This window comes from Pseudomonas sp. CFBP 8772 (assembly GCF_014841665.1).
Lineage (GTDB): Bacteria > Pseudomonadota > Gammaproteobacteria > Pseudomonadales > Pseudomonadaceae > Aquipseudomonas > Aquipseudomonas graminis_B.
Genome location: NZ_JACYUI010000008.1, coordinates 56,539 through 284,500, shown reverse-complemented (window position 1 = coordinate 284,500; position 227,962 = coordinate 56,539). Strand labels below are relative to the sequence as shown.

Annotated in this window: 211 protein-coding genes, 4 pseudogenes and 1 riboswitch (2 of these 216 running past the window's edge); of the genes and pseudogenes, 116 read left to right on the top strand and 99 right to left on the bottom strand. The window is 61.0% G+C overall.

All coding sequences use genetic code 11. The features are described from left to right. Positions 1-657, top strand: partial view of a beta-ketoacyl-ACP synthase III gene (locus IFT99_RS18015; RefSeq protein WP_192134027.1) — the 3' portion only. The gene continues 483 nt to the left of window position 1, outside the view; only the last 657 of its 1,140 coding nucleotides appear in the window; its start codon lies beyond the left edge, outside the window; it ends in the stop codon at positions 655-657. Positions 658-994: 337 nt separating this feature from the next. On the opposite strand, the gene IFT99_RS18010 is transcribed toward IFT99_RS18015, so the two are convergent. Continuing rightward, positions 995-2,314, bottom strand: coding sequence for a putative porin (locus IFT99_RS18010; RefSeq protein WP_065992663.1), 1,320 nt, complete (start codon positions 2,312-2,314; stop codon positions 995-997). Positions 2,315-2,593: 279 nt separating this feature from the next. On the opposite strand from IFT99_RS18010, the gene IFT99_RS18005 reads away from it, so the two are divergent. Further along, the gene (locus IFT99_RS18005) at positions 2,594-3,718 is read left to right on the top strand and encodes a GNAT family N-acetyltransferase (RefSeq protein ID WP_192134025.1); all 1,125 of its coding nucleotides are present in this window, start codon (positions 2,594-2,596) and stop codon (positions 3,716-3,718) included. A gap of 73 nt (positions 3,719-3,791) precedes the next feature. Here IFT99_RS18005 and IFT99_RS18000 read toward each other — a convergent pair whose 3' ends face one another. The 3 genes from IFT99_RS18000 to IFT99_RS17990 form a co-directional block, all read right to left on the bottom strand. Further along, the gene (locus tag IFT99_RS18000) at positions 3,792-5,624 is read right to left on the bottom strand and encodes an ABC transporter ATP-binding protein (protein WP_192134023.1); all 1,833 of its coding nucleotides are present in this window, start codon (positions 5,622-5,624) and stop codon (positions 3,792-3,794) included. Between the two features lie 189 nt (positions 5,625-5,813). Further along, on the bottom strand, positions 5,814-6,371 hold the full coding sequence (locus tag IFT99_RS17995; protein WP_192134021.1) for a peptidylprolyl isomerase: 558 nt from the start codon (positions 6,369-6,371) through the stop codon (positions 5,814-5,816). Positions 6,372-6,744: 373 nt separating this feature from the next. After that, complete coding sequence (locus IFT99_RS17990; protein WP_192134020.1) at positions 6,745-7,671, bottom strand: LysR family transcriptional regulator; 927 nt, start codon at positions 7,669-7,671, stop codon at positions 6,745-6,747. A 50-nt stretch (positions 7,672-7,721) separates the two neighbouring features. Between IFT99_RS17990 and IFT99_RS17985 the strand changes: the two genes are divergently transcribed. From IFT99_RS17985 to IFT99_RS17975, 3 genes are all read left to right on the top strand, one after another. Further along, positions 7,722-8,036, top strand: a complete 315-nt coding sequence (locus tag IFT99_RS17985) for a 3-phosphoglycerate kinase (protein ID WP_192134018.1) — start codon at positions 7,722-7,724, stop codon at positions 8,034-8,036. 388 nt (positions 8,037-8,424) lie between these two features. After that, entirely contained in the window at positions 8,425-9,291 is an 867-nt protein-coding gene (locus IFT99_RS17980; RefSeq protein ID WP_192134016.1) for a carboxylate/amino acid/amine transporter, read from the top strand. 152 nt (positions 9,292-9,443) lie between these two features. Next, positions 9,444-9,680 (top strand): hypothetical protein, encoded by a 237-nt coding sequence (locus IFT99_RS17975; protein ID WP_192134014.1) that lies wholly within the window; start codon positions 9,444-9,446, stop codon positions 9,678-9,680. Positions 9,681-9,775: 95 nt separating this feature from the next. Here IFT99_RS17975 and IFT99_RS17970 read toward each other — a convergent pair whose 3' ends face one another. Next, complete coding sequence (locus IFT99_RS17970) at positions 9,776-11,053, bottom strand: PrpF domain-containing protein (RefSeq protein WP_342214631.1); 1,278 nt, start codon at positions 11,051-11,053, stop codon at positions 9,776-9,778. 541 nt (positions 11,054-11,594) lie between these two features. Between IFT99_RS17970 and IFT99_RS17965 the strand changes: the two genes are divergently transcribed. After that, on the top strand, positions 11,595-11,807 hold the full coding sequence (locus tag IFT99_RS17965) for a hypothetical protein (protein WP_192134012.1): 213 nt from the start codon (positions 11,595-11,597) through the stop codon (positions 11,805-11,807). Positions 11,808-11,899: 92 nt separating this feature from the next. On the opposite strand, the gene IFT99_RS17960 is transcribed toward IFT99_RS17965, so the two are convergent. After that, positions 11,900-13,243: a mechanosensitive ion channel family protein gene (locus IFT99_RS17960; protein ID WP_192134010.1), complete on the bottom strand. Its 1,344-nt coding sequence runs from the start codon at positions 13,241-13,243 to the stop codon at positions 11,900-11,902. A 180-nt stretch (positions 13,244-13,423) separates the two neighbouring features. Between IFT99_RS17960 and IFT99_RS17955 the strand changes: the two genes are divergently transcribed. Next, a complete protein-coding gene (locus IFT99_RS17955) occupies positions 13,424-14,776 on the top strand; it encodes a DEAD/DEAH box helicase (RefSeq protein ID WP_192134008.1) in 1,353 nt (450 codons plus the stop codon). A 125-nt stretch (positions 14,777-14,901) separates the two neighbouring features. Beyond that, positions 14,902-15,225: a hypothetical protein gene (locus IFT99_RS17950; protein ID WP_065992690.1), complete on the top strand. Its 324-nt coding sequence runs from the start codon at positions 14,902-14,904 to the stop codon at positions 15,223-15,225. Between the two features lie 17 nt (positions 15,226-15,242). Here the strand turns inward: IFT99_RS17950 and IFT99_RS17945 are convergent, their stop codons facing one another. The 4 genes from IFT99_RS17945 to IFT99_RS17930 form a co-directional block, all read right to left on the bottom strand. Beyond that, entirely contained in the window at positions 15,243-16,115 is an 873-nt protein-coding gene (locus IFT99_RS17945) for a DUF6279 family lipoprotein (RefSeq protein ID WP_192134006.1), read from the bottom strand. A gap of 63 nt (positions 16,116-16,178) precedes the next feature. Beyond that, on the bottom strand, positions 16,179-16,922 hold the full coding sequence (locus tag IFT99_RS17940) for a TorF family putative porin (protein WP_083233260.1): 744 nt from the start codon (positions 16,920-16,922) through the stop codon (positions 16,179-16,181). A 161-nt stretch (positions 16,923-17,083) separates the two neighbouring features. Then, positions 17,084-17,569, bottom strand: a complete 486-nt coding sequence (locus tag IFT99_RS17935; protein WP_192134004.1) for a hypothetical protein — start codon at positions 17,567-17,569, stop codon at positions 17,084-17,086. Between the two features lie 195 nt (positions 17,570-17,764). Beyond that, positions 17,765-17,944 carry a hypothetical protein gene (locus IFT99_RS17930; protein WP_037012170.1) on the bottom strand — a complete coding sequence of 60 codons (180 nt, stop codon included), beginning with the start codon at positions 17,942-17,944 and terminating at the stop codon, positions 17,765-17,767. Positions 17,945-18,314: 370 nt separating this feature from the next. On the opposite strand from IFT99_RS17930, the gene IFT99_RS17925 reads away from it, so the two are divergent. Further along, on the top strand, positions 18,315-19,151 hold the full coding sequence (locus tag IFT99_RS17925; RefSeq protein ID WP_192134002.1) for a CvfB family protein: 837 nt from the start codon (positions 18,315-18,317) through the stop codon (positions 19,149-19,151). A gap of 62 nt (positions 19,152-19,213) precedes the next feature. On the opposite strand, the gene IFT99_RS17920 is transcribed toward IFT99_RS17925, so the two are convergent. Next, positions 19,214-19,594, bottom strand: a complete 381-nt coding sequence (locus IFT99_RS17920) for a hypothetical protein (protein WP_065992698.1) — start codon at positions 19,592-19,594, stop codon at positions 19,214-19,216. Between the two features lie 754 nt (positions 19,595-20,348). On the opposite strand from IFT99_RS17920, the gene IFT99_RS17915 reads away from it, so the two are divergent. The 3 genes from IFT99_RS17915 to def all read left to right on the top strand — a co-directional run bounded on the left by IFT99_RS17915 (position 20,349) and on the right by def (position 22,407). Beyond that, positions 20,349-20,540: a CsbD family protein gene (locus tag IFT99_RS17915; protein WP_065992700.1), complete on the top strand. Its 192-nt coding sequence runs from the start codon at positions 20,349-20,351 to the stop codon at positions 20,538-20,540. 268 nt (positions 20,541-20,808) lie between these two features. Beyond that, the gene (locus tag IFT99_RS17910; protein ID WP_065992702.1) at positions 20,809-21,807 is read left to right on the top strand and encodes a YihY/virulence factor BrkB family protein; all 999 of its coding nucleotides are present in this window, start codon (positions 20,809-20,811) and stop codon (positions 21,805-21,807) included. A gap of 60 nt (positions 21,808-21,867) precedes the next feature. After that, positions 21,868-22,407, top strand: a complete 540-nt coding sequence (gene def, locus IFT99_RS17905) for a peptide deformylase (RefSeq protein ID WP_192134000.1) — start codon at positions 21,868-21,870, stop codon at positions 22,405-22,407. Positions 22,408-22,633: 226 nt separating this feature from the next. Here the strand turns inward: def and IFT99_RS17900 are convergent, their stop codons facing one another. Together IFT99_RS17900 and IFT99_RS17895 are read right to left on the bottom strand one after the other, a co-directional pair. Further along, complete coding sequence (locus IFT99_RS17900) at positions 22,634-23,464, bottom strand: class I SAM-dependent methyltransferase (protein WP_192133998.1); 831 nt, start codon at positions 23,462-23,464, stop codon at positions 22,634-22,636. Between the two features lie 121 nt (positions 23,465-23,585). Continuing rightward, complete coding sequence (locus IFT99_RS17895; RefSeq protein WP_192133996.1) at positions 23,586-23,999, bottom strand: GNAT family N-acetyltransferase; 414 nt, start codon at positions 23,997-23,999, stop codon at positions 23,586-23,588. 123 nt (positions 24,000-24,122) lie between these two features. Between IFT99_RS17895 and IFT99_RS17890 the strand changes: the two genes are divergently transcribed. The 7 genes from IFT99_RS17890 to IFT99_RS17860 all read left to right on the top strand — a co-directional run bounded on the left by IFT99_RS17890 (position 24,123) and on the right by IFT99_RS17860 (position 29,475). Beyond that, a complete protein-coding gene (locus tag IFT99_RS17890) occupies positions 24,123-25,064 on the top strand; it encodes a fatty acid desaturase (protein WP_192133994.1) in 942 nt (313 codons plus the stop codon). 43 nt (positions 25,065-25,107) lie between these two features. Next, positions 25,108-25,887 (top strand): phosphate/phosphite/phosphonate ABC transporter substrate-binding protein, encoded by a 780-nt coding sequence (locus IFT99_RS17885; protein WP_192133992.1) that lies wholly within the window; start codon positions 25,108-25,110, stop codon positions 25,885-25,887. A gap of 117 nt (positions 25,888-26,004) precedes the next feature. Further along, positions 26,005-26,514, top strand: coding sequence for a sigma-70 family RNA polymerase sigma factor (locus IFT99_RS17880; protein ID WP_192133990.1), 510 nt, complete (start codon positions 26,005-26,007; stop codon positions 26,512-26,514). 73 nt (positions 26,515-26,587) lie between these two features. Beyond that, the gene (locus IFT99_RS17875) at positions 26,588-27,601 is read left to right on the top strand and encodes an ABC transporter substrate-binding protein (protein ID WP_192133988.1); all 1,014 of its coding nucleotides are present in this window, start codon (positions 26,588-26,590) and stop codon (positions 27,599-27,601) included. 79 nt (positions 27,602-27,680) lie between these two features. Further along, positions 27,681-28,247, top strand: coding sequence for a GNAT family N-acetyltransferase (locus IFT99_RS17870; protein WP_192133986.1), 567 nt, complete (start codon positions 27,681-27,683; stop codon positions 28,245-28,247). Positions 28,248-28,477: 230 nt separating this feature from the next. Then, entirely contained in the window at positions 28,478-28,978 is a 501-nt protein-coding gene (locus IFT99_RS17865) for a hypothetical protein (RefSeq protein ID WP_192134069.1), read from the top strand. A 59-nt stretch (positions 28,979-29,037) separates the two neighbouring features. Then, the gene (locus tag IFT99_RS17860) at positions 29,038-29,475 is read left to right on the top strand and encodes a nucleoside deaminase (protein ID WP_192133984.1); all 438 of its coding nucleotides are present in this window, start codon (positions 29,038-29,040) and stop codon (positions 29,473-29,475) included. Between the two features lie 7 nt (positions 29,476-29,482). Here IFT99_RS17860 and IFT99_RS17855 read toward each other — a convergent pair whose 3' ends face one another. The 3 genes from IFT99_RS17855 to IFT99_RS17845 form a co-directional block, all read right to left on the bottom strand. Further along, positions 29,483-30,484 (bottom strand): diaminopimelate epimerase, encoded by a 1,002-nt coding sequence (locus IFT99_RS17855; protein WP_192133982.1) that lies wholly within the window; start codon positions 30,482-30,484, stop codon positions 29,483-29,485. Between the two features lie 66 nt (positions 30,485-30,550). Continuing rightward, entirely contained in the window at positions 30,551-31,153 is a 603-nt protein-coding gene (locus IFT99_RS17850; RefSeq protein WP_192133981.1) for a LysE family translocator, read from the bottom strand. 54 nt (positions 31,154-31,207) lie between these two features. Beyond that, positions 31,208-32,044: an AraC family transcriptional regulator gene (locus tag IFT99_RS17845; RefSeq protein WP_192133979.1), complete on the bottom strand. Its 837-nt coding sequence runs from the start codon at positions 32,042-32,044 to the stop codon at positions 31,208-31,210. 259 nt (positions 32,045-32,303) lie between these two features. Here IFT99_RS17845 and IFT99_RS17840 point away from each other — a divergent pair, with 259 nt between their 5' ends. From IFT99_RS17840 to IFT99_RS17810, 7 genes are all read left to right on the top strand, one after another. Beyond that, the gene (locus IFT99_RS17840) at positions 32,304-32,645 is read left to right on the top strand and encodes a hypothetical protein (protein ID WP_192133977.1); all 342 of its coding nucleotides are present in this window, start codon (positions 32,304-32,306) and stop codon (positions 32,643-32,645) included. Between the two features lie 41 nt (positions 32,646-32,686). Further along, positions 32,687-33,868: a PQQ-dependent sugar dehydrogenase gene (locus IFT99_RS17835; protein ID WP_192133975.1), complete on the top strand. Its 1,182-nt coding sequence runs from the start codon at positions 32,687-32,689 to the stop codon at positions 33,866-33,868. Positions 33,869-34,406: 538 nt separating this feature from the next. Continuing rightward, positions 34,407-36,578: a TonB-dependent siderophore receptor gene (locus IFT99_RS17830; RefSeq protein WP_192133972.1), complete on the top strand. Its 2,172-nt coding sequence runs from the start codon at positions 34,407-34,409 to the stop codon at positions 36,576-36,578. 115 nt (positions 36,579-36,693) lie between these two features. Then, on the top strand, positions 36,694-38,013 hold the full coding sequence (locus IFT99_RS17825; RefSeq protein ID WP_192133970.1) for an MFS transporter: 1,320 nt from the start codon (positions 36,694-36,696) through the stop codon (positions 38,011-38,013). Between the two features lie 394 nt (positions 38,014-38,407). Beyond that, on the top strand, positions 38,408-38,680 hold the full coding sequence (locus IFT99_RS17820) for a LuxR C-terminal-related transcriptional regulator (protein WP_065992746.1): 273 nt from the start codon (positions 38,408-38,410) through the stop codon (positions 38,678-38,680). 190 nt (positions 38,681-38,870) lie between these two features. Continuing rightward, entirely contained in the window at positions 38,871-39,581 is a 711-nt protein-coding gene (locus IFT99_RS17815; protein ID WP_192133968.1) for a hypothetical protein, read from the top strand. A 101-nt stretch (positions 39,582-39,682) separates the two neighbouring features. After that, a complete protein-coding gene (locus IFT99_RS17810; protein WP_192133966.1) occupies positions 39,683-40,564 on the top strand; it encodes a hypothetical protein in 882 nt (293 codons plus the stop codon). Between the two features lie 87 nt (positions 40,565-40,651). On the opposite strand, the gene IFT99_RS17805 is transcribed toward IFT99_RS17810, so the two are convergent. Further along, a complete protein-coding gene (locus tag IFT99_RS17805) occupies positions 40,652-41,638 on the bottom strand; it encodes a diguanylate cyclase (RefSeq protein WP_342214630.1) in 987 nt (328 codons plus the stop codon). Positions 41,639-41,940: 302 nt separating this feature from the next. On the opposite strand from IFT99_RS17805, the gene IFT99_RS17800 reads away from it, so the two are divergent. Both IFT99_RS17800 and IFT99_RS17795 read left to right on the top strand, forming a co-directional pair. Beyond that, positions 41,941-42,576 (top strand): LysE family translocator, encoded by a 636-nt coding sequence (locus IFT99_RS17800; RefSeq protein ID WP_192133964.1) that lies wholly within the window; start codon positions 41,941-41,943, stop codon positions 42,574-42,576. A gap of 104 nt (positions 42,577-42,680) precedes the next feature. Next, entirely contained in the window at positions 42,681-43,850 is a 1,170-nt protein-coding gene (locus IFT99_RS17795) for a DUF3298 domain-containing protein (RefSeq protein WP_192133962.1), read from the top strand. A 93-nt stretch (positions 43,851-43,943) separates the two neighbouring features. On the opposite strand, the gene IFT99_RS17790 is transcribed toward IFT99_RS17795, so the two are convergent. Continuing rightward, complete coding sequence (locus IFT99_RS17790) at positions 43,944-44,528, bottom strand: polyribonucleotide nucleotidyltransferase (protein ID WP_192133960.1); 585 nt, start codon at positions 44,526-44,528, stop codon at positions 43,944-43,946. Between the two features lie 490 nt (positions 44,529-45,018). Between IFT99_RS17790 and IFT99_RS17785 the strand changes: the two genes are divergently transcribed. Next, positions 45,019-46,695, top strand: a complete 1,677-nt coding sequence (locus IFT99_RS17785) for an NAD-dependent malic enzyme (protein ID WP_192133958.1) — start codon at positions 45,019-45,021, stop codon at positions 46,693-46,695. 64 nt (positions 46,696-46,759) lie between these two features. Here IFT99_RS17785 and IFT99_RS17780 read toward each other — a convergent pair whose 3' ends face one another. The 3 genes from IFT99_RS17780 to IFT99_RS17770 all read right to left on the bottom strand — a co-directional run bounded on the left by IFT99_RS17780 (position 46,760) and on the right by IFT99_RS17770 (position 50,226). Further along, positions 46,760-47,524 (bottom strand): 2-keto-4-pentenoate hydratase, encoded by a 765-nt coding sequence (locus IFT99_RS17780; protein WP_192133956.1) that lies wholly within the window; start codon positions 47,522-47,524, stop codon positions 46,760-46,762. Positions 47,525-47,614: 90 nt separating this feature from the next. Continuing rightward, positions 47,615-48,913: an MFS transporter gene (locus IFT99_RS17775; protein ID WP_192133954.1), complete on the bottom strand. Its 1,299-nt coding sequence runs from the start codon at positions 48,911-48,913 to the stop codon at positions 47,615-47,617. A 101-nt stretch (positions 48,914-49,014) separates the two neighbouring features. Then, positions 49,015-50,226, bottom strand: coding sequence for a pyridoxal-phosphate-dependent aminotransferase family protein (locus IFT99_RS17770; protein WP_192133952.1), 1,212 nt, complete (start codon positions 50,224-50,226; stop codon positions 49,015-49,017). 161 nt (positions 50,227-50,387) lie between these two features. Between IFT99_RS17770 and IFT99_RS17765 the strand changes: the two genes are divergently transcribed. Beyond that, positions 50,388-51,113, top strand: coding sequence for a GntR family transcriptional regulator (locus IFT99_RS17765; RefSeq protein WP_192133950.1), 726 nt, complete (start codon positions 50,388-50,390; stop codon positions 51,111-51,113). Positions 51,114-51,138: 25 nt separating this feature from the next. After that, positions 51,139-52,464, top strand: coding sequence for a glycine hydroxymethyltransferase (locus IFT99_RS17760; RefSeq protein WP_192133948.1), 1,326 nt, complete (start codon positions 51,139-51,141; stop codon positions 52,462-52,464). Positions 52,465-52,779: 315 nt separating this feature from the next. On the opposite strand, the gene IFT99_RS17755 is transcribed toward IFT99_RS17760, so the two are convergent. Together IFT99_RS17755 and IFT99_RS17750 are read right to left on the bottom strand one after the other, a co-directional pair. Continuing rightward, positions 52,780-53,766, bottom strand: a complete 987-nt coding sequence (locus IFT99_RS17755; protein ID WP_192133946.1) for a restriction endonuclease — start codon at positions 53,764-53,766, stop codon at positions 52,780-52,782. Between the two features lie 223 nt (positions 53,767-53,989). Then, positions 53,990-54,709, bottom strand: a complete 720-nt coding sequence (locus IFT99_RS17750) for an HNH endonuclease (RefSeq protein WP_192133944.1) — start codon at positions 54,707-54,709, stop codon at positions 53,990-53,992. Positions 54,710-55,345: 636 nt separating this feature from the next. Between IFT99_RS17750 and IFT99_RS17745 the strand changes: the two genes are divergently transcribed. After that, a complete protein-coding gene (locus tag IFT99_RS17745; protein WP_192133942.1) occupies positions 55,346-59,278 on the top strand; it encodes a reverse transcriptase domain-containing protein in 3,933 nt (1,310 codons plus the stop codon). Positions 59,279-59,705: 427 nt separating this feature from the next. On the opposite strand, the gene IFT99_RS17740 is transcribed toward IFT99_RS17745, so the two are convergent. From IFT99_RS17740 to IFT99_RS17720, 5 genes are all read right to left on the bottom strand, one after another. Then, the gene (locus IFT99_RS17740) at positions 59,706-60,500 is read right to left on the bottom strand and encodes a hypothetical protein (RefSeq protein WP_192133940.1); all 795 of its coding nucleotides are present in this window, start codon (positions 60,498-60,500) and stop codon (positions 59,706-59,708) included. Between the two features lie 399 nt (positions 60,501-60,899). Then, on the bottom strand, positions 60,900-62,147 hold the full coding sequence (locus IFT99_RS17735; RefSeq protein WP_192133938.1) for a ribonucleotide-diphosphate reductase subunit beta: 1,248 nt from the start codon (positions 62,145-62,147) through the stop codon (positions 60,900-60,902). A gap of 638 nt (positions 62,148-62,785) precedes the next feature. Then, positions 62,786-63,394, bottom strand: a complete 609-nt coding sequence (locus IFT99_RS17730; RefSeq protein ID WP_192133936.1) for a putative adenosine monophosphate-protein transferase Fic — start codon at positions 63,392-63,394, stop codon at positions 62,786-62,788. Next, the gene (locus tag IFT99_RS17725; RefSeq protein ID WP_108120523.1) at positions 63,394-63,564 is read right to left on the bottom strand and encodes a YhfG family protein; all 171 of its coding nucleotides are present in this window, start codon (positions 63,562-63,564) and stop codon (positions 63,394-63,396) included. Before IFT99_RS17725 ends, IFT99_RS17730 begins: the two co-directional genes overlap by 1 nt. 112 nt (positions 63,565-63,676) lie before the next feature. Beyond that, positions 63,677-66,592 (bottom strand): ribonucleoside-diphosphate reductase subunit alpha, encoded by a 2,916-nt coding sequence (locus tag IFT99_RS17720; RefSeq protein ID WP_192133934.1) that lies wholly within the window; start codon positions 66,590-66,592, stop codon positions 63,677-63,679. 630 nt (positions 66,593-67,222) lie between these two features. Between IFT99_RS17720 and IFT99_RS17715 the strand changes: the two genes are divergently transcribed. Genes IFT99_RS17715 through fhuF form a run of 3 tightly spaced genes read left to right on the top strand, consistent with a single transcriptional unit; the run spans position 67,223 to position 70,347 of the window. Further along, positions 67,223-67,960, top strand: a complete 738-nt coding sequence (locus IFT99_RS17715; protein WP_192133932.1) for a response regulator — start codon at positions 67,223-67,225, stop codon at positions 67,958-67,960. Positions 67,961-67,963: 3 nt separating this feature from the next. Further along, on the top strand, positions 67,964-69,616 hold the full coding sequence (locus tag IFT99_RS17710; RefSeq protein ID WP_192133930.1) for an ATP-binding protein: 1,653 nt from the start codon (positions 67,964-67,966) through the stop codon (positions 69,614-69,616). Then, positions 69,613-70,347, top strand: coding sequence for a siderophore-iron reductase FhuF (fhuF, locus tag IFT99_RS17705; RefSeq protein WP_192133929.1), 735 nt, complete (start codon positions 69,613-69,615; stop codon positions 70,345-70,347). Before IFT99_RS17710 ends, fhuF begins: the two co-directional genes overlap by 4 nt. On the opposite strand, the gene IFT99_RS17700 is transcribed toward fhuF, so the two are convergent. Continuing rightward, positions 70,298-71,023 carry a 4'-phosphopantetheinyl transferase family protein gene (locus IFT99_RS17700; protein WP_197986016.1) on the bottom strand — a complete coding sequence of 242 codons (726 nt, stop codon included), beginning with the start codon at positions 71,021-71,023 and terminating at the stop codon, positions 70,298-70,300. The genes fhuF and IFT99_RS17700 overlap by 50 nt on opposite strands. Before the next feature lie 885 nt (positions 71,024-71,908). On the opposite strand from IFT99_RS17700, the gene IFT99_RS17695 reads away from it, so the two are divergent. From IFT99_RS17695 to IFT99_RS17680, 4 genes are all read left to right on the top strand, one after another. Then, a complete protein-coding gene (locus IFT99_RS17695; RefSeq protein WP_192133925.1) occupies positions 71,909-72,337 on the top strand; it encodes a hypothetical protein in 429 nt (142 codons plus the stop codon). Between the two features lie 138 nt (positions 72,338-72,475). Then, positions 72,476-73,153 carry a response regulator transcription factor gene (locus tag IFT99_RS17690; RefSeq protein ID WP_192133924.1) on the top strand — a complete coding sequence of 226 codons (678 nt, stop codon included), beginning with the start codon at positions 72,476-72,478 and terminating at the stop codon, positions 73,151-73,153. After that, positions 73,150-74,493, top strand: a complete 1,344-nt coding sequence (locus IFT99_RS17685) for an ATP-binding protein (RefSeq protein ID WP_065992797.1) — start codon at positions 73,150-73,152, stop codon at positions 74,491-74,493. Before IFT99_RS17690 ends, IFT99_RS17685 begins: the two co-directional genes overlap by 4 nt. A 299-nt stretch (positions 74,494-74,792) precedes the next feature. Further along, complete coding sequence (locus IFT99_RS17680; RefSeq protein WP_192133922.1) at positions 74,793-76,130, top strand: dicarboxylate/amino acid:cation symporter; 1,338 nt, start codon at positions 74,793-74,795, stop codon at positions 76,128-76,130. 208 nt (positions 76,131-76,338) lie between these two features. Here the strand turns inward: IFT99_RS17680 and IFT99_RS17675 are convergent, their stop codons facing one another. Then, positions 76,339-76,833 carry a SprT family zinc-dependent metalloprotease gene (locus IFT99_RS17675; protein WP_192133920.1) on the bottom strand — a complete coding sequence of 165 codons (495 nt, stop codon included), beginning with the start codon at positions 76,831-76,833 and terminating at the stop codon, positions 76,339-76,341. 80 nt (positions 76,834-76,913) lie between these two features. Further along, complete coding sequence (locus IFT99_RS17670) at positions 76,914-77,516, bottom strand: Yip1 family protein (protein WP_192133918.1); 603 nt, start codon at positions 77,514-77,516, stop codon at positions 76,914-76,916. Between the two features lie 320 nt (positions 77,517-77,836). Here IFT99_RS17670 and ttcA point away from each other — a divergent pair, with 320 nt between their 5' ends. Beyond that, positions 77,837-78,661, top strand: a complete 825-nt coding sequence (ttcA, locus tag IFT99_RS17665; RefSeq protein ID WP_192133916.1) for a tRNA 2-thiocytidine(32) synthetase TtcA — start codon at positions 77,837-77,839, stop codon at positions 78,659-78,661. Between the two features lie 214 nt (positions 78,662-78,875). On the opposite strand, the gene IFT99_RS17660 is transcribed toward ttcA, so the two are convergent. From IFT99_RS17660 to arsC, 16 genes are all read right to left on the bottom strand, one after another. Then, complete coding sequence (locus tag IFT99_RS17660; RefSeq protein ID WP_122622254.1) at positions 78,876-79,793, bottom strand: dihydrodipicolinate synthase family protein; 918 nt, start codon at positions 79,791-79,793, stop codon at positions 78,876-78,878. A gap of 276 nt (positions 79,794-80,069) precedes the next feature. Then, entirely contained in the window at positions 80,070-81,107 is a 1,038-nt protein-coding gene (locus IFT99_RS17655; protein WP_192133914.1) for a trans-3-hydroxy-L-proline dehydratase, read from the bottom strand. 25 nt (positions 81,108-81,132) lie between these two features. Continuing rightward, entirely contained in the window at positions 81,133-81,855 is a 723-nt protein-coding gene (locus tag IFT99_RS17650; RefSeq protein WP_065992809.1) for an amino acid ABC transporter ATP-binding protein, read from the bottom strand. Beyond that, entirely contained in the window at positions 81,848-82,498 is a 651-nt protein-coding gene (locus IFT99_RS17645; RefSeq protein ID WP_192133912.1) for an amino acid ABC transporter permease, read from the bottom strand. Before IFT99_RS17645 ends, IFT99_RS17650 begins: the two co-directional genes overlap by 8 nt. Positions 82,499-82,508: 10 nt before the next feature. Continuing rightward, positions 82,509-83,174, bottom strand: coding sequence for an amino acid ABC transporter permease (locus tag IFT99_RS17640; RefSeq protein WP_192133910.1), 666 nt, complete (start codon positions 83,172-83,174; stop codon positions 82,509-82,511). Beyond that, positions 83,167-84,939, bottom strand: a complete 1,773-nt coding sequence (gene lhpI, locus IFT99_RS17635) for a cis-3-hydroxy-L-proline dehydratase (RefSeq protein WP_192133908.1) — start codon at positions 84,937-84,939, stop codon at positions 83,167-83,169. Before lhpI ends, IFT99_RS17640 begins: the two co-directional genes overlap by 8 nt. Positions 84,940-85,195: 256 nt before the next feature. After that, entirely contained in the window at positions 85,196-86,008 is an 813-nt protein-coding gene (locus IFT99_RS17630) for an ABC transporter substrate-binding protein (protein WP_065992820.1), read from the bottom strand. A 508-nt stretch (positions 86,009-86,516) separates the two neighbouring features. Then, positions 86,517-87,269 carry an AraC family transcriptional regulator gene (locus IFT99_RS17625; RefSeq protein WP_192133906.1) on the bottom strand — a complete coding sequence of 251 codons (753 nt, stop codon included), beginning with the start codon at positions 87,267-87,269 and terminating at the stop codon, positions 86,517-86,519. A gap of 193 nt (positions 87,270-87,462) precedes the next feature. Further along, positions 87,463-88,710: an NAD(P)/FAD-dependent oxidoreductase gene (locus tag IFT99_RS17620; protein ID WP_192134067.1), complete on the bottom strand. Its 1,248-nt coding sequence runs from the start codon at positions 88,708-88,710 to the stop codon at positions 87,463-87,465. An 8-nt stretch (positions 88,711-88,718) separates the two neighbouring features. Beyond that, positions 88,719-88,955, bottom strand: a complete 237-nt coding sequence (locus IFT99_RS17615) for a (2Fe-2S)-binding protein (protein WP_192133904.1) — start codon at positions 88,953-88,955, stop codon at positions 88,719-88,721. After that, the gene (locus tag IFT99_RS17610) at positions 88,948-90,084 is read right to left on the bottom strand and encodes an NAD(P)/FAD-dependent oxidoreductase (protein ID WP_342214629.1); all 1,137 of its coding nucleotides are present in this window, start codon (positions 90,082-90,084) and stop codon (positions 88,948-88,950) included. The genes IFT99_RS17615 and IFT99_RS17610 overlap by 8 nt, the downstream gene beginning before the upstream one ends. Further along, entirely contained in the window at positions 90,081-91,031 is a 951-nt protein-coding gene (locus tag IFT99_RS17605; RefSeq protein WP_192133902.1) for a 4-hydroxyproline epimerase, read from the bottom strand. The genes IFT99_RS17610 and IFT99_RS17605 overlap by 4 nt, the downstream gene beginning before the upstream one ends. 860 nt (positions 91,032-91,891) lie before the next feature. After that, a complete protein-coding gene (locus IFT99_RS17600) occupies positions 91,892-92,575 on the bottom strand; it encodes a GntR family transcriptional regulator (protein WP_065992829.1) in 684 nt (227 codons plus the stop codon). 90 nt (positions 92,576-92,665) lie between these two features. Beyond that, positions 92,666-93,337, bottom strand: a complete 672-nt coding sequence (locus IFT99_RS17595; protein WP_122622243.1) for a DNA-3-methyladenine glycosylase I — start codon at positions 93,335-93,337, stop codon at positions 92,666-92,668. Positions 93,338-93,482: 145 nt separating this feature from the next. Next, complete coding sequence (gene wrbA / locus IFT99_RS17590) at positions 93,483-94,088, bottom strand: NAD(P)H:quinone oxidoreductase (RefSeq protein ID WP_192133900.1); 606 nt, start codon at positions 94,086-94,088, stop codon at positions 93,483-93,485. Beyond that, positions 94,085-94,438: an arsenate reductase (glutaredoxin) gene (gene arsC / locus IFT99_RS17585; RefSeq protein WP_192133898.1), complete on the bottom strand. Its 354-nt coding sequence runs from the start codon at positions 94,436-94,438 to the stop codon at positions 94,085-94,087. Before arsC ends, wrbA begins: the two co-directional genes overlap by 4 nt. A gap of 135 nt (positions 94,439-94,573) precedes the next feature. Between arsC and IFT99_RS17580 the strand changes: the two genes are divergently transcribed. Next, the gene (locus IFT99_RS17580) at positions 94,574-95,041 is read left to right on the top strand and encodes a TlpA family protein disulfide reductase (RefSeq protein WP_192133896.1); all 468 of its coding nucleotides are present in this window, start codon (positions 94,574-94,576) and stop codon (positions 95,039-95,041) included. 44 nt (positions 95,042-95,085) lie between these two features. On the opposite strand, the gene IFT99_RS17575 is transcribed toward IFT99_RS17580, so the two are convergent. Next, positions 95,086-95,598, bottom strand: a complete 513-nt coding sequence (locus IFT99_RS17575; protein WP_197986015.1) for a GNAT family N-acetyltransferase — start codon at positions 95,596-95,598, stop codon at positions 95,086-95,088. Positions 95,599-96,104: 506 nt separating this feature from the next. Between IFT99_RS17575 and IFT99_RS26895 the strand changes: the two genes are divergently transcribed. The 6 genes and pseudogenes from IFT99_RS26895 to IFT99_RS26890 all read left to right on the top strand — a co-directional run. After that, the gene (locus IFT99_RS26895; protein ID WP_192133894.1) at positions 96,105-96,887 is read left to right on the top strand and encodes a CHAP domain-containing protein; all 783 of its coding nucleotides are present in this window, start codon (positions 96,105-96,107) and stop codon (positions 96,885-96,887) included. Next, positions 96,880-98,262: a S1 family peptidase gene (locus IFT99_RS17565; protein WP_192133892.1), complete on the top strand. Its 1,383-nt coding sequence runs from the start codon at positions 96,880-96,882 to the stop codon at positions 98,260-98,262. The genes IFT99_RS26895 and IFT99_RS17565 overlap by 8 nt, the downstream gene beginning before the upstream one ends. 551 nt (positions 98,263-98,813) lie before the next feature. Continuing rightward, a complete protein-coding gene (locus IFT99_RS17560) occupies positions 98,814-99,326 on the top strand; it encodes a hypothetical protein (protein ID WP_192133890.1) in 513 nt (170 codons plus the stop codon). 7 nt (positions 99,327-99,333) lie between these two features. Then, a complete protein-coding gene (locus tag IFT99_RS17555; protein WP_192133888.1) occupies positions 99,334-99,774 on the top strand; it encodes a DUF421 domain-containing protein in 441 nt (146 codons plus the stop codon). A 226-nt stretch (positions 99,775-100,000) separates the two neighbouring features. Continuing rightward, positions 100,001-101,062: pseudogene (locus IFT99_RS26500) on the top strand (PAS domain-containing protein); the annotation flags it as partial. Next, positions 101,057-101,347 (top strand): annotated as a pseudogene (locus IFT99_RS26890) (methyl-accepting chemotaxis protein); the annotation flags it as partial. The pseudogenes IFT99_RS26500 and IFT99_RS26890, both read left to right, overlap by 6 nt. Positions 101,348-101,461: 114 nt before the next feature. Here the strand turns inward: IFT99_RS26890 and IFT99_RS17545 are convergent. Next, positions 101,462-101,884, bottom strand: coding sequence for a response regulator (locus IFT99_RS17545; RefSeq protein WP_083233264.1), 423 nt, complete (start codon positions 101,882-101,884; stop codon positions 101,462-101,464). A 201-nt stretch (positions 101,885-102,085) separates the two neighbouring features. Here IFT99_RS17545 and IFT99_RS17540 point away from each other — a divergent pair, with 201 nt between their 5' ends. From IFT99_RS17540 to IFT99_RS17520, 5 genes are all read left to right on the top strand, one after another. Then, positions 102,086-103,897 carry an ABC transporter ATP-binding protein gene (locus tag IFT99_RS17540; protein WP_192133885.1) on the top strand — a complete coding sequence of 604 codons (1,812 nt, stop codon included), beginning with the start codon at positions 102,086-102,088 and terminating at the stop codon, positions 103,895-103,897. 668 nt (positions 103,898-104,565) lie between these two features. Continuing rightward, positions 104,566-105,084, top strand: coding sequence for a cysteine hydrolase family protein (locus IFT99_RS17535; RefSeq protein ID WP_192133883.1), 519 nt, complete (start codon positions 104,566-104,568; stop codon positions 105,082-105,084). Positions 105,085-105,459: 375 nt separating this feature from the next. Further along, positions 105,460-106,578 carry an acyltransferase family protein gene (locus tag IFT99_RS17530; RefSeq protein ID WP_192133881.1) on the top strand — a complete coding sequence of 373 codons (1,119 nt, stop codon included), beginning with the start codon at positions 105,460-105,462 and terminating at the stop codon, positions 106,576-106,578. A 232-nt stretch (positions 106,579-106,810) separates the two neighbouring features. After that, a complete protein-coding gene (gene katB, locus IFT99_RS17525) occupies positions 106,811-108,286 on the top strand; it encodes a catalase KatB (RefSeq protein WP_065993239.1) in 1,476 nt (491 codons plus the stop codon). 69 nt (positions 108,287-108,355) lie between these two features. Continuing rightward, positions 108,356-108,910, top strand: a complete 555-nt coding sequence (locus IFT99_RS17520) for an ankyrin repeat domain-containing protein (RefSeq protein ID WP_192133878.1) — start codon at positions 108,356-108,358, stop codon at positions 108,908-108,910. A 29-nt stretch (positions 108,911-108,939) separates the two neighbouring features. Here the strand turns inward: IFT99_RS17520 and IFT99_RS17515 are convergent, their stop codons facing one another. From IFT99_RS17515 to IFT99_RS17495, 5 genes are all read right to left on the bottom strand, one after another. Continuing rightward, a complete protein-coding gene (locus IFT99_RS17515) occupies positions 108,940-110,964 on the bottom strand; it encodes an ATP-binding protein (protein WP_192133876.1) in 2,025 nt (674 codons plus the stop codon). A gap of 59 nt (positions 110,965-111,023) precedes the next feature. Further along, positions 111,024-111,428, bottom strand: a complete 405-nt coding sequence (locus IFT99_RS17510; RefSeq protein ID WP_192133874.1) for an META domain-containing protein — start codon at positions 111,426-111,428, stop codon at positions 111,024-111,026. After that, positions 111,425-111,862, bottom strand: coding sequence for a hypothetical protein (locus IFT99_RS17505; RefSeq protein ID WP_192133872.1), 438 nt, complete (start codon positions 111,860-111,862; stop codon positions 111,425-111,427). The genes IFT99_RS17510 and IFT99_RS17505 overlap by 4 nt, the downstream gene beginning before the upstream one ends. Before the next feature lie 85 nt (positions 111,863-111,947). After that, on the bottom strand, positions 111,948-112,934 hold the full coding sequence (locus IFT99_RS17500) for a 2-hydroxyacid dehydrogenase (protein WP_192133870.1): 987 nt from the start codon (positions 112,932-112,934) through the stop codon (positions 111,948-111,950). Between the two features lie 156 nt (positions 112,935-113,090). After that, the gene (locus IFT99_RS17495; RefSeq protein WP_065992855.1) at positions 113,091-115,844 is read right to left on the bottom strand and encodes a response regulator; all 2,754 of its coding nucleotides are present in this window, start codon (positions 115,842-115,844) and stop codon (positions 113,091-113,093) included. Positions 115,845-116,193: 349 nt separating this feature from the next. Between IFT99_RS17495 and IFT99_RS17490 the strand changes: the two genes are divergently transcribed. From IFT99_RS17490 to IFT99_RS17460, 7 genes are all read left to right on the top strand, one after another. Continuing rightward, the gene (locus IFT99_RS17490) at positions 116,194-116,940 is read left to right on the top strand and encodes a response regulator transcription factor (RefSeq protein ID WP_192134061.1); all 747 of its coding nucleotides are present in this window, start codon (positions 116,194-116,196) and stop codon (positions 116,938-116,940) included. A gap of 8 nt (positions 116,941-116,948) precedes the next feature. Beyond that, on the top strand, positions 116,949-118,337 hold the full coding sequence (locus IFT99_RS17485; RefSeq protein ID WP_192133868.1) for a sensor histidine kinase: 1,389 nt from the start codon (positions 116,949-116,951) through the stop codon (positions 118,335-118,337). 82 nt (positions 118,338-118,419) lie between these two features. Beyond that, complete coding sequence (gene cysM / locus IFT99_RS17480) at positions 118,420-119,322, top strand: cysteine synthase CysM (protein WP_192133866.1); 903 nt, start codon at positions 118,420-118,422, stop codon at positions 119,320-119,322. Continuing rightward, entirely contained in the window at positions 119,322-120,677 is a 1,356-nt protein-coding gene (gene rlmD / locus IFT99_RS17475; protein ID WP_192133864.1) for a 23S rRNA (uracil(1939)-C(5))-methyltransferase RlmD, read from the top strand. Before cysM ends, rlmD begins: the two co-directional genes overlap by 1 nt. A 156-nt stretch (positions 120,678-120,833) precedes the next feature. Continuing rightward, positions 120,834-123,077, top strand: coding sequence for a GTP diphosphokinase (gene relA, locus IFT99_RS17470; RefSeq protein ID WP_065992867.1), 2,244 nt, complete (start codon positions 120,834-120,836; stop codon positions 123,075-123,077). 98 nt (positions 123,078-123,175) lie between these two features. Further along, entirely contained in the window at positions 123,176-124,009 is an 834-nt protein-coding gene (mazG, locus tag IFT99_RS17465; RefSeq protein WP_192133861.1) for a nucleoside triphosphate pyrophosphohydrolase, read from the top strand. 26 nt (positions 124,010-124,035) lie between these two features. Next, complete coding sequence (locus tag IFT99_RS17460; RefSeq protein WP_065992872.1) at positions 124,036-124,578, top strand: DUF2058 domain-containing protein; 543 nt, start codon at positions 124,036-124,038, stop codon at positions 124,576-124,578. A 73-nt stretch (positions 124,579-124,651) separates the two neighbouring features. On the opposite strand, the gene IFT99_RS17455 is transcribed toward IFT99_RS17460, so the two are convergent. The 4 genes from IFT99_RS17455 to purM all read right to left on the bottom strand — a co-directional run bounded on the left by IFT99_RS17455 (position 124,652) and on the right by purM (position 127,577). Continuing rightward, positions 124,652-124,840: a hypothetical protein gene (locus IFT99_RS17455; RefSeq protein ID WP_065992874.1), complete on the bottom strand. Its 189-nt coding sequence runs from the start codon at positions 124,838-124,840 to the stop codon at positions 124,652-124,654. 294 nt (positions 124,841-125,134) lie between these two features. Further along, positions 125,135-125,851, bottom strand: coding sequence for a DUF3108 domain-containing protein (locus IFT99_RS17450; protein ID WP_192133860.1), 717 nt, complete (start codon positions 125,849-125,851; stop codon positions 125,135-125,137). An 8-nt stretch (positions 125,852-125,859) separates the two neighbouring features. After that, complete coding sequence (gene purN / locus IFT99_RS17445; protein WP_192134059.1) at positions 125,860-126,510, bottom strand: phosphoribosylglycinamide formyltransferase; 651 nt, start codon at positions 126,508-126,510, stop codon at positions 125,860-125,862. A gap of 8 nt (positions 126,511-126,518) precedes the next feature. Then, a complete protein-coding gene (gene purM, locus IFT99_RS17440; RefSeq protein ID WP_192133858.1) occupies positions 126,519-127,577 on the bottom strand; it encodes a phosphoribosylformylglycinamidine cyclo-ligase in 1,059 nt (352 codons plus the stop codon). 333 nt (positions 127,578-127,910) lie between these two features. On the opposite strand from purM, the gene IFT99_RS17435 reads away from it, so the two are divergent. The 18 genes from IFT99_RS17435 to IFT99_RS17350 all read left to right on the top strand — a co-directional run bounded on the left by IFT99_RS17435 (position 127,911) and on the right by IFT99_RS17350 (position 144,331). Next, the gene (locus IFT99_RS17435) at positions 127,911-128,984 is read left to right on the top strand and encodes a DUF2066 domain-containing protein (RefSeq protein ID WP_065993241.1); all 1,074 of its coding nucleotides are present in this window, start codon (positions 127,911-127,913) and stop codon (positions 128,982-128,984) included. A 54-nt stretch (positions 128,985-129,038) separates the two neighbouring features. Then, positions 129,039-130,112 (top strand): AI-2E family transporter, encoded by a 1,074-nt coding sequence (locus IFT99_RS17430; protein ID WP_065992883.1) that lies wholly within the window; start codon positions 129,039-129,041, stop codon positions 130,110-130,112. Positions 130,113-130,328: 216 nt separating this feature from the next. Continuing rightward, positions 130,329-131,033, top strand: a complete 705-nt coding sequence (gene hda / locus IFT99_RS17425) for a DnaA regulatory inactivator Hda (RefSeq protein ID WP_037011979.1) — start codon at positions 130,329-130,331, stop codon at positions 131,031-131,033. Positions 131,034-131,041: 8 nt separating this feature from the next. After that, a complete protein-coding gene (locus tag IFT99_RS17420) occupies positions 131,042-131,815 on the top strand; it encodes an NAD-dependent protein deacylase (RefSeq protein WP_192134057.1) in 774 nt (257 codons plus the stop codon). Positions 131,816-131,881: 66 nt separating this feature from the next. Continuing rightward, complete coding sequence (locus tag IFT99_RS17415; protein WP_065992890.1) at positions 131,882-132,583, top strand: C40 family peptidase; 702 nt, start codon at positions 131,882-131,884, stop codon at positions 132,581-132,583. An 87-nt stretch (positions 132,584-132,670) separates the two neighbouring features. Next, positions 132,671-133,207, top strand: coding sequence for a C40 family peptidase (locus tag IFT99_RS17410; RefSeq protein WP_065992892.1), 537 nt, complete (start codon positions 132,671-132,673; stop codon positions 133,205-133,207). Positions 133,208-133,334: 127 nt separating this feature from the next. Next, positions 133,335-133,560, top strand: a riboswitch (cobalamin riboswitch). Positions 133,561-133,667: 107 nt separating this feature from the next. Then, positions 133,668-134,279: a cob(I)yrinic acid a,c-diamide adenosyltransferase gene (gene cobO, locus IFT99_RS17405; protein WP_192133855.1), complete on the top strand. Its 612-nt coding sequence runs from the start codon at positions 133,668-133,670 to the stop codon at positions 134,277-134,279. Beyond that, positions 134,276-135,577, top strand: a complete 1,302-nt coding sequence (locus IFT99_RS17400) for a cobyrinate a,c-diamide synthase (protein ID WP_192133853.1) — start codon at positions 134,276-134,278, stop codon at positions 135,575-135,577. Before cobO ends, IFT99_RS17400 begins: the two co-directional genes overlap by 4 nt. Positions 135,578-135,587: 10 nt before the next feature. Continuing rightward, complete coding sequence (gene bluB, locus IFT99_RS17395; RefSeq protein WP_192133851.1) at positions 135,588-136,238, top strand: 5,6-dimethylbenzimidazole synthase; 651 nt, start codon at positions 135,588-135,590, stop codon at positions 136,236-136,238. Beyond that, on the top strand, positions 136,235-137,143 hold the full coding sequence (cbiB, locus tag IFT99_RS17390) for an adenosylcobinamide-phosphate synthase CbiB (protein WP_192133850.1): 909 nt from the start codon (positions 136,235-136,237) through the stop codon (positions 137,141-137,143). The genes bluB and cbiB overlap by 4 nt, the downstream gene beginning before the upstream one ends. Beyond that, complete coding sequence (gene cobD / locus IFT99_RS17385; RefSeq protein WP_192133848.1) at positions 137,136-138,128, top strand: threonine-phosphate decarboxylase CobD; 993 nt, start codon at positions 137,136-137,138, stop codon at positions 138,126-138,128. The genes cbiB and cobD overlap by 8 nt, the downstream gene beginning before the upstream one ends. Further along, positions 138,125-139,594 (top strand): cobyric acid synthase, encoded by a 1,470-nt coding sequence (locus tag IFT99_RS17380; RefSeq protein ID WP_192133846.1) that lies wholly within the window; start codon positions 138,125-138,127, stop codon positions 139,592-139,594. The genes cobD and IFT99_RS17380 overlap by 4 nt, the downstream gene beginning before the upstream one ends. Further along, positions 139,594-140,115 carry a bifunctional adenosylcobinamide kinase/adenosylcobinamide-phosphate guanylyltransferase gene (gene cobU / locus IFT99_RS17375; RefSeq protein ID WP_065992905.1) on the top strand — a complete coding sequence of 174 codons (522 nt, stop codon included), beginning with the start codon at positions 139,594-139,596 and terminating at the stop codon, positions 140,113-140,115. Before IFT99_RS17380 ends, cobU begins: the two co-directional genes overlap by 1 nt. Next, positions 140,112-141,164 (top strand): nicotinate-nucleotide--dimethylbenzimidazole phosphoribosyltransferase, encoded by a 1,053-nt coding sequence (cobT, locus tag IFT99_RS17370; RefSeq protein ID WP_192133844.1) that lies wholly within the window; start codon positions 140,112-140,114, stop codon positions 141,162-141,164. Before cobU ends, cobT begins: the two co-directional genes overlap by 4 nt. Further along, a complete protein-coding gene (cobC, locus tag IFT99_RS17365; protein WP_192133842.1) occupies positions 141,161-141,733 on the top strand; it encodes an alpha-ribazole phosphatase family protein in 573 nt (190 codons plus the stop codon). The genes cobT and cobC overlap by 4 nt, the downstream gene beginning before the upstream one ends. Continuing rightward, positions 141,734-142,471, top strand: coding sequence for an adenosylcobinamide-GDP ribazoletransferase (locus IFT99_RS17360; RefSeq protein WP_192133840.1), 738 nt, complete (start codon positions 141,734-141,736; stop codon positions 142,469-142,471). 265 nt (positions 142,472-142,736) lie between these two features. Beyond that, the gene (locus IFT99_RS17355; protein WP_192133837.1) at positions 142,737-143,708 is read left to right on the top strand and encodes a GlxA family transcriptional regulator; all 972 of its coding nucleotides are present in this window, start codon (positions 142,737-142,739) and stop codon (positions 143,706-143,708) included. A gap of 71 nt (positions 143,709-143,779) precedes the next feature. Continuing rightward, positions 143,780-144,331, top strand: coding sequence for a glutathione peroxidase (locus IFT99_RS17350; protein WP_065992916.1), 552 nt, complete (start codon positions 143,780-143,782; stop codon positions 144,329-144,331). A 110-nt stretch (positions 144,332-144,441) separates the two neighbouring features. Here IFT99_RS17350 and IFT99_RS17345 read toward each other — a convergent pair whose 3' ends face one another. From IFT99_RS17345 to IFT99_RS17335, 3 genes are all read right to left on the bottom strand, one after another. After that, entirely contained in the window at positions 144,442-145,737 is a 1,296-nt protein-coding gene (locus IFT99_RS17345; RefSeq protein ID WP_065992919.1) for an OmpP1/FadL family transporter, read from the bottom strand. 139 nt (positions 145,738-145,876) lie between these two features. Next, positions 145,877-146,368 carry a hypothetical protein gene (locus tag IFT99_RS17340; RefSeq protein ID WP_192133835.1) on the bottom strand — a complete coding sequence of 164 codons (492 nt, stop codon included), beginning with the start codon at positions 146,366-146,368 and terminating at the stop codon, positions 145,877-145,879. Between the two features lie 304 nt (positions 146,369-146,672). Then, complete coding sequence (locus tag IFT99_RS17335; RefSeq protein ID WP_065992924.1) at positions 146,673-146,897, bottom strand: hypothetical protein; 225 nt, start codon at positions 146,895-146,897, stop codon at positions 146,673-146,675. A 211-nt stretch (positions 146,898-147,108) separates the two neighbouring features. On the opposite strand from IFT99_RS17335, the gene IFT99_RS17330 reads away from it, so the two are divergent. The 4 genes from IFT99_RS17330 to IFT99_RS26495 all read left to right on the top strand — a co-directional run bounded on the left by IFT99_RS17330 (position 147,109) and on the right by IFT99_RS26495 (position 151,465). Continuing rightward, entirely contained in the window at positions 147,109-147,300 is a 192-nt protein-coding gene (locus IFT99_RS17330; protein ID WP_192133833.1) for a hypothetical protein, read from the top strand. A 676-nt stretch (positions 147,301-147,976) separates the two neighbouring features. After that, on the top strand, positions 147,977-149,341 hold the full coding sequence (gene rmuC, locus IFT99_RS17325; RefSeq protein WP_167355836.1) for a DNA recombination protein RmuC: 1,365 nt from the start codon (positions 147,977-147,979) through the stop codon (positions 149,339-149,341). A gap of 364 nt (positions 149,342-149,705) precedes the next feature. Next, complete coding sequence (locus tag IFT99_RS17320) at positions 149,706-151,157, top strand: NCS1 family nucleobase:cation symporter-1 (RefSeq protein ID WP_065992933.1); 1,452 nt, start codon at positions 149,706-149,708, stop codon at positions 151,155-151,157. A gap of 182 nt (positions 151,158-151,339) precedes the next feature. Then, positions 151,340-151,465 carry a PA1414 family protein gene (locus IFT99_RS26495; protein ID WP_122535674.1) on the top strand — a complete coding sequence of 42 codons (126 nt, stop codon included), beginning with the start codon at positions 151,340-151,342 and terminating at the stop codon, positions 151,463-151,465. A gap of 124 nt (positions 151,466-151,589) precedes the next feature. Here the strand turns inward: IFT99_RS26495 and IFT99_RS17315 are convergent, their stop codons facing one another. Together IFT99_RS17315 and speB are read right to left on the bottom strand one after the other, a co-directional pair. Beyond that, on the bottom strand, positions 151,590-151,880 hold the full coding sequence (locus IFT99_RS17315; protein WP_065992934.1) for a hypothetical protein: 291 nt from the start codon (positions 151,878-151,880) through the stop codon (positions 151,590-151,592). Positions 151,881-152,367: 487 nt separating this feature from the next. Next, the gene (speB, locus tag IFT99_RS17310) at positions 152,368-153,318 is read right to left on the bottom strand and encodes an agmatinase (protein WP_065992936.1); all 951 of its coding nucleotides are present in this window, start codon (positions 153,316-153,318) and stop codon (positions 152,368-152,370) included. A 165-nt stretch (positions 153,319-153,483) separates the two neighbouring features. Here speB and IFT99_RS17305 point away from each other — a divergent pair, with 165 nt between their 5' ends. Together IFT99_RS17305 and IFT99_RS17300 are read left to right on the top strand one after the other, a co-directional pair. Continuing rightward, positions 153,484-154,377 (top strand): LysR family transcriptional regulator, encoded by an 894-nt coding sequence (locus IFT99_RS17305; RefSeq protein ID WP_192133831.1) that lies wholly within the window; start codon positions 153,484-153,486, stop codon positions 154,375-154,377. A 10-nt stretch (positions 154,378-154,387) separates the two neighbouring features. Next, positions 154,388-154,978, top strand: a complete 591-nt coding sequence (locus tag IFT99_RS17300) for a tRNA-uridine aminocarboxypropyltransferase (protein ID WP_192133829.1) — start codon at positions 154,388-154,390, stop codon at positions 154,976-154,978. 12 nt (positions 154,979-154,990) lie between these two features. Here IFT99_RS17300 and IFT99_RS17295 read toward each other — a convergent pair whose 3' ends face one another. The 3 genes from IFT99_RS17295 to IFT99_RS17285 all read right to left on the bottom strand — a co-directional run bounded on the left by IFT99_RS17295 (position 154,991) and on the right by IFT99_RS17285 (position 157,368). Continuing rightward, the gene (locus IFT99_RS17295) at positions 154,991-155,212 is read right to left on the bottom strand and encodes a DUF6316 family protein (RefSeq protein WP_192133827.1); all 222 of its coding nucleotides are present in this window, start codon (positions 155,210-155,212) and stop codon (positions 154,991-154,993) included. Positions 155,213-155,366: 154 nt separating this feature from the next. Then, positions 155,367-155,981 (bottom strand): NAD(P)H-dependent oxidoreductase, encoded by a 615-nt coding sequence (locus tag IFT99_RS17290; RefSeq protein WP_192133826.1) that lies wholly within the window; start codon positions 155,979-155,981, stop codon positions 155,367-155,369. Continuing rightward, the gene (locus IFT99_RS17285; RefSeq protein WP_192133823.1) at positions 155,974-157,368 is read right to left on the bottom strand and encodes a class II fumarate hydratase; all 1,395 of its coding nucleotides are present in this window, start codon (positions 157,366-157,368) and stop codon (positions 155,974-155,976) included. The genes IFT99_RS17290 and IFT99_RS17285 overlap by 8 nt, the downstream gene beginning before the upstream one ends. A gap of 260 nt (positions 157,369-157,628) precedes the next feature. Between IFT99_RS17285 and IFT99_RS17280 the strand changes: the two genes are divergently transcribed. Both IFT99_RS17280 and IFT99_RS17275 read left to right on the top strand, forming a co-directional pair. Next, entirely contained in the window at positions 157,629-158,165 is a 537-nt protein-coding gene (locus IFT99_RS17280) for a DUF2059 domain-containing protein (RefSeq protein WP_065992947.1), read from the top strand. Between the two features lie 12 nt (positions 158,166-158,177). After that, on the top strand, positions 158,178-158,474 hold the full coding sequence (locus IFT99_RS17275) for a BolA family protein (protein WP_192133821.1): 297 nt from the start codon (positions 158,178-158,180) through the stop codon (positions 158,472-158,474). A 51-nt stretch (positions 158,475-158,525) separates the two neighbouring features. Here the strand turns inward: IFT99_RS17275 and IFT99_RS17270 are convergent, their stop codons facing one another. The 3 genes and pseudogenes from IFT99_RS17270 to IFT99_RS26590 all read right to left on the bottom strand — a co-directional run. Beyond that, a complete protein-coding gene (locus IFT99_RS17270; protein ID WP_065992951.1) occupies positions 158,526-159,089 on the bottom strand; it encodes a TetR/AcrR family transcriptional regulator in 564 nt (187 codons plus the stop codon). A 104-nt stretch (positions 159,090-159,193) separates the two neighbouring features. Further along, positions 159,194-159,895 (bottom strand): glutathione S-transferase family protein, encoded by a 702-nt coding sequence (locus IFT99_RS17265; protein WP_192133819.1) that lies wholly within the window; start codon positions 159,893-159,895, stop codon positions 159,194-159,196. A gap of 132 nt (positions 159,896-160,027) precedes the next feature. Continuing rightward, positions 160,028-160,171 (bottom strand): annotated as a pseudogene (locus IFT99_RS26590) (FMN-dependent NADH-azoreductase); the annotation flags it as partial. A 187-nt stretch (positions 160,172-160,358) separates the two neighbouring features. On the opposite strand from IFT99_RS26590, the gene trhO reads away from it, so the two are divergent. From trhO to IFT99_RS17240, 5 genes are all read left to right on the top strand, one after another. Next, positions 160,359-161,330 (top strand): oxygen-dependent tRNA uridine(34) hydroxylase TrhO, encoded by a 972-nt coding sequence (gene trhO / locus IFT99_RS17260; RefSeq protein ID WP_192133817.1) that lies wholly within the window; start codon positions 160,359-160,361, stop codon positions 161,328-161,330. A 3-nt stretch (positions 161,331-161,333) separates the two neighbouring features. Beyond that, entirely contained in the window at positions 161,334-161,969 is a 636-nt protein-coding gene (locus IFT99_RS17255; protein WP_192133815.1) for a DsbA family protein, read from the top strand. Between the two features lie 10 nt (positions 161,970-161,979). Beyond that, a complete protein-coding gene (locus IFT99_RS17250; RefSeq protein WP_192134055.1) occupies positions 161,980-163,803 on the top strand; it encodes an ABC transporter ATP-binding protein in 1,824 nt (607 codons plus the stop codon). Between the two features lie 271 nt (positions 163,804-164,074). Beyond that, positions 164,075-166,540: an EAL domain-containing protein gene (locus IFT99_RS17245; RefSeq protein ID WP_192133813.1), complete on the top strand. Its 2,466-nt coding sequence runs from the start codon at positions 164,075-164,077 to the stop codon at positions 166,538-166,540. Positions 166,541-166,576: 36 nt separating this feature from the next. Beyond that, on the top strand, positions 166,577-167,374 hold the full coding sequence (locus tag IFT99_RS17240) for a TenA family transcriptional regulator (protein WP_065992963.1): 798 nt from the start codon (positions 166,577-166,579) through the stop codon (positions 167,372-167,374). A 4-nt stretch (positions 167,375-167,378) separates the two neighbouring features. Here the strand turns inward: IFT99_RS17240 and IFT99_RS26885 are convergent, their stop codons facing one another. From IFT99_RS26885 to IFT99_RS17215, 5 genes are all read right to left on the bottom strand, one after another. Then, on the bottom strand, positions 167,379-167,618 hold the full coding sequence (locus IFT99_RS26885; protein ID WP_192133811.1) for a diguanylate cyclase domain-containing protein: 240 nt from the start codon (positions 167,616-167,618) through the stop codon (positions 167,379-167,381). Next, positions 167,602-168,348 carry a YciK family oxidoreductase gene (locus IFT99_RS17230; protein ID WP_192133804.1) on the bottom strand — a complete coding sequence of 249 codons (747 nt, stop codon included), beginning with the start codon at positions 168,346-168,348 and terminating at the stop codon, positions 167,602-167,604. The genes IFT99_RS26885 and IFT99_RS17230 overlap by 17 nt, the downstream gene beginning before the upstream one ends. Before the next feature lie 60 nt (positions 168,349-168,408). Further along, a complete protein-coding gene (mupP, locus tag IFT99_RS17225) occupies positions 168,409-169,080 on the bottom strand; it encodes an N-acetylmuramic acid 6-phosphate phosphatase MupP (protein ID WP_192133801.1) in 672 nt (223 codons plus the stop codon). Positions 169,081-169,083: 3 nt separating this feature from the next. Beyond that, positions 169,084-169,782 (bottom strand): bifunctional 2-polyprenyl-6-hydroxyphenol methylase/3-demethylubiquinol 3-O-methyltransferase UbiG, encoded by a 699-nt coding sequence (gene ubiG / locus IFT99_RS17220; protein ID WP_192133799.1) that lies wholly within the window; start codon positions 169,780-169,782, stop codon positions 169,084-169,086. 67 nt (positions 169,783-169,849) lie between these two features. Continuing rightward, on the bottom strand, positions 169,850-171,181 hold the full coding sequence (locus IFT99_RS17215) for a TRZ/ATZ family hydrolase (protein ID WP_192133797.1): 1,332 nt from the start codon (positions 171,179-171,181) through the stop codon (positions 169,850-169,852). Positions 171,182-171,344: 163 nt separating this feature from the next. On the opposite strand from IFT99_RS17215, the gene mtnA reads away from it, so the two are divergent. The 17 genes from mtnA (at position 171,345) to fabF (ending at position 193,133) form a co-directional block, all read left to right on the top strand. Further along, complete coding sequence (gene mtnA, locus IFT99_RS17210; RefSeq protein ID WP_192133795.1) at positions 171,345-172,421, top strand: S-methyl-5-thioribose-1-phosphate isomerase; 1,077 nt, start codon at positions 171,345-171,347, stop codon at positions 172,419-172,421. Between the two features lie 305 nt (positions 172,422-172,726). Further along, positions 172,727-175,522 carry a DNA gyrase subunit A gene (gyrA, locus tag IFT99_RS17205; RefSeq protein WP_192133793.1) on the top strand — a complete coding sequence of 932 codons (2,796 nt, stop codon included), beginning with the start codon at positions 172,727-172,729 and terminating at the stop codon, positions 175,520-175,522. A gap of 161 nt (positions 175,523-175,683) precedes the next feature. Further along, positions 175,684-176,769 carry a 3-phosphoserine/phosphohydroxythreonine transaminase gene (gene serC / locus IFT99_RS17200; RefSeq protein ID WP_065992975.1) on the top strand — a complete coding sequence of 362 codons (1,086 nt, stop codon included), beginning with the start codon at positions 175,684-175,686 and terminating at the stop codon, positions 176,767-176,769. Continuing rightward, complete coding sequence (gene pheA, locus IFT99_RS17195) at positions 176,769-177,863, top strand: prephenate dehydratase (RefSeq protein WP_065992977.1); 1,095 nt, start codon at positions 176,769-176,771, stop codon at positions 177,861-177,863. The genes serC and pheA overlap by 1 nt, the downstream gene beginning before the upstream one ends. A gap of 54 nt (positions 177,864-177,917) precedes the next feature. Then, positions 177,918-179,030: a histidinol-phosphate transaminase gene (gene hisC, locus IFT99_RS17190; RefSeq protein WP_192133791.1), complete on the top strand. Its 1,113-nt coding sequence runs from the start codon at positions 177,918-177,920 to the stop codon at positions 179,028-179,030. A gap of 28 nt (positions 179,031-179,058) precedes the next feature. Then, on the top strand, positions 179,059-181,266 hold the full coding sequence (locus IFT99_RS17185) for a bifunctional prephenate dehydrogenase/3-phosphoshikimate 1-carboxyvinyltransferase (protein ID WP_244657012.1): 2,208 nt from the start codon (positions 179,059-179,061) through the stop codon (positions 181,264-181,266). Next, positions 181,263-181,952 carry a (d)CMP kinase gene (gene cmk / locus IFT99_RS17180; RefSeq protein WP_065992981.1) on the top strand — a complete coding sequence of 230 codons (690 nt, stop codon included), beginning with the start codon at positions 181,263-181,265 and terminating at the stop codon, positions 181,950-181,952. The genes IFT99_RS17185 and cmk overlap by 4 nt, the downstream gene beginning before the upstream one ends. A 121-nt stretch (positions 181,953-182,073) precedes the next feature. Beyond that, complete coding sequence (gene rpsA / locus IFT99_RS17175; protein WP_065992985.1) at positions 182,074-183,765, top strand: 30S ribosomal protein S1; 1,692 nt, start codon at positions 182,074-182,076, stop codon at positions 183,763-183,765. A gap of 201 nt (positions 183,766-183,966) precedes the next feature. Next, a complete protein-coding gene (ihfB, locus tag IFT99_RS17170; protein ID WP_037011901.1) occupies positions 183,967-184,266 on the top strand; it encodes an integration host factor subunit beta in 300 nt (99 codons plus the stop codon). A 17-nt stretch (positions 184,267-184,283) separates the two neighbouring features. Further along, positions 184,284-184,523 (top strand): LapA family protein, encoded by a 240-nt coding sequence (locus tag IFT99_RS17165; RefSeq protein WP_192133788.1) that lies wholly within the window; start codon positions 184,284-184,286, stop codon positions 184,521-184,523. Between the two features lie 196 nt (positions 184,524-184,719). Further along, the gene (locus IFT99_RS17160) at positions 184,720-186,093 is read left to right on the top strand and encodes a phosphomannomutase/phosphoglucomutase (protein WP_065992989.1); all 1,374 of its coding nucleotides are present in this window, start codon (positions 184,720-184,722) and stop codon (positions 186,091-186,093) included. 123 nt (positions 186,094-186,216) lie between these two features. After that, a complete protein-coding gene (locus tag IFT99_RS17155) occupies positions 186,217-187,185 on the top strand; it encodes an NAD-dependent epimerase/dehydratase family protein (RefSeq protein WP_192134053.1) in 969 nt (322 codons plus the stop codon). Continuing rightward, complete coding sequence (locus IFT99_RS17150; protein ID WP_192133786.1) at positions 187,182-188,198, top strand: MraY family glycosyltransferase; 1,017 nt, start codon at positions 187,182-187,184, stop codon at positions 188,196-188,198. The genes IFT99_RS17155 and IFT99_RS17150 overlap by 4 nt, the downstream gene beginning before the upstream one ends. A gap of 109 nt (positions 188,199-188,307) precedes the next feature. Next, positions 188,308-190,302, top strand: a complete 1,995-nt coding sequence (locus IFT99_RS17145; protein WP_065992994.1) for a polysaccharide biosynthesis protein — start codon at positions 188,308-188,310, stop codon at positions 190,300-190,302. A 197-nt stretch (positions 190,303-190,499) separates the two neighbouring features. Then, complete coding sequence (locus IFT99_RS17140; protein ID WP_192133784.1) at positions 190,500-190,832, top strand: ComEA family DNA-binding protein; 333 nt, start codon at positions 190,500-190,502, stop codon at positions 190,830-190,832. A gap of 167 nt (positions 190,833-190,999) precedes the next feature. After that, positions 191,000-191,803, top strand: a complete 804-nt coding sequence (locus IFT99_RS17135) for an SDR family NAD(P)-dependent oxidoreductase (protein ID WP_192133782.1) — start codon at positions 191,000-191,002, stop codon at positions 191,801-191,803. A 40-nt stretch (positions 191,804-191,843) separates the two neighbouring features. Beyond that, entirely contained in the window at positions 191,844-193,133 is a 1,290-nt protein-coding gene (fabF, locus tag IFT99_RS17130; RefSeq protein ID WP_192133780.1) for a beta-ketoacyl-ACP synthase II, read from the top strand. Between the two features lie 46 nt (positions 193,134-193,179). Here fabF and IFT99_RS17125 read toward each other — a convergent pair whose 3' ends face one another. From IFT99_RS17125 to dsbD, 4 genes are all read right to left on the bottom strand, one after another. Then, on the bottom strand, positions 193,180-193,743 hold the full coding sequence (locus IFT99_RS17125; protein WP_192133778.1) for a TetR/AcrR family transcriptional regulator: 564 nt from the start codon (positions 193,741-193,743) through the stop codon (positions 193,180-193,182). 149 nt (positions 193,744-193,892) lie between these two features. After that, entirely contained in the window at positions 193,893-194,660 is a 768-nt protein-coding gene (dsbG, locus tag IFT99_RS17120; RefSeq protein ID WP_446731141.1) for a thiol:disulfide interchange protein DsbG, read from the bottom strand. Next, entirely contained in the window at positions 194,657-195,532 is an 876-nt protein-coding gene (locus IFT99_RS17115; RefSeq protein WP_192133776.1) for a TlpA family protein disulfide reductase, read from the bottom strand. The genes dsbG and IFT99_RS17115 overlap by 4 nt, the downstream gene beginning before the upstream one ends. Then, positions 195,532-197,319, bottom strand: coding sequence for a protein-disulfide reductase DsbD (gene dsbD / locus IFT99_RS17110; RefSeq protein WP_192133774.1), 1,788 nt, complete (start codon positions 197,317-197,319; stop codon positions 195,532-195,534). The genes IFT99_RS17115 and dsbD overlap by 1 nt, the downstream gene beginning before the upstream one ends. A 153-nt stretch (positions 197,320-197,472) precedes the next feature. On the opposite strand from dsbD, the gene IFT99_RS17105 reads away from it, so the two are divergent. Continuing rightward, positions 197,473-198,156, top strand: coding sequence for a response regulator (locus IFT99_RS17105; protein ID WP_192133772.1), 684 nt, complete (start codon positions 197,473-197,475; stop codon positions 198,154-198,156). Beyond that, positions 198,153-199,487: an ATP-binding protein gene (locus tag IFT99_RS17100; RefSeq protein WP_192133770.1), complete on the top strand. Its 1,335-nt coding sequence runs from the start codon at positions 198,153-198,155 to the stop codon at positions 199,485-199,487. The genes IFT99_RS17105 and IFT99_RS17100 overlap by 4 nt, the downstream gene beginning before the upstream one ends. Positions 199,488-199,558: 71 nt before the next feature. On the opposite strand, the gene IFT99_RS17095 is transcribed toward IFT99_RS17100, so the two are convergent. Further along, the gene (locus IFT99_RS17095) at positions 199,559-200,008 is read right to left on the bottom strand and encodes an SgcJ/EcaC family oxidoreductase (protein ID WP_192133768.1); all 450 of its coding nucleotides are present in this window, start codon (positions 200,006-200,008) and stop codon (positions 199,559-199,561) included. Positions 200,009-200,365: 357 nt separating this feature from the next. Between IFT99_RS17095 and IFT99_RS17090 the strand changes: the two genes are divergently transcribed. Next, positions 200,366-201,643, top strand: coding sequence for a serine/threonine transporter (locus tag IFT99_RS17090; protein ID WP_192133766.1), 1,278 nt, complete (start codon positions 200,366-200,368; stop codon positions 201,641-201,643). A gap of 433 nt (positions 201,644-202,076) precedes the next feature. Next, positions 202,077-202,859 (top strand): DeoR/GlpR family DNA-binding transcription regulator, encoded by a 783-nt coding sequence (locus tag IFT99_RS17085; RefSeq protein ID WP_192133764.1) that lies wholly within the window; start codon positions 202,077-202,079, stop codon positions 202,857-202,859. Here IFT99_RS17085 and IFT99_RS17080 read toward each other — a convergent pair. The 4 genes from IFT99_RS17080 to IFT99_RS17065 form a co-directional block, all read right to left on the bottom strand. Beyond that, on the bottom strand, positions 202,837-204,348 hold the full coding sequence (locus IFT99_RS17080; RefSeq protein ID WP_192133762.1) for a sensor domain-containing diguanylate cyclase: 1,512 nt from the start codon (positions 204,346-204,348) through the stop codon (positions 202,837-202,839). The genes IFT99_RS17085 and IFT99_RS17080 overlap by 23 nt on opposite strands. 359 nt (positions 204,349-204,707) lie before the next feature. After that, the gene (locus IFT99_RS17075) at positions 204,708-206,033 is read right to left on the bottom strand and encodes an MFS transporter (protein ID WP_192133760.1); all 1,326 of its coding nucleotides are present in this window, start codon (positions 206,031-206,033) and stop codon (positions 204,708-204,710) included. 246 nt (positions 206,034-206,279) lie between these two features. Beyond that, positions 206,280-207,833, bottom strand: coding sequence for a UxaA family hydrolase (locus tag IFT99_RS17070; RefSeq protein WP_192133758.1), 1,554 nt, complete (start codon positions 207,831-207,833; stop codon positions 206,280-206,282). 238 nt (positions 207,834-208,071) lie between these two features. Then, positions 208,072-208,974 carry a LysR family transcriptional regulator gene (locus IFT99_RS17065; protein WP_192133756.1) on the bottom strand — a complete coding sequence of 301 codons (903 nt, stop codon included), beginning with the start codon at positions 208,972-208,974 and terminating at the stop codon, positions 208,072-208,074. A 256-nt stretch (positions 208,975-209,230) separates the two neighbouring features. Here IFT99_RS17065 and IFT99_RS17060 point away from each other — a divergent pair, with 256 nt between their 5' ends. The 3 genes from IFT99_RS17060 to IFT99_RS17050 all read left to right on the top strand — a co-directional run bounded on the left by IFT99_RS17060 (position 209,231) and on the right by IFT99_RS17050 (position 211,574). Next, on the top strand, positions 209,231-210,541 hold the full coding sequence (locus tag IFT99_RS17060; RefSeq protein WP_065993022.1) for an L-fuconate dehydratase: 1,311 nt from the start codon (positions 209,231-209,233) through the stop codon (positions 210,539-210,541). A 245-nt stretch (positions 210,542-210,786) separates the two neighbouring features. Next, entirely contained in the window at positions 210,787-211,227 is a 441-nt protein-coding gene (locus IFT99_RS17055) for a DUF202 domain-containing protein (protein WP_192133754.1), read from the top strand. Further along, positions 211,224-211,574 (top strand): DUF202 domain-containing protein, encoded by a 351-nt coding sequence (locus IFT99_RS17050; protein ID WP_197986014.1) that lies wholly within the window; start codon positions 211,224-211,226, stop codon positions 211,572-211,574. The genes IFT99_RS17055 and IFT99_RS17050 overlap by 4 nt, the downstream gene beginning before the upstream one ends. Positions 211,575-211,849: 275 nt before the next feature. On the opposite strand, the gene IFT99_RS17045 is transcribed toward IFT99_RS17050, so the two are convergent. From IFT99_RS17045 to IFT99_RS16990, 12 genes are all read right to left on the bottom strand, one after another. Further along, positions 211,850-213,445 carry a gamma-glutamyltransferase family protein gene (locus tag IFT99_RS17045; RefSeq protein ID WP_192133752.1) on the bottom strand — a complete coding sequence of 532 codons (1,596 nt, stop codon included), beginning with the start codon at positions 213,443-213,445 and terminating at the stop codon, positions 211,850-211,852. A gap of 69 nt (positions 213,446-213,514) precedes the next feature. Beyond that, positions 213,515-214,423, bottom strand: coding sequence for an ABC transporter permease (locus tag IFT99_RS17040; RefSeq protein WP_244657007.1), 909 nt, complete (start codon positions 214,421-214,423; stop codon positions 213,515-213,517). Continuing rightward, positions 214,423-215,367 carry an ABC transporter permease gene (locus tag IFT99_RS17035; RefSeq protein ID WP_037011865.1) on the bottom strand — a complete coding sequence of 315 codons (945 nt, stop codon included), beginning with the start codon at positions 215,365-215,367 and terminating at the stop codon, positions 214,423-214,425. The genes IFT99_RS17040 and IFT99_RS17035 overlap by 1 nt, the downstream gene beginning before the upstream one ends. 43 nt (positions 215,368-215,410) lie before the next feature. Continuing rightward, positions 215,411-216,910 carry an ABC transporter substrate-binding protein gene (locus IFT99_RS17030; protein WP_192133750.1) on the bottom strand — a complete coding sequence of 500 codons (1,500 nt, stop codon included), beginning with the start codon at positions 216,908-216,910 and terminating at the stop codon, positions 215,411-215,413. After that, positions 216,907-218,040: an ABC transporter ATP-binding protein gene (locus tag IFT99_RS17025; protein WP_192133748.1), complete on the bottom strand. Its 1,134-nt coding sequence runs from the start codon at positions 218,038-218,040 to the stop codon at positions 216,907-216,909. The genes IFT99_RS17030 and IFT99_RS17025 overlap by 4 nt, the downstream gene beginning before the upstream one ends. After that, complete coding sequence (locus IFT99_RS17020) at positions 218,037-219,041, bottom strand: ABC transporter ATP-binding protein (RefSeq protein ID WP_192133746.1); 1,005 nt, start codon at positions 219,039-219,041, stop codon at positions 218,037-218,039. The genes IFT99_RS17025 and IFT99_RS17020 overlap by 4 nt, the downstream gene beginning before the upstream one ends. After that, positions 219,038-219,775, bottom strand: a complete 738-nt coding sequence (locus tag IFT99_RS17015) for a FadR/GntR family transcriptional regulator (RefSeq protein ID WP_065993032.1) — start codon at positions 219,773-219,775, stop codon at positions 219,038-219,040. The genes IFT99_RS17020 and IFT99_RS17015 overlap by 4 nt, the downstream gene beginning before the upstream one ends. 330 nt (positions 219,776-220,105) lie before the next feature. Further along, positions 220,106-220,909, bottom strand: a complete 804-nt coding sequence (gene dkgB, locus IFT99_RS17010) for a 2,5-didehydrogluconate reductase DkgB (protein WP_192133743.1) — start codon at positions 220,907-220,909, stop codon at positions 220,106-220,108. A gap of 394 nt (positions 220,910-221,303) precedes the next feature. Then, on the bottom strand, positions 221,304-221,858 hold the full coding sequence (locus IFT99_RS17005; protein WP_192133741.1) for a DUF1003 domain-containing protein: 555 nt from the start codon (positions 221,856-221,858) through the stop codon (positions 221,304-221,306). A 102-nt stretch (positions 221,859-221,960) separates the two neighbouring features. Next, positions 221,961-222,167, bottom strand: a complete 207-nt coding sequence (locus IFT99_RS17000; RefSeq protein ID WP_065993044.1) for a hypothetical protein — start codon at positions 222,165-222,167, stop codon at positions 221,961-221,963. A 123-nt stretch (positions 222,168-222,290) separates the two neighbouring features. Further along, entirely contained in the window at positions 222,291-222,773 is a 483-nt protein-coding gene (locus IFT99_RS16995) for a GreA/GreB family elongation factor (RefSeq protein ID WP_192134045.1), read from the bottom strand. Positions 222,774-222,819: 46 nt separating this feature from the next. Further along, a complete protein-coding gene (locus tag IFT99_RS16990) occupies positions 222,820-223,215 on the bottom strand; it encodes a hypothetical protein (protein ID WP_192133739.1) in 396 nt (131 codons plus the stop codon). 123 nt (positions 223,216-223,338) lie between these two features. Between IFT99_RS16990 and earP the strand changes: the two genes are divergently transcribed. Further along, entirely contained in the window at positions 223,339-224,484 is a 1,146-nt protein-coding gene (gene earP, locus IFT99_RS16985; RefSeq protein ID WP_192133737.1) for an elongation factor P maturation arginine rhamnosyltransferase EarP, read from the top strand. An 87-nt stretch (positions 224,485-224,571) separates the two neighbouring features. Next, on the top strand, positions 224,572-225,141 hold the full coding sequence (locus IFT99_RS16980) for an elongation factor P (RefSeq protein WP_065993048.1): 570 nt from the start codon (positions 224,572-224,574) through the stop codon (positions 225,139-225,141). Between the two features lie 306 nt (positions 225,142-225,447). Here the strand turns inward: IFT99_RS16980 and IFT99_RS16975 are convergent, their stop codons facing one another. From IFT99_RS16975 to IFT99_RS16960, 4 genes and pseudogenes are all read right to left on the bottom strand, one after another. Further along, on the bottom strand, positions 225,448-226,467 hold the full coding sequence (locus IFT99_RS16975) for an alpha/beta hydrolase (protein ID WP_192133735.1): 1,020 nt from the start codon (positions 226,465-226,467) through the stop codon (positions 225,448-225,450). A gap of 51 nt (positions 226,468-226,518) precedes the next feature. After that, entirely contained in the window at positions 226,519-226,938 is a 420-nt protein-coding gene (locus IFT99_RS16970) for an organic hydroperoxide resistance protein (RefSeq protein ID WP_065993050.1), read from the bottom strand. A gap of 167 nt (positions 226,939-227,105) precedes the next feature. Then, positions 227,106-227,348, bottom strand: a pseudogene (locus IFT99_RS16965) (MarR family winged helix-turn-helix transcriptional regulator); the annotation flags it as partial. Positions 227,349-227,460: 112 nt separating this feature from the next. Continuing rightward, positions 227,461-227,962, bottom strand: partial view of a DUF2931 family protein gene (locus tag IFT99_RS16960; RefSeq protein WP_192133733.1) — the 3' portion only. 185 nt of this gene lie beyond the right edge of the window; only the last 502 of its 687 coding nucleotides appear in the window; its start codon lies off the right edge, out of view; its stop codon occupies positions 227,461-227,463.

The following is a 227,962-nucleotide window of genomic DNA, read 5'->3' as shown; positions in this document are numbered from 1 at the left end:
GGCATCCAGACCGCATGCAACAGCGTCAAGCTGGGCCAGGCCCGCGCGCTGTTGGTCATCAGCCCTGAGATCTGCACCGCTCACCTTAATTTCCGCGACCGTGACAGCCACTTCATCTTCGGTGACGCGGCCACGGCGGTAGTGGTCGAGCGTGCTGACCTGGCAACCTCCCAGCACCAGTTCGACATCGTTGGCACCAAGCTGCTGACGACGTTCTCCAATAACATCCGCAACAACTTCGGTTTCCTCAATCGCACGGCGGAAGAGGGCCAAGGCAAGCAGGACAAGCAGGACAAGCAGGACAAGCTGTTCGTGCAGGAAGGCCGCAAGGTGTTCCGCGACGTCTGCCCGATGGTCGCCGAACTGGTGGCCGCGCACCTGGACGAGAACCAGTTGAACGTCAGCGACGTGCAACGCTTCTGGCTGCATCAGGCCAACCTGAGCATGAACCACCTGATTGTGAAAAAACTGCTGGGCCGCGACGCCACTGTCGAAGAAGCGCCGGTGATCCTCGATCGCTACGCCAACACCAGCTCCGCAGGTTCGGTGATCGCGTTTCACGAACACCAGGACGACCTGCCAAGCGGCGCGCTGGGCGTACTCAGTTCGTTCGGCGCGGGGTATTCGATTGGTAGCGTGATCTTGCGCAAGAAGTGATGCGCGCGGCATGACCGCGGTTGATGACGTAGGAGCGTGGCTTGTCCCGCGATCTGGCGCGCAGCGGCAGCAACACAATGAATGCGGTGTGTCAGCAAGAATGGCGTGGCGAGGTTTAACGACTGCTGCGCAGCCGATCGCGGGACAAGCCACGCTCCTACAGGTTCGGCGTATGGCATCGCAACAAAAAAGCCCGGCGTTGCCCTGTCGGAACGGATGATGGGGATCCGACAGGGCAACGGCGGGCTTGAGTTTTTTAGCAGCTTCAAACGGCAGCAGCACGCCGCTTGAGGCTATTAGCTTTTAACGTGTCGCTTGCAGCTTGCAGCTCGCTTTCTTAAAACTTCGCCAGTACGTCCAGCTGCAGCGTGTTGGCATCCTGATCACGCGGCAGCGCAGAGGTCGCGAAGTCCGCTTTGGTCAGGAAGTACGTCGCGCCGACGGCGAAGTTCTTGTCGATGTCGTAGGAAATGGCCAGCTTGTGACCGCGCGAACCGGTAGTGCCGTTGGCGAAATCGGAGTCGGTGAAAGCACCCACCACAGCGTTACGCTGCGTGTCGCGGTAGTTGTAGTCCAGACCGAAACCGAACACCTTGGTTTTTACACCCGCCAGCCAGGCGGTGTCTTCGTCGCTGTTGGTGGCGCTGTTGACCACGTACTGACCGTACAGGCCGACCGGTACGACAAAGCCGGTCAGGTCCAGTTGACCGAAGCCTTCGTACAGGCGGAAGTCAGTGGTGTTGTTGCCGTTGATGCTCAAGCCACAGAACGTTGTGCTGGTGCTGGCAGCCGCCGGATTACAGTCGTTGGAGTTTTCGTAGTTGTAGACCGAACCGCCGACAGTCATCTTCACGTTGTCGGTGATGGCGACCCGCGTACCCAACTGAGCCGCGTTCAGGCGCAGGTCGTTCTTGAACTGCGTACCTTCGCCGCTGATGTTGTCCTTGAGGGTGTAGGTACCGGCGCTGCCGAACAGCTCGAAGCCCTTGTTGATCGGCAGGCTGTAAGTGGCGGCCAGACCTTCAGGGTTGATGTCGTTGTCCCAGATCACGTCGCCTTCGCTGACCCATGGCTGAGCCATCTTGCCGCCGATGACGTGCAGGTTCTGGATTGCGGTCGGGTGGTAGTCGATGAAGCCCTGATCCAGCCACAGGTCTTTCTTGGTGAAGTAGTCGTTCTGGTCAACGTTGGTGGAGTTGGCCTTGTTGTCACCACCGGTGGCGATACGGATGCCGGTGCTGACTTGCGGGTTGATCTCGCTGTAGGCGCCGAGACGCACACGGATACGCTGCCGGTTTTTGTCCTGGCTGTTGTTCTGGTCGTCGATCTTGACCGTCTCTTGCCGAACGCGAACGTCACCTTTGAATTGAGTCTTCGCTGCCCATGCCACTTTCTGCTCGAAGGCAGACAGTTCGGAAGACTTGGCCGTGGTGGCGGCGGCGATCTGGTCGGACGTGGCTTTCTGAGCCTGTTGCTGAGCCAACTGGTCTTTGGTCAGCTCGGTTTGCAGTTCGGCATACTGGGCAGGTGAAATCGAGCCATTGGCCTTGAGCATGTCCAGCAGTTTCGCGTCGACTGCGGCGCTGGCCGGAACGCTCATGGCCAGCAGCACACCACCACACAGGGCTGCCGCAGTTTTCGTGGAAGCAAGACGCATATCAATCTCCGTAACTGAGAGGGGATGACCGGATCATCCAGGGATCAGCCGACCAAAGGCGGGCGGAAGAAAATTGGCGTTCTTAGAACCTCTGGCTCTAAAAACTGGCGCCAGTATTGCCAGCGTTTATGACGATACGGCGGCGAAGTGATGTCGTGTGGGTGACATGTGAAAATTTCGTTGGAGCTGCGGGCTAGAGCGGTGCCGCGAGTAATTTCATGTGCAGAACAGATGAATAGGTGATACTGCGCCCACGTTGGCGCGACCTGGAGTGGTGGGATGTCGTTACACCGATTGGATAAGCTTTCTGACCTTGCGCCTGAACAGTGGGACGCCCTGATACCTGGCGATTCACCGTTTTTGCGCCATGCCTTTCTCAGTTCGCTGGAAGACAGCGGCAGCCTCGGGCCGCGTTCCGGCTGGCGCGCCGAGCACTTGCTGCACTACGAGGGTGAGCGACTCATCGCTGCGCTGCCGGCGTACCGCAAGTGGCACTCTTACGGCGAGTACGTGTTCGATCACGCCTGGGCGGACGCTTGCCGTCGCGCCGGTCTGGCCTATTACCCCAAGCTGCTGGTGGCGGTGCCGTTCAGTCCGGTAAGCGGGCCCCGGCTGTTGGCGAAGACCCCCGAAGATGGCCGTGAACTGCTCGCTTGCCTGCCGGGCTATGCCCAGGGCGAGGAGCTGTCCAGCGTTCACGTCAACTTCACCGACCCGGTCGCCGATGCGTTGCTCGCCGAACAACCCGGCTGGCTGCAGCGCATTGGCTGTCAGTACCACTGGCAGAACCGCGGCTATCGGGATTTTCAGGATTTCCTCGATGCCTTGAGCTCACGCAAGCGTAAGCAAATGCGCAAGGAGCGCGAGCAAGTGGCGGGGCAGGGTTTTGACTTCGACTGGCTCGAAGGGCATGAACTGAGCGAGGCGCATTGGGATTTCGTCTACGCCTGCTATTCCAATACCTACGAAGTGCGTGGGCAAACGCCTTACCTAACGCGGGAGTTCTTCAGTCTGGTTGCCGAGCGCATGCCCGACGCGATTCGTGTGGTCCTGGCGCGGCAGGGTTCGCGCCCGGTGGCGATGGCGTTCAGCCTGGTCGGCGGCGACAGTTTTTACGGTCGCTACTGGGGCTGTTTGGCCGAGTTCGATCGATTGCACTTCGAGACGTGTTTCTATCACGGCATGGATTACGCGATCGCCCACGGCTTCAAGCGCTTCGACGCGGGCGCCCAAGGGGAGCACAAATTGATCCGCGGCTTCGAGCCGGTCATCACCCACTCATGGCATTACCTGGCGCACCCGGGATTGCGCGAGGCGGTGGCGGATTTTCTGACCCAGGAACGGGCGGGGATTCTGGCGTACGCCGAAGAAGCGCGCGGGGCGTTGCCGTATCGGCAGGGGTAGTTGAATCGCGGGTGTCAGCGTAGCGGAGACAGTGGGAGCGACTGGGTCGCTCCCACTGAGTGACGGCGACAGGTCAATCCACCCCGACGAACCCGCCCGTCTGATGCGTCCACAGCCGCGCATACAAGCCTTTGTGGGCCAGCAGTTCGCCATGGGTCCCGCTTTCCGCAATCACGCCGTTTTCCAGGACGATCAGGCGATCCATCCGCGCGATGGTCGACAGCCGGTGGGCAATCGCAATCACCGTCTTGCCCTGCATCAGCGTCTCCAGACTCTCCTGAATCGCCGCTTCCACTTCCGAATCGAGCGCTGACGTCGCTTCGTCCATGATCAGGATCGGCGCGTCCTTGAGCAGCACGCGGGTGATGGCGATGCGCTGACGCTGACCACCGGACAGTTTCACGCCGCGCTCGCCCACATGGGCATCCAGCCCGGTGCGGCCTTCGGAGTCCGTGAGCAACGGGATGAACTCGTCGGCGCGGGCCTTGCGCATCGCTTCCCACAATTCAGCGTCGGTCGCATCCGGTTTTCCGTACAGCAAGTTATCGCGGATGGAGCGGTGCAGCAGCGACGTGTCCTGGGTGATCATGCCGATGTGCGAACGCAGGCTTTCCTGAGCGACGTGGGAAATGTCCTGATCGTCGATCAGGATCCGCCCGCCTTGTACGTCATACAGACGAAGCAGCAGATTCACCAAGGTCGATTTACCAGCGCCGGATGGCCCGATCAACCCGATTTTCTCGCCCGGCTTGATATCCAGGTTCAGGCCGTGAATCACGCCCTTGCCCTTGCCGTACTGGAAGTTGAGGTCTTCGAATTTCACCTCGCCACGGCTGACCGCCAGCTTCGGTGCAGCGTCCCGGTCGGTGATGCCCACCGGCTGCGCGATGCTCTGCAGACCGTCCTGCACCATGCCGATGTTTTCGAAAATGCCGTTGACCACCCACATGATCCAGCCGGACATATTGACGATCCGAATCGCCAGACCGGTCGCCAGCGCAATCGCGCCCACGGATATCAACGACTGGGTCCACAGCCACAATGCCAGGCCTGTGGTCGTCACAATCAGAATGCCGTTGAGGCTGGTGATCACGGTGTCCATTTCAGTGATCACGCGACCTGCCAGCTGGGTCTTTTCTGTTTGTTCGCTGATGGCCTCGCGGGCGTACTGCTGCTCCGAGTTGGTGTGCGCGAACAGCTTGAGCGTTGCGATGTTGGTGTAGCCATCGACGATGCGGCCCATCAGCTTGGAGCGCGCATCGGAGGAAATGACCGAGCGAGCCTTCACCCGAGGCACGAAGTACCACAGCGCCAGAATGAACGCGAAGATCCAGCTCAGCAGTGGAATCATCAGGCGCCAGTCGGCTTCGGCGAACAGCACCAGCGCGCTGATCGAATAGATCAGCACGTGCCACAACGCGTCCACCGACTGCACCGCCGAATCACGCAGCGCGTTGCCGGTCTGGACGATGCGTTGGGCGATGCGCCCGGCGAAGTCGTTCTGGAAGAAATTCAGGCTCTGCTTGAGCACGTAACTGTGGTTCTGCCAGTTGATCATGCTGGTCATGCCGGGGCTGATGGTCTGGTGCACCAGCAGGTCATGCAGGGCAACGAAGATCGGGCGCAGCACCAGCGCGACGATGACCATCCACGTCAGCTCGAACGCATGTTCGCGGAAGAAATTCGGGTTGGGCGTGCCTTGGGCCAGATCAATGATGCGACTGAGGTAGCTGAACAGCGACACTTCGATCAGCGCGCCGATCAGTCCGACCACCAGCAGCGCGGCAAAGCTGGGCCATACCTGACGCAGGTAATACAGGTAGAACGAGGCGACGGTGTTGGGCGGGGCGGCGGAAGGGGCTTCGCGGAAGATATCGATCAGCTGTTCAAAACGGCGATAGAGCATTGGCAATGACGCCCACGCTTGAGCGGGCTCTCCTTTGGATGGGGATTGGATACAGCGGCTTGAGAGCAGCCCGGAGACAGTCTTCCGATCAGACCACATGGAAACGCGATTGCTCACGCTGAATCAAGGGGCCTTGTCCTTAAAATGCAAAAGCCGGGCAGGCGCCCGGCTTTTACGCTTGCGACAGGCTTAGTTCACGCGCTTGGCCGTCTTGATCAGGATCGGGTCAAGGGGAACGTTCTGCATGCCGCCCTTGTTGCCGGCTTGCGCATTGACGATCTGGTCAACGACGTCCATGCCCTTGACGACTTTGCCGAATACCGCGTAGCCATAGTCACGGGCGCCGTGGTCGAGCATCGCGTTGTCCTTCACGTTGATGAAGAACTGGCTGGTGGCCGAATTCACGTCCGAGGTCCGCGCCATGGCGACGGTGCCGCGCACGTTGTGCAGGCCGTTATCGGCTTCGTTCTTGATCGGGTCGTTGGTCGGCTTCTGTTGCATCTGCGCCGTAAAACCGCCGCCCTGAGCCATGAAGCCCGGGATCACACGGTGGAAAATGGTGTTGTTGTAGAAGCTGCTGTCGACGTACTTGAGGAAGTTCTGGGTGCTGACGGGCGCCTTGTCCTGGTTCAGCTCGATTTCCACATCGCCGAAGCTGGTGGTCAGCACAACGTGAGGCACCGGAGCGGCCATCAAATTGCCGGCGAACAACACGGCAGCGGCGGAGAGGGCGATTTTCTTCAGCATGGGCAGAGTCCTGAAATTGATGTCGACTGCGAAAAAACAGGACGTAAGGGAAGCACGTTTGCCGGGATTTGGACAGTGGGCGTGTGGCGCGCCCTGTTTTAGTGGGACCGGCTTTAGCCGGGAAGGGGCCGGTTTAATCACCCCCAATCCTGCGGTGTAATCTCTGACGCTTTCCCGGCTAAAGCCGGTCCCACAGGGTAATGCGGTGCATTCGTAGGACCGGCTTCAGCCGGGAAGAGGCCGGATGGAGCACCCTCAAATTTGCGGTGTGACCCCCGATGCATTCCCTAGGGACTGAGGGGACTGGGACTGAGGGGACTGATTTATTTACAGCGCTTCACCGTAAATTAATCTGTCCCCGGATAGAGCCTATTCAAAGCATCTGCTGCGGCGCCGGGAAGGGCACATCCAGCGGTGCGGTATCAAAACTCTGAATCAGCTCAATCAGAATCTGCGTCGCAGGCCCGAGCGGTTTGTCTTTGCTGGAATACAGATAAAACGTCGGATGCCGACTGCCGCCTTTATCCAGCGGCAGAATCTTCAGCACCCCCTCCTGAATCTCCCGCTCAATGATATGCCGTGGCAGCCAGGCAAAGCCCAAACCGCTGCTGACGAACGCAGCCGCAGTGGCCAGGCTTCCGACCGTCCAGCGCTGTTCGGCGCCGAGCCAGCCGACGTCCCGCGGTTGATTGCGCCCGGAGTCACGAATCACCACCTGCAGCTGGCTTTCGAGGTCCTGGAAATTCAGCTCACGTTGCAACTGATGCAACGGGTGCCCGGGATGGGCGACGGCGACGAACTCCACCTTGCTCATCTCATTGCCCAGATACCCCGGAATACTGAACCCGCTGATGGCGAGATCGGCGACACCTTCCAGCAACACCTCCTCCACTCCCGACAGCACTTCCTCACGCAGCCGCACCCGACATCCGCGGCTCTGCGGCATGAAGGCTGTCAGCGCCCGCACCAGTCGCGCGTTCGGGTAGGCGGCGTCTACCACCACACGCACCTCGGCCTCCCAGCCCTGTTCCATGTGGTGGGCGAGGTCTTCCAGTTGGCTGGCGTTCTTCACCAACTGCCGCGAGCGCCGCAGCAATACCTCACCGGCCTCGGTCAGCACGGCTTTGCGGCCGTCGATGCGCAACAGCGGAACGCCAAGCTGGTCCTGCATTCTGGCGACGGTGTAGCTCACCGACGACTGCGAGCGGTGCAGCGCTTCGGCGGCCTGAGCAAAGCCGCCATGGTCGACAACGGCTTGCAGCGTGCGCCATTGATCAAGGGTCACGCGGGGCGCTTTCATCTCTCGCTCCTGTTGTCCTAAGCTGGCGGTCCCTGAATGGAGACTGCCCCATGAAAAGAATCTGTTGTGTGCTGCTGGCGATGCTGCCGCTGAGCGCGTTCGCCTACCCGATCGACGTCGAGAAAGACATCAGGGGCGTGCAGGTCGACTACAACAGTCATGACGTCGCCTACGACATCGGCAATATCACCCTGAATAACTTTGGCGACGTCCCCGCCAAGTGCAGCGTGGTCTTCCGTAACGGGCCGGAAGCCCCACGCACGCGCCGGGTCCAGGTCGCGCCGAAGAGCAGCACCGAAGTGACCGCCAAGTTCACCCGCGACATCGTCAAGCTGCGCATCTCCCTGAGCTGCGAGCCTCTGTAACCCACGTCTCAGCGACGACCGAGCGTACTTCGGCTTCGGCGATAAAACAAATTCTTAGATGGGTTCGGGTCGATAGTCGGCTTCTTTGATCGAGACGCCGGCCGCTGACAGGGCAGGGTGATGAGCGCTCACGTGCTGGAGTGACATCCAACACGTCTCTTAATCGTCCGTTAATCCCGCCGCCCGATGATGCTCGCGTTCATCGACACTCCATTGGCACTCGTTCGCTCCTGAGTGCATTGCCCGATCGACCCGCAGGACTGCGCCGGGTTGATCGGGATTTTCTTTTAGGGTTAGGCATCGCCGCAAACGGTGGCCCAGCCGACCTGTTCAATAGACACGCCGTGGCCAACCCGCTAAGGTCGCCGCCTTCAAAAAAGGGGCAACCATGGGCTATCTACTTTTCGTGACGCTGATTCAGGCGTTTTCCTTCAGCCTGATCGGCGTTTATCTGGCCGGGCACGTCGACAGCTACTTCGCTGTTCTGCTGCGGGTTGTCCTGGCCGGATTAGTGTTCATCCCGCTGACGCGCTGGCGTCGAGTCGAGCCGTCATTCATGCGCGGCATGCTGTTGATCGGCGCGCTTCAGTTCGGCGTCACCTACGTCTGCCTGTACCTGAGCTTTCGCGTGCTGACGGTCCCCGAAGTGCTGCTGTTTACCATCCTGACGCCGCTCCACGTCACGCTGATCGAGGACGCCCTCAATCGGCGCTTCAATCCGTGGGGCCTGCTGGCGGCGTTGGTCGCGGTGCTCGGCGCGGTGATCATCCGTTACGACCGGGTCGATCCGAATTTCCTCGGCGGCTTCCTGTTGCTGCAGGTAGCAAACTTCACTTACGCGGCGGGCCAGGTGCTCTACAAACACCTGGTCGCCCGCCACCCCAGCGATATGCCGCACTACCGCCGCTTCGGTTATTTCTACCTCGGCGCCCTGGCTGTGGCGTTGCCGGCGTTTCTGCTGTTCGGCAATCCGCAGCATCTGCCGGATGCGCCTCAACGGTGGGTGGTACTGCTGTTCCTCGGCCTGTGTTCCACCGCGCTCGGCATGTACTGGTGGAACAAAGGTGCGTGCCTGGTCAACGGCGCCACACTGGCGGTGATGAATAACCTGCATGTGCCGGTGGGGCTGCTGATCAATCTATTGATCTGGGGGCAGAATGAGGACTTGGGCAAGCTGTTTTTAGGCGGGCTGGTGATTGTTTCATCGGTGTGGATCAGTCGCCGCGGTGTTGTTCAACGCCGGGCTGTTCTCTGAAACAGCCGGGTTAGACGCCCGCGTTACCGACATCAGCGAGGGTGATGTTAGATATCTTCATGGGTGGTTTTTCATGTTGGGATCAACCGAATAGATTGGCCCCAACGAAACGACTTAAACCACTTACCAGCAATTACGCGGAGATCTACATCATGAAAAAGTCCATCGCCTTTAGTTTCGCCTTGTCCATCCTGGCTACGGGTTCTGCATTCGCCAGCTCAGAGCACATTAACCAACGCGCCATCGTCGACGCGTCCAGCGCTACCGTTCTGGACAGCAAAGTCGCCAGCAAAGAGGCGGTCAAGCCTTTCGCCACTCAGACTTCCGGCACCGTGACCGTTGCTGACAACCGCAAAGAGTTCGGTTCCAGCTACCAGCGTGATCGTTAATGCCTTGGGTGTTATAAAACTCAAAATAAAAGCCCGGCAATTGCCGGGCTTTTTGTTGGTTAGTTAATTGAGTGGGAATTAAATGTATCTCGGATTCAAGTTCCGTTAAACAAACTGGCAGTCGGCACATCATTGGATGGCATACGCTCGGTCAGCGCGCTGGCGAGCTCGGCAGAGGCCCGGTAAAGCGGTACATATCCTCGCATGAGGATCTGTGCACTCCGACGGTAGGCCGCGCTGCTTATGTTGATTTCGCCGCCTTGCAGCGCAGCCACCACCGTAGCGTCCAAACGCCCAGCGGGGTTTTCGATACTGACCTCCACATCTGCGAGCTCAGTGCTTAAGGGAGCAATTCCCGTCGCCAACCGGTGCGCGGTAGTGCCTGGTATCAAGCAGGCTGCCGCCAGACAGCAACCGCCCGATACGGCCATCGATGCATGCCCGGTCTGGGGGGTGAAGTAACGAACCGCGATATTTCCCCCATTGCGAGGAGCGCCAACGATGCACACTTTCGGAATGGTTTCGCTGCGCTCGATTTCGGCACGACTCATCAATTCGCCGTCCCTGCGGCGCAGACGCATTTTCAAGCCCGCTTCAATCCACACCTCCCGCAGCGCTTCCATGAAGGGCAGGTCGGCTTCAAGCTCGACGATGGATTCTTGGCCCGTTTTGCCGAAGCTGCTTGCCTGAGCGATGACCATTGGCACCGCCACATCGACGCACGACACCTCATGCCCTGCAATGAAATCCATCACCGCGCCAGTGGGTAGCAGCGCCCCGGTCTTGTTGCCGACAGGCGACTGCAGGAACAGATCGACGCTAGGAAAGGCGCCCGTCACTCCAGGAATTTCAGCGGTGGCGAAACGGCCATGTTCATCGCATTTCATTCGCGCGATGGTCAGCACGCCCGTGTTGGTGTTCTTTATCTCGATTTCGCAGGTCTGACCCCGTGGCAGTTGGCACAAACCGGCATCGATCGCCCACAAGGGCAGGGCGCTGGACATGTTCCCGCAGTTGACGCTCCAATCGATACCCGCATGGTCGCCGGCCAGTTGCGCGAGCGTACTGATCAGGCGTACCCCGCTCGCTGTCTGCTCGGCCCCCATCAGGAACACCTTGTTGCTGGTCGCGGGTCCACGCCCGAGCCCCGTTATCTGGCGGTTGCCTCTTTCGGTACCGGCCTGCGGGACGCCCATCAAATGTCGCAGGAGTTCAGCGCGCAGGGACTCGTCCTGCGGCAGAAGCGCCTCCCAGACCACGATGCCGGTCGACGTCCCGCCACGCATGTAATGTACGGGTATTTCCAGGACGCCTGAATGACGCCGAAGGGTTAATCCAGATGCAGCCATAGAAAATGCTTCGTCGGTAAACACAAGGATCTCCATACGGTAGTGACGTGGTGCTGGCCCACTTCCGAGTGGCTCTCAAATGAGCGCCTCCGGGGTGGTCACGGATCTGGGGCGCAGCGCCAACCCCCGGGCGGATTAAACGTGCCCACTGAAGACAACACAGCTTCATCTGCGAAGATACCTGCGGCATAGGATCCACTGAAGCTGGCAACAGAACCTCGCCTATGTTCGCGGGTAGTGTCGAGCACTCGATTTTCCATGGCGCTTCACCCGCTCGATGCTGGCCGAACGAGAGCTCGCAAGCCAACAGGGAGACGCTTTGTTCGCGGCTTGCGGATCGGCTGAGCAACTCTCTTAAATCGGTACCCAATGGCAGTGGCTCCGGACGGCTCGCGGCGAACAGAAAGTAGTCCCCCGCCAGCAGCAAACAGCCCTGACGCGCCGGGTCATCTATCCCCTGCAACCATTGCCCACGGCATGCGCCAATTGAACGAGGCAGCCGATCCCATATTTCGTAGTAGCTGTTATCCAGCGCTGTTTCGGTGAGGCAATCGCTGGTTTCAAAGTGCATGCGCCCAATGTCTTCATCACCGTTGACCGGCTGATAATCCATCTTGCGATGCCATTGGCAAATGTCGGCGTCGACCTGCGTCACGCCGGCGAAGCCTTGCTGTTCGCTCAACGTCAGGTGCTCAGCATCTCTGAGGTCTTCAAGCGCCAAAGCGGGCAGCGGATTATTGGGGATTCGCAGGTCTGCGAACAGTCGCGGTGTCTGTAGCCAATACACCGCCGTTTCGCTGTCCGTGTGCCCTGAGCGGCGCTGGATCAACCGCCGCTTCCATACCCCGAGGTAAGCGTTGGGGACTCGATTCATAAATGTTCCGACCCACGCAGAGGAATTTTGACGGCAGTTGCCGCTTCAGGCTTGGACGCCATTAATAATTGCACACTCTCATTCGACGACATCTTCGCCAACCCCATCCGCAAATCCGCGCCACTCGGCTGCTGATAAACCCCCAGCCCAAACTCCGGCAGCACCGCCAGCAGATAATCGAAAATATCCCCCTGAATCCGCTCGTAGTCGCCCCAACTGGTGGTGCGGGTGAAGCAGTAGATTTCCAGCGGCACACCCTGCGCCGTGGTTTCCATCTGGCGGACCATGCAGGTCATGTCCGGGTGGATGTCGGCGTGGCTTTTCAAATACGCCAGCGCGTAGGCGCGAAACGTGCCGATGTTGGTGATGCGGCGGCGATTGGCTGACATTTCGGCGACGTTGCCCTGCGCCTCGTTCCACGCCCTGAGCTCGGCTTTTTTGCGGCCCATGTAATCCGTCAGCAAGCGAACCTGTGTCAGCTTCTGTTCTTCTTCATCGGAGACGAACCGCACGCCGCTGGCGTCGATGAACAGGCTGCGCTTGATCCTGCGTCCGCCGGACTGCTGCATCCCGCGCCAGTTCTTGAACGACTCGGACATCAGGCGCCAGGTGGGGATCGAGACGATGGTCTTGTCGAAATTCTGCACCTTGACGGTGTGCAGAGTGATGTCCACCACGTCGCCATCAGCGCCGACCTGTGGCATTTCGATCCAGTCGCCGACGCGCAGCATGTCGTTGCTGGTCAGCTGCACGCTGGCAACGAAGGACAGCAGGGTGTCTTTATAGACCAGCAGAATCACCGCCGACATCGCGCCGAGGCCGGAAAGCAGCAACAACGGCGATCGGTCGATCAACGTGGCGACGATGATGATCCCGGCGAACACGTACAGGATCATTTTCGTCAGCTGCACGTAGCCCTTGATCGAGCGGGTGCGGGCGTGTTCGGTGCGCGCGTAGATGTCCAGCAACGCGTTGAGCAGCGCGCCGACGGTGAGCATGAGGAAGAGGATGGTGAACGCCAGCGCGATATTGCCGAGCACATGATTGGCGGGATTGCTGAGGTTCGGGACCAGATTGAGCCCGAATTGAATGACCACCGAGGGCGTGACCTGGGCCAGTCGGTGGAAGACTTTGTTGTGCAGAAAGTCATTGAGCCAGAACAGCGATGGCTGGCGACTCAGGGCTTTCATGGCGTAGAGGATCACCCACCGCGCCAGCCGCCCGAGGGCGAAAGCAGCGACGAGCAGTAACAGCAATCCGGTGATCGTGCGCAGCATTGGCTGGTTTTCCAGTAGCGTCCAGATTTCCTGGGCGCGTAGCCAAAGCGAGTGGGTGTCCATGGGCGCTGGATCTCCTGATCAGAAATGGGGGGCGCGATTAGAGCATTGATAGGGAAGCGAGGGCAGGGTAGGCCAAATCCGGTAACAAAATAGGCCCTTTGAGCTAAAGAGACTCGGCGAATCCGGCTTAAACCGGTACCCTATGCGACTGTTTTTTTGTATTACGCCGAGGTAACACCCGTGTTCTCCCAATTCGCCCTGCACGAACGCCTGCTAAAAGCCGTGGCCGAACTCAATTTCGTCGAGCCTACGCCTGTGCAAACAGCGGCCATTCCGCTGGCGCTGGAAGGACACGATCTACGGGTGACGGCGCAGACCGGCAGCGGCAAGACTGCCGCGTTCGTATTACCGATGCTCAATCGCCTGATGGGCCCGGCCAAGGTTCGCGTCGACATCCGCGCCGTGATCCTGCTGCCGACCCGCGAGCTGGCCCAGCAGACGCTCAAGGAAGTGGAGCGTTTCTCCCAGTTCACCTTCATCAAGGCCGGCCTTATCACCGGGGGCGAAGACTTCAAGGTCCAGGCCGCGATGCTGCGCAAGGTCCCGGACATCCTGATCGGCACGCCGGGCCGCCTGCTGGAGCAACTCAACGCCGGCAACCTCGACCTCAAGCAGGTTGAGTTGCTGGTTCTCGACGAAGCCGACCGCATGCTCGACATGGGCTTTGCCGAAGACGTCGAGCGTCTGGCCGGCGAATGTGCCAATCGTGAGCAGACCATGCTGTTCTCGGCCACCACCGGTGGTTCGGGCCTGCGCGAAATGATCGGCAAAGTCCTGAAAGACCCGCAGCACCTGCAGGTCAACAGTGTCAGCGAACTGGCTCCGGGCACCCGTCAGCAGATCATCACCGCCGACCACAACGTACACAAAGAGCAGGTCCTCAACTGGCTGCTGGCCAACGAGACCTACCAGAAAGCCATCATCTTCACCAACACGCGCGCCATGGCCGACCGCATCTACGGTCGTCTCGTGGCGCTCGAGTACAAGGCGTTCGTGCTGCACGGCGACAAAGACCAGAAGGATCGCAAGCTGGCGATCGATCGTCTGAAGCAGGGCGGCGTGAAGATCCTGGTGGCGACCGACGTCGCGGCCCGTGGGCTGGACGTCGACGGCCTGGACATGGTCATCAACTTCGACATGCCGCGCACCGGCGACGACTACGTTCACCGCATTGGCCGCACTGGGCGTGCCGGCGGCGAAGGGCTGGCGATCTCGCTGATCACCCACGGTGACTGGAACCTGATGTCCAGCATCGAGCGCTACCTGAAGCAGAAGTTCGAGCGCCGCACGATCAAGGAAGTCAAAGGCACCTACACCGGGCCGAAGAAGGTCAAGGCATCGGGCAAGGCTGTCGGCGTGAAGAAGAAAAAAACCGATGGCAAAGGTGACAAGAAGGGCGACAAAAAGAAAGCCGTCGCCAAGGGCCCGACCAAACGCAAGTCGGTAAATCGTCCGAAGGCCGAGCCTTTGGTCAGCCAGGACGGGATGGCGCCGCTGAAAAAGCGCGTCACGCGTCCGCCAGTCGCTGAATAACCCCCTTCTGCCTCCCGGCCAGCCCGCTGAACGGCTGGCCCTCCGCTGGGTCACAACCACTGAGCATCAAGCCCGATGACCGGACGTCACGGGTATTGCCCTGTTGGCCCACTGGAGGTTGAAACATGTCTAAACGATACGACTGGGACCTGATCGAGCGTCTGCTGCACCACGTACAAAACAGCGTCGCAATCGAGGATGCGTCAGAAACCCATGCCGCAGAATTGAGAGCGCTGTTGCTCGAACGTGGTTTCATTGCCGCCCACACCAGCGGTGCAGGCGGGAATGGCGAAGGCGCCAGCCTTACCCCACGAGGCGCAAGCCTGCTGGCGATGATCGACAGCAGCATTCCGGGCAATGACCATCCGCGTCAGGTCTTGAACGATCAGGCCGATGCGCTGGATGAGGCGACCTTTGATGAGGTGGCCTCCAAGGCGCAAATCGCCTGATGCTGAAAGCGTCCTGATCAGGACGCTTTTTTCATGCTCTTGTAGCAACTCAAATCCGTGAAGTCCTTGCGCACGTCGGCGATCTTCGCCAGCAACTTCTGCCGTTGATCAACCGTACTTTGCGCCATCAGGTCCGCAATCAGAGAAATCGCTGCCTGCTCGGTATGGTCATAGGCTGCTCGGTATTCGGGCGTCCAGAAGGTCTGGCGGTCCTGCAGGAGGCTGGCAATCTTCTGATCGAAATCGGCGGTCTTGCGCTGTTTCACGGCCGCCAGCAGCAGTGACTGCCAGTGCGCGCGGTTGTCGATCCACAGCCGGTTCTGCTCGCCCAGCGAGGTCGACCATTGCATCACCCGCGCCTGCTGCGCGGCATTCAGTTTGCCCATCCACGGCGTCAGACGTTTCTCCATGCGTTGAGCGCGTTCACTGATCTGCTTGTCCAGCGGCTGGTCGACGAACTCATCCTCATGCTTGCGCAGGTCCTTGGCGAAGGCCGCCTGCATTTCGCCCACTTGCTGATCGTCCAGCTGACGCAGCAGCTCGACCGCCGAGGGCGTGATTTCTTTGGAGAGGGTAGCGATGGCCTGCCGCGCTTCGGCGGTGCGTGCTTTGAGCTGCTCTTGATTGACCTGGTTGTTTTCGACCATCCCTTGCAGACGGTCCAGCCAGTCGAGGTAACCGGGAATCTGGGTGGTGCAGTGCCAGCTCAAGTGCTCTTTCAAGCGCTCATCGAGCCAGTCTTTCTGCGACGCATTCATGTCCAGGTAGTCGTTGAGCGACCAGGGGATGATGAAGTCCAGATGTCGATACGTCAGACCAATCTGACTGCACCCCGCCAGCAGCGTCAGGCTCAGCCACAGCGAAATAAAGGTCTTCAACACAATGCCCATGACAGCTCCTCGCCGGTTCGTCTCCCCGTTATAGAGCAAGTCAGGTCACAGCGGTTCAACCCATCAGAAAAACGAGCGGACGACCTTCAGCGTGACGGTGCTTTCGCACTGCGTGTTGTGCCCGCTGTAGGCGCTGCAATCGGCGCCGGTCAGGCTCGAACCGCTGTACATCAGGTTCATGTCCATGCCCAGCACCGGGCGCGATACGTTGAAGGACCAGTCGCTGTAGGCATTGACCACACCGCCGCCGTCGATGATCGTGGGTGAGTCGAGCTGGTGGTTGCCGTACTGCATGCGCAGGTCCAAGCCCAGCGGAATCATGTCGCCGAGGTCTAGGAACAGGGTGCTGTCCTGGCGACCGGCGTCAGTGCTGAAGGCGGTGCCGATACGGCTGTCGAAAATGCGGAAGCCGGCGTACAGCTCGTGGCTGTCGAGCTGATCGGTGTTCGGGTAGCTGTAGCGAATGACGCCAAGCTCATAACCGAGGGTTTTGTCGAAGGGCTTCTTGAACCCCATGTAGGAGTCGACTTCCAGCGAGGTATCGGGCGCCAGCCCGGTGCTGGGGGACCATTGCCCGAAGTAGAAGCCGCTTTCGTGGGTCAGGTCGAGTCCGCCATGGAATTTGGAATCGGCACCGCTCGGCGTCACCAGGCCCTGGGCCATGGTGCGGCTGGGGGTGGTGCCGAGCTTGAGGCTGAAGTCGCCCAGCTCCCGCTCGATGACCTGAGCGCTGGCGGCGTGATGCATGAAGGCGGCGCAGGCAAACACCGCACCGGTCCAACGGTTGAAACAGCGAGCATAAGGCATGCTTCACTCCTTTCAGGTTTCGGAGGAGTGGGTCGAAGGTATCTATGCTGACGGCGAATGGCCCGACAAGAACCGCGATCTAGAGCGTCGCAAGGATACCGCCGATTGGCGATATCTCGCGACCATTGGTCGATTCGATGCAGATGGGCTGAACGTTGCGATCAGTTCGCGGTGGAAATCAGCTGGTTGACGACGATCAACGCCTGGGGGAAAGAAGGATAACCGCTGGTGGCGACATCCAGTTTTTCGTACCTGGCGCGATAGGCGCGGGCCTTGTCCTGATCCTCCGTTCCGGCCCGTTGCGCCTGCAGGGCGATGGCCAGCGGGTAGTTGCGGTCGGCGGAGTCATCGAGCTTGGCATCAACCTGTTTCGGGCTGGCGTTCTGACGCAAGAGCAGGATCGCTTGATAAAACTCCGCCTCGCCGGACGTGTCTTCGCGCGCCGCCCGTGCCAGCAGGGCGCTGGCGAGCTCGTCGTTTTCAGCGCGGCGCTCGTTGATCAGCAGCTTGGCCTGGAGCATGTCGTTCTGGTACAGCAGATAGTCGGCGCGGCATGGGCTGCCCGCCACCGAGGTGTCACATCCGTGGGTCGCACAACCGGTCAGCCCGAGGCTTAGCAGGGCGCCGATGATCATCCGTTTGTTCATATCGGTTTCCGCAGAGACTTCAGCAGTTCAGGGCATCGTCCGTTCTGTTGCCATATCATGCGCGGCGCCATTGACAGGCAGCTCGGTGCGTCATGTGACAAGAGAGTAAAGCAGAGCGTTGTGCAGCGAGGAGCGATGGACCTGGCGCCTTGTGATCAAAGCGCCTGGATGTCGACCGCGAAGGCGGGAGAAAATTTACTTTTTGCCGAGGGAGATCTGCTTGGATGGGCCGAAGGTCTGGCCGCTGACACCTTTGGCGATCTGCTGGATCTCGCCACCGGATTTCAGGAAAGCTGCAATTTGCGCGTTGATCGAATCGCTGGTCTCAACGGCAGGAGCTGGCTTGGCTTTCGAGTTGGATGCTTTTACACGCATGGCTGCAATTGACCTATATAAATTTAATACGGCCGGCCATCCTATCGGAATTGGCCGGAAATTGCTTGGGTATTATCCGATGAGGGGAGGGCTGTTGCTCGCGCGGTGGTGCAGACATATTCTTCGACATTAGCCGCTAACTGACTGTTTTAATTGCGATGTTCAATCGGGCGTTCCGTGGTGTTCGACCAGCCTTCATGGCTGCTGCCAGATTCAACGACCTGACGAATGGCTTGAGCCCGGCACCGTCTGCGCGGTGACGTTCATCAACCCCTTGATTTTCAAAGCAGGCAGCCGACGCCAGAGGCCGATCCGGAACGCCCGCCGGAATTCGGGTAGAATGCCGCCCACGTAACGAGGGTATCTGCACATGGCTTTAGTCGGGCGCTACAACAGTTTGCAAGTGGTGAAACACACCAACTTCGGTTTATATCTGGACGGGGCACAAGATGGCGAAATTCTGCTGCCCAATCGATATATCCCCAAAGATATTCCCAGCGAAGATGAAGACTGGCTCAACGTCTTTATTTATCTGGACAGCGATGACAAGTTAATCGCGACCACGGAAAAACCCAAGGTTCAGGTGGGTGAATTTGCCAGCCTCAAAGTGGTTGAAGTCAACAGCATCGGCATCTTTCTGGATTGGGGGCTGCCCAAAGATCTGCTGCTGCCGTACTCGGAAGAAAAGCAGCCGCTGAAGGCCGGCGATTACTGCGTGGTGCATGTCTACCTCGACAAGCACACGCGCCGCATCACCGCGACCACGCGTCTGGATCGGTATCTGGACAAGGTGCCCGTTAACTATGCTGTCGGGCAGGAAGTGGACTTGCTGGTGGCGGAAGAAACCGCGATGGGTTTCAAGGCGATCATCAACAATAAGCACTGGGGCTTGATTCACAAGAACGAGGTGTTCAAGTTCCTGCGTTCGGGCAAACAGGAAAAAGGCTTCATCAAGGAAGTGCGCAGCGACGGCAACATCAGCCTGAGCCTGCAGCCAGTGGGCGAACAGCTTGCCAGCAGCCTCAACGCGCAGATCCTCGGCAAGTTGCGTGACAACAACGGCGTATTGCCTGTCAGCGACAAGAGCGATCCGCAGGTCATCAGCAACCTGTTCGGCGTCAGCAAGGGCAACTTCAAGAAAGCGATCGGCGCACTGTACAAGCAGGGCCAGATCGTCATTCACGCCGACCGTATCGAATTGGTCTGACGTGATACTCGAGTGCAGCGCCGGGTGATTGGCGCTGCACTCGTCAGATTAACGCGGGTTGATCATTTCTGCACGAAGCTGGCGAAGCTCAGGTTCGCGCCGTTCGGGCGCATGTCCTTCAAGTACGAATCCTTGTCAGCCGAGAGCTCCAGGCTCACGGTGGACTTGCGCTTGCCTTCATTGCGAACCACCACCGCGTCTTTTTGATCGCGCAGGAACTTGGTCGTCACCTTCAGGTGAATCAACTCATCCGTGCTAGGCGTGTGCAGAAGCAGATGCAGCCACTCGTACTGACCCACTGCCAGACGGCTCATGGGCAAATCAAACCACCAGATATTGCGCTTGGGGTCGAGCACGGCGAAGTGCGTGTTATTGGTGCCGAGGACGGCGCCGCCGAGCTGTTCATTACGGCGCGCAATGGCCTGCTGCTTATCGAGTTTCATAACATTCCTGGATCACGGTCTCGTCAACCTGGCCCGACGCCCTGAGCGCCGCCGGTTCGGTCGCGCATTCTCCGGGGTTCTCGGGGAAACATAAAGGCAAAATTGGCCGGCGCGATTCGCGGTCTTCGACAGGGACGCGGAGCGCCCCGGGCTGCATTCCCGCGCGGAGCGTGGGAACGATCAAATGTCAGCGCCTGAACGGGCCTCTTCCCGGCTAAAGCCGGTCCTACTAAAAGCAACGCTCGCAGCCAGTGGCACCGGCGCCGCCCGCTGTAGGACCGGCTTCAGCCGGGAAGCCCTTGATCTGCTTAACGCGCTTTTGAGCTGCTCTTGATCTTCGTACGCATAAAGTCCAGACACCACCAAGCGCGACTTGGGCGCAGGCCGAACGCAGACGATGCGCAGTGGGCCGAGCCGCATGGATGCGGCGAGAGCGCCGTCAGGACATGGATGTCCGTTCGGCGCGGGCCCACGGAGCGTCGTCGGAGTGAGGGTATTCCGACGGAGGAGGAACCTAGCCAGGAGCAAGCACCCTTGGTTACTTGGGGTGCTTTTCCAAGTAACTCGCCGAAGGCGAAACGTTCTGCCGTTAGGCAGGACCTAAGCAAACCACATATCCCCCAGACGCATTAAAAACCCAAGCCTACGACGCCCAATCAATCCAGTCGCGAATTAATTGAACCTCTGATTCACCGTTCCGGTCAGTTCTAGTGTCGAGTTAATGACATCCTATTTCCACCCTGGAGTGAACCCTATGAGCAGCACCGGCGATAAAGTCAAAGGCATGGCTAACGAAGCAGTAGGCAACGTCAAGCAGGGCGTCGGCAAAGTGACCGACAACGACAAACTGCGTGCCGAAGGCAAAGCGCAAGAAATCAAGGGCGAAGCCCAACAGACTGTTGGCGAAGCCAAAGACGCTGTGAAAAAAGGCGTCGACAAGGTCTAAATCCCTTGCGCCCTGAGCCCAATGGCTCCAGGCGACCTGATTTGCGACACCGTAACGGCCATCCTCTGATGGCCGTTATCATTTGCGTCACCGACCGCCTGAAACACATCAAATGTAGCCAACACCCCGGGCACCCTGTAAAAAGCCAGCCCGTTCGGGTAACTGACGGAATTTCAACGCCATTGCCCGCTCGTATGCATACCGCTTGTAGATACGCTTGAATCAATAATCGTGCTTCGGCTACATCTGTGTCGCGAAAGGAGACGCCATGATATTCCCGGACTTGCGCCAGCTCAGCATCAAGACAGTGTTGGTCAGAACGGTCAAAGAGTTTCTCGATGACGAGATGTCGACCTACGCCTCGGCACTGGCCTACCAGATGCTGTTTTCGCTGTTCCCGTTCCTGCTCTTCCTCATTGCCCTGATCGGCTTCCTGCACCTGCCGGACTTTTTCAGCTGGCTGCGACTGCAATCGGAACTGGTCCTGCCGCCCCAGGCCCTTGACCAGGTCAACCCGGTCATTGACCAGCTGCAACAGTCCAAGGGCGGTTTGCTGTCGATCGGTATCGTCATCGCGCTATGGACCGCCTCGGCTGGCGTGCGGCTGATGATGAGCGCCATGAACGCCGCGTATGACGTGGTCGAAGCGCGCCCGGCCTGGAAGCGCATCCCGCTGTCGGTGTTCTACACCATCGGCATCGCCGGCATGTTGCTCACGGTTGCCGCGCTGATGGTCACCGGCCCGGTGGTCATGAACTGGCTCGCCGCGCAGATTGGCATGGAAGATTTCATCGTCACGCTGTGGACGGTTCTGCGCTGGCCGCTGATCATCATCCTGCTGATGGTCGCGGTGGCGATCATGTATTACGTCATGCCCGATGTTAAGCAGAGCTTCCGCTTCATTACCCCGGGCTCAGTGCTCGCGGTCGTGGTGTGGATCGTCGCGTCGCTGGGCTTTGCCTACTACGTCAAGACCTTCGCCGACTACAACGCGATGTACGGCAGCATCGGTGCGATCATCGTGTTGCTGCTGTATTTCTACATTTCGGCGGCGGTGTTATTGCTGGGCGCTGAGATGAACGCGGTGATCGAGCACATGTCCGCCGAAGGCAAGGAGAAGGGTGAGAAGGAAGAAGGCGAGCGCGATGGCACGGCCGATTTTAATACGGTGCACCTCAAGCAGCACGTCTCGGGTCTCGGCCGCGATCACACCCATGACCATGACTACACGCCAACGCCGCCGGTGCTCAAGACCGACAAGTTCTGATAACGCTCAAGGCAGACGGCGCCCTCTGATGGCGCCTCTGCCCGTTGCAGAGGGCCCGCAATGATTCGCGAAATTCTGAAAATGGGCGACGAGCGCTTGCTGCGCATCGCGCCACCTGTCCCCGAGTCGATGTTCGGCTCCCGTGAGCTGAAGACACTCATCGAGGACATGTTCGAAACCATGGAAAGCGTCGGCGGTGTCGGCCTGGCCGCGCCGCAGATCGGCATTGACCTGCAGTTGGTGATCTTCGGTTTCGAGAGCAGCGATCGTTATCCGGATGCCGAGGCGGTCCCCCAGACCATCCTCCTCAATCCGCTGATTACCCCGCTGGAGCAAACCCTGGAAGAGGGCTGGGAAGGCTGCCTGTCGGTGCCGGGCCTTCGTGGCGTGGTCGATCGCTACGAGCATATCCGCTACGAGGGTTTCGACCCGGACGGCAAGCTCATCCAGCGTGAAGCCCGTGGTTTTCATGCGCGGGTCGTCCAGCACGAGTGTGATCACCTGATAGGCCGGTTGTACCCGTCACGCATTACCGACTTCAGCCGCTTTGGATTCATCGAAGTGCTGTTCCCGGGGATGGACCCGAACGCGGACGATTAACGCTTCGGAATTTCACAAAATCTTGGGGCAGATGAGTACCTATCCGGGAGTGAGCGCTCACGAAGAGCCCGGTACATCCGCTAAACATCCGGCGGCTGAGCGAGCGCTTTCGTGAGCAAGCTCACTCCCACAGGTTTTGCAGCGGCATCGTAAATAACCTCGCTCCCACAGGTTCTTCAGCGTTATCAAGGCGAGCACATTCCGCCGAGACTCTCGGCAGCTCATATTATTTCGCTGGCTTGATGAACCGCAGCGTCATGCGGTCGGACTCGCCGATCGCCAGAAACTTCGTCTTGTCCTGCTCACCTTTGACCAACGCCGGCGGCAGTGTCCAGACGCCGTCGGGGTAGTCTTTGGTGTCCTTGGGGTTGGCATTGATTTCGCTCTGGCCAGCCAGCGTGAAGCCCGCGTTCTGCGCCAGTTCGATCACGTAATCCGTCGGCAGGTATCCGTTTTGTGCGTTGTCCCTGGCCGTGGTGCCGGGTTTGGCCCGGTGGTCGACCACGCCCAGCGTCCCGCCCGGTTTCAATACCTCGTAAAACGCTTTGAACGTCGTCGCTTCGTTGCCGGCATCGACCCAGTTGTGCACGTTGCGGAAGGTCAGCACCGTGTCGGCTGAGCCTGGCTTACCGAAGACCGGCACCCGGGGCGCGTAGGCCACGACCTCGACCTTGCCGTAATGCGCTGGGTCGGCCGCGTATTTCTGCTTCAGGCTGTCGGCGGATTTTTTCGCGTCATCGCTGGTGGCAGGGTCGACGATGGCTGCCACGTAATGGCCTTTATCTCTGAGCAGCGGCGCCAGCAGTTCGCTGTACCAGCCGTTGCCCGGCGTGATTTCGATAATCGTCTGATCAGGGCGCAGGTCAAAAAATGTCAGGGTTTGCTCGGGGTGACGGTATTGATCGCGGGCCGTATTTTGCGGCACGCGCCAGTCGCCGCTGAGGACGGTCGCGAACTGCTCGTGGCTGACGGTGGATTCAGGTGCAGCAGTTGCCGCCGCTGCCAGGCCCGTCGCCGAAAGTGCCCAGAGAGAGAAAACCATAAGCGCCGGGTTCATGTGCATCCTGCTTGATCGAGAAATGACCGGCGAGGCTAGCACGCGAGGCCGGGCCTCGGATGGCACGTTTGGTTTGGTCCACCGCAGGAAAGGTTCTAAGCCTGCCAGCATCATCCGCCGATCAATCGGCACATCGAACAAGCGAGATCAACGATTTGGTCTGTCGATAACGCGCCAGCCGTGCGGCCAGTTCCTGAGGCAGATCCTCAACCCCCGTGAAGCCGAGTCGCTGATAGAACCCGCCGAGTTCAGGCTCACAGAACAACCAGACATTGCCTTCAACCGACGTCAGCGCGGCCGCGATCAAGCCCGCCGCGACACCTCGCCCGCGCTCGGCTGGCGCGATAAACAGCCCGGTCAACCAGTGCCCGCCAGCGACCGGCGTCAGGCACAGGGCGCCGATAATGCATGGCTGGCGCGCCACCCACACCTGCGCCTCGCCCCTGGCGCGCATGGACGACCGATGGGCGCGGTAGAACTTCTCCAGCAACGGGCGCTGCACGTCGGGAAGGGTTGAAAACTGGATGTCGGGCATGTGCGGCAGGCGTCGGCTTGAGGGTGGATTCAGCGCATCGTTCTACCGTCATAACCAATCGATCTACAAGTTTTTCCTGCGTCGTTGCACAACCGGTTATCAGCCCGAATGCAGGAACCGGCAATGCCCCACTATCTGGACGACGCGCAGCGCGAAGAGATCAAGCGCCTGCGTGCAAGCTTTACAGGCCGCACGGAATGGCCGACCTGGTTACTGCTGATCGGCGTATTCGCAGGCTGGCCGACGTTGCTGGTTGCCAGCCCGCAGCTGGGCGTTTGGCCGACCACGCTGTTGATGGTCCCGATGCTGGTGCTGTGGATGTCGGTGCAACATGAGGTGCTGCACGGCCACCCGACACGTTCGTTGCGACTGAACAAGGTGCTCGGTTACGCGCCATTCGCGGTCTGGTACCCGTACACGCTGTATCGCGACACCCATATGCAGCACCACTGCGATGAAGACCTCACCGTTCCCGGTCGCGACCCGGAAAGCCGCTACCTAAGCCAGTTGGAATGGAAGCAGACCGGCATGCTGATGCGTGCGCTGCGCTGGCTCGACAAGACACCGCCCGGGCGTCTGGTGTTTGGCGTGCCGTTGGCGCTGAGCAGTCTGATCGTCGGCGAAACCCGTCGATTGCTGCGTGGCGAGCGTCAGGCTTGGGCGATGTGGTCGACCCATGGTGGATTGCTGGTGCTGATGTTCCTATTCATCGAGCATTACGCCGCGATCTCGGCCCTGCATTACGTGATTTTTTGCAGCGTGCCGGCGCTGGCGGTGTCGATGGTTCGCTCCTATTACGAGCACCGTCCTGGCGAGCGACCCCAAGAGCGCACTGTCATCAATGAGGCGTCGTGGCCATGGGCCTGGCTGTTCCTGAATCTGAATCTGCACCTCGTCCACCACGACTTGCCTGGCTTGTCGTGGTATCACATGCCCGTCGTGTATCGGGCGCGGCGCGAGCAATGGCTGGCACGCAGCGGCGGTTTTCTGGTGGCCGGTTACGCGGAACTCTTTCGTCGCCACAGCTTCAATCCTATCGACAGCCCGCAACATCCCCATGTTTGAAACCCTATGTCTGAAACCCCAGGTCTGATGAGGAACACCGAACATGCCCCAAGGCTTCGCTGAACTGTTGATGTATGTCGCGCCGCCGCGCATTCGGCAGGCGCAGGAACAGTGGCTGAGCCGTGTGCTGGACATCCTCGGCGTGCAGCGTCTCGATGCTCAAGACCTGGAGCTGAAGGCGCTCTGGCTGTCGCCGCAGTTGCTGCTGACGCAAACCTGCGGTTATCCGCTGATGACTGAATTGCAGGGCAAGGTACAGGTGGTCGGGCGGCCTGTTTATCAGCTGCCCCACAGCGCCAATGGCAACCACTGCAGCCTGTTGATCGCCCGCGAGGACGATCCGCGTCAGGCACTCGTCGAATTCAGGGGCAGTCATGGCCTGCTCAATTCACGGGATTCCAATTCCGGCATGAACCTGTTCCGCCACGCCCTGGCGCCGCTTCAACAAAACGGGGCGTTCTTTGCTGATGTGACGCTCACCGGCGGCCACCGCAGCAGCCTCGCTGCGATCAAAGCGGGTGACGGCAATCTGGCCGCCATCGACAGCGTGACCTTCGATTATCTGGCGCGCGACGGTAGCGAGGAGGTCGCCGGCGTGAAAGTGATTGCTCGAACGGCGGAGGGGCCGTGCCTGCCGTACATCACGCGCCTCGGCGCCGAGGCTGATGTCATCCGCGAGGCAATGAATCAGGCGCTGACTGAACTCCCCGATGTCGCCCACGTGTTGGCGATCAGCGAGGTGATGTCTGCGAGCGTGGAGGATTATCAGGTGTTGCTGGATTACCGGCTGCAGGCGGTATCACAAGGCCTGGCTTCGCTCTAGTTATGCCCCAATGGTCTATAAAGAACACTTTTAAGTATTTTTACTGCATAACCGCGCTTGCTAGCATGCCCACTCGGAAGGTCCCGATGATAAAAATTTCAGGGCAGGGGATGTCTTATGGCTGGCGCCGATATGATGCATCGCCACTACCTCGGCGAATTATTTGTGCAGCACCACTCGTGGCTATGCCTGCGCCTGCGTCGGCTGCTCGACTCCGAGCAGAGCGCTGAAGACGTTGCGTCCGAAACCTTCCTGCAACTGCTGGCCTCGCCCAACGTTGTGCCGATTCGCGACCCACGCGCGCTGCTGACTACCATTGCCCAGCGACGGGTGTATGAGCGCTGGCGGCGGCGTGATCAGGAGCGCGATTATCTGGAGGGATTGGCCCTGGAAGATGCTGTTCCGTGCGCATCCGCAGAAAGCCACGCCGCTACGCTGCAAATCCTTGACCGTCTGGATCGCCGCCTTGACCGCCTGCCTGCCAAGATCAAATCAACCTTTGTGCTCTCCCGTCGCGGCGGGCTGACCTATCCTGAAATTGCCGCGCAGCTGGGCATTTCGCAGCGTTCGGTGAGCGACTACATGGATCAGGCTGAAACCTGTTGCCGCCGCGCTTGTCTGGAATAAAGCGTGTGCTGTGCCCGGCCAACTGTGCCAAACCGATTGAGCTCCTCCCATCCCCGAGCGACGAGAGACATCCATGACACCAATCAAAAAACTGCTGGGCGGCTCGCTGCTGGCACTGGCTGCCCTGACGGGCTCGGCGTACGGCGCAGAAAAAACCGCGCCGATTCATTTCGGCGACATCACTTGGGAGAGCGGCAGCCTGATCACCGAAATCCTGCGCACCATCGTGGAAAAAGGCTACGGCTATCCCACTGACACCCTGCCGGGCAGTACGGTCAGTCTCGAAGCGGCACTGGCGAAGAACGACATTCAGGTGATCGGCGAAGAGTGGGCGGGCCGCAGTCCTGCGTGGGTCAAGGCGGAAGCCGAAGGCAAGGTCCACGGCCTGGGCAACATCGTCAAAGGCGCAACCGAAGGCTGGTGGGTGCCGGAATTCGTCATCAAGGGCGACCCGGAGCGCGGCATCAAACCGCTGGCCCCTGACCTGAAATCGGTGTCGGACCTGCCCAAATACAAAGACGTGTTCAAGGACCCGGAATCCCCGGACAAGGGCCGCTTCCTCAACAGCCCGACCGGCTGGACCTCGGAGATCGTCAACACCCAGAAGCTCAAGGCCTACAAGCTCAACGACAGCTACGTGAACTTCCGTACCGGATCGGGTGCGGCGCTGGATGCTGAAGTCGCATCGTCGATCCGCCGCGGCAAGCCGGTGTTGTTCTATTACTGGTCGCCGACGCCGCTGCTGGGTCGCTTCAAGCTTATCAAGCTGGAAGAGCCGCCATTCAACGAAGCCGCCTGGAAAACCCTCGCCGACGCCAGCAATCCCAACCCGATCGGCTCCAGCTCCCTCGCTGCGCACCTGGCCATTGGCGTGTCGGAACCGTTCCGTCAGCAGTACCCGGATCTGGTGAGCTTCTTCGAGAAGGTGGACCTGCCCATCGACCAGTTGAACAAGACTTTGGGCGAGATGAGCGAGAAGCGCCAGGAGCCCAGCGTTGTGGCGAAAAGCTTCTTGAAGGATCACCCGGAAGTCTGGTCTTCCTGGGTGCCAGCTGAGGTGGCCAGCAAGGTGAAAGCCGGCCTGTAAGCGCTTTCCCTTCAAGCTGTGGGCAAGCGGGCTGCCGCTTGTCCCACAGGCAACCCTGTTCATGTACGAGTCACGCTTCATGAACCCTTTATGCCTTCCCCTTCATACCGAACGCCTGATCCTGCGCGAACTCACCCCTGACGACACCCCGGCGCTGGCGCAGATTCTGGGCGATGCCGAGGTGATGCGTCATTCGGTGGCGGGCGTGTTGTCGGAAAAGGCGACAGGGGAGTTCATCGACTGGTGCCGGATTTCCTACCGTGAGCGCGGCTTCGGTCCGTGGGCGGTGGTGGAAAAATCCACCTCAACCCTGGCCGGCTTCTGCGGTCTCAATGCCGAGCGGGTCGATGGGAAGGACGAGATCGAGATCGGCTATCGGCTCGCCACCGGGTTCTGGGGGAAAGGCCTGGGCACTGAAGCGGCGCGCAGCGCTCTGGCTTATGGTTTTGAAGAGCTGCAGGTGCCGTCGCTGATCGCCATCGTTCAACCGGCCAATTTCGCGTCGGTTAAAGTGATTCAGAAGCTCGGGTTCGGCGGGTTCGTTCACAGCCAGTATCACCGGCAGGGCGTGAGAATTTACCGCATGACCGCGCAGCAATGGGCGCTGGGTCGTTCAGCAGAATCACAAGATACGCAATTCCCGTAGGACCGGCTTCAGCCGGGAAGGCGTCAGGCATTTCAATGCAGAACTCACGGCGTACGCGCTGGCCTCTTCCCGGCTAAAACCGGTCCCACAAGGTATGCATCGTTCGGCCAGAGATCGCTCACCGATGGATATCTCGCCCCTCAACTGTTAGCGTCCAGCAGACAATCAAAGCGTTGATCACCGATAAAAAGTCGCCGGGAGAGGACATGGAATATTGCAGATCGACAGCAATGACGATGATGAAGGCGTCACTCGGGCTGACTTTAGTGGCGGTGATGGCCCTGCAGAGCGTGGCATTGGCCGGCGAAACCGCCCCCGCTCCCGCACCCGTGGCCGGGGATTCCGCGCTGACCTTCGTGCAGGAGCGGCATCTGGGCGAAAGCCTGGGCTGGCTGGGTTATCAGGTCGCGTCCCACACGGTGACCTTCGCCACGATCGTCGAGACCGTCGGCCGCACCAAGGCCCAGGAAATCGTGCAGGACGAACTGCAAAGCCTGCAGCCGCAGTATCAGCAGGAATGGGACCGAAACCTCGCGGCCGCCTACGCCGCATCCTTTAGCCCTGAAGAGCTGAAGGCACTGGACGCCGCAGACCCGGCGCCGGACGTCGCCAACAAATTCCGCAACAAGCAGCGCGATGTCGGCGCTGACATGAAGGACCGCTCCAGCGAGCTGCTCAAGGTTTACGTGTCCACCGCGCTGGACAACGCATTGAAAAAAGCCAAGCCTTGAGCGCGCTTTTTTATGAAGCGTTTTTTCGATCATCCCCGTCACGAAGGAAAGGAGAGACCATGGACCCGTTCATGCAAGCGGCCATTGATGAAGCGCAGAAGGGCCTGGACGAAGGCGGTGTTCCCATCGGCTCGGTCATCGTCCACGACGGCAAGATCATCGGCCGTGGCCACAATCGTCGCGTCCAGGAAGGCAGCGCCATCAAGCACGGCGAGATGGACGCCTTCGAAAACGCCGGTCGCCAGCCCGCCCGCGTTTATCGCGAAGCCACGCTTTACACGACCCTGTCGCCCTGCGCGATGTGCAGTGGCGCGATCCTGCTGTACGGCATCCGCAAAATCATCGTCGGCGAACACGAGACGTTCATGGGTGAGGAGGAATTGCTCAAGTCCCGTGGCGTGGACGTGAATGTGCTGCACGACAAGACGTGCGTCGGACTGATGAAGCAGTTCATCGCGGACAAGCCCGAGCTGTGGAATGAGGACATTGGGGAGTAGGTCAGCGTCAGGCCTTGACTCGCGCCGTCCCGAATAACTGCACCTGCTGCAACTGCCCGTCGCGCTCGATCAGGCGCAACGGTGCGGTGCCGCCGGGCATCACCACGTCCACCAGACCCGCTTGGACCCAGCCGCAGAACCACGCTGCCGACGCGACCGCGCTGGCGCTGGTGCCCGATGACGCCGTCGGGCCTTCGCCCCGTTCAAACACCCGCGCTGTGATGCGGTTTGGCCCCGAACGCGCGGCCCATTGCAGATTGACTCCGCCAGGGCAGGGGTCGCCGCTCCCTGATTCGCCGGCGACGAAGGCGATGCGGGTCAGGGCGGCGTTCAACTCGGTTTGGTGAAGGTTTGCGAAGCCGGGCAGATCATCCACATCCGCCACCAGCGTGACGCAATGGGGGTTGCCCACCCTGACGAACACGCTGGTCTGCCATGCGGGGTGCAACGCCGCTATACGCTCGACCCGGTTAATCTCCCGCTCATTGAGCATCGCCTTACCGACACCGGCTCCTGTCGCGCCCACCGCCTGTGGGCCGAAAGTGGGGGCGCCGATGTCCAGCCAGAACCCGTTCACGCCGTCGACGGTTGCAGAAACCGCCTGGGTTGCTACGGGGCTGGGCATGTCAGCATTGTCGTGATGAACGCGCAGGCTGAATGGCGCGCTGTCGGTGCCAAGGGCTGAGTCTTTGAGTGATTGAGCGAAGATGGTCAGGCCGTTGCCGCTGCGTTCAGCGAGGGTGCCGTCGGTGTTGACGATCAATAGGTCGAACGGCGCGGTGTCCTGAAACGGGCCGACCAGAAGACCGTCCGAGCGGTGAGATTTGCTCCCCGGTGGACGCTGGCCAGCGGGCCAGTCACAGATCGCCGCGACGGCTTGAGCGGTCCAGGTGTGGCGGCCAGTGGCGGCTTCTATCGGTGACTGGGGCAGAGGGACGCCGAGGGTGCGCAGGGCATCGGGAGCAACCACCGCGTAGATATTGCCGCGAGCGTCGTAGAAGCGAGCCATGGTCAGTCCGGATCAGGAATTCAGCGCGCATTAAATCACGCCGACCCGCGCGTTGCTGCCCACCCTTCACACCACCAACGTCAACCACGCCGATACCAGCAACAGCACCGCCATCGCCTGATTGAAGCGCTTCATGCTCTGCGCCGAGCGGCAGAATGTCGCGGCGCTGACGCCAAGCCAGGCCCAGGCGCTCATACACGGGATCGACACCAGGAAGAACGCCAGCGACAGCCATATCACCCGCAGCATGCGATCGGCGTCGGTGCCGGCGAACACGCTGACCACGGCCAGCGCCATCATCCAGGTTTTCGGGTTCACCCACTGCAGGCTCGCCGCGCCCCACAGGCCCAGGGTCGGGCCGCTGCGGCGTTGCGTCGGGTCGATCGCTTCGGCGGGCGCGCTGAATATCTGCCACGCCAGCCAGGTCATCCAGGCGATGCCGACCCATGACATCAGCGTCTGCACCTGTCGATGCCGCGCCAGCACGTCGCCCAGCCCGGTGCCGACCATCAGCACCAGCAACGCCGCACCGGCGCAGGCCCCGAGGACAATCGGCAGTGTGCGGAGCAGGCCGTGGCGCGAGCTGTTGGTCAGTACGAGGATGTTCGTCGGGCCGGGCGTGATGGACGCGACGAAAGCGAACAGCAGAAAGGGCAGGAGGGTTTGCATAAGGCCACTCGGCGGTCATTGATCGTGGAGCAATGATCCGCGCGCCGTGGGCGGTCAGTCTGGAACAATTGAGCAGCGTCGGCGGTAGTCAGCCGGGGTCATGCGATAGGCGCGCTGGAACCAGCGGCCCAGATGGCTTTGATCCGCGAAACCCAGGGCAGCCGCGACGCTGACAGGCGCCTCGCCCCGGGCCAGCAGATGGCGGGCGCGGGTCAGGCGCAGCTGGATCAGGTAGGCATGGGGCGCCAGGCCGAACGCGGCCTTGAACGCGCGGCTCAGGCGGAAACGATCGACGCCGGTCACTTGCGCCAGATCGTCCAGGCCAATGTCCTGCTGCAAATGGCTGTGCAGATAGTCACGCGCTCGCTGGGCCACCAGTGGCAGGCGGGGATCGGGGTCGATCAAGGTGCGCCAGCGCAAGTGGCTGGTCAGGTTGGCCAGCAGGTGGTCCAGTGCGGTCTGGCGCACGATGCGCAGTTCGTCGTGGTGTATCGCTTCGAAGGCGTCGGCCGTCGCGATGGCGAGGCGCGGGTCGTCCGCCAGCGTTGCCGCGAAGCTGAGCTGGGCGTTGTCCGGCGCTTCTTCAAACTGCGCGCGTAACTCCCGGTCCAGCCAGCGCGGGTCCAGGTACAACGTGCGGTAGGTAAAGCCGCCCGCTTCCGGGGCCGTGCCGTCGTGGATGTCGCCCGGCTCGAGCAGGAACACTTTTCCCGGCGTGCTGTTGTGCTGCTGTCGACGGCAATTGAATTGCTGCAGACCCTGTTCGGTGATGCCCACCAGAAAGCTGTCGTGCCAGTGGGGATCGTAGGCATGGCCCTCGAAATGCGCGCGCACTGTCTCGATGCCGGACGTGGCGTCCTGCTTGAGCTCGATCCAGTTGCGGTCGGACATCGCGGGGCCTCGGAAGGGGTAGCGGGTTTGGGTAGGCGGTCAAGCTTGAGTACGTTACCGCGCCGCTTACGGCAGGTCTGGAAGAATCGTGCAGCGGACGACGAAGTGTCGGCGCATGGGACGATCCGGCGGGTCGGCGACTATTCTTGTTACAAAGCGAAAGGTCCTACACGTTGCTCATCCACCGTGACAGCGCGAACCTACGCGCTCGATCGCCATCAAAGACCGGAATCGTTACCCATCCCACAGAAGGTAAATGATGAACAGTTTTCCGCGACGCCTCGCCGTCGTCTTGCTCGGCGGACTGTTGTCCGCCGGGCTGGCGCAGGCCGATGATCACACCGCGCACTCGCCGCCGCTTCTGGCGGCCGCCGCTTACCCGAGCCGCTCGATCAACGTTCCCGATAACGGCGCCGTGCGCCGTGCCAATCCCAACAGTCGTCAGGGCACCGAGTCCATCGCGCCACGTGTCGGTGGCCCGAATCTCGGACCGACGCAGCCACGTCCGCCCACCCTTGAAAACGGTGGCATCGGCAACGGTTATCCGACCCGGCAGCAACCCGCCCGGCCTTCCGGCGATACCGAACGCCGCACTAACTGAAATCACTGCCAGCCTCTCTTCCATTTCAGAAGGAACCGCCTATGTTGCGCGCCACCCCTTTTTACAAGCTCGCCCTCCGCAAGACATTGCTGGCGACCTTATGCGCCTCCGCATTATTGGGCCTCTCCGTGCAGGCCACTGCTGCGACCTATCAAAGCGAGGCTGGCACGCTGACCGTCGATGAGGTCGTCGGCGGGTTGCAGCATCCTTGGGCGGTGGCGTTTCTGCCGAACTCCCAAGGAATGTTGGTCACCGAGCGTACGGGCAATCTGCGTCGGGTGATGCCTGACGGCAAGCTGTCGGCGCCGATCTCCGGCGTGCCGAAGGTCTGGGTGCAAGGGCAGGGCGGTTTGCTGGATGTCGAGCTGTCTCCGGATTTCGCCAAGGACCGCATGGTGTACCTGACCTACTCCGAGGCCGCGAGCGACGGAAAAACCGGCGGCACGGCGGCGGGGCGCGCAAGGCTCTCTGAGGACATGACCAAGCTGGAAGGCTTCACGCGCATTTTCCAGCAGCAGCCGAAACTGTCGGTGGGCAACCACTTCGGCTCGCGCATCGTCTTTGATCGCGAGGGCTACATGTTCATCGCCCTGGGCGAAAACAACGAACGGGCCACGGCTCAGGACCTCGACAAACTGCAGGGCAAGGTCGTGCGCCTGTACCCCGACGGCACCGTGCCCAAGGACAACCCCTTTGTCGGCCAGAAAAACGTTCGGCCGGAAATCTGGAGCTACGGTCACCGCAATCAACAGGGCGCCGCGCTCAACCCCTGGACCGGCACGCTGTGGACCAACGAGCACGGTCCGCGTGGCGGGGACGAAATCAACATCATCGAACGCGCCGGCAATTATGGCTGGCCCATCTCGACCTTCGGCATCGACTACAGCGGCGAGCCTATTTCCGAGTCCAAGGGCAAGGTAGTGGAGGGCGTGAAAAACCCCTTCCACGTGTGGGAGAAGTCCCCAGGCATCAGCGGCATGGCGTTCTACGACTCAAGCACATTCAAGGCGTGGGACCACAACGTCTTCATTGGCGCGCTGGCATCGGAGGAGCTGATCCGCCTGGAGCTCAAGGAAGACAAGGTGGTGCACGAAGAGCGTTTGCTCGGCGAGCTCAAGTCCCGCATTCGCGACGTGCGACAAGGGCCGGATGGGTATGTGTATGTGCTGACGGATGAAGACAATGGGAAGTTGCTGAAGGTCGGGTTGAAGGTGGAGCAATAGCCCTACCTTGAAATTATCGCCCAAGCGCCTGATTAACTGCATCTAGTAGGACCCCCTTAAGCCTGGAAGGGGCTGGTACATCCGACGCAGTTGCTTCGCCACTGCCGCAGTCTTCCCGGCTGAAGCCGGTCCTACAAAAGCTCGTTCTTCAACATCGCGATGTCGGCCAGAAAGGGACTGTAGGACCGGCTTCAGCCGGGAAGCGGCCGGTAAATTCGACGCATCTCTCTCATCAGTGCCGCAGTCTTCCCGGCTGAAGCCGGTCCTACAAAAGCTCGTCTCATTCGAAATTGCTATGTCGGCCAGAAAGGGACTGTAGGACCGGCTTCAGCCGGGAAGCGGCCGGTAAATTCGACGCATCTCTCTCATCAGTGCCGCAGTCTTCCCGGCTGAAGCCGGTCATACAAAAGTCACCTGCACACCGAATTCCACACCAATCCCGGTTGTAAAAATTCCGCGCAGAACGTAAAAGAGGCGCCGCCGAACTGGCCTGTGTTTCTCGTTGCCCGACTGCCCATCACCAGGAATTCACTCGCCGATGATCACCTCGTCCCGTCCCGCTGCCGGCTTCACCCGTCGGCTGTTGCCGTTGAGTATCGCTTTCGCTTCGCCATGGCTGGCGGCCCAGGAAGCCGAGCCCGTGACCCTGGATGCACTGCGCGTGACGGGGGAGCAGGAGTCGATTTATCAGGCGAGTGGCGCGTCGGTTGGCGGTTTCAGTGAAGCGCCGCTGCGCGACACGCCGGCGTCGATTTCGGTGTTCACCGCCGAGCGGCTGAAGGACCAGCAGGCCAAGCTGCTCAGCGATGTCCTGCGCAACGACGCGTCGGTGGGCGACAGCTATGCACCGGTGGGCTATTACGAGAATTTCGTCGTGCGCGGCTTCTCGCTCAACGCGGCCAACAGCTACCGCATCAACGGGCGGAGCATCACCGGCGAGCAGAACGTGGCGCTGGAAAACAAGGAACAGGTCGAGCTGCTCAAGGGGCTCTCGGGCCTGCAGAGCGGCGTGTCGGAGCCGGCGGGCGTGATCAATTACCAGACTAAACGCCCGGAAGACGTGCGCTCGGTGACGGTCTCGACCAACGAGCACGGCGAGCGCTACATCGCCACGGACGTCGGCGGCTGGTTCGGCAGCGAGAAGCAATTCGGCCTGCGCGCCAACGTTGCCCACGAGGACATCCGCTCCTACGTCGAGCACGCCAATGGTCAGCGGGATTTCGCCTCCCTCGCATTTGACTGGAACATCAACGACCAATCCACCCTGCAGCTCGACGTCGAATACCAGACCAAAGAACAGCGCTCGGTGCCGGGCTATCAACTGCTGGGCGGCACCGCGCTGCCCCACGACGCTTCGCCGCGCAAACTGCTGGGCTATCAAAACGGCTCGAACCCGGTGGGCATCGACTCGCTGAACATGAACGGCCGCTACGAATACCGCCTCAGCGACGACTGGAAAGCCAGCCTCAGCGCTTCACGCAGCCGCGTGGTCATCGACGATTACAGCGCTTTCGCCTACGGCTGCTATTACCAGAGCGACTGCCCTGCCGAGCCGTTGACCGGGCACTTCACGCCCAGCGGCGGTTACGACATCTACGATTTCCGCAGTCCGGACGACACGCGACGCAACGATGAAGTCGAAGCGTCCATGACCGGCCTGTTCGACACCGGCTGGCTCAAGCATGAGCTGACCTTCGGCAGCACCGCGTTCCGGCGCACGGTCGACACCCGGCCGTATTTCAGCGAATACGTCGGCTCCGGCAACATCCACAAGACGCCGGACACCTTCGCACCGTCGGACCTGTCCGTGGGCCACACCGAACGGCGCCTGGACAGCCGCCAGTACGGGCTCTTCGCCACCGACCGCATCCGTTTCAACGAGCATTGGCAGACGGTCATCGGCGGGCGTGAGGTGAAGCTCGATGAAAAGGCCTACAACGAGGACGGCAGCGACAACCGCCATACCGAGCGCTCGATCTTTCTGCCCCAGGCCGCGCTGATTTACAAGCCGATCGACAACGTTTCGCTGTACACGAGCTACAGCAAAGGGCTGTCTCTGGGCGGCACGGCATCGGTGTTCGACAGCAATGTCGGGGAAATCCTCGCGCCGACGATCTCACGTCAACTGGAAGCCGGGGTCAAATACGACTGGCGCCGCATGAGCTTCACCGCTGCCGTATTCCAGACCCGCCAGGCGTATCAGTATTCGAAACCCAGCGACGACGGCAGCCTGACCTTCGTCCAGCAGGGCCAGCAGAAAAACACCGGCGTCGAGCTGAGCGCCAATGGTTACGTGACCTCGCAGTTGCAGATGTCGGCCAGCGTCGCGGCCATTCGCGCGCGGGTTGAAGACAGCGGCACCGCGGCTTACGAAGATCATCAGGCAATCAACGTGCCCAAATTCCGCGGGAGCCTGTCAGCCGATTACGCACTGCCGATTCAGGGGCTGGCGTTGCTTGGCGGCGTGCAATACAGCGCCAGCAAATACGCCAACCGCGAAGGCTCGGTGAAAGTCGATGACTACGCAGTGTTCAACGCGGGCAGTCGCTACAGCACGAAAATCGAGGGCTACGACACGGTCTTGCGCCTGACCGTGGATAACCTCTTCGACAAGCGCTACTGGCGCGACGCGGGCGAATACCTGGGGGACGATTACCTGTTCCTCGGCGCACCGCGTACGGCGCGGGTGTCGGCGACGGTGAATTTTTAAATCAGCTGCTGAAACGCGTCAGCCGTCAGCGATCCGCCCGCAGGCCGTCAGCTTTGTTATCCTGCGCGCCTTTGTCGCACCCGCGTGCGTTTCAACCTGTGATTTGGGGTCTTTCATGACAGCCATTCTTCGACCACGCCCACAACCCATCAGCCGGGGAGACTACAAAACCCTGGGTCTGGCGGCACTGGGCGGGGCGCTGGAAATCTACGATTTCATCATCTTCGTGTTTTTCGCCCTGACGCTCAGTCAGTTGTTCTTCCCGCCGGAAATGCCCGAGTGGCTGCGCCTGCTGCAAAGCTTCGGCATCTTTGTCACCGGCTACCTGGCGCGCCCGCTGGGCGGGATTCTGATGGCGCACTTCGCCGACAAACTGGGTCGCAAGCGGGTGTTCAGCCTCAGTATCCTGATGATGGCGCTGCCGTGTCTGCTGATCGGTGTGATGCCGACCTATGCCGACATCGGCTACTGGGCCCCGTTGATCCTGCTGGCGCTGCGCATCCTTCAGGGCGCAGCCGTGGGCGGCGAAGTGCCAAGCGCCTGGGTGTTCGTCGCCGAGCACGCACCGAAGGGCCATCGCGGTTATGCGTTGGGCGTTTTGCAGGCCGGGCTGACCTTCGGCTACCTCATCGGTGCACTGACGGCGACCTGGCTGGCGAAGGTCTTCAGCCACGCGGAAATTCTCGATTACGCCTGGCGCATCCCGTTTCTGCTGGGCGGGGTCTTCGGCGTTATCGGCGTGTGGCTGCGCCGCTGGCTCAGCGAAACCCCGGTGTTCATGGCGATGCACGCCCAGCGCGAGGGCATGACTGAGCTGCCGCTGCGCGCCGTCCTGCGTCAACATCGGCAATCTCTGCTGCCGGCTGCGTTACTGACCTGCGTGCTGACGTCCGCCGTCGTGACGCTGGTGGTCATCACGCCTACGGTGATGCAGCAGCGTTTCGGCATGGCCCCCAGCGACACGTTCGCCCTCAGCAGCGTGGGTATCGTCTTTCTCAATATCGGCTGCGTGTTGGCCGGCATGCTGGTCGACCGAATCGGCGCCTGGCGCGGGGTGGTGCTTTACAGCCTGTTGCTGCCCGTCGGCGTCGGCGTGCTCTACGCAAGTCTGGTCAGTCACTGGCTGCCATTGAGCCTCGCTTACGCGGTGGCCGGGCTGGCCTGCGGCATTGTCGGCGTCGTGCCTTCGGTCATGGTCGGACTGTTTCCGGCGAACATTCGCGTCTCCGGCATCTCATTGACCTACAACATCAGCTACGCCCTGTGGGCAAGCACCACGCCGCTGGCGCTGATCGCCTTGATGCCATGGAGCCCGTGGGTGTGCGTCGGCTACTGCGTGATCATGGGTGCGGTCGGTCTGGTGACGGCCATGTTCTTTGGCCTGCGCAAGGGCATGCAGGTCGATGATCCGCGGGTGGTACAGGCTGGAAACTGACAGGGCAGGGGGCGTCGCAATGGCGCCCCTTGTCGACATGAGGGTGCGGATTTCAAATCCGTGCCATTTCAAACGAGATTGATCCGCTGATTTGTAACAGATGATTGTAATTATCATTTGCAGCGTTTATTGTCCCCCGTCTATACAACTCACCCGCTGTTATATAACCACATGGCTCTGCATTGGGTCGTGCGTGGATCAATTGTCTGCTGGTTCAGTGGGGATGTTTCGCCAATATTTGTAGGAAACTTTACTTATCATTGTTCGGTTATTAACCGGGCTTGACTGTGCACATTCTCTAACCGTTAGAGATTTAAAAATCAATAAGAACACTATTACGGCCATGGCTGAGTTACCGCCAGGGTCGGCACGTCGCGGAGACTGTTGAGGGCCAATGATAGAAGAACAACGCAAACGTAGACCATTGAAAAAAACCACCCCCAGAGAGCAGGAAGTCCTTCAGCTGGTGCTTCAGGGGCACACCAACAAAGCGATCGCCCAGCGGCTGGGGATCAGTGATTACACGGCCCGCGACCATGTGTCGGCCTTGCTCAGGAAGAACGAAGTCAGCAATCGGGCGCAGCTCATCGCTCTGCACGTTTCGGCAGCGCGCAAGAAAAAACTGGCACCACCCCTACATCTGACGGATTGTTCCGTCGAGCGGTAAGTGCATAATTAACCCGATTTAATCACTGAACTTTTAAAGCTGTCTTCGGCCTTTACGTTGCCGCGATGACGCTGGCGCCGTAATAAGTGATCCTTTGAGTGATGACCCTGTTTTCGGCACTTCGATGTCTTCCCACGAAGTGTTCGCGATGATGCACCTACAATAACGATCAATAATAAGGATGAAATCGATGACCCTTCAAATCGCAACGTCTGAGCCCTTGAAGCAACCGTGCATCGATGCAGACTTTAATGTGGACGCGTCAAGCGCGTTTCAGCAATTGGTCGATGAGCAAAGCCAACTGTCCCGAGACCAGTTGAGCGAGCTGCACAAGCAATGGCTCGGGCCCCACGGGGTGTTTGCCACCTTCAGCGCGGAGGTCGAGCGACTGGGGCGTCAGGCGCCCGCGCTGGATGATCTTTCCAGCCTGGGCAGCGCGGAGCGGATGAACGAAGCCGAACGGGCGGTAGCGTTCGCGCTGGCGCAGAGCAATCGCCGGCGCGCGGCCAACAACCCCTTTGGCTCACGTTCGCGTCAGGACCTGTGTTGCGTGGTGTTCGACGAGACCGGCGCGTACACCCTGGCGGAGCGTTACGCCGCGTACGAAGCCATGCGCCAGAGCGACTCGGATTTCTTCATCAAACTGATCGCCACCACTCGCGGCGTCACCGAACGGCGCATCGTCTTCCACGGTTTGCTGGAACATTACGACCGCCTGCTGCCGATCGAAAAAAGCATCTACCCCGAGGCCTACCGCGACGTGCAGCAAACGCATCTGGATCGGGAAGAAGGGTTGTACGGGCCGCTTATGTTGGGCGACAGCCTTGTTGCGATATTTGAAACAGTCACACCTAAAGAACTGCTCAACCAGATTCACAACTCGGCAGAAATGCTTCCATGATTTCCGGGCACCTGGTCCCGGATTAACGCAAAAATAGGTAACTGAGTAAAACTCAGGCCGTCCTCACCTAGGCGAAGACGGCCTCAAGCAGAGTATGTGTGATGAGCATTTCAATTCCAGAAAATACCAATGTTCAGTCCACCTCTTTGATGACGATCACCCAACCCGAGATCAAGAGGGTTGTGGGCGCCTCGCTTCATGAAGTGCAGCAAACCCCCGAGTCGCCTGTCACTCTCAGCGGAAGGGGGCTGATGATGTCGCGGCTCTTCGAAGGGCATGCGGTTGAGCCCACCACAGTGGCATACGATCCTAACTTATCGACGTTATTCCCCACACTGTTCCTGTTACCCGAAGATCGGAATCTACTCTCTGCGGTTTATGAATTCGCAAATGTAAAAGGCGCCGACCTTGCCTACGTGGACGATCTGGCTTGGTCCATTGCTTATTACCGGAAATCGGACAATGGATGCGAAATCATCCCGCAGCGGCCTCTCAAACGGTTTGATACTGAAGGGCACGAGGTGTCTTATTCCTTCAATGAGGAAAGCGCCAAGACGGCCCATCGGATATTGAATGGAAGTGCTCTCAGTACGACAGTCGTAGACCGTGACTTTCTGCGTTTTGCACTGGATGTCGATTACAGCCCGATGAGTAGTCTGAACTTTGGTTTCCTGGAGCAGATCGTCAACAAGTTCTCGGAAAAAGGGGACGTTGTACCCGACTTCGGCCGGCAGTTTGATCACTTTTCTCTTGATCACAAGAACTGGATCAAGAACGTTTCAGCGCAAACATACGATCTTTCTACCGGCCTACCCTTCCTGAAAGGTACGACGCCTGATAGTCGCGCCGCGCTTGAATCAGCGGATGAAACGGCCCCTTTTAATAGGGAGCCTTTACGTTCCCTTCGAGAGATCATCGGCGCCTACCTGAAGGAAACGGATGTCCCTACGTTGTTCGAAACGTTGATGCGCACGAAGCGCTGAATTCACCCCAACGCCGCACCCTCGCGCGCGCGCACGTCGCTGGATGGCTGCGCCGGAGTGACACGATTGCGCCCGGCGCTTTTTGCGTCATATGTCGGCTTCGTGCAGCCACATGGCGGCGTCGGTCTGGTGCGCGCCGTAGGCCGCGACGCCGATGCTCAGGCTCAGCTTGAGATCGGGGAGGGCCGAGTGGGCGTGGTCATGAACCGTACGCCGCAGGCGTTCGAGTATTTCGGTGGCCTGGGCCAGGGTGGTGTCGGGGAAGATGACGCAGAACTCGTCGCCGCCGTAACGGCCTGCCATATCGGTCTGTCGCAGGCTGGCGGACAGCGCGTTGCTCAGTTGCTTGAGCACGTTGTCGCCGGTGATGTGGCCGTAGGTGTCGTTGATGGTCTTGAAGTGGTCGATGTCAATCAGCGCCACGCTGTGCTGGCGGTTGAGCTTCTGGCATTTCTCGAACTCCAGCGTCAGTCGATCCTTCCACGCGCCGTGGTTCATGAGCCCTGTAAGGCTGTCGGTGGCGCTGAGTTTTTCCAGCGCCTTCTTGCTCTTCGAGAGTTGCACCGCGACCTGATAACAGACCAGCCCGATGGCCATCGGGTAGATCACCAGCATGGGCAGGCAGGCGAATAGCTGCAGCTGAGAGACGTGGGGGAACAGCGCCGGCAGGAAAATCTTGTACGACACCAGGGCGCCCGCGATTTGCGCCAGCGAACCCAACATAAACAGCCGTAAACCACCGGCCGCGATGTTATTCATCGCCATCATCGACAGCACCGTCACGGTGGGCAGCGGGCTGATCCCCATGGCGCCCGCCCAGAAACCGCCGCCCAGCGAGTCGTAGATCAGGTTGCGGCGCTCGGCGACATAAGGCTGAGGTGAACGCTTGGCGAGCAGAAAAGCCATGTGCGGCCAGCCATAACCGTGGGCGATCATGGCGATCCACACCCAGGTCGGTGGGTGAGAAGGGTACAGCGCTGCAGCCACCGCGAAGAACCCAATGCCCAGGCCGATGCTGCGCGGCAAGTACATGCGTCTGGCGTAGGAGAGACCTTTTTGGACCGGAGTGTTCATAGCGCTCTACTGGGTAATAACGCAGCATCCCGACAGCCACATCGGTCACGACCAACGCTGCGAGTGTCCCCCGCCGACGGGGTACTGGGAAGAGCATTTAGCCACTATTGGACAAATAATTTACACCGTGCGCCGTCGGAGGGTGCGCGGGTGCAGGTGCCGTTGGGATAAGTGACGGACGCCGTCTGTCATGGCGTGTTTTCCGGCCATCTGTGTATAGACGGTTCTACGTAGGTTGGCTGAAATATGCCTGCCATTCGGCACGGCCCGGATGCATTCGATCACGCCGGCAGGAGCCTCTGATGCCCGAACTCTCAAACCTCATCGCTTTTTCCCTGATCGCCCTCGGCATGGTGCTGACACCAGGGCCGAACATGATTTACGTCATTTCGCGATCCATCTCACAAGGACGCAAGGCGGGACTGATCTCCCTCAGCGGCGTGGCGGTGGGCTTTATCTTCTACATGCTGTGCGCGGCGTTCGGCATCACCGGGTTGGTGATGGCAGTTCCTTATGCCTACGACACGCTGCGCATGGCCGGTGCCGTGTATTTGCTGTACCTCGCCTGGCAGGCCGTGAAACCGGGCGGTCGCTCGCCGTTTCAAGTGAAGGATTTGCCCCAGGACAGCAACCGGCAGTTGTTCCTGATGGGCCTGATGACCAACTTGTTCAATCCCAAGGTGGCGGTGCTTTACCTGTCGCTGCTGCCGCAATTCATCACCGTCGGCGACGGCACTGGCGTGCTCAGCCAGTCGCTGATCCTGGGCAGCGCGCAGATTGTGGTCAGCCTGAGCGTCAACGCCATGGTTGCCATGGCGGCGGGCTCCATCGCCATGTTTCTGACCCAGAAGCCCGGTTGGGCGGCGGTGCAGCGCTGGCTGATGGGCACGGTGTTGTTCGGGTTCGCGGTGCGGATGGCGGTTGAGGGCAAGCGGTGAGGGCGCCGTCAGGCTTTGAGAAATCACGGCTGGCCCTTGCCAGACGCTCCGCGATTCGGGAGATTACTGGCCCCACTCGTTAGCATCATCACAAGGGACGTCTGATGCCTGTTTCTCTCTCCGTTTTGCGTATCACCTGCCTCGCCGCGCTGGTCGCGCCATTCACGCTGCACGCCGAGAATGCGGTCCATGTGATGACAGGCACCCTGGGAAAATCGCCCATCGTCGTCGAGCTGGATCTCACCAGCCCGGAAGATGTGACGGGTCGCTATTTCTACGAGAAGTACCACAAGGACCTGCCGCTGTCCGGCACCTCAAAAGGGAATGATCTGACGCTGACCGAAGGCCTGAGCTACGACGATGAGGCCGGGTTGCCGAAGCTGGTCCTTCATAAAAATCCGGACGCGAGCTGGACCGGGGACTGGAGCAGCAAGGGCAAGTCCTACAAGGTGCAACTGGCCGAACGCGCTATCACCGCGCCAGATGCTTCCGCCGAATCGGGTTGGCAGGACATCTACAAGCAGTCGGCTTACGACTACCTGCGGCTCACGCACCTGCCGCTCAAGTCGGATAAAACAGCTACGTTTATGGGCCATTCGCTGCAGTGGTGGGTCGAGCCGGAATCGGGCGTCTCGATGTTTGCAATCACATCGGGTTATTCGCCCGAGCAGGCTGCACCTATCAATCAGCAGCTGCGCTCCCGCCTGTGGCAAGAGGTTGTCAGCTATCACCAGTGCATGCTCAATGCGAGTCGCAACGGCGGCGACTTTGCCCAGACGGTCACGCCGCGCTTGCTTGCGCCCGGCATTGTGAGCCTGAGCGTCTTCACCGATTACGATTGCGGCGGCGCGCACCCTGATTTTGGCGACTCGCCGCTCAACCTCGATGCCCGCACGGGTAACGCCTTAACGCTGGAAGATGTGGTTTGGGTCGGCAAGGGCGCGCCGTTTCACTACGAACGTGATGAAGAAGGTGGCACGAGTTTCGACACGTATTCCGACTACCGCAGCAAAGTCTTCGCCCCTTGGCTCGTTGACCAGTTGAAAGCGGCGCATCCTGCAGACATGGTGAAGCCTGCTACCGAAGACGACTGCGACTACACCGACCCGTCGGTCTGGGAATTTCCGTCGTGGTATTTCACTGCAAAAGGCATCGTTTTCGGTCCGTCTTTCGCACGTGTTGCGCGCGCGTGTGAAGGTCCGGAATGGTCGGTCCTGCCTTACAGCGTCATCAAGGCGCATCCGGGCGGGAGCGAACTGACGCTGCCCAAGTAACTCAGCCTCTGTTGTCGTTTACCCGCGTCTGATGACGGGGGGCTGGAATCGCTACTTTTTCGGCTGCAATCGCTGCCCAAAAAGCAGCACTCCTCATTTCCCGCCGGTCACGCCCTTCACCACCTCGGCGTGGGCCTTGGCATCCTTCGCCAGGGAGATGACGTTGACCATTGCCGTGCGTTTACCGTAGGCCGCCGTAATCGTCGTGCTCAACACGCGGCCGCCGTCTACGCTGCCTGAGATATCAAGCTGACGCATGCCGAGGCCTTTTCGTACGATCTTCTTCTCGCCCAGCTTCTTGAAATCCTTGTAGCTGGACTGCTGCTGTTGCAGCGTGTCGGCGATGATGCCGTCGAGGGTTGGCTTGTCGTTGGCGCCGACCTTCTGGTCATTGGGCAACGGCGCTTCGGTGATGATCACCACGCGCTTGGCCGGCTTGTTCATGTACAGCGAGCCGGTCACGCCCGCGGCCCTGGCCTTGGCATCGATCTCTTCCATCGGGCCTTTGACATAGTCCTTCGGCAGGGTGAAGGCGAATTTGCCGCCGAGCATCGCGACTTTTTGCCCAGAAGGTTTCGGCGCAGGTTTGGTTTTGGACGCCGCCTGCGCGCCGACCATGCTTAGGCATGAGGCTAAAGCGGTGCAGACCAGCAGGGTTCTTAAACTGAACAAACGCATTCCGACCACTCCTGGGGATGATTCCTACAAAGATCCGGCATTTTGCCTGAGGGTGATGGCAGGTTGATAGTCATGTGGGCGATGGTGTCAGCGGGACTCGCTAATGCCAGTCCTACGGGATGATCGCAGTGTATCTGTAGGACCGGCTTCAGCCGGGAAGAGGCCGGTATGTACAACACAAGATTTGCAGCGAGACACCCGACGCTTTCCCGGCTAAAGCCGGTCCCCCAGGGTAAGCGGCGTGAGCCAATTTCCTGGCTGTACGCGGTGTCTAGTAGGACCGGCTTCAGCCGGGAAGAGGCCGGTATGTACAACACAAGATTTGCAGCGAGACACCTGACGCTTTCCCGGCTAAAGCCGGTCCTACTGGATGATCGCGGTCCTACCAGGCCATATGCAGGTCCGATGAATTGTGAGCGCCCCCCACGGTTGGCTTTCCGTGCCAAAGGTGTACATTGAATTCAAAATACAATAAGCACAGGAGACAGACATGACCCATGCCACTGATCGCACCTTGCAAGTCCCTTTCGCCGGTCCCACGTTGTTGGGCACTCCACTGCTGAACAAAGGCACAGCCTTCAGCCTCGACGAACGCGAAGCCCTGGCCCTGCAAGGCCTGCTCCCCGAACGCGTCGAAACCATCGAACAACAGGCGAGCCGCGCCTATCACCAGTACCAGGCCTGCGTGACCGACCTGGACAAACACATCTTCCTGCGCTCGATCCAGGACTCCAACGAAACACTGTTCTACCGCGTCGTCGACGACCACCTCGACGAGATGCTGCCGATCATCTACACCCCCACCGTCGGCAAGGTCTGCCAGGAATTTTCCCGCATCTACCGCAGTCATCGCGGCTTGTTCATCAGCATCGCCGACAAGGACCGCATCGACGAAATCCTCAACAACGTCACCAAAGACAACGTCAAAGTCATCGTCGTCAGTGATTGCGAGCGCATTCTCGGCCTTGGCGATCAGGGCGTCGGCGGCATGGGCATCCCCATCGGCAAGTTATCGCTGTACACGGCGTGCGGCGGCATCAGCCCGGCGTACACACTCCCGGTGGTGCTCGACGTCGGCACCAACAACCCGGCGCTGCTGGCGGATCCGCTGTACTTCGGCCGTGGCCAGGAGCGTGTTCGCGGCGCTGAATATGATGCGTTCGTCCAGGCATTCGTGGAGGGCGTGCAGCGCCGTTGGCCGGAAGCCATTCTGCAGTTCGAAGACTTCGCGCTGACCAACGCCATGCCGCTGCTGGCGCGCTTTCGCGATCAGCTCTGCTGCTTCAACGATGACATCCAAGGCACTGCCGCCGTCACCGTCGGCATCTTGCTGGCCGCCTGCAAGATGAAGGGCCAGCGCTTGTCCGATCAGACCGTCGCCTTTGTCGGCGCCGGATCCGCGGGTTGTGGGATCGCCGAGCAGATCATCGCCGCCATGCAGCTTGAAGGCTTGTCCGAAGCCCAGGCGCGCAGTCAGGTGTATCTGCTCAACAGCAAAGGGCTGCTGACCGATCGCCAGCCGGGCCTCTACGATTTCCAACAGCGCCTGGCCCACTCCAGCGATTCTCTCAACGACTGGGCGTTCAGCGCCCACTGGCCATCGCTGCTTGAGGTGGTCAGCAACGCCAAACCCACCGTGCTGATCGGCGTGTCGGGCAAGGCCGGACTGTTCACCCAGCAGATCGTCGAGACCATGCACAGCCATTGCCCGCAGCCGATCATCATGCCGCTGTCCAACCCGACCTCGCAGATCGAAGCGCACCCCAAGGACATCCTGCAATGGACCGACGGGCAGGCGCTGGTGGCCACAGGCAGTCCGTTTCTACCCATCGAGGTGCTGGGTAAAACCTTCCCCATCGCGCAGTGCAACAACTCCTACATCTTCCCCGGTATCGGCCTCGGCGCCATCGCCAGCAAGGCCACCCGCGTCACCGACGGCATGCTGATGGCGTCGGCCCAGGCGCTGGCTGAGTGCGCAGCGGCAGGGCAGATGTTGCCGCCGCTGCGGGATGTTCAGGCCGTCAGCAAACGCATCGCCTTTGCCGTTGGCATGGCGGCCCAGCGGGACAGCGTGGCGCCACCGCAATCGGAAGATGAACTGTCAGCGGCCATCGAGAAAGACTTCTGGCAGCCCGTTTACCGCTCGTACGTTCGCCGCCCTGACTAAGACCGTCGCATACAAAAAGAACCCGCCAGCTCGGCGGGTTTTTTTATGGCAGCGAGGTAAAGCGTCAGGCCAGCGTCAATGAAACCGGCGGCAACCCGTCGATCTGTCCCGACACCTCAGCCATGCCCTGGGCGAAGTGCATGCCAGTGTAAGAACCTGTGGTGATCACCAAGTCCTTGGACAACGGCAGTCCATTGAGGGTGTGATGGTTGACCAGCCACGGCAACAGCCGGCGCGGGTCGCCTGCCGGATTGCCGACTTTTGACGGCACGATGCTCTCGCCATTCACCGTGAAGGTCAGCGTCGGTGCAACAAAGGGAAACGACCCGTCGTAGGGTACGAAATCACTCACCACGAGGGCGCCGTGGTTAAGCAGATCGGCCAGTTGCGTCAGCGGCTCGATCTTGGGCCACGCCGCAAACCGGCTGGAAACCACCTCGACGGACGCTGCCATTTCGCCGATGCCGGCCATGACCTCCTCGTCGCTGTACGCCTCATCCCGTGGGCTGAAGTCGCGGTTGAAGCGGAAGGCGATTTCCAGCTCCAGACCCACCGGTGGATAGACGCTGCGGTCCAGTGTGCCGGTCGACGGGAACAGGCAGTCGCGGGGCAGGGGCGAGCCCTGAATCGGCCCGTCCGTGGACTTCGAACCGATCTTCCAGCCGCCCGCTTCAACCCCACGCAAGCGCAGGATTTTCTGCTGCGTGAGGTACGCCGCGTCGCGGTCGGACGGGTTCAGCTCGAAATCCAGCTCGCCCAACAGGTCATGCTTGTTCTGCGCATCGACGATCAGCTGCGCCAGGCGCGAAGGTTGGGTGTCAGTGTCCAAAAGCGTTCTCCATTGAAGTGTCTCGATTGCAGGGGCCGGGCTGAAGCTTTATGGGTCAAGCACCGCCCGAAGGCGGCTCCCGGTGTCGCTTTATTTACTGACCACCGGAGAAGGTTCCGCGCCCGGCGTCAGCGGCGCAGCCGGCTGTCCGTATTCAAACTTGTTCTGCGGCTTCATGCGGAACGACAGCACGACACCAATCGCCAGCAGAACAATGCTGACCAGAAACGGCAGCTGCCAGTTGCCAAACTTGTCGATCAACAGACCGGCGGCCACCGGGCTGACGATGGCGGCCATGGCCGATCCGGTGTTCATCATGCCGCTGGCGGTGCCGCAATGGTCCGGCGCGATGTCCATCGGAATCGCCCACATCGGGCCGATGGTCATCTCGGAGAAGAAAAACCCGATCGCCAGGCAGGCCAGGGAAATGTGCATGTCCTTGGTGAACATCAACGGCACCAGCGACAGCAGCGTCAGCCCCAGGCACACGGCAACCATGAGGCTGCGCGCCTTGTTCAGGTCCTTGGTCCGCGCATAAATGCGGTCACTGACGATGCCGCCCAGGGTGTCGCCGACCACGCCGCCGAAGAACACCGTCGACGCGAAAATCGCCGTGCCCTTCAAATCCAGACCCATGTTCATGAAGTACATCGGCACCCAACTGAGCAGCAGCCACAGCGTCCAGCCGTAGCAGAAGTAAACGATCGTGACCGGGGCCATGCGCTTGAACAGGCGACCCCATGGCAGCACGACGGTGGATTTCACTTTCGGCGGTGGCAGGGTGTCCAGTTCCTGTTTCGAGATGCGCGGGTGGTCTTTCGGGTGCTCGGTGAACACCGCCATCCACAGGATGACCCAGACAAAGCTGGTGGCCGCGCAGACATAAAATGATTCACGCCAGCCGTAGGTGGCCATCACCGCGATCATCGCTGCCGGCGCCAATGCGTTGCCGAGACGTGCGAAGGCGTGGGTGATGCCTTGGGCGAAGCCGCGCTTTTCCTTGGGGATCCAGCGGGACATTGCCGCCGTGGCTGCGGGGAACGTCGCGCCTTCACCGAGGCCGAGGAGAATCCGCGCGACGATCAGCGAGACGAAGCCGCCGGCCAGCCCGGTCAGCACCGTGGCGCTGGCCCAGATCAGCCCGCACACCACCAGCGTGCGCTTGGCGCCGAATCGGTCGCTGACCCAGCCGCCGATGATTTGAAAGATCAGGTAGGGGTACGCGAAGGCCGAAAAGACGATGCCGATCTCGGTTTTGCTCAGGTTGAATTCTTTACCGAAACCGACCGCGGCGGTGCTGACATTGACGCGGTCCAGGTACGTAATGAAATACATGGCGCACAGCATGAACAGCACCACCGTGGTGGGGCGCAGACGTAAAAACTTCATGTGCTATCTCCAGTTTCTTATTGTGTTCGCTGACAACGCGATGATTCGGGATAGTGAGATGTGTCAAAAAAGCTGCGGGCGTGCCGCAGCCAGGTGTAGCGTCAGTCGCGTCGCAGCGGCACCGATTGCCCTCCCAGGTAATCCATGGCGGCCAGCACGCCGCTGGACTGCAGTTTTACGCCGGCCATCTGCAGGCCCATTTCGCAGCCGGTCAGGGTGGCCATCAGCATCAGATCGTTACAGTCGCCCAAGTGACCGATGCGGAACATGCGGCCTTTCATCTTGCCCAGGCCGGTGCCGAGGGACATGTCGAAGCGCTCGTAAATGGTCTTGCGCAGCTGGTCGGCGTCGATGCCTTCAGGCGTCATCACGCCGGTGAGCACGGGGCTGTAAACGCTCGGGTCGGCGCACTGGATTTCCAGGCCCCAGGCGGTTACCGCGGTGCGGCACGCCTTCGCCAGACGGTTGTGACGGATGAACACGTTGTCCAAGCCTTCGCCGAGGATCATGTCCAGCGCTTCGGACAAGCCGTAGAGCAAGTTGGTGTTCGGCGTGTAGGGCCAGTAACCGGTCTTGTTCATCTCGATGATCTCGTCCCACGCCCAGAAACTGCGTGGCAAACCGGCGCGTTTGCTGGCCTCGATGGCTTTCGGCGACAGGGCGTTGAAGCTGATGCCCGGCGGAAGCATCAGGCCCTTCTGCGAGCCGGAGACAGTCACGTCCACGCCCCATTCGTCATGACGATAATCGGCGGAGGCCAGGCCAGAGATGGTGTCTACCAGCAGCAGGGCAGGGTGGCCCGCCGCATCAATGGCCTTGCGCACGGACGCGATGTCCGAGGTCACGCCGGTGCTGGTCTCGTTGTGCACGACGCACACGGCCTTGATGCGATGCCCGCCGTCAGCGCGCAGGTGGTCTTCGATCATTTGCGCATCGACGCCACCGCGCCAGCCTTCAATGCCCGGCCGACCGATGAACTGCGGTTTGAGGCCTAGACTCAGGGCCATCTTCTGCCACAGCGTCGCGAAATGGCCGGTCTCAAACATCAGCACTTCGTCACCCGAACTCAGCGTGTTGCACAACGCCGCTTCCCAGGCCCCGGTGCCCGACGCTGGATAAATCACTACCGGATGCACGGTTTTGAAGATCTGCTTAATGCCTTCCAGCACCTTGAGCCCCAGCTCGCCGAACTCCGGGCCGCGGTGATCGATGGTGGGGTAACTCATCGCCCGAAGGATGCGATCCGGCACTGGGCTGGGCCCTGGAATCTGAAGGAAGTGGCGACCGGCAGGGTGGAAATCGAGCTTCAGCATCGGTGACTCCTGGTTTTTTATAGTTTTGTATTTTGAATTCAAAATTAACCTAGCACAGGGCGATGCTGTGTCAAACGGCCTAATTACGCTAATCTTCCCAGCGAACTGGAGCATTTTCGAATAAGGACTCGATGCCAGAGCGGGTCCGATAAGGATTTTGTATGCAAAATTTTAACGAACTATCCGACCAACCGGCGCCCCGTCTCATTCCCAAGGTCGAACGCCAGCGCCTCCATGACATCGTCATTGATCACCTGCGCGGCTTTATCACCGAAGGCGTGCTCGCCCCGGGCACCAAACTCAACGAGCGCGAGCTGTGCGAAACCCTTGGCATCTCCCGCACGCCGTTGCGCGAAGCGTTAAAAGTGCTTGCCGTGGAAGGGCTGATCGAAATCAACCCCAACCGTGGCGCCAGCGTTGCCCGCATGTCGGAGCTGGAGATTCGCGAAACCTTCGAACTGATGAGCGGCATCGAAGCCTTCGCCGGAGAGCTGGCCTGCGAGCGCATCACCGCTCAGGAAATCGAAGACATTAAAGCGCTGCACTACGCCATGGTGGTCAGCAAAAACCAGAACGACCTGCCGGGTTACTACCAGCGCAACCGCGCCATCCACGACCTGATCAACCTGGCCGCGCGCAACTCGGCGCTGCGGCAGGTCTACCTGTCGCTGAACCGGCGCATCCACGCATTACGCTTTCTCTCCAATCATCAAGCCCCGAAATGGGACCGCGCGCTGCACGACCACGAAGAAATGATCGAGGCCCTACAAGCCCGGGACGGCAAGCGCCTGAGCAGCATCCTGCGGCACCACCTGCTTGAAAAACGCGACGCCCTGATGCTGCTGGTCAGGGACGAGTCCGAGCACCCGGATTCCATCCGTCGTTGATGCGTCATTAAGGGAGCTGCCGACCATGCCCCGTGATCTCGATGCATTGCTCGCCGCTTGTGCCGACCGGTTGCCGCAACTGGAAACCCAGCGCCTGATGCTCTATGCCGGCGCCAACCTCCCCAGCGCCCGCGCCATGGCCGCGTACAACCCTGCGCTCAGCGCCTACCCGGCGATGGGCCCCACCGGCCACAAAGAACAGCCCGACACCGAACTGGTCAGTGAGCTTGAAAGCTTCACCCGCCAGGCGGCCATGACCCTGTTCGGCGCGGCATGGGCCGAAGTGCGGTTAGCCAGTTGCACCCTGGCCAACTTGGCCATCTTCCACGCCTACTGCCGACCGGGGGACAAAGTGCTGGCACCCGCTGCCGGGCACGGCGGGCACCTGAGCCAGCGCCGGGGCGGCACCGCAGAATTGGCAGGTCTCATCGTTGAAGACCTGCCGTTCGACCGCCGCAACTGCCAGCTCGACGCAGCGCGTGCGGCGGAAATGATCACCTACACCCGCCCCAGGCTCGTCGTGCTCGGACGCAGCGTCATGATCAAGGCCGACGACATCGCCCCGGTGGTCAACGCCGCCCGTGCGGTCGGCGCCAAAACGCTATTCGACGCCTCCCACGTGCTGGGCCTGATCGCCGGCGGCACGTACCCCAACCCGTTTGACGCCGGCGTCGACCTGATCAGCAGCTCCACCTACAAAACCCTGCCCGGCCGGCCCCAAGGGCTGGTGCTCGGACGTGACCCGGACGATGCACCGGCGCTGCACAACCTGCTCGACACCCGCCTGCTCGCTAACTACGACGCCGGCCGGCTGCCGTCCCTGGCGGTCACCCTCACCGAAGCTCAGGCCGGTGGCCGCGAATATGCCGGCCGCATTGTCAGCAACAGCGCGGCGCTGCATCGCGCGCTGGTCGAGGCCGGCTTGCCTGTCATCGGGGCTAATGACGGCGAAGTGCACACCCATCAACTGCTGCTGCCGCTGTCACTGGATGCTGATCCGCGCGCTGTGATGCTTGCGTTGCAGGCGCAGGGGATTCTCATCGGGACGTGCGTTGATCCTTCCCGTGTGGGACATCAGGCGCTGCGGTTGGGGACGCAATTTATTACCCGGCAGGGGATGGAGGCGGGTGGCATGGTGGAGTTGGCGCGATTGCTGGGTGATGTTTTGCATGTCGGCGGTTGCGGTCGGCTGCATGCTCGGCCGGTCGCTGATGCCGCGCAGATGGAAGGGCGGATTCAGCAAATCCTGAGCAAAAAAAGCCGCTGGGGAGCGGCTGAAGTTTGGAGCTTGGAGGCACCACGTCGGGAGCAACGACGCAGCGAACGACAGAAACAAAATGCTAAAAGCTGATCAGGCGTTTGACGTTCTCCGGCTTGGGTGTGGGTTTCCATCGTTCCTGCGCTCGGCGGGTTCGATGGGGTGAAGCCACTTTAGGAACGATGGGCGACGGGGGCAAATGAAACCCGGGTAACTATTTGTTAGCGAAAATGTTATGTGCGGGGAGGGGATGAGGCGGGAACTTTCTGGGTTTGCCAGGCGGGGTTATTCGTTGTTCTTTTGCTGGTGCGGCGGTACTGCGGTGCGCTGGTTGTTGATCAGTTGGCTGTGGGCGTAGGCTTTGTGGGCAAGACGTCAGGCTTGGGCTGACGTCCTATTCAGCGGTTTTTACTTCACCGTCATCGGCGCGAAAATCGGCCGGATGCCACGGCATCTTGGATAAGCCACACAACCCCAGAAATTCCCGCCCGCGTTGGCGCCGGTTCTCGCGACACGTATCACCATGGTCTTGCGGCAGTGCGGGCACAGAGGCGCTGGGGGCAGGGCAGCAGGTTCAGGCTCGGCTTCGCGTGTGACGGGTTGCGTCACGGTTGGAGTTGGCGCTTGAGCTGGAGCTGGAGCTGGAGCGGGACTCGTCGGAACGACCGCCTCTGGCTCAACGATTGCTGGCTCCACACGCTCTGGCACCACCTCGACGGTTGGCTGTGGACCGGGCTTCTTCGCCTCGGCGATCCACTGCTTCAGCACTGTGCCGTCGACCAGTTGCACGTTGCGACCTGCCGCAAAATCCCTCGCTGGTCTGGTGAACGTCCCACTGGTAACAACGAAACCGCCGACAGCGCCCTCAGCCGCCATCGCGCCATACAACTCCCGCACTACCGGCACACCGACCTGCACCGAGCGCCATTGCTTGCACTGCACCACGTACGTCTCGCCGTCCTTCCGCGCGATCAGATCAATGCCGCCGTCCGGGCCGTTTTTACCTGTTTCTCGTACTGAGTAGCCGCGCCGACGTAAGGCTTCACCCACCAGTAATTCGAACTCGTGCCAGCTGATGCTCAGCAGTGGATTTCCTTTGGTGGTGGCGGCGGATTCGAGGAGATGGCGGCGTTTGCGGCGGCCGATGATCGAGGCGATGGCGCCGGCGCTGAGTATCAGGGGAACAAAGAATTGCCCGAACGTGGCCATGCCCCGGAAGGCCGACGCGGAAACCATCTTGTCAAAATGGCGCGGATCTAGGTTTGTAGGGAGCGGAGCAATGGCCACCGAATGCAGCCAGACCGCAGACGCCACGGCGAGAACAGCACTGATCCACCAAGGGAGCTTGCTGGCGAGAAAAATGAGGGCTTCTAGATTGGAGGTTTTCTTGGCCATATCCGTGGTCTTTTATTGAGTCCGTTGTGGTGGAAGTTTGGTGAGCGCTGCTGGACCTGTAGGAGTGAGCTTGCTCGCGATGCGGCGTGGCAGATGTCAGCGTATCGGCGGGGTGGCGCATATCGAGAGCGCCCTTTTTCTCGTGGTTTCTGCGAATAAGGATTCAGCTCTAGGTATTGTCCGATTCCGGTCCCGATAATTAAACCGGGCACGGCCAACCAGCCTAAATCTCTCGTACCAACCGCGACACCCTCTCGTACAACGACTCGGTGAATGCTTGGCTGTCGCTTGAATGATGGCAGCGGCGATGACAGTTTGGGCAAAGCGCGACGGCATTGCTAACGCGATCCGAACCTTGATCAGCCAGATGCTTCACATGATGAACTTCGAGGAATGGGACCCCGTTCATAAGAAACGGAGCTGACTCGCCACATCCTTCACAGACGCCTTGGGCTTGCTGACGTACCCAAGCTCTTACCGCCGGATCGCGAACAAACATCGCCCTAGACGAGGCTGATTGTTGCGGCCTCGCAATACCTTCCGGAGGATTCTTAATCGTGCGCTTTTCAAGCTGAGTAGCTCGTCGCTCAAGCGTCGCGTCATCAGCGGTAGGCTCTAAATCTTCAGGGTCGGGTTTGTTGTCCCACTCGTTAAGCCTTTCGCGAATGATCTTTTCGACATTAGCGCCCGCGTGACCTGCGGCCTTGTAGCCAACGATGCTAGGACGGCCCATCTGAATCAAAACCGCTGAGATGTTTTGCATTCTGTATTCGACGGCGCTGGCATTGCGTCCCGCCAGCGGTCCTGCTCGCAAGGCTCGGTTCTCATGAGCTTTGTTAATCTTCTGGCCATTCTGCTCGCGTTCCAGCATGTCGAGATACGCGTCTACTGATGCTCTTATCTCGACATCAGTCCATCTGAGACTGCCTTTCTTAATTTCCATGCGACCGCCAAAGGCTCTAGACCCTCGAACGATACTGAATAGCCATTATCTTCGTCTAGGAAATATCCTACAAAGGATAGTTACGTTTCTTGCACCTTCCGGAATTCGCTTACTCAGGCTAAAAAAAACTGCTCGCTCCAGCATGCCGTCGTGGCTGCTTTCGGCCATTGGCCTCTGTTTCATGCGAAAGCCTAATGTCAGGCTATGTGGTAATCATAATCGCCGCACAGGAACATAAGAAAAGCCTTTACCGAGGTTTGACAGATCCGGAAGCCCTGGCTCTTCACTCTTGACGGATAGTCGTAATGCCCCTTCTAATTCGGTCAATAACGAGCGCATTTTGGCTGCATCGAGTCGGCCAGGATAAACCGCATGGGCGATGGTATGAGGTTGTCTGCTTTTGTGTATAGGGTGGGCATGGGTAAGGCGAAATATAGTGCCGAAGCTCTTTATCTTTACTGCCATGCTTTACCGAATGATGATGGCAATCACATCGGTGGCATGCAGCGTTACCCCAGGGATGGTTTTCCTTCGATTATTCAAAGGTGCAAATGTCCCTAGGCGTCTTTCGCTCACTCGCTAACCTACGTTTGTCCAGCATTTATGCGCCTGGGCCAGTTCACGAAGAGAGAGCAGATGTCCATTATCAAGAAGGTTTATCAAAACCTGCTGCCCAAGGGAGCGTCCCTTCAGGACATCGTCGTACTGGCTCAGGCCTGGAAAAAATCGCACGGCTTTATTCGGCGACACAACTCGTACGCTGACGTTCTGGAACTTGACAGCTCCACTATCAACCTTGAGTGCCAACTCAAAGCATGGGGCAAGGCCGCAGGTGAGCCTGGTTTTCAGACTGAAGACCTCAAGTTGGTACCTGCTCCCAAAAATGGGAAGTGGGATTTTCATGAGCGTGTAGGTTTTCCACAGGCTGCGTTTCTGGATATCCCGATTAACGAAATAGACTCACTCTTTCACCAATGGTGTCCCAGCTCTGAGCAGGTTGGAGGGGCGCAGCCAGGGCTGCAAAAGCTGAGGCCTTTAGCGCACCTTTCCATTCGAGATCAATCATTGGCAACAGCCGTGATGATGTGTCTTGCGGAGGCCATTGAGACCGCACAGGGCGATCCGGAGGAGACGGATGTGCTGAAGGCAAGGGAACGTGGGCTGGTCAGCTATGGTAACCGGCTTCACTGCCGCTGGTCCGAGACTGGTGGTACGCAAGCTAGGGCTCATTTCTCATGGGGCAATAGCCAAACGTACCGCAAGTACTTTCAAGACTATCGCGCCTTTCTATCCCGTCCTCGCCAAATCTGCGCAGAGTTCTCCCCTCGACTATCCAAAGGGCGTGAATTGTTTGTCGTTTCACTAGATTTGAAGTCTTTTTATGATCGTGTGGATATCAAAGCACTCTTAGCCGAGCTAAAGCATCTGGAGGCCGAGTATCAGCAGCGCTTCCATCTTCAGGCTGAGGTTGGAGCAGACGACGATTTTTGGAATAAATCTGCCCGGATCATGGCCTGGCGTTGGCGGGCAGCGGACAAAATCCATGCGGGGTTATTCAACGAAGCTGAAGGTCAGGAGCTTGAACTAGGATTACCCCAGGGGCTCGTTGCATCGGGATTTCTAGCCAATGCCTACCTTGTCCGTTTCGACAGGTCAGTTGACCAGGCTGCGAAAGAAGCCCACGACCTTGGTAGTGAGATCAAGGTGCTCGATTATTGTCGGTACGTTGACGATATGCGGATCGTCGTTGAAGCCCCCAGTCGCTGTGCGGCACTCTTGGAGCAGGTCCAGAAGTTCGTTCTGGATCTGCTCGATGCCCACTGCAAGCTACTCGGGACTACTAAGCTAATTGGCCTATCCGAAGTAAAGTGCTCAGTCACCCCTTATCGATCCATGTCCGCACAGAATAACGTTTCAACGCTGATGGGGGTGCTGGGGGCGGAGCTTAGCGGAACGTTTGATCTTGACTCCTTAGCACAGGCTGCCGGGGGGCTTGAAGGCTTGCTTTGGATTACGGAGCAGCTTGAGGGGGCAGATAAGCCTCCAGCCTCGCAATTAAAGTTGGCAACAATTGCGGCACCTGCCACTGATGTTCGAGACGATACAGTCAAGCGTTTCGTGGCAACACGGCTTGCCGACCTGATGAGGCAGCGTCTCGCGATGACCGACATCAGCGCGCCGGATAATACTGGCGAGTCTCTTGGTGAGCGCGTAACAAGTGGAATGGCGCTAGCGCATGAGTTCGAGTCGACCGCTCGCAAACTCATCAAATGCTGGGCTGAGAACCCGGCGCTAGTTTTGTTGCTTCGGTGTGGATTGGACTTGTTTCCGCACCCTCGGTTGCTTGATCCGGTTTTGGAAGCCCTAGACGCCAAACTCTTTAACGTGACGATCAAATGGCTGAGACCGAAGCAAGATCGTGAAATTCGGGCGGCTGAGTATGTGGCCGCCGATCTCCTGCGAGCTGGTGTAAGTGAAACGGGCTTTCGGGATATGGAGGAGTACCCTAGCGCAGTCGATATCGAAGGGTATCGGCAAGAGTTAGGGGTTTTTGCTAGAAAAATAGTCATCGAGAGAACCGATTCACCATGGTATTTGTTGCAGCAGGCCTTTCTTTACCTGGCATCAATTGGTGACTGTGGCGTACCAATCAAGTCTATTTTAGAGCCATCGCTAGAGCCGACTTATCTCAAGCTTCGGAGTGCCATGGTGTTCGAGCCCGTGTCAGCTAGGGGGCTGCTGGAAATACTTCCATCAGCTTTAGTCACCCAGCAGATGCATCCCAACTCAAGTCGTTTCGGGGTATGGCTGTCAGAGGGTCTCCGGACTACTAGTGATGAGACCTTACTCCAAGCAATCGTAAGTACTGTTGCTCTTGAAAGGCCTGATCTCTTAATTGAGGCAATCGGTAAGCGCGGTGGCCGCCCGCCAAAATGGAGGGAATTTGTGCCACCTTCTCTTGTAGAGATCAGTCGAGTCAATTTCAGCAAATATAAAGCTGGGAGTTCTTTGGAAACTCGTCAGTTGCTACGAGTAATGCAAGATCCATTCAATATTTTTGGGCAGGAGAATGGACTTCTTATGCTGGCAAAGGCTCTTCTAAGTGTGCCTGGTATTGAGACGCAGCTCTCTGCCGGATTGAGTCCTTTAGACATTAGTTTGACGTGCTCCAATTGGTCACAAATTCAGTCGCTGCCTGATGAAATTGGATTTTTAAAAGTCAATCTCACAGGAGAGCAAGAGCAGGCCAATCCTCTGTATGCGCGGCCTGAGTGGGTCAGTGATGAGGGGGCCTGGCTATACGGACTAGGACGAGTCCTAAGGTCTGCTTTGACTGGTGAGTTTGATTTCACAAGTCGTCGATTTCTGGTGACAGAGGATGTCGGGCGTTATAGGGGAATTCGGAGTAGTTGGTACAAGCGGCGTTTTGGCATGCTTAATTCGAGTAGCGGTTTGACTGATGAGCCAGCCCCAATTTCTCCTTGGTTGTCGGGTTTCCTATCCACTTTGCTCCAGTGGCCAGGCATTGAGTTCAAGGCAAACGACGCGGCCCCGGTCAGCACAGTACGCACCCCAGGTGAATTGCTGGCACTCTTGGAAAAGCGTATTGCTATACAGCGTGCGTTGTATGGTGGGCGGAGTAACACACCCATCTATGTCGTTCCTACTAGTGACAATGCACTGCTTGTAGATCGCCCCCTCAGAGTGGCCATTGTTCAAACCCTTCGCCCGAAGATGGATGACTTCGATACTAAAGACCCTACGCATTGGACACCGGGGATGTTGGCGGAACATCGCCGCCATCTGGCTCAGGTCTGCCGGCTGGCACACGCGAAACTACGAGCTTGGGCTTCGGCCAAAGCCCTGCCTGAGGGGGAGGGCGATATTCCCGCCGTGGATGTCATCCTCTTTCCTGAGTTGGCAGTGCATCCTGAACATGTGTTCTTCCTGCGCCGGCTTTCTGACAAGCTCCAGGCCAATATTTTTGCAGGGTTGACCTTCATGCATTCTGATAAATGTGGAGGGCCGATCAATCAAGGGCTTTGGTTAATACGTACCGATGCGCCATGCCATGGCCGAAGTATTCAGTATGTGTGGCAGGGAAAGCTCCACCCGATGAAGCTCGAACGGGAGATGGGAATCACTGGGTATAGACCTCATGTGACTCTGGTGGAGCTGCCGATTGGTACGACTTCACCAACGCGCCTTGCCGCCGCCATTTGCTACGACGCTACTGATCTTGATTTAGTCGCGGACCTTAGGGATCGCTCAGATGTATTTCTGGTTGCTGCCCTGAATCAGGATGTGCAGACCTTTGACAACATGGTTGCAGCGTTGCATTTCCATATGTACCAACCTGTGGTGCTTGCCAATTCCGGAGAGTTTGGGGGCTCCACTGCCCAGGTACCACTACCTAAGCATGATCGTCTGGTTGCTCATATTCACGGTAACAACCAGGTTGCTGTGAGCGTATTTGAGCTTGACCCTGCGCCCTTCAAGTCGACGAAACCTGCTAGAACTCCAAAGCAGGTTAAGACGGCTCCGGCAGGATTTAAGGGGCGTCCTTAATTGGGTTGGATTACCAATCCAAAAAGGGGCCGTTGCGGCCCCCTCCCTTTGTTTTTCAGAAGTCAAACGACAACTGTCCGGGCGGGCTACGGAAGTGATCGGTTACGTCTTCCCAGCGACCGAAGCGGAAGCGGGGGTAGCGACGGACATAGACCGATTTTACGCGGTTTGCCGGCGAGCGGCGGTACTGTCGGGATGCCATGGTGGCAGGTCTCCTATAGCTATGTAATGGCTGGAGAACTGCTCTTGGCTGGCCGGCACCCACAAGCTTCCTTGCCAGAGGCCGACGTAGCTGTTAGATTTCTAGCGCTAACATGAAATCCGCAGAGCAGAGCAATGGTGCCAATCATTGCTTTTGTTTTTGTGTAGGGCCACTTGAAGCGTCAACTTCAGTGGCCTTTTTCATTTCTGTTTTCCCCTCTCGGGCTTAGTCATCGCCCCATTCGTCTTCAACGGCCAATCGTTTCTCGACTTTTTTGAGCATCGCCTTAACGATGAGAAGGTCTTCCTCTTCATTGATGACGATGAGTGAGTCCATCCCAGGTCCTTTTATCCGTACTGTGAATTTACTATCGAGTTCCGTCTCGCTATGCCGATGGTGATCAAGCATTGCCTGGTTGTGGGTTGCTTGAGCGGCGGGGCTGGTCAATGGGGTGCTTGTTAGAGCTGCTGGGTTTTCGGACGGCGTTGAGTGTTCGCTTTCGTCGCCATTTTTTCCATTTTCGATTACTTCATCGGCGGTGCTTGGATTGGCACCGGACAGTACATTCCCCTCTGCCAGCAGGCCACACTGTTTGGCTCCTTCGAAAAAGTAGCCTTCAACGCGAGAGGCGACTTGGTCTGGTACCCCAAACTCTCTGATCAGGAGCTTCTCGAAATGGGCTACTGGAAGCGTTTTGCTCTGGAATCGGTCGTAGATAGCTTTGAAGAGTGGTGGTGCCAGAAAGGCCTTTTTCCGGGCCTGATTACCTTCTTCCTCATCATACGCAAGCGCTATATCCCGGAAGAGTTGAGTAACCTTCAGCTGACCTGCTTTGTTGGTTACTAGTGAGTACTTAACTGCGGCACCGACTAAGCCTTTGAAGGCTCCGCTTGTATGCTGCTTATTCAGTTTGTCGCCAGCTAAGGCTGCGCTGCATTCTCCGCCGAGATCGTTCACGGCTTCGGCAAGCACCAAACAGTTTTTTAGAGACGCCCTTGGGTAATCAACTTGCTTTGGCATGGCCTGAGCCTCCTCTAGTGATGATTGGATGGTAATTGAGTGGGTTTTTTTGTGCAAGCACTAAGAGTAATAATCTTGTGCTTTTATTTCTTTTACGGCTTATTGGGGTGTTCGCTGCTTTTCTGGCGTCGAATATGTGTCATGGCGCGGCTTATGGAGCTGCTGATGGTTGAAGTGACTGAGGGCTAAAGGGCACTAGCTCTGGCCTTGGTTGTAGGTTGCGCAAAAGAAAAGGGCTGCCATTGGCAGCCCTTTGGGGTTTTCTATTTCACGCTTAAGTGATTTTGAGCGCTTCTGTTCAAAATAAAAAGGCTGCCATTTGGCAGCCTTTTTTGGTGCGCTCGTTTCACGCTTAGTGACAAGGTATCACGGATTAGCGATTTTGAGCGTCCGCCTAAATCAATCCCAGCTCAAAGCCCCACCCGTCTGATACTCAATAACCCGCGTCTCAAAGAAGTTCTTCTCTTTCTTCAAGTCCATGATCTCGCTCATCCATGGGAACGGGTTCGTGGTCCCTGGATACTCTTCCTTCAGACCAATTTGCGACAGACGACGGTTCGCGATGAACTTGAGGTAGTCCTCCATCATCGCTGCGTTCATGCCCAGTACGCCGCGGGGCATGGTGTCGCGGGCGTATTCGATTTCCAGTTGGGTCCCTTGCAGGATCATCTGGGTTGCTTCTTCCTTCATTTCGGCGTCCCACAGGTGTGGGTTTTCGATTTTGATCTGGTTGATCACGTCGATGCCGAAGTTCAGGTGCATGGACTCGTCACGCAGGATGTACTGGAACTGTTCTGCGACGCCGGTCATTTTGTTGCGGCGGCCCATGGAGAGGATCTGGGTGAAGCCGCAGTAGAAGAAAATGCCTTCCAGGACGCAGTAGTAGGCGATCAGGTTGCGCAGCAGTTCTTTGTCGGTCTCGACGGTGCCGGTTTCGAACTTCGGATCGGAGATCGAACGGGTGTACTTCAGGCCCCAGGCTGCCTTTTTGGCGACCGATGGGATCTCGTGGTACATGTTGAAGATCTCGCCTTCGTCCATGCCCAGCGATTCGATGCAGTACTGGTAGGCGTGGGTGTGGATCGCTTCCTCGAAGGCCTGGCGCAGGATGTACTGGCGGCATTCAGGGTTGGTGATGAGGCGATACACGGCCAGCACGAGGTTGTTGGCAACCAGGGAGTCGGCGGTGGAGAAGAAGCCCAGGTTGCGCAGGACGATGCGGCGCTCGTCGTCGGTCAGGCCTTCCGGGTCTTTCCAGAGGGCGATGTCCGTGGTCATGTTGACCTCTTGCGGCATCCAGTGGTTGGCGCAACCGTCCAGATACTTCTGCCAGGCCCAGTCGTACTTGAAAGGCACGAGTTGGTTGAGGTCGGCGCGGCAGTTGATCATGCGTTTTTCGTCGACCGCGACGCGGGCGGCGGAGCCTTCGAGTTCGGCAAGACCTTCAGCGACGTCCAGTTTGTCCAGCTCGGCTTTGGCGCGGGCAATGGCGTCGGAGTCGTTTGCGCTGACGGCGCGGGCTTCAAGCGCAGCAGCACCACCGGCGCTGTCGAGTTTGTCCATCGCAGCTTCCGAAGCGTGGCCGGCGTTGGCGCCTTTGGCGGGTTCAGCGGCGTCTTCTTTGTCGAATTCGTCCCAGCTCAGCATGGTGAGGAGGCTCCTGCTAGAGGACCGGTTTTACGCGGCCTGTGGATTTGAGTAATCGGTTTGCTGCTGTTGTGACACGGGTCACGCCATACAGCGGTCGAGAGAAGTCTCTCTGAAATCTATGTGTTCGAGGTTCCGGTGAAGGCTGTCAGGCGCGAGGGCCGTCATCCGGGAGAGGAGCAGAACGCTGACACGGCAGACGAGTGATGACCATAAAACTCTGGTCGACTTGGGCTGCGCAGGTGGTCATGGCGTTGTCCTTGATTGGGGGGCGCGAGTATACGGAAATTTGCTCCGCGCGTCTGTGCTGCGACCCGTATATCCGTCATTTTCAGCGGTCGTTCGACAGGGCGAACGCACGCTGGATTTTTCTTGACCTGACGGTGATTCACTGATTCTGAATCGCCTATCTAGTGGTCGTGGGCGTAAGAATACACACGATATGGTGTTTGTGAAACTGCGTATTTCGTCATCTGCCGGTGTTTGTGACGCAGGTCAACGGCTCATAAAAGCCCTTGACCCTGAAGACGCCCGAGATACGTGCCGTCCATGGATGCGCGAGCCCATACGCTACTCATTTCGATGACGGCCGACCTGACAAAAGGCGCTCGCGCTGGTGGTGTTTGAATCGAGGAGCGTCAATCAGCCGCAACCCCAATCGCCCCCCCAACACACCGCTCAAACACCCGCACCAACCCCTCATAGTCACACCCCACCGCATCCACATTCGCCCGTATCCATTCCTCCGCCTCCACCGGCCACCAGCTGATCTCAAACCCCGCATTCACGATGAGGTGTTCAAACAGAATCCGCTGCGCCCGCCCATTCCCCTCTCGAAACGGATGAACCACGTTCAAATCCCCAAACAGCTCCGCACTCGCCGCAATCAATTGCGCCCGATCCAGTTCCTGAAACCAGTTCGCGCCGGCCAATGCCTTGAACAGCTTGTTGGCCTCGGGCTCGATGCGGTGGGTCACGCAGAAGTGGGTCTGGTCTTTGGAGATGTCGACGGTGCGCAATTCGCCTGCCCAGTCATAGAGATCGGCGAACAGCTGGCGGTGGATGGCTTGCAGGTAGGGCAGGTCGTAGGGAGGAGGGGAGAAGTCGATGGCTTCGGCGGCGACTTCGGAAAGGTCACGCTCGGCTTGGGCCAGGGTTTCTGCGTCGGTGAGGTCGAGGCGGTTGCGCAGCACGGTGCTGCCGGGCGGACAGTAAGGGTCCTGTCCGACGCCGTATTTGTCGACCATCAGGCCTGTTTTTTGCGGTAGCTGTTGAGCAGCTCTTCCCGGGAGGGCAGGCGGCGTTCGGAGTCGGCGGGCGAGCTCTCGAAACCTTCCAGACGCAGGCTGGCGGCGTAGTTGGAGCGGCGCGTTTTGGCACAGTAGGCTTTTTTGGACTCTAGCGAGGCAGCTGGCATGGGCATTCTCCTGGCTGGGAATGAGGGGAGTGTAACGCAAGAAGGCCCCGCGCCCTAGGGGACGCGGAGCCTTCAATCAGGGCGTCACCCGAAGGTGACGCTTGACGCGCTGTTACTGGCAGGCTTCGCAGTCCGGCTCGTCGATCGCGCAGGCTTTCGGCACTGGCGCTGGACCGGCCGGAGCCGCTTCGGCTGGACGCGGGGCGGTGATCGCCGAGTCGTCCGGGCCGTGGCCACCGCTGGAAACGGCGTTCAGCTTGCCGGTGTTGATGGTCGACTTCTCGGTGCTGGTCGCGGCCAGGGCACGGAGGTAGTAAGTGGTTTTCAGACCACGGTACCAGGCCATGCGGTAGGTCACGTCCAGCTTCTTGCCCGAGGCGCCGGCGATGTACAGGTTAAGCGACTGGGCCTGGTCGATCCACTTCTGACGACGGCTGGCCGCGTCAACGATCCACTTGGTGTCCACTTCGAAGGCGGTCGCGTAGAGGTCTTTCAACTCCTGCGGGATGCGCTCGATCTGCTGCACCGAACCGTCGTAGTACTTCAGGTCGTTGATCATGACCGAGTCCCACAGGTCGCGGGCTTTCAGGTCGCGAACCAGGTACGGGTTGATCACGGTGAATTCGCCCGACAGGTTCGATTTCACGTACAGGTTCTGGTAAGTCGGTTCGATCGACTGCGACACGCCGGTGATGTTGGCGATGGTCGCGGTCGGTGCGATGGCCATGATGTTCGAGTTACGAATGCCTTTCTGAACGCGAGCACGCACAGGCGCCCAGTCCAGGAATTCGTTGAGGTCGACGTCGATGTACTTCTGGCCACGCTGCTCGATCAGGATCTGTTGCGAATCCAGCGGCAGGATGCCTTTGGACCACAGCGAACCCTGGAACGTCTCGTAGGCACCGCGCTCGTCCGCCAGATCGCAGGAAGCCTGGATAGCGTAGTAGCTGACGGCTTCCATAGAGCGGTCGGCGAATTCGACAGCGGCAGCGGAACCGTAAGGAATGTGCTGCAGGTACAGCGCGTCCTGGAAGCCCATGATGCCCAGACCGACCGGACGGTGACGGAAGTTGGAGTTCTTCGCTTGCGGCACCGAGTAGTAGTTGATGTCGATCACGTTATCGAGCATGCGCACGGCAACGTCGATGGTGCGCTTGAGCTTGTCGGTGTCCAGCTTGCCGTCGACGATGTGGTTCGGCAGGTTGATCGAGCCCAGGTTGCAGACCGCGATCTCGTCCTTGTTGGTGTTCAGGGTGATCTCTGTGCACAGGTTCGAGCTGTGAACCACGCCGACGTGCTGCTGCGGCGAACGCAGGTTGCACGGGTCCTTGAAGGTCAGCCATGGGTGGCCGGTTTCGAACAGCATGGACAGCATCTTGCGCCACAGGTCTTTGGCCTGGATGGTCTTGAACAGCTTGACCTTGCCCGGGTACTCGGTCAGCGCTTCGTAGTACTCGTAGCGCTCTTCGAAAGCTTTACCGGTCAGGTCGTGCAGATCAGGCACTTCGGACGGCGAGAACAGGGTCCACTTGCCGTCGTCGAAGACACGCTTCATGAACAGGTCAGGGATCCAGTTGGCGGTGTTCATGTCGTGGGTACGGCGGCGATCATCACCGGTGTTCTTGCGCAGCTCGATGAACTCTTCGATGTCCATGTGCCAGGTTTCCAGGTACGCACAGACAGCGCCTTTGCGCTTGCCGCCCTGGTTGACTGCTACAGCGGTGTCGTTCACGACTTTCAGGAACGGCACGACGCCCTGGGATTTGCCGTTGGTGCCCTTGATGTAAGAGCCCAGCGCGCGAACTGGCGTCCAGTCGTTGCCCAGACCGCCTGCGAATTTGGACAGCATGGCGTTGTCGTGGATCGCGTGGTAAATGCCCGACAGGTCATCCGGAACGGTGGTCAGGTAGCAGCTCGACAGCTGTGGACGCAGGGTGCCGGCGTTGAACAGTGTCGGGGTCGAGGCCATGTAGTCGAAGGACGACAACAGGTTGTAGAACTCGATGGCGCGGTCTTCGCGGGCTTTCTCTTCGATCGCCAGGCCCATGGCCACACGCATGAAGAAGATCTGCGGCAGTTCGAAACGGATGCCGTCCTTGTGAATGAAGTAACGGTCGTACAGGGTTTGCAGGCCCAGGTAGGTGAACTGCTGGTCGCGCTCGTGGTTGATCGCCTTGCCCAGTTTTTCCAGGTCAAATTCGGCCAGCACAGGGTTCAACAGTTCGAACTGGATGCCTTTCTCGATGTAAGCCGGCAGTGCCTTGGCATACATGTCGACCATTTCGTGGTGGGTGGCGCTTTCGGCGACACCCAGGAAACCCAGGCCTTCGGCACGCAGGGTGTCCATCAGCAGGCGGGCGGTGACGAACGAGTAGTTCGGCTCACGCTCAACCAGGGTACGCGCGGTCATGACCAGTGCGGTGTTGACGTCGGTCAGGGCAACACCGTCGTACAGGTTCTTCAGGGTTTCGCTCTGGATCAGGTCGGCATCGACCTCGGCCAGGCCTTCACACGCTTCGGTGACGATGGTGTTCAGGCGGCCCATGTCCAGCGGCGCGAGGCTGCCGTCTTTGGCGGTAATGCGAATCGACGGGTGCGCTTGCACGGGGGTTTCGCCAGCGCTGCGACCGGCACGCTCCTTGGAGCGCTCGTTGCGGTAGATCACGTAGTCGCGGGCAACTTTCTGCTCGCCGGCGCGCATCAGCGCCAGTTCGACCTGATCCTGGATTTCTTCGATGTGGATGGTGCCGCCCGACGGCATGCGGCGCTTGAAGGTCGCGGAGACCTGTTCAGTCAGGCGCGCAACGGTGTCGTGGATACGCGACGAAGCGGCAGCGGTGCCGCCTTCAACTGCGAGAAAGGCCTTGGTGATGGCGACGGTGATCTTGTCATCGGTGTACGCAACGACGGTGCCGTTACGCTTGATCACACGCAGCTGACCCGGCGCAGTGGCGGACAGGTCCTGCTGGGTCGCACCTGTCTGCGGCGCGGTGGCCTGCGGATTCTCGCGAGTTGTGTCGGTTTGCATGGGTGTCTCCACGTTCTTTAAGTTTGTTTGGACGCGGAGTACGCGCCCACCGTTTCGTCTTGCGGCAGTGAACTGACAAATGTCAGGCCATGACTTCAAGACGAATGGGAAGGCGGATTTACCCTCCCTGGCGTTGAAGTCGAAAAGGGTGCCGGACTTAAGCCCGTCACCCCAAAAACTGTTGCAGAATGCGCGTGTGATGTTGCAACACGTGTGCCGCTGCGCGCAGATCCCAAGGCTGGGTGGTCTGCCATTCGCGCTGGCGGGGTAGAGCGGTAGATTCGGGGGTAATTCAGCCCTTCGTACACAGGTAACGCGCGAGAAAAAAACCTTGAAATCGCGCCCTGACTTGTGTTTGAGATTTAGGCGAAAACCCCACATGTAGGGTCTGCGCCGTCGAAGGGCTACAAGATATGCGTTTCGGACACTTACTGCAACGCATGACCTGTGGATAAGGCTGTGTGTAATTTGTGTGTGAAACGGCGAAATCCCGTGTAGGCCGCATGGCGTCTGGGATGAGCGCTTTGTCGGCGGCCGAAATCATTTTTTCGGGAATTTTGCGGGCGTGAACGCGATCGCAAAAGCCCGTTGCGCAAGCACTATTAATAAGAAAAAACAAGGAGCCTCACCGTGCAGCCACAACCCTGGCAGGTGCTGATCGTCGAGGATGACCAGCGGCTGGCCGAACTCACCCGCGACTACCTCGAAAACAATGGCCTGCGCGTGAGCCTCGAAGGAGACGGCGCGCGGGCGGCCCGGCGAATCATCGACGAGCAGCCGGACCTGGTGATCCTCGACCTCATGCTGCCCGGCGAGGACGGCCTGACCATCTGTCGCAAGGTGCGCAGCCGCTACGACGGCCCGATCCTGATGCTCACTGCGCGCACCGACGACAGCGACCAGATCCAGGGCCTGGACATGGGCGCAGACGATTACGTCGGCAAACCGGTGCACCCCCGCGTACTGCTCGCGCGCATCCATGCCTTATTAAGGCGCAGCGAAACCGTCGAAAGCCCTGTACAGGCACAGCAACGTTTAGAGTTCGGCGCGCTGGTGGTGGATAACACCCTGCGCGAAGCCTGGCTCAACCACCAGAGCGTCGAGCTGACCAGCGCCGAATTCGACCTGCTGTGGCTGTTGGTCAGCAACGCCGGGCGCATCCTCTCTCGCGAAGAAATCTTCACCGCCCTGCGCGGCGTCGGCTACGACGGCCAGGACCGCTCCATCGATGTGCGCATCTCGAAAATCCGCCCGCGCATCGGTGACGACCCCGACCACCCGCGCCTGATCAAGACCGTGCGCAACAAGGGTTACCTGTTCGTGCCCCACGCCGCCGCGCAACTGCCATCCCCCAAGCGCGACGGCTGACCGATGAATTCCATCTTCCTGCGCATCTATGGCGGCATGCTCGGCGTTCTGGTGCTGGTGGCATTGCTCGGCGCGCTGACCCTGCATCTGGTCAACGCCGTGCGCGCCGATCAGTACCGCGAGCAATTGGCCCACGGCACCTTCACGCTGATGGCCGACAATCTGCGTGGCATGAATGACATTGAACGCACCCGCGCCCTCGCCGTGTGGGAGCGCCTGCTGGGCATTCCGCTGACACTGCAAACCGCCGAGCACGCGCACCTGGACGGCGGCGCACGCAGTCGGCTGAGTCGCGGGCAGGTGGTGGTCGAACAGACCGGACCCCATGCCGCGCAGGTGTTTCGGGAGGTCGAGCCTGCGGCGTCAGGCAATCCGTCCAGCGGCTTGCTGCTGACCGGCGAGGTGCGGCAGATCAGCGAGCAACTGGCCCGCGCGACCATCTTTCTGTTGCTCGACGAACTGGTGCGTCTGCCCGTCGATGAGCAGCCGGCGCGGCTGGAAGCGTTGCGCGAGAGCAAGGGGTTCGGCTTCGACATGCAGCTGATCCGTCTGGAGAACCTGGATGTGGACGATGACCAGCGTCGGCGCATCGACGAGGGTGACACGGTGATGGCGCTGGGCAAGGGCGGCGATTCGATCCGCGTGCTGTCTGGCGTTGGCGAAACCCCGTGGGTGCTGGAGATCGGCCCGCTGTTCCAGATGAACCCCTATCCGCCGGAGCTGCTTATCCTGATCGCGTTTCTCGGTCTGTGCCTGATCGGTCTGGTGGTTTATTTGCTGGTGCGTCGGCTCGAGCATCGTCTGCGCGGACTGGAAGCGGCGGCCACGCAGATCGCCCAGGGCAGCCTGGAAACCCGCGTGCCTGTAGCAAGTGCGGGGGCGGGCGCGGATTCGGTCGGGCGGCTGGCGTCGGCATTCAACGGCATGGCCGAGCACCTGCAGCGTTCGCTGATGATCCAGCGCGAGCTGGTGCGCGCGGTGTCCCATGAGCTGCGTACGCCGGTGGCGCGGTTGCGTTTCGGGCTGGAAATGATCAACGACGCCACGACCCCGGAAGCGCGGCATAAATACATGGTCGGCATGGACAGCGATATTCAGGACCTCGACAAGCTGGTCGACGAGATGCTCACCTACGCGCGCCTGGAGCAGGGCGCGCCGACCCTGAATTTCCAGCGCATCGACCTCGACGCCCTGATCGATCAGGTGATTGCCGAACTGGCGCCGCTGCGGCCGAATATCAGTGTCAGGCGTGGGGAGTGTGTTGATGCGCTGCACCGTGTCGGATCGGGCGAAGAGCACTGGGTGGAGGCCGAGCCGCGATACTTGCACCGTGCGCTGCAGAATCTGGTGAGCAACGCCATGCGCCACGCCGAATCGGAGGTGCGCATCGGCTATCAGTTGAGTGAAGAGCGCTGTCGCATCGACGTGGACGATAACGGACCCGGCGTGCCGGAAAGTGCCTGGGAGCGGATTTTCACGCCGTTTATGCGTCTGGACGACAGCCGCACCCGGGCGTCGGGCGGGCATGGGCTGGGATTGTCGATCGTGCGCCGCATCATCCACTGGCATGGCGGCCGGGCGTTGATCGGGCGCAGCCATACCTTGGGCGGCGCGTGTTTCAGCCTGGCCTGGCCGCGTAAGCAGGGAGATGCATGATGTTCGACGGTGCGCTGGCCGGGTTTGCCCGCACGGTGGTGGTCGATGAAAGGCGGCCTGTGTTGCCGCTGACCGAGCTGTTGCAGGATGAGGTTCTGGATCGCTTGCTGCTGAAGGTGTACGGGCCGGCATTGCTGAGGGAGCAGCTGCGGGTGCTGGTCTCGCAGTGGATGAAGTACTACGCCATGCAGCTGATTCCACCGGTGGTGGTGGCGAGTCTGGCCTATGGCCTGGGGTGGCCGCTGGGGCTGGATCGCCTGAGTTTTGCCCTGCATGAACGTGGCTATCTGGATGGGGTGAGGTTTGAGGGGGCCGTTACGCCGGTGGCGGTTTCGGACGATCCGTTCGAGCGGTTTGCGCCGCTGCTGGAGAATCTGCAGCACGTGATCGGTCGCTTGAGTGCCTACGGCGATGTGCCGACGGCGGTGCTGTGGGGCAACGCCGGGGATTATCTTGAAACCTGCTTGCGGCAGTTGTCTGCGGCGAGCGAGGTTTCAGTTGCGGCAGGGTATGGGCTGTTGCGGGAACGGCTGAGGCCGGATGGGCGGCGCAATCCGCTGTTCAATGCCGTTAGCTATATAGAAAAGGACGGGCAGATGGTTCGGCAGCGGCGCACGTGCTGTTTGAGTCATCGGGTGGAATGGGTGGGGCGGTGTGAGCATTGTCCGCTGGGCGCGGCCGTCAGCCTCGAATCGCCACCAGACTCAACAGCTGCCCATCCTGCACGCTGAACTGCGCGTCCAGCGCCTTGCCGTTGTGCCATTCCGCCGACAGATCGATGTTCAGCCGCAGGCGCGCAGTGCCTTCGTCTGACCAGTCGAGCAACTCGGCGGCCTCGAAATAGAAGCGCTTGAGCACGATGGGGTAGAGCGCCTTGAACAGACTTTCCTTCAGGGAAAAGGTCAGGGTGACGAGCTTGGCTGCTTCATGCTCGGGGCCGGCGTTCAGGCGTTGCATTTCCGCCGGGGTCAGAATCTCACTGGCCAGACGCACGGCGCGCTCGTGGCTCATCAACTGTTCCACGTCCAGGCCCAGTCCGCGCCAGTCTGATTTTCGCGCCACGATCGCGGCGGCCCACCCGGTGCTGTGGGTGATCGAGCCAGTGACGTCCGCTGGCCAGACCGGCGCGCGATCCTCGCCAATCAGCGGAACGTGGGAGCGGCCGTCCAACCGGCGCATCGCCTCCCGCGCGCACAAGCGGCCAGCAAGAAACTCCGTCTGCCGCTTGGCCACCGACCGCTGAATGGAGGCGGGCGGCTCGATGAGACAGCGCTGAAAATCGCCGTCGATGAGCTTTTGCGGATCGAAGCGACTGCTCACCAGCACCACATCCGCCAGCCCATGGGGCAAGGGCCAGTGAGCGGTGAGGGCGGGGCAACAGTCAGGCAGTGTCGGAGATCGAGTCATGCCCGGCATTCTGCCGGAACCGCGGCGTCGTGCGCAAAAAACGGTTTGCTTTGAATCCCCAATCTAGAGTCATGCACAGAACCTGTGGGAGTCAGCTTGCTGACGAATGCGGTGGGTCAGGCGAAGTGGATGGCACAGGCAGAAAGCATTCGCGAGCAAGCTCGCTCCCACAGGAGATGTGTGTGGGTCCGAGACTTCAGCGTCATGCACAAAACCTGTGGGAGTCACCTTGCTGACGAATGGGTGGCTCAGACAAAGTTGAGGGCCGAGGCAGACCGCCTTCGCGAGCTAGCTCGCTCTGCTGGCCTCTTCCCGGCTGAAGCCGGTCCCACAAAGAGCAGCGCGTGCATTCAGTGAAATGCGTGGTGATCAAACCGGCCTCTTCCTGGCTAAAGCCAGCCCTACAGTGGCCGCGGTAGATCTGTAGGACCGGCTTCAGCCGGGAAGCTTTTGATCTTCATGCGCAGAAAGCTCAGACACCGCCAATCGCGACTTGGGTGCAGGCTGAACGCAGGTCTCGCGCAGTGGGCCGAGCCGCATGGATGCGGCGAGAGCGCCGTCAGGACATGGATGTCCGTTCGGCGCGGGCCCACGGAGCGAGACCGGAGTGAAGGAACCCTGAGGAACGAAGGGCCAAACCAGGAGCAGGCACCCTTGGTTACTTGGGGTGCTTTTCCAAGTAACTCGCCGAAGGCGAAACCTGAGGCCGTTAGGCCGACACAAGAGATCTTCGCTGCCCGGGAATTCAGCGCCAGGCACAGAACCTGTGGGAGTCAGCTTGCTGACGAATGCGGTGGGTCAGTACGTGTTCAGGAGGGGTTCAGCGCTGGCTGGGTATGCTCCAAACCGTACCCAACAAGGCGCCTGGCGCCGGAGGACCTGCTCATGCTGACGTTCAACAAGCTCTTTCTGGCGCTGGCGTTCCTTGGCAGCAGCGCGGCGGCGCAAGCGGCTGATGGCAACGCGGACCTGTCCCGCACCGATTTCGGCAAGAACACCGAACGCGCCGACCGCCTCAACGGCCTGCGCCGCAGTCTGGCCACCACCAGCCAGGTCGGCAATTGGAGCCAGGCTTTCAGCCAGCAGCCTGTGGACGATCCCTACGCCGCCGGCTACGGAAATCTCACCGCCCGCGTCAATGGGGTGAGCGTTCAAACGGGCAATCTTCCGGCCTTTTACAGCGTGCAGATGTCTTCACCGGGCACGTCTAGACTGTTCGAGACCGGCGCACCAGCCCGCACAGCGCAGCAACCGCCCTCGTTGAGCCTGAGCGAGAGCCCGCACACCTATTTACCTGTCCACCACGTTTTATAAGCCGGTTTATAAGCCGCCAGCCTGTTTTTAGCGGTGTCTGGATTGCACAATCACTGCCGGGCTCGTCACACTGCACGCGCTCGGCAGCGTCGTTGAGACTCTTGAAAAAAGAGGGTTGCCTTTGCCTGGGAGAGCGTCATGAAATTGCTGGTTGTCGAAGATGAAGCCCTGCTGCGTCACCACCTGCAGACCCGTCTGACCGAAAGCGGTCACGTCGTCGAAGCGGTGGGCAACGCCGAGGAAGCGTTGTATCAGGCGGGCCAGTTCAACCACGATCTGGCGGTCATCGACCTGGGCCTGCCGGGGGTGGGCGGTCTCGACCTGATCCGCCAGCTGCGCGTGCAGAACAAGGCATTCCCGATCCTCATCCTGACCGCGCGCGGCAACTGGCAGGACAAGGTCGAAGGCCTGGCTGCCGGCGCCGACGACTACGTGGTCAAGCCCTTCCAGTTCGAAGAGCTCGAAGCGCGCCTCAACGCCTTGCTGCGACGCTCCAGCGGTTTCACCCACGCGACCATCGTTGCCGGGCCGCTGACCCTGGACCTCAACCGCAAGCAGGCGTCCCTGGACGAACAGCCCCTGGCGCTGACCGCCTACGAATACCGGATTCTCGAATACCTCATGCGCCATCACCAGCAAGTGGTGCCCAAGGAGCGCCTGATGGAGCAGCTGTACCCCGATGACGACGAGCGCGATCCGAACGTGATCGAAGTGCTGGTCGGCCGGCTGCGGCGCAAACTCGAAGGGCCCGCCGGCTTCAAACCGATCGACACCGTGCGCGGCCTGGGCTACCTGTTCACCGAGCGCTGTACATGATTCGTTCGCTGCGCCTGCGTCTGATGCTAGGCGCCGCGACCTTGGCCGTCATCTTCATGCTGCTGATGCTGCCGGCGCTGCAGAGCGCCTTCAGCCTGGCGCTGGAAAGCTCCATCGAAAAACGCCTGGCGTCCGACGTCACCACGTTGATCTCCGCCGCTCGGGTCGAAGACGATCACCTGTTGATGCCGTCGTTATTGCCCGGTGAACAATTTGCCCTGCCCGACAGCCGCTTGCTCGGCTACATCTATAACCGCGCCGGCAAACTGGTGTGGCGCTCCCGGGCCACCGAAGACGAAGCCATCGACTACCAGCCACGCTACGACGGCCGCGGCAACGAATTCGCCAAGATCCGCCAACCCAACGGCGAAGAGTTTTTCGTCTACGACGTCGAAATCAAACTGCTCGGCGGGCGCAACGCCGCTTTCAGCATCGTCGCCCTGCAACCGGTGCGCGAATACCAGGAAACCATCTCCGGCCTGCGCCAGAAACTCTACCTGGGCTTCGGCGGCGCGCTGCTGGTTCTGTTGATTCTGCTGTGGGGCGGGCTGACCTGGGGCCTGCGCGCCCTGCGGGGCATGAGTCAGGAACTCGATCAGGTCGAGGCCGGCTCGCGGGAAAGCCTCAGCGAAGAACACCCCAGCGAACTGCTGCGCCTGACCGACTCGCTCAACCGCCTGTTGCGCAGCGAACGGGAGCAACGCATTCGATACCGCGACTCCCTCGACGATCTCGCCCACAGCCTGAAAACCCCGCTGGCCGTGCTGCAGGGCGTCAGCGAGCAGATTGCCAAACGGCCGGAAGACCTGGAGCAGGCGCGGATTCTGCAATCGCAGATCGAACGCATGAGCCAGCAGATCAGCTATCAATTGCAGCGCGCCAGTCTGCGCAAAAGCGGGCTGGTGCGTTATCACGTGGCCCTCAGGCCGGTGGTGCAAAGTCTGTGCAACACGCTGGAAAAGGTCTACCGCGACAAGCGCGTCAACGTGGTCCTCGACCTGCCGGACAACGGCCAGGTGCAAATGGAAGAGGGCGCCTTGCTGGAGATGCTCGGCAACCTGCTGGAAAACGCCTACCGCCTGTGCCTGGGCGAAGTGCGCGTGAGCTGGCGGTCATCGATGATGGGCGACGAGTTGTGCATCGAAGACGACGGGCCGGGCGTTCCGGAGAGCCAGCGCGCACGGATTCTCGAACGCGGTGAGCGGCTGGACACGCAAAACCCGGGGCAGGGGATTGGTCTGGCGGTCGTCAAGGACATCATCGAAAGCTATGGCGCGCAGCTGACCCTGGGCGATTCGGAACTGGGCGGCGCGGCCTTCCGCATTCAGTTCGCCATCTAACCTCAAGGCGTTCCCACGCCCGTCGAGGCGGATACCCGCCAGTGTGGCGAGGTATTTGCCGCCAAACGGCGGAAAACCGCCATCCCTTTCCGGTTTACGGGTCTACCGTTAAACAGACGGTTCACGGAAACCGGGCCTCTCCTGCGATTTATCAACACTGGCACGGTGCCTGCAAAGCACTGGGCAGAGGTCTGCCGCGCGCAGCTCGACAAAAACAAATCCCTCCGAGCAGGAGGGTTCGCACTTTAGGCGTCACTGCAACCGGAATGCTGCAGCTCGATGCTCTTGAGGAAACTGCAATGACGACTCGTCAGCCCATCTATAAATCCCTTTACGCCCAGGTGATCGTCGCGATCATCGTCGGTATCGCCCTCGGCCACTGGTACCCCGAAACTGCCGTAACGCTCAAACCGCTGGGTGACGGTTTCATTAAACTGATCAAAATGGTCATTGCACCGATCATCTTCTGCACCGTCGTCAGCGGCATCGCTGGCATGCAGAGCATGAAATCCGTGGGCAAGACCGGCGGCTACGCGCTGCTCTACTTCGAAATCGTCTCGACCATCTCGCTGATCATCGGCCTGATCGTGGTCAACGTCGTCCAGCCGGGCGCCGGCATGAACATCGACGTGTCCACCCTCGACGCTTCCAAAGTCGCGGCCTACGTGACCGCCGGTAAAGACCAGAGCATCGTCGGCTTCATCCTCAACGTGATCCCGAACACTATCGTCGGCGCGTTCGCCAACGGCGACATTCTGCAAGTGCTGATGTTCTCGGTGATCTTCGGTTTTGCCCTGCATCGCCTGGGCGCTTACGGCAAGCCGATCCTGGACTTCATCGATCGCTTCGCCCACGTCATGTTCAACATCATCAACATGATCATGAAGCTCGCCCCGATCGGCGCGCTGGGTGCCATGGCCTTCACCATCGGTGCTTACGGGGTCAGCTCGCTGGTGCAACTGGGTCAGCTGATGCTGTGCTTCTACATCACTTGCCTGCTGTTCGTGCTGCTGGTGCTGGGCTCCATCGCTAAAGCTCACGGCTTCAGCATCCTCAAGCTGATCAAGTACATCCGCGAAGAGCTGCTGATCGTGCTGGGTACGTCGTCGTCCGAGTCGGCACTGCCACGCATGCTGATCAAGATGGAGCGTCTGGGCGCGAAGAAATCCGTCGTCGGTCTGGTGATCCCGACCGGTTACTCGTTCAACCTCGACGGTACTTCGATCTACCTGACCATGGCCGCAGTGTTCATCGCTCAGGCCACCAACACCCATATGGACATCACCCATCAGGTCACCCTGTTGCTGGTGCTGCTGCTGTCGTCCAAAGGTGCGGCAGGCGTGACCGGTTCAGGCTTCATCGTGCTGGCCGCGACGCTGTCCGCCGTGGGCCATCTGCCGGTGGCCGGTCTGGCGCTGATCCTCGGCATCGACCGCTTCATGTCCGAAGCCCGCGCCCTGACCAACCTGTGCGGTAACGCCGTGGCAACCCTGGTGGTCGCCAAGTGGGTCGGCGAGCTGGACGTTCCGCAGATGCAGGCCGAGCTGGCGTCTGGCGGTCGTGCCATCGATAACACCGCGCCGACCGACGACCTGGGTGTGGCTGAAACCGCGCCTACCCCTGTTGTGCGTTCGTAAGATGCGTTAGCGGTAAAGGTTGTTCAAAAAGCCTGTCTTCGGACAGGTTTTTTTATGAGTATTTTTTTGGGCGCTGGCTGCGGGCTACTCCGCGGACACAAAACCTGTGGGAGTCAGCTTGCTGACGAATGCGGTGGGTCAGACAAAGGGGGAGCCGACTGACCCAAAGCCTTCGCGAGCAAGCTCGCACACAATAGGTCTGCGGCAATCACTCCACCCGCGTCTCGCCGCTGAACACCAGAATCTCTCGGCAGCGCTTGCACAGATACCGGCGGCCTTTGCGCACTAGCTTGTGGCGCTGGGCGGTGAAGGGGAAATCGCTTTCCGGGCACGGGCAGCGGTAGATGTAGCGGGTCACGCTGCGGCGCTGGATTTCGTAGGTGTGGCAACGGTTCGGCGGCAGCTCGTAGACGCCGCGCATGATCAGCTGCCATTCCTCGCCATGGGGCTGGATGGTGTCGCCGAACAATTGGTGAGCGATCAGATGCGCGACCTCGTGGGGGACGGTCTGGCGCAGAAAGTCTTCGCTGTTTTCGAGGTACAGCTGCGGATTGAAGCGCAGCATGTTCTCGTGCAGGTGGGCTACGCCGGCCTTCTGGCCGCGCAACTTGACGCTCACCACCGGACGTTTGAAAGGGCGTTTGAAAAAGGCTTCGGCTTGCTGGTAGCAGGATTCGACGCGGGTGTTGAGAGGTTCGAGCATGCTTCATCGGTCTCCAGAGAAAGCGAGTATGCCGCAAAGCTCATGTACCGCCAAAACCCCAGGCGCCGAATGGTCACGCTCTAATTCGTGTACTCCGGCCCCAGCCCCACGCCCCACAGCACTACGGTAAAGGCCATGATCGCCACCAACACCACCAGCCCGACCGCCAGCACCGAGCTTGAGAACATGAAGCCTTCGTCGGGGTGGACGCCCATGAACACCGGCAAACCGACGTACAGCAGGTAGACCGTGTAGCAAACCGCCGCCAGCCCGACCATCATCCCCACCCACATGTGCGGATAGAGAGCTGCCAGCCCGCCGAGGAACAGCGGCGTCGCCGTATAGGTCGCAAAGGCCACGCAGCGCGCAAGGCTGGGCGTCGCGTCATAGGTGCGCGCCATCCAGTGGATGAAGCCGCCCATGATGCCGACCCCGGCGAGCATGGCGATGTACGACATCAGCGCCATCCACACTGCGCTGTCGCTGGTCAGCATGACCGGCGCGCGGTCGCCGATTTGCCAGCCCACCTGCGTCGTGCCGATGTACGCCGACACCGCCGGGATCGCTGCCAGTATCAGCGTGTGGGTGAGGTACATATGGCCGATGCTTTCTTCACCTTCGCCACGTATCTGTTGCCATTCCTGATCGGGGTGGGTGAACAGCCCCAAGACGTGATGGATCATGTCCGTTACTCCCGTGAAGTGTGTCAGCGCTTGCGACGCAGCGCCTGACCGCCAGATGCCGTCAGGACAAGGTCTCAGTCGAGCAAGGGAAATGGCTGGGACCTCTCAGGTCAGTATAGAAAGCTGATCACTCCAAAACCGGATGCGTTAGAGCGATTGAGGTGTTCAAACACGCTGCTAATAGCGGTTAGCGATCAGAGTCTCTCCGAAATCGACCGCGATCGAACCCGAAACGGCCATTACCCGAGGCGGTCTTTTTGCGTAAAATGCCGACCCTTTCCCCACCTCACTTCACACCACAGCGAGCGGATACCAGCGCCATGGGCACCCTTTCAGTCAATCAGAACAAACTGCAGAAGCGTCTGCGTCGGCTCGCGGGCGAAGCAGTGGCCGACTACAACATGATTGAAGAGGGCGACAAGGTGATGGTCTGCCTGTCCGGCGGCAAGGACAGTTACACGCTGCTGGATGTGCTGATGCATTTGAAGAAAGTCGCGCCGATCCACTTCGACATCGTCGCGGTGAACATGGATCAGAAGCAGCCAGGCTTCCCCGAGCACGTCCTGCCGGCGTACCTGGCGCAATTGGGCGTCGAGTACCACATCGTCGAGAAAGACACCTACTCGGTGGTCAAGGAATTGATCCCCGAGGGCCGGACCACCTGCTCGCTGTGTTCGCGCCTGCGTCGCGGCACGCTGTATACGTTCGCGGATGAAATCGGCGCGACCAAAATGGCCCTCGGTCACCACCGTGACGACATCGTGGAGACGTTTTTCCTGAACATGTTTTTCCAGGGCAGCATCAAGGCCATGCCGCCCAAGCTGCGCGCCGACGATGGCCGCAACGTGGTGATTCGTCCGCTGGCCTACTGCGCCGAGAAGGACATTCAGGCCTATTCTGACATCAAGCAATTCCCGATCATCCCGTGCAACCTGTGCGGCTCCCAGGAAAACCTGCAGCGTCAGGTGGTCAAGGACATGCTGCAGGAATGGGACCGCAAAACCCCGGGCCGCTCCGACATGATTTTCCGCAGCCTGCAGAACGTCCAGCCGTCGCAACTGGCGGACCGCAACCTGTTCGATTTCACCAACCTGCGCATCGACGACACCGCCGCCTCGCGGTTTGTAAATGTGGTGAATGTGTAAGGGCGAATGCGAAGGCTCATCCGCCGCAGAACCGTAGGAGCGTGGCTTGTCCCGCGATCGGCGACGCAGTCGTCGTGAAACCTGCAAACGCGGGGCACCTGACTCCCCGCAGTTGTCAGTTTGCTGCCGCTTCGCGCCAGATCGCGGGACAAGCCACGCTCCTACCGAAGATGGTGCGGGGCTCACGTATTCGTTCACCCCATCAAAGCGCGGGTTACAACCCCACATCCGGCAACACCGGCTTGTTCGCCAACGCGGTCTTCATCAATTTCTCGACATATTCCCGATCACTGTCCGGCAGCGCCAGACGCGGTGGCCGGGTGAGGGCGCTGCCGCGTTCCATGATCGCTTCGCACAGCTTGATGCACTGCACCAAGTCCGGACGCGCGTCCAGGTGCAGCAGCGGCATGAACCACTCATACAGCGCCATCGCCTCGGCGAAACGCCCGGCCTTGGCCAGACGGAACAGCGTCTCGCCCTCTTTCGGAAAGGCGTTGGACATCCCCGACACCCAGCCCACCGCGCCCACGGCGACGCTCTCCACCAACACATCATCGAGCCCGGCAAACAGCACGAAGCGATCACCGACTTCGTTGCGCACGTCGATAAAGCGGTTGGTGTTCCCCGACGAATCCTTGAAACACACGATGGTGTCGCAGTCCGCCAGGGAGATGAGGATGTCCGGCGTGACGTCGTTCTTGTAGATCGGCGGGTTGTTGTAAACCATCATCGGCAGGTCGGTGGCGGCGGCCACGGTGCGGAAGTGCGTGGCGGTTTCGAAAGGCTTGGCCGAGTACACCAGCGCCGGCATCAGCATGATCCCGTCGGCGCCGGCTTTCTGCACTTCTTTGGCGACGGCACTGGCATTGGCGCTGGTGAACTCGGCGATGCCGGAAATCACTGGCACGCGCCCGGCCGAGGCGTCTTTGGCGGCTTCCACCAGGCTGATTTTTTCAGCGACGCTCAGGGAGGTGTTCTCGCCCACAGTCCCGCAGATCACCAGCCCCGACACGCCATCGCGGACCAGGTTGGAAATGACCTTATGGGTCGCCTCCAGATTGAGGGAGAAATCGTCATTGAATTGCGTGGTAACGGCAGGGAAGACCCCGCTCCAGGATACGGACTGGCTCATGATTGACTCCTGATTGGGTAAAGGTATTTCGTATACGTTCTGGTTTGGGCGTATGACGCCCTTCTTTTTCTGCGTTAGCGGTGCTTCAGGCTGTCCCCGACCCCTTGTAGGAGTGAGCTTGCTCGCGAATGCGGAGTGTCAGTCACCACATCCATCGCAGACATACCGCATTCGCGAGCAAGCTCACTCCTACAGGATTTGCATTCATTCAGAAAAAATCGGTTTTGCATTCATTCAGAAAAATCGGTTTCGATTTATTGAAAGCAGCCGCAGCATCTACAGCTTCAACCCCACCGGCCACGTATCACTCAGCTTGTAGCCCTCCGGCCACGGGTCGCTCGGGTCGAGCATGTGCTGGTGCGTCCCGGTGATCCACGCCCGCCCGGACAGGCTCGGGATGATCGCCTTGCGCCCGGCCACTTCAGTCTCGCTCTGGATCTTGCAGCGGAACTCCGAGCCAATGATCGAACGTCCGATAAACCGGTCCCCCACCTTCAACTGACCCTTCGCATGCAACACCGCCAGCCGCGCGGAACACCCGGTGCCGCACGGCGAGCGGTCAATCTTGCCCGGGCGAATCACCACCGCGTTCGCCGCATGGGCCACGCCGCCGTCAAAGTTGACCGGCGCGGCGATCTGGCAGAAGGAAATGTGATTCCAGTCCCTGTTCAACGGATGGCTGAAACCCAGTTGCTCGTTGGCCGCTTTGGTGATTTTCAGGCCGGTGTCCACCAGGTCCTTGGCTTCATCGGCGGTCAACGCAAAGCCCAGCTTCACCGAATCGACGATGGCAAAACTGTCGCCGCCATAGGCGGTATCGACCTGAACCGAACCCAGCCCCGGCACCTCGATCCACACGTCCAGCTGATCGGCGAAAGAAGGGTGGTTGTGCACCTCGACGCTCGTCACCTTGCCGTCGCGGCACTGGGCAATCGCCTCGATCAGGCCGCCCGGCGCCTCCAGTATCAGCCGGGTTTCCGGCTCGGTCATCGGCAGAATCCCGCTGTCCAGCAGCACCGTCGCCACGCACAGGGAATTGGAACCGGACATCGGCGGCACGTCGGCCGGCTCCATGATGATCCAGCCCATCTGCGCCTTCGGGTGCTTGGGCGGCACCAGCAGATTGACGTGGCGGAACACCCCGCCGCGGGGCTCATTGAGCATGAAATTGCGCAGCGCGTTGTCCTTCTCGATCCAGCGCGACTGCTCCCAGATCGTCTCTCCGGGAGGCGGCGCAACCCCGCCAACAATCACATCGCCCACCTCACCCTCGGCGTGACAACTGACCACATGAATCACTTTCGATGAGCGCATGACCTAAAATCCTCCTGAGCAGGCTCTAGTTGATTGATCGCAAAAAATCCGCCGTCTCCGGCCGTTGCGGGTTGCCGATCACCTGATCCGGCGTGCCGATCTCGTGCACCAGCCCGTTGCGGAAAAACGCCACGCGGTCGGACACGTCCCGGGCGAAACGGATTTCGTGGGTCACCAGAATCATCGTCATGCCGTCCTCGGCCAGCATGCGCATGGTGTCCAGTACCTCGCCCACCAGCTGCGGATCGAGGGCCGATGTCGCTTCGTCGAACAGCATGTAATCCGGCGACATCGCCAGCGCCCGGGCAATCGCCATGCGCTGTTGCTGACCGCCCGACAATTTGCCGGGAAACACCTTGAGCTTGTCGCCCAGCCCGACGTGGGTCAGTTGCTTGACCGCCAGCGCTTCGGCTTCGGCCTTGCTTTTGCCCAGCACCGTGCGCGGGGCGAGCATCACGTTTTCCAGCACCGTCAGATGGGGGAACGCGTTCCACTGCTGGAAGACAATGCCGATCTTCTGCCGCAGCTTGTTGATGTCCGTGCCCCTGGCGTGAACCTCGGTGCCGTCGACGCGAATGCTGCCGCTCTTGATCGATTCCAGGCCGTTGATGCACATCAGCAAGGTCGACTTGCCCGAGCCCGAACCGCCGATGATCGACACCACTTCGCCCTTGTTCACCTGCAGGCTCACGCCCTTGATGACCTCAAGCTCGCCGAATGACTTGTGCACGTTGTCGATCTCAATCATTTTCCTGCCACCTCGTTTCCAGCCGGGCGCCCAGGCGAGCGACCACCAGACTCATGACGTAATAAATCAGGCCGGCGATGCACAGCACCAACAGCGGCTCCTGAATGCGCGTGACGATGGTTTGCGAGGCGCGCAGCAGTTCGACGATGCCGATCCACATCACCAGCGCGGTGTCTTTCATCACCCCCAGCAGCAGGTTGATCCAGCCGGGAAACGCCACGCGGGTGGCCATCGGCATGACGATCTGGCGCAAGTCCTGCCAGTACGTCAGGCCCAGGGAACGACTGGCGCGGCGCAGGCTGAGCGGCACCGATAACACGCCGCTGCGCACGATCTCCGTGCAGTAAGCGGTGACGTACAGGCCCAGCACCACGCAGGCGACGGCGAAGGCGCTCCAGTTCAGGCCGACGATGCTTTTCAGCGCGTTGAACAGCACGAACTGGATCAGCAACGGCACGCTGCGAAACACGTCCAGCACCCAGGCCAGCGGGATCGTGCTGCGCGGCAGCAGGGCGCGGGCCATGCCGCAGACCACCCCGGCCAGCGTGCCGATGAACATCGACACCACGGTCAGCAAAATCGTGACCCAGGCGCCCTGAAGCATGAATTGCAGGTCGTTCCAGCTGAACGTGCTCTCGAACATGCCCATCTCCTCAGTACCGGAACAGCCGCCAGGACAGCAGCCGGGCAACGGCCACGATCAGCTTGGCAATCAGGTAATAGAGCACCGCCGCAATGGCGAAGAATTCGAAGGTGCGGAACGTCTTGACGTTGTAATCCTGGGTCACGCCGGTGAGGTCGTTATTGAGGCCGACGATCACCCCCATCGAGGTCATCAGCACGGCCCAGACCATCTGGTTGGTCAGCGGATAGAAAACGATGCGCAGCAACTGCGGAATGACGATCAGCCGATAGGCCTGGGGCGCGCTCATGCCCAGCGAACGGGCGGCGCGCAATTGCGTGTCGGGCACGGCCTTCAGACCGCCGCGAAAGTTCTCCGCCAGATAGCCCGCGTTATTGATGGTGATGCCCGCCAGCAACGCCGCCCACGAGCTGATGTGCAGGCCGAACGAGCCCAGGCCGAAATACAGGATGTACACCTGGAACAGCGACGGCGTGTTGCGCGCGATGGAAATCCAGGTGGCGGCGAACCCCCGGAACAGGCGGTTTTCGCCTTGGCGCATGAACACCAGAAACAGCGCGATGGTGACGCCGAGGATCATCGACAGCGCGGCGGTTTCGAAGGTGACCCACGCGCCGTTGAGCATGTCAGGCAGCGCCTTGAACGCCGCGCGCCAGTGGAAGTTGTAATCAAACATCTGCGCTGACCTCCGCCTGGTGCGCCGCCATCAACCACGCTGGCAGGCGCCCGCTGGCGACACCGGTGATCGCGCTGTCGACGCACTCGGCCAGGCTGGCGAAATGCACGCGACGCCCCACCAGTCCGGGGGCGTAGTGCGCGTATTTGCCGGAGTTGGTCATCAGGTTGCGTGCGGTCGGCGGGATGACCGGCTCGCCGAGCATGCACCAGCAGGTGTCGGTGACGAACTGCACGCCGAAGCCTTCCAGCGTGTCGACGTAGCCGGCCCGTTGCGCGCGCTCCAGGGTAGCGCGGCCACAGGTCACGACGATCGCCACGTTTTCGTGTTTGCGCTGGTTGCCACACAGGTGCGCCAGCATTGCGCATTCGCTGAGGGAAAAATGCGGATTGCCCAGCGTCACGGCGTCCACTTCCGGCGTTTGCGCGCTGTTCAGCTCGCGCCAGCTGTGCAGCAGATCCGCCGGGCTGACGCTCAAGGTTTGTTCCGGCGCTTGCCCGCCCAGCGCCAGTTCCGCAGTGGTGGCTTCGGGCGTCACGCCGGCGATATGGAACATCGGCGCAGCGGAGGTGGTGGCGAACGCCGCGCCGAACGCCTTGAGGTCATCCAGCGTGGGCGCCTTGTGCTCAAGGCCGCAGATCACCGGGATCGTGGCGCCGCACAGCAGCCCGACGTGATAACCGAGCAGCGGGTAGAAACTGTCGTCGAGGCCGTCCAGTGTGGGGACGTCGATGCGCAGGGTCGCCAGCCGTTGCTGGGTCAGGTGGCAGCCGATCTTTGGCGCGCGGCCGGTGAGGGCGATGCAGATGTCGAGGTAGTCCGGGTACTTCAGGGTGCGCGCGCCGATCACGCTGTTGGCGTACACCACCGCGTTGGATTCGGCCCAGACGATCTGCTCGCCCAGCTCCGGCGCGCTGTCCAGCAGGTATGGCGCGCAGGTAAAACTCACCCGCGCGCCCATCTCCAGATAGGCATCGCCCAGCTGACTGGCCGGTTCGCCAAGGGCCGGGTCGACGCCCAGTTCGCGCCAGCGTCGCTTGTCCACGGAGATTGAATTGAGGGTGGTGGGCACGCGGACCTTGGCGCCCCAGGCCACCAGTTGTCGGGCGAACCGCAGGCTGGCCGGCCCCGTGTAGATGCAGCCGTCGATATGCGCCTGGGTGATGTCCAGCAGTTCCGTCGCGCCCTGCAGCTCGGCCATGCGCAGGATGATGCCCATCGCCACCTGCGCGGCTTTGCCGTAAGCGCCGTCGAGAAAACCCTGGTCGGTTTCGGTGAGTGAAATCTGGGTGATCGGGCGCTGACGTATCAGACTTTTTTGATCGCGAGGGAGTGGTGGCGGCAGGCAGGCAAAGCCGTTCACGCGGTCATCTTCCACCCGCACGAAAGCAACGTCCCGCAGGGCCGCAAAGCCCGCTTCGCCGAGACTGATCACCGGGATCGAATGGCCGAACATCTGTTCGGCGATCAGCACGCCGAGGGTGAGGATGTCTTCCACGCGTTCGAAGACCAGTGCGGCCGGCGCGTGGCCGTTTAGGATCAGTTCCAGCAACACGCTGCTGCCGGTGCACGAACCGCGCCCGCTGGGAATGGCCAGCACCCGGCCGTTGATGAACTGACCGCTGAGGGGGTGATGGCGGTCGATCACTTCACCGGTAAACGGCTCGACCCCGCCCCAGAAACTCAGGCCCACATCGGCGTACAGCAATTCACCTTGCGCGCTGCCGGCGACGAGACAGCGCCCGTTCAACGAGACTTCAGACATCGTGGGCTCCTGAGTGAGTGAATCGCTTTTAGCGGGTGACGCTGATGGGTTCCTGGTTCAGGTTCCGCGAATGATTCAGACGGGACGCGTAGCCCTGTAGGAGCGTGGCTTGTCCCGCGATCGGCGACGCAGTCGTCGTAAAACCTACAACCGCGGCGTCACTGAATCAGCATGTTCGACGGTCTTGCTGCCGCTTCGCGCCAGATCGCGGGACAAGCCACGCTCCTACACGGTCCGCGCCCTCTGATCGTTCCCCTCAGTAATAGACGCCCGGCACGGTCAGGTCTACCGGCTTGCCACTCACCCACTTTTCATACAGCTCGGCATAGCGCCCGGACCGCACTTGCTGGTTCACGAACAGGTTCAGGTAATGAATCAGCCCATACTCGTTACGCTTCGCCGCAAGGGAAACGTAGTCGATGGTGTAGGGCGCATTGCCGGCGATCTTCAGGCCTTTGTACTTGCCGGATTTGAGCGTGGCGGCGGCGACGGTGTTGGTCACCACGGACGCTTTGATGTGGCCCTGGGCAACGGCGAGGATGGTGTCGTTCTGGGTCTGGTAGGCGCGGAAACTGCCGCTGCCCCATTTCTTCTGATCCTTCTCCAGGGCGATCGCTTCGAACGTGCCGCTGGTGTTGCCGACATCTTTGCCCTTGAGGTCGTCATAGCTGTTGATGCCGGCGTCGTCGCGGGTCAGTACCACCATCTGGAAGGCGAAATAGGGGATGGTCATCGCCACCGTTTTCGCCCGCTCCAGGGTGTCCGAGGTCGACGCCACGATCACGTCGGCGCGGCCTGAAACCAGCGCAGGAATGCGGTCCGGAAAGGGTGTTTCCACCACCTCGGCTGTGACGCCCAGTACCTTCGCCAGGTCGTTGCAGTAATCGACGTCAAATCCGACCGGGTTGTTCTTGTCGTCACGGGACCCCATCGGCGGGAAGTCCAGGGTCACGGCGCAGCGCAGCTTGCCGGAGTCGATGATGTCATCGAGCTTGTCGGCCAACGCGGTGTTGATAAAGGATGAGCTCATGACGGCGAGGAGGGCGACGGCGACAGCTTGGTTTTTCATAGAAGCCTCGGTGCGTGCAAAGGGAGAAACGGCCGGATAAGTAATTTCGTATACGATATTTGATATGCACGCAGCGTGCCTGTTTTGCCAGTATGCCGTGCAGGGCTCTGGATCAGCGGGCCGGGGTTTGGATAGGTATTCCAGGAGCGCGGGACGGTGTTACATAAAGGAGCAAGAATCCGCAGCGTGCTTCATTAATGCACGTTGCAGCGCGGTAGTCGCCACATTCCGCCGCACCGCAATCAGCCGGTGGCACTGCAATTCACGTAGGACCGGCTTCAGCCGGGAAAGCGCCAGTCGCCACACTGCAAAAACTACAGCGCGCACACAGGCCCCTTCCCGGCTAAAGCCAGTCCTACAGAAGCACCGCGATCAACTAGTGGGACCGGCTTCAGCCGGGAAAGCGTCAGTCGCCACACTGCAAAAACTACAGCGCACACACAGGCCTCTTCCCGGCCAAAGCCAGTCCTGCACAAATACCGCGATCATCCAGGGGGGAGCAGCGAATTCAGATGCGCCTTTGCGAACCCCGATACTCACTCGGCGACGCTCCGGTCAGCGCCTTGAACTGGCGGCTAAACGCGCTGTGATCGGTGTACCCGCAGCGCAGGGCGATTTCGGTGATCGACAGGTCTTCCTGCAACAACCGCGACGCTTCACCCAGCCGCGCCTTGTGAATCATCTGCCGTGGCGTCAGCTGGAAGATGCGTTTGCAGTGCCGCTCCAGTTGGGCGATGGAGAGCCCGGCAATGGCGGTGAGCTGTTCAAGGGTAATGGGCCGCGCGAAGTGTTCGCGGATGTAGGCGTCGACCTCGACCAGTTTCTGATACGCCGGATGGGTCGTCTGCAGGATTTGCAGGTCCCGGGAGATTCCCGCTAGCCCGATGATCGCGCCGTGTTGATCGCGCAGGGCGATCTTGTGAGTCAGGCACCAGATCGGCTGATTGCCGTAATAAAGGTGCAGCTCCAGCTGACCGCTGAGTTGCCTGCCATCGGCCAGCACGCGGCGGTCTTGGGCGGTGTACAACGGACCGAAGCGCGCGGGGAACACGTCTTCGGCGGTCAGCCCGACGATCTGGCTTTTTTCCTTGAAACCGCAGCGCTGCACGAGCGTCTGGTTGACCAGGGCATAACGCGCGTGGGCGTCTTTGACGAAGAACACCACACCGGGAATCGCATCGAACAGCGGCGCGACCAACGTCAGGCTGGCCAGCAGTTGGTCGAGGTCGTGCAAGGGCGTGGTGAGGAGGACGTCGATCATGTTCACGGGCGGGACGGCCGGGTGGGGAATGGGATCGATGATGCGGGATGTTGGATGCGGCGGCTAGTCGGGGGGCGACTGATCTGCGGGGACTGATCTGCGGGGACTGATCTGCGGGGACAGATTTATTTACGGTGAAGCGCTGTAAATAAATCAGTCCCCTTTAAATAAGTCCCCTTTAAATATCGCTCCTTTAAATATCATCCAGACAGGCGAGGGTGGAGATCCGCGCCGGGCTGAAGGGCGGGCGCAACAAGGGGGGGTCCCAGCCGAACAAGGTCTGCGCCGCCGTGGCACAGATGCGCCCCTGACACGCGCCCATCCCGCAGCGGGTGGCGAGTTTGGCGCCGGTCCAGCTGCCATGTGCAGCCAGGTCCGCGTAACGCACGTCCTCACAGCGACAGACCAGCGTGTCCGGCGCCGCCAGCTGTTTCAGCGCCGGGTTCAGGCTGAAGGCCTTGTTCAACCGATCCGCAAAACCTTGCCAGCGCTGCCGCTCAGCCCACAACCCTCGGGCCTTATTTCGGTCACCCACCGCCACCAGCCCGGCGATGCGCCCCTCCACCAACGCCAGTTCGCTGCCGCCGAAACCGGTGCATTCACCCGCTGCGTAGTGATCGGGCAAACCCGTCGCCTGCCACTCATCCACCACGATGGCCTGATCCCGCAGCGTGCAGCCCAGTGCGCGGGCGATCTCGGTGTTGGGCACCAGACTGAAACCGCAGGCCAGACGCTCGCAGGCCAGCTCTTCGACCTTGTCACCCACCTGAACGCGCACGCCTTCCAGCCGATCCGTACCCAGCGCTGCCAGCACATGGGCCGACGTTCGATAGGCGGCGCTCGCCAAGGTGATCGCCTGAATCGCCTTGTTCGGCCAGCGCCACAGCCCGGCAGCAAATCCGGCGACGGCGCTCAAGGGCGCCTGCTCGGCAACGCGCACGACCTCGGCGCCCTGCTTCTGCGCGGTCGCCGACGAGGCCAGCAACAGCGGGCCGGTTCCCGCAATCACGATGCGTTCGTCAGCGACCGCCAGCCCGCCTTTGATCAGCGCCTGCAAACCGCCCGCGCCGGTGACGCCCGGCAGGGTCCAGCCGGGGAAGGGCAGCAGTCGCTCCCGCGCGCCGGTGCACAGAATCAGCCTGTCGTAACTCAACACCCAGCCCCGCTCGGCGTCCTCCAGCAGCAAGCGCTTCGCCCCGGCCAGCGCGACCACCTTGCAGCCGCTGTGCAGGCGAACGTTGCTGAACCCCTGCAACTGCGTGCGCATATCCTGAGCCTGTTTCGGCACTTGAGCGTTGGGGCCGTCGCGCCAGATCTGCCCGCCTGGCAGCGGGTTGTCGTCGAGCAAAGCGATGCTCGGCCCGTGAGGCGCCGCCGCCAGGGCCGCCGCCATGCCCGCCGGACCTGCGCCGATGATCAGCAGATCGACATGCTCGGTCATGCTCATGCTCATGGCCGAGTCTCGACCCGCATGCCGTCGCGGCAGATCGTCTGACACGCCAGCCGGCGCAGGCCGTCGATGCTCACCCGGCATTCCTGACAGATGCCCATGCCGCACAAGGGTGCGCGCCGCTGGCCGCTGACCGAGGTGCGGCTGCAACGATCGCCGCTCGACATCAGCGCGGCGGCCACCGTGGTGCCTTGGGCGAAGCGAAAGGGCTGACCATCGATGCTCAATTCAGGCATGGGCGCGGGCTCCGATAAAGCGTTGCGGCAGGTAGGGTTCAACGTCGAGGGGCGGTCGAGTGCGCAGCATTTGCGCAGCGAGCAGGCGGGCTGTGCCGGTGGCCGTGGTAACGCCGAGGCCTTCGTGCCCGACCGCCAGCCACAGGCCGGGCTGATGCGGGTGCTCGCCAATCAGCGGCTGACCGTCGGGGCTGGCGGAGCGAAAACCTGTCCAGCTGCGAAGGCCGTTCATCTCGCCCAGGCCTGGGAGAAAATCCATCGCCCGACGCAGCATCCGCCCGAGCATGGCCGCGTCCACCTCCGGGTTATGGTTGTCGAACTGCCGCGATGACCCGATGAACAGCTGGCCGGTCGGGCGCTGCTGCACATTGAACGCCACCGACGGGCCGTTGCCCTTGTGGGCGCTGGTGACGTAGCCCAACTCAACCAGCGTATGGGTGATCTGCGCGGGGTAACGGTCGGTGATCAGCAGGTGGCCTTTCTTGGCTTGCAGCGGTAAATCGGGACAGAGTTCGCGGGCATAGATGCCGCCGGCCAGCACAACGGCCGGGGCTTGCAGCCATTCTCCCGTTGCGAGGCGGACCCGGTTGCCCTGAACTTCCACGACTTCGGCCTGGCGCTGAACCACTCGCGAAGACTGACGCTGCAACAACCAGCGCGCGGCGTTGGGCGCGTAAAGAATGCCGTCGCCGCTGACCTTCAGTGCCCCGAGCAGGCCGGATCGCAATGACGGTTCGGCCTTTGCCAGTTCGGCGCCGGACAGCAACTCGCACGCCAGACCGTATTCGCTCAGGGCCGCATGCTTGCGCTCGGCTTCTTCCATTTCTTCTTCATTGCAGGCCAGCCACAGGGTGCCGTTGGTGCGCATCGCGCAGTCGTCCGGCATCTGCGGCGCGAGCTCGCGCCAGGCCTTGACCGAATATTCCCCCAGCGCCAGCTCGGCCGCGCTGTGGTCCAGCACCACCAGATGGCCCATACCCGCAGCGGTCGCGGCGGGGCGCTGACAATCCAGCACCAGCACATGCAAACCCTGAGACGCCAGCTCGTCCGCACACGCCGCGCCGACGATGCCGCCGCCAATGACGATCACATCGGCGGCCTGGCCTTGCAGGGTGGCGGCGTCGGTCACGAGCGAATGCCCCAAGCGAACGGGTCTTCGTTGTCCAGCAACAAAGTGGCTTCGGCGCTGATGTACGCACGGCCGCGAATGGTCGGCACGATGCGGTCGCCCGCCTGCCGCTCGCCGTGCTCCCAGACGAAACTGCCTTCAAATTGACTGCCGATCACGCTGGCCTGCTGCCACAGCGTACCGGGCTGAAGTTTGCCGTCCGCTGCCAGGCACGCCAGTTTGGCGCTGGTGCCGGTGCCGCAGGGCGAGCGGTCGTAGGCTTTGCCGGGGCAGAGCACGAAGTTGCGGCTGTCGGCGTGATTGTCGTCGGCGAACAGCTCGATGTGGTCGATGACGCCGCCGTCTTCACCGCGAATGCCTTGGTTTTCCAGCGCCTGCCGGACCTTCCAGGTGTAGTCGGTGAGGGCGTCGAGGTTGTCGGCGGCGACGCTCAGGCCGTGGTCGGCGATCAGAAAGAACCAGTTGCCGCCCCAGGCGATGTCGCCGGTCACGCTCCCCAGTTCAGGCACCTCCACGACGAAGTCCTTGCGGTAGCGGTAGGAGGGCACGTTGTCGACGCTCACGGAGCGGTCTTCGTGCAGCGTGGCCTGAACCGTGCCGACCGGGGTTTCGATGCGGTGCACGCCGGCGCCGATCTTGCCCAGATGCGCCAGCGACACTACCAGCCCGATGGTGCCGTGGCCGCACATACCCAGGTAGCCGCTGTTGTTGAAAAAGATCACCCCGGCGCAGGCCCCGGGATCCGCCGGCTCGCACAACAGCGCACCGACCAGTACATCGCTGCCGCGGGGTTCGAGCACGGTGGCGGCGCGCCAGTCATCGAACTGCTCAGCCAGACGCTGACGCCGCTCGGCCATGCTGCCCCGCCCGAGATCGGGAAACCCGTCGAGCACCAGCCGCGTCGGCTCGCCGCCGGTGTGAGAATCGAGGATCTGGATGCGTTTCATGTATTCCCCCTGTCGGACTGAGTCTGGAACTGGCTATTGCGTACACCCGATGGAACTGGCGATCACGGTCACTTGTAGGACCGGCTTCAGCCGGGAAGGCGTCGGTCGCCACACCCGAGATTTATGGTGCTAACGCTGGCCTCTTCCCGGCTAAAGCCGGTCCTACATAAAGTCCTGTGTACACGCCGATCTAACTGGCTAAGACGGTCCCTTGTAGGACCGGCTTCAGCCGGGAAGGCGTCAGTCGTCACACCCGAGATTCATGGTGTTCACGCTGGCCTCTTCCCGGCTAAAGCCGGTCCCACTAAAAGCGCTGCGTACACCCCGACGTAACTGGCTACGACGATCCCTTGTAGGACCGGCTTCAGCCGGGAAAGCGTCGGTCGTCACACCCGAGATTCATGGTGTTCACGCTGGCCTCTTCCCGGCTAAAGCCGGTCCCACTAAAAGCGCTGCGTACACCCCGACGTAACGGGCGACGACGATCCCTGTAGGACCGGCTTCAGCCGGGAAGGCGTCGGTCGTCACGCCGCAAGCTTTGTGGTGTTAACACTGGCCTCTTCCCGGCTAAAGCCGGTCCCACTAAAAGCGCTGCGTTCGCCCAATGGAACTGGCTTCGACGATCCCCTGTAGGACCGGCTTCAGCCGGGAAGGCGCCAGTCGCCACGCTGCAAGATTTGCGGTGCTAACGCTGGCCTCTTCCCGGCTAAAGCCGGTCCTACAAAAAGCGCTGTACAACCGGTTTACAGATCGCGGCGCGGAGCAGCTTCACTATTGAGGCAAGGGTGCCGCGAACGACGTCCAGGGTCTTGACCGATTTCACCCTCGCCAATGACGAAATCGGCATAGCCGCGATTCGTTCAGATCTCGCTGAGCACGGCATGAGGCAGGTGGGCGTAGAGGGTTCGGCAGACGCCAATGATGTGGTGCTCGATCAGTTCGGCGGCCTTGTCCACGTCACGATCGGCACAGGCCTTGAGAATCTCGCGGTGTTCCAGGTCGGCGCGCTCTTTGCCTTCTTCAAAGCTCATCTGCACCCGCAGGTAGCGTTCAACCTTGTCGTGGATCGAGCGAATCATGTTCAGCAGAAACGGCCGCTGCGCCGCTTCATACAGACAGGTGTGAAACGCCCAGTTCAGCTCGGCCCAACGCCCGATGTCGTCGTCGCGCATGAATTCGTCACAAATGGCCCGGGCCCGGTCCAGCTGGGCAGCGGTCATTCGCGGCACGGCGAGGCGGATGGCTTGCACCTCCAGCAGCACCCGCACTTCGAAGATCTGCGCCAGCTCCGGCTCGGAAATCCGCGTGACCACGGCACCCTTGTTACGCTGGAATTGCACAAGCCCTTCGGCTTCCAGACGCTTGAGCGCTTCACGCACGGGGATCTTGCTGACGTTGAACACGCGGGCGATGTCGTCCTGACGGATCGGCTCGTCCTCGGCGAACTGGCCGGAGATGATCGACTCGCGCAGGTACTTGGCAATGACCTCGGACGCGGAGGGCGCGACACCGAGGTTGGGGGCGTCTGGAAGAAGAAAAGGCACGCAGATGACTCGAAAAGGGCGGATGCCGAATATTGTATACGACGTCCGATTTGTTACGCGCTGTGTCTGCTCACTCCACCGGCAAAACGATCAATGGTTTGCCGTGTACGACAGCATCATCGACAGCTGGCACATCGGCCGGCCGCTGTCCGCATGCCACTGGTTGAACGCCGCTTGCACCGCCGCCTGATCACGCTGGCTGCTGGGCACGCGGTCGACGATCTTCTGCGCATTCAGCGCAGCGACCACGTCATGGCTGGGAATGAAGGTGTCTTTGCCGACCATGCGCAAAAAGCGCGGCGATGAGAGCCCGCCCATCTGATTGCCGTGTTTGAACAGGTAACGCCACAGCCCGACGATATCGGTCACCGGCCATTCGGCGATGAAATTGCCGAAGCTGCCATGTTCGTGGGCGATGTCGAGGATCAACTGCGCATTGCGCGGCACGCTCTTGAGCTTGCCCAGGTGACGGATGATCCGCGCGTCCTGCATCAGGCGTTCAAGGTGATCACCGCCCATCAGCGTGACCTTTTCCGGATCGAAGCCGAAGAAGGCCTGCTCGAAGGCCGGCCATTTGGCGTCCACCAGGCTGTGCTTGAGGCCGGCACGAAACACCCGCAGCGCCATGGTCGACAGATACCGGTCGTCGCTGAGGGCTTTGAGTTTTTTCGGCGTGGCGGGGGTCGGCAGATGCGCCTCGAGGGCGGCGACGGAACCAAAGCGGTTGAGGCAGTATTCATGGAGCCATTTGTAGTCTTGCATGCCCTCTCCAAAACAAAATTCATGTGCGCGATTGCTGGCGTAGCGCATTCCGAGTGCTGACGCAGAACCCCGGCAGGGGCTCTGTGCTTTGACCCGGTTTGAGCAAGGGGTTCCAGCAATCGCGCGCGAGCAACGCCTTGAGCTATCAGCCCTTGGGCGGATCGAGCAACAGCGCGGTTCTCGCCAGCCGCTGACCCAACGATCGGCACAGCGCGGTTTCGTGCTCATCCAGCGCGCGTTTGCCGTCGGCGCCGGCGTGATGACTGGCGCCATAAGGCGTGCCGCCGCCACGGGTTTCGATCAGCGCCGCTTCGCTGTAGGGCAGGCCGCTGATGAGCATGCCGTGGTGCAGCAGGGGCAGCAGCATCGACAGCAACGTGGTTTCCTGGCCGCCGTGCAGGCTGGCGGTGGAGGTGAACACGCTGGCCGGTTTGCCCACCAGTGCGCCGGTCAGCCACAGGTTGCTGGTGCCGTCGAGAAAGTACTTCAGCGGCGCGGCCATATTCCCGAAGCGGGTCGGGCTGCCCAAGGCCAGGCCCGCGCAGTTTTTCAGATCATCCAGTGTGGCGTACAACGCGCCGGCCTCCGGAATGCTCGGCGCCACGGCTTCGCAGTCGGTAGACACCGCCGGCACCGTGCGCAGGCGCGCTTCCATGCCGGTCATCTCGACGCCACGAGCGATCTGCCGCGCCATCTCCGCGGTCGCGCCGTTACGGCTGTAAAACAGAACCAGAATGTACGGCGCGCTCATGGCAGGATCTCCAGAATGTTTTCCGGCGGACGACCAAGTACAGCCTTGTCGCCGACGACGAGAATGGGGCGTTCGATCAACTTGGGATGGGCCGCCATGGCGGCGATCAGTTGCTCGTCGCTCAGGCCGGTGTCGGCCAGGTTCAGGGTTTTGTACTCGTCTTCACCGGTGCGCAGCAGTCCGCGAGCACCGATGCCGAGCTTGCCCAGCAGCTCGCGCAGTTGCGCGGCATCGGGCGGGGTCTCGAGGTAATGAATGATGGTCGGCGTCAGGCCGCGGGCTTCAAGCAATTCCAGCGTGCCACGGGATTTGGTGCAACGCGGGTTGTGATAAAGCGTGAGATCGGTCATTTGCGGGTCGCATCTTGCCTGAGGTGGCGGCTATTCTACCTGCGTCACGGTAACGACCGGTAACACGCGGCGAGCGATGCGCGGCCGGCGTCGCGTCTCTCTAGAAAGAAAGAGCATCCAGAAGGAAACAGCATCATGGCAAGGCGATTGGCGGCGGCGGCAGCACTGATTGGAAGTCTGTTGCTCAGCGGGTGCGGCGTGGATCTGGGCACGGACCAGAATGGCGAGAAAGTCGCCAGCAGCCGCGTCGACAAACACTGGCTGGTGGTCAATTACTGGGCTGAATGGTGCGGTCCGTGCCGAACTGAAATCCCCGAACTGAACAAGTTGTCCGAGCAGGTCAAAGGGCAGAACGTCAGCGTGTTCGGCGTCAATTTCGACAACCTTCAGGGCGAAGACCTGAAGAGCGCCAGCAAAGCGCTGGGCATCACCTTCACCGTGCTGGCCCAGGACCCGGCCGATCACTACGACCTGCCGAAAAGCGAAGCCCTGCCGGTGACCTACATCATCGACGACAAGGGCAAAGTGCGTGAGCAGTTGATGGGCGAACAGACCGCGGCGGGGGTGATGCAGAAGCTGGCGGAGTTGAAGGGGAAGGGCTGAGGCAGATCAGGTCAGCTTAGGTTCACAACGGGATTGCTCGCTGATTAACGCTCATCGGCCAGAAGCGCCCAGCGCTCGTGATCGCACCAGACTCCGGCGATCTGAAGGTATTTCGGGGAGAACCCCTCTTTCCGAAATCCGAGACGTTTGACCAGCGCGATTGAACGCAGATTTTCAGGCTGAATATTGGCCTCCATACGGTGAAGACCCAGCTCTTCAAAGGCATACCTCGTCGTCAGTTCCACCGCCTGGGACATTTTTCCCGTCCCGGCAAACGAGACCATGCCCCAGTAGCTGAGGTACGCGTTCTGAAATCCCTTATAGAAAATCTGGCTCAGGTTGGTCACACCAACAATGTGACCCGATTCGGTATCGCGAGCCAGCAGCCCAACGCTAGCGCCTGTGGTCTGAGCGGAGTACCACTCCTCGAAGCCTGAAGCGGTTATGAACGGCTGTACCCAGCGGCCGTGATAGTCCCGGCTTTCACGATTCGCGTGGAGAAGCTCGTCGATATCGGCGCGCGTTACCCGGGCGAGCTTGACGTCTGACATTTCCATAATCTCTTCTCTTTGCCTGCTTTCCCGATGGCTTATTCGGATTGCTGACGCCTATGTTGCCGGGAGCCTATGTCCTGTGAACCTGTGATTTCATAATGAGGACGAAACCACACTAAGTCCAATAGGCTAGAGTGGGGTTGTGCGCCGGCGGCCTATAGCGGCCTGGCACCAGCGTCCGCTACCGGCCAAAAGCGGTCTGTCACCCATCCTATCCGCGCCGCCTTCATGTGGTGCAGCTCGAAACTCCGCTTATCAGAATTACGACCCGATCAGCCTGATCATCTTTTGCTCGCTGACCTCATATAGCTGACGAATAACGGTGTAAATGAAGGCCTTCTACAACGCTGCTATTCTGCCGCCCCTATCGCTGCGTGGCAGCTGTGGGAATCCGACTCCCTCGCGTGTGAGCAAATTGAAGAACCCTCTGCTATACCAATAAATCAGATACCCGATTCAAGCCGTATTGGGTCCATGCACACCCCTTCACGGCACCAGAGGGATCTCTCATGACACTTTCTAGACGTGACGTTCTTGTCGCTAGCACGTTAGCCGCCATCCTCCCCCGATTCAGCTTCGCCACTGACCCCGACTGGGTTTCACTAGCACAAGCGGATACTCAGGAACCTATCATTCCGTCAAGCTTGGGCAAGTTTAAGGACCAGCCATCTATAAACAATGACCAACTTTCTAGTTACACCCCTTTCGGCACTGATCCAGCAACAGCCCAAGAAGTGAAACTAGCTATGTTAGTACTGAACGACATACCTAAGAACTGCACTCCGATAGAGATTGCACTGTATTTTCACAATGTTGGCCAAGGTAATTTTGGAGAGGAACGCAGACCATACGCCACCGCTTGGCCTGTTCGTTGGAACCCAGTAATCGTCGAATTTTTCAAAGCAACGCAATCGAAGCCTAGAGGCGACACAACGGCGTGGTGTGCCGCATTCATAAACTATTGCCTAATGACTTCCCAAACAGGGAAGACACCTCCAGCTGGCGCCAGTCATCGCACCCAAAGTGCGCGTGCATTGTCGTTCAAAAACTGGGGGGAACCTACTAATTCTCCCAGGCCCGGTGACATTGTTGTTTTTCAAAATGTGAAATCTCCAAATCATGGGCATGTCGGCTTCTTTCTGGCTGACCAAGGAAGCAAAGTTCTTGTCTTAGGGGGGAATCAATTCGAAGGGACTCCAGTACGGCACACTATTAGCCGCAAGTCGCTGTTAAAAGATGGGCCAATACTTAAGTTGTTATCCTACCGGACAGAAGAACAGCTCCATGCTTAGGCATTTTCTGTCGGTAGCCATAGCGCTCTCGATTTTACCTGCTTTTGGAGAGATCTCCAGTGAAGCGTGGTCATCTGTTGTTAGGATTCGCGTATCCGGCACACTGAAGGTGGCAAATGCAAAAGGCACTATTGATCATGACGAGTGGGGTACTGGATTTATGGTTTCACCTGACGGCCTAATATTATCAGTGGGGCATAATTTTCCAGACAAAGATATTTTTGATGAAGATGGCTTCCAAATTGAAGGTTACTTGCCGGAAAAATTTGGTGATGAGCTACGGGCGGTAGACCCACCATTTAATCTTAAAGTCATCTATGCAAAACAATACCCCTACGATGTAGCTCTTTTGAAAACCCTAGATGAGGGTACGTTAAAACCTTTTTTACGTCTTTGCGATGGCTACGATAAAAAAAGCAAACCTAAACCGGAATTTGAAATCCAAGGTTATCAAGGTGGTGATCGGCCCTTGACGTCTTCCTATGGGAGAGTGGCAAATGGAGCTGGGCCAACGTCTAATCTGATAATTGATGCCGCCATAAACAAGGGCAACAGCGGAGGGCCACTTTTCAACGAACTAGGAATGGTTTTCGGAATAGCAATAGGCGAGCGAGAAATAGATGGCGAACGAATGAAATCTTCAACGCTAGCAGTCCCTATGGCTAGAGCTATTGAAATATTGGGGGAAAATGCGATAAGTTTGTTAGGGGTTAGCTACGACCCTGATTGTAATAAATTACTAAACCCTGAATTCAGAACAGTACTGAAAAACCCGGTAGAAGTGCAGACACATACATTCGCTTCAGCTGGAGGTATCTTAGGGTCCCTCCCGATGGCAATACAAATCAGAATGATGCATGCTAGAGTCCGACCACCAGAAGGTTATCGTGTAGTTTCGGTAGAAGGTGTCACATTTGACTATGCCGGAATTACGGGAACTGCTTTTATTAACAATGACGGAGGCAGTGTTGATGTTATGCCTTCAGGGTTTAGTGAATCTATAGATCGCGATGTTACAGCCTCAGTCCCAGTTATTCTTGAGAAAGTTACGCCTAACAAACAAGCGCCATCGATTCAGCTTCGCATATTCCCCTACTCAAAAACGCTGGATAAACACGGCATTCATGTGACAAGTACGAATTTTCACGACACTATAAAGGCTCCGGATGGTTTCGTTTTTCAGTCCGTCGTGAAAATTGACTATCAAAGTTTAAATAACTCGCCATCCAATGGAGCATCAGCATCGGTTAACTCGGACGGAACGGCGCTCGATATTAATTACAGCCTGCAAAGTGGACCTTTTTACGATCAATGGAGAGGATGGATAGACGCTTACATTACCGCGAAAATTGCCCCTAAAAATATAGATAGATAAGATAAACCTTCAAAAATATACGACCACTTTGTATTTTAATTCGAAGATAGGAATCGCGAAGGCTCGCAAAGGTCTCGTCCCACCCCGGTAAGGTCCTCTCGAGGTGAGATCCACAGTCGGGTGTCGGAACACCCCTTGTTGGCGTTGGCGCGGTCTAGTTTGCTACTCCATGCTGGCATGGACATGGGCATGGGCCGGGTAGTGCATCAGTAAAGTTGGGCCGATAGGTTAACCAGTACGATGGCTACAATGAACTGGGGATGCATTCTTCGGTTTTTTGGTGTGAACGCGACTGAACGCTAGGCATGAACGCATCGGAATTAAATTCCTGCAGAACATAATTAGGGCGCTCGACGTCTGCTTTGGGTCGATAGCTGCCTATGTGAGGGGCTGCTGTCGACCCAAAGCAGCCCCTAGCCTGTTCGAACCGCCGACTCCAAAGACGAGCTCACCGCCTCAAACACCCCAAGCAATCAGCAGCGCACGCTTACCCCACCAGAACTTCCCAAAGACCGAAGCGGTCACATCGCTAGTCCCGACGAGTGATGCGTATGAGCCTCTTAGAGCAGGAAATGCAGGACCGTGTACACCCCGTAGCCGAGGACCTTACGCTGCAGCGTAAAGTCTGGCGGTTCCAGAGGGTGGGCTGGTATGTGCTGACGGCGGTTGTCATCCTGACGTTGCTCGGTTTGTTTTCCAGAGGCCCGCTCAGTTCGCTCGAAACGGTGAGTGAGCAGGGTGACCTGACGGTGCAGTACGAGCGTTTCCACCGCGCCGGCGGGACCAATCCGATGATCGTTCAGGCCACGGGGCAGCCGGGCAAAGAAATCACGCTGTCGATCAGCAAGCCTATGCTGGATGGCTTCAGCATCGAGTCTATCCAGCCGCTGCCGGTCCGCTCCGTGGGCAGCCCCCAAGGTTTGAGTCTTACGTTCCCTACCGACAAGAGTGGTCACGTCACGCTCTTCATTTCATGGCGCAGCGACGGCATCGGTCTGTTTAAAAGCCAGATCAGTGTCGTGGGCGGCGGCCACATTCCCCTCACTCAGTTCATCTACCCATAGGTGCTCAATGGATGCCGTACTACGCGCGGGTGCGATTTACCTTGCACTGATGGTGCTCTTCAAGATTTCTGGCCGACGATCATTGGGCGAGCTGACGTCGTTTGATTTTGTGCTGCTGATGGTCATTGGTGAAGCCACCCAGCAAGCGCTGCTGGGCGATGACTTCTCCGTGACCAATGCGATTCTGGTGATTGTGACGTTGATGGTGATCGACATCGGGCTTTCCCTCGTCAAGCGGCGCTCCAAACGCTTGGCCGAGCTGATCGATGGGGGGCCGACGATCATCGTCGAAAACGGCGCGTTCCTGCGCCATCGCATGCACGAAGCCCGTGTCCAGGAGGACGACATCCTGGAGGCCGCCAGAATAGAGCAGGGCTTCGAGCGGGTGGAGCAGATCAAGTACGCGATCCTCGAGCGAAACGGCAAGATCTCGATCATTCCTGCGTGATCATCTGCCCCGACACGGCCTGATGGGAGTAGCTTCCAGCGCCGCAAGCGGCTTGGTCAGCAGGGGCACCCCAAGGCTGGATATCAGATCTGGCCGTTGCTCCCTCCGCGCAGCTCGTTTGAAACACACCTCGCAAGGGTGGCCCCTATTACTGAACAATTTCAGCGAGTTGACGGCCATTTATTCAGCCAGGCCGATTAAGTTTTGGTCGCTGAAGACGATATGAATGGCAAGGTGCCATGGAGGAGGCCCGTCACGCATTTCGAGTGTGTACAACATGTCCAATTTTTTCCTTCTTCGCCGTGATCGTCGCGCGCTGAAGCAATTGCTGGCCTCGATCATGAGCGGCAACAATCCTGAGGTCGCCCAGTGCAAAGAAGGTCCAGCGGTCCTGGATGCCTGGCGCCTGATCCAGTCCTCTCATGATCAATATCAATCCCGCATCGGCCTGCTCGAGAAGGAGCTTGAGGATGCCCGCGAGTTGCTTCGCGAATCAGCAGCCTCCGCGTCAGCGCACGAGATCCGATTCGATCTCGTCAATCGCGCGTCCAGTGAAGGTCTTTGGGACATGGAGGTCGTGGCCGGCGACCCCGTCAATCCCGGAAACCGCTTTTGGTGGTCGCAGCAATTCCGCAGCCTTCTGGGCTTCAAAGACGAAAGGGATTTTCCGAATGTGCTCGCCAGTTGGGCGGATCGGCTCCATCCGCAGGACAAGCAGGCAACGCTCGACGCCTTCGCTCGTCATTTCAACGACAAGTCCGGAATGACCCCGTACAAAGTCAATAACCGGCTCGCCATGAAAGACGGTTCGTATCGTTGGTTCCACGCACAGGGTGAGACACTCCGCGACGAGCGAGGCACGCCCATCCGTGTCGCCGGCTCGCTCCGGGATATCCATGACCAACTGGAGCGGGACCAGGAGCATGACGTCATCATCACCAGATTCGAGCTGGCTCGGGAGATGCTCTCGGATGGGCTGTGGGATATGGAGGTCATTGCCGGCGACCCTGTAAATCCCAAAAACCCGTTCTGGTGGTCACCCCAGTTCCGTCGGTTGCTGGGCTTCGAAACGGTCGAGGAGTTTCCAGATGTCTTGGACAGCTGGGCATCCAGGTTGCACCCGGATGACAAGGACAGAAGCCTCAGCGCTTTCGGGGCTCATCTGAATGACCGATCAGGCAAGACACCCTTTGATATCGAGTACCGGCTGAGGATGAAAAGCGGCGAATATCGGTGGTTCCGTGCGCGAGGCCAGACCAGGCGTGACCCCGCCGGCCTGCCTGTGCGCGTAGTCGGTGCCCTTGTGGACGTCAACTTGCAGCACGAGCAGGAAGTTCTGAGGGAAACAGAGGTCAAGCATCAGCAGACGCTTGAGCACAATATCGAGCAATTGTCCCAGATCGTGGGGACTATCCAGAGCATCGCCAGCCAGACCAACCTTTTAGCCCTGAATGCGGCTATTGAGGCTGCACGTGCGGGGGAGGCGGGTCGGGGTTTCGCAGTGGTTGCCGACGAGGTTCGCAAGTTGGCAACGCGCACCACTGAAGCCACTGAGCAGGCAGCCGGCATGATTGCCCGCTAGCCCTTGCTTCCTTCAACCCCCCTGGTTCCTTGAACCAGGTCTAGGTCTGAAAAGCAGTGGTTCGGAAGAAGACTTTCCAACGCAGACGCCCTGGGACCGGCAGGATCACTGCCGGTTTATGGCCAGGGCTAATGCGCGCCGACAAATTGTACCTATGTCCAGGGAATGCCAAGGTTTGGGGATGAACAGTGGGGCATATCCAGACTCCAGGATTTGTTGCCCTCGTCCCCCTGAGGACAAGATCACGGGGATGCGGGGCCAATGAGCCTGCACCCGATTGGCCAGGCCGATACCGCTCAGCCCCCCCGGCATATGAATATCAGACAGGATGAGATCCGCCCCTCCTGAGGTCTCGCACAACCATTCCCAGGCGTCGTCGCCGGTCTCTGCTGTTACGACCTCGAAGCCTTCCGTCTCTAAAATTTCATGGATCAAACTGCGGATGAGCCAGTCATCTTCCACGACTAATACGGTTGATAACACTGTCATGAGCCCATGCTGGTTTGTCGTGCAGTTGGACTGGGCCACTGTCTGCGGGTTCCCGCTTTCGATACAGCCGTAGTCTAGGTGTGTTTGCCCGGTTATACCGCTCTAATTCGGTGGTGTGTTGTTGTATCCAAGGCCTGAATCGCCCCTGATCATCTGGACAGCTATGAACAAGACCGACAGAGCGTGCCGAACTAGCCGGTACAATCCCCCGTCACTGACAACCCGGAGCCTGGGCCTTTAATGTCGTTGTTCAATCGTTTGACTGCATTTTCAACCCAGAGCGGCAGGGCGGTCGGCCTGGTCTGGGCGACTTCCCGCCCCTTGTTCAGCGGCTTGATCGTGGCGACGCTGATCGCCGGCATCTTACCCGCGCTTGCCGCCTGGATCGGCCAGCGGATCGTCGATGCGGTGGTTCAGGCGATGCAGATCCATGGCAGTGGCAGCCAGGCGCCGGTATGGCCTGTCCTGCGTTACGTGCTGGCCGAGGCGGGCGTATTGGCGTTGCTGGCCGCGGCGCAACGGGCGCTTTCAATGCAACAAGCGCTCCTGCGGGTGCAGTTGGGGCAGAAGGTCAACCTGATGATCCTGGAAAAGGCCCAGACCCTTTCGCTGCTGCAGTTCGAAGACTCAGCCTTTTACGACAAGCTGGTGCGCGTGCGCCGCGATGCGTCGGCCCGGCCACTGGGCTTCGTTACAAAAGGCCTGGGGCTGACGCAAAACCTTATCTCGCTGGTCAGCTTCGCGGTGCTGCTGGTGCATTTTTCCCCTTGGGCGCTGCTGATCCTGGTGTTCGGTGCGCTGCCGGTGTTCTTCGCCGAGACGCATTTTTCCGGTAATGCCTTCCGCCTGTTTCAGCGTCGCGCCCCGGAAACCCGCCATCAAAATTACCTGGAAGCCCTGCTGTCCCATGAGTCGCACACTAAGGAGGTGAAGCTGTTCGGCATGGCGCCGTTGTTGCTGCAACGCTACCGCGACAACTTCACGCGCCTGTACGCCGAAGACCGCCGGCTCACCGTGCGACGCGACGTCTGGGGCTTTGTCCTCGGGCTATTGGGCACTGCCGCGTTCTACGTGGCCTACGCCTGGGTGGTACTGGACACCGTGCGCGGCCAGACCACACTGGGCCAGATGACGATGTACCTGGTGCTGTTCAAGCAAGGCCAGGTCGCCATCACTGCCAGCCTCAGCGCGATTGCCGGTTTGTACGAGGATGGCCTGTACCTGTCCGACCTCTACGAATACCTCGGGGTGCCGGTGGCACCTGTACGCGGCACGCTCAAGGCCGGTGCACGCCCGGGCGACGGCCTGCGCTGCGAGGGCCTGGGGTTCCGCTACCCGGGTGCAGCGCACGCCACGCTCAGCGACATCAGCCTGCACCTGACGCCTGGCATGAGCCTGGCCCTGGTGGGCGAAAACGGCTCGGGCAAAACCACCTTGATCAAGCTGCTGACCCGGCTCTATACCCCTGACGAGGGCCGGATCCTGCTGGACGGCAGCGATTTGCAGGACTGGGACGAACAGGCTTTGCACCAGCGCATCGGGGTGATCTTTCAGGACTACATCCGCTACCAGATGACAGTCGGCGAAAACCTTGGGGTGGGTGACGTCGACGCTTTCGATGACCAGCACCGTTGGCGCGAAGCGGCCACTCAAGGGATCGCCGCCGAATTCATCGAGCGCTTGAGCAACGGCTATCACACGCAGCTGGGGCGCTGGTTCGTGGGTGGGCAGGAACTGTCCGGCGGGCAATGGCAAAAGCTGGCGCTGTCGCGGGCCTACATGCGCCGCGGGGCCGATCTGCTGATTCTGGACGAACCGACGGCCGCCCTCGACGCAGCGGCCGAGGCTGCCGTATTCGAGCACTTCCGCGAGTACGCCAAGGGGCGCATGACTCTGCTGATCTCTCACCGATTCTCCAGCGTGCGCAACGCCGACCACATCATAGTGCTGGATCAGGGTCGGATTCTGGAACAAGGCACCCACGTGCAACTGATGGCGGGCGGCGGGCGCTATGCGAGCCTGTTCGACATCCAGGCGCGTGGGTATCGGTGACGGCCCAGGCTGGCCACTGACGAGGCAACGCTCGGTTAATCATCCAGGTAGTCATGGTTGAGCAAACCGGCGGCCGGCAGGCCAATTTGCATTCAAATTGACTAGGCATCCCTTGCCTGCAGCATGGACCCTGCAATGACGCTCGAAAAAGTCCTTGAGCATTTTGATCTCTGGCTTACCGGCCATGGCAAACCCTATTTGCATGTGAACACGTGACGTTACGGATACGTAGGCTGTTGACGGGGACGATGCCGACAACCTGATCGCAATGGCACGGCAGGCCGGGATCAAGGCCGCGCTTAAGGCATTTTTAATGCCCGCACAGAGGTCAGCAGGTGCTAGTGGTGATTTAATTGATTCGCGCTGCCTCGCTTCTTGGCGGGCGGATCCGAGCCTCGGCTTTCGGCCGAGAAGCGGCCGGTGAGTACGGTCCGTATAAAATGGCTGCCGTCCTAGGCATGTTCACTTGCAAGACCGTCCCGCCAACGTTAAGGTCAGGCTCATGAATATCCCGGATTTCGAATCGACTACAACCTTCACGACCGCCACGCGCGGGTCGTGGGAGGTTATGTGAGTTAAACCAGCACGTAATCACTAAAGACCCGCCAGTAATGGACCGGGTCTTTTTTTTGCGCCGGTTTTGCTGGCACCAACGTAAGGAAACGCACATGTACGCACTTCTGATTCTCGACATGCAGGTAGGGCTTGTTCACGGCCCGGACAAACCTTGGAGAGGTCCAGCGCTTATCGATACATTGAATGGGCTCATGAGGAGTGCGCGGAAAACAGGGGCCCCTATTTTTCTTGCCCGCCATACAGGTCCGGCAGGGTCTCCGATTGAGCCGGGTAGTCCGCTCACCGAGCTTGTCCAGGAGTTACAGCTAATGGGTAACGAGGTGATTTTCGAGAAAAAACGCCCCAATGCCTTCGCTCAGACTGAACTGGCAACTCTGCTACGTGAGCGCGAGTGTGACGGCGTCGTTGTTACGGGCATGAAAACGCAATACTGCGTAGACAGTACTTGCCGCGCTGCCCGCGATTGCGGATTTGATGCTGTGCTCATCGCAAACGGACACACTTGCTGTGACACTCCAGAACTCAAAGCAGAGGCCATCGTTGCCCACCATAATGCAACGTTAGCGGGGCCATTCTGCCGAGTTGTCCAGGCTGAGGAATGGCGCTTCTAGTTGACTCTCGCGATCGACCCGGCCTGGGTCGATCAGGCCTTGGCGCCTTCCTTGGCACAGGCCGTAAGCGGCCGACCCAAAGGCTGACCGCAATCCTTTATCTTGGCCTTCACCCTCGCTGCTCTCTAAACCACAGAGGCCTGGACCTCGACTCGTAGCCGCCACCCGGCCGCACACGCAGGCCCATTTTCGCAAGCGGGTAGGGGCCTGCAACAAACCCTTACCCCACGCCACGAAAAGTCTTCGACCACCGCTCCTTGCACAAAACCGTCCCTGCACTATGGTTCTGCCTTAGGTAGTACGCGACCGAACCCCGACGGGTTGCTTTAGGCGCTTTCGAGCGATGGCAACTTATCGGGGGTTTACATGCAGGATGTGAAACGATTTCACGCGCTGGACAGCCTGCGCGGTATCTGCGCAATAGCGGTCGTCCTTTACCACACCCATCTTGTCGGCAGCATCACGGAGTGGACCTTCTTCGCCAATGCCGACTTGTTCGTCGAGTTCTTCTTTGTTCTCAGCGGTTTCGTCATGGCGCACGCCTACGGCAGCAAGCGTCAACTGGACTTCAGTCGCTTCCTGATTTCGCGCACCTTCCGCCTGTTGCCCCTGCACGTGTTCATGCTCGCGGTCTTCATTGGCCTGGAATTTCTCAAGTATGCCGCCTACAAGCGTGGCTTTTCCTTCAATCAAACGCCTTTTACCGGCATCTACGCGCCGTCGCAGATCCTGCCCAATCTTCTGCTGGTGCAAAGCTGGACGCACCTGACGGAAAACCTGTCATTCAACACCGCGTCCTGGAGCATCAGCATCGAGTACTGGACCTACATGTTGTTCGCCGCGACTGTGTTGATGGCTTCCACGCGGCGATACCTGCTGTGGGCCGTCATCGCCCTTTGCGGATTTGCGCTGCTCTACCGCCAGATCGATGTCCTGACCGTCTACGCGCAAAAAGGCGTGGGCTGTTTCTTTGCCGGGGCATTGGCCTACGCCTTTTTCACCCGCTCAAGACGCTGGATTGCCCCTGGCTTTGGGTTGCTCAGCGTGCTGGAAGCCCTGTCAGCGCTCGCCATCTGGTGGGTGCTGACCTCTGAGTTACCGCAGAAGGTATTGGCAGCCAGCGCAGTGTTCTGCGTGACCATCGTGGTGTTTGCCTTTGATGGCGGGGCGTTGTCCCGCGTGCTCAAGTATGAATTCTTCGCCCGTCTGGGGCGGTTGTCCTACTCCATCTACCTGACCCATCTGGCCATACTGTTCTTTGTTATTTCGGCCTTTATGGTGGTGCAGAAAAAAACCGGCTTTGACGCTGCGCCGATGCTGGGTGAAATTCGCTACCTGGACACCGGGCATGCCTGGCTGAATAACCTGATGGTGTTGCTGATTCTGGCGGTGGTCGTGACGATTTCCAGCGCGACTTATCGCTATGTCGAGCTCAGAGGGCAGGGGGTGGGCAAGCAGTTATTGCGGCGCAGGATGGCGATGCCCGTGGGCTAAGGCAGTCAGTCCTGTTCCAGCCAAAACCGCAACCCATCCAGTGCCGAGCGGACCTACCAGGACCGTCAGCACGTCAACATTTTTTAATTTATCAAGGACATAGTCAGAACCAATTCAGGAATGGCGGGCTCGGACCGTAGGCTTCTACTCTCAGAACAACCAAAAACAGAGAGAGACCGAGATGTACTTACCCCGATCCCCCATCGCCGCCAGCCTGATTGGCGCGAGTCTGATGGTCAGTTCTGCAGCGTACGCAGACACCTTGACCCGCGACAACGGCGCCGCCGTTGGCGACAACCAGAACTCCCAAACCGCCGGCCCCAACGGCCCGGTCCTCCTGCAAGATGTGCAATTGCTGCAAAAACTCCAGCGCTTTGATCGTGAACGCATTCCGGAGCGGGTCGTGCATGCTCGCGGTACGGGCGTGCATGGCGAATTCGTTGCCTCCGACGACGCCTCCGACCTGAGCAAAGCCAAGGTCTTCAGCAAGGGCGAGCACACCCCGGTGTTCGTACGGTTTTCAGCCGTTGTCCACGGCAACCACTCCCCTGAAACCCTGCGTGACCCCCGCGGCTTCGCCACCAAGTTCTACACCGCCGACGGCAATTGGGACCTGGTCGGTAACAACTTCCCGACGTTTTTCATCCGTGACGCGATCAAGTTCCCGGACATGGTCCACGCTTTCAAGCCTGACCCGCGCACCAACCTGGATGACGACTCCCGACGTTTCGACTTCTTCTCCCACGTCCCGGAAGCCACCCGCACGTTGACCTTGCTGTACTCCAACGAAGGCACACCGGCCAGCTATCGCACCATGGACGGCAACGGCGTACACGCCTACAAACTGGTGAACGCCAAGGGTGAAGTCAACTATGTGAAGTTTCACTGGAAAAGCCTGCAGGGCCTGAAAAACCTCGATCCCAAGCAGGTCGCTGAAGTGCAGTCCAAGGACTACAGCCACCTGACCAACGATCTGGTAGCCGCCATCAACAAGGGCGATTTTCCGAAGTGGGACCTGTACGTCCAGGTGGTCAAGCCTGAGGACCTGGCGAAGTTCGACTTCGACCCGCTGGACGCCACCAAAATCTGGCCCAATATTCCCGAGCGCAAAATCGGCCAGATGGTCCTGAACAAGAATGTGGATAACTACTTCCAGGAAACCGAGCAGGTCGCCATGGCGCCCGCCAACGTTGTGCCGGGTATCGAGCCTTCGGAAGACCGCCTGCTGCAAGGCCGGGTATTTTCCTACGCTGACACCCAGCTCTATCGCGTGGGCACTAACGTGCTGAGCCTCCCGATCAACGCGCCACGGGTCAAGGTCAACAACGGCAACCAAGACGGCGCGCTGAATACCGGTCATACCACTACCGGCGTGAACTACGAGCCAAGCCGACTCAATCCGCGTCCAGCGGCTGAAGAGGCGCGCTACAGCCAACTGCCACTGACCGGCAGCACACAACAGGCCAAGACCCAGAAGGAGCAAAACTTCAAACAGGCGGGCGATTTGTATCGTTCCTACAGCGAGAAGGACCGCAAGGACCTGATTCAGAGTTTTGGTGAATCCCTGGCGACCACCGATACCGAAAGCAAGAACATCATGCTGTCGTACCTCTACAAGGCCGATCCGGAATACGGCACCGGCGTGACCAAGGTTGCCAATGGCGACCTGGCCAAGGTCAAGCAGCTGGCCGCTGCACTGAAGGACTGACCGACCCCCTCGGCCCGTTGGCACAGCGGGCCGAGGCTGTTGAGGACATCACCTCTTGGAGGACAACACATGCGCAGAACCTTTTACGCGTTGTTGCTGTATCTGACCGCGAGCCTGGTCCACGCCGGGCCGTCAGATACCGGCAGCACCGCCGACACCCAGACGCAACTGAAAGAGCTGTTTTTTCAAGCCGCCCGAGAGGGCCGACAAGACATGCTCAATGAATTCATCAATGCCAAATTCGACCTGAATGTTCAGGACGAAAAGGGCTACACCGCCCTGATTCTCGCCGCTTACCACGGCCAACAATCCACCGTGACCCAACTGCTGAACGCGGGCGCTGATCCCTGCGCAAAAGATCTGAGGGGCAACACGGCGTTGATGGGGGCGATCTTCAAAGGTGAACTCAGCATTGCTCGGCAACTGGTCGCCGCTAATTGCGCGCCCGATCAACGCAATAACGCGGGGCAAACGGCGGCCATGTACGCGGCGCTGTTCCATCGCAAGGATGTGCTTGACGCACTGGCCGCCAAAGGCGCGGATCTCAATGCCACAGACGCCATGGGCAACCGGGTGCAAAACCTTGAGCGCGGCGAGTTCCAGCCATTGCCGGCGACCCGATGATTGCTCCCAGGCTCTAAAGGTGAGTGGGTTCAGCCTGACGTCAGTAATTGCTGGGTCAGCGTCTTGAGGTGTTTCATTGCGAAAGGCTTGAGCAGCAATTCAGTCTGGCCGCTTTTCAAGGCGATCGCAGGGATGCTGTTTTCGGCGAAACCGGAGATGAACAAGACCTTGAGCGTGGGTCGCGCATCCAGCGCGGCTACGGCTAATTCATCGCCACTCATGCCGCCCGCCAGACCGATATCGGTGATGAGCAAGCTGACCTCAGGCAGTCGCTCTAGCTGCTGTAGCGCCTGCGCAGCGGTTGCCGCCGTGGCGACCTGATAGCCCATGTCCAACAGTGTCTCACTGATCAGATCGCGGATGGCGTCCTCATCGTCGACCACCAATATGGACCCGCTCAGCGTGTGAGCCTTGTCCTCGGCCGCCGTTGGCAAGACGACCCCTGGAGCCGGTGCCGTACCTTGATGCAAGGGCAGAAACAGGTTCACCGTCGTGCCTTTACCTACCTGCGACTCGATCTGGACGTCCCCGGATGATTGTCGGGCAAAGCCGTGGACCATCGAAAGCCCCAGGCCAGTGCCGGAACCCAGTGGCTTGGTTGTGAAGAACGGATCGAATGCACGATCGAGCACGCTGCGCGGCATACCTGTGCCGGTATCGCTGACACTGAAACGTGCATATCCACCTGCGCTCAGCGTCCCGGTGGCTTGCGCCGGCTCGATGCGCACAGCGGTGACCTCAATCTGTAGCCGGCCACCTTGCGGCATGGCGTCGCGCGCATTGATGCACAGGTTCAGTAGCGCGTTTTCCAACTGGTGCGCGTCGCAAAAGCACAGCACCGCGTCCTTGGCCGCCAGTACCTCCAGCTCTATACGAGGGGTCAGCGTTCTGCTGATCAGGTCCTCCATTTCCTGAACCAATAAGGCCGGATCGATGACCGTACTTGCCAGTGTCTGGCGCCTTGCATAGGCCAACAGACGATGGGTGAGGGAGGCGGCGCGATCGGAGGCATTGCGGGCCAGACCCACGTATCGTTGAAGTTCGGCGTGCCTGCCTTGGGCAAGGCGTTGTTCGAGCATGTCCAGGCTGCTGGTGATCACTGTCAGCAGGTTGTTGAAGTCATGGGCCAGACCGCCGGTCAGCTGACCGACCGCTTCCATTTTCTGACTTTGCTGTAATTGCGACCTGACCTCTTCGAACGCTTCCTCGCGTTCTTTTTGAAGAGAGATGTCTCGGGCCACCGCGAAATAATGCCCCTCGCGACGTGCAATTCGCCAGTTCAGGTGCAACGGCGTCCCATTGCTGCGCGGGCCCTGGCTATCGAGCTCAGCGACCGGCAGCTCGCTGAGTCTGCGCAAGGCATCGGACAACTGCGAAGGAGAGATAAAGCTGAAAAATGCCCCGTCTTTGAGTGCATGTTCGGCGTGTCCCGTCTCGGTTTGCCAGGAGGGATTCATCGCAACGACTTCGCCACGTTCGGACAGCATGCAGATCAGGTCGGGGGAGACATTCCAGATGCCATCCCGCTCAAGGGTGCGCCGCTCAACCTCAAGCTCCAGACGATCATTGAGATCGGAAAGCGCGTTCAAGCTCTTCTGGAACAATGCGCAGATGACTGACATGCCGAAGGTCACCAATGCGAAGCTCGCGCTGCTGGCCCAGGTCGAAAACCCGTCGTTGAAACCGATTTCGCCGATGAAAAAATATTGCGCAGTGAGAACCGCAAGCACGCAACCAAAAGCGGATGGCCCGACCCCGAAGCAAAAGCCGATGAACATCAATCCGGGAATGAAAAACAGGTAGGGCAGGGCGGTGAAGGGAAGCAGCGAACGAAGCGCGCAGCACAGCATCACTATCAGAAGTGCGCCCGCATAACGAGCCGGTTTGCTCCGCCGAGTGCGGGCAAAGCGTCGAACCAGCTCAAGGCGCGATGACAAAATACTGATCAAGTGGGCTCCAAGGGTCCAATCCGTACTCTCGGGCACGCCTGGCAAGTCGTGCATCAATGGGAGGGAACACGGTGTAAGGGCTATCGGCCAAAGCGCGGGCTGCATGAGCGGCCTGCGGCATCCGGCTATATGCGCAGGATGGCGATGCCCGTGGACTACTGCATTCAGTCCTCTTCCAGCCAAAACCGCAACGGTTTGCCCTGCGCCGGCCACAACCGCAATTGCTCGATGGGCGACACATCCCACCTCTGCACCTTGCCCATCGCTTCAAGGAATCGGTGTTCCTGCTCCATCAGCGCCGGCGCGCACAGTTTGCGGGTGCTGCCGACCGGGCCGAAGGTGATGGCATCGCCCTGCAACTGGTATGACGCGAACCAGTGATTGCAGCCGGCATTGCCGTAGGCGCGGCCGTCGTTGCCGAGGGTCATGGTCAGGTGACTGTTGTCGATCAACGGCCGTTCACCGATCCATTCCAGCACGTAACCATGGTCCTGCTTGAGGGCAGGGGATTCGGTGGCGCATCCCGCCAGCAGGGTGCCCGCCAGCAGTGTCAGCAGAAGCGGTTTCATGCGGCTTTCTTCGCGCAGGCAGGGCAGAGGTGGTTTTCGCCGACGACCTTCCAGCCCAGCTCCTCGATGCGCGCGGTGGCGGCAGGCTTGAGGGCTTTTTTGCCGTCCTTGCCGTCAACCATGAACTCGATGTCGCGCTCTTTGCCGCAGTCGTTGCAGTTGACTTTCCAGTGATGGATCGCCAGCTCGGTGAACGCCGGGCCGTTGGCGACGGCCACCCACTGACCGGTCGGGTTGATCAGGTGGCGGACTTTTTCTACGTTCAGGCGCATGAACAGCTCTTTGCTGCCTTTGACGGTGACCAGCAGCACGTCGTCGGGCTTGATCGAGCCGCCGTTGCCGGTCACTTGATAACGACCGACGGCGAGGCTGCGGCATTCGATGAGGGTGTGTTGCGGGGTGAGCATGCTGTAACGGAAATCGTGTTCGGCCATGGGGGTCTCCAAATAGGCGCGCATGCTAACACTTTAGAGGATGAGTTCTCGCGGCCGACCACCCTGTGACCGGCAGCACGCATGCTTACTGCACCAGATTCTGCGGGCTGCCCGCCGCCCAGCCGGTGATGTTATCCAGCGTCGTCTGGGCGATGGCGCCGAGGGCTTCTTTGGTCAAAAACGCTTGATGGGCGGTGATGACCACATTGGGGAATGTCAGCAGGCGCGCCAGCACATCGTCCTGCAGTGGCAGGTCCGAGCGGTCCTCGAAAAACAGCTGCGCTTCCTCTTCATAGACGTCCAGTCCGAGGTAGCCCAACTGACCGCTTTTGAGCGCGTCGATCAGCGCCGGCGTGTTCACCAGCGCGCCGCGCCCGGTATTGATCAGCATCGCGCCGTGCTGCATGCGCGACAGCGAATCCGGGTTGATCAGGTGCCGGGTGTGATCGTTGAGCGGGCAATGCAGGCTGATGATCTGCGCTTCGGCGAGCAGTTCGTCGAGGGGCAGATAACGGGCGCCCAGTGCTTCGACCCGCGGGTTGGGGTACGGATCGTAGGCCAGCAATTGGCAGCCGAAGCCCGCCATGATCCGCGCGAACGTCGCCCCGATCTGGCCGGTGCCGACCACGCCGACGGTCTTGCCCACCAGATCGAAACCGGTCAGGCCGTGCAGGCTGAAATCACCGTCGCGGGTGCGGTTGTAGGCGCGGTGCAGATGGCGGTTCAGCGAGAGGATCAATGCCACCGCATGTTCTGCGACGGCATGGGGCGAGTAGGCCGGAACCCGCACGACGCTGAGGCCCAAGCGCTTGGCGACGGCGAGATCAACGTGATTGAAACCGGCCGAGCGCAGGGCTATTAATCGGGTGCCGCCTGCGGCCAGTTGCTCCAGCACCGGTGCGCTCAGGTCATCGTTGATGAACGCGCAGACCACCTCGTACTGATCGGCCAGCGCCACGGTGTCCAGCGTCAACCGCGCGGGCTGGAAATGCAGCTCGATTTCCGCGGCGATCTGCGCGCCAAGAAAACTCTCGCGGTCGTAGGTCTGGCTGCTGTAAACAAGCGTGCGCATGGTTGCTCCTTAAATGGCCTGACGTATGGCTGTCGCAGCAAACAAAGGTCCTGTGGGAGTGAGCTTGCTCGCGAAGGCGTCCTGTCAACGCCCTTCATTTGACCTGACCCACCCCCCGCAGCCTATCCATCACAGAGCAAAAATCAGTGACCTGGATCAAGCCGTCACGCGCGCCTCGGTTTCCAGTCGGCTGATGGCCTTCTCCAGTTCATCCAGGGCCTTGTCGCTGTCCGCCGATTCCTGCTTCAGCAGGGTCTCGCTGCGCTGGCACGCCGCGCGCAATTGCGGGACGCCGCAGTAACGGGTGGCGCCGTGGAGGCGGTGGACGCGTTCGATCAGCGCGACGTTGTCCCTGGCCTCGCGTGCAGTGAGGATGGCCTCGCGGTCAGTGGCGAGGGAGGCCAGCAGCATCGCCAGCATGTCCGCCGCCAGATCGGCTTTGCCCGCCGCCAGCCGCAGCCCTTCTTCGTGATCAAGGACCTGCAGATTGATGCCGCCCTGAGCGATTTCGATCGGCCGCTCCGGCGCTTGATTGCGCAGCGCCAGCCCGGTCCACTTCAGCACCACCTGCGCCAGTTGGCGCTCGCTGATCGGCTTGGTCAGGTAATCGTCCATGCCGCTCTGCAACAGCGCGCGTTTCTCGTTGGCCATGGCGTGGGCGGTCAGGGCGACAATAGGCAGCGACGTGGCCTGACGCTCGCTCTCCCAGCTGCGAATTTCTTCGGTGGCCTGACGCCCGTCCATGCCCGGCATCTGCACGTCCATCAGCACCAGATCGAAGGGTTCATCCTGCACCGCTTGCACCGCCGCATAACCACTGTCGACAGCCTTGACCTTGGCACCCATGTCTTCGAGCAAGGTCTGCACCAGCAACAGATTGGCCGGGTTGTCGTCGACGCAGAGAATGCGCGGCGGCCGGCTCGACAGCGGCTCCGGCACCTCGTTGCGCAACTGCTTGGGCTGGATCAGCTCCGACAGCGCGCGGCGCAGTTTGCGCGTACACGCAGGTTTGGCCTGCAACTGGTTGTAGGCGTCGGGCACGGAAAACTGATACAGCGCCTGTTCGGTGGTCGGGCACAGCACCAGCACTTTGCAGTTGAGGTTTTCCAGGTCCCAGATCTGCTGGCGCAGGCGCTCGGGCGGCAGTTCGTGGGCGGTGACGCCGAGCACGGCCATGTCGATGGCGTGGGGCGTCTGGTGCACCACCGTCACGCCGTTGATGAGGTTTTCCAGATTGTTGAAGACCATCGGCTGCAGACCGCAGTCTTCCAGCTGATGCTCAAGCGCCTGACGCGACAGGTCGTGATGCTCCAGCACCGCCACTCGACGGCCCAGCAGCGGCGGGGCGGGCAGGTCTTCGAGGTCGTCGCGGGTTTTCGGCAGCGTCAGGCTGATCCAGAACTCCGAACCTTCCCCCGGCGTGCTCTCGACGCCGATCTCGCCGCCCATTTGCTCGACCAGCCGCTTGGAAATCACAAGCCCCAGGCCGGTCCCGCCGGAATGCCGCGACAGGGAATTGTCCGCCTGGCTGAACGCCTGGAACAACGCCCGCACATCCTGGCTGGACAGGCCGATGCCGGTGTCCTGCACGCTGATGCGCAACTGCACGGTGGTGTCGTGTTCCTCCTCCAGCATCGCCCGCGCAACGATGGTGCCCTCGCGGGTGAACTTGATCGCGTTGCTGACCAGGTTGGTCAGAATCTGCCGCAAGCGCAGCGGATCGCCCACCAGCGACAGTGGCGTGTCGCGATAGACCAGGCTCACCAGCTCCAGCTGTTTGGCGTGGGCGGCGGGGGCGAGGATGGTCAGGGTGTCCTGCAGCAGGTCGCGCAGGTTGAACGGGATCGCGTCGAGGACCAGCTTGCCGGCCTCGATCTTCGAGAAATCCAGAATCTCGTTGATGATGCTCAACAGGTTGTCGGCGGATTTTTCGATGGTGCCCAGGTAATCGTACTGACGCGGTGTCAGTTCGCTTTTCTGCAACAGGTGGGTGAAGCCGAGGATGCCGTTGAGTGGCGTGCGGATTTCATGGCTCATATTCGCCAGAAACTCGGATTTGATCCGGCTGGCCTCCAGGGCTTCCTTGCGCGCCAGGTCCAGCTCGATGTTCTGGATCTCGATGGTTTCCAGGTTCTGGCGCACGTCTTCGGTGGCCTGCTCGATGCTGTGCTGCAATTCTTCCTGGGCGTTCTGCAACGTCGCCGCCATGCGGTTGATGCCCGACCCCAGTTCGTCCAGCTCGTAACTGCCCATGGGCGGCAATCGCGCTTCCAGATTACCGTCCTTGAGCTGGGCGACGACGTGTTTGATCTGGGTGATCGGGCCGTTGATGGTGCGGCTCATGCGCAGCGACAGAATGGCGGTCAGACCGAGACCGATGACAATCAGGATGAGGCTGGCGAACAGGCTGCGATAACCGCGCAGCAGGGTGCCGTTGTGGGACAGCTCCAGCTCGACCCAGCCGAGCAGGCGGTCGGCTTCGGCGGGAACCACATCGCCGGTGAGGTGGCGACTGCGCCCGAACACCGGCATCAGGTAGCGGGTCGCGTCGTTTTCCGAGCGCTGCAGCATGTGCGTGCTGTTACCGATGGGGGCCTGATTGATCATGCTGGGACCGGCGTGGGCCAGCATTCCCCGCTCGGCATTGAGGAACGACACCGCGCGCACGTCGGCCTGCTCCAGCACCTGGCCGGCGATGCGTTCGAGCATGGCCTGGTCACCGCTGGCCAGCGCGGCGGCAGACAGCGGCGCCAGCTCGTTGGCAATCATCTCGCCACGCTTGAGCAACTGGGTCTGCAACTCGGTGAGCTGCATCCAGGTGAAATACCCGCCCAGCAGCGCCGCCATCAGGCACGCCGGCAGCAGAGTCAGCAGCATGACGCGGCCTTTGATGCCCACTTTTCTCAGCACACTTCTTCTCCAACAACCCGGCATGAATTCAGGCAACCGCCGCGCCAATGCAGCGTGTGGCGCTCGATCACTGCGCAGTGTAGTCATTTGCGCCTCGTGCACACAGTGCGCCGACGCGTGCCGACCTGATGGAACTGGACACTCCCCTCGTAGGACTGGCTTTAGCCGGAAAGGTATTGGAGGTCACACCGCGAAATTTGACGGTGCCCAAACCGGCCTCTTCCCGGCTAAACCCGGTCCTACCGAAGCACGTTGCTCCCATTGGAGAACGCATCGCCGGCAGGCCGGCATTGCCCCATGGCGCGCAATCTTGAATAATCCGCTGCTTGAGAATCAATCGCAGACGCCAATGACTCCCGCCAGCACTCACCGCCCCCACATACTCGCCATCGAGGACGATGTCGTGCTCGGTGCGTTCGTTCATGATCAGCTTGATCGTTGCGGGTTTCAGGTGACCTGGTGCCAGAACGGCGTCGAAGGGCTGGCCTGCGCGCAACGCGAACCGTTCGACGTGGTGGTGATGGACATCCTGCTGCCGGGCATGAACGGCCTCGACATCCTCACCCATCTGCGTCGCCGCCACAGCATGCCGATCATCCTCATGTCTGCCCTCGGCGCCGAGGCCGACCGCATCACCGGCTTCCAGAACGGCGCCGACGATTACCTGCCCAAACCCTTCAGCGTCGATGAACTGCGGGTGCGCATCGAGGCGATCCTGCGCCGGGTCGACCTGGAACGTCGCTTCCACGCCCTGACGGCGATCGAGCCCGAGCCCAGCGTCGAAAAAGTCGATGAAGACAGTTTGACCTTCGACGAAGCGCGCTGTGACGTCTTCTTCGCCGACGCCCCGGCGCAATTGACCGGCAGCGAATACCGTCTGCTGGAAACCCTGTGGCGCAATCCCGAAGACGTCCTCAGCAAAGCCTTCCTCTATCAGCACGTCTTGCAGCGCGGCTACTCGCGGCATGACCGCAGCCTGGACATGCACATCAGCCAGATTCGTCGCAAGCTCAACGCCGTCGGCTATCAGGCGCGGCAGCTGCGCACGGTCTGGGGCAAAGGCTACGTCCTCACGGCGGCGGTGGCGGATGCTTGAGGTGGTGAATGCCTGAGTCACGCAAACGGCTGCCCGGCCGGCATTCGCTGTTCTGGAAACTGGCGGTCCTGCTGGTCGGCTTCTGCCTGCTGATGATCTGGCTCAGCTGGTATTGGGGCCGCTACATCGAGACCCGCAACGCCTATCTCAACGCCGAGGCCCATCAGGTGCTGAACGACTATGCGGCGCAGGCCGAACGGGCGTGGAGCCGGGGTGGCCGGCGCGGCGTCGACGAATGGCTGAAGCAGGTCCGTCAGCAGGAACCCGGCTGGGTCGGGGTCATCGGCAGCGATTTGCAATCACTCGGCAGCGCGCGGCTGACCCGCGAGCAGTTCCAGCGCCTGACCTTCATGCGCGGCATCGACTGGCCGATGAGCACGCGGCAGAAAACCGTGCCCTGGCTGAAGATCCCGTTTCCCGGCAACCCGGACGCGGGCAGTCTGGTGATCGAACTGCCGGAGCGCTTCAAGCCGGGCCGTTATGCGCTGATCGGGCAGATCCTCACCAACGGGCTGATTCCCGCGCTGTTCACCCTGCTGTTGTGCGTCGGGCTGTATCGCCTGCTGATTCGCCCCCTCAATCAACTGCGTGAACAGGCCAACGCATGGCGCGCCGATCGGCTGACCAGCCGACTGTCGCCGCAAATGACCGAGCGCCGTGATGAACTGGGTGAGCTGAACCGCGCCTTCGACCACATGGCCGCGCGCCTGCATTCGACGGTGCAGGTTCAGCAGCAGTTACTGCGCGATCTTTCCCACGAACTGCGCACGCCCCTGAGTCGCCTGCGGGTGGCGTGCGACAGCGAGCAAAGCCTGCCCGAACTGCGCGAGCGCCTGAGCCGGGAGGTGGATGGCATGCGCCGGCTGGTGGACGACACCCTGCAACTCGCCTGGCTCGACACGGATCGCGAAAAACTCCCCGGTGAGGACATTCAGGTGGCGGCGCTGTGGGAGATGCTGGTGGATGACGCCTGTTTCGAAACCTGCTGGCCGTCCCGTCAATTGCGCTGTGATCTGGACAGCGAGTGCTGGGTCAGTGGCCATCTCAACACCCTGGCCCAGGCGCTGGAAAACATTCTGCGCAATGCCATCCGCCACTCACCGCCCGAGGGCATCGTGCGCCTGGACGGTCGGCGTGAGGGCGATGACTGGCTTTTGTGGCTCGAAGATCAAGGCGGCGGGATCGACGAGGGCGATCTCGAGCGGATCTTCGCGCCGTTCACCCGTCTGGACGGCGCCCGCCCCGGCGACGGTGGTTTCGGCCTGGGTCTGAGCATCGCGCGCAACTCGCTGCGCCTGCAGGGCGGGGACTTGTGGGCGGAGAACACCGGGCAGGGCTTGAGGATGATCATGCGGTTGCCGGCGCGAAACAATCCGCCTTATTCCATTCAGCGATAACCCCCTCACTTTGCGTGATATGGGCTGGCGGCGATTGCCGGTATGATAGGCGACCCCCGCACGTCTGGATCGCGAACACGCCATGACCCTGCAGTATCAAACCATCGCCGATTGCGTCGGCAACACCCCGCTGGTGCGTCTGCAACGCATGGCCGGGAACACCAGCAACACGTTGCTGCTCAAGCTCGAAGGCAATAACCCGGCCGGTTCCGTGAAGGACCGCCCGGCGCTGTCGATGATTACCCGCGCCGAACTGCGCGGGCAGATCCACCCCGGCGACACCCTGATCGAAGCCACCTCCGGCAACACCGGCATCGCCCTGGCCATGGCCGCGGCGATCAAGGGCTACCGCATGATTCTCATCATGCCCGACAATTCCAGCGCCGAGCGCAAGGCCGCCATGACCGCTTATGGCGCCGAGCTGATTCTGGTCAGCAAGGAAGAGGGCATGGAAGGCGCCCGTGACATGGCCGAGCGCATGCAGGCCGAAGGCCACGGCAAAGTGCTCGACCAGTTCGCCAACGGCGACAATCCCCAGGCGCACTACGTCGGCACCGGCCCGGAAATCTGGCGGCAGACCGGCGGCACCGTCACCCATTTCATCAGCTCCATGGGCACCACCGGCACCATCATGGGCACTTCGCGCTTCCTCAAGGAACAGAACCCGGACATCCAGATCGTCGGCCTCCAGCCTATGGATGGCGCGTCGATTCCGGGCATTCGCCGCTGGCCTCAGCAATACCTGCCGAGTATTTATCAGGCCGACCGCGTTGACCGGATTCTGGACATGGGCCAAGCCGAAGCCGAGGATGTCATGCGTCGTCTGGCACGGGAAGAAGGTATTTTCTGCGGCGTGTCGTCGGGCGGCTCCGTCGCCGGGATGCTGCGGCTGTCGCAGGAAGTCGAAAACGCGGTGATGGTCGCGATCATTTGTGACCGCGGCGACCGTTACCTGTCGACCGGCGTCTACGATGCGCCCAACTGATGGCCAAGCGTGATGCAGGCCTGCGTTTCCAGCCCAGCGGCGGCACCCGGACCGCGCAGGTCCCCACCGGTAAAAAACAACGCCTGACCATCGAGCGGCTGGCCAACGACGGTCGCGGCATAGCTTTCGTCGATGGCCGCACCTGGTTTGTCATGGGCAGTCTGGCCGGCGAAGAGGTCGAGGCCCGCGTGCTCAATGCCCACGGCAAAGTGGTCGAAGCCCGCACCGAGCGCGTGTTCCAGGCCAGTCCTGTGCGCCGGCCAGCCGCGTGCCCGCATTTTGGCCGTTGCGGCGGCTGCAGCACCCAGCACATGCCCCACGCCGAACAGCTCGCCCTGAAACAGAGCATGCTTGCCGAGCAATTGAGCCGCATCGCCGGGGTCGAGCCGCAGGAATGGGCCGCGCCCCTGATCGGCGATGAATACGCCTACCGCCGCCGCGCCCGCGTCGCCGTGCGCTGGGACGTCCGCGCCAAACGCCTGGACGTCGGATTCCGCGCCGCCGCGAGTCAGGACATCATCGCCATCGAACAATGCCCGGTGCTGGTACAGGCCTTGCAACCGATCATGACAGCGTTGGCGCCCATGCTCCGCCGTCTGAGCAAACCTCAGGCGCTGGGACATGTCGAGCTGTTCAGCGGTTCGGCCAATGCCGTGCTGCTGCGGCACACTGCGCCGTTGCCTGAGAGCGATCTCACAATCCTCAAGGCATTTTGCGACACCCATGACGCGCAACTGTGGTTGCACGGCGAAGGCGAACCGCAACCGGTCGACCCTTCCGCGCAACTGGGCTACCGCCTGGAACCGTGGAATCTGTCCCTGGCCTATCGCCCTGGCGACTTCGTGCAGGTCAATGCTCAGGTCAACACCGCGATGATCGAACAGGCGCTGGCCTGGCTCGCGCCGGACAAGGACGAACGAGTGCTGGACTTGTTCTGCGGGCTTGGTAACTTCGCCCTACCGCTGGCGCAAATAACGCGCGACGTGGTGGCTGTGGAGGGCGTCGAGGCCATGGTTCAGCGGGCGACGGCCAATGCCGCCGGCAACGGTTTAAGCAACGTGACGTTTTATCAGGCCGATCTGTCGCAGCCACTGGACAAGGCGGCCTGGGTGGCGGAAGGTTTCGCCGCAGTGCTGCTCGATCCGCCGCGTGACGGGGCGGTCGAAGCAGTGGGCAAGCTCAAGTCGCTGGGCGCTCAACGCGTCCTTTATGTGTCGTGCAACCCGGCCACGCTGGCGCGCGACACGGTTGAATTGATCAAGCAGGGCTACCGTTTAAAACGTGCCGGAATCCTCGATATGTTCCCGCAGACAGCGCATGTCGAGGCGATGGCGTTATTTGAAGCGAGCAAGTGAGGCGGCGGCTCAGGAAATGCCGATGCCTTACACGGAGTCTCGTTTAATCCGACTGGCCCGCGCGTACACGACCTTGCATGGCCCGCAAGGCGCACGCGCTCAAGAAGGCCGGCGACTGATGGCGCATTTCATCGCGCCGTAGGGAAGGTAAGCAACATGGTACAGGTGAGACCCCACCAGCCGATCAACACAGACGGCAGTATCAACCTCGACGCGTGGCTGGATCACGTGGTCAGCGTCGACCTCGCAGTGGACCGACAGGCCCTTAAAGAGGCCTGTGAATTTGCCCGGCACGCCGAGCAACAGGACAACGCCGCCAAGAACCTCTGGGCGGAGGGCACGTCGAGTTTTCAGACGGGCCTGGAAATCGCTGAAATCCTGGCCGACCTCAAGCTCGACCAGGACTCACTCGTCGCCGCCGTGATTTACCGCGGCGTGCGCGAAGGCAAGATCTCGCTGCCCGACGTCAACCAGCGCTTCGGCCCCACCGTCACCAAGCTCATCGACGGCGTGCTGCGCATGGCGGCCATCAGCGCCAGTCTCAGCCCGCGGCAATCGCTGGTGCTCGGCACCCAGGCCCAGGTCGAAAACCTGCGCAAGATGCTGGTGGCCATGGTCGACGACGTGCGCGTCGCGCTGATCAAGCTGGCCGAACGCACCTGCGCCATCCGTGCGGTGAAGAACACCGACGATGAAAAGCGCAACCGCGTCGCCCGGGAAGTCTTCGACATCTACGCGCCCCTGGCCCACCGGCTGGGCATCGGTCACATCAAATGGGAGCTGGAGGACCTGTCCTTCCGCTACCTGGAGCCCGAGCAGTACAAGCAGATCGCCAAACTGCTGCACGAACGCCGCCTTGATCGCGAGCGCTTCATCACCGACGTCATGTCGCAGCTTGAGAACGAGCTGCTGGCCACCGGCGTCAAAGCCGACATCAGCGGCCGGGCCAAGCACATCTACTCGATCTGGCGAAAAATGCAGCGCAAAGGTCTGGAGTTCAGCCAGATCTACGACGTGCGCGCCGTTCGCGTGCTGGTGCCGGAGATGCGCGATTGCTACACCGCCCTCGGCATCGTCCACACCCTGTGGCGGCACATTCCCAAGGAATTCGACGACTACATCGCCAACCCCAAGGAAAACGGCTATCGCTCCCTGCACACGGCGGTGATCGGTCCGGAAGGCAAGGTGCTGGAAGTGCAGATCCGCACCCACGCCATGCACGAAGAAGCCGAGCTGGGGGTCTGCGCGCACTGGAAGTACAAGGGCACCGACGTCAAATCCGGTTCCAATCACTACGAAGAGAAAATCTCCTGGCTGCGTCAGGTCCTCGAGTGGCATGAGGAGCTGGGTGATATCGGCGGGCTGGCGGAACAGCTGCGCGTCGACATCGAGCCCGACCGCGTCTACGTGTTCACCCCGGACGGTCACGCGATCGACCTGCCCAAGGGCGCGACGCCACTGGACTTCGCCTACCGCGTGCACACCGAAATCGGCCACAACTGCCGTGGCGCCAAGATCAACGGCCGCATCGTCCCGCTGAACTACAGCCTGCAGACCGGCGAGCAGGTCGAGATCATCACCAGCAAGCACGGCACGCCGAGCCGCGACTGGCTGAACTCGAACCTGGGTTACATCACCACCTCCCGGGCGCGGGCGAAGATTGTGCACTGGTTCAAGCTGCAGGCGCGCGACCAGAACGTTGCCGCCGGCAAGGTGCTGCTGGAGCGCGAACTGGCGCGTCTGGCGCTGCCTCAGGTGGACTTCGACAAGCTGGCCGAGAAGGCCAACATGAAGATCGCCGACGACATGTTCGCAGCCCTCGGTGCCGGCGACCTGCGCATTGCTCAGTTGGTCAATCTGGCTCAGCAACTGGTCGAGCCGGAACGCGGCAACGAGCAGCTGGAGCTGATTCCACGCAAGGCCACGGGCTACAAACCGGGCAAGCGCGGGGACATTCAGATCCAGGGCGTCGGCAACCTGATGACCCAGATGGCCGGCTGCTGCCAGCCGCTGCCGGGCGATGCGATCGTCGGTTACATCACCCAGGGCCGCGGCGTGAGCATTCACCGTCAGGACTGCGCCTCGGTGCTGCAACTGGGCGGGCGCGAACCCGAGCGGATCATTCAGGTCAGCTGGGGCCCGGTGCCGGTGCTCACCTACCCGGTGGACATCATCATCCGTGCCTACGACCGGTCGGGCCTGCTGCGCGACGTTTCGCAGATCCTGCTCAACGAGCGCATCAACGTCCTGGCGGTCAACACCCGCTCGAACAAGGAAGACAACACCGCGCTGATGTCGCTGACCATCGAGATCCCGGGCCTGGACGCGCTGGGCCGGCTGCTGGGGCGCATCTCGCAACTGCCGAACATCATCGAAACGCGGCGAAACAGAACGCCGTGAGGCGTAGCTGCAAGCTACAAGCCACAAGCTGCAAGCTGTACGCGCACGGCTTGAAGCTTGTGGCTTGCCGCTTGAAGCTGTGACCAAAGGGATCCCTCATGTATAGCCTCCAAGACCTGCTCACGCTCATGGCCCGTCTGCGCGATCCGCAATTCGGTTGCCCGTGGGACGTGAAGCAGAATTACGCGAGCATCGTGCCGCACACCCTCGAAGAAGCCTACGAAGTGGCCGACGCCATTGAGCGCGGCGATTTCGATGACCTGCGCGGTGAGCTGGGCGATCTGCTGTTTCAAGTGGTGTACTACTGCCAACTGGCGCGGGAAGAAGGGCGCTTCGAGTTCGATGGCGTGGTGGACGGTATCACCCGCAAACTGATTCGCCGTCATCCCCACGTGTTCCCGACCGGCGATCTGTACGCGCCGCTGGAAACCCCGCGTCTCAGCGAAGAGCAGGTCAAGCACCGCTGGGAACAGATCAAAGCCGAGGAACGTGCCGAGAAGGCCAGCGCACCCGAGCAGCTGTCCCTGCTGGACGATGTGCCGGGCGTATTACCGGCGCTGTCGCGGGCGGCGAAGCTGCAGAAGCGCGCGTCCCAGGTCGGGTTCGACTGGCCGGACGCCTTGCCGGTGGTCGATAACGTCCGTGAGGAGCTCGACGAAGTCCTCAAAGCCATGGCTGACAGCGACAGCGCGGGGATCACCGAAGAAGTCGGCGATCTGCTGTTTGCCGCCGTCAATCTGGCCCGCCACCTCAAGGTTGATCCGGAAAATGCCCTGCGCGCCGCCAATGCCAAATTCGAGCGGCGCTTCAGATTTATCGAACAGGCCTTGCGCGACACCCGGCGCCCCATCGAAGATTGCAGCCTCGAAGAGATGGATGCGCTCTGGGGCGAAGCCAAGCGTCAGGAAAAGATCACGCCCAACTGCGGTTGAGTTGACTATTTAGAGAGAGAAGACAGATGGCGGGTATTTCCCTTCGTGACCAGTTGCTGAAAGCCGGACTGGTCAATGAAAAACAGGCGAAGCAGGCCAGCAAGAGCAAGCAGAAGGAGCAACGTCTGGTGCACAAGGGCCAGGCGGTGGCGGACGACACCAGCCAGCGCGCTGCCCAGGAAGCGATGGCCGAGAAAGCCAAACGTGACCAGGAATTGAATCGTCAGCAGCAGGAAAAAATCGAGCAGAAAGCCCGTGCGGCACAGGTCAAGCAACTGATCGAAGCCACGCGCCTGCCGAAGCTGACCACCGAGGACTACTACAACTTCGTCGATGACAAGAAGGTCAAGCGCCTGTCCGTCAACGCCCTGATGCGCAGCAAACTGAGCAACGGCTCGCTGGCCATCGTGCACCACGGCGGCAGCTACGAGGTGATCCCCCGCGAAGCCGCCCTCAAGGTGCAGGAGCGCGATCCGCGCCGTATCGTCATGCTCAGCGCGCCGACCGAAGAGCCGGATGGCGACGATCCGTACGCTGCGTATAAGATCCCGGATGACCTGATGTGGTAAGCGCCCGTCGCTCACTCAGCTAAAACAACAAAACCCGCCACGTGGCGGGTTTTGTTTTGCTGCGATTCCGAAATTACGAATGACTGGCCTCAAGCTTTGCTTCTTGCTCGGCAAGCTCTGCTGCGTAACGCTGTGCGTCCGATTCGTAATGAAACATCCCTACCAGCTGGTCTTGTTGGCGTACATCCCAGATCTGGATGCCATCGGCGATGCTTTCGTGGGAGATGTGGGCGTCGTCGCGTTCAGTAACAGTTACGGTCATAGTGCAAACTCCTGACTTTTGGAAATCTGCGGCAGGACGTCGCAGGCCTTCTTTATAGTTTTCGGCGGCCGACCAAGTAAACGCGCGCATCCGGCAACAGTTATTTACCAAATCCGTAACAGTGCGCTAAATGCTTGTATTTGAAGGGTGTGCGGCATTTTGTCACACCCGGTTGAAGGCCATGAAGAATGTTTCATGTAGGCCTGAATCACTGATCGACGCCAAAAAAACCCCGCCATGAAGGCGGGGTTTTTCGTATTACGCTCGATGCAGGGCGTGAATCAGCTGGCTGAATTAACTGCCCTTGACCGACTTACCGTTCACCGTGCCGTCCTGCAGCATGATGTTGTATTCCTTGCCGTCGGTTTCAACCTGTTGCAGGCGAACCAGCAGGTAGTCGTAGTCCTTGGCGAACCACATCACGGTGATGCGCTTGTTCTGCGTCGGGTCACGCACGCGTTCGACCTTGATGGCGTCGACCGAACCGACTTTGGTCTCGACCTTTTCAGTGCCGAGCACGCGGAAGTCATAGGTGTCGACTTCGTCACCATCGACGACCTGGTACGACATGCTCTTTTTGCCCGCCGCTACGTCATGCTGCAGCGCGAGCTGGTAAGTGGACTTGTCGAGGACACCGGCATTCAGCGGGATTTTCACCGCGTCGCCACGGTCCGAACCGGTGATGAATTTGGTGGGCCAGTCGAATACCAGATCGACCGTTTTGCTCTTGCCCAGGCCGCCACGTTCGAAGTGGTAGGTCTGCGGCAGCAGTTGATCCTTGTCGACTTTGATCGTGCTGACTTCGGTCAGGCTGGCGATCATCATCGATGCCTTGAAATTCAGGGTCCAGGTGCCGTTGGCGTTCTTCTCGAGGCTGCGGGTGGCGCTGCCACCGCTCATGGGCAGCTGTTTCCAGTCAGCGGTGTAGCTGGCGGAGAAAGGTTGAAGGTCTGCCGCGTTGACTGCGGGAAGTGCGAACAGAGCGAAAGCGAAGAGCAAAGCGCGACGCATAATATCTCCTAATGTCGGATCAAGTGGCCGCTGGGCCCTAAGGGCTGGCCGTCCAGTGAGGCGCCGTGTTCGTCGAGGGTCAGTCGTCCTTCGGCGAACCAGCGAATGGCCAGGGGATAAATCAAGTGTTCCTGGGCGTGTACCCTCTGTGCCAGCGTGGCGGGCGTGTCGTGCAACTCTACAGAAACAACTGCCTGTACGACCAGAGGCCCCCCATCGAGTTCCTCGGTGACAAAGTGCACGCTGCAGCCATGGTCGCCATCGCCGGCCTCCAGCACGCGTTGATGGGTGTGCAGGCCTTTATACCGCGGAAGCAGGGAAGGGTGAATGTTCAGCAGGCGGCCATGGTAGTGGCGGACGAACCCGGGCGTGAGGATGCGCATGAATCCGGCGAGCACCACCAGCGACGGCTGAAACGAATCGATGGCCTCGATCAGCGCCGCATCGAAGGCCTCGCGACCTTCGTAGCCGGTGTGATCGAGCACGCGGGTGTCGATTCCCGTACGGGCGGCCCGCTCAAGCCCGAAGGCATCGGCGCGGTTGGAAATCACCGCACGGATGCGCGCAGGGCTCGCGCTGTCCTGAAAGCCGTCGATCATTGCCTGCAGGTTACCGCCAGTGCCGGAAAGCAGCACCACCACATCACAGGGTTGGGGCATGTCAGGCATTAATGAGCCTTGACGTTCTTCAGCTCGACTTGTGCAGCGCCTTCGGCAGCGGTGCCGATCTGGCCGATGACCCACGGCTGCTCGCCGGCTTCACGCAGGGCATTCAGCGAGACTTCGACGTGTTCCTGGGCCACGCAGATGACCATGCCGACGCCGCAGTTCAGCACGCGGTGCATTTCATGCTCATCGACGTTGCCTTTTTCCTGCAGCCAGTCAAAGACCGCCGGACGGGTCCAGCTGGCCACGTCGACGATGGCCTGAGCGCCTTCTGGCAGCACGCGCGGGATGTTGTCCAGCAGGCCGCCACCGGTGATGTGGGCCATGGCTTTCACCGCGCCGGTGTCTTTGATCAGCTTGAGCAGCTGCTTGACGTAAATGCGGGTTGGCGCCATCAGCAGGTCGGTGAGCGGCTTGCCGTCGAGCTGGATGGTGTCGATATCGGCACCCGACACGTCGATGATCTTGCGGATCAGCGAGTAGCCGTTGGAGTGCGGACCGGAAGACGGCAGGGCGATCAGTGCGTCGCCGGCGGCCACCTTCGAGCCGTCGATGATGTCAGCTTTCTCCACGACACCGACGCAGAAGCCGGCCAGGTCGTAGTCTTCGCCTTCGTACATGCCGGGCATTTCAGCGGTCTCGCCGCCGACCAGCGAGCAACCAGCCAGTTCGCAGCCCGCGCCTATGCCGGTCACCACTTGAGCCGCGGTGTCGACGTTGAGTTTGCCGGTGGCGTAGTAGTCGAGGAAGAACAGCGGTTCAGCGCCGCAGACCACCAGATCGTTGACGCACATGGCGACCAGGTCGATGCCGATGGTGTCGTGTTTGTTCAGATTCAGTGCCAGGCGCAGCTTGGTGCCGACACCGTCGGTGCCGCTCACCAGAACAGGCTGCTTGTAGCCGGCCGGGATTTCGCACAGAGCGCCGAAGCCCCCGAGCCCGCCCATCACTTCCGGGCGCTTGGTGCGCTTGGCGACGCTCTTGATGCGTTCGACCAGCGCTTCACCGGCGTCGATGTCAACACCGGCGTCTTTGTAGCTCAGGGAGGGTTGCTTGCTCATGATCCAGGCCTTTAAGGGGGGGATTCGGGGTAACGACCGAGTGGCAACGACGCGGGGGCCGTGTCATCGCCGGTCTGCGAAGGCGCGCGATTTTATCAGGGTTGGGCGCAAGCGGCCATCCTTGGGCCGACGGGCAGGACAACGGTGAAGAAAAAATAACCCGGTTTATCCCGCCGCACCCGTTCGTCGACAGAGGGATCCGGTGTAACGTTGGCGCCTGAGTGAGCGATTCGGACGCGTCTGCGGTCAGAGTCGGGTCATTCGTCTTTATGCAGCTATTTATAGCGTTGCCTTTTTACCCAGCGGGAATCTTTCATGCGTCCACCTTCATTCATGCGCCTAAAAAACTGCCTGTTCGCAGGGTGCCTCTCATTGATGAGTCTGCCGGCGCTCGCCGAGACGGTGAACACTCTTTATCAGGTGCGCGAGCCCGTCAGCGGCCAGACCCCTGACGAGAAAACCCGCGCCACCCAGGCCGCGCTGGAAACCCTGGTCATCCGCTTGACCGGCGACCCCAAGGCCGTGCAGAACGGCGGCCTTGCCGACGTGCGCAAGGACCCTCAACAAATCATCAGCCAGTATGGTTATGACGCCGGCCCGCCGGAAACCCTCCAGGTCGACTTCGACCCGTCGAGCACCGAGCGCGTGCTGCGGCAGGCCGGGCTGTCGTTGTGGGGCTCCAACCGTCCGGTGATCATGGCCTGGTGGCTGAACGACGCGACTGACGGCGCCAACCTGGTCGGCGACGGCCAATCCTCCGCCGAGCCTTTGCGCCGCGCGGCTCAGCACCGCGGTCTGCCGCTGCGTCTGCCACTGGCGGACCTGGGCGAGCAGGGTATCGGCAACGCCAAGACCCTCGACGGCAACAACGTCGGCCCGCTCAAGGAGGCTTCCGAGCGCTACGGTTCGGATGCGATTCTGGCGGTTCACGCGCAGGAAAACGGTGGCCAGTGGCAGGGCAAATGGCACCTGTGGCTGGGCGACAAGATGGAGCAGGGCAGTGCCAGCGGCGCCAGCTCGGCGGAACTGGCCGACGCGGTGCTGTTGGCGGTGAGTCAGCGTCTGGCGCCACGCTTTGTGGTCAAACCGGGCGCTTCGACGGGCATGGTGCTGGACGTACAGGGCATGAATCTTGAGCGTTACGCGCAGCTGTTGCACCTGCTCGAACCCTTCGGTGGCCGTCTGAAATCAGCCGAGGGTGACCGTATCGCCTTCGATGTCAGCGGCAGCCCCGATCAGTTGCGTTCCCAGTTGGCGCTGGCGAAACTGCAGGAAGTGCCGGCGGGTGAAATCGCCAGTGCGCCGGACAGTTCTGCGGCCAATCCCGCGCCGGTTGCCGCGGACGGCACGCCAGCGGCACCGCAGCCGCCCGCTGTTTCCGACAGCGCATTGCACTTCCGTTGGTGAACAGGTTCATAACGACGTTGCACGAAGCACATCATCCTGGGGAAAGAGGCAGTAATGACTGATACGCGTCGTTGGTTCTGGCTGGGCGGGGTTGTCCTGGTCTGTTTGTTCGTCTGGCTGCTGCATTCGATTCTGACCCCGTTCCTGGTGGCGCTGCTGCTGGCGTACATGGGCGATCCGCTGGCAGACCGGCTGGAAAAACTGAAGCTGTCGCGCACCATGAGTGTGGTGACGGTGTTTCTGTTGTTCACCCTGATCTTCATGGGCCTGCTGTTGGTGCTGGTGCCGATGCTGGCCAAGCAGCTTTATCGCCTGTACGAACTGGCGCCGCAGATTCTCGACTGGCTGCAGCACACCGCGATGCCGTGGGCGCAGGCCAAACTGGGGCTGGCAGAAGGGTTCTGGAAGTTCGACAAGGTCAAGGCGGCGATCTCGGAGCACATGGGTCAGACCGGCGACATCGTCGGCATCGTCCTGTCCCAGGCCACCACCTCGACCCTGGCGCTCATCGGCTGGCTGACCAATCTGGTGCTGATCCCGGTGGTCTGTTTCTACCTGCTGCGTGACTGGGACGTGATGATGGCGAAGGTGCGCAGCCTGCTGCCGCGTCATCGCGAGAAGAAAATCGTGGCACTGGCGGATGAATGCCATGAAGTCCTGGGTGCGTTCATCCGTGGCCAGTTGCTGGTGATGGTCGCGCTGGGCGTGATTTACGCCGCCGGCCTGATGCTGGTCGGGCTGGAGCTGGGGCTGTTGATTGGTGTCATTGCCGGTCTGGCGGCCATCGTGCCCTACATGGGCTTCGTCATCGGCATCGGCTCGGCGATTCTGGCCGGGTTCTTCCAGTTCGGCGGCGACCTGTACCCGATGCTGGGCATCGTCGCGGTGTTCATGGTCGGTCAGGCGCTGGAAGGCATGGTGCTGACGCCGCTGCTGGTGGGTGACCGCATCGGCCTGCACCCGGTGGCGGTGATCTTCGCGATTCTGGCGGGCGGCGAGCTGTTCGGATTCACCGGTATCCTGCTGGCGTTGCCCGTGGCGGCGGTGATCATGGTCCTGGTACGCCATGTTCATGACCTGTACAAGGATTCGGACATCTACGGCGGTCTGGACGACCTGGATCTCTGATTCCCGCGAATCAGGATTCGTGAAGGCGCGCGGTGTTCACCGCGCGTCTCTTTCCTCCACGGGATTTTCCCGTAATCCCCTGTCATACCAGTGACCGGCGCAAGCCTTTGATTTTGCTGGCGGTCTGCCGCATTGTGCGGCCAGCCCTGCGGGTATAGACTTTGCACACTTTTCACAGAGGCCCCTTGGCGGTTCGTCACGAACCGTTCAGCCAGCATGAAACCAGTTCAGCTGCCCCTGAGTGTGCGTCTGCGTGATGACGCCACCTTCATCAATTACTATCCAGGCGCCAATGCCGCTGCACTCGGCTATGTCGAGCGGCTGTGCGAAGCCGAGGCCGGTTGGACAGAAAGCCTCATCTATCTGTGGGGCAAGAACGGGGTAGGGCGCACGCATCTGTTGCAGGCTGCCTGCCTGCGCTTCGAACAGATGGGCGAGCCGGCGGTTTACCTGCCGATGGCCGAACTTCTCGATCAAGGCGTCGGCCTGTTCGATCATCTGGAGCAGTACGAGCTGGTGTGTCTGGACGATTTGCAGGCGGTGGTTGGCAAGCCTGAGTGGGAAGAAGCGTTGTTCCACCTGTTCAACCGCCTGCGCGACAGCGGCCGACGCTTGCTCATCGCCGCTTCATGCTCGCCCCGGGAGCTGCCGGTCAAACTGGCGGACCTGAAATCCCGGCTGACCATGGCGCTGGTGTTCCAGATGCGCCTCTTGTCCGACGAAGAAAAACTCCGCGCTCTGCAACTGCGCGCGTCCCGTCGGGGCCTGCACCTCACCGATGAGGTGGGGCATTTCATCCTCACCCGCGGTAAGCGCAGCATGAGCGCGCTGTTCGACTTGCTTGAGCAACTCGATCAGGCATCGCTGCAGGCCCAGCGCAAGCTGACCATTCCCTTCCTGAAAGAAACCCTCGGTTGGTAAACGAGTCCGTGGTCGATCCGGCCCTGGTCCTGCAAACCGCAGCAGCCTTGCGCCACGCCACGCGGATTTTGATCATTACCGGTGCCGGCCTGTCGGCGGATTCAGGGTTGCCGACCTATCGCGGCGTCGGTGGCTTGTACAACGGCGAGACCGACGACGGCCTGCCCATCGAAATGGCCTTGTCCGGCCCGATGTTGCGGCGTGATCCGGCGCTGTGCTGGAAGTACATCGCACAATTGAGCAGCGCTTGCCTGGGCGGACGTCCCAATGCGGCGCACTACGCCATCGCTGAATTGCAGCGGCGCAAGCCCCAGTGCTGGTTATTGACGCAAAACGTCGACGGCTATCATAGGGCGGCGGGCAGTCCGCCAGAACGGCTGATCGAGATCCACGGACAGCTGGCGCCGCTGTACTGTCAATCTTGTGGCGCCGTAGATCCGCAGTTAAGCGAGCACCTCAGTCGACCACTGCCACCGCTGTGCCCCCGCTGTAGTGGCGTTTTGAGGCCGTCGGTGGTGTTGTTTCAGGAAATGTTGCCGGATTTGGCATTGAATGTGCTTCAGGAGGAGATGGCAAAAGGTTTTGACGCTGTGCTCAGCATCGGAACCACCGCCAGCTTCCCGTACATTCATGAGCCCATGCTGCGCGCTCGGGTGACGGGCGGCTTTACTGCCGAGATAAACCCTTCGCCGACCGATCATTCCGCGCACATGGATGCGTTTCTGAGGTGTAGAGCCTTAGAAGTGATAGACGACATCGTAAGTCACATTTGTTTCGATTGAATTTGCAAATGGGTACGATTGAAGGCATAGTCTCGGCTTCTTTACACTTCAGCCACGGTCGTGCACATGCTAAACCGCTTCGCACCCCTCGTGCCTCTCGCACTCGTCACGCTGTTGTTCGGCTGCGCGGCCCAGATGCCGACGTCGCAACAACAGTCGCAAAGCCCCCAATTCCGGGACTCTGCCACCGCTCAATCCGCCAGCAAGCGTGCTGATTACGCATCCTCCGTACTGGATGACGAAGTCGCGACCGAAGATGAACTCGCTCAATTTGCCGATAACAAGCCTTACCGCCTGCCGGTTCTGGCTGACAGCATCCTCGAACGCGGCAAATCCTTGATAGGCACTCGCTATCGCTTCGGCGGTACGTCGACCACCTCCGGTTTCGATTGCAGCGGTTTCATCGGTTATCTGTTCCGTGAAGAGGCGGGCATGAGCCTGCCGCGTTCTTCCCGCGAAATGATCAATATCGATGCCCCCCTCATCAAGCGCAATGACCTCAAGCCGGGCGATCTGCTGTTCTTCAGCACCGCCGGCCGCGGCCGTGTCAGCCATGCGGGCATCTACTTGGGCGATGATCAGTTCATCCACTCCAGCAGCCGTCGCAGTGGCGGAGTCCGTGTCGACAGCCTCGACGATGCCTACTGGGCCAAGACGTTCATCGAAGCCAAACGCGCGCTGGCAATGGCACCTGTAACGGCATCGTCAACGGTACCTGCAACTACCACCGCGATGACCTCGACTACAATCAAGCGCCAGCACCGTTAATTCCGGGCGCGAAAAGGGCCTGACCCTCTTGCGCGCAATCCCGGCTCTCGGCAAAGTAAGCTGCACCCCGCACAGGTTGTCGTGTTTATGTCGTTAACGGTTCGCCTGATCGTCGCCTCCCTGGCTGTGCTGCTGGCCGCATGTTCCAGCACGCCACCGCCCGCTCCACGCAAGGTCGTCTACCGGCCTGTGGTGTCCGCTCCTCCCCAGTTTTCTTCACCGCTTGCCGACGACGTCCTGTTGCGCGCGATCGGCCTTGTCGGCACGCCCTATCGCTGGGGCGGCAACACGCCTGATTCGGGTTTCGATTGCAGTGGCCTGATCGGCTACGTCTACCACGACGCCGCGGGCATCACCCTGCCTCGGTCGACGCGGGAAATGATCACCCTGCGCGGGCCTGACATCGATCGCAGCCAGTTGCAGACCGGTGATCTGGTGTTCTTCGCCACCAGCGGCGGCTCCCACGTCAGTCACGCCGGCATCTACGTCGGGGAAGGGCGGTTCGTCCACGCGCCAGCCACTGGCGGCACGGTCAAACTCGACAGTCTCGACAAGCCGTATTGGCAAAAGGCCTGGCTGAATGCCAAGCGCGTCATCCAGCCATCGAACCTGGCCAGGCAATAGCGACTTCCTGAGCACTGTGCTCATCCGCTGTTGCTGGGTGAGCACGTATGCCTTTCAGGGTGAAATCCCGTTTAGCCGGAGGCGGTCTGCCTACGGTTCGATTGACGCTCCCGAGTCAACCCTCTAACCTTCGCGCCATGTTTCAGGTGCCCGGGACCCGTCAGGTCCGCAGGGTGAAACAGGGAAGCCGGTGCGATTGCTCGTGTGATCAATTCCGGCGCTGCCTCCGCAACGGTAGATGAGTCAAAGCCACGCACAATGCCACTGTGTTCGCTGAACATGGGAAGGCGCCTGGCCTGCCACGGTTGTGGCAACTCGTGAGTCCGGAGACCGGCCTGATCCATCGAACAGCATCACGGAGGGCGATGCTCTGCTGCAGGCCGGGTTTTGCCCAGTGCCTGCTGACAGTCTTTGCCTGTGCCCTCCGTTTGCCACACTTGCCCTCAAGCGGAGAGCTGAGATGAGCGAATCCCCCGAACGTGACGAACGCCACCTGGCGCGCATGCTGCGCAAAAAGGCGGTGATGGACGAGCGCATTTCCAGCGCGCCCAATGAATGCGGGTTGCTGCTGGTCCTGACCGGTAACGGCAAAGGCAAGAGCAGCTCGGCGTTCGGCATGCTTGCCCGCGCCATGGGCCACGGCATGCAGTGCGGCGTCGTGCAGTTCATTAAAGGCCGGCACAGCACCGGCGAAGAGCTGTTCTTCCGCCGCTTCCCTGAACAAGTGCGTTACCACGTGATGGGCGAGGGCTTCACCTGGGAAACCCAGGACCGCCAGCGTGACATTGCCGCCGCCGAATCCGCCTGGGCCGTGACCCGTGAAATGCTCAAGGACGCCTCCATCGGCATGGTCGTGCTCGATGAGCTGAACATCGCCCTCAAGCACGGCTATCTGGACCTGGAGCAGGTGCTGAGCGACCTGCAGGCACGTCCGCCGATGCAGCACGTGATCGTCACCGGTCGCGGGGCGAAGCAGGAATTGATCGACCTGTCCGACACCGTGTCCGAAATCGGCGTGGTCAAGCATGCCTTTCAGTCCGGCATCAAGGCGCAGAAAGGCATCGAGCTGTGAGTGAGCGCCCACCGCGGCACTGCCCGGCAGTATTGATCGCCGCCCCTGCGTCCGGTCAGGGTAAAACCACCGTCACCGCCGCACTGGCCCGCTTGCATCGCAATCAGGGCCGCAAGGTGCGGGTGTTCAAATGCGGGCCGGACTTTCTCGACCCGATGATCCTCGAGCGCGCCAGCGGCCATCCGGTGTATCAGCTGGACATGTGGATGATCGGCGAGGACGAAAGTCGGCGCCTGTTGTGGGAAGCCGCCGCGGAGGCCGACCTGATCCTCATCGAAGGCGTCATGGGCTTGTTCGACGGCACGCCGTCCAGCGCGGACCTGGCCCGGCGTTTTGGCGTGCCGGTGCTCGGGGTAATCGACGGCACGGCCATGGCCCAGACCTTCGGCGCACTGGCGCTGGGACTGGCGCGGTATCAGCCGGATCTGCCGTTTGCCGGCGTGCTGGCCAATCGCGTCGGCACCGTGCGCCACGCGCAGTTGCTGGAAGGCAGCCTGACCGAAGGCCTGCGCTGGTACGGCGCGCTGTCCCGTGAAACCGGCATTGAGCTGCCCAGCCGGCACCTCGGCCTGGTTCAGGCCAGTGAACTGAATGACCTCGACATGCGCCTCGACACTGCTGCCAACGCGCTGGCCAGTACCTGCGACGCTACGTTGCCGCCGGCCGTGACCTTCACCGCGCCCGACTTCGTTCCCGCCGAGCCGTTGCTGACCGGCGTGAAAATCGCCATCGCCCACGACGAGGCGTTCGCGTTTTTCTATGGTGCCAGCCTTGACCTGCTACGGGAGATGGGCGCCGAACTGTCGTTCTTCTCGCCGCTCCGCGACCGGGAATTACCCGACGCCGACAGCCTGTATCTACCCGGGGGCTACCCGGAATTGCATCACACGGCGCTGGCCGAAAACCACAGCATGCTCGCCGCGATTCGTGCGCACCACGCCGCCGGCAAACCCCTGCTCGCCGAATGCGGCGGCATGTTGTACCTGCTCGATGCCTTGACCGATGTCGACGGCCAGCGCGCCGAAGGGGTGGGCTTGCTCAAGGGTGAAGCCGTGATGCAGAAGCGTCTGGCAGCCCTGGCCCTGCAATCGGTCGAGCTGCCGGAAGGCACGCTGCGTGGCCACACCTATCACCACTCCCTGACCAGCACCGAGCTGACGCCGATCGCCCGCGGCCTCAGCCCCAATGGCGGGCGCGGTGCCGAAGCGGTGTACCGGGAAGGGCGCATGACTGCGTCGTACGTGCACTTCTACTTCCCCTCGAATCCCCAGGCGATGGCGGCGCTGTTTTTGCCATGAGCCCGCTCCTATGACTGACCACACCTTCACCGACCCCGAACGCGCTGCCGTTTACCGCGCCATTGCCGAACGGCGCGACATGCGCCACTTCTGCGGTGGCACGGTCGCGCCGGAGTTGCTGGCCCGTCTGCTCGAAGCCGCACACCACGCACCGAGCGTTGGCCTGATGCAGCCGTGGCGCTTTCTGCGCATCACCGACCCGGCCTTGCGCGCGCAGATTCAGGCGCAGGTGGAGGAGGAGCGCGTTCGCACCGCTGAAGCTTTGGGCGAGCGGTCTGACGATTTCATGAAGCTGAAAGTCGAGGGCATCAGCGATTGCGCCGAAGTGTTGGTCGCCGCGTTGATGGATGACCGCGACAAACATATCTTCGGCCGCCGCACCCTGCCGGAGATGGACATGGCTTCGCTGTCGTGCGCCATTCAAAACCTCTGGCTGGCGGCGCGTGCCGAAGGCCTCGGCATGGGTTGGGTGTCGCTGTTCGACCCCCAGGCCCTGGCCGATCTGCTGCAGATGCCAGCCGGTTCGAAACCCCTGGCGATTCTGTGCCTGGGCCCTGTAAAGGAATTCTACCCGGCGCCGATGCTGGTGATGGAAGGCTGGGCGCAGCCGCGCGCGTTGCAAGAGCTGGTCTACGAGAACACATGGGGAGTGATTGCATGAGTGTGGCGTTATTGAGCGTCGCCGGAGTCGCGCTGGACGCGCTGCTCGGCGAGCCAAAACGGAACCACCCACTGGTGGCGTTCGGCCGTTTCGCCGAGCGTATCGAACAGCGCCTGAACGCCGCCGGCCGGGGCTGGCGCAGCCATGGCGTGAGCGCATGGTTCATCGCCGTCATTCCGCTGACCCTGATCGCCACGTTACTCAGCTGGCTGCCGTTCGTTGGCTGGCTGGTGGACGTACTGGCGCTTTACTGCGCGTTGGGCCTGCGCAGTCTGGGCGAGCACGTCGAGCCGGTTGCCCAGGCGTTGCGCAGCGACAATCTGGACGAGGCGCGCCGCCGGGTCGGTTACCTGGTCAGTCGCCAGACCTCCGAGCTGGACAGCACTGAAGTGGCCCGTGCGGCCACGGAATCGGTACTCGAGAACGGCAGCGACGCAGTGTTTGCGGCGATTTTCTGGTTCGTCGTGCTGGGCGCTCCGGGCGTCGTGCTCTACCGCCTGAGCAACACCCTCGACGCCATGTGGGGCTATCGCAACGAGCGCTTCGAACGCTTCGGCTGGGCGGCGGCGAAAATCGACGACCTGCTTAACTACATTCCCGCGCGCTTGGTGGCGTTGACCTACGCGCTGCTGGGCAACACCCGACTGGCCCTGCGTTGCTGGCGCACCCAGGCCCCGAAGTGGGACAGCCCGAACGCAGGCCCGGTGATGGCGGCCGGTGCCGGTGCGTTGGGCGTCGAACTGGGTGGTCCGGCGATTTATCACGGCGAACTGCATGAGCGCGCGACCCTGGGTGAAGGCGTCCCAGCGGACGCCGACTCTATTGATCGCGGTTGGCAACTGGTGCAGCGCGGCGTGTGGCTGTGGTTGCTGATCTTGTGTCTGGGGACAGAATTTTATGCTTGAACATGGCGGCCGATTGCGTGGCGCAGTCCTGAAATACGGCATTGATGAGGCGGACTGGCTCGACCTGTCCAGCGGGATTTCGCCGTGGTCGTGGCCGATCCCTGCGATCCCCGAAGCAGCATGGGCGCGTTTGCCGGAAACCGATGACGGCCTGGAAATCGCTGCCCGTCGCTACTACGGCGCCACGGACGTGCTGCCGGTGGCCGGTTCCCAAGCGGCGATCCAGGCGCTGCCGCGTCTGCGTCAGGCGGGCAAGGTGGGCGTGCTGTCGCCGTGCTACGCCGAGCACGCCGAGGCCTGGCGCAACACCGGTTTTCTGGTGCGCGAAGTGCTGGAGCACGAAGTGGAGCGGTTCATCGACACCCTCGATGTGCTCGTCGTGGTCAACCCGAATAACCCCACCGGCCTGAGCCTGCCGCCCGAACGCCTGCTGGAATGGCACGCGCGTCTGTCTCAGCGCGGCGCTTGGCTGGTGGCGGACGAAGCGTTTATGGACAATACGCCGGAGTTGAGCCTGGCGGCGTACACCCAGCGCGCGGGCCTGATCGTGCTGCGCTCGTTCGGCAAGTTTTTCGGCCTGGCCGGTGTGCGCCTGGGTTTTGTGCTGGCGGAGCCGCGTTTTCTCAAAGTCATGGCGCGGCAGATCGGGCCCTGGTCGGTCAGCGGGCCGACGCGGATCATCGGTCAGGCCTGTCTCAACGATGTCGCCGGGCATCAACGCCAGCGTCAGCGCACCGAGCAGGCCAGCCAGCGTCTGGTGGACGTGCTCAATCGCCACGGTTTCGCGCCCAAGGGCGGTTGCGCGCTGTTCCAGTGGTTGATCACGCCGCTGGCGGAAGCGCTTTACGAATTCTGCGCACAGCGGGGCATCCTCCTGCGCATCTTCACCCACAACAGCAGCCTGCGTTTCGGCCTGCCGCGCGAAGAAGCGGATTGGCAGCGTCTGGAGCAGGCGCTGAGCGAATTCTCCCGGGAGCGCCCATGACCCTCGGCAAAACCCTGATGGTTCAGGGCACCACCTCCGACGCCGGCAAAAGCACGCTGGTGACGGCGCTGTGCCGCTGGCTGACCCGTCAGGGCGTGCGCACCGTGCCGTTCAAGCCGCAGAACATGGCGCTGAACAGCGCAGTGACCGCCGACGGCGGCGAGATCGGCCGCGCCCAGGCCGTGCAAGCCCAGGCCTGCGGCCTCGAACCCCACACCGACATGAACCCGGTGCTGCTCAAACCCAACAGCGACACCGGCGCGCAAGTGATCATCCACGGTCGCGCCGTGACCACCATGAACGCCGTCGCCTACCACGACTACAAAGCCATCGCCATGCAGGCCGTACTCGCCTCCCATCGTCGCCTCAGCGAAGGCTGGCCGGTGGTGATGGTCGAAGGTGCCGGGTCGCCGGCAGAGATCAACCTGCGTGCCGGCGACATCGCCAACATGGGCTTTGCCGAAGCGGTGGATTGCCCGGTGCTGTTGGTGGCGGACATCAATCGCGGCGGGGTGTTTGCCCATCTGGTCGGCACCTTGGAATTGCTGTCGCCCAGCGAACAGGCGCGGGTCAAAGGCTTCATCATCAATCGCTTTCGTGGCGACATCGCGCTGCTTCAGCCCGGCCTCGACTGGCTCGAACAGCGCACCGGCAAACCGGTGGTCGGCGTGCTGCCCTACGTGATGGACCTGCACCTGGAAGCCGAAGACGGCCTCGACCAGCGTCAGGCCGACAAGGCCGAGCAGGTGCTCAACGTCATCGTGCCGGTGTTGCCCCGCATCAGTAACCACACCGACTTCGACCCGCTGCGCCTGCACCCCCAGGTCAATCTGCAATTCGTCGGGCCGGGGCAGGCGATTCCTGATGCTGACCTGATCATCCTGCCCGGCTCGAAAAGCGTGCGTAGCGATCTCGCGTATCTGCGCGCCAATGGCTGGGACACCGCCATCAACCGCCACCTGCGTTACGGCGGCAACGTGCTGGGCATCTGCGGCGGCCTGCAAATGCTTGGCGAGCAGTTGCATGACCCGCTGGGGCTTGAAGGCGCTGCCGGGTCAAGCCCGGGCCTGGGGCTGTTGGCCCTGAGCACGGTGCTGGAAGAAGAGAAGCAACTGCGCAACGTCAGCGGTCGCCTGACCCTCGAAGACGCCGACGTCATCGGCTACGAGATTCATGCGGGCGTGACCACCGGCGCGGCGCTGGAACGTCCACTGGTCCAGCTCGCCGACGGCCGCTGCGATGGAGCGTGCAGCCCTGATGGCCAAGTGCTCGGCACCTACCTGCACGGTCTGTTCGAGAACCCGGCGTCGAGCAGCGCCTTGCTGCGATGGGCCGGGCTGCAGAATGTGCAGTCGGTCGATTACCACGCTTTGCGCGAGCGCGACATCGAACGCCTCGCCGATCTGGTCGAAACTCACCTGGACGGCACACTGCTGCGTGAACTCTGCGGCCTGGAGCAACCCTGATGCTGCAATTGATCCTCGGCGGTGCGCGTTCCGGCAAAAGTCGGCTGGCTGAAAAACTCGCCAGCGACAGCGGCCTCGACGTCATCTATATCGCTACCAGTCAGCCCCTCGACGGCGAAATGAACCAGCGCGTCGCCTTGCACCGCGAGCGTCGGCCAGCTGAATGGGGGCTGATCGAGGAACCCGTCGAGCTGGCCCGCGTGCTCCGGGAAAACGCCGGGGAGGGCCGCTGCCTCTTGGTGGATTGCCTGACCCTGTGGCTGACCAATCTGCTGATGCTCGACGATCCGCAGCGCCTGGCTCAAGAGCGTGAAGCCTTGCTCGATGGCCTGGCGGAATGGCCGGGCGAGATCATTTTTGTCAGCAACGAAACCGGGCTCGGCGTGGTGCCCCTCGGTGAGCTGACCCGTCGTTATGTCGATGAAGCCGGCTGGCTGCATCAGGCGTTGGCCGAACGCTGCCATCGCGTGGTGTTTACCGTTGCCGGACTGCCCATGACCCTGAAAGGACCTGCACTATGAGTAACGCCTGGTGGCTCGCGCCTGCCCGAGACGTCGATCACGCCAGCCGCGACGACGCGATGGCCCGGCAGCAGCAACTGACCAAACCGACCGGCTCACTGGGCCGTCTGGAACACGTCGCGGTGCAACTGGCCGGCCTGCAGGGTCGTCCGAAGCCGAAGGTCGATGAGGTCTGGATCGCGATTTTTGCTGGTGACCACGGCGTAGTCGCGGAAGGGGTTTCGGCGTACCCGCAGGCAGTGACCGGGCAGATGCTGCACAACTTCATCATGGGCGGCGCGGCCATCAGCGTGCTGGCCCGGCAACTGTCCGCGCAGCTGGACGTGGTCGATCTGGGCACGGTTGCACCGCTGGACCTGCCGGGTGTGCGCCACCTCGGTCTTGGCCCGGGCACCGCAAATTTTGCCCATGGCCCGGCGATGACGGAGGCGCAACTGCACGCCGCCCTCGAAGGCGGTCGCGACAGCGTGTTGCGCGCCAAGGCCGCAGGTACTCAGCTGTTCATCGGCGGCGAAATGGGCATCGGCAACACCACCGTCGCCAGTGCGCTGGCCTGCGCGCTGCTCGATTGTCCGGCCACCTTGCTGGTCGGCCCCGGCACCGGTCTGGATGCCGAGGGCGTGAGCCACAAGGCCCAGGTGATCGAGGGGGCCCTGCGGCTGCACGCCGACGCCGTCGGTGACGCCCTGGCCAGTCTGCGCGCCCTCGGGGGGTTTGAAGTGGCGGCGCTGGTCGGCGCCTACCTGGCCTGTGCGCAGGAGGGCATCGTCGCGTTGGTCGATGGCTTTATCTGTTCCGTGGCGGCGCTGGTGGCGGTGCGCATCAATCCGTCGTGCCGGGAGTGGCTGTTTTTCGGCCATCGGGGCGCCGAGCCGGGCCATCGTCTGGTGCTGGACGCGCTGCAGGCCGAGCCGTTGCTGGACCTGGGATTGCGTCTGGGCGAAGGCAGTGGCGCGGCGCTCGCGGTGCCGTTGTTGCGTCTGGCCTGTGAGCTGCATAACGGCATGGCGACCTTCGCTGAAGCCGCTGTGGCAGACCGCCCGGCATGACCTTGCATCTTGACCTGTTGCGCCACGGCGAAACCGAATTCGGCGGCGGCCTGCGCGGCAGTATTGACGATGCGCTGACCGACACCGGCTGGCAGCAGATGCGCGCGGCGGTGATTGATCGTGGCCCCTGGGACCGCATCGTCAGCTCACCGCTGCAACGCTGCGCCCGCTTCGCCGACGAGCTGGCCGAGCGACTGGGCTTGCCCGTGGAGTTGGAAGCCGGTCTTCAGGAACTGCATTTCGGTGACTGGGAAGGGCAGAGCCCCGCGCAGTTGATGGAAACCGATGCTGCCGGGTTGGGTCGCTTCTGGGAGGATCCGTACGGGTTTACGCCACCCAACGGCGAGCCGGTTGAGGCGTTTGCCACTCGCGTGTTGGCTGCCGTTGAGCGGGTGCAGCGGGCGTATGACGGACAGCGCATTCTGCTGATCAGCCATGGCGGGGTGATGCGTCTGCTGCTGGCCCGCGCCCGCGGTCTGCCCCGTGAGCAATTGCTGCAGGTCACGGTGGCACACGGCTGTATGTTCGGCCTCGATGTCCAGGCCGACGGTGAGTTGACGGAGGTTTAAATGCTGCCGTTCTGGATCGCCTTGCAGTTCCTCAGCAGTCTGCCGATTCGCCTGCCGGGCATGCCGACGCCCCAGGAATCGGGACGTTCGCTGCTGTTCTACCCGCTGGTGGGGTTGCTGTTCGGCGTGCTGTTGATGGCGCTGAATCACCTGCTCGACGGCGCGCCGACCCTGTTGCATGCCGCCCTGCTGCTGGCGGCGTGGGTCATGCTCAGCGGAGGGCTGCACCTGGACGGCCTGGCCGACAGCGCGGACGCCTGGCTCGGTGGGTTCGGCGACCGTGAACGCACGCTGCTCATTATGAAAGACCCGCGCAGCGGCCCGATTGCGGTGGTGACGCTGGTGGTGGTGTTACTGTTGAAATTCAGCGCTGTGCTGGCGTTGATTGAAGCGCACACGGGCATTGGCCTGCTGCTGGCGCCGGTGATCGGCCGCGCGGCGATGCTGGCACTGTTTCTGAACACGCCGTATGTGCGCGCGGGCGGGCTGGGCCAGGCGCTGGCCGATCATCTGCCGCGCAAGGCCGGGGTGCAGGTGCTGGCAGCGGTGGCGGTGGTCTGCGTGCTCATCGGTGGCGGCGCGGCGGCGTGGGTGCTGGTCGTTTCCACGGGCGGTTTCTTCTGGCTGCGCCGGGTGATGATGCAACGTCTGGGCGGCAGCACCGGCGACACCGCCGGCGCGATGCTTGAACTGCTCGAAACCCTGGTGCTGGTGACGTTGGCGCTGATGTGGGATTGATGCAGTGTCCTGCCGCCGGCGTGCGGCGTGCGGCGTGCGGAGTAGGAGTAGGAGTAGGAGTAGGAGTAGGAGTAGGAGCGTGGCTTGTCCCGCGATCTGCCGGGAACCGGCAGCAAAATCCTGCGCGGCGGTGTGCCAGACAGTCCGTAAGCAGACTTGCTGCCGCTGCGCGCCAGATCGCGGGACAAGCCACGCTCCTACAAACCCGCTACGCTAGCTAATCGAAGATTTATCCATGGTGTTCCGGACCAACCGGAGAGGTGTCATGCATAGCGTTGCGCTGGTGGTGTACCCGCAATTTCAGTCCCTCAGTCTGTCGGTCGGTTCCGTGCTGACCTGCGCGAACCTGATGCAGGGCGAGGCGGCGTATTCCTTTCATCTGGTGTCCGAAAGCGGCGGGGCGGTCATGTCGTCCGAAGGCTTCTCGGTCAACACCACGCCATTGCAGCCCGACGGTTACGACACCATCATTGTCAGCGGCTACATGGACCTGCAATTGCCCACCCCCAGCCTGCTTGAGTTCGTGCGCACCGCGTCGGCTCAATCGCGTCGCGTGGCGTCGCTGTGCACGGGCGGGTTTGTGCTGGCCGAAGCGGGCCTGCTCGATGGCAAGCGCGCGACCATGCACTGGATTCACGCCCCGGAGTTTCGCAAGCGCTACCCGAACGTTCGTGTCGAGGACGACAAACTGTTCACCGTGGACGGCCAGATCTGGACCGGCGCGGGCATGAGCGCCGGGCTTGATCTCGCACTGGCGATGGTCGAGAACGACCTCGGCGCCGACATCGCCCGGCAGGTCGCGCGCAAGCTGGTGATTTATCAGCGGCGCGGCAGCGAGCATTCCCAGTTGTCGACGTTACTGGAGCTGGACCCCAAGTCCGATCGTGTGCAACTGGCGCTGGCCTATGCCCGCGAGAACCTCAAAAGCGATCTTTCAATAGACGCGCTGGCGGCCATTGCCCGCTTGAGCCCCCGCCAGTTCAGTCGGGTGTTCCGCGAGGAAACCGGCCAGACCCCGGCCAAAGCCATCGAATGCCTGCGGGTGGAAGTCGCGCGGGCAATGATGGAAACCAGCCGGCATCCCATTGAGGTGGTGGCCCGGGAAACCGGCTTCGGCGATCGGGAAAGGATGCGCCAGGCGTTTCTGCGCAACTTCGGCGAACCGCCCCAGGCGATCCAGCGGGCGTTCATGGCGACCGAAAAGCCAGCTAATAGCCACGTTTCTGTGGCGCGCTAGGCATACATCGCGCGGCGGAGTAGCGTAGCGACAGCTCCACCTTTCCTGCCCGCTCTTGAATGGACGTCACCATGGCCCTTCGCTGGATTCACGCGCCTTTGCTTCTGCTTGCCCTCAGTGGCGCCGCCGCGGCCGCCGATTGCCCGCCACTGCTGCAGGGCGAGCTGCCCAAGCTGCGGGCGAAACAGGAGATCGACCTCTGCAAACAGTTCGCCGGAAAGCCGATGCTGGTGGTCAACACCGCAAGCTTCTGTGGCTTCGCGCCGCAGTTCAAAGGCCTTGAAGCCCTCAATCAGCGCTTCAAAAGCGAGGGGCTGGAAGTCCTCGGCGTGCCTTCTGATGACTTTCTGCAGGAATCCAAAGACGCTAACGAAACCGCCAAGGTCTGCTACGTGAACTACGGCGTGACCTTCACCATGACCGAGCCGCAGCCGGTGCGTGGCGCCGACGCCATCAACCTGTTCAAGGTGCTTGCCAGGCAGAGCAGCGCGCCAAGCTGGAACTTCTATAAATACGTGGTCGACCGCAAAGGCAACGTGGTTGCCAGCTTCTCCAGCAAGACCGCACCGGACGATCCCGAGCTGATTTCAGCCATCGAGAAGGCTATCGCCTCCAAACCGTAAAAACGCGCTGACGCAAAGCAGACGGGCCACAACGAAAAACCCCGCATCCATCGCTGGCTGCGGGGTTTTCTGTAGGGCGGACAGGTGATCGGCCTGTCCCGCCCACTGCATCAGAAGCGGTATGTCATGCCCACGCCGAAACCGTTGGCGCTGTTGTCGTACTTGGCGTTGTAGCTTTGGCCCAGCGCGTTCGCGTCGGCGACCTTGACCTTCTCTTCCTGCAAGTAGGAGTAGGCCACATCGATGGTGATGTCGTCGGTCGGGCTGTAACCGGCGCCCAGACTGAAGATCGTGCGATCGCCTGTCGGGATGCGCGGCGAGCGGTTTTCGTTGTTGGTCGGCGACTGGTCGAACGACAGACCGGTACGCAGCACCCACTGCTTGTTCAACTGATACGACGTACCCACGGCGTAGGCCCAGGTGTCGTGCCAGTTCTGCTCTTCCTTGATGGTGCCGACCAGAGACTGAGTAGCGTCGCGACGAGACACCGGCGTAATGCCGGAGTTTTGAACGGTGATGTCTTCCAGACGGCTCCAGCGCGTCCACGTTGCACCGGCGTACAGCTTCCAGGCGTCGTTCATTTTCTGAGTGACGGAGAAGTCGACGGTTTCCGGTGTATCGATGTTCAGCTTGGCGTCATAGCGACCGCCCGGCAGGATGGCCGAAGGCACGCCTGCACCCGGGGTCACTTCGGTGTGGCCTTCAAGCTTGTAGGTCACTTTGGAGTGGTAGGTCAGGCCAACGCTGGTGGTATCGGTGGCTTGCACCAGGATACCGGCGTTGAAACCGTAACCGACGTCATCGCCCTTGACCTGCACGCGGCCGTCGCCGGTGCGGGCACCCAGCAGCGGGCTGACATTGAGTGCCGATTCCAGCGCGCCGGAAATACGGTTGATGGTCGGACCGAAACCGATCGATACCTTGTCGTTGAAGGCGTAGCTGACGGTCGGCTGGAAGGTCACGACCTTGACGATGCTCTTGCTGCCGAAGTTGCGGCCCTGGAAGTTGTCTTCATAGTCGGTGACTAGGCCGAATGGCGCGTAGACACCGAAGCCGAACGCCCAGTGCTCGTCGACCGGGTTCACGTAGAAACCCATCGGTACGGCGATGAAAGGCACCATGTCGCCTTTGTTCGAGCCGGTGCTGCGGCCGCTGGTGTCGGTAATGTCGGTGGAGGCATCGATTGCGGCGACCCCCACGGTCGCCTGAGCGCGCTTGAGGCGCGACATGCCGGCCGGGTTGCCGTACACGATGCTGGCGTCATCGACAGAAGAGGTACGGCCCGCAAAACCGGTCCCCATGCCGCTGATGCTTTGCTCATTCAGGGCAAAGCCGGATGCAAAAATCTGGGTGGAGGCAAGAGTGATGGCGAGACTGAGGCTGGATTTGATCATTGTTTTTTTCATTGTTAGAACTCCTTGTTGATCACCGCGCGGAAATTACCAATATTTCCGCCCCCGCGCCATAGCCCGAATCAGCCTATTTAGAGCGGTTCTTGTAGGACAATCCTGAAAGTTCGCCGCTTCTTTGTCGAATACCGCTCGGTCACGAAATGGCTGGCGAGGACTGAAACAGGGGGCTGACCCATGTTTGCCAGGCCGCGGTGAAATCCTGAAGCTGACCGCCGGGTTGAAATACCTCGCGCCACATCCGCGCCATGGCCAGCGAATCATCGGCATCCGGCAGCGACATATGGCTCGCTTCGACCATCAACCAGGCAATGGCGGTCGAGTAGCGCAGGTTGACGGTCAGTTCCAGATCGGGGCCGGTGAGAAACGCGTGCTGGCTGGCCAGGCCTCGAACTAGGCTGGCAAGGTCCGGATCGCGGGCGAGGTAGTGATCCCACAGCTGGCGGTGCTGGGTGTCGGCGATGCTGTAAAGCCCGTGGCCGCGTGGGTTGTCCAGCTCGGCGCCTAACGCGGACTGGCTGGCGGCGACGCCCAGTAGCAGGGATTCGGCCGCTCGATTGTGTCGGCCGAGGTAGACGAGTGTCGGGCGGATGACATAGCGACACAGTTCACTGGCGGCGATTCCCATAACACCCTCGGGGAGTTGATGAGTCGGCAGGCCCTGGCGCTTGGCAGCAGGGATGGAGTGGGCCCACCGGCAGCGACCGGAGCCGCTGACTTGAAGTGTAGTGTGATATTTGCGGTGTAAAGGTCTGTTTTACGGTCAGTTCCCGTGCTGCGTCACCACGTTGACCGGCATTCATTACTGCAGCTGTCGCTTTTTATGTAAGTAAAACAGACGCAAAAAAGCCCCACCGTTATCGGGTGAGGCCTTGTCGATGCAGCGATATTAACCGACGGACGGTATCAGGCAACGGTGTCAGGCAGCCATATCAGGCAACCAAGGCCTGACGCGTACGGTCGATCACAGCCTGCAGCGGAGCGTCGCTGGAGTATTGATCCGGGTACAAACGCTCGCTGTGGCGGGCGATACCGTGCTCGTTGACGATGGTGAAGCTGAAGCAGCCTTTGCGTGCTGCCATGATCAGGCAGTTCATTGGAGCAAAAGCGTTGGTCAGTGTACGAATAGCGTTTTGAGTCTGGATATGGGTAGTCATGTTATGGGTGTTTCCTGAATCGACACGCAATAAGAGGCGTGCAAAATTAAAACGTTCCAGTAAACGCGGACCGATGCTCGAATGCGAGTCAAGGGCAGGGCGCAGAACCTGTCTGGAACAAAAGCAGCCAGTTGAGCGCGTTTAAAGTGTGGCGCGGGGCTGACTGGTAGGTACTTAGGAGGGCAGGCAACACAACAAGAGCTAAGGTTCGATGCTCGAGGTGAAGATCCTGATCAATTTGCAGGCTGGTTGGGTAGAGCATGAATGTTTTACACACCCCTCCGTTTTGACGGCAGGTCGTGTGAGTTCATGTCTGGAAACCATCGAGGTGATCGATCCCTTTTTTCAATCCGTTCGCTCAGTTGGCGAACCGGGATTGGGGGATTTGTTCGATCAGAATTGACTTTCAGCTTGGTACTAACGGCGGCGATGCTAATGGAGTCGCTGGGGCAAAGCAAGCACTGATTTGCAATAAGGCAGATGTATGCCGGAAAGCGGGCGAAAGAGCGTACAGCATATCGGGCATAAAAAGGTGGCCCAGTGCCTTATTCCCGAGAATTTCCACTGGCGATGGGGGCTGTCGAAACGGGCTTATGAACAGACGAAATGAACTTGTGCACATTGCGAAAGGTATCTGTCATGTCACTGTCACGTCGGCCGCTAAGCGCTTGATTTAATGCAACGAATTATTAAGTCAATGAAAACCATCGTTTTTTTACGCTGGTGAAAAAATCGTCAGTTTGAACGCAGGCCCCATTCTACGTGCGTTTGCGAGAGCTTAAGGGGTGTTGTCCACTGAGTTATCCACAGGTTCTGTGGATTGTCCCAAGCGCCGGCTCTATCGCGGCGCTCTTGAAGCACCCGCTGGCGGTTTTCTTTTTCCGAGGCACTGATTTACCCGGATCGGACGTCGAGCCTGCTTCTGCGCATAATGCGGTCTGCATGAATGTCGGAGTCTGGATTTTATGGTGTTTGAGTTAACCAGCCTGTTGCTGGGTTTGGCGGTGGCAGCAGTGCCTTTGTTGGGGCTGGCGTGGCAGTTGCAGCGGCGTCTGGCGCAACGGGAAGCGGACACCGCGTTGCTCGACGAGCGCTTGAGTAATGCGCAGATGGCGCAGGATGGCTTGAATGCCCAGCTCGACGCCAGTCGCGACGAGATCAGCGACCTTGCCCAGGCCAATGCGGTCAAGCAGGCGGACCTGGCGGCCCTGCGCCGGGAAGTGGAACTGCTGCGCCAACAGCATGAGGGTGCGCGGGAGGCCCAGGAAGACTGGGGGCGCGAACGGGCCGTCAGAGAAGCCGAACTGCGTCGACTCGACGCCCAGTGCGCCTCGCTGGGCGCCGAGCTGCGTGAACAGCAGGAAAGTCACCAGCAGCGCCTCACCGACCTGCAAGGCTCCCGCGATGAGCTGCGTGCGCAGTTTGCGGAGCTGGCCGGCAAGATTTTCGATGAACGCGAGCAGCGCTTTGCCGAAACCAGTCAGCAGCAGTTGGGGCAGTTGCTCAACCCGCTCAAGGAACGCATCCAGTCGTTCGAAAAGCGCGTCGAAGAGAGTTATCAGAACGAAGCCCGCGAACGTTTCTCCCTGAGCAAGGAGCTGGAGCGCTTGCAGCAGCTCAACCTGCGCCTGAGCGACGAAGCCAACAACCTGACCCGTGCGTTGAAGGGGCAGAAGACCCAGGGCAACTGGGGTGAATTGATTCTGGAGCGGGTGCTCGAACATGCCGGACTTGAAAAGGGCCGGGAGTATCAGACCCAGGTCAGCCTGAAAGGCCCCGACGGCGAGCGCTTCCAGCCCGACGTTCTGATCATGCTGCCCGGCGACAAGCAGGTCGTGGTGGACGCGAAGGTCAGCCTGACGGCCTATCAACAGTACGTGTCAGCCGACGATGAGGTGATTTCCCAGGCGGCGCTGAAACAGCACGTGCTGTCCCTGCGCAATCACGTCAAAGGCCTGTCCGGCAAAGACTACAAACGCCTTGAGGGGCTGCACAGTCTCGATTTTGTTTTGCTGTTCGTGCCGATCGAGGCGGCGTTTTCTGCAGCGTTGCAGGCCGAGCCGAACATGTTTCAGGAGGCGTTCGACCGCAATATCGTGATTGTCAGCCCGACCACGCTGCTGGCAACGCTGCGGGTCATCGACAGCCTGTGGAAGCAGGAGCGGCAGAGCCAGAATGCGCGGGAGATCGCCGAACGGGCAGGGTGGCTCTATGACAAGTTCGTGCTGTTCATCCAGGACCTGGACGAAGTCGGCAACCGCCTTCAGCAGCTGGACAAGGCCTACGGCGCCGCGCGCAACAAGCTCGTCGAGGGGCGCGGCAATCTGGTCAGCCGCAGCGAACAGCTCAAGCTGCTGGGCGCGCGGGCCAGCAAGAGTCTGCCGGCGGATCTGCTGGAGCGGGCAATGACCGACCCGGATGGACTGGCCCAGCTGCCGGAGTGATTGCGAGCGTTAATCGAAGGGGAGGCGATGAGGCCAGGGCTTATAAGTTGAACCAAAGCCCGCGCTAATCGTATACACCTTCTCGTTCATCCATCAGCCCATTTCCTGCCCGTTAAAAATGCACCGACTTTGGTCACGGTGCACTGTGGGCAGGCGCGGCGTCTGAAATCTCCTCTTTGAAAATCTGACATCTTGGCCTCATCGGCTGCCGGAAACCCGCTGTCTTGGCGTCTTGCACGCGGGCCTCTTCGGCAATGGCACGCATTCTGCCTCCTGTTTCGTATACAACCCACACGCGCTCCCGTACGCAGTGTGTGCACGTGTGATGCCGGGAGCCGCTTCGTCCTTATGAGGGAGAAATGCGATGACCGAGCCATTGCCGAAGGGCTACAGCCCCCGCCTGTACAACGAGGACCTGGGCCCCGTGCCGCAGAAATGGACCTGGTACAACATTTTCGCGTTCTGGATGAGTGACGTGCACAGCGTGGGCGGCTACGTCTTCGCGGCCAGCCTTTTTGCCCTCGGGCTGGCGAGCTGGCAGGTGCTGATCGCGCTGCTGGCGGGTATCTGCATTATTCAGGTGATCGCCAACCTGCTGGCCAGGCCGAGTCAGCAGGCCGCCGTGCCATATCCGGTGATCTGCCGTCTGGCCTTCGGCGTGTTCGGTGCGAATATTCCAGCGGTGATCCGCGGTCTGATCGCGGTGGCGTGGTACGGGGTGCAAACGTACCTGGCGTCCAGCGCGCTGATCATCGTGGTGCTGCGCTTCTTCCCACAGATGTCGGTCTACGCAGAGCCGCACTTTGCAGGTTTGTCTTACCTCGGCTGGTTCGGCTTCCTGGCACTCTGGGTGGTACAGGCGGCTGTGTTCTGGACCGGGATGGACTCGATCCGCCGCTTCATCGACTGGGCCGGCCCTGTGGTCTACGCCGTGATGTTCATCCTGGCGGGCTGGATTGTCTGGAAGGCGGGCTGGACCAACATCAGTTTTACCCTCTCCGAAAAATCGCTGACCGGCTGGGAAGCGTTTTCCCAAGTGATCATGGCCACGGCGCTGGTGGTGTCCTACTTCTCGGGTCCTACGCTTAACTTTGGCGACTTCAGTCGCTACTGCCGGAGCATGTCTGAAGTACGGCGCGGCAATTTCTGGGGGCTGCCGATCAATTTTCTGGCCTTCTCACTGGTCACCGTTGTCATCGTTTCGGGAACGTTGCCGGTGTTCGGCGAGATGTTGCATGACCCGATCGCCACGGTGGCGCGCATCGACAATGACATCGCTGTGCTCCTTGGCGCATTTGCTTTCGTGACTGCGACGATCGGCATCAACATCGTCGCCAACTTCGTGTCGCCAGCGTTCGACTTCGCCAACGTCGCCCCCAGCAAGATCAGCTGGCGCGCAGGCGGGATGATCGCGGCGGTGGCGTCCATCTTCATCACACCATGGAATCTGTTCAACAACCCCGCCGTTATCCATTACACGCTGGACGTGCTGGCAGCGTTCATCGGGCCGTTGTTCGGCATCTTGCTGGTGGATTATTACGTGATCAAAAAGCAACAGATCGACGTCGACGCGCTGTTCAACGATGGGCCGACCGGACGCTACTGGTACACCGGCGGGGTGAATTACACGGCGGTGAAGGCGCTGTTGCTGGCAACCCTGGCAGGCATTGCCATCACCTTCATCCCGGCATTGCAGCCGATGGCGAACTTTGCATGGTTTACAGGATGTTTCCTGGGGGGTGGGGTCTTCTATCTGCTGGCCAGACGTCGCCAGGCCCATGAATGCGCGGTGATGACGCCCGTGGTGGCAGGTTGACGGCCCTGCCGTTTGTCGCGTGATGGCTTCGAATGACCGATTTGCAGTGTCACATCGTCATGCAAGGCGAAAAATTCCTGCCGCGACACTCGGTAGCAGGCGTAAAGTGCGCCTTAGCACTATGATCTGCTCCAGGCAGTTCGGACATTGGCTGCCGAGTATTTCCCTGAAGGGGGCGTTATATGAACAGCAAATTGCAAGAATGGCTTCACGATGTAGGCGTCGCGCTCGGGTTGATTGAAAAGCCAAAGCTGCAACCCATTCCCGTGCGCAGCAACGATGATGAGCGTCGTCGTCCACGCCGTTGAGTGCCCGGTAACACGTGTAAAAAAAGCGGCGCTATCGCCCGATAGCCCGCTCTGTTTTCCCCGACCGTTCGGTTACCTCTCCCGTATGATTCAGCTGCTTTCCCAAATCGATCCCGATTGCCCCTCAGTGGTGGGTCCTGCGTTTCTTCTCGACGAGAATCAGGTCAACCAGGCCCTGCAGCGTCAGTTGTCCGTAGGGTGAATGCGCGGACATACCTGCTATATCGGCCTTGATCTGATTCGGGAGGACAACGCCAAAGTCGCTTTGCAGAATTGAAAAAAATTCGTTGAAGTCGGCTTCATCCAGCTCAAGCGCGCTCAGCGTCACGTCCTCTTCTTCCTGAATCAGGGTTTTGTCGACCAGAATCTTTCCGATTGTGTCGATGACATGTTGTCTGACTTCGCTTCGCTTCATGGCAGGCCTCTGCTTTGATTCAAGTGGTAATCACCCCAACATCAAAAAACAGAGGGTTGTGGCAGAAATGCCCAGTGAGCAACCACCCTGAAAACCTGCGCTGCGATGCGCAACGTCGGCGGTCTCGGACTAAGGCTAGCCCAAGTTGGCGGGACACGAATGGCAGGTGTGTGCGGATTTTTTGTAACGGCGAGCAATGAAAGAACGGCGCGCCCGATGCAGCGCACACATGTGGGACCGGCTTCACCCAGGAAGGCGTCAGGCGCTACACCGCAAAATTGAGGGTGCTCATACAGGCCTCTTCCCGGCTAAAGCCGGTCCCACAAAGTCAGCGCGTGCAAATCGTAGGACCGGCTTCAGCCGGGAAGGCGTCAGGCGCCACACCGCAAAATTGAGGAGTGCTCATAGGGGTCTCTTCCCGGCTGAAGCCGGTCCCACTAAAAAAGCAGCCGCCTGGTCCCATTAAGCAACCCCTCCAGTCCCGCTGTCAGCGGTGCGCGACGCCGGGCAGCACGCAGAGCATTTCGTAGAGCAGATTGGCGCCCAGCAACGAGGTGTTGCCGGTGGTGTCGTAGGGCGGCGAGACCTCGACGAGGTCGCAGCCGATCAGGTCCAGCCCCTGGCACCCACGGATGATTTCGATGGCCTGAATGGTAGTCAGCCCGCCGATCTCTGGCGTACCCGTGCCCGGCGCCCAGGCCGGGTCAATGCCGTCGATGTCGAAACTCAGGTACACCGGACCGCCGCCCACCTTCTCGCGCACTTCGGCCATCAGCGGCGCCAGCGACTTGTGCCAGCACTCCTCGGCCTGGACCACGCGGAACCCCTGCTTGCGGCTCCAGTTGAAATCTTCGGCGGTATAGCCCTGGGCACGCAGACCAATCTGAACCACCCGATCGCAATCCAGAAGACCTTCCTCCACCGCTCGGCGGAAGGTGGTGCCGTGGGCGATCTTCTCGCCGAACATGTGATCGTTGACGTCCGCGTGGGCGTCGATGTGCACAAGCCCCACCTTGCCGTGTTTCTTCTTCATGGCGCGCAGGATCGGCAGCGTGATGGTGTGATCGCCGCCGAGGGTCAGCGGGATGATGCCGTGCTCGAGAAAACCGTCGTAGGCCTCTTCGATGATGCGCACGGCGTCCAGCAGATTGAACGTGTTGATCGCCACGTCGCCGATGTCCGCCACTGACAGGGAGTCAAAAGGGGCGGCGCCGGTGGCCATGTTGTAAGGGCGAATCATCACCGATTCGGCGCGAATTTCCCGTGGGCCGAAGCGGGTGCCGGCACGCAGGGACGTACCGATGTCCAGCGGCACGCCGACGAACGCCGCGTCCAGCCCGGCCGCGGTTTGCAGGTGCGGCAAGCGCATCATGGTGGCGATGCCGGCGAAGCGCGGCATTTCGTTGCCGCCCAGTGGTTGATGGAAAATCTTGTCCACGGGAATGCCTCATCGGTGGTAAGCAAAAGGGGCGGAAGCAAGCTTCCGGCATGGAGCCGATTCTGTTGACCGGACCCGCCGCGAACAATCCGTCAGGCGAAATACTTAGTTCAGATATTCCTGAAGTATCGGGTAAGCTGCGCGGAAAACCATCCTGGAAACCCCATGCCCAGCGCGCTTCCCGACCTCAAATTGCTGCGCATCTTCGCCTGTGTCGTGCGCCATCAGGGCTTTGCCAGCGCTCAGCAAGAACTCAATCTGTCGACCTCGGCGATCAGCACCTACATGAGCCAGCTTGAAGCCGCGCTCGGCATCGTGCTCTGTCATCGCGGGCGTGGCGGGTTCAGCCTGACCAGCAAGGGCGAGCTGTTTCATCAGGAAACCCTGCGCCTGCTCGGCGAACTGGAAGGCTTCGAGCTCTACGCCGCTGCGCTCAAGGGCGAGCTGCGCGGCACGCTCAATCTCGGCGTGCTGGACTCGACGGTCAGTGACCGCGCATTGCCCTTTGCGGAAGTCATCGGCGCCTACAGTGCGGAGCATCCGGCCGTGCATTTGCACCTTGCGGTGATGAGCCCCTACGAATTGCAGTTGGGCGTGCTGGACAACCGGCTGGACCTGGCGATCGGATCGTTTTCCACGCGCATGAATGGCCTGCTCTATCAGCCGCTGTACCGCGAGCAGCATTGGCTGTATTGCAGCAATCGCCACACGCTGTATGCCGAGCGGCGCATTCCCGAGCCCGTCATCACTCAACAGCGCATGGTCGGACGCGGCTACTGGAGCCAGGCCGAACTCGCCCGTCACGGCTTCAAGCACAGCGCCGCGACCGTCGAGAGTATGGAGGCGCAGCTGATTCTGGTGCTGTCCGGCGCCTACATCGGTTACTTGCCCGAGCACTACGCGCAATCGTGGGTGGATTCCGGGCACCTGCGGGTCTTGCTGCCGGCAACCTTTGGCTATCAGGCGCCGTTTTCGATGATCCTGCGCCGCGGGCGCAGCCGTGAGCCGCTGATTCAGACCTTTCGTGATCTGCTTAAAGCGCAGCTCAATCCACTGTAGGAAACCGACGATGTCCCGTGCCCGCTGCGAACGCTGCCTGCGTCCGACCAATCATTGCCTGTGTGCGCTGATTCCCGCGTTGGGCAGCCGGACGCGAGTGTTGATTTTGCAGCATCCCAGTGAGGTCAATCACGCGCTCAACACGGCGCGCCTGGCAGCCCTGGGCCTTGAGAATGCGGAGTTGCACGTGGGGGAGGTGTTCGAGGATCTGACGCAATGGCTGAGCCGGCCCGGTTATCGAGCGTGTCTGCTATTCCCGGGGGAGGAGGCCGTGGCGCTGACAGCCAGCCGTGCCGACGGAGTGCCCCTGCTGCTCGTCGTGCCTGATGGCACCTGGCGCAAGGCGCGCAAGTTGCTGCACCTCAACCCCTTGCTGGCGGCGTTGCCCAGGGTCGTGCTGACGGACGCGCCACCTTCACGCTATCGATTGCGCAAGGCGCCGGGGCCCGACGCGTTGTCGACGCTGGAGGCCATCGTCCATGCGCTGCACACGCTGGAGCCGGAGACATCATTCGAGGGCTTGTTGCGTCCGTTCGATGCACTGATCGACGGACAGATTGCAGCAATGGGCGAAGAGACGTTTCGCCGCAATCATTCCTAAAGGCGGGATCGGTCAGCCGTTGAGCGAGGAGGGCATGCGTGGCTGATACGCGCTGGCCGCCTGCATGCGACGGACATAGACCTCGGTTTCCCGTGCAGCGTCTTCCTTGCTCATGAACGGACCTTCGAGGGTGTTTTCCCGGGTGCTGAAGAAGTAGAGGCCATTGACACGGGAAACGCGGTCGCTGCGAAAACGAACAGTGGGGGCTGGATCTTGTTCACGCTTGCTTAACATAGCCTTCTCCGGGCATTGGGTTGGTACGCGAATGATCTGAATGGGCGACAGGCGCCGCCACAATGTGAGTCAGATCATTTGAATAGTAGCGTTCTTAACGGTTCCATCAACTTGCACCTCCGCTTCCCCGTTTTTGGAAGTGCAGGCACTTGATTTAGCGCTTCCCCAGCGCCTCGGCCTGATGAATCCACTGCTGACGCTGCTCCTCGGTAGAGGTGCGCACCGGCGAGAACTCCGTCAGGCGTGTGGTCTTGATCCCACAGAATTCAAGGATGGTTCTGACCATCTGCCGATGGGCAGGGGCCTTGAAGACCCAGCGGAAATACCGCGACGGCGTGTCCATGGTCACCAGCAATTCCGCCGTCCGGCCCTTCAGCAGCTCGTTCGAAGGGTGGTGCCTGCCATGGGCCTTGAAGGCAAAACCGGGCATGAACACCCGGTCGAAGAATCCACCGAGCAGGCTCGGCAAACCGCCCCACCAGACCGGATACACAAACACCAGATGCTGTGCCCAATGCACCTCGCGCTGGGCTTCAAGCAGATCGTGTTCCAGGGTCTGGGCGGACTCATAGCCACCGCGCAGCACCGGGTCGAAATCCATTTCGTCGAGCTTCAGCACCCGCACCACATGACCTTTGCTGCGCGCGCCCTGGGCATACGCCTCGCCCAGCGCGTGGCCGAGGCTGATGCTTTTCGGCGTGCCGATGATCATCAGGATGCGTTTGCCATAGCCTTCCAGTGGCGTGGCGCCGCTGATGGATTCAGCCATTGCTGCCAGCCTCGAGCATTTTTTCCGGACGCACCCAGGCGTCGAACTCGGCGTCGGTGAGGAAGCCCAGCTGCAGCGCCGCTTCGCGCAGGGTCAAGCCTTCGCTGTAGGCTTTCTTGGCGATCTGCGCCGAATTGTCGTAGCCGATGTGCGGGTTCAGCGCGGTCACCAGCATCAGGCCGCGTTCCAGATGCTCGGCCATCTTGGCGGCATCCGGTTCCATGCCGGCAATGCAGTGCTCGTTGAAGTTGCGGCAGCCATCGCCCAGCAAGCGGATCGATTGCAACAGGTTGTGGATGATCACCGGCTTGAACACGTTCAGCTGCAGGTGGCCCTGACTGGCGGCGAAGGTGATCGTGGTGTCGTTGCCCATCACCTGACACGCCAGCATCGACAGCGCTTCGCACTGGGTCGGGTTGACCTTGCCCGGCATGATCGAGCTGCCCGGTTCGTTGGCCTGCAGCTTCACTTCAGCCAGGCCCGCACGTGGGCCGGAACCCAGCAGGCGCAGGTCGTTGGCGATCTTCATCAGGGTCACGGCCAGGGTTTTCAGCGCGCCGGACAGGGCGGTCAGGGGCTCATGGCCGGCCAGCGCGGCAAACTTGTTCGGTGCGGTGACGAAGGGCAGGCCGGACAGCGCGGACAATTCGGCGGCAACGGCCTCGGCGAATCCGTGGGGCGAGTTCAAGCCGGTGCCGACAGCGGTGCCGCCCTGGGCCAGCTCGCACACCGCAGGCAACGCGGCGCGGATGCTTTTTTCAGCGTAATCGAGCTGGGCGACGTAGGCCGAGAGCTCCTGGCCGAAGGTGATCGGCGTGGCGTCCATCATGTGCGTGCGGCCGGTTTTCACCAGTTTCATGTGCCGCGAGGACTGCTCGGACAGACCACTGGACAGTTCGGCGATCGCCGGCAGCAGTTGCTCTTTCACCGCTTGCACCGCCGCGATGTGCATCGCGGTGGGGAAGCAGTCGTTGGAGCTTTGCGAGCGATTGACGTGATCGTTGGGGTGAACCGGCGATTTGCCGCCGCGAACGCCACCCGCCAGTTCGTTGGCACGGCCGGCGATGACTTCGTTCACGTTCATGTTGCTCTGGGTGCCGCTGCCGGTCTGCCAGACCACCAGGGGAAACTGATCGTCGAGCTGGCCTTGCAGCACCTCGTCAGCGGACTGCTCGATCAGGTTGGCAATATCGGCCGGCAGGTCGCCGTTGCGATTATTGACCCGCGCAGCGGCTTTTTTGATCAGCGCCAGCGCGTGCAATACCGGCAGCGGCATGCGCTCCTGGCCAATGGCGAAGTTGATGAGGGATCGTTGCGTCTGTGCCCCCCAGTAAGCGTCTTCGGGGACGTCGATCGGACCTATGCTGTCGGTTTCGGTACGGCTCACTGGACTCTCTCCTTAAGATCGATTGGCGCAGTTTAGTAACCGGGGGAGTCGGTGGGTTCCCCGTGGCTGCTGTGCGGTCGAACAGGTGCGCACAGTGTGCGACAAAACGCCCGGGCCGGTCGCCTTAAACCTTCGTGCGGGCGAGGGCGTCACGCCTGCGGGATAACCGCTCGTAGGGTCGGGGGTTGAGGGAAATGCGCAAAGGGGCGCAGAATGGCCGGCCTTGGGGTTCTGCCTCGCCTGCTAGATAAGGAAACTCGATGACCCGTCTTCGTGCCATTTGTGCTGCGGTTGCTCTGGTATGTGCCAGCGGCCAGGTTCTTGCCGATACCGCCAGCCATGAAGCCAGTGCTGTAGCGTTCCTCAAACTGGCTCACGCCGATCAACTGGGTGCGCCGGTTTACATGCAAGTCCAGCAGATGTTCGCTCAGCGCTTCGCTGAAACCAAAGCACCTGCGTCCAAGCAAGCCACTCTCGAAACCTATCAGGGCAAGGCCAACGCCGCGCTGGATCAGGTGATCAGCTGGCCAAAACTGCAGCCTGACATGGTCAAGCTGTACACCTCGAACTTCACCGAAAGCGAGCTGAAAGACCTGGTTGCCTTCTATCAGTCGCCACTGGGCCAGAAAGTCCAGGCGAAGATGCCGCAGATCAGCCAGCAGTCGTTCCAGCTGACCCAGAGCAAACTGGAAAGCGCGGTGCCTGTGGTCAACAAGCTGCTCGCCGACATGACCAAGGAACTGACCCCGGCCGGCGCCAAGCCAGCTGCACCGGCCGCTCCTGCCAAGAAGCCATAAGCGAAGCCTGACATGAGCATGCAACAGCGAATCGAATCCGCGTTGACGGTCTTTCAGCCCGAGTACCTTCATGTGCTCAATGAAAGCCACATGCACAGTCGCGGCACGGACACTCACTACAAGGCGGTGGTGGTCAGCGAGCAGTTCGCCGGCCTCAACGCGGTCAAGCGTCACCAGGAGGTCTACGGCCTGCTCGGTGGCCTGATGGGTGAGTTCCACGCTCTGGCGCTGCACACCTACACACCGGAGGAATGGGCGAAGCTCGGCTCGGCGCCGTCTTCACCGACCTGTGCAGGTGGGCATGACTGACGCCTGCCCCCCGAAGCAGGCCTTGCTGCAGGCTTCGGGGGCAAGCGGCTATCAAGCCGGTAAGGGGCCATAAGCGCGATAGGCCTCGATCAACGTATCGAACAGCGTGATGTCTGACCGGCTTCTTGCGATGAGCTGGGCCCCCGCGACGGCGGAAAAAATGGCGCGCGCGCGGACGTCGCTGTCGGTTGCCTCGCAGCAGTTGGCGGCGACAAGCTGTCGGCGCAGCCAGTCTGTATTCACCTGAGCAAAAGCCTGAATCTCCTCGGCCATGGCCGTGGGCAGATTATCGGTTTCCGCTCCCACGAAGCTGGCCAGACACAGCCGGTTGCCGGCCTCCAGCGAGCGACGAAAGATCTCTGGAAAACGACGCAGTGCTTCAGCGGGATCCGGCGTCTCCTCAGAAAGCGTCTCCAGCGCCGCCGCACCGTCTTGCCAGTACCGCCTGGCAACGGCAATGCCCAGGTCAGCCTTGCTCGGGAAGTGGTAGTAGATGCTGGCTGGCTTGATGCCAACCGCTTGGGCCAGGTCGCGAAAATTCAGTCCGTTGTAACCCTGTGACTGGGCAATGTTTCGGGCGGCCAGAAGTATGGCTTCGCGGGCGTTGATGCTCATTGTCGTGCCTTTCCTGGGTCGGACGAGTTGCAGTGGAACCGGCGATCTTAAAGCAAAAGTCCCTGCAACCGTCCTCACAGATCATGACTTGCCCTACGGACGTATCACGCGGAAGGCGAATCCAGCTCCGGTATGCCACTGCTGCGATCAGCGTAGGCGGCCTGGAAGGCCGGGCGTTTCTGCCAGCGCTGCCAGTAGCTGTACAGGTGCTCGAAACGCTCGTCCAGCGGGGTTGCGTTCACCGGGAATTTGGAGAAGGCAATCGCGGTCGCCAGCGTGATGTCGGCAAACGTGGGTTCGGCACCGCCGAGCAGCCACTCGCGACCGTCAGCCAGATGACGATTCACCAGGGCGGCGTGCATCAGTGCCTCTTTGCGGCAGTGCTCACCCCATGCCTCATTCTTCGTCAGCTCCAGCTTGAAGCCGAGCCCGGTGTGCAAGACGTGAAAAGCCGTGACGATCCGATACAGGATATGCACCCAGATGCGGTTATCCCACATGTTGTCCAGGCCTTGTTCCAGCGCGCTTTCGCCCATGATCTTGCGGCCTGGGTAGGACTGGTCGAGAAAACGGGCGATGGCCGGTGTTTCGGAAATATAGCTGCCATCCGCCAACTGGAGCGTAGGGGTTTCTCCCCATGGGTTCATGTTGAGGTGACGCCAGCCGCGTTGCTCGCCACCGGGCGCCATGTCATAGATGGTTTCATCGAACTGATCGGCGATGCCCTTTTCGTGCATGAACAGGCGCAGTCGCTGGGGGTTGGGAAACGCCGAAGGAGAGGTGAATAGCTGCAATTTGGTTGTCATGGCGCCGTCCTGTGGTGGAAGAATGTTCACCTAACGTTTGTTAGGTAGGCAAACCTTAGGCGCGAAAACCGTAGACGTCAATAGGCTACCTAACATTCGTTAGGTTTGTTTCTGCCTCATGCTAACCACCCTTCACGTCAGATCTGCAGCCAGCTTCGAGGCCTGTGCCAGCGCCGCGTTGAAATTCGTTTCTGCGGTCGTCGAATCCGCGAGGGTTGCCTCCGAGACCACCCCGTCGATGGCCGGTATACCCACCATTCGTGCCCAGGTTTTGAGGCGTCTGTGAGGCAGATGCCGATGTTCTTGATAGATGAGCAGGGTGATTGAGACGATTGATCAACCCGCCTGCCTGCCCACGTTCGATTCTTGATAGAATCCGCGCCGCGTTGCCCGGTCGGCACGCGTTCATCTGAATCATTCACCCGGTAGGCCCTTTGCGAGGGTCACCACCTGGAGACGCTACATGACCCAAACCGCCCCCATCGTCGTTGCGGCGCTGTACAAATTCGTCACCCTTTCCGATTACGTCGCACTGCGCGAGCCCCTGCTGCAGGCGATGGTCGACAACGGCATCAAAGGCACCTTGCTGATCGCTGAAGAAGGCATCAACGGCACGGTCTCCGGCAGCCGCGAGGGCATCGACGGCCTGATGGCCTGGCTGAAGAACGATCCGCGCATGGTCGACATCGACCACAAGGAATCATACTGCGACGACCAGCCGTTCTACCGCACCAAGGTCAAACTCAAGAAAGAGATCGTGACGTTGGGCGTCCCGGGCGTTGACCCGAACAAGGCGGTGGGCACCTATGTCGATCCCAAGGACTGGAACGCGCTGATCGCCGACCCTGAAGTGCTGCTCATCGACACGCGCAACGATTACGAAGTGTCCATCGGCACCTTCGAAGGCGCGATTGACCCCAAAACCACGTCCTTCCGCGAATTTCCGGAGTACGTCAAGGCCCACTTCGATCCGGCGAAGCACAAGAAGGTCGCGATGTTCTGCACCGGCGGCATTCGCTGTGAAAAGGCGTCCAGCTACATGCTCGGTGAAGGCTTTGAAGAGGTCTATCACCTCAAGGGCGGCATCCTCAAATACCTGGAAGAAGTGCCCGAGGAAGAAACCCGCTGGCAGGGCGACTGCTTCGTGTTCGACAATCGCGTCACGGTCCGCCACGACCTGACCGAAGGCGACTACGATCAATGCCATGCCTGCCGCACGCCGATCAGCGCAGAAGACCGGGCCAGCGAGCATTATTCGCCGGGCGTCAGTTGCCCGCACTGCTGGGATTCGCTGAGCGAGAAAACCCGCCGCAGCGCCATCGACCGGCAAAAGCAGATCGAGCTGGCGAAGGCGCGCAATCAGCCGCACCCTATCGGTCGCAATTACCGTGCGCTCGACGGCCAGGCGACTGAAACCCCAAGCAACGAGGCCTGAACCATGTCCACCCGCCTGCTGTACGTGATGGACCCGATGTGTTCCTGGTGCTGGGGGTTTTCTCCGGTGGCCGAAGCATTGGTCGAGCAGGCGGGAGCGGCGGGGGTGCCGTTGCATCTGGTGGTGGGCGGATTGCGCACCGGCAGTGGCGCGGCGCTGGAACCGACGACCAAACGTTACATTCTTGAACACTGGCAAGCGGTGCACGAGGCCACGGGCCAGACGTTCCGTTTCGAGGATGCCTTGCCCGACGGTTTCGTCTACGACACTGCGCCCGCCTGCCGGGCCATCGTTGCGGCGCGCAGCCTGGCACCGGACGTCGCCTGGCGGCTGGTCAAAGAAATCCAGCAGGCCTTTTACCTTCACGGTCGCGACGTGACCCACGGCTCGGTGCTGGCCGAACTCGCCGAAAAAGCCGGTTTGCCGCGCATCGAGTTCGCCGAAGCCTTCGACAGCGTCGAACAGCACACGGCCACCGCGTCGGATTTTTCCTGGGTTCAGGACTTGGGCATCGCGGGTTTCCCGACGATGCTCGCCGAGCGCAACGGCCAACTGGCGCTGCTGACCAACGGCTATCAACCCCTGGAGGTCCTCGGGCCTTTGCTGGGTCGCTGGCTGGAGCGCAACGCCAGTGCCTGACGTCCCTGATCTGGAACATCGCCATCCCGCTGCACCGGCTAATGAACCTCCTGTCGCTGACCGCTTGAACTGGGCGCAGATCAGGCGCCTCGCGCTGCAGCACAAGAAGGCGCTGTGGGTGGCCAATGGCGTCGCGGTCCTGGCGGTGCTCTGCTCGGTGCCGATCCCGCTGCTGCTGCCCTTGCTGGTCGATGAAGTGCTGCTGGGCAAAGGTAATTCGGCACTCGTCTTCATGAATCAGTTTTTGCCGGACAGTCTGCAAAAGCCCGTCGGCTATATCGGTCTGATGCTGGTGGCGACACTGTGTCTGCGTTTGGGGGCGCTGGTGTTCAACGTGATCCAGTCGCGCTTGTTCGCCGGGCTCGCCAAGGACATCGTCTATCGCATCCGCACGCGCCTGATCGAGCGGCTCAAGCGGATCTCGCTGAGCGAATACGAAAGCCTGGGCACTGGCACGGTCACCGCGCATCTGGTGACGGATCTGGACACCGTGGACAAATTCGTCGGCGAGACGCTGAGCAAGTTTCTCGTGGCGATGCTGACCCTCACTGGGACCGCTGCGATCTTGATGTGGATGCACTGGCAACTGGCGCTGCTGATCCTGCTGTTCAACCCGCTGGTGGTGTTCGCCACGGTGAAGCTTGGCAAGCGCGTCAAGCACCTCAAGAAACTGGAAAACGACAGCACCTCACGCTTCACCCAGGCGCTGACCGAAACCCTCGAGGGTATTCAGGAGATCCGTGCCAGTAACCGTCAGGGCTATTTCCTCGGATTGCTCGGCCTGCGTGCCCGGGAAGTGCGCGATTACGCGGTGTCGTCCCAGTGGAAGAGCGACGCGTCGGGCCGGGCCAGCGGGCTGCTGTTTCAATTCGGCATCGACATTTTCCGCGCTGCCGCGATGCTCACGGTGCTGTTCTCCGACCTGTCCATCGGCCACATGCTCGCGGTGTTCAGCTACCTGTGGTTCATGATCGGTCCGGTCGAACAACTGCTGAATCTGCAGTACGCCTATTACGCGGCGGGCGGTGCTCTGACGCGCATCAACGAACTGCTGGCCCGCGCGGACGAGCCTCAGTATCCGGGGCAGAGCAATCCGTTCGCGGGTCGGCAGACGGTGAGCATCGACGTCCGCGGGCTGAGCTTCGGCTACAACGACGAGTTGGTCCTCGATCAGCTAGACCTGTCGATCAATCCCGGCGAAAAAGTCGCGATCGTCGGCGCCAGCGGCGGTGGCAAAAGCACCCTGGTGCAGTTGCTGCTCGGGCTCTACACCGCGAAATCCGGTCTCATCCGGTTTGGTGGCTCAAGCTTGCAGGAGATCGGCCTGGACACCGTGCGCGAGAACGTCGCCGTGGTCTTGCAGCATCCGGCGCTGTTCAACGACACCGTCCGCGCCAACCTGTTGATGGGCCGGGAGCAGGACGACAGGGCCTGTTGGCAGGCGCTGGAAATCGCCCAGATGGATGCGACGATCCGCGCGCTGCCGCTGGGGCTGGACAGCGTGGTCGGGCGCTCGGGTGTTCGGTTGTCCGGCGGCCAGCGCCAAAGGCTGGCCATTGCGCGCATGGTGCTGGCCGATCCCAAGGTGGTGATTCTCGACGAGGCCACCTCTGCGCTGGACGCCGCCACCGAGTACAACCTGCACCAGGCGCTCAACCGGTTTCTCAGTGGCCGCACGACGCTGATCATTGCCCACCGACTGTCGGCGGTGAAACAGGCGGACCGTGTACTGGTGTTCGATGGCGGGCGGATCGCCGAAGACGGTGATCACCAGCAACTGATTGCAGACGGCGGGCTGTACGCCAGGCTCTACGGACACCTGCAACAGGTGTGACACAGCGCGACGGGTTTTAGAGCCGCCACACTGAAATGGCGTATCGCCACTGGACCACGTCAATCCTCGGGCTATGCTCTCCCATGGCAATCACTGAAAATGTGAAAAGCGTCATATTTACGTCTCCGCACTCAAATGGCTGGTTACGTCTTGTAAAAGATGTGAGAGATTGTCTGCTGCATCGTGGAAATTAGCGAAGTCCCTCAGGCTCCAGGAAGGTTGCCTGGTGAAGGGGGAATGAGTATCTGGCAGTGCTGATCAAAGGGACACCATGAAGCAAAAGCGGATTCTCGAGAAGCCTCGTCTTCTGGGCATCGTCTGGCCATTTATCGCCGTCGTGCTGTTACAGGCACTGCTCGGCTGCGTCAGCTTGTACATGATGTCGGCGGTCCGCAGCTACATTGGCGGCGAGAGCCTGTGGTCGAAGGGCCAGAAGGACGCCATTTATTACCTGAATCTCTACGCCAACAGTCGAGATGACATCAATTACCTGAAATATCAGAAAGCGATTGCCATTCCCCAGGGCGGGCATGACTTGCGCCTGGCGATGGATCAGCCGGTGCCCGACATCGCGCGCGCTACTGCGGGGATTCTGCAGGGTGGTAACCATCCCGACGATGCCCAGAGCATCATCTGGCTCTACCTGAATTTTCAGCACTTCAGCTATCTCGAGAAGGCCATCGACCTGTGGAAGGTCGGTGACAACTATCTGGTGCAGTTGGATGAAGTCGCCCGCGAAATGCACGCGCGGATTCAGGAAGGCAATGTCACCAACAGTGAAGTCATGGGCTGGCGCCAGCGCATCAGTGCTATCAACGAAGGCGTCACGCCGGCGGCCATGGCCTTCAGCGACGCGCTGGGCGAGGGCTCGCGGGTCATCCTGCGGATTCTGCTGGTGGTCAACCTCGCCACCGCGCTGTGCCTGATCATCCTCGCCCTGCTGCGCACCCATAAACTGCTGGAGCAGCGCCACGGCTTTGCGATTGCGCTGCAGATGGAAAAAGAACGCGCGCAGATTACCCTGGAGTCCATCGGTGATGGCGTCATCACCACCGATGTCGACGGCTCCATCGTCTACATGAACCCCGCCGCCGAGCTCATGACCCACTGGAAGAACGAGCAGGCAGCCGGTCTGCCGCTGGCGGCGCTGTTCAGCCTGCTCGACGAGAATGACCAGAAAGACACCTCGACCCTGATCGAGCGCATGCTCAGCGGCAATCTGGGCGGCGGCAGTGAAAGCTCACGACTGATTCAACGCCTGGACGGCAGCACCGTTTCGGTCGCGCTAGTCGGCTCGCCGATTCGCACCGAAGGCAAAGTCAGCGGCGCGGTGCTGGTGTTGCATGACATGACCCAGGAGCGGCAGTACATCGCCAATTTGTCCTGGCAGGCGACCCACGATGCGCTGACCGGTCTGACCAACCGCCGCGAGTTCGAATACCGCCTGGAACTGGCCCTCAACGGCCTGACCGAACAGCCGGCGCGGCACGCGTTGATGTTTCTGGACCTCGATCAGTTCAAGCTGGTCAACGACACCAGCGGTCACGCTGCGGGGGATGAACTGCTGCGGCACATTTGCACGCTGCTGCAACAGGGCGTGCGCGAAGGCGACACGCTGGCACGTCTGGGCGGCGACGAGTTCGGCATCCTCCTTGAACACTGCGCGCCGGAGGCCGCCGAGCGAGTGGCCGAGAGCCTGCGCCAAACTGTGGAAAGCCTGCATTTTGTCTGGAAAGGCCGGCCGTTTGTCACCACCGTCAGCATTGGTCTGGTGCACATCGACGACGTCCCGACCACCCTTGAGACGTCGCTGCGCGCCGCCGACATGGCCTGCTACATGGCCAAGGAAAAAGGCCGCAACCGGGTTCAGGTCTACCACGACGACGACTCCGATCTGTCCACCCGCTTCGGCGAGATGGCGTGGATCCAGCGCCTGCACATGGCCCTCGAAGAGAACCGCTTCTGCCTGTATTCCCAGGAAATTGCAGCGCTGGGTCGCAATGCCGAGCAACGCCACGGCCATATCGAGATTCTGCTGCGGCTGCGCGACGAGTCCGGGCGCATGATCCTGCCCGACAGTTTCATCCCCGCCGCCGAGCGCTACGGCATGATGACCACCCTGGACCGCTGGGTCGTGCAGCACGTCTTCATGATCATCGCCGAGTGCCTCAAGTCCGGACACCGCGAAGGGCCAATGGCCGTGTGTGCGATCAACCTGTCCGGGAGCAGCATTGGCGACGACGCCTTCCTCGAGTATTTGCGACAGCAGTTCCAGATCTACGCAATCCCCCCTGAACTTATCTGTTTTGAAATCACCGAAACCAGTGCGATCGCCAATCTGGGCAGCGCCATTCGGTTCATCAATGAACTCAAAGGTCTGGGATGCCGTTTCTCTCTGGATGACTTCTGTGCAGGCATGTCGTCATTCGCTTACTTGAAGCACTTGCCTGTGGATTTTCTGAAGATTGACGGGAGCTTCGTAAAGGACATGCTCGACGATCCGGTCAACCGGGCGATGGTAGAAGTGATCAACCATATCGGGCACGTAATGGGCAAACAGACGATCGCCGAGTTCGTCGAGAGCCCTCAGATAGAGCAGGCGTTATTGGAAATCGGTGTGGACTACGCTCAGGGGTACGTTATCGAGCGACCGCAATTATTCACCTGTGAATGTCTGCACGCACGGCCCGCGAGGCAGACCCCACTGTTGTTCAGCGCTCCCGGGACTTTTCGCTGAACACACCATTAAGCAACTCATATAAGGAGCTACACAGTGATCGATATGTTCATTAGAACCGGTCCGCTGATGGATGCCAGCAGTTACCCCGCTTGGGCACAGCAATTGATTGAAGATTGCAGTGACGCCAAGGCCAAGGTGGTAGGGCATGAACTTTATCAACGCATGCGTGACGGGCGGCTCAGTTCTAAGACCATGCGCCAGTACCTGATTGGTGGCTGGCCGGTCGTCGAACAGTTCGCGGTCTATATGGCGCATAACCTGACCAAGACCCGATTCGCCCGACACCCGGGTGAAGACATGGCGCGACGATGGTTGATGCGCAACATTCGGGTCGAACTCAACCACGCCGACTACTGGGTCAACTGGAGCGCCGCCCACGGGGTGAGCCTGGAAGACTTGCAGGCGCAGCGGGTGCCGTCGGAACTTCACGCCCTGAATCACTGGTGCTGGCACAGCTGTTCGTCGGATTCGCTGGTGGTGGCCATCGCGGCGACCAACTACGCCATCGAAGGCGCCACCGGTGAATGGTCGGCCGTTGTCTGTTCCCAGGACACCTACGCGGACATGTTCCCGCCGGACACACGAAAGCGGGCGATGAAGTGGCTGAAGATGCACGCGCAGTACGACGATTCCCACCCCTGGGAAGCGCTGGAAATCATCTGCACCCTGGCCGGCAACAACCCCAGCGAGCAATTGCAAAGCGACCTGCGAATGGCGGTCTGCAAGAGCTACGAGTACATGTTCCTGTTCCTGGAACGGTGCATGACGCTGGAACGATCTCAGGAAGGCAGCGGCTCGGTCCGTGAACACCGGATCCCCGCCCGCGCCTGATCCCTCAGCCCGCCATGTCCAGGCGGTGGCGGCCCTTGCGCCTGGCGGCGTACAGGGCCGTGTCTTCACGTTGCACCATGCTGTCGGGCGATTCGCCCGGCGGCAGCGTCGAGCAACCGAGGCTGACCGTCACGTCTACGCCCGTCCCTTCAGCGGATAAAAGCGTTGCAGCGCGGCGCTGCGCAGTCACTCGCCTTGGTGAGCCAACCGCGTCAGCATCACTCGGTTCAGCGGGTCTGGGCATCCAGTGCCTGTCCGTTGATGCCGATGCTGTCCGGGCCCATCAGGTACAGGTACACCGGCATGATCTCTTCCGGCGTCGGGTTGTTGGTCGGATCTTCCGCCGGGTATGCCTGGGCGCGCATGTCGGTGCGGGTTGCGCCCGGATTGATGCTGTTGGCGCGCAGCGAACCAAGCCCATCGATCTCGTCGGCCAGCGTCTGCATCAGCCCTTCGGTGGCGAACTTGGACACGCCATAGGCGCCCCAGTATGCGCGGCCTTTGCGCCCGACGCTGCTGGAGGTGAACGCGATGGACGCGTCGCCCGAAAGCTTGAGCAACGGCAGCAAGGCGGTGGTCAGCATGAACGTGGCGTTGACGTTAACGTGCATCACCTGCATGAACTGCTCACCGGTGAGCTGTTCGACCGGCGTGCGCGGGCCGATGATCGAGGCGTTGTGCAAGATGCCGTCCAGGCGGCCGAACTCTGCTTCGATCATCGCGGCGAGCTCGTCGTACTGACGGGGGAGGGCAGTCTCGAGATCGAACGGGACGACCACCGGTTGCGGATGCCCGGCAGCCTCGATCTCGTCATACAGCGCGCTCAGATTCGCTTCGGTCCGGCCCAGCAGCAAGACCGTCGCGCCGTGGGCTGCATAGGTTTTCGCGACAGCGGCGCCGATGCCACGGCCGGCCCCGGTCACCAGAATCACCCGGCCTTTGAGCAGGTCGGGGCGGGCGGAGTAATTGAACATGGCGGCTCCTTTCTAATGTCTAAATGGGCGCAGTGAAGGATTTGGTTGCGGACTGTCGCCTCAGCAACTGCACAACGCATCGTCCAGCACTCGGCGCAGCTCTGTCGGGTGATTCACCACCACGTCCGCGCCCCAGTGATCGGGGTTGTCCTGGGGATGGATGTAGCCATAGCGCACGGCGGCGGTCTTGGTGCCTGCGTCGCGACCGGATTCGATGTCACGCAGGTCATCGCCCACGAACAGCACACTGGCCGGGTCCAGACCGAGCATCTTGCAGGCCAGCAGCAGCGGCTCCGGATCGGGTTTGCTCTTGGTCACATGGTCCGGGCAGATCAGCACCGCGGAACGCTCCGACAAACCCAGTTGCTCCATGATCGGCTGTGCGAAGCGAACCGGTTTGTTGGTCACCACGCCCCAGATCAGTCTGGCTTTCTCGATGTCGGCCAGCAATTCGGCCATGCCGTCGAACAGTTTGCTGTGCACCGCGCAATCGGTCTGATAGCGCGCCAGGAATTCCAGGCGCAGCGCCTCGAATTCCGCCGCCTCGGGGGGCATCGCGAACGCCGCCGAGACCATCGCCCTGGCACCGCCGGATATCTCGTCGCGGATCAGCTTGTCGTTCACCGGCGGTAAGCCGCGTTCGGCCAGCATTGCCTGGCAGATCGCGATGAAGTCCGGCGCGGTGTCGAGCAGCGTGCCGTCCATGTCGAAGAGAACTGCCCTCAAGCGCATGGCTCAGACTCCCCGCAGTGTCTGGATCATGTAATTGACGTCGACGTCCGAGGCCAGCTTGTAGTGCTTGGTCAACGGGTTGTAGGTCAGACCGGTGATGTCTTTGACCTGCAGCCCGGCATCGCGGCTCCACGCGCCCAGCTCGGAAGGGCGGATGAATTTCTTGAAGTCATGGGTGCCGCGCGGCAGCAGGTTCATGATGTATTCGGCGCCGATAATGGCGAACAGGTAGGCCTTCGGGTTGCGATTGATGGTGGAGAAAAACACCTGACCGCCCGGCTTGACCATCTTGTAGCAAGCACGGATCACCGACGACGGGTCCGGCACGTGCTCCAGCATTTCCAGGCAGGTCACGACATCGAACTGCTCGGGCATTTCTTCGGCCAGCGCTTCGGCGGTGATCTGCCGGTATTCCACGCTCACGCCGGATTCCAGCTGGTGCAGTCGCGCCACGGCCAGCGGTGCTTCGCCCATGTCGATGCCGGTCACGGTCGCGCCACGCAAGGCCATGGCCTCACTCAGAATGCCGCCGCCACAGCCGACGTCGAGGACCTTCTTGCCCGCCAGATTCACCCGTTCGTCAATCCAGTTCACGCGCAGCGGATTGATGTCGTGAAGGGGCTTGAACTCGCTGTTGCGGTCCCACCAGCGATGGGCGAGGGCCTCGAATTTGGCGATTTCGGCGTTGTCGACGTTGCTCATGTGTGATCCTCTGAAACTTGAATTCGGTGTCCGGGCACGGTATCTGACCGTGGCGGCGCTCAATGGGTCAGGCTTTGTCAGCCGCGATGCGGTTGCCCCAGGCTTTGGCGGTCCGGGTCAGCGCTTCTTCGTCCATGCGGGTCAGGCGTTTGTCCTGCAGCAATGGCTTGCCAGCGACCCAGACGTGCGTCACGCAATCGCGACCCGTTGCATAAATAAGTTGTGACACCGGATCGTAGACCGGCTGTTGCGCAAGGCCTGACAGGTCGAACGCGACCATGTCGGCGGCCTTGCCGATTTGCAGCGAGCCGGTGTGATCGTCGATGCCCAGGGCGCGGGCGCCGTTCAGCGTGGCCATGCGCAGTGCACGGTGGCCGTCCAGCGCGGTGGCCGAGCCGGCAACGGCTTTTGCCAGCAGCGCGGCGGTGCGGGTTTCGCCGAGCAGGTCCAGGTCGTTGTTACTGGCCGCGCCGTCGGTGCCGATGGCGACGTTGACCCCGGCCTGCCACAGGCGCTCGACCGGGCAGAAGCCGCTGGCCAGTTTCAGATTCGATTCTGGGCAGTGGATGACGCTGGAGTTGCTCTCGACCAGCATCGCGAGGTCGTCATCGCTGATCTGGGTCATGTGCACCGCCTGAAAGCGCGGGCCCAGCAGGCCCAGGCGATGCAGCCGCGCAAGGGGGCGTTCCTGACGTTGCTGAACGGCGTCGTGCACTTCAAAGGCGGTTTCGTGGACGTGCATCTGGATCATCGCGTCCAGTTCATCGGCGATGACCCGGATCTTCTCCAGGTTCTCGTCGCTGACGGTGTAGGGCGCGTGGGGCCCCATGGCGATCTTGATGCGGTCGTGGTGGGCCAGATCGTTGAACAGCTCGATGCCGATGTGCAGGGATTCGTCGCTGTTGCGCGCGCCGGGTATCGGGAAGTCCAGCACCGGCACGGTGATCTGTGCGCGAATGCCACTGTTGTGCACTCGCTCGCACGCGACCTTCGGGAAGAAATACATGTCGGAGAAGCAGGTGATGCCGCCCTTCAACTGTTCAGCGATGGCGAGGTCGGTGCCGTCGCGGACGAAATCCTCGTCGACCCACTTCGCCTCGGCCGGCCAGATATGATCCTGCAGCCAAGTCATCAACGGCAGGTCGTCCGCCAGCCCGCGGAACAGGGTCATCGCCGCATGGCCGTGGGCGTTGATCAGCCCGGGACTGAGCAGCATGCCCGGCAACTCGCGCACCTCGATGGCCGGCTGGCGCAGGGCCTCGGCGCGCGGACCGATATAAACGATCAGGCCGTCGCGAATGCCGATCCCGTGCTGCTGCAACACAACGCCGGCGGGTTCGACCGGTACCAGCCAGTCCGGCAGCAACAACAGGTCGAGCGGGGCAGCGGAATGGGGCATGGGGCGGGCATCCAATGGCTTATTACGGGGACGGCGAAGTATACCCGAGCGTCTTCGCAGGCGGCTCGCTATAATCGGCGGCTTTTTAAGGTGCTGGCGATTTGCTTCTTTGCACCGTCGCTGTGGCGGCAAGCTTTTCAAAATTCATCAAGTGGGGTGTGCAATGCGCGATCGATTACTGGCTGCGGAGAAGGTAAAGGCAATCGATTGGCGGGACGGCACGTTGTATCTCCTGGATCAGCGGGTCTTGCCCTTCGAAGAAACCTGGCATCCCTACACCAGTGCTGAAGGCGTAGCCGAAGCCATTCGCACGATGGTCGTGCGCGGCGCGCCGGCGATTGGCATCAGTGCGGCCTACGGCATCGTCCTGGCGGTGGTTGATCGGCTCGCCGAAGGCGGTGACTGGCAGATGGCTCTGGAGGAGGACTTCGACCTGCTGGCCAATTCCCGGCCCACGGCGGTCAACCTGTTCTGGGCGCTGAACCGCATGCGCGAGCGCCTGTATCGCCTCAAGGATCACGAAGATCCCCTGAAGGCCATGGAAGCCGAAGCCGTGGCCATTCACTTGAGCGACCGCGAAGCCAACCTGACCATGGCGCAACTGGGGGCAGAGCTGATCCGCAAGCATCAGGGCAATCTGCAGACCGTGCTGACCCACTGCAACACCGGCGCGCTGGCCACAGGCGGCTTCGGGACGGCGCTCGGCGTGATTCGCGCGGCACACCTGGAAGGCATGATCGAGCGTGTCTATGCCGACGAAACCCGGCCCTGGCTGCAGGGCTCCCGTCTGACCGCGTGGGAATTGGTCAACGAAGGCATCCCGGTCACCCTCAACGCCGACTCCGCCGCCGCGCACCTGATGAAAACCAAAGGCATCACCTGGGTCATCGTCGGCGCTGACCGCATCACCGCCAACGGCGACGTCGCCAACAAGATCGGCACCTACCAGCTGGCGGTCGCGGCCATGCACCACGGCGTGCGCTTCATGGTCGTGGCGCCGAGCTCGACCATCGACATGAACCTGGCCAGTGGCGACGACATCCCCATCGAAGAACGCGACGGCCGCGAATTGCTTGAGGTTGGCGGCAAACGCGTGGGGGCCGACGTCGATGCGTTCAACCCGGTGTTCGACGTGACACCTGCTGATCTCATCGACGCCATCGTCACCGAGAAGGGCATTGTCGAACGCCCGGATACGGCAAAAATGGCCCTGCTGATGTGCCGCAAACGCCTGCATTGATCACCCCGCTGCCGATAATGCCATTCGTCGTCAAACGCGCTATCGGGCTCTGTGAGCGCTTCTCAGGCGTCTGCTGGCGAAACGGCTTGTTCGCGGCGCCTGCAAACACTTCGTGCCTGACGGCGATTGTGGTACCATCCGGCGGTTTCCAAAGGGGCGCATGGCGACCCTTATGACTGCGCACATTCATGGCATAACTCGCTGATTTGTCGTAAGTCGTTGCCTGACAATCGTCGGCAGCGGCAAGCCTCGTTCATCCCGGATGGCTGAACGCGGTTTCACCAGAAAAAGGAATCAGGCTTCTCATGGGCGAACTGGCCAAAGAAATCCTCCCGGTCAATATCGAAGACGAGCTGAAGCAGTCCTACCTCGACTACGCGATGAGCGTCATCGTCGGACGTGCTCTCCCCGATGCGCGCGACGGCTTGAAGCCCGTGCACCGTCGGGTACTGTTCGCGATGAGCGAACTGGGTAACGACTGGAACAAGCCGTACAAGAAATCCGCCCGTGTGGTCGGTGACGTTATCGGTAAGTACCACCCGCATGGCGACACCGCGGTCTACGACACCATCGTTCGTATGGCCCAACCCTTTTCCCTGCGCTACCTGCTGGTAGACGGTCAGGGCAACTTCGGTTCGGTGGACGGCGACAACGCCGCCGCCATGCGATACACCGAAGTGCGCATGACCAAGCTGGCCCACGAGCTGCTGGCTGACCTGCACAAGGAAACCGTGGACTGGGTGCCGAACTACGACGGCACCGAACAGATTCCTGCGGTCATGCCGACCCGTATTCCCAACCTGCTCGTCAACGGCTCCAGCGGTATCGCCGTGGGCATGGCGACCAATATTCCGCCGCACAACCTCGGTGAAGTCATCGACGGCTGCCTGGCGCTGATCGACAACGGCGACCTCACCGTCGACGAGTTGATGCAGTACATCCCCGGCCCCGACTTCCCGACTGCCGCGATCATCAACGGTCGTGCCGGCATCGTAGAAGCTTACAAGACGGGCCGTGGCCGCATTTACATGCGCGCCCGCTCCATTGTCGAAGACATCGGCAAGGTCGGTGGTCGCCAGCAGATCGTCATCACCGAGCTGCCGTACCAGCTGAACAAGGCGCGTCTGATCGAGAAGATCGCCGAGCTGGTTAAAGAGAAGAAGCTTGAAGGCATCACCGAACTGCGCGACGAGTCCGACAAGGACGGCATGCGCGTGGTCATCGAGCTGCGTCGCGGCGAAGTGCCTGAGGTCATCCTCAACAATCTCTACGCCCAGACCCAACTGCAAAGCGTCTTCGGTATCAACATCGTTGCGCTGATCGACGGCCGCCCACGCATCCTGAACCTCAAGGACCTGCTGGAAGCCTTCATTCGTCACCGTCGCGAAGTCGTTACCCGCCGTACTGTGTTCGAACTGCGCAAGGCCCGCGAGCGTGGTCACATTCTTGAAGGTCAGGCCGTTGCCCTGTCGAACATCGACCCGGTCATCGCCCTCATCAAAGCCTCGCCGACCCCGGCCGAAGCCAAAGAAGGGCTGATCAGCACGCCGTGGGAATCCAGCGCCGTGGTCGAGATGGTCGAGCGCGCGGGCGCCGAATCGTCCCGCCCGGAAAACCTCGATCCTCAGTACGGCATGCGAGACGGCAAGTATTTCCTGTCGCCGGAACAGGCCCAGGCCATCCTCGAGCTGCGTCTGCACCGCCTGACCGGTCTGGAACACGAAAAGCTGCTGACCGAGTACCAGGAAATCCTGACTCAGATCGGCGAGCTGCTGCGCATCCTCAACAGCGCCACGCGCCTGATGGAAGTCATCCGCGAAGAGCTCGAGCTGATCCGCGCCGAGTACGGCGATGTGCGTCGCACCGAGATCCTCGATGCGCGCCTGGACCTGACCCTCGGCGACATGATCCCGGAAGAAGAGCGCGTCGTGACCATCTCCCATGGTGGCTACGCCAAGACTCAACCGCTGGCTGTCTATCAGGCCCAGCGTCGCGGCGGCAAAGGCAAGTCGGCCACCGGCGTCAAGGATGAGGACTACATCGCTCACCTGCTGGTCGCCAACAGCCACACCACGCTGCTGATGTTCTCCAGCAAAGGCAAGGTGTACTGGCTCAAGACCTACGAGATCCCGGAAGCGTCCCGCGCTGCCCGTGGTCGTCCGCTGGTCAACCTGTTGCCGCTGAGCGAAGGCGAATACATCACCACCATGCTGCCGGTCGATCTCGAAGCCATGCGCAAGCGTGCTGACGAAGAAGAAGCCGAAGGTGTGGATGCCGAGGCCGAAGACCTCGAAAACAGCAACGAGACCGAAGAAGAGCGCAAGGCGCGCATCAAGGCTGCTGACAAGAAGAAGGCGCCGTTCATCTTCATGTCGACCGCCAACGGCACCGTCAAGAAGACCCCGCTGGTGGCGTTCAGTCGTCAACGCAGCGTCGGCCTGATTGCGCTGGAGCTGGACGAAGGCGACATCTTGATCTCGGCCGCGGTTACCGATGGCGAGCAGGAAATCATGCTGTTCTCCGACGGCGGCAAGGTCACCCGCTTCAAGGAATCCGAAGTGCGCGCCATGGGCCGTACGGCTCGCGGTGTGCGCGGCATGCGTCTGCCGGAAGGTCAGAAGCTGATTTCCATGCTGATCCCGGAGCAGGGCAGCCAGATCCTCACCGCTTCCGAGCGTGGCTACGGCAAGCGTACCGCGATCACCGAATTCCCTGAGTACAAGCGTGGCGGTCAGGGCGTGATCGCCATGGTCAGCAACGAGCGTAACGGCCGTCTGGTCGGCGCCGTTCAGGTGCAGGAAGGCGAGGAGATCATGCTGATTTCCGACCAGGGCACGCTGGTGCGTACCCGTGTTGGCGAAGTTTCGAGTCTGGGCCGCAATACTCAGGGCGTGACCCTGATCAAGCTGGCCAAGGACGAGAAACTGGTCGGTCTGGAGCGCGTCCAGGAGCCATCGGAAGTCGAGGGCGAAGAGCTGGACGGCGAAGCGTTCGAAGGCGAAGAGGTTGATGCTGACGTGATTGGCGCCGTCGACACCGACGAGTCCGCTGACGATGCGCAAGCGGATCCCGCGGCTGACGAAGAAGAGCCGCAGGAGTAACGCCGAGAGGGGGGGCTGGCGACAGCCCCCCCTTTTTGACCGATGCCCTACGCGCCGGTCAACAGTTCCGGTAACGGGTGATCGTAATGAAACGAGCACCTTCCGCACTTCCCCGCACTTCACCCGTTCCAAATTAATTCAGTGACACGACGAGAGTGGATATGAGCAAGCGAGCCTTTAACTTCTGCGCAGGTCCTGCCGCGCTCCCTGAAGCTGTTCTGCTGCGTGCCCAGGCCGAACTCCTGGACTGGCATGGCAAAGGCCTGTCCGTCATGGAAATGAGCCATCGCAGCGACGAGTTCGTCTCCATCGCCACCAAGGCGGAGCAGGATTTTCGCGATCTGCTGTCCATCCCCTCCCATTACAAAGTGCTGTTTCTTCAAGGTGGCGGCAGCCAGCAATTCGCTCAGGTTCCATTGAACCTGCTGCCTGAAAACGGCACGGCCGACTACATCGACACCGGCATCTGGTCGCAGAAAGCCATTGAAGAAGCGTCGCGCTACGGCAACATCAATGTCGCTGCCAGCGCCAAACCCGCCGATTATTTCGCCATTCCCGGCCAGAGCGAGTGGAAGCTGTCGAAAGACGCGGCCTACGTTCACTACGTGCCCAACGAGACCATTGGCGGTCTGCAATTCAACTGGATTCCGGAAACCGGCGACGTGCCGCTGGTCGCCGACATGTCTTCGGACATCCTCTCGCGCCGCCTCGACGTTTCGCGTTTCGGCATGATCTTCGCGGGCGCCCAGAAGAACATCGGCCCGAGCGGCATCGTCGTGGCGATCATCCGCGAGGACCTGCTGGGTCGCGCGCGTTCCCTGTGCCCGACGATGCTCAACTACAAGGTCGCGGCCGACAACGGCTCGATGTACAACACGCCGCCGACGCTGGCCTGGTACCTGTCCGGTCTGGTCTTCGAATGGCTGAAAGAGCAGGGCGGTGTCGAAGCCATGGCCACGCGCAATGAACTCAAGCAGCGCACGCTGTACGACTTCATCGATGCCAGCGGCCTGTACAGCAACCCGATCAACCCGTCCGACCGCTCGTGGATGAACGTGCCGTTCCGTCTGGCCGATGATCGCCTGGACAAGCCGTTCCTCGCGGGTGCCGAAGCGCGCAACCTGCTCAACCTCAAAGGCCACCGTTCGGTCGGCGGCATGCGCGCGTCCATCTACAATGCCATCGACCTCAGTGCGGTCAACGCCCTGACCGCGTACATGGCAGAGTTCGAGAAGGAACACGGCTAATGTCTGAACAAGCACTCAAGGCCCTGCGGGTCCGCATCGACAGCCTGGACGAAAAGGTTCTGGAGCTGATCAGCGAACGCGCCCGCTGCGCCCAGGAAGTCGCCCGGGTCAAGATGGCCGACCTGCCAGCGGGCGAGGTGCCGGTGTTCTACCGGCCTGAGCGTGAAGCGGCGGTCCTTAAACGTGTCATGGAGCGTAACCGTGGCCCGTTGAGCAACGAAGAGATGGCGCGGCTGTTCCGCGAAATCATGTCCTCGTGCCTGGCGCTGGAGCAGCCGCTCAAGGTCGCTTATCTGGGTCCTGAAGGCACGTTCACCCAGGCTGCCGCGCTGAAGCATTTCGGCCACGCCGTCATCAGCAAGCCGATGGCTGCGATCGATGAAGTGTTCCGTGAAGTGGCCGCCGGTGCGGTGAATTTCGGCGTCGTCCCGGTGGAGAACTCCACCGAAGGTGCAGTCAACCACACGCTGGACAGCTTCCTTGAGCACGACATGGTGATCTGTGGCGAAGTCGAGCTGCGCATTCACCATCATCTGCTGGTGGGCGAAAGCACCAAGACTGACAGCATCAGCCGCATCTATTCCCACGCCCAGTCCCTGGCGCAATGCCGCAAGTGGCTGGACGCGCACTACCCGAACGTCGAGCGCATCGCCGTTGCCAGCAACGCCGATGCGGCCAAGCGGGTCAAGGGCGAGTGGAACTCGGCGGCGATCGCCGGTGACATGGCGGCGGGCCTTTACGGCCTGACGCGGATTGCCGAGAAGATCGAAGACCGTCCGGACAACGCCACGCGTTTCCTTATGATCGGCAATCAGGAAGTGCCGCCGACCGGTGACGACAAAACGTCGATCATTGTGTCGATGAGCAACAAGCCGGGCGCGCTGCATGAACTGCTGGTGCCGTTTCACCAAAACGGCATCGACCTGACGCGCATCGAGACGCGTCCCTCGCGAAGCGGGAAATGGACCTACGTGTTCTTCATCGATTTCGTCGGCCACCACCGCGACCCGCTGATCAAGGCCGTTCTCGAGCAGATCAGCCAGGAAGCCGTGGCGCTCAAGGTGTTGGGTTCCTATCCGAAGGCAGTGCTTTGATCCTGCGTCCGGACTTGTAGCCCTACGGGTTTCACTGAAGAGGTAAAGCGGTAAATGAGCGGCGACTTCCTCACGCTGGCACAGCCCGGCGTGCAAAAACTATCGCCTTACGTTCCCGGCAAACCGGTGGACGAACTGGCGCGTGAACTGGATATCGATCCGGCGCGCATCATCAAGCTGGCGAGCAATGAAAACCCGATGGGCGCCAGCCCCAAGGCGTTGCAGGCGATCAACGACGCGCTGGCGGAATTGACCCGCTACCCGGACGGCAACGGTTTCGAGCTCAAGCAGCGGCTGTCGCAAGCCTGTGGCGTGCAGCCCGAGCAAGTGACGCTGGGCAACGGCTCCAACGACATTCTGGAAATCGTCGCCCGTGCCTATCTGGCGCCGGGGCTGAATGCGGTGTTCAGTGAACACGCGTTCGCCATCTATCCGATTGTCACCCAGGCCGTGGGCGCGACTGCTCACGTCGCCAGGGCAAAGGCGTGGGGTCACGACCTGCCGGCCATGCTCGCCGCCATCGACAGCAACACCCGAGTCGTCTTCATCGCCAACCCCAACAACCCCACCGGGACCTGGTTCGGGCCAAGCGCGCTGGCGGATTTCCTCGCGCAGGTGCCTGACAACGTGTTGGTCGTGCTGGACGAGGCCTACATCGAATACGCCGAAAGCGCCGAGCTGCCTGACGGGCTTAACTTCCTGAGCGCCTATCCAAACCTGCTGGTGTCGCGGACGTTTTCCAAGGCCTATGGCCTGGCGTCGTTGCGCGTCGGCTATGGGTTGTCCTCGCCGGTCGTGGCCGACGTGCTGAACCGCGTGCGTCAGCCGTTCAACGTCAACAGCCTCGCGCTGGCCGCCGCTTGCGCTGCTCTGGGCGACGTGGACTACGTTGCGCGAAGCCGTCAGCTCAATGAAGCCGGCATGCAGCAGTTGGAAGAGGGGCTTGGTCAGATGGGCCTGAGCTGGATTCCCTCCAAAGCCAACTTCATCGCCGTAGACCTGGGCCGCGAGGCCGCTTCGGTTTACGAAGGATTGCTGCGTGAAGGTGTGATCGTTCGCCCGATTGGTGGTTATGGCATGCCCAATCACCTGCGGGTGAGCATCGGTTTGCCGAGCGAGAACAGTCGTTTCATCGAGGCGTTGAGCAAGGTTCTGGCACGTGGTTGATGTCACGTCGCTGCAACCCGCTGCGCCTATGATCGGCCGCCTGGTGGTGGTCGGGCTCGGCCTGATCGGAGGGTCGTTCGCCAAGGGCTTGAAGGAGAGTGGCCTGTGTCGCGAAGTCGTGGGCGTCGATCTCGATCCGCAATCGCGCACACTGGCCGTGGAGCTGGGCGTGGTCGATCGCTGTGAAGACACTCTCGCTGCCGCCTGCGTAGGGGCTGACGTCATTCAATTGGCCGTGCCGATTCTGGCCATGGAAAAACTCCTCGGCGTACTGGCTGGATTGGACCTGGGCAATGCCGTGCTGACCGACGTCGGTAGCGCCAAAGGCAATGTGGTCCGCGCCGCGCGTGAAGCGTTCGGTGTGATGCCGCCGCGCTTCGTGCCCGGCCACCCGATTGCCGGCTCCGAGCAGAGCGGAGTGGAAGCCTCCAACGCCGAGCTGTTCAAGCGGCACAAAGTCATCCTCACGCCACTGGCCGAAACCGACCCATTGGCGCTGGCGCTGGTTGACCGTCTCTGGTCGGCACTGGGCGCCGACGTCGAGCACATGCAGGTCGAGCGCCACGATGAAGTGCTGGCGGCGACCAGTCATTTGCCGCACCTTCTGGCGTTCGGCCTGGTGGATTCGCTGGCCAAACGTAACGAAAACCTCGACATCTTCCGCTATGCGGCGGGGGGCTTCCGCGACTTCACGCGCATCGCCGGCAGTGATCCGGTGATGTGGCATGACATCTTCCTGGCGAATCGCGAGGCGGTGCTGCGCACCCTCGACACCTTCCGCAGCGACCTTGATGCGCTGCGCGATGCCGTGGATGCAGGCGATGGCCACCAGTTGCTCGGTGTGTTCACCCGGGCCCGGGTCGCCCGCGAGCATTTCGGCAAGATCCTTGCCCGTCGTGCCTACGTCGAACAAGCCACGTGCGCCGACCTGAAGTTTATCGGGAAGCCTGGCGGCGTTGTCCGGGGGCGGGTTCGCGTGCCGGGTGACAAGTCGATTTCCCATCGGGCGATCATGCTCGGGTCCCTGGCCCAGGGCACCAGCGTCGTCGAAGGCTTTCTCGAAAGTGAGGACGCGCTGGCAACGTTGCAGGCATTCCGCGACTTGGGCGTGGTCATCGAGGGCCCACACCACGGTCGCCTGACCATTCATGGCGTCGGCCTCAACGGGCTGCGACCTGCGCCGGGACCGCTTTATCTGGGTAACTCGGGCACGTCGATGCGCCTGCTCTGTGGCCTGTTGGCCGGGCAGCGATTCGACAGCGTGCTGACCGGCGATGCCTCGCTGTCACGGCATTCGATGACCCGTGTCGTCGAACCGTTGCGCCAGATGGGCGCCGTGATCGACACCGCAGAAGACGGCCGGCCGCCGCTGACCCTTCGCGGCGGGCAGGGTCTTCAGGCCATCCGCTACGACATGCCATTGCCCAGCGCTCAGGTGAAATCCGCGCTGTTGCTCGCCGGTCTCTACGCAAATGGCACAACGATGGTGCATGAGCCAGCCCCGACCCGGGACCACACCGAGCGCATGCTGCAAGGGTTGGGTCATTCGGTTTCCGCTCATGACGCGACAGTCGCGTTGCAGTCAGGGGTTGAGCTCAAGGCCGCCCGCATCGAAGTGCCCGCCGATATTTCTTCGGCGGCGTTCTTTCTGGTGGCAGCCTCCATCGCTGAGGGCTCGGATTTGATCCTCGAGGGGGTGGGTGTGAACCCGACGCGCTCGGGCGTCATCGATATCCTGCGCCTGATGGGCGCGGACATCACGCTGGACAACCCGCGCGATGCGGGCGGTGAGCCGGTGGCTGATCTGCACGTGCGCCATGCCCGTCTCAGGGGTATCGATATCCCGCTGGCCCTGATACCGCTGGCCACTGACGAGCTCCCGGCGCTCTTGATTGCCGCCGCTTGCGCCGAAGGGCGAACGGTCCTCAAGGGCGCTCAGGCATTGCGCGTCAAGGAATCAGACCGCCTTGGCGCCATGGCCAACGGTCTGGCGACGCTCGGCATAAACGTTGAAACGACCGCAGATGGCATCATTATTGATGGTGGAAACCTCGGCGGTGGTGAAATCAACGCGCAGGGCGATCACCGCATCGCCATGGCATTCAGTATCGCGTCGCTGCGTGCGGCCAGCCCGATTCATATCCGGGACTGCGCCAATGTGGCGACTTCATTTCCCAGTTTCCTGACGCTGTGTGCTCAGGTGGGTATTCGTGTAACGCAAGAGGGGCAATCGTGAAAGTTCAAGCTCCGGTCATTACGATCGACGGACCCAGCGGTTCCGGGAAGGGCACGGTGGCCGGCAAGCTGGCCAAACGTCTGGGCTGGTCCCTGCTGGATTCCGGCGCGCTGTATCGGCTGCTGGCCTTCGCGGCCGTCAACCATGGCGTCGATCTGACCAATGAAGAAGCACTGAAACTGCTGGCTGCGCACCTGGACGTGCAGTTCATGGCAGCGACCGATGACCACGGTCAGCGCATTATCCTCGAAGGGGAGGACGTGACGTCGGCCATCCGCAATGAGCATGTCGGCAGTGGCGCGTCGCAGGTGGCGTCGTTGCCCGCTGTTCGTGAAGCACTGCTGCAGCGCCAGCGGGCGTTTCAGGAGTTTCCGGGCCTGATTGCCGACGGCCGCGACATGGGCACGGTGGTCTTTCCCGGCGCGCCGTTGAAGATTTTTCTGACGGCCAGCGTCGACGAGCGTGCCCGACGGCGATATTTGCAGTTGAAGGCCAAGGGTGACGATGTTAGTCTGCCGAGTCTGCTAGATGAGATCCGTGTCCGCGACGAGCGTGACACCCAGCGAGCGGTAGCCCCGCTCAAGCCGGCGCATGACGCCATTCAGCTGGATTCCACCGAATTGTCCATCGAGCAGGTGCTTGAACGCATCCTGAGTGAAGTCGCACTCCGCGATCTCGCCGGATGACCAGAAAGCCATGTGGGAGACCAGTCATAGTCCCGCAGGCTTTCTTTCATATGAACGAAACCCACGTTGTCTGGAGCGTGGCAGATGGGCGTATTCTTCGCCCTTATCAACAGGAATTAAAATGAGCGAAAGCTTTGCTGAACTTTTCGAAGAAAGCCTAAAGACTCTTAACCTTCAGGCCGGTTCGATCATCACCGCGATCATCGTCGATATCGATTACCAGGCTGGTTGGGTCACCGTTCACGCTGGTCTGAAGTCCGAAGGCCTCATCCCGCTGGAGCAGTTCCACAACGATGCTGGCGAGCTGACCATCAAGATCGGCGATGAAGTCCACGTTGCGCTGGACGCGGTCGAAGACGGCTTTGGCGAAACCAAGCTGTCCCGCGAAAAAGCCAAGCGTGCCGAGTGCTGGATCGTTCTGGAAGCGGCTTTCGCAGCTGAGGAAGTGGTCAAGGGCGTTATCAACGGTAAGGTTAAAGGCGGCTTCACAGTCGACGTTAACGGCATCCGTGCGTTCCTGCCAGGTTCTCTGGTTGACGTCCGTCCAGTGCGCGACACCACGCACCTGGAAGGCAAAGAGCTGGAATTCAAGGTCATCAAGCTGGACCAGAAGCGCAACAACGTTGTCGTTTCCCGTCGCAGTGTCCTGGAAGCCGAAAACAGCGCCGAGCGCGAAGCTCTGCTGGAATCGCTGCAGGAAGGCCAACAGGTCAAGGGTATCGTCAAGAACCTCACCGATTACGGCGCATTCGTCGATCTGGGTGGCGTCGATGGCCTGCTGCACATCACCGACATGGCCTGGAAGCGCATCAAGCATCCATCGGAAATCGTCAACGTTGGCGATGAGATCGATGTAAAGGTCCTGAAGTACGATCGCGAGCGCAATCGTGTTTCCCTGGGTCTGAAGCAACTGGGTGAAGATCCATGGGTTGCTATCAAGGCTCGTTACCCGGAAGGCACTCGCGTTACCGCGCGTGTTACCAACCTGACCGACTACGGCTGCTTCGCAGAGCTGGAAGAAGGCGTGGAAGGCCTGGTACACGTTTCCGAAATGGACTGGACCAACAAGAACATCCACCCGTCTAAAGTCGTTCAGGTTGGCGACGAAGTGGAAGTCATGGTTCTGGACATCGACGAAGAGCGTCGTCGTATCTCCCTCGGCATCAAGCAGTGCAAATCTAACCCGTGGGAAGATTTCTCTGGCCAGTTCAACAAGGGCGACAAGATCTCCGGCACCATCAAGTCGATCACCGATTTCGGTATCTTCATTGGTCTGGACGGCGGCATCGACGGTCTGGTTCACCTGTCCGACATCTCCTGGAACGAAGTGGGCGAAGAAGCCGTACGTCGTTTCAAGAAGGGCGACGAGCTTGACACCGTGATCCTGTCGGTTGATCCAGAGCGTGAGCGCATCTCGCTGGGCATCAAGCAGCTGGAAAGCGATCCGTTCTCCGAGTACGTCACTGTCAATGACAAAGGCGCTATCGTCCGCGGTATCGTTAAAGAAGTTGACGCCAAAGGCGCCATCATCACTCTGGCCGACGACATCGAAGCGACCCTCAAAGCCTCCGAAATCAGCCGTGACCGCGTTGAAGATGCGCGTAACGTTCTGAAAGAAGGCGAAGAGATCGAAGCCAAGATCATCAGCGTTGACCGCAAGAGCCGCGTGATCAGCTTGTCCATCAAGTCGAAAGACGTTGAAGACGAGAAAGAAGCGATTCAGAGCCTGCGTAGCAAGCCTGAAACCGCTGAAAGCACTGGTCCTACCACTCTGGGTGACCTGCTGCGTGCTCAAATGGAAAAACAGAACTGAGTTCTGTCTGACCATTGAAAAAGGGCGACTTCGGTCGCCCTTTTTTGTGGGCGGGTGTTTTTGCGGCATGTTCGGCCAGTGCCTGTTGACGATCTTCAAGCTCGGTTGATTTAAGTCTGGACATACTCTGTTCAAATGCTTCAGGTCATGCTAAAACCTTCAAAGCGCTTCACCTAGCTGCTTGAAAAAGAAGGGAAAAACATGACGAAGTCGGAGTTGATCGAACGAATTGTCACCCATCAAGGACTGCTCTCATCCAAAGATGTGGAGCTGGCCATCAAGACCATGCTTGAGCAGATGTCGCAGTGCCTCGCGACAGGCGACCGTATTGAAATACGCGGCTTCGGCAGCTTTTCCCTGCATTATCGCGCGCCTCGCGTAGGCCGCAATCCAAAGACAGGCCAGTCTGTCAGCCTCGATGGCAAGTTCGTCCCTCACTTCAAGCCAGGCAAAGAGCTCCGCGACCGGGTGAACGAAGAAGAGGAGCACGAGCTCCAATAGCTCTTTGAGGAGTTCTCATGCGAAATGTGAAGCGTCTGATCTTTTTAGTTATCGCCCTGTTGATCGCAGCGGCGATTCTCGTATTTGTGCTGGAAAACCAGCAAACCGTCGCACTGGTATTCTTTGGCTGGAACGCGCCCGAGCTGCCTGTTGCCGTGCCGGTGATCTTTGCACTGCTGGTGGGCATGTTGATTGGCCCGCTGTTGGTTTCAGTCGCGCGTCTGCGCAGGAAGCCCAAAGCGTCACGCCTGCCCTGATAGAATCCCCGCGCGCCAGACACCTCAACGCTTGCGTTGAAGATAATTACAAGCGCGCCTATAACTAATTCCCTTTTCCAATGCCTAACCCACGCCTCAAGCTTTCAGGCGCGAGGGTTGCGTGCAGTTCTTCATTCGAGCTGCTTCTACTGAACAGAGGAACCTTCGGGTTTTTTCGTCGCATAGGTTTTTACACATGAATTCCGACTATCCCGCTCTTCAGACTCGCTGCTTCAAGGCCTACGACATCCGTGGTCAGGTGCCTAATGACCTTGACGATGACATCGCGTACCGCATCGGGCGGTCCATGGTTGTCGAACTGGGTGCCAAAAATATCGTCGTGGGCCGAGACATGCGTCTTGAAAGCCCGGCCTTGGCTCAAGCTTTGATCAAAGGCATCCAGGAAGCCGGCGCGGATGTCATCGACATCGGCCTGTGCGGCACCGAAGAAGTCTATTTCGCCACCAGCCACTACGAAGCAGACGGCGGCGTGATGGTCACGGCCAGTCATAACCCGAAGGGTTATAACGGCATGAAGCTGGTGCAAAAGTCGTCTCGTCCTATCAGCGGTGACACCGGCCTTGATGCCATTCGCCAGCGTGTCGATGCGGGCGATTTCGGTCAGGTTGCCGCCCAGCACGGCAGCGTTCAGTCCAAGCCGGACAAAACGGCCTACATTCAGCACCTGCTGACCTACGTCAAAGACGCCGATCTTCGTCCACTGAAGATCCTCGCTGATCCGGGCAATGGCGCGGTCGGTCCTGCACTGGAGGCGATCCGCTCCCAGCTGCCGTTCGAGTGGGTCATCATCAACGCCGAGCCGGATGGCAACTTCCCTAATGGCGTACCGAACCCGCTGCTGCCGGAAAACCGCAGCATCACCCGCGACGCGCTGCTCAAGCACGGTTGCGACCTGGGTCTGGCCTGGGACGGCGATTTCGACCGTTGCTTCTTCTTTGACGAGCAGGGCCGTTTCGTCGAGGGCTACTACCTGGTGGGCCTGCTGGCAGAAATGCTACTCAAGCAACACCCGGGCTCGAAAATCATTCACGACCCGCGCCTGACCTGGAACACCATTGATCAGGTCGAGCAGGCGGGCGGCACGCCGGTGCTGTGCAAAACCGGCCACGCCTTTATCAAGGAGCGCATGCGTCTTGAAGACGCCGTGTATGGCGGCGAAATGAGTGCGCACCACTACTTCCGCGATTTCGCCTATTGCGACAGCGGCATGATCCCGTGGCTGCTGGTCGCTGCACTGATGTCGGTGTCCGGCAAGAAGTTCTCGCAGCTGGTCGATGAGCGCATGGCGGCCTACCCGTGCAGCGGCGAGATCAACTACAAGGTCGACGACGTCAAATCCATCATCGCCAAGATCCTGGAGCACTACACGCCGTCCTGCTCGAACATCGACAGAACCGACGGCATCAGCCTTGAGTTCGCTGAGTGGCGTTTCAACCTGCGCGGTTCGAACACCGAGCCGTTGCTGCGTCTGAACGTCGAAAGCCGTCGTGATCCAGCCCTGGTCGAAGCCAAGGTGAAAGAGATCGAAGCGCTGATCAACGGCAAGTGATGCACTTGGCACGCGGTCCTGCTGACTGAATGGCAGGGCCGCGAGCCAATCGTCTACAATGGCGCCGCTGCCCCGCAGCGGCCGTCATGATTGACGACGGGTTCTTATGTGCATGGATCGGATATGACCAGAAAAATCCTGGTAACAGGCAGTTCGGGATTTTTGGGAACAGCGCTGGTTGACCACCTTGCACACCTGCCTGACACGCACATTGTTGCGGTCAGCCGACGGGCGATGCCCCATTCTTCTGCAAACGTCACGACGGCCACTGTTGCCGGGCTGACTGCCGACACCCCATGGCAAGCAGTGCTGCACGACGTCGATACGGTCGTTCATGCTGCAGCGCGGGTGCATGTCATGCACGACACCGCGGCTGACCCCCTTTCGCTGTACAGGGAGGTCAACACCCTCGGCACGCTGAACCTCGCTGCGCAGGCCGCCGCAGCCGGTGTCCGGCGCTTCATCTTTATCAGCACGATCAAGGTCAACGGCGAGTCCACTGCGCGGGGCCAATGCTTTCGTCCGGACGACGCGTCCAATCCGAGCGATCCCTACGCCATCTCCAAGCACGAAGCAGAACAGGGCCTTCTGGCGCTGGCAAAGACCTCTGCAATGGAGGTGGTGATCATCCGTCCGGTGCTGGTGTATGGGCCCGGCGTCAAGGCGAACTTCCTGCAACTGATGCGCACCCTGCGCAAAGGTGTGCCGTTGCCGCTCGGTTCGGTGAACAATGCGCGCAGCCTGGTCTCGCTGGACAATTTGATCGACCTGATCCGCGTCTGCATCGATCATCCTGCCGCCGCGAACCAGGTCTTTCTGGTCAGCGACGGCCGGGACCTGTCGACCACCGAACTGGCCGCCCGCCTCAAATCGCACATTGGGGCATCGGGTTGGCTTATTCCCGTCCCCGAATCCCTTATCATGCTCGGCGCCTCACTGTTGGGTCGCACATCGGCGGCCGAGCGGGTGCTGGGTTCGCTGCGGGTGGACATCAGCAAAAATCGCGAACGGTTGCAGTGGCAGCCCCCGGTGTCGGTAGAGGACGGCCTGAAAAAGACCGTCGAGCATTTTCTGGTTACGGATCGAGCATGAATTATTGGTGGGTCGCGGTTGCTGTTGGGGTGTTGTCGTTTGCGCTGACGCATGTATTGCGACGATATGCATTGCACAAGAGCCTGCTCGATATTCCCAACGGTAGAAGCTCTCATACGATCCCGACGCCACGGGGCGGCGGTGTGGCGATTGTCATCAGTTACCTGGTGGCACTGGTCTGGATGCTTTGTGCAGGGCTGATAGGGCGCGATCCGTTCCTGGCCATGTTCGGCGCGGGCGCAGTGATCGCGGCGCTGGGGTTTCTCGACGATCACGGCCACATCGCGGCGCGATGGCGCTTGTTGGGGCATTTCTTCGCCGCGGCGTGGGCGTTGTTCTGGCTGGGAGGTCTTCCGCCGATCAGCGTGTTCGGCATGACCCTCGCCCCGGGCTTGATCGTCAACGTGCTGGCGGCGTTTTACCTGGTCTGGCTGCTTAATCTGTACAACTTCATGGACGGCATCGACGGCATTGCCAGCGTTGAGGCGATCTGCGTCTGCGTCGGTGCGGCGATCATCTACGCCCTCAGCGGTGTCGCCACGCTGGTGTGGCTGCCGGTCCTGCTGGCGTGCGCAGTGGCGGGCTTTCTGGCCTGGAATTTCCCCCCGGCAAAGATCTTCATGGGCGACGCCGGCAGCGGGTTTCTCGGCATCATGCTCGGTTGTCTGTCGCTGCAGGGCGCGTGGATTTCCTCGCAGTTCTTGTGGGTATGGCTTATCCTCCTCGGGGTGTTCATCGTAGACGCTACCGTAACCCTCATCCGTCGGCTCATTCGGGGCGACAAGGTCTATGAGGCGCACAGAAGTCACGCTTATCAATTCGCCTCGCGCCGTTTTGGCAAGCACCTTCCCGTGACGTCCGCAGTTGGTGTAATCAATCTGTGCTGGCTGTTGCCGGTCGCTGTAGGTGTCACCCGTTTCGGGCTGGACGGGGCACTCGGCGTGATCATTGCTTACGCTCCATTGCTCGCCCTGGCAGTCATCTTCAAGGCAGGGGCGCTTGAAAAAAGCTGAGCGTGGACATTGGCGCTGATGCTGTTGATCCGATTCCCTTGCGGGACAGGAATCAATGGCCGGTGCAAGGGTCGACTGAAAGGAGTTTGAACGCGTGCTTGAGGGGACAATGGAGAAAATTCGCACTTCGCTGTTGGCGCTGCCTCGCCGGCACAAGCGGATCATGCAGGTCGCCGCAGACGTCTGTCTGATCTGGTTCGCGTTGTGGATGGCGTTCGTCGTTCGCCTGGGCATCGACGAGCTCATCAATCCCCTGGAAATCCATACCTGGCTGTTCGCAAGCGCCCCCGTGGTGGCCATCCCGCTGTTCATTCGGTTCGGCATGTACCGCGCGGTCATGCGTTATTTCGGCAACGACGCGCTGATCGCGATCATCAAAGCCGTCAGCCTTTCGGCCCTGATTCTCGGGGTCGTGGTCTACCTCTACAGCAACCACCAGCACGTTGTGCCACGATCGGTGATGTTCAATTACTGGTGGCTGAGCCTGGTGATGATCGGTGGCCTGCGGCTGGCCATGCGTCAGTACTTCCTCGGCGACTGGTTCTCTGCCGCTCGCCATGTGCCGTTCGCGACCCGTGACGATGGCCTGCCCAAAGTGGCCATTTACGGCGCCGGCGCGGCAGGTAATCAACTGGTTGCCGCCTTGCGCATGGGCCGGTCGATGCGCCCCGTGGCGTTTATCGATGACGACGACTCGATCTCCAACCGGGTCATTTCCGGGCTGCAGGTCTACAAGCCCAAGCACATTCAGCAGATGATCGATGTGACCGGCGCCCAGGAAATCCTGCTGGCGATTCCGTCGTCAGCCCGTGCGCGCCGCCGGGAAATTCTCGGCTTCCTCGAAGGCTTCCCGCTGCATGTTCGCAGCGTGCCGAATTTCTCTGATCTGGCCGCCGGGCGGGTGAAGGTCGACGATCTGCAGGAAGTCGACATCGCCGACCTGCTCGGCCGCGACGCCGTACCTGCCCAGGAAGAACTGCTCGAACACTGCATCAAGAACCAGTGCGTGCTGGTGACCGGGGCAGGGGGCTCGATCGGCTCGGAGCTGTGCCGGCAGATCCTGCTGCTGAAGCCGACCACGCTGCTGCTGCTCGATCACAGCGAATTCAACCTGTACACCATCCTCACCGAACTGGAGCGGCGGGTGGCCCGCGAGTCGCTCAAGGTCAAGTTGCTGCCGATCCTGGGCTCGATTCGCAATCACGCCAAGCTGCTGGACGTGATGAAGACCTGGCAGGTCAACACGGTCTACCACGCAGCGGCCTACAAGCATGTGCCGATGGTCGAGCACAACATCGCCGAGGGTGTGCTCAACAACGTGGTCGGTACGCTGAATGCGGCCCAAGCCGCGCTGCAGGCCGGCGTGGCGAACTTCGTGTTGATCTCCACCGACAAGGCCGTGCGCCCGACCAATGTGATGGGCAGCACCAAGCGCCTGGCCGAGCTGACGTTGCAGGCACTGAGCCGGGAAACCGCGCCGGTGATGTTCGGCGACCGCTCCAATGTGCATCAGGTCAACAAGACCCGATTCATCATGGTGCGATTCGGCAATGTGCTGGGGTCGTCCGGTTCGGTGATCCCGCTGTTCCATCAGCAGATCAAATCCGGTGGGCCGCTGACGGTCACGCACCCGAAAATCACCCGCTACTTCATGACCATTCCGGAAGCGGCGCAGTTGGTGATCCAGGCCGGTTCCATGGGGCAGGGCGGCGACGTGTTCGTGCTCGACATGGGCGAGCCGGTGCGCATCATCGAGTTGGCCGAGAAGATGGTGCATCTGTCGGGCCTGAGCATCCGCTCGGAACACAACCCCCAGGGCGACATTGCCATCGAGTTCACCGGACTGCGGCCTGGCGAGAAGCTCTATGAGGAGCTGCTGATCGGCAACAATGTGGCAGCGACTCGCCACCCGATGATCATGAGCGCCCAGGAAGACTTCCTCACGTGGGACGTCTTCAAGCAAAGCCTTTCGCAGCTGCTCAAGGCGTTGGACGACGATGATTACACCCGCGTGCGGCAGATCCTCGGGGACACCGTCAGTGGCTATGCGCCCGAGGGCGATATCGTTGACTGGATTCATCAGCAGCGTCGTCGGGAACCCTGAGTACACGCACACCGGAAACCTTTTCTTACGCAGCCAAATGATCGCTGAAACGGGCGCCAGGCCGCTGTGCACGGAGCCTGCGAGACAGGACATATCCGGTCACCGATCCCTGCGTTGACGCACTGCCGCCATCGGCTAGGTTTGGGAAGCAGCTCAGGAATGCTGCTTCCACTTACGATGCCGATGGAGCATGACTCATGCGTACTTCTTACCTGTCCTCTCTGATCTTCGCACTGCTCGCGAGTACGTCCCTCGCCGTGACTGCCGCCCCTGCCGCCACCCCGCCTGAAGCCGCCAAACCTGCCATGTCCGCGCCGGCGGGCATGCAGGACGCCAAGGTCAATCTCAACAGCGCGAGTGCGGAAACCCTGCAGAAAGAGCTGTCCGGCATTGGCGCCGCGAAGGCCAACGCCATCGTCGCTTACCGTGAAGAACACGGCGGCTTCACGGCGGTGGACGAGTTGCTCGAAGTGAAGGGCATCGGCAAAGCGCTGCTGGACAAGAACCGCGACAAGCTGTCGATCAACTAAAACCCTGTGAGCAAAGGCCGATCACTGATCGGTCTTTTTTATGCCTGCAATAAACCAGGGCTGGCCAATCACGCACGACATGAAAAATGTCGACTGACATATTATTTTTTAAATTACGGATGTAATATCTCTCCGCCGCTACGCTTACCTTCCCACGGAGAACGTTCATGACGACTCAGACTCAAGGCAAAGCTGTCATCACCGGCGCCTCGTCGGGCATTGGCTTCACTTACGCGGACCGGCTGGCGCGGCGCGGATTCGATCTGGTGCTGGTGGCCCGTGACCAGGCGCGGCTGGAAGCACTGGCAACCGATCTGCGCGCAAAGCATTCGATCCACGTCGAGGTGGTGAAAGCCGACCTGACCCAGCCCGACGACGTCAGCGTTCTCGAGCAGCGTTTGCGCTCGGACGCATCGGTCACTTTGCTGGTGAACAACGCCGGGGTTGCACTGAGTACGCCCCTTGCCGAATCGGATCTGGGCGAGGTGGACCGCCTGATTCAACTCAATATCGTGGCGCTGACCCATCTGGCATCAGCCGCAGCGGCCGGTTTCGCGGCGCGCGGCACCGGGGCGATCATCAATATCGCTTCCGTTGTGCCCATGCTGCCGGAGCGCTTCAACGCGGTGTACACGGCCAGCAAGGCCTATGTGTTGAGCCTGACCCAGTCGCTGGCCGCCGAGATGAACGAACGGGGCGTGCAGGTTCAGGCGGTGATGCCCGGTGCCACACGCACTGAAATCTGGGAGCGCGCGGGCATGGACATCAACGCCTTCCCGCCGGAAATGGTCATGGACGTCAACGAAATGGTCGACGCCGCGTTGGCCGGGTTTGATCAGCAGGAGCGGGTGACCATTCCGTCGCTGCCCGACGCCGCGCACTGGCAGGCGTTCACCCAGGCACGCCTGGCGCTGGGCCCGAATCTGTCGCTGCAGCACGCGGCGCAGCGTTACAAAACGGCTGGCGCGTAAGGGTGCCGGCCACTGCCAAAAACGAGGAGAAGGTGAACCCATGAGTGAGCGTCGCATCGTAGTGACGGGTATGGGGCTGGTAACGCCATTGGGCTCCGGCGTCGAAGCGGTATGGAAGCGGTTGCTCGAAGGCCGCTCCGGCATTGTGCAGTTGCCTGAGGGGACGGTGGCTGATTTGCCGGGCAAAGTCGGCGGCCCGGTGCCGACACTGGAGCAAGACCCTGAAGCCGGGTTCGATGCTGACGCTGCGGCGCCGCCCAAAGAGCAGAAGAAGATGGACCGCTTCATCTTGTTCGCCCTGGGTGCTGCGCAACAGGCGGTCACGCAGGCGGGCTGGGCACCGTCCACCGAAGAGGAGCGCGAACGCACCGCGACCATCATCGGCGCCGGCGTCGGTGGATTCGGCGCCATCGCCGAGGCCGTGCGCATTACGGACAGCCGCGGGCCGCGGCGCTTGTCGCCGTTCACCATTCCGTCGTTTCTGGTCAATCTGGCAGCCGGGCATGTGTCGATCCAGCACGGTTTCAAAGGCCCGTTGGGCGCGCCGGTCACTGCATGTGCAGCGGGTGTCCAGGCGATCGGCGATGCCGCGCGGCTGATTCGCAACGGGGAGGCGGACGTGGCCATCTGCGGTGGCGCCGAAGCCTGTATCGACCGCGTCGCCCTGGGCGGTTTTGCGGCCGCCCGTGCGCTCTCCCATGGCTTCAACGACACGCCTGCGCGCGCTTCGCGGCCCTTCGACCGTGACCGCGACGGCTTCGTCATGGGCGAAGGCGCGGGGATCATCGTTATCGAAACCCTGGAGCACGCACTTGCCCGCGGTGCAACGCCCATCGTCGAGCTGGTCGGCTACGGCACCAGCGCGGACGCTTATCATCTGACTGCAGGGCCGGAGGATGGCAGTGGCGCGCGTCGAGCGATGCAGGCAGCGATCCGTCAGGCGGGCATCCAGCCGGCCGACGTCCAGCACGTCAACGCCCACGCCACGTCCACCCCGGTGGGCGACAAGGGTGAAATGGCGGCGATCAAAACGGTGTTTGGTGACCAGAATGGCGTTGCCGTGACATCAACCAAGTCCGCCACCGGGCACCTGCTCGGCGCAGCAGGCGGGATCGAGGCGATCTTCACGGCCTTGGCGATCCGCGATCAGATCGCGCCGATGACCCTCAATCTGGAGAACCCGGACGAGGCGGCGGTGGGCATCGACATCGTCCGCGGCAAGGCGCGCCCGATGAACATCGAGTACGCGCTGTCGAACGGTTTTGGCTTCGGGGGCGTGAACGCCAGCGTGCTGTTCCGTCGCTGGCATCCCCTGAGAAGGCATCAGTGAAACAAACGTAACGCTTCCCTGCCGAGAAAGGGCAGGGAAGTGAGCGTCAGCCCTCGATCAGTTGCTTGAGCTGATCGCGGGTGGTTTCCAGAATCCGCTCGGCCAGCGCCGGATCCTTTGCGCTGCGCGCCAGCACCATCGCCCCTACCAGCCCGGACATCAGCATGACGCTCTTGTCGCTGCTCTGCCCATCGGCCGGCATGCCTGCATCAAGGGTTGCGAGCATGCGGTGGATCAACTCGTCGGTGATCTCGCTCGGTTGCCCGCGCTGGCCCAGCTCGGACGCCATGGTCGGCAACGGGCAGCCCTTTTCCGGGTGATCGCGATGGGCGGTCGACAGGTACAGGTCGATGAACGTCTGGGTCGAGTTGTCTTCGGCCAGTTTCTCGGCGCGTGCGGCCTGCAGCTGGTCGACGGCGCAGCGCAGGGATTTCTCGACCAGGTCGTCCTTGGATTTGAAGTGGGCATAAAAACCACCGTGGGTCAGGCCCAATGCCTTCATCAACGGCTGCAAACCGGTGGCGCCGATGCCGTCACGGCGAAAGCGTGCGGCGGCTTCCTGAAGGATGCGCTGGTGGGTCTGGGCTTTGTGATCTTCGGCGTAACGCATGGAGCGAGCCTCCCGAGTGTGGCTCTTGAAATGGTGGTCGACATTTTTACACGGATGACAGGCCGGTGCAGTACCCGCGTTGAAACACGAGCTGCCACCGGTCAGAGCGCGCCGTCCACCACCGCCCGCTCACGACGGCGGATAGCCGGCTATTTTGGCCCCATCATTTTCGCCAGCGCCTCAGGCCGGGGTGCGCCTTGTTGCTGCTGAAGGTGCCCGGCCTCGTCCTTGTAGAAAATCGACGGCGTGGCGGAAAGGCCCATGTCTTCCATCAGTTTCATGTTGGCGTCGAGCTTGGCCTGGATGTCTTTGGGGATGTTCTGCATGGCCTTGAGCGTGCTGGCTTTGCCCGCCTGCTCGTGGTTCTGCAGGGCCAGTTCCGGGTTCGCGTCGGCCAGCAGGCTCGCGGCTTTGGCGGCGCTGTCCTCGCGGATCACGCCGACCATGATGTGGCGCAGTTGCACTTTGCCTGATTTGACCCAAGGCCGCGCCTGCTCCCAGAACAGGTTGCAGTACGGGCAGTTGGCGTCGCTGAACAGGTAGATGATTTTCGGCGCAGTCTTTGCGCCGTCGGCGATCCAGGTGCTGTTTTCCAAGCGGCCCCACATCGCCTCGGCCATCGGCCCATAGACCAGCTTCTGCAGGGGCGCGGTGCTCAGGTCCTCGCCCTTTTCATTGAACAGGTTGCCGGCCAGCACATGCTTGCCGTCCGGGGTCAGGTACAGCGCCATGCCCTGATTCTGGTACTCGGCGGCGTAGCCCTTCAGTCCTGCCGGCGCGTCGAAGCTGCCTTTGATGGTTGCGCCCTTGGCTTCCAGCGCCTTGACCGGGGCGGGCAGTTCTTCGGCGTGGGCCAGTGCGCCTGGCAGGCTGAGCGAAACGGCGATAGCGATGAGCGCAGGGCGCATGATGTTCATGGGGTGGTCCTCTGTTGCGAAGAAGGGGGTGACGAAGGCTGTGAAGACGTCGGTGAAGAAGCGCTCGGCGGCTGGCTGAAGCCGTCCAGGTAATGGGTGAGGCTGGCGCTGGACAGTTCGCCCAGATGCCCGTCCAGTTGACGGCCGTTCATCCCGTAAAACAGCGTGGTGGGCAGGGCGGCTGAACCGGCACGGCGACCCAGTTCGCCGCTGTCATCGAACAGCACGTTGTCCAGTTGCAGACCCTGGCTGCTGAGAAACGTCGCCACTTCATGGGGGCTTTCTCCCTGATTGACGAACAGAAATACGACGTCGGGATTGGCCTGCTGCGCGGCTTGCAGCACGGGCATTTCCCGCCGGCACGGCGGGCACCACGTCGCCCACAGGTTGATCACCAGTTTGCGGCCTGTGTAATCGCGCAGCTGCACGGACTCGCCGGCGCCGTTGCGCAGCGTCAGATCCGGCAGCGGGACATCCCGACGCAGGCTTTCAATGGCCAGACTACTCAGCCACCAGAACAGCAACCCGCTGGCGACGCCCCATCCCAGTGGCCTGCGCTGCAATGGTCGGCGCCAAGCGATGACAGCGGCACCGACCACAGCGGCGATGACACCGGGCCAGGGACTGAACCCGCCGTCGCGGACATCAACGATGCGCAGCAGGTCGCTTTTATACTGCGCCCAGTAGCGCGCGACGAACGCCAGACGCGCCACCAGCAGTCCGAACATAAACAGGCCGAAGACGGCGCGTTCCGGGTTTATTCGCTGCTTGCGGCCACTGATCCAGCCGACCAAAGTCGCCAGCGCCAGGGCAACAAGCAGCAGCAAATGATTAAGCGACAGGGCGAACGGCCCCACGGAAAAACTCAGCATCAGTCGCGCCCCCGGGTGGTTTGCCAGTGCTGCAAAAAGCCTTCGAGGCCCACTTCGCCGGTGATACGCCGGTCGCGTCGTTCGCTGCCGTCCGGTGCGATCCACACCAGCGTCGGCGGCCCGGGCACGTTGAAACGATCAAGCAGCGCCCGGCTGGCGTCGTTGTCGGCCGTAACATCGAGGCGCAGCAGGCGCACGCCGTCCAAGGCCTGCAGGGTTTCAGCTTTGGCGAACACGGTCTTTTCCATGATTTTGCAGGACACGCACCAGTCAGCGTAATAGTCGACCAGCACCCACTGCCCAGCGGCTGCTGCAGCGGCGAGTTCCCGGTCCAGGGCCTGCGGTTCCTTGATCGTGGTGAACGCGTCATGGGCCGCGCTTGGGGTGGATGATTTCGACCCGCTGTAGACCTTGAGCGGTTGCCAGGGGTCGTCGCCACCCGCCGCCGCGCCGATCACCATCATCATGCCCCACAGGCCTACGAGCAGACCGACGGGTGCGCAGAGGCGTGAGGCGCGTTGCAACGTCCGGGTGTGCACGATGGCGCTGTAGGCAAAGATGATCAGCAATGCGCCGAACAGCCCCAACCACAGTACCTCGGCGAGCAACGGCCGAATCATGATCAGCGCGGTGCCCAGCAACAGGAAGCCGAAGAGGCCTTTTATCAGATTCATCCAGGCGCCCGGTTTTGGCAGAAAGCGCGTGCCGACCGTGACCAGCAGCAACAGTGGCAGGCCCATGCCCACGCCCATGACGAACAACACCAGCGCGCCGTGCAGCGCATTGCCGCTCTGGGCGATATACAGCAGGGCGCCGGCCAGTGGGGCGGTCATGCACGGGCCGATCATCAGTCCCGACAGCGCGCCGAGGGCAGAGGCGCCCAACAGACTGCCGCCTGGGCGCTGACGCCCGGCCTTCTCCAGACGGTCGCGCAGGAAGCCCGGCAACTGCAGCTCGAAGAAGCCGAACATCGGCAGCGCCAGCACCACAAACAGCACCGCGAAACTGCCCGGCAGCCACGGCTGTTGCAGGGTCGATTGCAGGTTGCTGCCCAACAGCGCGGCGACCACGCCCAGCCCGGCGTAGATCGTCGCCATGCTCAGCACGTAAACGCTCGCCAGCGCTAAGCCCCGGGCGGGTCTTGCGCCGCTGCCGACCACCACGCCGGCCAGGATCGGCAGCATCGGCAGTGAACACGGCGTGAACGCCAGCAGCAGACCCAACCCGAAAAACGCCAGCAGGCTCAGGGCCAGTGAACGCTGCGCCAGGCCACTCGCCAGTGCCTCGTCCTCTGCCTGATTGCCGACGTTGTTGCCTTTTTCAGTGCTGGCCGGTTGCGCGTTGCCGCTGCCCACATCAACGAGCTGGCTTTGCGGTGGATAGCACAACCCGGCATCGGCGCAGCCCTGCCAGCTCACTTTGATCTGACCGTTGGCCGAGGCCGGGATTGTCAGTTCAAGGGCCTGCCGATAGACCTGCTGCTGGCCGAAATACTCGTCGTGATGGTCCTCGCCGGTCGGCAGGCCGGGCTGCTGTTCCTGGCTCAGTCCGTCGAACTTGAGCCGTTGCTGATACAGGTAATAACCGTCCGCAATCTGCCAGTACAGGCGGGTTTGCCCGGACGCCAGTCGCTCCGAGGTAAAAATGAAGGCGTCCTTCGCCGACAGAAAATCAGGCTTCTCGCTGAAGAGTGAAGGACCGGATTTCGCCGGGAAGGGATCCCCGCCGGGCACTGCCTGCGCCAGTAACGGGATCAGCATCAGAATCATCAACCACAACCTACGCATGCTCACCTTCCAATCCTTATGAATGGGGCGCAGCCTGCGCAGTGGCGATTAACAGTCGATTAACGCTGTGCGGCGCGTCGTGTCTGCGGCGGCTCGTGCATAATCCGCCGTTAATCCCTCTGCGCTTCAATCGCCTTTTTTTCCGGGCCGACCATGCACGTACTGCTTTGTGAAGACGACGACCTGATTGCCAGCGGCATCGTCGCAGGCCTCGATGCCCAGGGCCTGACAGTGGACCGCGTGGCCACGGCCTCATCGGCGCGGGCGATGCTGTCGGCCGCACATTTCGACGTGGTGATCCTCGACCTCGGCCTGCCCGATGAAGATGGCCTGAAGCTGTTGCGCCAGATTCGCCAGCAGGGCGTGGAAATCCCGGTGCTGATTCTTACCGCTCGCGATACCGTCACCGACCGTGTCGACGGCTTGCAGGCCGGCGCGGACGATTACCTGCTCAAGCCCTTCGACCTGCGTGAACTCAGCGCGCGCCTGCACACCCTGGTGCGACGCATGGCCGGGCGCAGCGTCAACGTGATCGAACATGGCGTGCTCAGCTATGACCCGAGCAGCCGGGAAACCCGCCTTGCCGGTCAGCCGGTCGATCTGTCCCGCCGGGAACAGGCCCTGCTGCAAGCGTTGCTCAACAACAGCGGTCGCGTGCTTTCGGGCGAACAGTTGAAGGACTGCGTGTACGGCTTCGGCGACGAAGTGGAGAGCAACGCCCTCAATGTTCATATCCATCACCTGCGGCGCAAGCTGGGCGGCCGCATTATCGAAACCGTCCGCGGGCTCGGTTATCGCCTCGGCCCGGCCGGCCATGATTCGGAGCCCACGCCATGATGAGCCTGCGCACGCGGCTAAGTCTGATTCTGGGCTCGGCGTTCATTCTGATCTGGGTGCTGGCGGCGGCGTGGATGCTGCGCGACTTGCGCACGCAGATGATGCAGTCCCTCGATCAGCGCCTTGAGGCCTCGGCGCGCATGGTCGCCGGGCTGCTCGAGCAGATGCAGATGCCCACCGGCAGCGACACCCGCTCGCTGCGGGCCGACGATCCGGCGTTGCCCAACGGCATGGCGTGTCAGTTGAGCTCCCTGCGCGGGCAGGTGCTGGCGCGCACCGACAGCTCGCCGAGCGAACCGCTGAAGGCCGACGCCAGCGGCTTCCATGACCAGATGATCAACGGCGACCATTGGCGCGTGTACACGATGATGCATGGCAATGTACGGGTGAGCACCGCCGACCGGCAGATCGAGCGCGACGTGCTGGGGCACTCGGTGCTGCTGGCGGCGTCTGTGCCGGTGCTCGTCGCGCTGTTCGGCAGCCTGGCGCTGGTCTGGTTCGGCATCGGCCGGGGGCTGGCGCCGCTCAACCGCATGCGCGATGCCTTGAATCGGCACAGCGCGGACTCGGTCGAGCCGCTGGACGTGCCCAACCTTCCCAGCGAGTTGCAGCCGCTGCTGGTCAGCCAGAACCAGCTGTTTCAGCGCATTGCCCAGACCCTTGAGCGCGAGCGTCGGCTGACCGGCGATGCCGCCCATGAACTGCGCAGCCCGCTTACTGCCATCAAAACCCATCTGCAAGTGGCGCGCATGACCGAGGGCGAAAAACGCGATAAAGCGCTGGCCCATGCGGAGGAGGGCGCCGATCGCATGCACCGCACCCTTGAACAGCTGCTGCTGTTGGCGCGGGTCGAGGGCAGCCTGTCGTTCGATGACGGTGTGCAGTGCGACGCCGAACAGGTCGCTCGGCTGGCCATTCACGACGCCAGTCACGGCGACGAGCAGCGCATCGACCTGATACTGCCGTCGCAGTTGTCCAGCGCCGCCGTACAGATGCCGGCGGCGCTGGCGGTGGCCGCGCTGCGCAATCTGCTGGACAACGCGCTGCGCCACAGCCAGGCCGCGGCGCAGGTGGAACTGAGTGTTGAAACCTTCGACGGGCAGGCGCATTTCCGCGTTCGCGACCATGGACCGGGGATTCCCGAACCGGACCTGGACAAGCTCACCCAGCGCTTCTGGCGCAACGGCAAAAGCCCCGGCGCTGGCCTGGGCCTGGCGATTGTTCAGGCCATCGTTCAACGCTGTGCGTGTTCGCTGCGCTTTGACAGCCGTCAGGACGGTTTGCGGGTGGAGCTGAGCATGCCGTTGCGGCGCGACGTCGCAGGTGAGTGAGGTGTGGGAAGGGTCTGAAATGTGAGTCGGCCTGGCGTTGGACGTCAGGCCGGCTGTTTACTGAATGTGCGTTACTCGGGCATGGCTGAGGAATGGTGGGATGTAATCAGCCACTGGTTATCCACGTGTGCATAAGTGAAGGTGTAACGCGCTTTGACGCTTGAGTGGTCGTTAAAACGAAAAGTGTAAAGGCCTGTGTCGATTGCGGTATTGCAACTTGTCATCACAGTGCTGCTGTCGACAGTGCCCACCGGTTTGTTTTCAAGGAAGTGATTGAAGTAATCAAGTTTGCCCGCAAGGTCTGTTCTGGGCTGGTTGGAGAGGGTGGGCAGCAGCACGGCATCGGCGGTGTAGTTCGCCGCCACCTTGCTCGAATCGCCGGTTTTCAGGGCGTTATTCCAGCGGTCGAACAGCATTGCGGCCTGCTGCTTGTCAAGTGTTGCGCATTGATCGGAGGTAGTGTTTGCACTGGCGAACGAGCTGGCAGTGAGTAATGTGATAACAGCGAAAGTCTTGAACATGAGTTGCCTTCCATGGGCGGTTGAATGTAGATCGAGAGCCTAGTGCAGGAGGAAGTAAACGTGTACTGCCGTGGATTTACAATTCGTTTCGCGAACTAATTTTTGCATATCCGGCGTGGGAAGTTTCCGCTTTGATAAGTAAGAAGAGTTACTTATTTGCGCCGGAAGTTAAGCCGGTTTGAAACTTTCATCCTCCGGTTCCGCACGCTTTTGGTCCGACAAGCCTTTGATTCTGCTCTCCAATCCCGGACAATCGCGCCCCTTTCCCTGTAGAGAACCGGTCAGGGGCGCCGACTGCCACGTTTTTCGACGCGCTTTTGACCATGTAGCTATCACCGGCAACGGAGAATCGACCGGATGAATGATCAGGCCAACAGCGTCGAACACACCGTCGACGCCGCCCCCGCGAGCGTAACGACCTGGAACCGCAACGACACCACCTGGATGCTCGGGCTGTTCGGCACCGCCATCGGCGCAGGCACGTTGTTTCTGCCGATCAACGCAGGTATCGGCGGGTTCTGGCCGCTGGTGATTCTGGCCGTGCTGGCCTTTCCGATGACTTTCTACGCGCACCGCGGGCTGACCCGTTTCGTGCTGTCGGGGCGCGATGGCGCGGACATCACCGAAGTGGTCGAGCAGCATTTCGGCAGGAAAGCCGGTGCCTTGATCACGCTGCTGTATTTCTTCGCCGTGTTTCCGATCCTGCTGATCTACAGCGTGGCGCTGACCAACACCGTGGGCAGTTTCATGGAGCACCAACTCCATGTGCAGCCGCCGCCCCGGGCGCTGCTGGCGTTTGTGCTGATCCTTGGCTTGCTGGCGGTGGTGCGTTGCGGTGAGCAGATCATCGTCAAGGCCATGAGCCTGATGGTGTACCCGTTTATCGTGGCTTTGCTGTTCCTCGCGGTGTTTCTGATTCCGCACTGGAACGGCGGCATTCTGACCACGGCCAGCAGCTTTCCGGCACCCTCGTCGCTGCTGCACACCCTGTGGCTGGCGATTCCGGTGATGGTCTTCTCGTTCAACCATTCGCCCATCATCTCGGCATTTGCCGTCGACCAGAAGCGTCAATACGGCGAGCAGGCCGAACCGCGCAGCTCGCAAATCCTGGCCCGCGCCCACCTGCTGATGGTGGTCATGGTGCTGTTCTTCGTCTTCAGCTGCGTGCTGACCCTGGCGCCTGAGCAACTGGCGGAAGCCAAGGCGCAGAACCTGTCGATCCTGTCTTATCTGGCCAACCACTTCAGCAACCCGACCATCGCGTTTGCCGCGCCGCTGATTGCTTTCGTCGCGATCACCAAGTCGTTTCTGGGCCACTACATCGGCGCCAGTGAAGGCCTCAAAGGTCTGGTAATGAAGACCGGCCGCCGTCCTTCACCACGCCTGCTCGATCGCCTGACCGCAGGCTTCATGCTGGTGGTCTGCTGGCTGGTGGCGACGCTCAACCCAAGCATTCTGGGGATGATCGAAACCCTCGGCGGCCCGGTCATTGCCGCACTGCTGTTCCTCATGCCGATGTACGCCGTGCGCAAAGTGCCGGCCATGCGCCGGTATGCGGGCAAACTGTCGAACATGTTTGTGGTGGTGATCGGGCTGATCTCGATTTCGGCATTGGTTTATTCGTTGTTGCAGTGACGCTTTAAGTGGGGCGGTGGGCAGATCGTCCATCTTCCTGAAGTTGCACTGCGGGTAGCCAACATCGATCGTGTGGGCGTGACCGGGATGGCGCGTCCCATGGCTCAAGGACACGGCATTTCATCGCTGAAAATCCGGCGAATGTACCGGCATCTTCGCGAGCAAGCTCGCTCCCGCACGGTGTTCTGTTTTCTTGGAAATTGGCGCAAGTTGAGAGACTGGACGCGCCGGCCGTTCATCCAGGCAACCGCGATGTCCGACGGCGAGCACTGGCCATGTGGCAGTGAGCTTGCTCACTAAGGCGGTGGTCTGGCCGCAGTTAGATCCACTGCCCAGCTGGGTCTTCTCAAATCGCCGCCACATTGACTTTGCCAATGGCGTCGCCGCATGATCCTGCTCGTTTCTGATCGATTCAGCCCTTTACCGAGGCCTCATGTCTGCCAATCCTGAAGCATTTCCCGGCGAGCGTCAGCGTTTGATCTCCGAGCGTCTGGCCGTGCACGGTCGGGTGATCGCCGCGGACCTGGCGGCCGAATTCAATGTGTCCGAGCATTCCATTCGTCGTGATCTGGGCGCGCTGGCGGCTGCCGGATTGTGCAAACGCGTGTACGGCGGGGCGATTTCGTTGGCGTCGGACGGGCCGCTGGCCATGCGTGTCGAGCATGAGCCCGGGCGCAAGCGTCAGTTGGGTATCGCGGCGGCGGGATTGATCAGCGCCGGGCAGCACGTGTTTATCGACGGCGGCTCGACCAATCTGGCCATCGCCAAAGCCCTTGATCCTCACATGCCGTTGACCGTCACCACGAACGCGCCGCTGATCGCCGTCGAGCTGATGAAGCTGCCGTCGGTGGAGGTGATTCTGCTGGGCGGGCGCTTGAGTCCCGTCGCCGGTAGCACCTACGGCTTCACCACCATTCAGCAACTGGCCCACTTCAATTTCGATCTGTGCTTTCTCGGCGCCTGTGCGCTGGATGCGCTGAAAGGCGTGACCGCGTTCGACATGGACGTCGCCGAGTTCAAGCGCGCCGTGGTGGCGCGCAGCGGTCAGGTGGCGGTGGCGGTCATTAACGAGAAGCTCTCCAGCATTGCGCATTACCAGGTCGCGCAGTGTGAGGAGGTGGGCGCGCTGGTGGTTGAATACGACGCGCCGGCCGACCGTCTGGAGCTGTTTCGCGGCAAGGTCGCGCAGATGGTTACGGCGCGGGCAGCGCACTGAGCAGCTTCGTCTCCTGCCAGGCCACAGTGCGATTGCGACCTTGGTGTTTGGCGGCGTACAGCGCCGCATCCGCCCGTTTGACGAAGTCTTCCAGGGTCTCGCATTCCTGCGCTTTACAGCCATACACCCCCAGACTGATGCTAACGATGCCGATCGGGTTGCCGTGGTGTTCAAGGGCTCGAGTGAGTACGGCCAGCCGGATTTTCTCCGCCAGGCTCACCGCGCCCTGCATATCGCTGTAGGGCAGGAAAACGGCCATTTCTTCCCCGCCGTAACGCACCGCCAGGTCGCCGGTGCGATTGATGTTGCTGCGAATGCACTCGGCCACGGCAACGATGCATTTGTCGCCCGCGACGTGCCCGTAGTTGTCGTTGTAGCTCTTGAAAAAATCGATGTCGATCATGATCAGGCTCAGCGGATGCAAGTTCGGCTGCCCGTTGAGAAACTCCAGACCGAGAATCTCCTGAAAATGCCGACGATTGGCCAGGCCGGTCAGGCTGTCCTGCAGCGCGAGCTTTTCCAGCGAGTGGCTGGCAATGCGCAGCTGTGATTCGGCGTTGAGGCCGAAACGGATCTGCTGGAACAGCAACACGCCAAACAGCAGGTTGGCGACCACCACGCAGATGATGATCGCCAGCGAGCGCCAGGCGTATTGCCGCCACTCGTCGAGCACCTCGCGCTGGGACAGACCGGCGAGCACCACCATCGGGTAGCGGTCCAGTTTCTTGTAGCCGTACAGGCGCTGTTCGTGGTCGAGCATCGAGACGACGTTCGCCGTGCCTTCGTAGTGTTCGCGGACGTAAAGGCGGAACAATTCGCCGTCGCCAATGGAGGTACCGCGCACGTTTTGAATGAGCGGACGTCGTGCCAACACGGTCCCGTCGGCCATGGTCAGTGTGATGACGCCATGCTTGCCGATGTCGAAGCGCTCGAAGAACCGTTCGAAGTAATTCAGTTCGACGGTGGCCAGCACCACACCGGCGAAGTTGCCCATCTCATCGTCCACCCGTCGCGACACCGGGATGATCCAGTCACCCGTGGTGCGGCTCTGGATGGCGGGACCGACGTGGGGCAGGTTGCTGGCGATGGATTGATGGAACCGAAAATACTCACGGTCCGCATTGTTTGCGCTGGCCGGCATGTGGTTGAGGGAGGTGGCCGCCCAGTTGCCGTCCTTGTCGTAGATGAACAGGCCCTGGAGCTGTTCGACGCTGGCGGCAGTGGCGCGCAGATAATCGTGCATCCGCGAACCGCTGGCGGCGCCGAAACCGTCGAATGAAAGCCGCTCGACCACCGCGGACACGGCGATGTGCGCTTGATCGAAGGCGTCATCGGCGTGCTGCGCCATCGAGCGCGAAAGGTTGGCGACGTTGGTGTTGGCGATTTCCAGCTCGTGAATGCGCGTCTGGCGCAATTGCCAGACGGTGATGCTCGTGATGGAGATGCACACCAACAAGGTAAACAGCCCCGCCAGCCACAATACGGGCATGCGTTTGAGTCGTCGGTTTCTGACGCCGAACTCCGATCCTTCTACCTGTCTCAAACCCCACCCTCGCTGACTGTCACGATTTCAGACCCGCCACTGTGACGAACAATCCACTCGTTCGGACACGCAGCATCGCAACAGCGACCCGTCTGAATCACAGCGTAGGACAAGTGCGGGATTTTGAAGGGAAATTTATGGCGTATAAATCATCTGCGGGAGATGCGCTGCGGTGTGGGCGTGACGTGGTTATAGAGCGGTGTGCGAGTTTGGCTGATGTTGACACCGGCGTTGCGTTCGGCGGGCTACTGCAGCATTCCTAGGACCGAGTGCGAGGTCCCGGGAATCCGCTGGAGGAGCACCGATCAAACCCGACGCCCTTGCACCTCATCCAGATTCGCCTGCCAGTCCTTCTGCGCCGTGTTGGTGTGTTCGGGTATCGGCGCCTTGAGCAGCACAAAGTAGGCGACCGCCGAGAGCAACGCCACGATGGCGCTGACCGCAAAGGCCGTGGCGAAGGTGCCGGAATATTGCACGCTGAACCCGGTGACGATCGGCGCGATGGAGCCTGCGATGTAGCCGCCGAAATTCTGGATCGACCCCAGAGACGCCACGCGTTTGGTGTCGACCACGGTATTGACCACCATCCACGCCGTGGCGCTGGACAGGTTGATGCCGAACAGCGCCAGGCAGAGCAGGGCGACGCAACCGCTCAGGCCGGTAACGAAGGTCAATGGCAGGGTGAAGACCGCAGCGAACACCAGCCCGCCGATCACTGTGTATTTGCGGCTGTTGAGCACACCGACGCCGCGCTTGACCAGCCGATCGCAGATGCGTCCGGCGGCGATGGTGCCAATCGCGCCGAATACATAGGCGAACGACACGACCCAGGCGGTTTGATAGGGGTCGAGGCCGTGTTCTCTCTGGAAGTAGCCGGGCAGCCAGGTCAGGTGCAACCAGAGCATGTAGATGACGCCCATGAAACCGAGGAACGTGCCCCAGGTGCTGCGGTGCTTGAACAGGTCCAGCCAGCCGGCGAAGAACGAAGCCTTTGGCGCAGCATCGGCCTGAACCACCTGAACGGCGGGTTCACGGCCCTCAACCGCCAGCGCCTTCAGGTACTGTGCGCGGCTTTTGTAGAACACCAGCCAGCACAGCGACAGGACGATGCCGAGCACACCGGTGATGATGAACATCCCGCGCCAGCTGAAGTTGACCATGAACAGCGTCAGCAGCGGCGGCGCCAGGCACGGCCCGATGCAGGTCGCCGACCAGACGATGCCTGTCGGGGTGCCGCGCTCGTGCTCCTCGAACCACTCGTTGAGGGTTTTGGCGGCTGACGGAAACATCGGTGCTTCGCCGATCCCCAGCAGTACGCGCAGGGCGAAGAAGCCGCTGAAGCTGTTGACGAAGCCCGACGCCGTCTGCGCGAGGGACCACACCATCAGCGCGCCGCCCAAGGCGATCTTGCTGCCGAGCTTGTCGATGAGCATGCCCATCGGCAACTGCGCAAAGGCATAAGCCAGCGAGAACGCCGACAACAGAATGCCCATTTCGGAGGGGCTGATGAGCATGTCTTTCTGAATCGTCGTGTTGGCGATGGACAGCGCGCTGCGGTCCAGATAATTGACGATCCCGAACAGCATCAGGAAGACGATGGTGATCGTCTGGTAGGTCTTTAGGGATTTCATTGCGCACCTTTTTTATTGTTGTAAGGGCTTGAAAAGCTTCCCGGCTAAAGCCGGTCCTACCAGGAAAACGCGGTGCAGCAGGCGACGCATTTCCCCTGTGGGACCGGCTTCAGCCGGGAAGGGTCCGGTTTGGGCACCATCCATGTTGCGGTGTGACGCTGGAAAAGCTTCCCGGCTAAAGCCGGTCCCACTGAAACCCAGACAGCTTCCCGGCTGAAGCCGGTCCTACCAAGGCAGCCTGTCCTGTCAGGTCACCGCACCGATGTGCCACGGCACAAATTCGTTTTGCCCATAACCGTGTTGTTCGCTTTTGCTGCGGGCGCCGGAGGCAATGTCCAGCATCATCTGGAACACGTACGCGCCGCGTTCTTCGATTGTCGTCGTGCCGTCGGCGATGCCCCCACAATTCACGTCCATGTCTTCCTGCTGAAATTCGAACACGCGGTTATTCGTCGCCAGCTTGATCGACGGCGTCGGCGCGCAACCGTAGGCGGAACCGCGACCGGTAGTGAATGCAATCAGGTTGGCGCCGCCGGCCACTTGCCCCGTGGCAGAGACCGGGTCGTAGCCCGGTGTGTCCATGAACACCAGGCCTTGGGCGCGAACGGCTTCAGCGTATTCATACACGCCCATCAGGTTGGTGGAGCCGGCCTTGGCCACCGCGCCCAGGGACTTCTCCAGAATGGTCGTCAGCCCGCCGGCCTTGTTCCCGGCGGACGGGTTGTTGTTCAGCTCGGCGTTCATGCGCTGGCAGTAGTCTTCCCACCAGTGAATGCGCTGAACGAGCTTTTCGCCGATCGCCTGAGTCGCCGCCCGCCGCGTCAGCAAATGCTCGGCGCCGTAAATCTCCGGGGTCTCCGACAGAATCGCCGTGCCGCCCGCCGCCACCAGCCGATCCACCGCATTGCCAAGCGCCGGGTTGGCGGTGATGCCGGAATAGCCGTCGGAGCCGCCGCATTGCAGGCCGACGATCAGGTGCCGGGCACTGACGGTCTCGCGGGTGACCCGGTTAGCCTGGGGCAGCAGCGATTGCACCTGGACGATGCCGCTGGCGATGGTCTTCGACGTGCCGCCGGTGCCCTGAATGGTGAAGGCGCGCAGTTGGTCACTGGCTTTCAGGCCCTGGCTGTCGAGCATGTCCTGAATCTGGTTGGTCTCGCAGCCCAGGCCCACCACCAGCACCGCCGCAAAGTTCGGGTGCACGGCGTAGCCCGCGAGGGTCCGGCGCAGCAGGTCGATGGCCTCGCCCTTGGAATCGATGGCGCAGCCCGAACCGTGGGTCAGCGCGACCACGCCGTCGATGTTTGGGTAGTCCGCGAGGGCTTCCGGGAAAATATCGCGACGAAAGCGGTCGGCGATGGCCCGTGCCACGGTGGCCGAGCAGTTCACCGAGGTGAGAATGCCAATGTAATTGCGCGTCGCGACACGGCCGTCGGCGCGCACGATGCCCTGAAAGAACGCTTCGGTTTTCGGCGTTTCGTGGGCATCGACGCCAAAGGCGTAGTCACGGGAGAAGTCGCCCATCTCGACGTTGTGCACATGCACATGCTGCCCGGCTTCGATGGGCTGTGAAGCGAAGCCGATGATCTGGCCGTAACGCCGCAGCGGCTGACCCTGCTCGACCCGAACCGCCGCGACCTTGTGCCCGGAAGGAATCGGCTGCGAGACGGTGACGTTTTCTTCGTCCAGGTGCGTGCCTTCGTTGAGCGCCTGGCGAGCGATCAGCACGTTATCGAGGGGATTCAGGCGGATGAACAGCGCGCTGCTGTCGAATGCAGGCGTTTTGGCGATGAGTTCCATGCGGCCTCTCATGACGGTGGCGGCCTGCATCAGCGGGGCGAGACGACGGCTTGCGTCGGGGTCGGCCCCGTGGCTGGCCGGTTATTGTTATTCACGACCTCTCTAGCAGCCGCCCCGTAAGTGCGGACGTTGCTGGCCGATTTTCAGCCACTCTATGAAGCCGGTGGGTAATTTCCCAATGAAAGGTTTCGATTGAGCGATAACGCGGGGTTATCGATTCGTCCGACCCTCTTCGACTTTAGAAACGTGAGCTCAGGAAAGCGAGCAGTGCCTTCACCGCTGCCGACATCGGCCTGGCCTTCGACGTCATCAGGCCAAGATTGGCCATGCTCAACGGCAACTCCACCGGCAGAATGGCGACCATGCCGTAGCGGGCGTAGTGCCGGGCGACGTCATTGGGTACCACGGCGATCATGTCCGAGGATTCCAGCATCGAGGTGGTCGCCAGAATCGAACGGGTTTCGATGATGTCCAGGGGCTCAATCAATTGCGCTGCCTGCAATGCGTTCTCAACCTGGCGCCGCATGGGGCTGCCGATGGGGTGAAGGATCCAGGTCAGCGGCGCCAGCTCCGCCAGGGTCAGGTTGCTGTGGTTCACCAGAGGGTGCTGCGGCCGGGCGATGATGCGCATGCATTCGCCTTGTTCGAACAGCTGAATATCGAGGCTCTGGCCGTCGAGCTGATCGGGCAGCCGGCCCAGCACCACATCGAAATCGCCGCGAATCAGTGCCGGTATCAATTCATCGCTGGTGCCGACTTCCAGGGCGATGCGCACTTTCGGGTGCGCGGCCTTGAACGCCAGCACGCCGCGGGTCAGCAGCGTCGGCACCGGGCCCATCACCGTGCCGATGCGCACCATCCCCGTGGACCCGCGTGCCAGCTCGGCCAGCTGCGCTTCGGCGTATTCGAACTCATGCAGCGCGCCCTGGGCGTAGCGAATCATCACCTCGCCGGACAGCGTCGGCTGCATGCCGCGCGGCAAGCGCTCGAACAGTTGCACGCCAAGGCGCTCTTCCAGCTGTTGCAACAAGAGGCTGGCGGCGGGCTGGGTGGTGTGAATGGCGGCGGCAGCTTTGCGCAGATTGCCCAGTTCGCCCAACGCGTAGAGCAACGCGATCTGCCGGCTGGAGATTTTCAGCATCGGGAAAGGGCCAGGCAGATCGGGGGAGGGTGGTGAATCTGACATATCGGATTTGATATCGATGATTAGGATTTGGCGATTATGCCTGTATCGCAAACCGTCCTACAGTCGCATGTCCCTGTGGGAGTGACCGGGGTGGCGTTCCACCTTGCTCGTGAAGGCGTTTTACCTGCTACGAATTTGCCTGTTACGCCGCTTTCGCGAGCAAGCTCGCTCCCACCCCCGTCCATCTTGCTACCCATAACAAGAGTCCACCATGCAGATCACGTCCATTTCCGTCCGCGACATCCGCTTTCCCACCTCCCTGTCCCTCGACGGCTCCGACGCAATGAACAGCGCGCCGGACTATTCCGCTGCCTATGTCGTGCTGCACACCGATTCACCGGACGGGCTGGAAGGCCACGGCCTGACGTTCACCATCGGGCGGGGCAATGAGATCTGCGCCGCCGCGATTCACTCCCTGGCGCCCTGCGTGGTGGGGCTGAGCCTGGAATCGATCACTGCGGACATGGGCGCGTTCTGGCACACCATCACAGCCGGCGACAGCCAATTGCGCTGGTTGGGGCCGGAAAAAGGCGTGATCCATCTGGCCACCGCCGCGCTGGTCAATGCGGTGTGGGACCTGTGGGCCAAGGTCGAGGGCAAGCCGGTCTGGAAGTTGCTGGCCGACATGACCCCCGAGCAGTTGGTGAAATGCCTGGACTTCAGCTATGTCACCGACGCCATCACTCCCGAAGAAGCCATCGCGTTGCTCCGTCGCCAAGTGCCGGGCAAAGCGAAGCGCGAGGCGCAGATGCGGGAGGAGGGCTATCCGGGCTACACCACCGCGCCGGGCTGGCTGGGTTATTCGGAAGAGAAGATGCGCCGGCTGGCCCGCGAAGCCGTGGCCGAAGGCTGGACCCACATCAAGCAGAAGATCGGTGCGGACATCGAAGAAGACCTGCGCCGCGCCGCGATCCTGCGGGACGAACTGGGCTGGGAACGCACCCTGATGATGGACGCCAATCAGGTCTGGAGCGTCGAGCAGTCGATCAGCAACATGCGCCGTCTGGCGGCGTTCGAGCCCTGGTGGATCGAAGAACCGACCCACCCCGACGACATCCTCGGTCACGCGACGATCCGCCAGCGCATCGCGCCGATTGGCGTGGCCACCGGTGAGCATTGCCACAACCGGGTGATGTTTAAACAGATGTTCCAGGCCGGCGCGCTGGATTTCTGCCAGCTCGACGCGGCACGGCTGGGTGGGCTGAATGAGGTGCTGATCGTGTTGCTGATGGCGGCGAAGTTCGACATCCCGGTGTGCCCCCACGGGGGCGGGGTCGGGTTGTGCGAATACGTGCAGAACATTTCGCTGTTCGATTACATCGCCGTGTCCGGCTCCCTGGACAAACGCGTGCTGGAATACGTCGATCACCTGCACGAGCATTTCCTCGATCCGGTGGTCATCCGCCGCGGCCGCTACATGCCCCCGCAACGGCCGGGGTACAGCATCGAAATGCACGCCGAGACGCTGGAGCGCTATCAGTATCCCGATGGCGCAGTGTGGGTGGACCTGGCGAACCGATAATCCGACTGTAGGAGCGTGGCTTGTCCCGCGATCGGCGGGGAACCCGTCGTGACCCGCCCAACGCGTTTTTCCAGACACAGCGCGTTGCCAGGATTTACGGGGACTGCGTCCCCGATCGCGGGGCAAGCCACGCTCCTACAGGTTATGCACGGTGCGGCAACAGACAACGGCATGTCGCTGTGGACACGGGCCTTTCCCGGGCATGACCGGTATGATCCGTCGCATCTACCCGACCACGGTGCGACATGAATTCCCCCGAGCCCGGCAACGTCATTCCTCCCGCCACTCCTCCAGCAAGCGCCCCCGTCACGCCGCCCGAGCGTGATCGGCTGTCGGCTTCGCTGCTCGGCGGCGGCTGCGAGCCTGACCCGCGCTTCACCCTGGCCAACGAACGCACCTTTCTCGCCTGGATCCGCACGGCATTGGCGTTCCTGGCGGGCGGCATCGCGGTCGAAGCCTTCACCAGCGACGTGTTCAGCCCCGGCCTGCGTCGGGCTGTGGCGCTGTCGTTGCTGGTGCTGGCCTTGTTGGTGAGCGCCAGTGCCTGTGTGCGCTGGCTGAAAGTCGAACGGGCGATGCGTCAACGCAAGCCGCTGCCGTTACCGGTGCTGGTGCCGATTCTGTCGTTGGGCGGCGCGTTGGTGGCGGCGGGGCTGATCGTCTTTCTGATTTACGGCGCGTCTTGAACCGGCGCGGTCATGCCGTGCCGTCGACGCCATTGCGCCACGACGATCCCGGTCTGCAGCCCGAACGCACACTGCTGGCCTGGCGCCGGACGCTGCTGACGTTGATCGGGGTGTACATTCTGTTTTTGCGCTGGATTCCGCCGTTTGGGTGGGTGGCGCTGCTGCCGGTCATTTTTTCGTTGATGGCGGGCCTCCTGATCCAGATCGGCCTCAACGCGCGCTACCGCAAAAGCGCCCGGGGCATCACCCACGAGCGCATCCCGCCGCCATTACGTGAAGTGGCGGTGCTGGGTTGCACAGTGATGGTGTTGAGTCTGGTGGGGATTGTTGCGGTGGTGTCTGGCTGAATCAGGGGATCGGGCTCAACACTCCCTTCAGCAGGACCGGCCTCTTCCCGGCTAAAGCCGGTCCTACGAACACCGCGTATCTCGTAGGACCGGCTTCAGCCGGGAAGGCGGTTTAGATGGCACGCCGCGCGTTTTAGTGGGACCCGCCGGTAGAGGGGACTGATTTATTTACAGCGCTTCACCGTAAATTAATCTGTCCCCGGTGGATCAAGACATTGTGGCTCAGCAGGACCTGTCTCTTCCCGGCTGAAGCCGGTCCTACAATGCCGGGTGACTCAATACGCCGCCACTAACCCATCCTTCCTCGGATCGGTCCCGCCCACATACCCATGGGCCGTGCGCTGGATGATCTGCGCGCCGCCGAAGGCAAACACGCCGCTGGGGTCTTCCACTTCCACGTCGTGGCCCTTGGCGCGCAGCGCTTCGATCACCTGCGGATCAAACGAGCGCTCCACTGCGACCTTCAGCCCGGACTCAATACGCCAGCGCGGCGCGTCGGCGGCGGCCTGGGGGTTCTGCTTGTAGCGCAGGATGCGCAGCATCATCTGCAAATGCCCCTGCGCCTGCATCGGCCCGCCCATCAAGCCGAACGACATCAGTGGCGTGCCGTCGGCGTTCATCACAAAGCCCGGAATGATGGTGTGAAACGGTCGCTTGCCCGGTGCCACGGTGTTGACGTGATCAGGGTCCAGGGTAAAACCCGCGCCGCGATTCTGCAGGCTGATGCCCGTGCCCGGCACCACCACACCGGAACCAAAACCCATGTAGTTCGACTGGATGAACGAGACCATCATGCCGCTCTCGTCCGCCGCCGACAGGTACACCGTGCCGCCAGCCTTGGGTGCGCCGTGCAGCGGGTCTTCTGCCTGTTCGCCGACCAACGCCGCGCGGTCGCGCAGGTAGGCCGGGTCCAGCATGTGTTCAGCGGCGACGCGCATGTGGTCGTTGTCGGCGACGTGCTGGTTGAGATCGGCCAGCGCCAGCTTCATCGCTTCCAGCACCGGGTGCACGGTCTCGACGCTGTCCACCGGCTGCTCGCCCACCCCCAGCGCTTCAAGGATGCCCAGACCCGCCAGCGTGGCGATGCCCTGACCATTCGGCGGCAGCTCGTGGACCACGGCGCCGGCGTACGGCACCGACAAAGTATCGATCCAGTCCACCCGATGGTTCGCCAGATCCTCAAGGCTCATGACGCTGCCATTGGCGTTGGCGTGAGTGATCATCGCTTCGGCCAGCGCGCCGCGATAGAACGCCTCGCCCTTGGTGTCAGCAATCAGCTCCAGGGTGTTCGCGTGATCTTTCAGCGTGACTTTCTCCCCGGCCCTCGGCGCTTTGCCGCCTTGCAGGAAGCACTCGGCAAAGCCGGGTTGATCCTTCAACAACGCGGCGCCGCGACGCCACAGTTCGGCAATGATCGGCGTCACCTGATAGCCGTCCCGCGCATAGCCGATGGCGGGTGCGGCGAGGGTGGCGAAGGGCAGCTTGCCGTAGCGCTCGGACAACGCGACCCAGGCCGATACCGCGCCCGGCACCGTCACCGAGGCCCAGCCGCGCTGGGGCATTTCCGGCTGACCGGCAAAATGCTCCGGCGTCCAGGCGTTCGGCGAGCGGCCCGAGGCGTTGAGGCCCTGCAACGTCTTGCCGTCCCAGACGATGGCGAACGCGTCGCTGCCGATGCCGCAACCGGTGGGTTCGACCACGGTCAGCACCATGGCGGCGGCGATCGCGGCATCAACGGCGTTGCCGCCCTGACGCAGCATGTCCAGCCCGGCTTGGGCGGCCAGCGGTTGCGAGCAGGCGACCATGTTGTTGCCCATCACCGGCGAGCGGGCGGACGCGTAGGGTTGGCTGTAATCCAGATCATCGAACATGCAGTCGTTCTCTTCTTGGCAGTTGATCGGTTATAGAGGCGCAGCTTCGGCGTATAAGCGCGAGCGCCGTCAGCTTTTCGGATCGAGGGCATCACGCAGCCCGTCACCCAGCAGGTTGAAACACAGCACCGTGATGTAGATCGCCACGCCGGGGGCGATGGACATCCACGGTGCCTGTTCCATGAAGTTTTTCGCGGTGTTGAGCATCGAGCCCCAGGACGGCGAGGGCGGTTGCTGGCCCAGGCCAAGGAACGACAGGCTCGCTTCCGCCAGAATCGCCGAAGCGATGGTCAGCGTCGCTTGCACCACCAGCGGCGAGAGCACGTTCGGCAGCACGTAGCGCAGGATGATCCAGCGGTCCGGCAGGCCGATGGCACGGGCGCCTTCCAGGTAATCTTCGTGACGGATCGCCAGCACCTGACCGCGGGTCAGGCGCGAGAAAATCGGCATCGCCGACAGCCCGATGGCAATCATCGCGTTACTCAGGCTCGGGCCGAGAAACGCGCCCAGGGCAATGGCCAGGACCAGAAACGGGCACGACAGCAGCGCTTCCATGATGCGTGAAATCACCGCGTCGAGCTTGCCGCCGAAGTAACCGGCCAACAGGCCCAATGGCACGCCGATGACCATGGCAATCGCCACCGAAACCCCGCCGGCCAGTAACGAACTGCGCGCACCCCAGAGCAGGCGGGAGAACAGGTCGCGGCCGAGCTCGTCGGTGCCCAGCCAGTAGATCAGCGACGGTGCCTTGCGCACGGCGAGGAAGTTGGCTTTAAGCGGATCATGGGGCGCAATCCACGGCGCCAGCAGCGCGGCGAGAATGAAGATGACCAGCACCACCGCGCCAACCACCGCGCCCTTGTTGGCGAGGAATTTCTTCACGAACGGCGAGCGGGTGCGCGGTCGCAATGGTTCTCTCAACGGCGCCTGGGAGGGCGCGTTCAGCGGCGCCGAAGGATGGGTCGCAATCGAAGTCATCAGGCAGTCCTCAGACGCGGATTGATCAGGCGATAGAGCACGTCCGCCAGCAGGTTCAGCAGCAGAAAGCCGATCGCGACGCACAGCACCACGCCCTGCACCACGGCGTAATCACGGTTGAACACGGCATCGACAATCATTTTGCCGAAGCCGGGAATGCTGAAGACCTGCTCGGTCAGCACCGCGCCGCCAAGCAATTCGCCGAACAGCAGCGTGGTGAGCGTGACGATGGGCATCAGCGCGTTGCGCAGGGCGTGCTTCAAGATCACCGTGCGCGGGAACAGACCTTTGGCCCGTGCCGTGCGCACGTAGTCGGCGCGCAGCACTTCGAGCATCGCGCTGCGGGTGTGGCGCATCAGCACGCCCGACAGCCCGGCGCCCAGCACGAAGGCCGGCAGGATCAGGGTTTTCAGGTTCTGCCCGACGTCTTCACCCAGCGGCACAAAGCCCGAGGCCGGCAGCCACTGCAGCTTCACGGCGAAGATCATGATCAACAGAATTCCCAGCCAGAAGTGCGGAATCGAGATCCCCGACAGGGCAAACACGTTGGCCGCGTAGTCCACCGACGTGCCCTTGCGCACCGCCGAGATCACCCCCGTCGGAATGCCGATCACCAGCGCGATGATCAGCGCCAGCACCGCCAGCTCGATGGTCACCGGCAGCTTTGAGGCCAGCAGCACGGTCACCGGTTGCTCGGTGCGCAGCGAGGTGCCGAAGTCGCCCTGCAGGACGTTGCCGACCCAGTGCACGTATTGCAGCGGCAGCGGGTCGTTGAGCCGGTATTTCTCGCGCAGGTATTCCATCACCGCGGGGTCGCGCTCTTCACCCGCCATGGCCTGCACCGGATCACCGGGCAGCAGCTTTTGCAGGGTGAAGACAAACAGCGAAACCAGGATCAGCGTCGGAATGGCACTGAGCAGGCGTCGCAGGATGAATGTCAGCATGACGAATCCTCGCGGCCGAAGCGGTTGTCCACGGGCGCCGCTGTCATTTGAAAGCGACGTTGTTCAGGCGAATCAAACCATCGGGATTGGGCACGAAACCGGTGAGGTTGCTGCGCATGGCGATGATTCGCGGATCGAAGTACAGGTAGCTGGTCGGCACGTCTTCGGCGAGCAGGCGCAGGGCCTCGAAGTAGATGGCCTGACGCTGGGCCTGATCGTTCACGGTGCGCGCCTTGTTCAGCAGCTCGTCGAGTTTCGGGTCACAGAAATGCCCGTCGTTCTGGCCGCCCTTGCAGGTCACGAACTGGTGGATGTCGCCATCCGGATCAGGGCGGCCCGACCAGGCGCTCATGCCGATCTGGAAGTTGCCGGCCTGTTGCTCGCTGAGCAGCGTGGCGTATTCGGTGGCGATCAGATTGACCTTGAAGCCGGCTTCTTCCGCCATCGCCTGAATGATCTGGCCGACCTGCTGGGCGATGGGGTTGTTGGCGACTTTCAGCTCCACGGCGAGGGGCGTCTTGACCCCGGCTTCCGCAAGCAGTTTTTTGCTGGCTTCGACGTCACGGGTCGGGAGCGGCAAGTCCTTGTCGTAATACGGGCTGTTTTTCGGGAACGGCTGGGCGCTCGGCGCGTACAGGCCTTCGAACACCACCTGATTGATCGCGTCACGGTCGATCGCCAGCTCGAAAGCCTTGCGCACGCGCTTGTCCTTGCCCATCGGGGTGTTGGCTTTGTCGCCGTTGTTGGTGTTGTACATCAGCTGCATGTAGCCCAGGCCCGGCGTGCTGAACACCTGCACGTGGCTGTCGGCCTTGGCGGTCTTCACGTCGGTGGGCGCGACGCGTTCGATGATGTCCAGGTCGCCGGAACGCAGGTTTGCCAGGCGCACCGAGGTGTCCGGAATCGGCAGGAAAATCACCTTGTCGAAGTGGTACGCCTGCTTGTTCCAGTAGTTGTCGAAGCGCTCCAGCACGATGCGGTCCTGCTGCACGCGCTGAACAAATTTGTAGGGCCCGGAACACACCGGCCTGGAGGCCACGTCGGTCGCCGAGGCCTTGGGTGCGAGCATCATCCCGGCGCGGTCCGACAGCTGCGAGATCAGCGTCGCGTCGGGCTGCTTGACCTTGATCGCCACGGTCTTCGCGTCGATCACCTCAACGCTTTCCACCGACGCCAGTTCACTCTTGCGCAGGGAGTCGGGCAGGGTGCGCGCACGGTCGAGGTTGAACTTCACGGCGGCGGCGTCGAATACCTCGCCGTCGTGGAAGGTCACGCCGTCGCGCAGGGTCATGGTCAGCGTCTTGCCGTCCTCGCTCCAGTTCCAGGCGGTGGCCAGTTGCGGCGCGTAGGTCAGGTCCGGATTGACGTCCACCAGCTTGTCGCACAGCGCGGTGTAGACCAGACGCCCCGAGTAAGTGCGCGAGCGGTGCGGGTCGAGCATGTCAGGGTCGTCCTGAATGCCGATGCGCAGGGTGGTTTCGGCGACAGCCGCATTCGCAGCGAGCAGCAACAACGTGGTTGTCATCAGGTGGGCGAATTTCATGGCTGACTCTCCAGAGAAAGGGCTTGATGGCTTTTGAACAGGTTCAGGCGCTGGCTGTAGGCGGCGCTGGGCGTGGGCACGATCAGCGAACCGGCGCCGGCATTGGCGATTTCGCGCCAGTAATGGCAGGCCACCTGACGCCCCGGCTCGACGCTTTCGAAGAGCGGCTTCGCCTCGCGGCACAGCGGCTTGGCGTGGGGGCAACGGGTGTGAAAGCGGCAACCGGACGGCGGCTTGCTCGGGCTTGGCATGTCACCGCCGAGTAACGGCCGCGGACGGCGCAGATCGGGATGGCTGACCGGCACGGCGGCCATCAGCGCTTGCGTGTAAGGATGAAACGGCGTTTCGAACAGCGCGTTGACCGGCGCCAGTTCGACGATCTCGCCGAGGTACATCACCGCCACACGGTCGCTCATGTGGCGGATCACCGCGAGGCCGTGGGCGACGATCAGCAGGGTCAGGCCGAACTGGTGCTTGAGGTCTTCCAGCAGATTCACCACCTGGGCCTGCACCGAAACGTCGAGCGCCGACACCGGTTCGTCGCCGAGGATCAGCCGTGGTTCCGAGGCCAGCGCCCGGGCGATACCGATGCGCTGACGCTGACCACCGGAAAATTCGTGGGGAAAGCGGCTGCCGTGCTCCGGCGCCAGACCCACCGTGCGCAGCAGCTCGGCGACTTTGTCCTGACGCGCGCTGCGGCTGTCGTCGCGATGCAGCCAGATCGGCTCGCCGATGATCGATTCCACGCTCATGCGCGGGTTCAGCGAGGCGAACGGGTCCTGGAAAATGATCTGCAGATCGCGGCGTACCTGACGCAGCTTGTCGGCGGGCAGGTTGCCCAGGTTGCGGCCTTCATAAATGACGTCGCCAGCGGTGGGCTTGAGCAGGTTCAGCAGCACCCGGCCCAGGGTCGATTTACCCGAGCCGGACTCACCCACCAGCGCCAGGGTTTCGCCCCGGCGCACGGCCAGGGAAACCTCATTGACCGCCTGCACGGGTGGCTTCTTGCGCTGGAACAACCCGGCTTCGCTGTGAAAGTGTTTGCTCACCGCGATGCTTTCCAGAATCGGCTTTTCCAGCGCCGATTCAGCCACCCCGTTGTTCACGATGTGTGGGCCTGACAGGCTCATGCGCTGACTCCCAGATGCTGTTCAAGTGGCACACGAATGCAGGCGGCGAAATGCCCGGCGGAGACTTCCTGCAACGGCGGACGGGCTTCCCGGCAGGCAGCGATGACGAACGGGCAACGGCTGGCAAAGCGGCAGCCCGTAGGCATTTCAGCCGGCGTCGGCACACGGCCATTGATCGTTGCCAAACGCCCTTCGCGAGGGCCAACCGAGGGCATCGAGCCCATCAGGCCGATGGTGTAAGGGTGCTGCGGATCATCGAATAAGGTCTTCACCGAACCGCTTTCGACGACGCGCCCGGCGTACATCACGATGACCTCGTCGGCCACTTCGGCGACCACGCCGAGGTCGTGGGTGATGAGCATCATCGAGGTGCCGGTTTCGGCCTGGAGGCTGGCGACCAGCGAAAGAATCTGCGCCTGAATGGTCACGTCCAGGGCGGTGGTGGGTTCGTCGGCGATGATCAGCGCAGGGTCGTTGGCCAGTGCCATAGCGATCATCGCGCGCTGACGCATGCCGCCGGACAGCTCGTGGGGGTAAGCGTCGAGGCGTTGAAGGGCATCGGGCACGCGGACCTTTTCCAGCATTTCCAGCGCGCGCTGGCGGGCGGCGCTGGCAGACAGACCCTGATGGCGAATCACACTCTCGGCGATCTGGTCACCAATGGTGAACACCGGATTGAGCGAGGTCATCGGCTCCTGAAAGATCATTGCCATGCGGTTTCCGCGCACGTCCAGCAGGCGCTCGTCGGACATACCGATCAAAGGTTCGCCCAGCAGATTCGAGGCGCTGGCCTGGACGGTGGCGGTGTCGGGCAGCAAGCCCATCAACGCCATGGACGTCACGCTTTTGCCGCAGCCGGACTCGCCGACGATGGCCAGGGTCTTGCCCGGCTGAATGGCGAACGACACGCCGTCGACGACATTGGCCGGGGCATCCTTGAAGCGCACGGTGAGGTCGCTGACGCTCAATACCGATGGGGTGTTCGCGGGTGAAGCACTCATACGCTGGCCTCGAGGTCTTGCTGGATGACGTGATCGAGCGCCTGTTGCAGCGCACGCAGGTGCCCGCGCATGGCGGTGGCGGCCTTGGCCGGATCGCGGCTCTCGATGGCGCCGATGATGTCGTGGTGGTCGTGGCTGTAGGTGCTCAGGCGATCGGTGTTGCGGGCGCGCTGGCGCAGGTCGCGCCAGGCCGGGTCAAGACGAATGGCGTCGAGCATTTCGAAGATATCGAGCATCAGGCGGTTGCCGGCGGCTTCGGCGATCCCGCGATGCAGCGCGCTGTCCCACAGCTCGATGCCTTCGGCGTCGGGTTCGCTGGCATGTTGCTGGTGGGTGGTGCGCTCGGCGAGCCGGCGCAGGATCGCCATCTGTTCGCCGCTGGCGCGCAGGGCGGCCAGTGACGCCAGCGCCGGTTCCAGATAGATGCGCGCTTCCATGACCTCGCTGAAATTGGTCCGGCTCGACAGCTTGGCAAAGCTCATGGCCGCGCTCGGCGGGGTAGGGCCGACGAAAGTGCCTTTGCCCTGCCGCCGCCAGATGTGCCCCTCGGCTTCGAGCACCGCCAGCGCGCGGCGAATGGCCCGGCGACTGACGCCGAAATCCACCGCCAGATCGCGCTCGGTCGGCAACGGCCGTTGCGGGAAGGCCGCCTGCTGCGCGACCAGTTGGCGCAACGCGTCGAGGGCCATCTTTGACGAAGTGTCGTGGGTTGCGTCGGTGTCGATGCTGTCCATCTGCGTCTCTCGTCACGGGGGTGAACCGGAGGCCATGGGCTGCGTGAAGCAGGGCCTGGCTGCAGAATAGGAGTGCAATAGCGATGCCAATGAAAATTGGTTCACCCGCAAGGTCCGATGGCCGGCACAAGGGCAGGCGTGATCCCGCCGCTTCGGGCCAATCGGCAAAGGTTCGGAAGTCTGGTTCGCGAGGAGGAGCGGGATTGGTTCAGCCGGGAAGCGAACCAATTTCGGGGGAGGGTCCAGGCAGGGCGCCTGTTTATGGTTCGGGTGCGTTATTAGGGGGCGCTGATTGGGGTGATTCTGGCCGAAGCCAGAATCAGCGCTTTATCAATCCCACTGCGGCGCAAGGCTGGCCGGGCTGGTCAGGCGATGGCCGCGGTCCAGCTGGGCGATCTGCGCCATGTCGTCCTGGCTGAGCGTAAGGTCGACGGCTTTCAGGTTGCTTTCCAGGTTGGCGCGTTTGGTCGACGACGGAATCACCGCGTAGCCCAGTTGCATGGCCCACGTCAGGGTCACTTGCGCAGGCGTCGCGTTGTGGCGCTGGGCGATCTGCTCGATCACCGGGTCTTTCAGCACTTCGCCGTAGGCCAGGGTCATGTAGGACGTGATCTTGATCCCGTGCTGTTGAGCGAAAGCGGCCACGGTACGGTTTTGCAGGTACGGGTGCAGTTCGATCTGGTTGGTGGCGATATTCTCGGCACCGACCGCAGCGATGGCTTCACCCATCAGCGCCACGGTGAAATTGGAAATGCCGATCTCGCGGGTCAGGCCTTGCCGCTTGGCTTCCAGCAGTGCGCCCATGAATTCGGCGACAGGCACCTGGCCCTTCGGCGACGGCCAGTGGATCAGCGTCAGGTCGACGTGATCGGTTTTCAGCTTGGCCAGGCTTTCCTTAAGGCTCGGAATCAGCTTGTCGGCGGCGAAATTGTCAGTCCAGATCTTGGTGGTGATGTACAGCTCATCACGGGACACGCCGCTTTGCTCGATGGCCTGACCGACCTCGGCTTCATTGCCGTAGATCTGCGCGGTGTCGATGACGCGATAGCCCAGCTCCAGGCCGTTGCTGACCGAGTCGATGACGACCTGATCTTTCAGGCGGAAGGTGCCGAGGCCAAATGCGGGAACAGTCATGGGAAAACTCCAGAGTTCAAGGGGGAAGGGGATTAACGAAGCAGACGCCCAGTATCCCGCGCCGGCTGGCAGGGAAAAACCACAGCGCGGGCACGGGAGTTTTGACGGGGGATCATGAATGCCATGAAGTTTCGGGCAGCGCTTGATCGTGATCGTTCAACGGGATGTGATTTCCGTAGAAGCTGTCCTTAGCCAGCGCGCTGCATTGTTTTGCGGAAAACGGAGGAACTGTAGGAGTGAGCTGGCTCGCGAAGACGGTATTTCAGCCGGAGAAGATTTAGCGGATGTACTGGCCTCTTCGCGAGCAAGCTCACTCCTACAAGGTCCCTTGCCAGACTAAGATTTTGCGCGTGCCGCAGATCCGCAGTAGGGGCAAGCCAAATCCCGAAAACCGTCAAACATGCCCATCTCTTTTAACGAAATGCTTGTGCATGTCCGCCGTCAGCGCTTCCACCCGTTCGGTCAGCACTTTGGTCATTTCGGTGAGCCGGGTGTTTTGTTCCAGCAGTTCCAGCATCTGTGCGGTGTTTTGCGCCGCTCGCGCCATGCGTTCTTCATTGGCCGTTGCCAACGCCTCGCGGTGGAGCGCGTCGGCATCGGCGCTGGCCTTGTCGCGGGCAGCCTGTCGTGTTTGCGCGAGGAGAATGAGCGGTGCGGCGTAGGCCGATTGCAGGCTGAACGCCAGATTGAGCAGGATGAACGGGTAGAGATCGAATGACACCAGCCCGCTCAGGTTGGCGCCGACCCACAGCACCACCAGAAACGTCTGGGCGCCGAGAAAGGTGGGCGTGCCGAAAAAGCGCGCAAACGCCTCGGCCTTGAGGGCGAAGGCATCGGTGCCAAAGGTCGGCGCCAGGTGGGCGTGGCGTTTGTGAAAGCGCAGATGATCTGCCGGCGCAGCGGCAGCGCTCGGTTCGGCGGGCGAGGGGACGGGCGTGGCAGTGGGCATGATGCTTTCCTGAGGACAGAAACACCTGCCCACTATAGGCCCGCGCTCATGGGCGTTGTACTGAACCTCTGCTGAACCGGCGCGTGTCCCGGTTGCGCCGCGTCAGTCCACCGGTTCGGGGTACAGCGGTTTGGAACGCTGCATGATGCTGGCGTAGTCGTAAACGTACTGGCGGCCGGCGTGACTGGTCATGCGCAGGCGGTCGATCAGTTGTCGCTCTTTCTTGTTCAGGTATCTCAACCCGTGGTGGTCACTGGACTTGAGGCGATCACGTTCATGGGCGTCAGGGAAAGTGATGACGTTCGTCATGAAATATCTCCTTGGTTAAATCCGTGTCCCCGGCTCCGTGTTCCGGGGTTCACCCTTTGTGGTGCGACTGCGCACCTTACCCACAAAAACTCGGACGCTACAACCCTGCAAATGATCAGTGGGTCACAGGATTTGCGTGATCTCGAACAATTGACGGCTGCCGTTCACCACCACCTCCACCTCATCGCCATCGAACTTGCCAAGCAGGCTTTGTCCCAGTGGCGAACGTGCGGTGATCACCGTAATCACCTGCTCTTCGACCGTGAGTTTCAGCCCCGCCGCGTCTGGCCCGAGAAACAACAGCTGCCCTGCGCCGTTGCCTGCCTGCAGGGCAATGAGATCGCCGGTCTGGATGCCGCGCTGGTCATCGAAGGGCTTGAGCACGAGGTGGCGGCAGAGGTTCAGCGACTGGCGGATTTCTTCCACACGCCGCGCCTGACCTGCGGCCAGATACGACGCCTCCAGCCCGAGGGTGTCGTACTTGTTCTCGGCGATGTTCTCTTCGTGGGTCGCGGTTTCGTACGCCGTTTGCGCAGCACGCACGGCCACATCGAGGTCGACCTGCAGTTTCTCGACGATGCACTGCAGGACGGTTTGCTTGTTCATGGGCATGGCGTATTCGGTGGCATGGAATGGCTCGACAAAAAGGGATTCAACCGCAGAACTGATAGACGCTCGCACGGCTTTTCTCGCTGGGCGCGGTCTGGTTCTGCTGCATCCAGAACTGGCATTTCGGGCCGTTGAAGCTGCGTTGCCGCTCCGCCTGCTCGGCCTCCTGGGTCTGCCGCGCTTCGCTGTCGCGCAGGATCTGCCGGTACTGATCGAACATCGGGTTATCAGTTTCGGATTTTGGTCTGGCCGCGGGCGGGGCAGTTATCTGCGCCGCGGCATTGTTCAGTGCCTGGGTCTGCTCGGCGGGGAGCAGTTTATAGATCAGCCAGAGGCTTAGCAGGACAGCGAGAAACCCCAGCCAGATGCCGGCGGCAATCGACAGGATCAGCTTGAGGGGGCGCAGCGTGACGGACAGTTCGCGTGGGTTGACGTACATGACAGACTCCAGACTTGTATGCATGTGGCCAGCAGTGGCGGCGATTGTCGCACGACCGGGGCTGGCGATTCTGCGCCGCAATGACGGACAATCGGTTTTTTTGAACATCCTCAGGGAGCCCGGATGAAAGCCTCTTGGGATATTTTCTGTAGCGTTGTCGATAATTTCGGCGACGTCGGCGTGACCTTTCGCCTGGCCCGACAACTGGTCGCCGAACACGACCTGCAGGTTCGCCTCTGGATCGATGACCTGAATGCCTTCGCCCGGCTGTGCCCGGGTGCCGATCCCCTGGCTGATCAGCAAATGCAGGATGGCGTTATCGTCTGTCGCTGGCCAGCGGCATGGCCCAAGACCTGGCAGCCGTTGCAGCTGCCGCACGTCGTGGTCGAGGCCTTTGCCTGTCGCCTGCCACCGGACTACATCGACGCCATTCTCGGGGCAGAGAAACGGCCGCTGTGGTTCAACCTCGAGTACCTGAGTGCCGAAGACTGGGTGTCGGGCTGCCACGGCCTGCCGTCGATCCAGTCTTCGGGCCTGCGCAAGTACTTCTTTTTCCCCGGATTCACCGCGAAGACCGGCGGGTTGTTGCGTGAAGCCGGCTTGATCGAAAAGCGCCAGACGTTCCAGGCCAATCCCGCCGCACGACAATCCTTCCTCCAGCGCCTGAACATCGCGCCCCACGCCGATGCGCGGCTGATGTCACTGTTTGCCTACGAACACGCCGGGCTCGGGAGCTGGCTGGATTGCCTGGCCCAGGCTGATTGCACTACCCATTTGCTGGTGCCTGAGGGCCGCATTCTGGGCGACGTTCAGCGCTGGTTGGGCGTGGATGAATTGACGGCGGGCGCCGTGCATGCGCGCGATGCCCTGACCATTCAGGTGCTGCCGTTCGTGCATCAGCAAGACTACGATTCGCTGTTGTGGTGCTGTGATTTCAACGTGGTGCGCGGCGAGGACTCCTTCGTCCGCGCGCAATGGGCGGGGCGGCCGCTGATCTGGCACATCTATGAGCAGGATGACGACGCCCACTGGGCCAAGCTCGATGCGTTTCTGGAGCTGTATCGGGGGGGGTTGTCGGAGGCTGCAGGGCAGGCGCTGACCGAGGTCTGGCGCAGCTGGAATGGCGGAACAGCCATGACTCAGGGCTGGAATGCGCTGGAGCAGCACACTGATGAACTCGCCGCCCATGCCCGGCGCTGGTGTCTGGAACAGGCCTTGCAGGAGGATCTGACGACTGCGCTGGTAAGGTTTTACCAAAGTTGGATATGATACGCGGCCTTGTATTAAGCCCTGTACGAAAAGTGGCTTTTCGTACAGGGCTTAGAAAGATCTTTCATCCAAATTCGGATACTCGTAATGAAAACTGGCAAAGAGCTTAAACCCGGTACCGTGATCAAGCTGGAAAACGATCCTTGGCTGGTTCAGAAAGCTGAATTCACCAAGTCGGGCCGTAACAGCGCGATCATGAAAACCAAGCTGAAGAACCTGCTGACCGGCTACAAGACTGAAATCGTCTACAGCGCCGACGACAAGCTGGACGACGTGATCCTGGACCGTAAAGAAGCCACGCTGTCTTTCATCAGCGGCGACACTTACACGTTCATGGACACCACCGACTACACCATGTACGAGCTGAACGCCGAAGACATCGAAGCCGTTCTGCCATTCGTTGAAGAAGGCATGACCGACGTCTGCGAAGCGATCTTCTTTGAAGAGCGTCTGGTTTCCGTAGAGCTGCCGACCACCATCGTGCGCACCGTTGACTACACCGAAGGTTCGGCTCGTGGCGACACCTCGGGCAAGGTCATGAAGCCGGCCAAACTGGCCAACGGCACCGAGCTGCAGGTGGCTGACTTCATCGAAATCGGTGACAAGATCGAAATCGACACCCGTGAAGGCGGTTCCTACAAAGGCCGTGCCAAATAAGCACAGTTTTTGTAATGCCGGTGATGTAACGCCGGACACGAGAAAGCCCGACCATCGAGTCGGGCTTTTTTGTGGCTGATAGGAAAGCGAGCTGCGAAACACGCTCACCTCGTAGGAGCAAATCCAAAGACAGCCGCAGCTGTACACGGGATCAGTGTCACCCACGGAATCAGTATGTGGCCAAGGCCTCAGGGATGATCTCCCACAGGGCCCCTTTTTGCTGCGCGACAGGGGGCGACTAAACGACAAAATCCAGCAATGCAAAACGGGCCGACCACTGCTGGTCGACCCGTTTTTATACTGCCTTTACTTCAGATGAAGCTTCAGCTCTTGCGAAGCCTGCAGCAGGGCCGAGCGCACTTCCGGGACCTGGCTGACCACGTTCAACAGCCCGTAATCGTGGATCATGCCGTTGTAGCGAACTGCCGTGACCGGCACACCGGCCTGGTCCAGCTTGCGGGCGTAGGCTTCACCTTCGTCGCGCAGCACGTCAGCCCCTGCGGTTTGCACCAGGGCAGGCGGCAGACCTTTCAGCTGCTCGGTCGTGGCCCGCAGCGGTGAGGCATAGATCTCGGCGCGCTGTTTCGGATCGGTGGTGTAGTTGTCCCAGAACCACTTCATCATGTTGCGGGTGAGGAAGTGACCCTCGGCAAACTGATCGTACGAACCGGTATCGAAGTTGGCGTCAGTCACCGGCCACAACAGCACCTGATAACGGATGGCCGGCGTGCCTTTGTCTTTGGCCATCAGGCTGACAACCGTCGCCATGTTGCCGCCGACGCTGTTCCCCGCCACCGCCAGACGCTTGCCGTCGACGTTGATTTCCTTGCCATGCTCGGCGACCCATTTGGTCGCCGCATAGGCCTGGTTGATCGCCGTCGGGTAGTGGGCTTCAGGTGATGGGGTGTAGTTGACGAACACCGCCACTGCCCCCGAACCCTCGACCAGATCCCGCACCAGACGTTCGTGGGTCGGGTAATCGCCGAGCACCCAGCCGCCGCCGTGGAAATACATGAACACCGGCAAGGTGCCTTTGACGCCGGCCGGACGAACGATCGTCAGGCTGATGTCTTGGCCGTCCACCGAAATGGTCTTCTGGCTGACATCGGCCTTGGGCAGGGTCAACTTGACCCCGGCTTGGGCACCGGTCAGGACGGCGCGGGCATCTTTGGGCGAAAGCTGTTCGATCGGCTTGCCGCTTCCCGAATTCAGCGCGTCCAGAAACGCCTGCGTGTTGTGCTCGACGCCCGTATCGGTCGCAGCAAAAGCGTTGCCGATGGACAGTGCGAGGAGCGAGCCAGCCAGAATCTTGCCAAACGTGTTCATGTTCTTCTCCCGGTCAGACGAGGGTTGGAGGCGAGGCCTTACGCCAGGTTTTTACACAGTCACGTGCAGACGAACGTCGACGTTGCCGCGTGTGGCGTTGGAGTAAGGGCAGACCTGGTGGGCTGCATCGACCAGCGCTTGGGCTTCGGCTTGTTCAAGGCCCGGCAGGCTGATGTGCAGGTCGATGTCCAGACCGAAACCGCCAGGGATCTGGCCGATGCCGACGTGGGCAGTGATCGACGCGTCAGCCGGGATGGTTTTCTTGCTCTGGCCGGCGACGAATTTCAGTGCGCCGATGAAGCAGGCCGAGTAGCCGGCAGCGAACAGTTGCTCTGGGTTGGTGGCTTCGCCGCCAGCGCCGCCCAGTTCTTTCGGGGTGGCCAGTTTGACGTCGAGAATTTTGTTGTCGGAAACAGCGCGGCCATCACGGCCACCGGTTGCGGTTGCGACTGCAGTGTAGAGCGCTTGCATGGTAATTCCTCACGTGCTGATGGGTTGGATGGTGATAACTGAATCAGGGTCTGCCTGGCGCTAAAGTCTTGTGCGCTAAGCAAGTGAGATGGAATGTACTGTGCCAATGTTTAGTGCGCAAGATAAATTTTCGAGATTTTTGAGGTGAGTCGATTTTGGGGGGGCGATCAGAGGCTCTCGAGCAGATTTCCACGCAGGGCGAGCAGGTCTTTCTGCAGGGCCTTGAGCTGTTCAAGGTTAATGCCGCTGGCGGCGAGAATGCATTGCGGAACGCTCTGGGCCTTTTTGTGCAGCGCCTTGCCTTGCTCGGTCAGGGTCAGCAGCACCACGCGCTCGTCTTCCCTGCTGCGGGTACGGCGGATCAGGCCTTCGGCTTCCAGACGTTAGAGCAGTGGCGTCAGCGAGCCCGGTCGCCATGCGTCATACGGCAGCTCTACCCCATAGTCGTTAGCGCTACTGGATCCGCTCAGGATCAGGCTCAAACCGCATCCGAGCAGGACGTTGATGATTTTTGATCGGCCTTCACCAAGAGTCATAAGGGATGCCGAACTTGTCGATGTATGCTCGCGACTCTGGTTCTAGCTCCAAGGCATAACGGCCATTCGTACGCCCTTGGTCAGGTCCTTTTTCAACCACCTTGCCTTGCACCCGACTGACTTCGACTGCGTCAATACAAACTCCCATGAGCCAGGTTTTGACAACGCCACCAGGAGCCAGACCTACCACCAGATTCTTTCGGTAGTCATCGATCCATACCTTGCTTGTATCGCAATAGGTTTTCCCCCCTTCAAGCATGGATTGCTGAATCTGCTCCGGGATATCAATGTAGGCTTCATAGGTTTGGGGTTCTGCCAACGATTGCCAGCGGACATAAATCAGCCGAGGGACATCCGCTCGCCACACGTGTTTACCTTTTCCGTCGCCCGGTCGTGTAGGCCAGCCTTTTGGATTCCCCCGGAGATTGGGTGGCGTCTGGATCCCCGCCACGCCACTCATGGCCCGTCTGAATAACCGGCCTTTGACA

Excerpts from the sequence above, each read along its gene's own strand:
- IFT99_RS18010 (WP_065992663.1), bottom strand. The coding sequence starts at position 2,314 with ATGCGTCTTGCTTCCACGAAAACTGCGGCAGCCCTGTGTGGTGGTGTG.
- IFT99_RS18005 (WP_192134025.1), top strand. The coding sequence starts at position 2,594 with ATGTCGTTACACCGATTGGATAAGCTTTCTGACCTTGCGCCTGAACAG.
- IFT99_RS18000 (WP_192134023.1), bottom strand. The coding sequence starts at position 5,624 with ATGCTCTATCGCCGTTTTGAACAGCTGATCGATATCTTCCGCGAAGCC.
- IFT99_RS17995 (WP_192134021.1), bottom strand. The coding sequence starts at position 6,371 with ATGCTGAAGAAAATCGCCCTCTCCGCCGCTGCCGTGTTGTTCGCCGGC.
- IFT99_RS17990 (WP_192134020.1), bottom strand. The coding sequence starts at position 7,671 with ATGAAAGCGCCCCGCGTGACCCTTGATCAATGGCGCACGCTGCAAGCC.
- IFT99_RS17985 (WP_192134018.1), top strand. The coding sequence starts at position 7,722 with ATGAAAAGAATCTGTTGTGTGCTGCTGGCGATGCTGCCGCTGAGCGCG.
- IFT99_RS17980 (WP_192134016.1), top strand. The coding sequence starts at position 8,425 with ATGGGCTATCTACTTTTCGTGACGCTGATTCAGGCGTTTTCCTTCAGC.
- IFT99_RS17975 (WP_192134014.1), top strand. The coding sequence starts at position 9,444 with ATGAAAAAGTCCATCGCCTTTAGTTTCGCCTTGTCCATCCTGGCTACG.
- IFT99_RS17960 (WP_192134010.1), bottom strand. The coding sequence starts at position 13,243 with ATGGACACCCACTCGCTTTGGCTACGCGCCCAGGAAATCTGGACGCTA.
- IFT99_RS17950 (WP_065992690.1), top strand. The coding sequence starts at position 14,902 with ATGTCTAAACGATACGACTGGGACCTGATCGAGCGTCTGCTGCACCAC.
- IFT99_RS17945 (WP_192134006.1), bottom strand. The coding sequence starts at position 16,115 with ATGGGCATTGTGTTGAAGACCTTTATTTCGCTGTGGCTGAGCCTGACG.
- IFT99_RS17940 (WP_083233260.1), bottom strand. The coding sequence starts at position 16,922 with ATGCCTTATGCTCGCTGTTTCAACCGTTGGACCGGTGCGGTGTTTGCC.
- IFT99_RS17935 (WP_192134004.1), bottom strand. The coding sequence starts at position 17,569 with ATGAACAAACGGATGATCATCGGCGCCCTGCTAAGCCTCGGGCTGACC.
- IFT99_RS17930 (WP_037012170.1), bottom strand. The coding sequence starts at position 17,944 with ATGCGTGTAAAAGCATCCAACTCGAAAGCCAAGCCAGCTCCTGCCGTT.
- IFT99_RS17925 (WP_192134002.1), top strand. The coding sequence starts at position 18,315 with ATGGCTTTAGTCGGGCGCTACAACAGTTTGCAAGTGGTGAAACACACC.
- IFT99_RS17920 (WP_065992698.1), bottom strand. The coding sequence starts at position 19,594 with ATGAAACTCGATAAGCAGCAGGCCATTGCGCGCCGTAATGAACAGCTC.
- IFT99_RS17915 (WP_065992700.1), top strand. The coding sequence starts at position 20,349 with ATGAGCAGCACCGGCGATAAAGTCAAAGGCATGGCTAACGAAGCAGTA.
- IFT99_RS17910 (WP_065992702.1), top strand. The coding sequence starts at position 20,809 with ATGATATTCCCGGACTTGCGCCAGCTCAGCATCAAGACAGTGTTGGTC.
- def (WP_192134000.1), top strand. The coding sequence starts at position 21,868 with ATGATTCGCGAAATTCTGAAAATGGGCGACGAGCGCTTGCTGCGCATC.
- IFT99_RS17900 (WP_192133998.1), bottom strand. The coding sequence starts at position 23,464 with ATGAACCCGGCGCTTATGGTTTTCTCTCTCTGGGCACTTTCGGCGACG.
- IFT99_RS17895 (WP_192133996.1), bottom strand. The coding sequence starts at position 23,999 with ATGCCCGACATCCAGTTTTCAACCCTTCCCGACGTGCAGCGCCCGTTG.
- IFT99_RS17890 (WP_192133994.1), top strand. The coding sequence starts at position 24,123 with ATGCCCCACTATCTGGACGACGCGCAGCGCGAAGAGATCAAGCGCCTG.
- IFT99_RS17885 (WP_192133992.1), top strand. The coding sequence starts at position 25,108 with ATGCCCCAAGGCTTCGCTGAACTGTTGATGTATGTCGCGCCGCCGCGC.
- IFT99_RS17880 (WP_192133990.1), top strand. The coding sequence starts at position 26,005 with ATGGCTGGCGCCGATATGATGCATCGCCACTACCTCGGCGAATTATTT.
- IFT99_RS17875 (WP_192133988.1), top strand. The coding sequence starts at position 26,588 with ATGACACCAATCAAAAAACTGCTGGGCGGCTCGCTGCTGGCACTGGCT.
- IFT99_RS17870 (WP_192133986.1), top strand. The coding sequence starts at position 27,681 with ATGAACCCTTTATGCCTTCCCCTTCATACCGAACGCCTGATCCTGCGC.
- IFT99_RS17865 (WP_192134069.1), top strand. The coding sequence starts at position 28,478 with ATGACGATGATGAAGGCGTCACTCGGGCTGACTTTAGTGGCGGTGATG.
- IFT99_RS17860 (WP_192133984.1), top strand. The coding sequence starts at position 29,038 with ATGGACCCGTTCATGCAAGCGGCCATTGATGAAGCGCAGAAGGGCCTG.
- IFT99_RS17855 (WP_192133982.1), bottom strand. The coding sequence starts at position 30,484 with ATGGCTCGCTTCTACGACGCTCGCGGCAATATCTACGCGGTGGTTGCT.
- IFT99_RS17850 (WP_192133981.1), bottom strand. The coding sequence starts at position 31,153 with ATGCAAACCCTCCTGCCCTTTCTGCTGTTCGCTTTCGTCGCGTCCATC.
- IFT99_RS17845 (WP_192133979.1), bottom strand. The coding sequence starts at position 32,044 with ATGTCCGACCGCAACTGGATCGAGCTCAAGCAGGACGCCACGTCCGGC.
- IFT99_RS17840 (WP_192133977.1), top strand. The coding sequence starts at position 32,304 with ATGAACAGTTTTCCGCGACGCCTCGCCGTCGTCTTGCTCGGCGGACTG.
- IFT99_RS17835 (WP_192133975.1), top strand. The coding sequence starts at position 32,687 with ATGTTGCGCGCCACCCCTTTTTACAAGCTCGCCCTCCGCAAGACATTG.
- IFT99_RS17830 (WP_192133972.1), top strand. The coding sequence starts at position 34,407 with ATGATCACCTCGTCCCGTCCCGCTGCCGGCTTCACCCGTCGGCTGTTG.
- IFT99_RS17825 (WP_192133970.1), top strand. The coding sequence starts at position 36,694 with ATGACAGCCATTCTTCGACCACGCCCACAACCCATCAGCCGGGGAGAC.
- IFT99_RS17820 (WP_065992746.1), top strand. The coding sequence starts at position 38,408 with ATGATAGAAGAACAACGCAAACGTAGACCATTGAAAAAAACCACCCCC.
- IFT99_RS17815 (WP_192133968.1), top strand. The coding sequence starts at position 38,871 with ATGACCCTTCAAATCGCAACGTCTGAGCCCTTGAAGCAACCGTGCATC.
- IFT99_RS17810 (WP_192133966.1), top strand. The coding sequence starts at position 39,683 with ATGAGCATTTCAATTCCAGAAAATACCAATGTTCAGTCCACCTCTTTG.
- IFT99_RS17805 (WP_342214630.1), bottom strand. The coding sequence starts at position 41,638 with ATGAACACTCCGGTCCAAAAAGGTCTCTCCTACGCCAGACGCATGTAC.
- IFT99_RS17800 (WP_192133964.1), top strand. The coding sequence starts at position 41,941 with ATGCCCGAACTCTCAAACCTCATCGCTTTTTCCCTGATCGCCCTCGGC.
- IFT99_RS17795 (WP_192133962.1), top strand. The coding sequence starts at position 42,681 with ATGCCTGTTTCTCTCTCCGTTTTGCGTATCACCTGCCTCGCCGCGCTG.
- IFT99_RS17790 (WP_192133960.1), bottom strand. The coding sequence starts at position 44,528 with ATGCGTTTGTTCAGTTTAAGAACCCTGCTGGTCTGCACCGCTTTAGCC.
- IFT99_RS17785 (WP_192133958.1), top strand. The coding sequence starts at position 45,019 with ATGACCCATGCCACTGATCGCACCTTGCAAGTCCCTTTCGCCGGTCCC.
- IFT99_RS17775 (WP_192133954.1), bottom strand. The coding sequence starts at position 48,913 with ATGAAGTTTTTACGTCTGCGCCCCACCACGGTGGTGCTGTTCATGCTG.
- IFT99_RS17770 (WP_192133952.1), bottom strand. The coding sequence starts at position 50,226 with ATGCTGAAGCTCGATTTCCACCCTGCCGGTCGCCACTTCCTTCAGATT.
- IFT99_RS17765 (WP_192133950.1), top strand. The coding sequence starts at position 50,388 with ATGCAAAATTTTAACGAACTATCCGACCAACCGGCGCCCCGTCTCATT.
- IFT99_RS17760 (WP_192133948.1), top strand. The coding sequence starts at position 51,139 with ATGCCCCGTGATCTCGATGCATTGCTCGCCGCTTGTGCCGACCGGTTG.
- IFT99_RS17755 (WP_192133946.1), bottom strand. The coding sequence starts at position 53,766 with ATGGCCAAGAAAACCTCCAATCTAGAAGCCCTCATTTTTCTCGCCAGC.
- IFT99_RS17750 (WP_192133944.1), bottom strand. The coding sequence starts at position 54,709 with ATGGAAATTAAGAAAGGCAGTCTCAGATGGACTGATGTCGAGATAAGA.
- IFT99_RS17745 (WP_192133942.1), top strand. The coding sequence starts at position 55,346 with ATGTCCATTATCAAGAAGGTTTATCAAAACCTGCTGCCCAAGGGAGCG.
- IFT99_RS17740 (WP_192133940.1), bottom strand. The coding sequence starts at position 60,500 with ATGCCAAAGCAAGTTGATTACCCAAGGGCGTCTCTAAAAAACTGTTTG.
- IFT99_RS17735 (WP_192133938.1), bottom strand. The coding sequence starts at position 62,147 with ATGCTGAGCTGGGACGAATTCGACAAAGAAGACGCCGCTGAACCCGCC.
- IFT99_RS17730 (WP_192133936.1), bottom strand. The coding sequence starts at position 63,394 with ATGGTCGACAAATACGGCGTCGGACAGGACCCTTACTGTCCGCCCGGC.
- IFT99_RS17725 (WP_108120523.1), bottom strand. The coding sequence starts at position 63,564 with ATGCCAGCTGCCTCGCTAGAGTCCAAAAAAGCCTACTGTGCCAAAACG.
- IFT99_RS17720 (WP_192133934.1), bottom strand. The coding sequence starts at position 66,592 with ATGCAAACCGACACAACTCGCGAGAATCCGCAGGCCACCGCGCCGCAG.
- IFT99_RS17710 (WP_192133930.1), top strand. The coding sequence starts at position 67,964 with ATGAATTCCATCTTCCTGCGCATCTATGGCGGCATGCTCGGCGTTCTG.
- fhuF (WP_192133929.1), top strand. The coding sequence starts at position 69,613 with ATGATGTTCGACGGTGCGCTGGCCGGGTTTGCCCGCACGGTGGTGGTC.
- IFT99_RS17700 (WP_197986016.1), bottom strand. The coding sequence starts at position 71,023 with ATGACTCGATCTCCGACACTGCCTGACTGTTGCCCCGCCCTCACCGCT.
- IFT99_RS17695 (WP_192133925.1), top strand. The coding sequence starts at position 71,909 with ATGCTGACGTTCAACAAGCTCTTTCTGGCGCTGGCGTTCCTTGGCAGC.
- IFT99_RS17690 (WP_192133924.1), top strand. The coding sequence starts at position 72,476 with ATGAAATTGCTGGTTGTCGAAGATGAAGCCCTGCTGCGTCACCACCTG.
- IFT99_RS17685 (WP_065992797.1), top strand. The coding sequence starts at position 73,150 with ATGATTCGTTCGCTGCGCCTGCGTCTGATGCTAGGCGCCGCGACCTTG.
- IFT99_RS17680 (WP_192133922.1), top strand. The coding sequence starts at position 74,793 with ATGACGACTCGTCAGCCCATCTATAAATCCCTTTACGCCCAGGTGATC.
- IFT99_RS17675 (WP_192133920.1), bottom strand. The coding sequence starts at position 76,833 with ATGCTCGAACCTCTCAACACCCGCGTCGAATCCTGCTACCAGCAAGCC.
- IFT99_RS17670 (WP_192133918.1), bottom strand. The coding sequence starts at position 77,516 with ATGATCCATCACGTCTTGGGGCTGTTCACCCACCCCGATCAGGAATGG.
- ttcA (WP_192133916.1), top strand. The coding sequence starts at position 77,837 with ATGGGCACCCTTTCAGTCAATCAGAACAAACTGCAGAAGCGTCTGCGT.
- IFT99_RS17660 (WP_122622254.1), bottom strand. The coding sequence starts at position 79,793 with ATGAGCCAGTCCGTATCCTGGAGCGGGGTCTTCCCTGCCGTTACCACG.
- IFT99_RS17655 (WP_192133914.1), bottom strand. The coding sequence starts at position 81,107 with ATGCGCTCATCGAAAGTGATTCATGTGGTCAGTTGTCACGCCGAGGGT.
- IFT99_RS17650 (WP_065992809.1), bottom strand. The coding sequence starts at position 81,855 with ATGATTGAGATCGACAACGTGCACAAGTCATTCGGCGAGCTTGAGGTC.
- IFT99_RS17645 (WP_192133912.1), bottom strand. The coding sequence starts at position 82,498 with ATGTTCGAGAGCACGTTCAGCTGGAACGACCTGCAATTCATGCTTCAG.
- IFT99_RS17640 (WP_192133910.1), bottom strand. The coding sequence starts at position 83,174 with ATGTTTGATTACAACTTCCACTGGCGCGCGGCGTTCAAGGCGCTGCCT.
- lhpI (WP_192133908.1), bottom strand. The coding sequence starts at position 84,939 with ATGTCTGAAGTCTCGTTGAACGGGCGCTGTCTCGTCGCCGGCAGCGCG.
- IFT99_RS17630 (WP_065992820.1), bottom strand. The coding sequence starts at position 86,008 with ATGAAAAACCAAGCTGTCGCCGTCGCCCTCCTCGCCGTCATGAGCTCA.
- IFT99_RS17625 (WP_192133906.1), bottom strand. The coding sequence starts at position 87,269 with ATGATCGACGTCCTCCTCACCACGCCCTTGCACGACCTCGACCAACTG.
- IFT99_RS17620 (WP_192134067.1), bottom strand. The coding sequence starts at position 88,710 with ATGACCGAGCATGTCGATCTGCTGATCATCGGCGCAGGTCCGGCGGGC.
- IFT99_RS17615 (WP_192133904.1), bottom strand. The coding sequence starts at position 88,955 with ATGCCTGAATTGAGCATCGATGGTCAGCCCTTTCGCTTCGCCCAAGGC.
- IFT99_RS17605 (WP_192133902.1), bottom strand. The coding sequence starts at position 91,031 with ATGAAACGCATCCAGATCCTCGATTCTCACACCGGCGGCGAGCCGACG.
- IFT99_RS17595 (WP_122622243.1), bottom strand. The coding sequence starts at position 93,337 with ATGCAAGACTACAAATGGCTCCATGAATACTGCCTCAACCGCTTTGGT.
- wrbA (WP_192133900.1), bottom strand. The coding sequence starts at position 94,088 with ATGAGCGCGCCGTACATTCTGGTTCTGTTTTACAGCCGTAACGGCGCG.
- arsC (WP_192133898.1), bottom strand. The coding sequence starts at position 94,438 with ATGACCGATCTCACGCTTTATCACAACCCGCGTTGCACCAAATCCCGT.
- IFT99_RS17580 (WP_192133896.1), top strand. The coding sequence starts at position 94,574 with ATGGCAAGGCGATTGGCGGCGGCGGCAGCACTGATTGGAAGTCTGTTG.
- IFT99_RS17575 (WP_197986015.1), bottom strand. The coding sequence starts at position 95,598 with ATGGAAATGTCAGACGTCAAGCTCGCCCGGGTAACGCGCGCCGATATC.
- IFT99_RS26895 (WP_192133894.1), top strand. The coding sequence starts at position 96,105 with ATGACACTTTCTAGACGTGACGTTCTTGTCGCTAGCACGTTAGCCGCC.
- IFT99_RS17565 (WP_192133892.1), top strand. The coding sequence starts at position 96,880 with ATGCTTAGGCATTTTCTGTCGGTAGCCATAGCGCTCTCGATTTTACCT.
- IFT99_RS17560 (WP_192133890.1), top strand. The coding sequence starts at position 98,814 with ATGAGCCTCTTAGAGCAGGAAATGCAGGACCGTGTACACCCCGTAGCC.
- IFT99_RS17555 (WP_192133888.1), top strand. The coding sequence starts at position 99,334 with ATGGATGCCGTACTACGCGCGGGTGCGATTTACCTTGCACTGATGGTG.
- IFT99_RS17540 (WP_192133885.1), top strand. The coding sequence starts at position 102,086 with ATGTCGTTGTTCAATCGTTTGACTGCATTTTCAACCCAGAGCGGCAGG.
- IFT99_RS17535 (WP_192133883.1), top strand. The coding sequence starts at position 104,566 with ATGTACGCACTTCTGATTCTCGACATGCAGGTAGGGCTTGTTCACGGC.
- katB (WP_065993239.1), top strand. The coding sequence starts at position 106,811 with ATGGTCAGTTCTGCAGCGTACGCAGACACCTTGACCCGCGACAACGGC.
- IFT99_RS17520 (WP_192133878.1), top strand. The coding sequence starts at position 108,356 with ATGCGCAGAACCTTTTACGCGTTGTTGCTGTATCTGACCGCGAGCCTG.
- IFT99_RS17515 (WP_192133876.1), bottom strand. The coding sequence starts at position 110,964 with ATGCAGCCCGCGCTTTGGCCGATAGCCCTTACACCGTGTTCCCTCCCA.
- IFT99_RS17510 (WP_192133874.1), bottom strand. The coding sequence starts at position 111,428 with ATGAAACCGCTTCTGCTGACACTGCTGGCGGGCACCCTGCTGGCGGGA.
- IFT99_RS17505 (WP_192133872.1), bottom strand. The coding sequence starts at position 111,862 with ATGGCCGAACACGATTTCCGTTACAGCATGCTCACCCCGCAACACACC.
- IFT99_RS17500 (WP_192133870.1), bottom strand. The coding sequence starts at position 112,934 with ATGCGCACGCTTGTTTACAGCAGCCAGACCTACGACCGCGAGAGTTTT.
- IFT99_RS17490 (WP_192134061.1), top strand. The coding sequence starts at position 116,194 with ATGACTCCCGCCAGCACTCACCGCCCCCACATACTCGCCATCGAGGAC.
- IFT99_RS17485 (WP_192133868.1), top strand. The coding sequence starts at position 116,949 with ATGCCTGAGTCACGCAAACGGCTGCCCGGCCGGCATTCGCTGTTCTGG.
- cysM (WP_192133866.1), top strand. The coding sequence starts at position 118,420 with ATGACCCTGCAGTATCAAACCATCGCCGATTGCGTCGGCAACACCCCG.
- rlmD (WP_192133864.1), top strand. The coding sequence starts at position 119,322 with ATGGCCAAGCGTGATGCAGGCCTGCGTTTCCAGCCCAGCGGCGGCACC.
- relA (WP_065992867.1), top strand. The coding sequence starts at position 120,834 with ATGGTACAGGTGAGACCCCACCAGCCGATCAACACAGACGGCAGTATC.
- mazG (WP_192133861.1), top strand. The coding sequence starts at position 123,176 with ATGTATAGCCTCCAAGACCTGCTCACGCTCATGGCCCGTCTGCGCGAT.
- IFT99_RS17460 (WP_065992872.1), top strand. The coding sequence starts at position 124,036 with ATGGCGGGTATTTCCCTTCGTGACCAGTTGCTGAAAGCCGGACTGGTC.
- IFT99_RS17455 (WP_065992874.1), bottom strand. The coding sequence starts at position 124,840 with ATGACCGTAACTGTTACTGAACGCGACGACGCCCACATCTCCCACGAA.
- IFT99_RS17450 (WP_192133860.1), bottom strand. The coding sequence starts at position 125,851 with ATGCGTCGCGCTTTGCTCTTCGCTTTCGCTCTGTTCGCACTTCCCGCA.
- purN (WP_192134059.1), bottom strand. The coding sequence starts at position 126,510 with ATGCCCCAACCCTGTGATGTGGTGGTGCTGCTTTCCGGCACTGGCGGT.
- purM (WP_192133858.1), bottom strand. The coding sequence starts at position 127,577 with ATGAGCAAGCAACCCTCCCTGAGCTACAAAGACGCCGGTGTTGACATC.
- IFT99_RS17435 (WP_065993241.1), top strand. The coding sequence starts at position 127,911 with ATGCGCCTAAAAAACTGCCTGTTCGCAGGGTGCCTCTCATTGATGAGT.
- IFT99_RS17430 (WP_065992883.1), top strand. The coding sequence starts at position 129,039 with ATGACTGATACGCGTCGTTGGTTCTGGCTGGGCGGGGTTGTCCTGGTC.
- hda (WP_037011979.1), top strand. The coding sequence starts at position 130,329 with ATGAAACCAGTTCAGCTGCCCCTGAGTGTGCGTCTGCGTGATGACGCC.
- IFT99_RS17415 (WP_065992890.1), top strand. The coding sequence starts at position 131,882 with ATGCTAAACCGCTTCGCACCCCTCGTGCCTCTCGCACTCGTCACGCTG.
- IFT99_RS17410 (WP_065992892.1), top strand. The coding sequence starts at position 132,671 with ATGTCGTTAACGGTTCGCCTGATCGTCGCCTCCCTGGCTGTGCTGCTG.
- cobO (WP_192133855.1), top strand. The coding sequence starts at position 133,668 with ATGAGCGAATCCCCCGAACGTGACGAACGCCACCTGGCGCGCATGCTG.
- bluB (WP_192133851.1), top strand. The coding sequence starts at position 135,588 with ATGACTGACCACACCTTCACCGACCCCGAACGCGCTGCCGTTTACCGC.
- cbiB (WP_192133850.1), top strand. The coding sequence starts at position 136,235 with ATGAGTGTGGCGTTATTGAGCGTCGCCGGAGTCGCGCTGGACGCGCTG.
- cobD (WP_192133848.1), top strand. The coding sequence starts at position 137,136 with ATGCTTGAACATGGCGGCCGATTGCGTGGCGCAGTCCTGAAATACGGC.
- IFT99_RS17380 (WP_192133846.1), top strand. The coding sequence starts at position 138,125 with ATGACCCTCGGCAAAACCCTGATGGTTCAGGGCACCACCTCCGACGCC.
- cobU (WP_065992905.1), top strand. The coding sequence starts at position 139,594 with ATGCTGCAATTGATCCTCGGCGGTGCGCGTTCCGGCAAAAGTCGGCTG.
- cobT (WP_192133844.1), top strand. The coding sequence starts at position 140,112 with ATGAGTAACGCCTGGTGGCTCGCGCCTGCCCGAGACGTCGATCACGCC.
- cobC (WP_192133842.1), top strand. The coding sequence starts at position 141,161 with ATGACCTTGCATCTTGACCTGTTGCGCCACGGCGAAACCGAATTCGGC.
- IFT99_RS17360 (WP_192133840.1), top strand. The coding sequence starts at position 141,734 with ATGCTGCCGTTCTGGATCGCCTTGCAGTTCCTCAGCAGTCTGCCGATT.
- IFT99_RS17355 (WP_192133837.1), top strand. The coding sequence starts at position 142,737 with ATGCATAGCGTTGCGCTGGTGGTGTACCCGCAATTTCAGTCCCTCAGT.
- IFT99_RS17350 (WP_065992916.1), top strand. The coding sequence starts at position 143,780 with ATGGCCCTTCGCTGGATTCACGCGCCTTTGCTTCTGCTTGCCCTCAGT.
- IFT99_RS17345 (WP_065992919.1), bottom strand. The coding sequence starts at position 145,737 with ATGAAAAAAACAATGATCAAATCCAGCCTCAGTCTCGCCATCACTCTT.
- IFT99_RS17340 (WP_192133835.1), bottom strand. The coding sequence starts at position 146,368 with ATGGGAATCGCCGCCAGTGAACTGTGTCGCTATGTCATCCGCCCGACA.
- IFT99_RS17335 (WP_065992924.1), bottom strand. The coding sequence starts at position 146,897 with ATGACTACCCATATCCAGACTCAAAACGCTATTCGTACACTGACCAAC.
- IFT99_RS17330 (WP_192133833.1), top strand. The coding sequence starts at position 147,109 with ATGCTCGAGGTGAAGATCCTGATCAATTTGCAGGCTGGTTGGGTAGAG.
- IFT99_RS17320 (WP_065992933.1), top strand. The coding sequence starts at position 149,706 with ATGACCGAGCCATTGCCGAAGGGCTACAGCCCCCGCCTGTACAACGAG.
- IFT99_RS26495 (WP_122535674.1), top strand. The coding sequence starts at position 151,340 with ATGAACAGCAAATTGCAAGAATGGCTTCACGATGTAGGCGTCGCGCTC.
- IFT99_RS17315 (WP_065992934.1), bottom strand. The coding sequence starts at position 151,880 with ATGAAGCGAAGCGAAGTCAGACAACATGTCATCGACACAATCGGAAAG.
- IFT99_RS17305 (WP_192133831.1), top strand. The coding sequence starts at position 153,484 with ATGCCCAGCGCGCTTCCCGACCTCAAATTGCTGCGCATCTTCGCCTGT.
- IFT99_RS17300 (WP_192133829.1), top strand. The coding sequence starts at position 154,388 with ATGTCCCGTGCCCGCTGCGAACGCTGCCTGCGTCCGACCAATCATTGC.
- IFT99_RS17295 (WP_192133827.1), bottom strand. The coding sequence starts at position 155,212 with ATGTTAAGCAAGCGTGAACAAGATCCAGCCCCCACTGTTCGTTTTCGC.
- IFT99_RS17290 (WP_192133826.1), bottom strand. The coding sequence starts at position 155,981 with ATGGCTGAATCCATCAGCGGCGCCACGCCACTGGAAGGCTATGGCAAA.
- IFT99_RS17280 (WP_065992947.1), top strand. The coding sequence starts at position 157,629 with ATGACCCGTCTTCGTGCCATTTGTGCTGCGGTTGCTCTGGTATGTGCC.
- IFT99_RS17275 (WP_192133821.1), top strand. The coding sequence starts at position 158,178 with ATGAGCATGCAACAGCGAATCGAATCCGCGTTGACGGTCTTTCAGCCC.
- IFT99_RS17270 (WP_065992951.1), bottom strand. The coding sequence starts at position 159,089 with ATGAGCATCAACGCCCGCGAAGCCATACTTCTGGCCGCCCGAAACATT.
- IFT99_RS17265 (WP_192133819.1), bottom strand. The coding sequence starts at position 159,895 with ATGACAACCAAATTGCAGCTATTCACCTCTCCTTCGGCGTTTCCCAAC.
- trhO (WP_192133817.1), top strand. The coding sequence starts at position 160,359 with ATGACCCAAACCGCCCCCATCGTCGTTGCGGCGCTGTACAAATTCGTC.
- IFT99_RS17255 (WP_192133815.1), top strand. The coding sequence starts at position 161,334 with ATGTCCACCCGCCTGCTGTACGTGATGGACCCGATGTGTTCCTGGTGC.
- IFT99_RS17245 (WP_192133813.1), top strand. The coding sequence starts at position 164,075 with ATGAAGCAAAAGCGGATTCTCGAGAAGCCTCGTCTTCTGGGCATCGTC.
- IFT99_RS26885 (WP_192133811.1), bottom strand. The coding sequence starts at position 167,618 with ATGCCCAGACCCGCTGAACCGAGTGATGCTGACGCGGTTGGCTCACCA.
- IFT99_RS17230 (WP_192133804.1), bottom strand. The coding sequence starts at position 168,348 with ATGTTCAATTACTCCGCCCGCCCCGACCTGCTCAAAGGCCGGGTGATT.
- mupP (WP_192133801.1), bottom strand. The coding sequence starts at position 169,080 with ATGCGCTTGAGGGCAGTTCTCTTCGACATGGACGGCACGCTGCTCGAC.
- ubiG (WP_192133799.1), bottom strand. The coding sequence starts at position 169,782 with ATGAGCAACGTCGACAACGCCGAAATCGCCAAATTCGAGGCCCTCGCC.
- IFT99_RS17215 (WP_192133797.1), bottom strand. The coding sequence starts at position 171,181 with ATGCCCCATTCCGCTGCCCCGCTCGACCTGTTGTTGCTGCCGGACTGG.
- mtnA (WP_192133795.1), top strand. The coding sequence starts at position 171,345 with ATGCGCGATCGATTACTGGCTGCGGAGAAGGTAAAGGCAATCGATTGG.
- gyrA (WP_192133793.1), top strand. The coding sequence starts at position 172,727 with ATGGGCGAACTGGCCAAAGAAATCCTCCCGGTCAATATCGAAGACGAG.
- serC (WP_065992975.1), top strand. The coding sequence starts at position 175,684 with ATGAGCAAGCGAGCCTTTAACTTCTGCGCAGGTCCTGCCGCGCTCCCT.
- pheA (WP_065992977.1), top strand. The coding sequence starts at position 176,769 with ATGTCTGAACAAGCACTCAAGGCCCTGCGGGTCCGCATCGACAGCCTG.
- hisC (WP_192133791.1), top strand. The coding sequence starts at position 177,918 with ATGAGCGGCGACTTCCTCACGCTGGCACAGCCCGGCGTGCAAAAACTA.
- IFT99_RS17185 (WP_244657012.1), top strand. The coding sequence starts at position 179,059 with ATGATCGGCCGCCTGGTGGTGGTCGGGCTCGGCCTGATCGGAGGGTCG.
- rpsA (WP_065992985.1), top strand. The coding sequence starts at position 182,074 with ATGAGCGAAAGCTTTGCTGAACTTTTCGAAGAAAGCCTAAAGACTCTT.
- ihfB (WP_037011901.1), top strand. The coding sequence starts at position 183,967 with ATGACGAAGTCGGAGTTGATCGAACGAATTGTCACCCATCAAGGACTG.
- IFT99_RS17165 (WP_192133788.1), top strand. The coding sequence starts at position 184,284 with ATGCGAAATGTGAAGCGTCTGATCTTTTTAGTTATCGCCCTGTTGATC.
- IFT99_RS17160 (WP_065992989.1), top strand. The coding sequence starts at position 184,720 with ATGAATTCCGACTATCCCGCTCTTCAGACTCGCTGCTTCAAGGCCTAC.
- IFT99_RS17155 (WP_192134053.1), top strand. The coding sequence starts at position 186,217 with ATGACCAGAAAAATCCTGGTAACAGGCAGTTCGGGATTTTTGGGAACA.
- IFT99_RS17150 (WP_192133786.1), top strand. The coding sequence starts at position 187,182 with ATGAATTATTGGTGGGTCGCGGTTGCTGTTGGGGTGTTGTCGTTTGCG.
- IFT99_RS17145 (WP_065992994.1), top strand. The coding sequence starts at position 188,308 with ATGGAGAAAATTCGCACTTCGCTGTTGGCGCTGCCTCGCCGGCACAAG.
- IFT99_RS17140 (WP_192133784.1), top strand. The coding sequence starts at position 190,500 with ATGCGTACTTCTTACCTGTCCTCTCTGATCTTCGCACTGCTCGCGAGT.
- IFT99_RS17135 (WP_192133782.1), top strand. The coding sequence starts at position 191,000 with ATGACGACTCAGACTCAAGGCAAAGCTGTCATCACCGGCGCCTCGTCG.
- fabF (WP_192133780.1), top strand. The coding sequence starts at position 191,844 with ATGAGTGAGCGTCGCATCGTAGTGACGGGTATGGGGCTGGTAACGCCA.
- IFT99_RS17125 (WP_192133778.1), bottom strand. The coding sequence starts at position 193,743 with ATGCGTTACGCCGAAGATCACAAAGCCCAGACCCACCAGCGCATCCTT.
- dsbG (WP_446731141.1), bottom strand. The coding sequence starts at position 194,660 with ATGAACATCATGCGCCCTGCGCTCATCGCTATCGCCGTTTCGCTCAGC.
- IFT99_RS17115 (WP_192133776.1), bottom strand. The coding sequence starts at position 195,532 with ATGCTGAGTTTTTCCGTGGGGCCGTTCGCCCTGTCGCTTAATCATTTG.
- dsbD (WP_192133774.1), bottom strand. The coding sequence starts at position 197,319 with ATGCGTAGGTTGTGGTTGATGATTCTGATGCTGATCCCGTTACTGGCG.
- IFT99_RS17105 (WP_192133772.1), top strand. The coding sequence starts at position 197,473 with ATGCACGTACTGCTTTGTGAAGACGACGACCTGATTGCCAGCGGCATC.
- IFT99_RS17100 (WP_192133770.1), top strand. The coding sequence starts at position 198,153 with ATGATGAGCCTGCGCACGCGGCTAAGTCTGATTCTGGGCTCGGCGTTC.
- IFT99_RS17095 (WP_192133768.1), bottom strand. The coding sequence starts at position 200,008 with ATGTTCAAGACTTTCGCTGTTATCACATTACTCACTGCCAGCTCGTTC.
- IFT99_RS17090 (WP_192133766.1), top strand. The coding sequence starts at position 200,366 with ATGAATGATCAGGCCAACAGCGTCGAACACACCGTCGACGCCGCCCCC.
- IFT99_RS17085 (WP_192133764.1), top strand. The coding sequence starts at position 202,077 with ATGTCTGCCAATCCTGAAGCATTTCCCGGCGAGCGTCAGCGTTTGATC.
- IFT99_RS17080 (WP_192133762.1), bottom strand. The coding sequence starts at position 204,348 with ATGCCCGTATTGTGGCTGGCGGGGCTGTTTACCTTGTTGGTGTGCATC.
- IFT99_RS17075 (WP_192133760.1), bottom strand. The coding sequence starts at position 206,033 with ATGAAATCCCTAAAGACCTACCAGACGATCACCATCGTCTTCCTGATG.
- IFT99_RS17070 (WP_192133758.1), bottom strand. The coding sequence starts at position 207,833 with ATGGAACTCATCGCCAAAACGCCTGCATTCGACAGCAGCGCGCTGTTC.
- IFT99_RS17065 (WP_192133756.1), bottom strand. The coding sequence starts at position 208,974 with ATGCTGAAAATCTCCAGCCGGCAGATCGCGTTGCTCTACGCGTTGGGC.
- IFT99_RS17060 (WP_065993022.1), top strand. The coding sequence starts at position 209,231 with ATGCAGATCACGTCCATTTCCGTCCGCGACATCCGCTTTCCCACCTCC.
- IFT99_RS17055 (WP_192133754.1), top strand. The coding sequence starts at position 210,787 with ATGAATTCCCCCGAGCCCGGCAACGTCATTCCTCCCGCCACTCCTCCA.
- IFT99_RS17045 (WP_192133752.1), bottom strand. The coding sequence starts at position 213,445 with ATGTTCGATGATCTGGATTACAGCCAACCCTACGCGTCCGCCCGCTCG.
- IFT99_RS17040 (WP_244657007.1), bottom strand. The coding sequence starts at position 214,423 with ATGACTTCGATTGCGACCCATCCTTCGGCGCCGCTGAACGCGCCCTCC.
- IFT99_RS17035 (WP_037011865.1), bottom strand. The coding sequence starts at position 215,367 with ATGCTGACATTCATCCTGCGACGCCTGCTCAGTGCCATTCCGACGCTG.
- IFT99_RS17030 (WP_192133750.1), bottom strand. The coding sequence starts at position 216,910 with ATGAAATTCGCCCACCTGATGACAACCACGTTGTTGCTGCTCGCTGCG.
- IFT99_RS17025 (WP_192133748.1), bottom strand. The coding sequence starts at position 218,040 with ATGAGCCTGTCAGGCCCACACATCGTGAACAACGGGGTGGCTGAATCG.
- IFT99_RS17020 (WP_192133746.1), bottom strand. The coding sequence starts at position 219,041 with ATGAGTGCTTCACCCGCGAACACCCCATCGGTATTGAGCGTCAGCGAC.
- IFT99_RS17015 (WP_065993032.1), bottom strand. The coding sequence starts at position 219,775 with ATGGACAGCATCGACACCGACGCAACCCACGACACTTCGTCAAAGATG.
- dkgB (WP_192133743.1), bottom strand. The coding sequence starts at position 220,909 with ATGACTGTTCCCGCATTTGGCCTCGGCACCTTCCGCCTGAAAGATCAG.
- IFT99_RS17005 (WP_192133741.1), bottom strand. The coding sequence starts at position 221,858 with ATGCCCACTGCCACGCCCGTCCCCTCGCCCGCCGAACCGAGCGCTGCC.
- IFT99_RS17000 (WP_065993044.1), bottom strand. The coding sequence starts at position 222,167 with ATGACGAACGTCATCACTTTCCCTGACGCCCATGAACGTGATCGCCTC.
- IFT99_RS16995 (WP_192134045.1), bottom strand. The coding sequence starts at position 222,773 with ATGAACAAGCAAACCGTCCTGCAGTGCATCGTCGAGAAACTGCAGGTC.
- IFT99_RS16990 (WP_192133739.1), bottom strand. The coding sequence starts at position 223,215 with ATGTACGTCAACCCACGCGAACTGTCCGTCACGCTGCGCCCCCTCAAG.
- earP (WP_192133737.1), top strand. The coding sequence starts at position 223,339 with ATGAAAGCCTCTTGGGATATTTTCTGTAGCGTTGTCGATAATTTCGGC.
- IFT99_RS16980 (WP_065993048.1), top strand. The coding sequence starts at position 224,572 with ATGAAAACTGGCAAAGAGCTTAAACCCGGTACCGTGATCAAGCTGGAA.
- IFT99_RS16975 (WP_192133735.1), bottom strand. The coding sequence starts at position 226,467 with ATGAACACGTTTGGCAAGATTCTGGCTGGCTCGCTCCTCGCACTGTCC.
- IFT99_RS16970 (WP_065993050.1), bottom strand. The coding sequence starts at position 226,938 with ATGCAAGCGCTCTACACTGCAGTCGCAACCGCAACCGGTGGCCGTGAT.